260 protein-coding genes, 7 tRNA genes and 1 other RNA gene (2 of these 268 cut by a window edge) are annotated in these 226,692 nt (G+C 35.2%); 132 read left to right on the forward strand and 136 right to left on the reverse strand.

Annotation, left to right across the window (positions count from 1 at the left end; translation table 11 throughout):
• Positions 1-229 carry the 5' end (the start) of an extracellular solute-binding protein gene (locus tag PMN2A_RS07045; RefSeq protein WP_011294862.1) on the reverse strand. The gene continues 797 nt to the left of window position 1, outside the view, so the window shows 229 of its 1,026 coding nt (coding positions 1-229); the start codon lies at positions 227-229; the stop codon falls past the left edge of the window.
• A 148-nt stretch (positions 230-377) separates the two neighbouring features.
• Here PMN2A_RS07045 and PMN2A_RS07050 point away from each other — a divergent pair, with 148 nt between their 5' ends.
• Together PMN2A_RS07050 and PMN2A_RS07055 are read left to right on the forward strand one after the other, a co-directional pair.
• Positions 378-1,043, forward strand: a complete 666-nt coding sequence (locus PMN2A_RS07050; RefSeq protein WP_011294863.1) for a Fe2+-dependent dioxygenase — start codon at positions 378-380, stop codon at positions 1,041-1,043.
• 91 nt (positions 1,044-1,134) lie between these two features.
• A complete protein-coding gene (locus PMN2A_RS07055; protein WP_011294864.1) occupies positions 1,135-1,380 on the forward strand; it encodes a hypothetical protein in 246 nt (81 codons plus the stop codon).
• A gap of 113 nt (positions 1,381-1,493) precedes the next feature.
• On the opposite strand, the gene PMN2A_RS07060 is transcribed toward PMN2A_RS07055, so the two are convergent.
• Positions 1,494-2,738: an iron uptake porin gene (locus PMN2A_RS07060; protein WP_011294865.1), complete on the reverse strand. Its 1,245-nt coding sequence runs from the start codon at positions 2,736-2,738 to the stop codon at positions 1,494-1,496.
• 151 nt (positions 2,739-2,889) lie between these two features.
• Positions 2,890-3,762 carry a glycine--tRNA ligase subunit alpha gene (glyQ, locus tag PMN2A_RS07065; RefSeq protein ID WP_011294866.1) on the reverse strand — a complete coding sequence of 291 codons (873 nt, stop codon included), beginning with the start codon at positions 3,760-3,762 and terminating at the stop codon, positions 2,890-2,892.
• A 530-nt stretch (positions 3,763-4,292) separates the two neighbouring features.
• Here glyQ and PMN2A_RS07070 point away from each other — a divergent pair.
• From PMN2A_RS07070 to PMN2A_RS07090, 7 genes are all read left to right on the forward strand, one after another.
• Positions 4,293-4,913, forward strand: a complete 621-nt coding sequence (locus PMN2A_RS07070) for a hypothetical protein (protein ID WP_011294867.1) — start codon at positions 4,293-4,295, stop codon at positions 4,911-4,913.
• A 43-nt stretch (positions 4,914-4,956) separates the two neighbouring features.
• Positions 4,957-5,130 (forward strand): hypothetical protein, encoded by a 174-nt coding sequence (locus PMN2A_RS10815; protein ID WP_011295208.1) that lies wholly within the window; start codon positions 4,957-4,959, stop codon positions 5,128-5,130.
• A 4-nt stretch (positions 5,131-5,134) separates the two neighbouring features.
• A complete protein-coding gene (locus PMN2A_RS10820) occupies positions 5,135-5,296 on the forward strand; it encodes a hypothetical protein (RefSeq protein WP_011294978.1) in 162 nt (53 codons plus the stop codon).
• Complete coding sequence (locus tag PMN2A_RS07075) at positions 5,293-5,613, forward strand: hypothetical protein (RefSeq protein WP_011294868.1); 321 nt, start codon at positions 5,293-5,295, stop codon at positions 5,611-5,613. The genes PMN2A_RS10820 and PMN2A_RS07075 overlap by 4 nt, the downstream gene beginning before the upstream one ends.
• Positions 5,614-5,747: 134 nt before the next feature.
• The gene (locus tag PMN2A_RS10940; protein WP_225866301.1) at positions 5,748-5,957 is read left to right on the forward strand and encodes a hypothetical protein; all 210 of its coding nucleotides are present in this window, start codon (positions 5,748-5,750) and stop codon (positions 5,955-5,957) included.
• A gap of 108 nt (positions 5,958-6,065) precedes the next feature.
• Positions 6,066-6,260, forward strand: coding sequence for a hypothetical protein (locus PMN2A_RS07085; protein ID WP_011295054.1), 195 nt, complete (start codon positions 6,066-6,068; stop codon positions 6,258-6,260).
• Positions 6,261-6,684: 424 nt separating this feature from the next.
• Positions 6,685-6,879, forward strand: a complete 195-nt coding sequence (locus PMN2A_RS07090; RefSeq protein WP_011295071.1) for a hypothetical protein — start codon at positions 6,685-6,687, stop codon at positions 6,877-6,879.
• Between the two features lie 96 nt (positions 6,880-6,975).
• On the opposite strand, the gene PMN2A_RS11080 is transcribed toward PMN2A_RS07090, so the two are convergent.
• Positions 6,976-7,191, reverse strand: a complete 216-nt coding sequence (locus PMN2A_RS11080) for a DUF6737 family protein (protein ID WP_011294870.1) — start codon at positions 7,189-7,191, stop codon at positions 6,976-6,978.
• Positions 7,192-7,238: 47 nt separating this feature from the next.
• Positions 7,239-7,739, reverse strand: coding sequence for a hypothetical protein (locus PMN2A_RS07100; RefSeq protein WP_011294871.1), 501 nt, complete (start codon positions 7,737-7,739; stop codon positions 7,239-7,241).
• Positions 7,740-7,854: 115 nt separating this feature from the next.
• On the opposite strand from PMN2A_RS07100, the gene PMN2A_RS07105 reads away from it, so the two are divergent.
• The 4 genes from PMN2A_RS07105 to PMN2A_RS07125 all read left to right on the forward strand — a co-directional run bounded on the left by PMN2A_RS07105 (position 7,855) and on the right by PMN2A_RS07125 (position 9,912).
• Positions 7,855-8,280 (forward strand): nuclear transport factor 2 family protein, encoded by a 426-nt coding sequence (locus tag PMN2A_RS07105; RefSeq protein ID WP_011294872.1) that lies wholly within the window; start codon positions 7,855-7,857, stop codon positions 8,278-8,280.
• A 276-nt stretch (positions 8,281-8,556) separates the two neighbouring features.
• Complete coding sequence (locus PMN2A_RS07110; RefSeq protein ID WP_011294873.1) at positions 8,557-8,913, forward strand: hypothetical protein; 357 nt, start codon at positions 8,557-8,559, stop codon at positions 8,911-8,913.
• A 424-nt stretch (positions 8,914-9,337) separates the two neighbouring features.
• A complete protein-coding gene (locus tag PMN2A_RS07120; RefSeq protein WP_011295138.1) occupies positions 9,338-9,538 on the forward strand; it encodes a hypothetical protein in 201 nt (66 codons plus the stop codon).
• Between the two features lie 98 nt (positions 9,539-9,636).
• Positions 9,637-9,912 carry a hypothetical protein gene (locus tag PMN2A_RS07125; protein WP_011294874.1) on the forward strand — a complete coding sequence of 92 codons (276 nt, stop codon included), beginning with the start codon at positions 9,637-9,639 and terminating at the stop codon, positions 9,910-9,912.
• Positions 9,913-9,961: 49 nt separating this feature from the next.
• Here the strand turns inward: PMN2A_RS07125 and PMN2A_RS07130 are convergent, their stop codons facing one another.
• Positions 9,962-10,417 carry a peroxiredoxin gene (locus tag PMN2A_RS07130; protein ID WP_011294875.1) on the reverse strand — a complete coding sequence of 152 codons (456 nt, stop codon included), beginning with the start codon at positions 10,415-10,417 and terminating at the stop codon, positions 9,962-9,964.
• A gap of 197 nt (positions 10,418-10,614) precedes the next feature.
• Here PMN2A_RS07130 and PMN2A_RS07135 point away from each other — a divergent pair, with 197 nt between their 5' ends.
• Positions 10,615-12,954, forward strand: a complete 2,340-nt coding sequence (locus PMN2A_RS07135) for a tetratricopeptide repeat protein (RefSeq protein ID WP_011294876.1) — start codon at positions 10,615-10,617, stop codon at positions 12,952-12,954.
• Here the strand turns inward: PMN2A_RS07135 and PMN2A_RS10825 are convergent.
• Both PMN2A_RS10825 and PMN2A_RS07140 read right to left on the reverse strand, forming a co-directional pair.
• Complete coding sequence (locus PMN2A_RS10825) at positions 12,943-13,110, reverse strand: hypothetical protein (protein WP_011295170.1); 168 nt, start codon at positions 13,108-13,110, stop codon at positions 12,943-12,945. The two genes, PMN2A_RS07135 and PMN2A_RS10825, sit on opposite strands and share 12 nt — an antisense overlap.
• 98 nt (positions 13,111-13,208) lie before the next feature.
• A complete protein-coding gene (locus tag PMN2A_RS07140; RefSeq protein WP_011294877.1) occupies positions 13,209-13,475 on the reverse strand; it encodes a hypothetical protein in 267 nt (88 codons plus the stop codon).
• 91 nt (positions 13,476-13,566) lie between these two features.
• Between PMN2A_RS07140 and PMN2A_RS07145 the strand changes: the two genes are divergently transcribed.
• Both PMN2A_RS07145 and PMN2A_RS10830 read left to right on the forward strand, forming a co-directional pair.
• The gene (locus PMN2A_RS07145; protein WP_011294878.1) at positions 13,567-13,845 is read left to right on the forward strand and encodes a SemiSWEET family sugar transporter; all 279 of its coding nucleotides are present in this window, start codon (positions 13,567-13,569) and stop codon (positions 13,843-13,845) included.
• A gap of 76 nt (positions 13,846-13,921) precedes the next feature.
• Entirely contained in the window at positions 13,922-14,083 is a 162-nt protein-coding gene (locus PMN2A_RS10830; RefSeq protein ID WP_011294990.1) for a hypothetical protein, read from the forward strand.
• A 57-nt stretch (positions 14,084-14,140) separates the two neighbouring features.
• Here PMN2A_RS10830 and PMN2A_RS07150 read toward each other — a convergent pair whose 3' ends face one another.
• Both PMN2A_RS07150 and psbF read right to left on the reverse strand, forming a co-directional pair.
• Positions 14,141-14,569 carry a hypothetical protein gene (locus PMN2A_RS07150; protein ID WP_011294879.1) on the reverse strand — a complete coding sequence of 143 codons (429 nt, stop codon included), beginning with the start codon at positions 14,567-14,569 and terminating at the stop codon, positions 14,141-14,143.
• A gap of 166 nt (positions 14,570-14,735) precedes the next feature.
• Complete coding sequence (gene psbF, locus PMN2A_RS07155; protein WP_011294880.1) at positions 14,736-15,029, reverse strand: cytochrome b559 subunit beta, long form; 294 nt, start codon at positions 15,027-15,029, stop codon at positions 14,736-14,738.
• A gap of 190 nt (positions 15,030-15,219) precedes the next feature.
• Between psbF and PMN2A_RS07160 the strand changes: the two genes are divergently transcribed.
• From PMN2A_RS07160 to PMN2A_RS07170, 3 genes are all read left to right on the forward strand, one after another.
• A complete protein-coding gene (locus PMN2A_RS07160; protein ID WP_011294881.1) occupies positions 15,220-15,666 on the forward strand; it encodes a hypothetical protein in 447 nt (148 codons plus the stop codon).
• Positions 15,667-16,082: 416 nt separating this feature from the next.
• Positions 16,083-16,598: a flavodoxin FldA gene (gene fldA / locus PMN2A_RS07165; protein WP_011294882.1), complete on the forward strand. Its 516-nt coding sequence runs from the start codon at positions 16,083-16,085 to the stop codon at positions 16,596-16,598.
• Positions 16,599-16,778: 180 nt separating this feature from the next.
• The gene (locus PMN2A_RS07170) at positions 16,779-17,018 is read left to right on the forward strand and encodes a CopG family transcriptional regulator (protein ID WP_225866302.1); all 240 of its coding nucleotides are present in this window, start codon (positions 16,779-16,781) and stop codon (positions 17,016-17,018) included.
• 14 nt (positions 17,019-17,032) lie between these two features.
• On the opposite strand, the gene PMN2A_RS07175 is transcribed toward PMN2A_RS07170, so the two are convergent.
• From PMN2A_RS07175 to PMN2A_RS07185, 3 genes are read right to left on the reverse strand one after another with little or no spacing between them, the layout of a single operon-like run.
• Entirely contained in the window at positions 17,033-18,871 is a 1,839-nt protein-coding gene (locus PMN2A_RS07175; protein ID WP_011294884.1) for an ArnT family glycosyltransferase, read from the reverse strand.
• The gene (locus PMN2A_RS07180; protein WP_011294885.1) at positions 18,872-19,981 is read right to left on the reverse strand and encodes a glycosyltransferase family 4 protein; all 1,110 of its coding nucleotides are present in this window, start codon (positions 19,979-19,981) and stop codon (positions 18,872-18,874) included. It lies immediately after the preceding gene.
• A 5-nt stretch (positions 19,982-19,986) separates the two neighbouring features.
• Positions 19,987-20,937, reverse strand: a complete 951-nt coding sequence (locus PMN2A_RS07185) for a DMT family transporter (protein ID WP_011294886.1) — start codon at positions 20,935-20,937, stop codon at positions 19,987-19,989.
• Between the two features lie 54 nt (positions 20,938-20,991).
• Between PMN2A_RS07185 and sppA the strand changes: the two genes are divergently transcribed.
• The 12 genes from sppA to PMN2A_RS07240 all read left to right on the forward strand — a co-directional run bounded on the left by sppA (position 20,992) and on the right by PMN2A_RS07240 (position 31,924).
• Positions 20,992-21,801, forward strand: coding sequence for a signal peptide peptidase SppA (gene sppA / locus PMN2A_RS07190; protein ID WP_011294887.1), 810 nt, complete (start codon positions 20,992-20,994; stop codon positions 21,799-21,801).
• On the forward strand, positions 21,798-22,175 hold the full coding sequence (aroH, locus tag PMN2A_RS07195) for a chorismate mutase (RefSeq protein WP_011294888.1): 378 nt from the start codon (positions 21,798-21,800) through the stop codon (positions 22,173-22,175). Before sppA ends, aroH begins: the two co-directional genes overlap by 4 nt.
• A 97-nt stretch (positions 22,176-22,272) precedes the next feature.
• Complete coding sequence (locus PMN2A_RS07200) at positions 22,273-22,848, forward strand: DUF2808 domain-containing protein (protein ID WP_011294889.1); 576 nt, start codon at positions 22,273-22,275, stop codon at positions 22,846-22,848.
• Positions 22,849-22,895: 47 nt separating this feature from the next.
• On the forward strand, positions 22,896-23,033 hold the full coding sequence (gene rpmH / locus PMN2A_RS10155; RefSeq protein WP_011294890.1) for a 50S ribosomal protein L34: 138 nt from the start codon (positions 22,896-22,898) through the stop codon (positions 23,031-23,033).
• Between the two features lie 45 nt (positions 23,034-23,078).
• Positions 23,079-23,465 (forward strand): ribonuclease P protein component, encoded by a 387-nt coding sequence (rnpA, locus tag PMN2A_RS07205; protein WP_011294891.1) that lies wholly within the window; start codon positions 23,079-23,081, stop codon positions 23,463-23,465.
• Positions 23,462-23,872 (forward strand): PH domain-containing protein, encoded by a 411-nt coding sequence (locus PMN2A_RS07210; protein WP_011294892.1) that lies wholly within the window; start codon positions 23,462-23,464, stop codon positions 23,870-23,872. The genes rnpA and PMN2A_RS07210 overlap by 4 nt, the downstream gene beginning before the upstream one ends.
• Positions 23,873-23,956: 84 nt before the next feature.
• Complete coding sequence (gene yidC / locus PMN2A_RS07215; RefSeq protein WP_011294893.1) at positions 23,957-25,105, forward strand: membrane protein insertase YidC; 1,149 nt, start codon at positions 23,957-23,959, stop codon at positions 25,103-25,105.
• A gap of 57 nt (positions 25,106-25,162) precedes the next feature.
• Positions 25,163-26,641, forward strand: coding sequence for an AAA family ATPase (locus tag PMN2A_RS07220; protein ID WP_011294894.1), 1,479 nt, complete (start codon positions 25,163-25,165; stop codon positions 26,639-26,641).
• A 122-nt stretch (positions 26,642-26,763) separates the two neighbouring features.
• The gene (serS, locus tag PMN2A_RS07225) at positions 26,764-28,044 is read left to right on the forward strand and encodes a serine--tRNA ligase (RefSeq protein ID WP_011294895.1); all 1,281 of its coding nucleotides are present in this window, start codon (positions 26,764-26,766) and stop codon (positions 28,042-28,044) included.
• Between the two features lie 19 nt (positions 28,045-28,063).
• Positions 28,064-29,149 carry an RIP metalloprotease RseP gene (gene rseP, locus PMN2A_RS07230; RefSeq protein WP_011294896.1) on the forward strand — a complete coding sequence of 362 codons (1,086 nt, stop codon included), beginning with the start codon at positions 28,064-28,066 and terminating at the stop codon, positions 29,147-29,149.
• Between the two features lie 119 nt (positions 29,150-29,268).
• Positions 29,269-29,571 (forward strand): 30S ribosomal protein S14, encoded by a 303-nt coding sequence (gene rpsN, locus PMN2A_RS07235; protein WP_011294897.1) that lies wholly within the window; start codon positions 29,269-29,271, stop codon positions 29,569-29,571.
• Between the two features lie 184 nt (positions 29,572-29,755).
• Positions 29,756-31,924 carry a polyribonucleotide nucleotidyltransferase gene (locus tag PMN2A_RS07240; protein WP_011294898.1) on the forward strand — a complete coding sequence of 723 codons (2,169 nt, stop codon included), beginning with the start codon at positions 29,756-29,758 and terminating at the stop codon, positions 31,922-31,924.
• 3 nt (positions 31,925-31,927) lie between these two features.
• Here the strand turns inward: PMN2A_RS07240 and PMN2A_RS07245 are convergent, their stop codons facing one another.
• Entirely contained in the window at positions 31,928-32,842 is a 915-nt protein-coding gene (locus PMN2A_RS07245; protein ID WP_011294899.1) for a 3'(2'),5'-bisphosphate nucleotidase CysQ family protein, read from the reverse strand.
• A gap of 1 nt (position 32,843) precedes the next feature.
• On the opposite strand from PMN2A_RS07245, the gene rsmI reads away from it, so the two are divergent.
• Entirely contained in the window at positions 32,844-33,731 is an 888-nt protein-coding gene (gene rsmI / locus PMN2A_RS07250) for a 16S rRNA (cytidine(1402)-2'-O)-methyltransferase (protein ID WP_011294900.1), read from the forward strand.
• Positions 33,732-33,785: 54 nt separating this feature from the next.
• Positions 33,786-34,025: a hypothetical protein gene (locus PMN2A_RS07255; protein ID WP_011294901.1), complete on the forward strand. Its 240-nt coding sequence runs from the start codon at positions 33,786-33,788 to the stop codon at positions 34,023-34,025.
• 14 nt (positions 34,026-34,039) lie between these two features.
• On the opposite strand, the gene PMN2A_RS07260 is transcribed toward PMN2A_RS07255, so the two are convergent.
• Positions 34,040-34,903, reverse strand: a complete 864-nt coding sequence (locus tag PMN2A_RS07260; RefSeq protein WP_011294902.1) for a hypothetical protein — start codon at positions 34,901-34,903, stop codon at positions 34,040-34,042.
• Positions 34,904-35,181: 278 nt separating this feature from the next.
• Between PMN2A_RS07260 and PMN2A_RS07265 the strand changes: the two genes are divergently transcribed.
• The 4 genes from PMN2A_RS07265 (at position 35,182) to PMN2A_RS07280 (ending at position 38,984) form a co-directional block, all read left to right on the forward strand.
• A tRNA-Arg gene (locus PMN2A_RS07265) sits at positions 35,182-35,255 on the forward strand.
• A gap of 358 nt (positions 35,256-35,613) precedes the next feature.
• Positions 35,614-36,321: a tetratricopeptide repeat protein gene (locus tag PMN2A_RS07270; RefSeq protein WP_011294903.1), complete on the forward strand. Its 708-nt coding sequence runs from the start codon at positions 35,614-35,616 to the stop codon at positions 36,319-36,321.
• Complete coding sequence (locus PMN2A_RS07275) at positions 36,321-36,920, forward strand: 2OG-Fe(II) oxygenase (protein WP_011294904.1); 600 nt, start codon at positions 36,321-36,323, stop codon at positions 36,918-36,920. The genes PMN2A_RS07270 and PMN2A_RS07275 overlap by 1 nt, the downstream gene beginning before the upstream one ends.
• 78 nt (positions 36,921-36,998) lie before the next feature.
• Positions 36,999-38,984, forward strand: a complete 1,986-nt coding sequence (locus PMN2A_RS07280; protein WP_011294905.1) for a methyltransferase domain-containing protein — start codon at positions 36,999-37,001, stop codon at positions 38,982-38,984.
• A gap of 7 nt (positions 38,985-38,991) precedes the next feature.
• On the opposite strand, the gene PMN2A_RS07285 is transcribed toward PMN2A_RS07280, so the two are convergent.
• Entirely contained in the window at positions 38,992-39,357 is a 366-nt protein-coding gene (locus PMN2A_RS07285; protein WP_011294906.1) for a hypothetical protein, read from the reverse strand.
• Complete coding sequence (locus PMN2A_RS10320; RefSeq protein WP_144043287.1) at positions 39,344-39,532, reverse strand: hypothetical protein; 189 nt, start codon at positions 39,530-39,532, stop codon at positions 39,344-39,346. Before PMN2A_RS10320 ends, PMN2A_RS07285 begins: the two co-directional genes overlap by 14 nt.
• Positions 39,533-39,838: 306 nt before the next feature.
• Between PMN2A_RS10320 and PMN2A_RS10345 the strand changes: the two genes are divergently transcribed.
• Positions 39,839-39,904: transfer RNA gene (locus PMN2A_RS10345), tRNA-Ser, on the forward strand.
• Positions 39,905-40,141: 237 nt separating this feature from the next.
• On the opposite strand, the gene PMN2A_RS07290 is transcribed toward PMN2A_RS10345, so the two are convergent.
• Positions 40,142-40,624, reverse strand: a complete 483-nt coding sequence (locus PMN2A_RS07290; RefSeq protein WP_011294907.1) for a DUF2214 family protein — start codon at positions 40,622-40,624, stop codon at positions 40,142-40,144.
• A gap of 272 nt (positions 40,625-40,896) precedes the next feature.
• Here PMN2A_RS07290 and PMN2A_RS07295 point away from each other — a divergent pair, with 272 nt between their 5' ends.
• Positions 40,897-41,295 carry a hypothetical protein gene (locus PMN2A_RS07295; RefSeq protein WP_011294908.1) on the forward strand — a complete coding sequence of 133 codons (399 nt, stop codon included), beginning with the start codon at positions 40,897-40,899 and terminating at the stop codon, positions 41,293-41,295.
• A 204-nt stretch (positions 41,296-41,499) separates the two neighbouring features.
• On the opposite strand, the gene PMN2A_RS07300 is transcribed toward PMN2A_RS07295, so the two are convergent.
• The 6 genes from PMN2A_RS07300 to PMN2A_RS07320 all read right to left on the reverse strand — a co-directional run bounded on the left by PMN2A_RS07300 (position 41,500) and on the right by PMN2A_RS07320 (position 45,219).
• Complete coding sequence (locus PMN2A_RS07300; RefSeq protein WP_011294909.1) at positions 41,500-41,892, reverse strand: formyltransferase family protein; 393 nt, start codon at positions 41,890-41,892, stop codon at positions 41,500-41,502.
• 40 nt (positions 41,893-41,932) lie between these two features.
• Positions 41,933-42,076 carry a hypothetical protein gene (locus PMN2A_RS10835; RefSeq protein ID WP_187146442.1) on the reverse strand — a complete coding sequence of 48 codons (144 nt, stop codon included), beginning with the start codon at positions 42,074-42,076 and terminating at the stop codon, positions 41,933-41,935.
• A gap of 233 nt (positions 42,077-42,309) precedes the next feature.
• Positions 42,310-42,382: transfer RNA gene (locus tag PMN2A_RS07305), tRNA-Ala, on the reverse strand.
• Positions 42,383-42,727: 345 nt separating this feature from the next.
• A complete protein-coding gene (locus PMN2A_RS07310; protein ID WP_011294910.1) occupies positions 42,728-43,162 on the reverse strand; it encodes a GNAT family N-acetyltransferase in 435 nt (144 codons plus the stop codon).
• A 58-nt stretch (positions 43,163-43,220) separates the two neighbouring features.
• Entirely contained in the window at positions 43,221-43,913 is a 693-nt protein-coding gene (locus PMN2A_RS07315) for a WbqC family protein (protein WP_011294911.1), read from the reverse strand.
• Complete coding sequence (locus PMN2A_RS07320; protein WP_049752680.1) at positions 43,906-45,219, reverse strand: polysaccharide pyruvyl transferase family protein; 1,314 nt, start codon at positions 45,217-45,219, stop codon at positions 43,906-43,908. Before PMN2A_RS07320 ends, PMN2A_RS07315 begins: the two co-directional genes overlap by 8 nt.
• 471 nt (positions 45,220-45,690) lie before the next feature.
• Here PMN2A_RS07320 and PMN2A_RS07325 point away from each other — a divergent pair, with 471 nt between their 5' ends.
• On the forward strand, positions 45,691-47,910 hold the full coding sequence (locus tag PMN2A_RS07325; protein WP_011294913.1) for a tetratricopeptide repeat protein: 2,220 nt from the start codon (positions 45,691-45,693) through the stop codon (positions 47,908-47,910).
• Positions 47,911-48,085: 175 nt separating this feature from the next.
• Positions 48,086-48,238, forward strand: coding sequence for a hypothetical protein (locus tag PMN2A_RS10840; protein ID WP_187146443.1), 153 nt, complete (start codon positions 48,086-48,088; stop codon positions 48,236-48,238).
• Positions 48,239-48,520: 282 nt separating this feature from the next.
• On the opposite strand, the gene PMN2A_RS07330 is transcribed toward PMN2A_RS10840, so the two are convergent.
• The gene (locus PMN2A_RS07330; RefSeq protein WP_011294914.1) at positions 48,521-49,615 is read right to left on the reverse strand and encodes a DegT/DnrJ/EryC1/StrS family aminotransferase; all 1,095 of its coding nucleotides are present in this window, start codon (positions 49,613-49,615) and stop codon (positions 48,521-48,523) included.
• Between the two features lie 190 nt (positions 49,616-49,805).
• Positions 49,806-49,952, reverse strand: coding sequence for a hypothetical protein (locus PMN2A_RS10845; protein ID WP_011295060.1), 147 nt, complete (start codon positions 49,950-49,952; stop codon positions 49,806-49,808).
• 1,733 nt (positions 49,953-51,685) lie between these two features.
• Between PMN2A_RS10845 and PMN2A_RS07335 the strand changes: the two genes are divergently transcribed.
• Positions 51,686-51,922 (forward strand): hypothetical protein, encoded by a 237-nt coding sequence (locus tag PMN2A_RS07335; RefSeq protein WP_011294915.1) that lies wholly within the window; start codon positions 51,686-51,688, stop codon positions 51,920-51,922.
• A gap of 8 nt (positions 51,923-51,930) precedes the next feature.
• Here the strand turns inward: PMN2A_RS07335 and lexA are convergent, their stop codons facing one another.
• From lexA to PMN2A_RS07365, 6 genes are all read right to left on the reverse strand, one after another.
• The gene (gene lexA / locus PMN2A_RS07340; RefSeq protein WP_011294916.1) at positions 51,931-52,539 is read right to left on the reverse strand and encodes a transcriptional repressor LexA; all 609 of its coding nucleotides are present in this window, start codon (positions 52,537-52,539) and stop codon (positions 51,931-51,933) included.
• Between the two features lie 65 nt (positions 52,540-52,604).
• Positions 52,605-53,561 (reverse strand): ornithine carbamoyltransferase, encoded by a 957-nt coding sequence (gene argF / locus PMN2A_RS07345; protein ID WP_011294917.1) that lies wholly within the window; start codon positions 53,559-53,561, stop codon positions 52,605-52,607.
• A gap of 53 nt (positions 53,562-53,614) precedes the next feature.
• Entirely contained in the window at positions 53,615-55,489 is a 1,875-nt protein-coding gene (gene ftsH, locus PMN2A_RS07350) for an ATP-dependent zinc metalloprotease FtsH (RefSeq protein ID WP_011294918.1), read from the reverse strand.
• 105 nt (positions 55,490-55,594) lie between these two features.
• Positions 55,595-56,689, reverse strand: a complete 1,095-nt coding sequence (gene ribD / locus PMN2A_RS07355; protein WP_011294919.1) for a bifunctional diaminohydroxyphosphoribosylaminopyrimidine deaminase/5-amino-6-(5-phosphoribosylamino)uracil reductase RibD — start codon at positions 56,687-56,689, stop codon at positions 55,595-55,597.
• A gap of 2 nt (positions 56,690-56,691) precedes the next feature.
• Positions 56,692-57,186: a DUF3122 domain-containing protein gene (locus tag PMN2A_RS07360; RefSeq protein WP_071813631.1), complete on the reverse strand. Its 495-nt coding sequence runs from the start codon at positions 57,184-57,186 to the stop codon at positions 56,692-56,694.
• A complete protein-coding gene (locus PMN2A_RS07365; RefSeq protein ID WP_011294921.1) occupies positions 57,170-57,457 on the reverse strand; it encodes a hypothetical protein in 288 nt (95 codons plus the stop codon). Before PMN2A_RS07365 ends, PMN2A_RS07360 begins: the two co-directional genes overlap by 17 nt.
• A gap of 98 nt (positions 57,458-57,555) precedes the next feature.
• Here PMN2A_RS07365 and PMN2A_RS07370 point away from each other — a divergent pair, with 98 nt between their 5' ends.
• Entirely contained in the window at positions 57,556-58,842 is a 1,287-nt protein-coding gene (locus tag PMN2A_RS07370) for a bifunctional cobalt-precorrin-7 (C(5))-methyltransferase/cobalt-precorrin-6B (C(15))-methyltransferase (RefSeq protein WP_011294922.1), read from the forward strand.
• Between the two features lie 3 nt (positions 58,843-58,845).
• On the opposite strand, the gene PMN2A_RS07375 is transcribed toward PMN2A_RS07370, so the two are convergent.
• Complete coding sequence (locus PMN2A_RS07375) at positions 58,846-59,754, reverse strand: NAD(+) kinase (RefSeq protein WP_011294923.1); 909 nt, start codon at positions 59,752-59,754, stop codon at positions 58,846-58,848.
• Between the two features lie 92 nt (positions 59,755-59,846).
• Positions 59,847-60,854 carry a phenylalanine--tRNA ligase subunit alpha gene (gene pheS, locus PMN2A_RS07380; RefSeq protein ID WP_011294924.1) on the reverse strand — a complete coding sequence of 336 codons (1,008 nt, stop codon included), beginning with the start codon at positions 60,852-60,854 and terminating at the stop codon, positions 59,847-59,849.
• Positions 60,855-60,922: 68 nt separating this feature from the next.
• Here pheS and surE point away from each other — a divergent pair, with 68 nt between their 5' ends.
• Positions 60,923-61,711: a 5'/3'-nucleotidase SurE gene (gene surE / locus PMN2A_RS07385; protein ID WP_011294925.1), complete on the forward strand. Its 789-nt coding sequence runs from the start codon at positions 60,923-60,925 to the stop codon at positions 61,709-61,711.
• A 3-nt stretch (positions 61,712-61,714) separates the two neighbouring features.
• On the opposite strand, the gene PMN2A_RS07390 is transcribed toward surE, so the two are convergent.
• The gene (locus PMN2A_RS07390) at positions 61,715-62,278 is read right to left on the reverse strand and encodes a DUF3611 family protein (protein ID WP_011294926.1); all 564 of its coding nucleotides are present in this window, start codon (positions 62,276-62,278) and stop codon (positions 61,715-61,717) included.
• 27 nt (positions 62,279-62,305) lie between these two features.
• Between PMN2A_RS07390 and PMN2A_RS07395 the strand changes: the two genes are divergently transcribed.
• The 5 genes from PMN2A_RS07395 to PMN2A_RS10325 all read left to right on the forward strand — a co-directional run bounded on the left by PMN2A_RS07395 (position 62,306) and on the right by PMN2A_RS10325 (position 65,955).
• Positions 62,306-63,259, forward strand: coding sequence for a bifunctional riboflavin kinase/FAD synthetase (locus tag PMN2A_RS07395; protein ID WP_011294927.1), 954 nt, complete (start codon positions 62,306-62,308; stop codon positions 63,257-63,259).
• A gap of 156 nt (positions 63,260-63,415) precedes the next feature.
• Complete coding sequence (locus PMN2A_RS07400) at positions 63,416-64,468, forward strand: thiamine phosphate synthase (RefSeq protein ID WP_011294928.1); 1,053 nt, start codon at positions 63,416-63,418, stop codon at positions 64,466-64,468.
• Positions 64,459-64,677: a sulfur carrier protein ThiS gene (gene thiS, locus PMN2A_RS07405; protein ID WP_011294929.1), complete on the forward strand. Its 219-nt coding sequence runs from the start codon at positions 64,459-64,461 to the stop codon at positions 64,675-64,677. The genes PMN2A_RS07400 and thiS overlap by 10 nt, the downstream gene beginning before the upstream one ends.
• 18 nt (positions 64,678-64,695) lie before the next feature.
• Positions 64,696-65,661 carry a DUF1517 domain-containing protein gene (locus tag PMN2A_RS07410; RefSeq protein WP_011294930.1) on the forward strand — a complete coding sequence of 322 codons (966 nt, stop codon included), beginning with the start codon at positions 64,696-64,698 and terminating at the stop codon, positions 65,659-65,661.
• A 126-nt stretch (positions 65,662-65,787) separates the two neighbouring features.
• On the forward strand, positions 65,788-65,955 hold the full coding sequence (locus tag PMN2A_RS10325; protein WP_011294931.1) for a hypothetical protein: 168 nt from the start codon (positions 65,788-65,790) through the stop codon (positions 65,953-65,955).
• Positions 65,956-66,188: 233 nt separating this feature from the next.
• On the opposite strand, the gene larB is transcribed toward PMN2A_RS10325, so the two are convergent.
• From larB to era, 4 genes are read right to left on the reverse strand one after another with little or no spacing between them, the layout of a single operon-like run.
• The gene (larB, locus tag PMN2A_RS07415; protein ID WP_011294933.1) at positions 66,189-66,836 is read right to left on the reverse strand and encodes a nickel pincer cofactor biosynthesis protein LarB; all 648 of its coding nucleotides are present in this window, start codon (positions 66,834-66,836) and stop codon (positions 66,189-66,191) included.
• Between the two features lie 2 nt (positions 66,837-66,838).
• Positions 66,839-67,294 (reverse strand): TIGR03792 family protein, encoded by a 456-nt coding sequence (locus PMN2A_RS07420; RefSeq protein WP_011294934.1) that lies wholly within the window; start codon positions 67,292-67,294, stop codon positions 66,839-66,841.
• Positions 67,281-68,507, reverse strand: a complete 1,227-nt coding sequence (gene trmD / locus PMN2A_RS10160; protein WP_011294935.1) for a tRNA (guanosine(37)-N1)-methyltransferase TrmD — start codon at positions 68,505-68,507, stop codon at positions 67,281-67,283. The genes PMN2A_RS07420 and trmD overlap by 14 nt, the downstream gene beginning before the upstream one ends.
• A gap of 5 nt (positions 68,508-68,512) precedes the next feature.
• A complete protein-coding gene (gene era, locus PMN2A_RS07430; RefSeq protein WP_011294936.1) occupies positions 68,513-69,454 on the reverse strand; it encodes a GTPase Era in 942 nt (313 codons plus the stop codon).
• Positions 69,455-69,505: 51 nt separating this feature from the next.
• On the opposite strand from era, the gene PMN2A_RS07435 reads away from it, so the two are divergent.
• On the forward strand, positions 69,506-70,018 hold the full coding sequence (locus PMN2A_RS07435) for a hypothetical protein (RefSeq protein ID WP_011294937.1): 513 nt from the start codon (positions 69,506-69,508) through the stop codon (positions 70,016-70,018).
• Between the two features lie 43 nt (positions 70,019-70,061).
• Here the strand turns inward: PMN2A_RS07435 and PMN2A_RS07440 are convergent, their stop codons facing one another.
• From PMN2A_RS07440 to PMN2A_RS07460, 5 genes are all read right to left on the reverse strand, one after another.
• Positions 70,062-70,799, reverse strand: a complete 738-nt coding sequence (locus PMN2A_RS07440; protein ID WP_011294938.1) for a Bax inhibitor-1/YccA family protein — start codon at positions 70,797-70,799, stop codon at positions 70,062-70,064.
• Between the two features lie 75 nt (positions 70,800-70,874).
• The gene (locus PMN2A_RS07445) at positions 70,875-71,852 is read right to left on the reverse strand and encodes a PhoH family protein (RefSeq protein ID WP_011294939.1); all 978 of its coding nucleotides are present in this window, start codon (positions 71,850-71,852) and stop codon (positions 70,875-70,877) included.
• 37 nt (positions 71,853-71,889) lie between these two features.
• Positions 71,890-72,222, reverse strand: a complete 333-nt coding sequence (gene rpsP, locus PMN2A_RS07450) for a 30S ribosomal protein S16 (RefSeq protein WP_011294940.1) — start codon at positions 72,220-72,222, stop codon at positions 71,890-71,892.
• An 87-nt stretch (positions 72,223-72,309) separates the two neighbouring features.
• Entirely contained in the window at positions 72,310-73,773 is a 1,464-nt protein-coding gene (gene ffh / locus PMN2A_RS07455) for a signal recognition particle protein (protein WP_011294941.1), read from the reverse strand.
• Between the two features lie 38 nt (positions 73,774-73,811).
• Positions 73,812-75,866 (reverse strand): IMS domain-containing protein, encoded by a 2,055-nt coding sequence (locus tag PMN2A_RS07460; protein ID WP_011294942.1) that lies wholly within the window; start codon positions 75,864-75,866, stop codon positions 73,812-73,814.
• 114 nt (positions 75,867-75,980) lie between these two features.
• On the opposite strand from PMN2A_RS07460, the gene pdhA reads away from it, so the two are divergent.
• Positions 75,981-77,057: a pyruvate dehydrogenase (acetyl-transferring) E1 component subunit alpha gene (pdhA, locus tag PMN2A_RS07465; RefSeq protein ID WP_225866303.1), complete on the forward strand. Its 1,077-nt coding sequence runs from the start codon at positions 75,981-75,983 to the stop codon at positions 77,055-77,057.
• A gap of 14 nt (positions 77,058-77,071) precedes the next feature.
• On the opposite strand, the gene PMN2A_RS07470 is transcribed toward pdhA, so the two are convergent.
• Together PMN2A_RS07470 and PMN2A_RS07475 are read right to left on the reverse strand one after the other, a co-directional pair.
• Complete coding sequence (locus tag PMN2A_RS07470) at positions 77,072-78,013, reverse strand: RpoD/SigA family RNA polymerase sigma factor (protein WP_011294944.1); 942 nt, start codon at positions 78,011-78,013, stop codon at positions 77,072-77,074.
• 156 nt (positions 78,014-78,169) lie between these two features.
• Positions 78,170-79,717: a bifunctional ADP-dependent NAD(P)H-hydrate dehydratase/NAD(P)H-hydrate epimerase gene (locus tag PMN2A_RS07475; protein WP_041711254.1), complete on the reverse strand. Its 1,548-nt coding sequence runs from the start codon at positions 79,715-79,717 to the stop codon at positions 78,170-78,172.
• A 44-nt stretch (positions 79,718-79,761) separates the two neighbouring features.
• Between PMN2A_RS07475 and mnmA the strand changes: the two genes are divergently transcribed.
• Entirely contained in the window at positions 79,762-80,976 is a 1,215-nt protein-coding gene (mnmA, locus tag PMN2A_RS07480) for a tRNA 2-thiouridine(34) synthase MnmA (RefSeq protein WP_144043288.1), read from the forward strand.
• A gap of 11 nt (positions 80,977-80,987) precedes the next feature.
• Here mnmA and PMN2A_RS07485 read toward each other — a convergent pair whose 3' ends face one another.
• A complete protein-coding gene (locus tag PMN2A_RS07485; protein WP_011294947.1) occupies positions 80,988-82,451 on the reverse strand; it encodes an apolipoprotein N-acyltransferase in 1,464 nt (487 codons plus the stop codon).
• Between the two features lie 163 nt (positions 82,452-82,614).
• On the opposite strand from PMN2A_RS07485, the gene PMN2A_RS07490 reads away from it, so the two are divergent.
• The 3 genes from PMN2A_RS07490 to sodX all read left to right on the forward strand — a co-directional run bounded on the left by PMN2A_RS07490 (position 82,615) and on the right by sodX (position 84,089).
• The gene (locus PMN2A_RS07490; protein ID WP_011294948.1) at positions 82,615-83,169 is read left to right on the forward strand and encodes an FKBP-type peptidyl-prolyl cis-trans isomerase; all 555 of its coding nucleotides are present in this window, start codon (positions 82,615-82,617) and stop codon (positions 83,167-83,169) included.
• Positions 83,170-83,266: 97 nt separating this feature from the next.
• Positions 83,267-83,737 (forward strand): superoxide dismutase, Ni, encoded by a 471-nt coding sequence (gene sodN, locus PMN2A_RS07495; protein ID WP_041711032.1) that lies wholly within the window; start codon positions 83,267-83,269, stop codon positions 83,735-83,737.
• Positions 83,712-84,089, forward strand: coding sequence for a nickel-type superoxide dismutase maturation protease (gene sodX, locus PMN2A_RS07500; protein ID WP_144043289.1), 378 nt, complete (start codon positions 83,712-83,714; stop codon positions 84,087-84,089). The genes sodN and sodX overlap by 26 nt, the downstream gene beginning before the upstream one ends.
• 33 nt (positions 84,090-84,122) lie before the next feature.
• On the opposite strand, the gene trpC is transcribed toward sodX, so the two are convergent.
• Genes trpC through PMN2A_RS07515 form a run of 3 tightly spaced genes read right to left on the reverse strand, consistent with a single transcriptional unit; the run spans position 84,123 to position 87,328 of the window.
• Positions 84,123-85,010 (reverse strand): indole-3-glycerol phosphate synthase TrpC, encoded by an 888-nt coding sequence (trpC, locus tag PMN2A_RS07505; RefSeq protein ID WP_011294951.1) that lies wholly within the window; start codon positions 85,008-85,010, stop codon positions 84,123-84,125.
• A 42-nt stretch (positions 85,011-85,052) separates the two neighbouring features.
• On the reverse strand, positions 85,053-86,495 hold the full coding sequence (lpdA, locus tag PMN2A_RS07510) for a dihydrolipoyl dehydrogenase (protein WP_011294952.1): 1,443 nt from the start codon (positions 86,493-86,495) through the stop codon (positions 85,053-85,055).
• Positions 86,492-87,328 (reverse strand): TrmH family RNA methyltransferase, encoded by an 837-nt coding sequence (locus tag PMN2A_RS07515; RefSeq protein ID WP_011294953.1) that lies wholly within the window; start codon positions 87,326-87,328, stop codon positions 86,492-86,494. Before PMN2A_RS07515 ends, lpdA begins: the two co-directional genes overlap by 4 nt.
• Before the next feature lie 239 nt (positions 87,329-87,567).
• On the opposite strand from PMN2A_RS07515, the gene murA reads away from it, so the two are divergent.
• The 4 genes from murA to PMN2A_RS07535 all read left to right on the forward strand — a co-directional run bounded on the left by murA (position 87,568) and on the right by PMN2A_RS07535 (position 91,472).
• Positions 87,568-88,944 carry a UDP-N-acetylglucosamine 1-carboxyvinyltransferase gene (gene murA, locus PMN2A_RS07520; protein ID WP_011294954.1) on the forward strand — a complete coding sequence of 459 codons (1,377 nt, stop codon included), beginning with the start codon at positions 87,568-87,570 and terminating at the stop codon, positions 88,942-88,944.
• 39 nt (positions 88,945-88,983) lie between these two features.
• A tRNA-Leu gene (locus tag PMN2A_RS07525) sits at positions 88,984-89,065 on the forward strand.
• An 8-nt stretch (positions 89,066-89,073) separates the two neighbouring features.
• The gene (locus PMN2A_RS07530) at positions 89,074-90,255 is read left to right on the forward strand and encodes an aspartate aminotransferase family protein (RefSeq protein WP_011294955.1); all 1,182 of its coding nucleotides are present in this window, start codon (positions 89,074-89,076) and stop codon (positions 90,253-90,255) included.
• The gene (locus tag PMN2A_RS07535; RefSeq protein ID WP_041711035.1) at positions 90,234-91,472 is read left to right on the forward strand and encodes a bifunctional folylpolyglutamate synthase/dihydrofolate synthase; all 1,239 of its coding nucleotides are present in this window, start codon (positions 90,234-90,236) and stop codon (positions 91,470-91,472) included. Before PMN2A_RS07530 ends, PMN2A_RS07535 begins: the two co-directional genes overlap by 22 nt.
• Before the next feature lie 25 nt (positions 91,473-91,497).
• Here the strand turns inward: PMN2A_RS07535 and PMN2A_RS07540 are convergent, their stop codons facing one another.
• Together PMN2A_RS07540 and PMN2A_RS07545 are read right to left on the reverse strand one after the other, a co-directional pair.
• A complete protein-coding gene (locus PMN2A_RS07540) occupies positions 91,498-92,850 on the reverse strand; it encodes an FAD-binding oxidoreductase (protein WP_011294957.1) in 1,353 nt (450 codons plus the stop codon).
• Positions 92,847-94,160, reverse strand: coding sequence for an amidohydrolase family protein (locus PMN2A_RS07545; protein WP_011294958.1), 1,314 nt, complete (start codon positions 94,158-94,160; stop codon positions 92,847-92,849). Before PMN2A_RS07545 ends, PMN2A_RS07540 begins: the two co-directional genes overlap by 4 nt.
• A gap of 205 nt (positions 94,161-94,365) precedes the next feature.
• Here PMN2A_RS07545 and PMN2A_RS07550 point away from each other — a divergent pair.
• From PMN2A_RS07550 to ftsZ, 6 genes are all read left to right on the forward strand, one after another.
• Positions 94,366-94,438 (forward strand) — tRNA-His (locus PMN2A_RS07550).
• 85 nt (positions 94,439-94,523) lie between these two features.
• Positions 94,524-95,915, forward strand: coding sequence for a tRNA (N6-isopentenyl adenosine(37)-C2)-methylthiotransferase MiaB (gene miaB, locus PMN2A_RS07555; protein WP_011294959.1), 1,392 nt, complete (start codon positions 94,524-94,526; stop codon positions 95,913-95,915).
• Positions 95,916-95,969: 54 nt separating this feature from the next.
• Positions 95,970-97,016 (forward strand): D-alanine--D-alanine ligase family protein, encoded by a 1,047-nt coding sequence (locus PMN2A_RS07560; RefSeq protein WP_011294960.1) that lies wholly within the window; start codon positions 95,970-95,972, stop codon positions 97,014-97,016.
• Between the two features lie 36 nt (positions 97,017-97,052).
• Positions 97,053-97,463, forward strand: a complete 411-nt coding sequence (locus PMN2A_RS07565) for a hypothetical protein (protein ID WP_011294961.1) — start codon at positions 97,053-97,055, stop codon at positions 97,461-97,463.
• Entirely contained in the window at positions 97,451-98,281 is an 831-nt protein-coding gene (locus tag PMN2A_RS07570; RefSeq protein WP_225866304.1) for a cell division protein FtsQ/DivIB, read from the forward strand. The genes PMN2A_RS07565 and PMN2A_RS07570 overlap by 13 nt, the downstream gene beginning before the upstream one ends.
• Before the next feature lie 169 nt (positions 98,282-98,450).
• Entirely contained in the window at positions 98,451-99,548 is a 1,098-nt protein-coding gene (gene ftsZ, locus PMN2A_RS07575) for a cell division protein FtsZ (protein WP_011294963.1), read from the forward strand.
• A 24-nt stretch (positions 99,549-99,572) separates the two neighbouring features.
• On the opposite strand, the gene ffs is transcribed toward ftsZ, so the two are convergent.
• An RNA gene (gene ffs, locus PMN2A_RS10165) (signal recognition particle sRNA small type) lies at positions 99,573-99,669 on the reverse strand.
• A gap of 42 nt (positions 99,670-99,711) precedes the next feature.
• Between ffs and panB the strand changes: the two genes are divergently transcribed.
• On the forward strand, positions 99,712-100,530 hold the full coding sequence (panB, locus tag PMN2A_RS07580; protein ID WP_011295224.1) for a 3-methyl-2-oxobutanoate hydroxymethyltransferase: 819 nt from the start codon (positions 99,712-99,714) through the stop codon (positions 100,528-100,530).
• Here panB and hemW read toward each other — a convergent pair.
• Complete coding sequence (gene hemW, locus PMN2A_RS07585) at positions 100,469-101,701, reverse strand: radical SAM family heme chaperone HemW (protein WP_011295225.1); 1,233 nt, start codon at positions 101,699-101,701, stop codon at positions 100,469-100,471. The two genes, panB and hemW, sit on opposite strands and share 62 nt — an antisense overlap.
• Positions 101,702-101,809: 108 nt before the next feature.
• Here hemW and PMN2A_RS07590 point away from each other — a divergent pair, with 108 nt between their 5' ends.
• From PMN2A_RS07590 to cbiB, 5 genes are all read left to right on the forward strand, one after another.
• Positions 101,810-102,919, forward strand: a complete 1,110-nt coding sequence (locus tag PMN2A_RS07590; protein WP_011295226.1) for a PIN/TRAM domain-containing protein — start codon at positions 101,810-101,812, stop codon at positions 102,917-102,919.
• A 38-nt stretch (positions 102,920-102,957) separates the two neighbouring features.
• A complete protein-coding gene (locus PMN2A_RS07595; RefSeq protein ID WP_011295227.1) occupies positions 102,958-103,632 on the forward strand; it encodes an ATP-dependent Clp protease proteolytic subunit in 675 nt (224 codons plus the stop codon).
• 60 nt (positions 103,633-103,692) lie between these two features.
• The gene (locus PMN2A_RS07600; RefSeq protein WP_011295228.1) at positions 103,693-104,295 is read left to right on the forward strand and encodes an ATP-dependent Clp protease proteolytic subunit; all 603 of its coding nucleotides are present in this window, start codon (positions 103,693-103,695) and stop codon (positions 104,293-104,295) included.
• A 129-nt stretch (positions 104,296-104,424) separates the two neighbouring features.
• Entirely contained in the window at positions 104,425-105,420 is a 996-nt protein-coding gene (gene ilvC, locus PMN2A_RS07605; RefSeq protein WP_011295229.1) for a ketol-acid reductoisomerase, read from the forward strand.
• 14 nt (positions 105,421-105,434) lie between these two features.
• Positions 105,435-106,430, forward strand: coding sequence for an adenosylcobinamide-phosphate synthase CbiB (gene cbiB, locus PMN2A_RS07610; protein WP_071813635.1), 996 nt, complete (start codon positions 105,435-105,437; stop codon positions 106,428-106,430).
• Positions 106,431-106,432: 2 nt separating this feature from the next.
• Here cbiB and PMN2A_RS07615 read toward each other — a convergent pair whose 3' ends face one another.
• Positions 106,433-107,185, reverse strand: coding sequence for a sugar transferase (locus PMN2A_RS07615; RefSeq protein WP_011295231.1), 753 nt, complete (start codon positions 107,183-107,185; stop codon positions 106,433-106,435).
• Between the two features lie 61 nt (positions 107,186-107,246).
• Entirely contained in the window at positions 107,247-108,470 is a 1,224-nt protein-coding gene (locus tag PMN2A_RS07620; protein WP_011295232.1) for a glycosyltransferase, read from the reverse strand.
• 501 nt (positions 108,471-108,971) lie between these two features.
• On the opposite strand from PMN2A_RS07620, the gene PMN2A_RS10850 reads away from it, so the two are divergent.
• From PMN2A_RS10850 to PMN2A_RS07635, 3 genes are all read left to right on the forward strand, one after another.
• Complete coding sequence (locus PMN2A_RS10850; RefSeq protein WP_187146444.1) at positions 108,972-109,115, forward strand: hypothetical protein; 144 nt, start codon at positions 108,972-108,974, stop codon at positions 109,113-109,115.
• A gap of 417 nt (positions 109,116-109,532) precedes the next feature.
• Positions 109,533-109,826: a high light inducible protein gene (locus tag PMN2A_RS07630; protein ID WP_011295234.1), complete on the forward strand. Its 294-nt coding sequence runs from the start codon at positions 109,533-109,535 to the stop codon at positions 109,824-109,826.
• A 55-nt stretch (positions 109,827-109,881) separates the two neighbouring features.
• Complete coding sequence (locus tag PMN2A_RS07635) at positions 109,882-110,094, forward strand: hypothetical protein (protein ID WP_011295235.1); 213 nt, start codon at positions 109,882-109,884, stop codon at positions 110,092-110,094.
• Here the strand turns inward: PMN2A_RS07635 and PMN2A_RS07640 are convergent.
• From PMN2A_RS07640 to PMN2A_RS07660, 5 genes are all read right to left on the reverse strand, one after another.
• A complete protein-coding gene (locus PMN2A_RS07640; protein ID WP_011295236.1) occupies positions 110,091-110,330 on the reverse strand; it encodes a hypothetical protein in 240 nt (79 codons plus the stop codon). The genes PMN2A_RS07635 and PMN2A_RS07640 overlap by 4 nt on opposite strands.
• Before the next feature lie 57 nt (positions 110,331-110,387).
• Positions 110,388-110,576, reverse strand: a complete 189-nt coding sequence (locus tag PMN2A_RS07645; protein ID WP_041711263.1) for a hypothetical protein — start codon at positions 110,574-110,576, stop codon at positions 110,388-110,390.
• A gap of 175 nt (positions 110,577-110,751) precedes the next feature.
• Positions 110,752-111,024, reverse strand: a complete 273-nt coding sequence (locus PMN2A_RS07650) for a hypothetical protein (protein ID WP_011295238.1) — start codon at positions 111,022-111,024, stop codon at positions 110,752-110,754.
• 147 nt (positions 111,025-111,171) lie between these two features.
• Complete coding sequence (locus PMN2A_RS07655; RefSeq protein ID WP_011295239.1) at positions 111,172-111,549, reverse strand: hypothetical protein; 378 nt, start codon at positions 111,547-111,549, stop codon at positions 111,172-111,174.
• Positions 111,550-111,684: 135 nt separating this feature from the next.
• Positions 111,685-111,960, reverse strand: coding sequence for an HU family DNA-binding protein (locus PMN2A_RS07660; RefSeq protein ID WP_011295240.1), 276 nt, complete (start codon positions 111,958-111,960; stop codon positions 111,685-111,687).
• Positions 111,961-112,692: 732 nt separating this feature from the next.
• Between PMN2A_RS07660 and PMN2A_RS07665 the strand changes: the two genes are divergently transcribed.
• Positions 112,693-114,753, forward strand: a complete 2,061-nt coding sequence (locus tag PMN2A_RS07665; protein WP_011295241.1) for a glycogen debranching protein — start codon at positions 112,693-112,695, stop codon at positions 114,751-114,753.
• 12 nt (positions 114,754-114,765) lie between these two features.
• On the opposite strand, the gene PMN2A_RS07670 is transcribed toward PMN2A_RS07665, so the two are convergent.
• Positions 114,766-114,836, reverse strand: a tRNA-Gly gene (locus PMN2A_RS07670).
• 136 nt (positions 114,837-114,972) lie between these two features.
• Here PMN2A_RS07670 and PMN2A_RS07675 point away from each other — a divergent pair.
• From PMN2A_RS07675 to plsY, 5 genes are read left to right on the forward strand one after another with little or no spacing between them, the layout of a single operon-like run.
• Positions 114,973-116,328: an MFS transporter gene (locus tag PMN2A_RS07675; protein ID WP_011295242.1), complete on the forward strand. Its 1,356-nt coding sequence runs from the start codon at positions 114,973-114,975 to the stop codon at positions 116,326-116,328.
• Complete coding sequence (locus tag PMN2A_RS07680; protein ID WP_011295243.1) at positions 116,325-117,074, forward strand: MlaE family ABC transporter permease; 750 nt, start codon at positions 116,325-116,327, stop codon at positions 117,072-117,074. The genes PMN2A_RS07675 and PMN2A_RS07680 overlap by 4 nt, the downstream gene beginning before the upstream one ends.
• 5 nt (positions 117,075-117,079) lie before the next feature.
• Complete coding sequence (locus PMN2A_RS07685; RefSeq protein ID WP_011295244.1) at positions 117,080-117,493, forward strand: DUF3119 family protein; 414 nt, start codon at positions 117,080-117,082, stop codon at positions 117,491-117,493.
• A 31-nt stretch (positions 117,494-117,524) separates the two neighbouring features.
• The gene (locus PMN2A_RS07690) at positions 117,525-118,553 is read left to right on the forward strand and encodes a DUF3086 domain-containing protein (RefSeq protein WP_011295245.1); all 1,029 of its coding nucleotides are present in this window, start codon (positions 117,525-117,527) and stop codon (positions 118,551-118,553) included.
• 20 nt (positions 118,554-118,573) lie between these two features.
• Positions 118,574-119,170, forward strand: a complete 597-nt coding sequence (gene plsY, locus PMN2A_RS07695; RefSeq protein WP_011295246.1) for a glycerol-3-phosphate 1-O-acyltransferase PlsY — start codon at positions 118,574-118,576, stop codon at positions 119,168-119,170.
• A gap of 4 nt (positions 119,171-119,174) precedes the next feature.
• On the opposite strand, the gene pyrF is transcribed toward plsY, so the two are convergent.
• Genes pyrF through PMN2A_RS07710 form a run of 3 tightly spaced genes read right to left on the reverse strand, consistent with a single transcriptional unit; the run spans position 119,175 to position 121,500 of the window.
• Positions 119,175-119,900: an orotidine-5'-phosphate decarboxylase gene (gene pyrF, locus PMN2A_RS07700; protein ID WP_011295247.1), complete on the reverse strand. Its 726-nt coding sequence runs from the start codon at positions 119,898-119,900 to the stop codon at positions 119,175-119,177.
• Positions 119,901-119,909: 9 nt separating this feature from the next.
• Positions 119,910-121,157, reverse strand: a complete 1,248-nt coding sequence (tyrS, locus tag PMN2A_RS07705) for a tyrosine--tRNA ligase (RefSeq protein WP_011295248.1) — start codon at positions 121,155-121,157, stop codon at positions 119,910-119,912.
• A gap of 25 nt (positions 121,158-121,182) precedes the next feature.
• On the reverse strand, positions 121,183-121,500 hold the full coding sequence (locus PMN2A_RS07710; protein ID WP_011295249.1) for a DUF1825 family protein: 318 nt from the start codon (positions 121,498-121,500) through the stop codon (positions 121,183-121,185).
• Between the two features lie 318 nt (positions 121,501-121,818).
• Between PMN2A_RS07710 and PMN2A_RS07715 the strand changes: the two genes are divergently transcribed.
• Positions 121,819-122,418 carry a hypothetical protein gene (locus PMN2A_RS07715; protein ID WP_011295250.1) on the forward strand — a complete coding sequence of 200 codons (600 nt, stop codon included), beginning with the start codon at positions 121,819-121,821 and terminating at the stop codon, positions 122,416-122,418.
• A 38-nt stretch (positions 122,419-122,456) separates the two neighbouring features.
• Positions 122,457-123,944 (forward strand): leucyl aminopeptidase, encoded by a 1,488-nt coding sequence (locus PMN2A_RS07720; protein WP_011295251.1) that lies wholly within the window; start codon positions 122,457-122,459, stop codon positions 123,942-123,944.
• 65 nt (positions 123,945-124,009) lie between these two features.
• On the opposite strand, the gene msrA is transcribed toward PMN2A_RS07720, so the two are convergent.
• From msrA to purC, 7 genes are all read right to left on the reverse strand, one after another.
• Positions 124,010-124,621 (reverse strand): peptide-methionine (S)-S-oxide reductase MsrA, encoded by a 612-nt coding sequence (msrA, locus tag PMN2A_RS07725; RefSeq protein WP_011295252.1) that lies wholly within the window; start codon positions 124,619-124,621, stop codon positions 124,010-124,012.
• On the reverse strand, positions 124,621-125,793 hold the full coding sequence (gene lpxB, locus PMN2A_RS07730) for a lipid-A-disaccharide synthase (protein ID WP_011295253.1): 1,173 nt from the start codon (positions 125,791-125,793) through the stop codon (positions 124,621-124,623). The genes msrA and lpxB overlap by 1 nt, the downstream gene beginning before the upstream one ends.
• Positions 125,790-126,647, reverse strand: coding sequence for an acyl-ACP--UDP-N-acetylglucosamine O-acyltransferase (gene lpxA, locus PMN2A_RS07735; protein ID WP_011295254.1), 858 nt, complete (start codon positions 126,645-126,647; stop codon positions 125,790-125,792). The genes lpxB and lpxA overlap by 4 nt, the downstream gene beginning before the upstream one ends.
• A gap of 4 nt (positions 126,648-126,651) precedes the next feature.
• A complete protein-coding gene (gene fabZ / locus PMN2A_RS07740; protein ID WP_011295255.1) occupies positions 126,652-127,059 on the reverse strand; it encodes a 3-hydroxyacyl-ACP dehydratase FabZ in 408 nt (135 codons plus the stop codon).
• 63 nt (positions 127,060-127,122) lie between these two features.
• Positions 127,123-127,968, reverse strand: a complete 846-nt coding sequence (gene lpxC, locus PMN2A_RS07745) for a UDP-3-O-acyl-N-acetylglucosamine deacetylase (RefSeq protein WP_011295256.1) — start codon at positions 127,966-127,968, stop codon at positions 127,123-127,125.
• Positions 127,968-130,271 (reverse strand): BamA/TamA family outer membrane protein, encoded by a 2,304-nt coding sequence (locus PMN2A_RS07750; RefSeq protein ID WP_011295257.1) that lies wholly within the window; start codon positions 130,269-130,271, stop codon positions 127,968-127,970. The genes lpxC and PMN2A_RS07750 overlap by 1 nt, the downstream gene beginning before the upstream one ends.
• A 54-nt stretch (positions 130,272-130,325) precedes the next feature.
• Positions 130,326-131,069 carry a phosphoribosylaminoimidazolesuccinocarboxamide synthase gene (gene purC / locus PMN2A_RS07755; RefSeq protein ID WP_011295258.1) on the reverse strand — a complete coding sequence of 248 codons (744 nt, stop codon included), beginning with the start codon at positions 131,067-131,069 and terminating at the stop codon, positions 130,326-130,328.
• Between the two features lie 189 nt (positions 131,070-131,258).
• Between purC and purD the strand changes: the two genes are divergently transcribed.
• Positions 131,259-132,563 carry a phosphoribosylamine--glycine ligase gene (gene purD, locus PMN2A_RS07760; RefSeq protein WP_011295259.1) on the forward strand — a complete coding sequence of 435 codons (1,305 nt, stop codon included), beginning with the start codon at positions 131,259-131,261 and terminating at the stop codon, positions 132,561-132,563.
• Between the two features lie 15 nt (positions 132,564-132,578).
• Positions 132,579-134,648 carry a HAMP domain-containing sensor histidine kinase gene (locus PMN2A_RS07765; protein ID WP_011295260.1) on the forward strand — a complete coding sequence of 690 codons (2,070 nt, stop codon included), beginning with the start codon at positions 132,579-132,581 and terminating at the stop codon, positions 134,646-134,648.
• A gap of 10 nt (positions 134,649-134,658) precedes the next feature.
• Here the strand turns inward: PMN2A_RS07765 and kaiC are convergent, their stop codons facing one another.
• Both kaiC and kaiB read right to left on the reverse strand, forming a co-directional pair.
• On the reverse strand, positions 134,659-136,161 hold the full coding sequence (gene kaiC, locus PMN2A_RS07770; protein ID WP_011295261.1) for a circadian clock protein KaiC: 1,503 nt from the start codon (positions 136,159-136,161) through the stop codon (positions 134,659-134,661).
• 130 nt (positions 136,162-136,291) lie between these two features.
• Positions 136,292-136,615, reverse strand: a complete 324-nt coding sequence (kaiB, locus tag PMN2A_RS07775) for a circadian clock protein KaiB (RefSeq protein ID WP_011295262.1) — start codon at positions 136,613-136,615, stop codon at positions 136,292-136,294.
• A gap of 171 nt (positions 136,616-136,786) precedes the next feature.
• Between kaiB and rplU the strand changes: the two genes are divergently transcribed.
• Positions 136,787-137,206, forward strand: coding sequence for a 50S ribosomal protein L21 (rplU, locus tag PMN2A_RS07780; RefSeq protein ID WP_011295263.1), 420 nt, complete (start codon positions 136,787-136,789; stop codon positions 137,204-137,206).
• Between the two features lie 25 nt (positions 137,207-137,231).
• Positions 137,232-137,504: a 50S ribosomal protein L27 gene (gene rpmA / locus PMN2A_RS07785; RefSeq protein ID WP_011295264.1), complete on the forward strand. Its 273-nt coding sequence runs from the start codon at positions 137,232-137,234 to the stop codon at positions 137,502-137,504.
• A 1-nt stretch (position 137,505) separates the two neighbouring features.
• Here the strand turns inward: rpmA and PMN2A_RS07790 are convergent, their stop codons facing one another.
• The gene (locus tag PMN2A_RS07790; protein WP_011295265.1) at positions 137,506-138,252 is read right to left on the reverse strand and encodes a class I SAM-dependent methyltransferase; all 747 of its coding nucleotides are present in this window, start codon (positions 138,250-138,252) and stop codon (positions 137,506-137,508) included.
• Between the two features lie 95 nt (positions 138,253-138,347).
• On the opposite strand from PMN2A_RS07790, the gene truB reads away from it, so the two are divergent.
• Positions 138,348-139,292: a tRNA pseudouridine(55) synthase TruB gene (gene truB, locus PMN2A_RS07795; RefSeq protein ID WP_011295266.1), complete on the forward strand. Its 945-nt coding sequence runs from the start codon at positions 138,348-138,350 to the stop codon at positions 139,290-139,292.
• 49 nt (positions 139,293-139,341) lie between these two features.
• Here truB and PMN2A_RS07800 read toward each other — a convergent pair whose 3' ends face one another.
• Complete coding sequence (locus tag PMN2A_RS07800) at positions 139,342-140,559, reverse strand: SpoIID/LytB domain-containing protein (protein ID WP_011295267.1); 1,218 nt, start codon at positions 140,557-140,559, stop codon at positions 139,342-139,344.
• A 97-nt stretch (positions 140,560-140,656) separates the two neighbouring features.
• Between PMN2A_RS07800 and rnz the strand changes: the two genes are divergently transcribed.
• A complete protein-coding gene (gene rnz, locus PMN2A_RS07805; protein ID WP_011295268.1) occupies positions 140,657-141,601 on the forward strand; it encodes a ribonuclease Z in 945 nt (314 codons plus the stop codon).
• Positions 141,602-141,693: 92 nt separating this feature from the next.
• Positions 141,694-142,242 carry a pentapeptide repeat-containing protein gene (locus PMN2A_RS07810; protein WP_011295269.1) on the forward strand — a complete coding sequence of 183 codons (549 nt, stop codon included), beginning with the start codon at positions 141,694-141,696 and terminating at the stop codon, positions 142,240-142,242.
• 73 nt (positions 142,243-142,315) lie between these two features.
• Here PMN2A_RS07810 and PMN2A_RS07815 read toward each other — a convergent pair whose 3' ends face one another.
• From PMN2A_RS07815 to serA, 5 genes are all read right to left on the reverse strand, one after another.
• Positions 142,316-142,507: a hypothetical protein gene (locus tag PMN2A_RS07815; protein ID WP_011295270.1), complete on the reverse strand. Its 192-nt coding sequence runs from the start codon at positions 142,505-142,507 to the stop codon at positions 142,316-142,318.
• A gap of 123 nt (positions 142,508-142,630) precedes the next feature.
• Positions 142,631-143,020 carry a hypothetical protein gene (locus PMN2A_RS07820; protein WP_011295271.1) on the reverse strand — a complete coding sequence of 130 codons (390 nt, stop codon included), beginning with the start codon at positions 143,018-143,020 and terminating at the stop codon, positions 142,631-142,633.
• A gap of 113 nt (positions 143,021-143,133) precedes the next feature.
• A complete protein-coding gene (locus PMN2A_RS07825) occupies positions 143,134-143,433 on the reverse strand; it encodes a 2Fe-2S iron-sulfur cluster-binding protein (protein WP_011295272.1) in 300 nt (99 codons plus the stop codon).
• Between the two features lie 37 nt (positions 143,434-143,470).
• Positions 143,471-144,352 carry a 50S ribosomal protein L11 methyltransferase gene (gene prmA, locus PMN2A_RS07830; RefSeq protein WP_225866305.1) on the reverse strand — a complete coding sequence of 294 codons (882 nt, stop codon included), beginning with the start codon at positions 144,350-144,352 and terminating at the stop codon, positions 143,471-143,473.
• Positions 144,353-144,407: 55 nt separating this feature from the next.
• Positions 144,408-145,994: a phosphoglycerate dehydrogenase gene (serA, locus tag PMN2A_RS07835; protein ID WP_011295274.1), complete on the reverse strand. Its 1,587-nt coding sequence runs from the start codon at positions 145,992-145,994 to the stop codon at positions 144,408-144,410.
• A 104-nt stretch (positions 145,995-146,098) separates the two neighbouring features.
• Between serA and PMN2A_RS07840 the strand changes: the two genes are divergently transcribed.
• The 3 genes from PMN2A_RS07840 to PMN2A_RS07850 all read left to right on the forward strand — a co-directional run bounded on the left by PMN2A_RS07840 (position 146,099) and on the right by PMN2A_RS07850 (position 147,745).
• The gene (locus PMN2A_RS07840) at positions 146,099-146,662 is read left to right on the forward strand and encodes a hypothetical protein (protein WP_011295275.1); all 564 of its coding nucleotides are present in this window, start codon (positions 146,099-146,101) and stop codon (positions 146,660-146,662) included.
• A gap of 154 nt (positions 146,663-146,816) precedes the next feature.
• The gene (locus PMN2A_RS07845) at positions 146,817-147,605 is read left to right on the forward strand and encodes a photosystem II S4 domain protein (protein ID WP_011295276.1); all 789 of its coding nucleotides are present in this window, start codon (positions 146,817-146,819) and stop codon (positions 147,603-147,605) included.
• A 68-nt stretch (positions 147,606-147,673) separates the two neighbouring features.
• Positions 147,674-147,745: transfer RNA gene (locus tag PMN2A_RS07850), tRNA-Val, on the forward strand.
• A 66-nt stretch (positions 147,746-147,811) separates the two neighbouring features.
• Here the strand turns inward: PMN2A_RS07850 and PMN2A_RS10855 are convergent.
• Positions 147,812-147,958 carry a hypothetical protein gene (locus PMN2A_RS10855; protein WP_187146470.1) on the reverse strand — a complete coding sequence of 49 codons (147 nt, stop codon included), beginning with the start codon at positions 147,956-147,958 and terminating at the stop codon, positions 147,812-147,814.
• A gap of 292 nt (positions 147,959-148,250) precedes the next feature.
• Between PMN2A_RS10855 and murD the strand changes: the two genes are divergently transcribed.
• From murD to PMN2A_RS07870, 4 genes are all read left to right on the forward strand, one after another.
• Entirely contained in the window at positions 148,251-149,660 is a 1,410-nt protein-coding gene (gene murD, locus PMN2A_RS07855) for a UDP-N-acetylmuramoyl-L-alanine--D-glutamate ligase (RefSeq protein ID WP_011295277.1), read from the forward strand.
• Positions 149,661-149,755: 95 nt separating this feature from the next.
• Positions 149,756-150,064, forward strand: a complete 309-nt coding sequence (locus tag PMN2A_RS07860) for a hypothetical protein (protein ID WP_011295278.1) — start codon at positions 149,756-149,758, stop codon at positions 150,062-150,064.
• Positions 150,065-150,178: 114 nt separating this feature from the next.
• Positions 150,179-150,601 (forward strand): hypothetical protein, encoded by a 423-nt coding sequence (locus tag PMN2A_RS07865; RefSeq protein WP_011295279.1) that lies wholly within the window; start codon positions 150,179-150,181, stop codon positions 150,599-150,601.
• 47 nt (positions 150,602-150,648) lie between these two features.
• Positions 150,649-150,894, forward strand: a complete 246-nt coding sequence (locus PMN2A_RS07870) for a hypothetical protein (RefSeq protein WP_011295280.1) — start codon at positions 150,649-150,651, stop codon at positions 150,892-150,894.
• Here the strand turns inward: PMN2A_RS07870 and PMN2A_RS07875 are convergent.
• From PMN2A_RS07875 to PMN2A_RS07885, 3 genes are all read right to left on the reverse strand, one after another.
• Positions 150,891-151,757, reverse strand: a complete 867-nt coding sequence (locus PMN2A_RS07875; RefSeq protein WP_011295281.1) for an EamA family transporter — start codon at positions 151,755-151,757, stop codon at positions 150,891-150,893. The genes PMN2A_RS07870 and PMN2A_RS07875 overlap by 4 nt on opposite strands.
• A 98-nt stretch (positions 151,758-151,855) precedes the next feature.
• Complete coding sequence (locus tag PMN2A_RS07880; protein WP_011295282.1) at positions 151,856-152,617, reverse strand: GAF domain-containing protein; 762 nt, start codon at positions 152,615-152,617, stop codon at positions 151,856-151,858.
• Positions 152,618-152,858: 241 nt separating this feature from the next.
• On the reverse strand, positions 152,859-153,107 hold the full coding sequence (locus tag PMN2A_RS07885; protein ID WP_011295283.1) for a hypothetical protein: 249 nt from the start codon (positions 153,105-153,107) through the stop codon (positions 152,859-152,861).
• 450 nt (positions 153,108-153,557) lie between these two features.
• Here PMN2A_RS07885 and PMN2A_RS07890 point away from each other — a divergent pair, with 450 nt between their 5' ends.
• Positions 153,558-153,959 (forward strand): DoxX family protein, encoded by a 402-nt coding sequence (locus PMN2A_RS07890; protein WP_011295284.1) that lies wholly within the window; start codon positions 153,558-153,560, stop codon positions 153,957-153,959.
• 27 nt (positions 153,960-153,986) lie between these two features.
• Here PMN2A_RS07890 and PMN2A_RS07895 read toward each other — a convergent pair whose 3' ends face one another.
• Positions 153,987-154,355 (reverse strand): OsmC family protein, encoded by a 369-nt coding sequence (locus PMN2A_RS07895; RefSeq protein ID WP_011295285.1) that lies wholly within the window; start codon positions 154,353-154,355, stop codon positions 153,987-153,989.
• A gap of 201 nt (positions 154,356-154,556) precedes the next feature.
• Here PMN2A_RS07895 and PMN2A_RS07900 point away from each other — a divergent pair, with 201 nt between their 5' ends.
• Together PMN2A_RS07900 and PMN2A_RS07905 are read left to right on the forward strand one after the other, a co-directional pair.
• Positions 154,557-154,928, forward strand: coding sequence for a hypothetical protein (locus tag PMN2A_RS07900; RefSeq protein ID WP_011295286.1), 372 nt, complete (start codon positions 154,557-154,559; stop codon positions 154,926-154,928).
• A gap of 68 nt (positions 154,929-154,996) precedes the next feature.
• Positions 154,997-155,191, forward strand: coding sequence for a hypothetical protein (locus PMN2A_RS07905; RefSeq protein ID WP_041711039.1), 195 nt, complete (start codon positions 154,997-154,999; stop codon positions 155,189-155,191).
• Between the two features lie 202 nt (positions 155,192-155,393).
• Here the strand turns inward: PMN2A_RS07905 and PMN2A_RS07910 are convergent, their stop codons facing one another.
• Genes PMN2A_RS07910 through PMN2A_RS07920 form a run of 3 tightly spaced genes read right to left on the reverse strand, consistent with a single transcriptional unit; the run spans position 155,394 to position 155,777 of the window.
• Positions 155,394-155,540 (reverse strand): high light inducible protein, encoded by a 147-nt coding sequence (locus PMN2A_RS07910; RefSeq protein ID WP_011295288.1) that lies wholly within the window; start codon positions 155,538-155,540, stop codon positions 155,394-155,396.
• Positions 155,540-155,659 carry a high light inducible protein gene (locus PMN2A_RS07915; RefSeq protein ID WP_011294968.1) on the reverse strand — a complete coding sequence of 40 codons (120 nt, stop codon included), beginning with the start codon at positions 155,657-155,659 and terminating at the stop codon, positions 155,540-155,542. Before PMN2A_RS07915 ends, PMN2A_RS07910 begins: the two co-directional genes overlap by 1 nt.
• A 10-nt stretch (positions 155,660-155,669) precedes the next feature.
• Positions 155,670-155,777 (reverse strand): high light inducible protein, encoded by a 108-nt coding sequence (locus PMN2A_RS07920; protein ID WP_011125327.1) that lies wholly within the window; start codon positions 155,775-155,777, stop codon positions 155,670-155,672.
• 196 nt (positions 155,778-155,973) lie between these two features.
• Here PMN2A_RS07920 and PMN2A_RS07925 point away from each other — a divergent pair, with 196 nt between their 5' ends.
• The 3 genes from PMN2A_RS07925 (at position 155,974) to PMN2A_RS07935 (ending at position 157,903) form a co-directional block, all read left to right on the forward strand.
• The gene (locus PMN2A_RS07925) at positions 155,974-156,252 is read left to right on the forward strand and encodes a hypothetical protein (protein ID WP_011295289.1); all 279 of its coding nucleotides are present in this window, start codon (positions 155,974-155,976) and stop codon (positions 156,250-156,252) included.
• A 330-nt stretch (positions 156,253-156,582) separates the two neighbouring features.
• A complete protein-coding gene (locus PMN2A_RS07930; protein WP_041711266.1) occupies positions 156,583-157,242 on the forward strand; it encodes a DUF3386 domain-containing protein in 660 nt (219 codons plus the stop codon).
• Positions 157,243-157,360: 118 nt separating this feature from the next.
• Positions 157,361-157,903: a hypothetical protein gene (locus tag PMN2A_RS07935; protein ID WP_011295291.1), complete on the forward strand. Its 543-nt coding sequence runs from the start codon at positions 157,361-157,363 to the stop codon at positions 157,901-157,903.
• Between the two features lie 168 nt (positions 157,904-158,071).
• On the opposite strand, the gene PMN2A_RS07940 is transcribed toward PMN2A_RS07935, so the two are convergent.
• From PMN2A_RS07940 to PMN2A_RS10860, 3 genes are all read right to left on the reverse strand, one after another.
• Entirely contained in the window at positions 158,072-158,251 is a 180-nt protein-coding gene (locus PMN2A_RS07940) for a hypothetical protein (RefSeq protein WP_011295292.1), read from the reverse strand.
• Positions 158,248-158,448: a high light inducible protein gene (locus tag PMN2A_RS07945; protein WP_011295293.1), complete on the reverse strand. Its 201-nt coding sequence runs from the start codon at positions 158,446-158,448 to the stop codon at positions 158,248-158,250. The genes PMN2A_RS07940 and PMN2A_RS07945 overlap by 4 nt, the downstream gene beginning before the upstream one ends.
• A 249-nt stretch (positions 158,449-158,697) precedes the next feature.
• Entirely contained in the window at positions 158,698-158,856 is a 159-nt protein-coding gene (locus PMN2A_RS10860) for a hypothetical protein (protein WP_187146445.1), read from the reverse strand.
• Positions 158,857-159,422: 566 nt separating this feature from the next.
• Between PMN2A_RS10860 and PMN2A_RS07955 the strand changes: the two genes are divergently transcribed.
• The 3 genes from PMN2A_RS07955 (at position 159,423) to PMN2A_RS10865 (ending at position 160,346) form a co-directional block, all read left to right on the forward strand.
• Complete coding sequence (locus tag PMN2A_RS07955; protein WP_041711040.1) at positions 159,423-159,617, forward strand: hypothetical protein; 195 nt, start codon at positions 159,423-159,425, stop codon at positions 159,615-159,617.
• 46 nt (positions 159,618-159,663) lie between these two features.
• Positions 159,664-159,987 carry a hypothetical protein gene (locus PMN2A_RS07960; protein WP_011295294.1) on the forward strand — a complete coding sequence of 108 codons (324 nt, stop codon included), beginning with the start codon at positions 159,664-159,666 and terminating at the stop codon, positions 159,985-159,987.
• A gap of 206 nt (positions 159,988-160,193) precedes the next feature.
• Positions 160,194-160,346: a hypothetical protein gene (locus tag PMN2A_RS10865; protein WP_011295035.1), complete on the forward strand. Its 153-nt coding sequence runs from the start codon at positions 160,194-160,196 to the stop codon at positions 160,344-160,346.
• 48 nt (positions 160,347-160,394) lie between these two features.
• Here the strand turns inward: PMN2A_RS10865 and PMN2A_RS07965 are convergent, their stop codons facing one another.
• The 5 genes from PMN2A_RS07965 to PMN2A_RS10330 form a co-directional block, all read right to left on the reverse strand.
• Positions 160,395-160,601, reverse strand: a complete 207-nt coding sequence (locus PMN2A_RS07965) for a hypothetical protein (protein WP_041711042.1) — start codon at positions 160,599-160,601, stop codon at positions 160,395-160,397.
• A gap of 130 nt (positions 160,602-160,731) precedes the next feature.
• Positions 160,732-160,917, reverse strand: coding sequence for a hypothetical protein (locus PMN2A_RS07970; protein WP_011295206.1), 186 nt, complete (start codon positions 160,915-160,917; stop codon positions 160,732-160,734).
• 25 nt (positions 160,918-160,942) lie between these two features.
• Complete coding sequence (locus tag PMN2A_RS10870; protein ID WP_011295296.1) at positions 160,943-161,110, reverse strand: hypothetical protein; 168 nt, start codon at positions 161,108-161,110, stop codon at positions 160,943-160,945.
• A 595-nt stretch (positions 161,111-161,705) separates the two neighbouring features.
• The gene (locus tag PMN2A_RS07975; RefSeq protein ID WP_011295297.1) at positions 161,706-163,631 is read right to left on the reverse strand and encodes an ABC-F family ATP-binding cassette domain-containing protein; all 1,926 of its coding nucleotides are present in this window, start codon (positions 163,629-163,631) and stop codon (positions 161,706-161,708) included.
• A 136-nt stretch (positions 163,632-163,767) separates the two neighbouring features.
• On the reverse strand, positions 163,768-163,977 hold the full coding sequence (locus PMN2A_RS10330; RefSeq protein ID WP_144043291.1) for a hypothetical protein: 210 nt from the start codon (positions 163,975-163,977) through the stop codon (positions 163,768-163,770).
• An 80-nt stretch (positions 163,978-164,057) separates the two neighbouring features.
• Between PMN2A_RS10330 and PMN2A_RS07980 the strand changes: the two genes are divergently transcribed.
• Positions 164,058-164,420, forward strand: coding sequence for a DUF805 domain-containing protein (locus tag PMN2A_RS07980; RefSeq protein ID WP_011295298.1), 363 nt, complete (start codon positions 164,058-164,060; stop codon positions 164,418-164,420).
• 46 nt (positions 164,421-164,466) lie between these two features.
• Here PMN2A_RS07980 and PMN2A_RS07985 read toward each other — a convergent pair whose 3' ends face one another.
• Positions 164,467-164,757: a hypothetical protein gene (locus PMN2A_RS07985; RefSeq protein WP_041711045.1), complete on the reverse strand. Its 291-nt coding sequence runs from the start codon at positions 164,755-164,757 to the stop codon at positions 164,467-164,469.
• A 356-nt stretch (positions 164,758-165,113) separates the two neighbouring features.
• Here PMN2A_RS07985 and PMN2A_RS07990 point away from each other — a divergent pair, with 356 nt between their 5' ends.
• Positions 165,114-165,317 (forward strand): hypothetical protein, encoded by a 204-nt coding sequence (locus tag PMN2A_RS07990; RefSeq protein WP_011295037.1) that lies wholly within the window; start codon positions 165,114-165,116, stop codon positions 165,315-165,317.
• Between the two features lie 1,030 nt (positions 165,318-166,347).
• Here PMN2A_RS07990 and PMN2A_RS08000 read toward each other — a convergent pair.
• The 4 genes from PMN2A_RS08000 to PMN2A_RS08015 form a co-directional block, all read right to left on the reverse strand.
• Positions 166,348-166,761 carry a DUF6165 family protein gene (locus tag PMN2A_RS08000; RefSeq protein WP_011295300.1) on the reverse strand — a complete coding sequence of 138 codons (414 nt, stop codon included), beginning with the start codon at positions 166,759-166,761 and terminating at the stop codon, positions 166,348-166,350.
• Positions 166,758-167,348 (reverse strand): class I SAM-dependent methyltransferase, encoded by a 591-nt coding sequence (locus tag PMN2A_RS08005; RefSeq protein ID WP_011295301.1) that lies wholly within the window; start codon positions 167,346-167,348, stop codon positions 166,758-166,760. Before PMN2A_RS08005 ends, PMN2A_RS08000 begins: the two co-directional genes overlap by 4 nt.
• A gap of 57 nt (positions 167,349-167,405) precedes the next feature.
• Positions 167,406-169,319 (reverse strand): tetratricopeptide repeat protein, encoded by a 1,914-nt coding sequence (locus PMN2A_RS08010; protein WP_011295302.1) that lies wholly within the window; start codon positions 169,317-169,319, stop codon positions 167,406-167,408.
• Between the two features lie 300 nt (positions 169,320-169,619).
• Entirely contained in the window at positions 169,620-169,847 is a 228-nt protein-coding gene (locus PMN2A_RS08015; RefSeq protein ID WP_011295303.1) for a hypothetical protein, read from the reverse strand.
• Positions 169,848-170,075: 228 nt separating this feature from the next.
• Between PMN2A_RS08015 and PMN2A_RS08020 the strand changes: the two genes are divergently transcribed.
• Positions 170,076-170,360, forward strand: a complete 285-nt coding sequence (locus PMN2A_RS08020; RefSeq protein WP_011295304.1) for a hypothetical protein — start codon at positions 170,076-170,078, stop codon at positions 170,358-170,360.
• A 301-nt stretch (positions 170,361-170,661) separates the two neighbouring features.
• Here PMN2A_RS08020 and PMN2A_RS08025 read toward each other — a convergent pair whose 3' ends face one another.
• The 3 genes from PMN2A_RS08025 to PMN2A_RS08035 form a co-directional block, all read right to left on the reverse strand.
• Entirely contained in the window at positions 170,662-170,886 is a 225-nt protein-coding gene (locus PMN2A_RS08025; RefSeq protein WP_011295215.1) for a hypothetical protein, read from the reverse strand.
• Between the two features lie 357 nt (positions 170,887-171,243).
• Positions 171,244-171,603, reverse strand: a complete 360-nt coding sequence (locus tag PMN2A_RS08030) for a hypothetical protein (protein ID WP_011295305.1) — start codon at positions 171,601-171,603, stop codon at positions 171,244-171,246.
• Positions 171,604-171,996: 393 nt separating this feature from the next.
• On the reverse strand, positions 171,997-172,272 hold the full coding sequence (locus tag PMN2A_RS08035) for a cupin domain-containing protein (protein WP_011295306.1): 276 nt from the start codon (positions 172,270-172,272) through the stop codon (positions 171,997-171,999).
• A 204-nt stretch (positions 172,273-172,476) separates the two neighbouring features.
• On the opposite strand from PMN2A_RS08035, the gene PMN2A_RS08040 reads away from it, so the two are divergent.
• Complete coding sequence (locus PMN2A_RS08040; RefSeq protein ID WP_011295307.1) at positions 172,477-172,950, forward strand: EVE domain-containing protein; 474 nt, start codon at positions 172,477-172,479, stop codon at positions 172,948-172,950.
• 1 nt (position 172,951) lies between these two features.
• Here the strand turns inward: PMN2A_RS08040 and PMN2A_RS08045 are convergent, their stop codons facing one another.
• From PMN2A_RS08045 to PMN2A_RS08055, 3 genes are all read right to left on the reverse strand, one after another.
• The gene (locus PMN2A_RS08045; RefSeq protein WP_011295308.1) at positions 172,952-173,215 is read right to left on the reverse strand and encodes a DUF2811 domain-containing protein; all 264 of its coding nucleotides are present in this window, start codon (positions 173,213-173,215) and stop codon (positions 172,952-172,954) included.
• Positions 173,216-173,518: 303 nt separating this feature from the next.
• Positions 173,519-173,899 carry a DUF1818 family protein gene (locus PMN2A_RS08050; protein ID WP_011295309.1) on the reverse strand — a complete coding sequence of 127 codons (381 nt, stop codon included), beginning with the start codon at positions 173,897-173,899 and terminating at the stop codon, positions 173,519-173,521.
• Positions 173,900-174,112: a DNA-directed RNA polymerase subunit omega gene (locus PMN2A_RS08055; protein WP_011295310.1), complete on the reverse strand. Its 213-nt coding sequence runs from the start codon at positions 174,110-174,112 to the stop codon at positions 173,900-173,902. It lies immediately after the preceding gene.
• Positions 174,113-174,277: 165 nt separating this feature from the next.
• Between PMN2A_RS08055 and PMN2A_RS08060 the strand changes: the two genes are divergently transcribed.
• The 3 genes from PMN2A_RS08060 (at position 174,278) to secG (ending at position 178,503) form a co-directional block, all read left to right on the forward strand.
• The gene (locus tag PMN2A_RS08060) at positions 174,278-175,903 is read left to right on the forward strand and encodes an Hsp70 family protein (RefSeq protein ID WP_011295311.1); all 1,626 of its coding nucleotides are present in this window, start codon (positions 174,278-174,280) and stop codon (positions 175,901-175,903) included.
• Between the two features lie 731 nt (positions 175,904-176,634).
• Positions 176,635-178,263 (forward strand): 2,3-bisphosphoglycerate-independent phosphoglycerate mutase, encoded by a 1,629-nt coding sequence (gpmI, locus tag PMN2A_RS08065; RefSeq protein WP_011295312.1) that lies wholly within the window; start codon positions 176,635-176,637, stop codon positions 178,261-178,263.
• Between the two features lie 9 nt (positions 178,264-178,272).
• Positions 178,273-178,503 (forward strand): preprotein translocase subunit SecG, encoded by a 231-nt coding sequence (gene secG / locus PMN2A_RS08070; protein ID WP_011295313.1) that lies wholly within the window; start codon positions 178,273-178,275, stop codon positions 178,501-178,503.
• A gap of 167 nt (positions 178,504-178,670) precedes the next feature.
• On the opposite strand, the gene groL is transcribed toward secG, so the two are convergent.
• Together groL and groES are read right to left on the reverse strand one after the other, a co-directional pair.
• On the reverse strand, positions 178,671-180,302 hold the full coding sequence (gene groL / locus PMN2A_RS08075; RefSeq protein ID WP_011295314.1) for a chaperonin GroEL: 1,632 nt from the start codon (positions 180,300-180,302) through the stop codon (positions 178,671-178,673).
• Positions 180,303-180,364: 62 nt separating this feature from the next.
• Positions 180,365-180,676: a co-chaperone GroES gene (gene groES / locus PMN2A_RS08080; protein WP_011295315.1), complete on the reverse strand. Its 312-nt coding sequence runs from the start codon at positions 180,674-180,676 to the stop codon at positions 180,365-180,367.
• Positions 180,677-180,900: 224 nt separating this feature from the next.
• Between groES and atpD the strand changes: the two genes are divergently transcribed.
• Positions 180,901-182,367, forward strand: coding sequence for a F0F1 ATP synthase subunit beta (gene atpD, locus PMN2A_RS08085; protein WP_011295316.1), 1,467 nt, complete (start codon positions 180,901-180,903; stop codon positions 182,365-182,367).
• 58 nt (positions 182,368-182,425) lie between these two features.
• The gene (gene atpC, locus PMN2A_RS08090; RefSeq protein WP_011295317.1) at positions 182,426-182,833 is read left to right on the forward strand and encodes an ATP synthase F1 subunit epsilon; all 408 of its coding nucleotides are present in this window, start codon (positions 182,426-182,428) and stop codon (positions 182,831-182,833) included.
• Between the two features lie 51 nt (positions 182,834-182,884).
• On the opposite strand, the gene PMN2A_RS08095 is transcribed toward atpC, so the two are convergent.
• Positions 182,885-183,385: a 30S ribosomal protein PSRP-3 gene (locus PMN2A_RS08095; protein ID WP_011295318.1), complete on the reverse strand. Its 501-nt coding sequence runs from the start codon at positions 183,383-183,385 to the stop codon at positions 182,885-182,887.
• Positions 183,386-183,554: 169 nt separating this feature from the next.
• On the reverse strand, positions 183,555-184,874 hold the full coding sequence (locus PMN2A_RS08100) for an aminopeptidase P N-terminal domain-containing protein (protein WP_011295319.1): 1,320 nt from the start codon (positions 184,872-184,874) through the stop codon (positions 183,555-183,557).
• A 96-nt stretch (positions 184,875-184,970) separates the two neighbouring features.
• On the opposite strand from PMN2A_RS08100, the gene PMN2A_RS08105 reads away from it, so the two are divergent.
• Genes PMN2A_RS08105 through PMN2A_RS08120 form a run of 4 tightly spaced genes read left to right on the forward strand, consistent with a single transcriptional unit; the run spans position 184,971 to position 189,572 of the window.
• Entirely contained in the window at positions 184,971-185,963 is a 993-nt protein-coding gene (locus PMN2A_RS08105) for a CNNM domain-containing protein (protein ID WP_011295320.1), read from the forward strand.
• Positions 185,960-187,282, forward strand: a complete 1,323-nt coding sequence (locus tag PMN2A_RS08110; protein ID WP_011295321.1) for a GTP-binding protein — start codon at positions 185,960-185,962, stop codon at positions 187,280-187,282. Before PMN2A_RS08105 ends, PMN2A_RS08110 begins: the two co-directional genes overlap by 4 nt.
• Positions 187,279-187,866, forward strand: a complete 588-nt coding sequence (locus PMN2A_RS08115) for a nicotinate-nucleotide adenylyltransferase (protein WP_011295322.1) — start codon at positions 187,279-187,281, stop codon at positions 187,864-187,866. The genes PMN2A_RS08110 and PMN2A_RS08115 overlap by 4 nt, the downstream gene beginning before the upstream one ends.
• Positions 187,863-189,572 (forward strand): NAD+ synthase, encoded by a 1,710-nt coding sequence (locus PMN2A_RS08120; RefSeq protein ID WP_011295323.1) that lies wholly within the window; start codon positions 187,863-187,865, stop codon positions 189,570-189,572. Before PMN2A_RS08115 ends, PMN2A_RS08120 begins: the two co-directional genes overlap by 4 nt.
• A gap of 7 nt (positions 189,573-189,579) precedes the next feature.
• Here PMN2A_RS08120 and PMN2A_RS08125 read toward each other — a convergent pair whose 3' ends face one another.
• The 10 genes from PMN2A_RS08125 to PMN2A_RS08170 all read right to left on the reverse strand — a co-directional run bounded on the left by PMN2A_RS08125 (position 189,580) and on the right by PMN2A_RS08170 (position 196,826).
• Positions 189,580-190,692: a DUF3326 domain-containing protein gene (locus tag PMN2A_RS08125; RefSeq protein WP_011295324.1), complete on the reverse strand. Its 1,113-nt coding sequence runs from the start codon at positions 190,690-190,692 to the stop codon at positions 189,580-189,582.
• Between the two features lie 7 nt (positions 190,693-190,699).
• The gene (locus PMN2A_RS08130; RefSeq protein ID WP_011295325.1) at positions 190,700-190,927 is read right to left on the reverse strand and encodes a hypothetical protein; all 228 of its coding nucleotides are present in this window, start codon (positions 190,925-190,927) and stop codon (positions 190,700-190,702) included.
• Between the two features lie 53 nt (positions 190,928-190,980).
• Positions 190,981-191,931, reverse strand: coding sequence for a F0F1 ATP synthase subunit gamma (locus tag PMN2A_RS08135; RefSeq protein WP_011295326.1), 951 nt, complete (start codon positions 191,929-191,931; stop codon positions 190,981-190,983).
• A gap of 32 nt (positions 191,932-191,963) precedes the next feature.
• Positions 191,964-193,478: a F0F1 ATP synthase subunit alpha gene (gene atpA / locus PMN2A_RS08140; RefSeq protein WP_011295327.1), complete on the reverse strand. Its 1,515-nt coding sequence runs from the start codon at positions 193,476-193,478 to the stop codon at positions 191,964-191,966.
• Between the two features lie 62 nt (positions 193,479-193,540).
• The gene (atpH, locus tag PMN2A_RS08145; RefSeq protein WP_011295328.1) at positions 193,541-194,089 is read right to left on the reverse strand and encodes an ATP synthase F1 subunit delta; all 549 of its coding nucleotides are present in this window, start codon (positions 194,087-194,089) and stop codon (positions 193,541-193,543) included.
• Positions 194,089-194,601: a F0F1 ATP synthase subunit B gene (locus tag PMN2A_RS08150; RefSeq protein ID WP_011295329.1), complete on the reverse strand. Its 513-nt coding sequence runs from the start codon at positions 194,599-194,601 to the stop codon at positions 194,089-194,091. The genes atpH and PMN2A_RS08150 overlap by 1 nt, the downstream gene beginning before the upstream one ends.
• Positions 194,598-195,059, reverse strand: coding sequence for a F0F1 ATP synthase subunit B' (locus tag PMN2A_RS08155; protein ID WP_011295330.1), 462 nt, complete (start codon positions 195,057-195,059; stop codon positions 194,598-194,600). The genes PMN2A_RS08150 and PMN2A_RS08155 overlap by 4 nt, the downstream gene beginning before the upstream one ends.
• 129 nt (positions 195,060-195,188) lie before the next feature.
• Positions 195,189-195,437 carry an ATP synthase F0 subunit C gene (gene atpE, locus PMN2A_RS08160; RefSeq protein ID WP_011125758.1) on the reverse strand — a complete coding sequence of 83 codons (249 nt, stop codon included), beginning with the start codon at positions 195,435-195,437 and terminating at the stop codon, positions 195,189-195,191.
• Positions 195,438-195,605: 168 nt separating this feature from the next.
• Entirely contained in the window at positions 195,606-196,331 is a 726-nt protein-coding gene (gene atpB / locus PMN2A_RS08165; protein ID WP_011295331.1) for a F0F1 ATP synthase subunit A, read from the reverse strand.
• 75 nt (positions 196,332-196,406) lie between these two features.
• A complete protein-coding gene (locus PMN2A_RS08170; RefSeq protein ID WP_011295332.1) occupies positions 196,407-196,826 on the reverse strand; it encodes a membrane protein in 420 nt (139 codons plus the stop codon).
• A 423-nt stretch (positions 196,827-197,249) separates the two neighbouring features.
• On the opposite strand from PMN2A_RS08170, the gene PMN2A_RS08175 reads away from it, so the two are divergent.
• From PMN2A_RS08175 to PMN2A_RS08185, 3 genes are read left to right on the forward strand one after another with little or no spacing between them, the layout of a single operon-like run.
• Positions 197,250-198,482: an FtsW/RodA/SpoVE family cell cycle protein gene (locus tag PMN2A_RS08175; RefSeq protein ID WP_011295333.1), complete on the forward strand. Its 1,233-nt coding sequence runs from the start codon at positions 197,250-197,252 to the stop codon at positions 198,480-198,482.
• 19 nt (positions 198,483-198,501) lie between these two features.
• Positions 198,502-199,242 (forward strand): cytochrome c biogenesis CcdA family protein, encoded by a 741-nt coding sequence (locus PMN2A_RS08180; RefSeq protein ID WP_011295334.1) that lies wholly within the window; start codon positions 198,502-198,504, stop codon positions 199,240-199,242.
• Positions 199,243-199,247: 5 nt separating this feature from the next.
• Complete coding sequence (locus PMN2A_RS08185; protein WP_011295335.1) at positions 199,248-200,528, forward strand: cytochrome c biogenesis protein ResB; 1,281 nt, start codon at positions 199,248-199,250, stop codon at positions 200,526-200,528.
• On the opposite strand, the gene queF is transcribed toward PMN2A_RS08185, so the two are convergent.
• Positions 200,517-200,903, reverse strand: a complete 387-nt coding sequence (gene queF / locus PMN2A_RS08190) for a preQ(1) synthase (protein WP_041711271.1) — start codon at positions 200,901-200,903, stop codon at positions 200,517-200,519. The two genes, PMN2A_RS08185 and queF, sit on opposite strands and share 12 nt — an antisense overlap.
• Positions 200,904-201,112: 209 nt before the next feature.
• On the opposite strand from queF, the gene PMN2A_RS08195 reads away from it, so the two are divergent.
• Positions 201,113-201,340, forward strand: a complete 228-nt coding sequence (locus PMN2A_RS08195; RefSeq protein ID WP_011295337.1) for a hypothetical protein — start codon at positions 201,113-201,115, stop codon at positions 201,338-201,340.
• Between the two features lie 39 nt (positions 201,341-201,379).
• Complete coding sequence (locus tag PMN2A_RS08200; RefSeq protein WP_011295338.1) at positions 201,380-201,718, forward strand: P-II family nitrogen regulator; 339 nt, start codon at positions 201,380-201,382, stop codon at positions 201,716-201,718.
• Between the two features lie 2 nt (positions 201,719-201,720).
• Here the strand turns inward: PMN2A_RS08200 and PMN2A_RS08205 are convergent, their stop codons facing one another.
• Positions 201,721-202,515, reverse strand: a complete 795-nt coding sequence (locus PMN2A_RS08205; RefSeq protein WP_011295339.1) for a TlyA family RNA methyltransferase — start codon at positions 202,513-202,515, stop codon at positions 201,721-201,723.
• Positions 202,516-202,605: 90 nt separating this feature from the next.
• Between PMN2A_RS08205 and PMN2A_RS08210 the strand changes: the two genes are divergently transcribed.
• The 3 genes from PMN2A_RS08210 (at position 202,606) to PMN2A_RS08220 (ending at position 205,735) form a co-directional block, all read left to right on the forward strand.
• The gene (locus PMN2A_RS08210; protein ID WP_011295340.1) at positions 202,606-202,872 is read left to right on the forward strand and encodes a hypothetical protein; all 267 of its coding nucleotides are present in this window, start codon (positions 202,606-202,608) and stop codon (positions 202,870-202,872) included.
• 44 nt (positions 202,873-202,916) lie between these two features.
• A complete protein-coding gene (gene purB / locus PMN2A_RS08215) occupies positions 202,917-204,212 on the forward strand; it encodes an adenylosuccinate lyase (protein WP_011295341.1) in 1,296 nt (431 codons plus the stop codon).
• A 128-nt stretch (positions 204,213-204,340) separates the two neighbouring features.
• Positions 204,341-205,735 carry a class II fumarate hydratase gene (locus PMN2A_RS08220; RefSeq protein WP_011295342.1) on the forward strand — a complete coding sequence of 465 codons (1,395 nt, stop codon included), beginning with the start codon at positions 204,341-204,343 and terminating at the stop codon, positions 205,733-205,735.
• Positions 205,736-205,747: 12 nt separating this feature from the next.
• Here the strand turns inward: PMN2A_RS08220 and PMN2A_RS08225 are convergent, their stop codons facing one another.
• Positions 205,748-208,531 carry a DEAD/DEAH box helicase gene (locus PMN2A_RS08225; RefSeq protein ID WP_011295343.1) on the reverse strand — a complete coding sequence of 928 codons (2,784 nt, stop codon included), beginning with the start codon at positions 208,529-208,531 and terminating at the stop codon, positions 205,748-205,750.
• Positions 208,532-208,660: 129 nt separating this feature from the next.
• Between PMN2A_RS08225 and PMN2A_RS08230 the strand changes: the two genes are divergently transcribed.
• The 5 genes from PMN2A_RS08230 to bioA are packed head-to-tail and all read left to right on the forward strand — an operon-like array spanning position 208,661 to position 213,288.
• On the forward strand, positions 208,661-209,803 hold the full coding sequence (locus tag PMN2A_RS08230; protein ID WP_011295344.1) for an aminotransferase class I/II-fold pyridoxal phosphate-dependent enzyme: 1,143 nt from the start codon (positions 208,661-208,663) through the stop codon (positions 209,801-209,803).
• On the forward strand, positions 209,800-210,528 hold the full coding sequence (locus tag PMN2A_RS08235) for a hypothetical protein (protein ID WP_011295345.1): 729 nt from the start codon (positions 209,800-209,802) through the stop codon (positions 210,526-210,528). The genes PMN2A_RS08230 and PMN2A_RS08235 overlap by 4 nt, the downstream gene beginning before the upstream one ends.
• Entirely contained in the window at positions 210,509-211,264 is a 756-nt protein-coding gene (locus PMN2A_RS08240) for a methyltransferase domain-containing protein (RefSeq protein WP_011295346.1), read from the forward strand. The genes PMN2A_RS08235 and PMN2A_RS08240 overlap by 20 nt, the downstream gene beginning before the upstream one ends.
• Entirely contained in the window at positions 211,261-211,911 is a 651-nt protein-coding gene (gene bioD, locus PMN2A_RS08245; RefSeq protein ID WP_011295347.1) for a dethiobiotin synthase, read from the forward strand. The genes PMN2A_RS08240 and bioD overlap by 4 nt, the downstream gene beginning before the upstream one ends.
• A 51-nt stretch (positions 211,912-211,962) precedes the next feature.
• Positions 211,963-213,288, forward strand: coding sequence for an adenosylmethionine--8-amino-7-oxononanoate transaminase (gene bioA, locus PMN2A_RS08250; RefSeq protein WP_011295348.1), 1,326 nt, complete (start codon positions 211,963-211,965; stop codon positions 213,286-213,288).
• Positions 213,289-213,348: 60 nt separating this feature from the next.
• On the opposite strand, the gene PMN2A_RS08255 is transcribed toward bioA, so the two are convergent.
• Complete coding sequence (locus PMN2A_RS08255) at positions 213,349-213,789, reverse strand: J domain-containing protein (RefSeq protein ID WP_011295349.1); 441 nt, start codon at positions 213,787-213,789, stop codon at positions 213,349-213,351.
• Between the two features lie 77 nt (positions 213,790-213,866).
• Between PMN2A_RS08255 and rsmG the strand changes: the two genes are divergently transcribed.
• A complete protein-coding gene (rsmG, locus tag PMN2A_RS08260) occupies positions 213,867-214,613 on the forward strand; it encodes a 16S rRNA (guanine(527)-N(7))-methyltransferase RsmG (RefSeq protein WP_041711057.1) in 747 nt (248 codons plus the stop codon).
• Here rsmG and PMN2A_RS08265 read toward each other — a convergent pair.
• From PMN2A_RS08265 to PMN2A_RS08310, 10 genes are all read right to left on the reverse strand, one after another.
• Positions 214,610-215,836 (reverse strand): aldo/keto reductase, encoded by a 1,227-nt coding sequence (locus tag PMN2A_RS08265; protein ID WP_011295351.1) that lies wholly within the window; start codon positions 215,834-215,836, stop codon positions 214,610-214,612. The genes rsmG and PMN2A_RS08265 overlap by 4 nt on opposite strands.
• 15 nt (positions 215,837-215,851) lie before the next feature.
• Positions 215,852-216,271 (reverse strand): ferredoxin, encoded by a 420-nt coding sequence (locus PMN2A_RS08270; protein WP_011295352.1) that lies wholly within the window; start codon positions 216,269-216,271, stop codon positions 215,852-215,854.
• Between the two features lie 14 nt (positions 216,272-216,285).
• A complete protein-coding gene (locus tag PMN2A_RS08275) occupies positions 216,286-216,678 on the reverse strand; it encodes a DUF1257 domain-containing protein (protein ID WP_011295353.1) in 393 nt (130 codons plus the stop codon).
• Positions 216,678-216,881: a DUF2997 domain-containing protein gene (locus PMN2A_RS08280; RefSeq protein ID WP_011295354.1), complete on the reverse strand. Its 204-nt coding sequence runs from the start codon at positions 216,879-216,881 to the stop codon at positions 216,678-216,680. The genes PMN2A_RS08275 and PMN2A_RS08280 overlap by 1 nt, the downstream gene beginning before the upstream one ends.
• Before the next feature lie 91 nt (positions 216,882-216,972).
• Positions 216,973-217,782 (reverse strand): HEAT repeat domain-containing protein, encoded by an 810-nt coding sequence (locus tag PMN2A_RS08285; protein ID WP_011295355.1) that lies wholly within the window; start codon positions 217,780-217,782, stop codon positions 216,973-216,975.
• A gap of 215 nt (positions 217,783-217,997) precedes the next feature.
• On the reverse strand, positions 217,998-219,749 hold the full coding sequence (locus PMN2A_RS08290) for a sodium:solute symporter family protein (protein WP_011295356.1): 1,752 nt from the start codon (positions 219,747-219,749) through the stop codon (positions 217,998-218,000).
• A 30-nt stretch (positions 219,750-219,779) separates the two neighbouring features.
• Positions 219,780-220,859, reverse strand: a complete 1,080-nt coding sequence (rlmN, locus tag PMN2A_RS08295) for a 23S rRNA (adenine(2503)-C(2))-methyltransferase RlmN (protein ID WP_011295357.1) — start codon at positions 220,857-220,859, stop codon at positions 219,780-219,782.
• Positions 220,856-221,008 (reverse strand): high light inducible protein, encoded by a 153-nt coding sequence (locus PMN2A_RS08300; protein WP_011295358.1) that lies wholly within the window; start codon positions 221,006-221,008, stop codon positions 220,856-220,858. Before PMN2A_RS08300 ends, rlmN begins: the two co-directional genes overlap by 4 nt.
• Before the next feature lie 66 nt (positions 221,009-221,074).
• Positions 221,075-225,184 carry a DNA-directed RNA polymerase subunit beta' gene (locus PMN2A_RS08305; protein WP_011295359.1) on the reverse strand — a complete coding sequence of 1,370 codons (4,110 nt, stop codon included), beginning with the start codon at positions 225,182-225,184 and terminating at the stop codon, positions 221,075-221,077.
• 42 nt (positions 225,185-225,226) lie between these two features.
• Positions 225,227-226,692, reverse strand: partial view of a DNA-directed RNA polymerase subunit gamma gene (locus PMN2A_RS08310; protein WP_011295360.1) — the 3' portion only. 442 nt of this gene lie beyond the right edge of the window; 1,466 of the gene's 1,908 nt are visible here — the last part of the coding sequence; its start codon lies beyond the right edge, outside the window; the stop codon is at positions 225,227-225,229.

Here is a 226,692-nt window from a genome sequence, read left to right on the forward strand (position 1 = left end):
ATCCTTCCCTTTTTAATCTTTCAACTAGAGAAATTCCTGTCGCCTCGATTAATCGGATTTTTATCCCAGTCTCCTCTGCAAATTGCTTATATATCTGCTTATCAGTGTTGTAATGTCTGCCTGAATAAATTCTTACTTCTCTCTCAGAGGCTTTTACATAATTAAAACTTGAAGAGACTAAAAGAGTACCTGCTATTACTGAAGTAAAAAGACGCTTAATTGAATTCATTAATCTATCTAGGGAAGGGATTAATAACTTTGTATAGACTAGGCAAGAAGATACTGCTAAAAATAGATTCGCAACTTTGATACGTATCGAAGTATAAATTGATATCTTATTTATACTTTATGATAGAAAATAAATCTAAATATTAAAGATGGAATATTTAACTCATTCTCTAATAGCCAAATCAGAAGCTCGTCAAATAGTCAATAAGCTAAAAGCAGAGAAATTATCTTGGCAAGATGGTAAAAAGACTGCAGGAAGTCATGCTTCAGAAAAAAAATCTAATTTTCAATTAGATAAAAATTCAAAACTATCAATTAAGCTTAGAGATATCATTGTTAATAAAATAATCTCGAATCCTCTTCTAAAAAGTTTTACATTACCTAGTCTTATTCATGGAGTCATGTTTACTCAATCCCTAGCTGGGCATCACTATGGGTCACATATTGATAATCCATATATGCCCTCAGGAAGAAGTGATCTATCTTTCACCTTATTTTTAAACGCGCCAGAAGATTATGAAGGTGGTGAATTATGTATTCAGACGATAAATAAAACTGAAAAAATCAAACTTTCTGCTGGAGAAATGATAATTTATCCGAGCACTCAACTACATTCTGTTGCTGAAGTCAAAGATGGTGAACGTCATGTATGTGTAGGCTGGATTCAAAGCTATGTTCAAAATAATGAAGATAGAAATTTCCTATTCGGACTGGATGCAGGAGCAAAAGGCTTACTAGCAAAACATGGAAGATCCGATGAATTAGATTTAATTTTCCAGGCTTACAGCAATATTCTAAGAAGATTAGGAGATTGAATCGATCACTTTATACAAGCAGAGGTAAAAAAAGAACTTTCATTAGAAGTCGCGACCTATCAAAATAAAACAAATCAGACTAGGACTAGGCATGCCAAGTAAAACACCCATCGGAATATTTCTAGCCGCAGCAGCAGCTTTATCTACTAATGCAATTATTCCAGTCAATTCAATTGCTGGTGAAAAACATGGAGATATGGGTGGTTTAAAGGAATGGACCACAGATCAAGAAGCAGATGAAGAAGGAAAGCTTGACGAAGCTGCTCAAAAAGCTGCTGATAAAGCTAAAAAAGCAGATATTTGCATTCCAATTGGAGAAGGAGAAAACTGCTGGTAATAACTTTTAAGTTCACAAAAAACTCCCTGAATGGGAGTTTTTTTAATGCCAATAAATAAACAAAAAAAAACGCCCCCTTTGGGGCGTTTTTTAATGGTGTAATTCGTAAGAATTTAGAATCTAAATTCTGTAAGAAGTACTGCACCAGTGATGTCCTTTCCTTCTGCTTCAACATCTGTTGATCCAAATACAGCAGGAGTTACTGTTACGCCGTCGTTAATTTTGAACTCGTAATAAGCTTCCCAAACTGTATTGTCCTCAGATGGATCAGATCCACTACCTTTTATACCAGTAGCAGCTTGTCTTGAACCAAATGCAACACCAGCTCTATTGCCATCAACAAAAAGATCTTTCCAACCAAGACCAATCATCCAACCTGATGTATCTTCCGCCTGACCAGCTGAAGGGCTGTCCATAGAAGCAGATTCATAACCAACCTGAATTTCAGGGATAGCACCTGTTTCGTCTGGCTTCCAGTATCCTCTTAGACCGTAAGCAGTGATATCACCATCATGGTCTGCAAGTTTTGAATGGTAGTAACCATCGTAACCATTAGCACCATTTTCTTTAAATGAAGTTGCAAGAGAAACTTGCCACTGAGGAGAACCATACTCAATCTTAGTTAAGACGAAATTCCTGGTTTTCTCACCAAACAGGCCATTATCACTTGATGAATCAGCTCCATCTTTAGCAGTGTAGTTAGCACTTACAGCCCATCTAGCAGCAGAGGGATCTTCAACTTCCTGTGTCCATGCAACACCAAATCCTGGGCTTGTGCTTGAACCATAAGAAGAGCCATTAGGACCATTAGCAAATTGCTTAGTAATTGGCTTATAGATTGAAGCAGAACTAGCTAGCATGTAGTAGTTTTCAATTCTTGGTCCAACCCAAACTTGAAGAGAATCTCCTACTGGGAATTGATACCAAAGTTTGTCTACCTTCAATGTGCCGCCATTTTTATTAGCAGCTGACAAGTAAGTACCCTGTCCAGAATCACCAAAATGATCGCTTACGTTACCAGTCTTGATACGGGTATAAAGATTATCTTCACCAGTGAAACTTGTATTCAGATTTAACTGATACATATATTCCATAGTGATGCTGTCAGTATCTGACTCTGAATCATCATCAACGTAACCAGTAATGAAAGCAGCCTTACCACTCATCTTTGTTGATGAAGAGAACTGACCAGCCATTACTTCGCCGAGTTGCGCTTCTACGCCATCAACACGAGCCTGAATGATTTCAGAACTAAGATCTGATTCGCTAGATACCGGAGAAACATCGGCATTAGCGGCTAATGGTGCCATTAGGCCCAAAGCAGCAGGAGCTACCAGCAAACGCTGAAAAAGCTTCATTGTGTCCTCACACAAATATGTCAAGCAAATAATAGTGTATTCAATAAAACATTTCAGAGCGAAAGATCTTAGAAGTATCTTTTTATACAGCGAGATATATTATTCGAACTATTAGTTAGCGAATTAATCTAAAATTATTACTTAGAGTTAATTAATTTTCGGCACAAAGAGGGAAGCCAAGGGACTCTCTTTCCTCTAACCAAGCTTCAGCAACTTTACGAGCTAAAGATCGAATCCTTGCAATAATCTTAGTTCTCTCAGTAACAGAAATAACCCCTCTTGCTTCTAATAAATTAAATGTATGACTGCATTTTAAAACGTAATCAAGGCAAGGTGCAGGTAGTTTTTTAGCGATTAACTGATGAGCCTCTTCCTCATAAATTTCAAAAAGTTTCCTTAAATTTTCCGAGTTAGATTCTTCAAAATTATACTTACATTGACCTGTTTCAAAAGGAAGCCAGATATCACCATATTTAGTCTTTTTATTCCAAGAAAGGTCCCAAATACTTTCAACATTTTGTAGATACATTGCCAATCGCTCCAAGCCATAAGTGATCTCAATTGAAACAGGCTTGCAATCAAGACCTCCACATTGTTGAAAATAAGTAAATTGGGTGACTTCCATCCCATCAAGCCAAACTTCCCAACCCACTCCCCATGCGCCTAAAGTTGGAGATTCCCAATTATCTTCAACGAATCTAATATCGTGGTCCTTAGCTGAAATCCCCAAGGCTTCAAGAGAAGATAAATAAATCTCTTGTATACCGTCTAAAGAAGGCTTGATAAGAACTTGATATTGAAAATAATGCTGTGCTCTATTTGGATTGTCTCCATACCTACCATCAGTAGGACGACGACAGGGCTCTGGGTAAGCTACAGCCCAAGGCTCAGGTCCTATCGCTCTTAAAAAAGAATGAGGGCTCATAGTCCCTGCGCCCTTTTCTAAATCATATGGCTGAAGCAGCAAACAACCCTTCTCACTCCAGAAATTATTGAGGCTAGAGATTATGTCCTGAAAGTACATTAGTGTTGATATAACTGGAGCTAGAGGTAATCAGCTTAACTTGGCAGGGCTTATAACAAAGAAGTAACTCCAGTACCCCTTGTTTTCAAACAGCTCAGCCGAGAAATTCAGTTAAATTCTAAATCAACTATCGAGCATTTAAAGCTGAGTATTTAGATGAGGACAAACCAAAGAATAAGTATATATACTTATTAGGTAAAAAGAAAAAATTACAATTACATCACAGTGCACATAGAAATAAGATGATTAGCTCATTAGGTCATACTGCAACTAATAATTCAAATATTATTGAAGTTTTAAGATGTATAAGAAGCAGCTGACGCTGTCAACCTCTAGATAAAATAAGTTTTTAGATTATATTGATTTAAAAGAATATTTTTACTATATATTGAGAATAAATCATACTAGATCGAATACATTTGAGCGTAATTTGATGCTGTAAAATCCATGCCAGAAGAAAGATAGTACATCAGTATCTATTGTTCCGATTCGTCACAAGACGTATATTAAATGCGTATTTAGCTAAACCCATGGAATTATCGCCTACGGAGGTGGTTGACTTAGCGAATATTCCGCTCAACAGCGAAGTCACTAAGGGGCTAGTGCCCGCGCAAGTAGAGTACGTTAAGGAATCTGTCGTAGAGATCAACGAGGAGCTGAGTTGCGTTGGGCAATCACTAAGGGCTGTGGCGGCCAACCTCTCCGACATAAAGAGTAACATCAAGCCTGGGAACTGGAGGGCCTTCCTGAAGTCAGGAGCTATCAACTGCTCAGAAAGGTTTGCTATTGACCTTGTAAGCGCATATACAAATTGGCTAGGTGGCTCCGATATAGACGACAACATGCTCGCTTCACTAACGCCTAGATCGTTGGCGTTAATGGGCAGCAAAGGAGTGACAGACAAGGAGCGGCAAAAGGTATTTGAAGCCGTTGGGAACGGCGAAAGAATGACAGAAGCGACCGTAAGAATACTAGTTAAAGGGAACAAGAAAAAAGCTAACAAAGCCTCACAGAAAAGTGAAAGCGAAAAGATTAAATCACTGAAAGAAAAGATCGAGACTTACAAGAAAGTAATCAATAACCTTCAAGATGAAAACAAAAAACTTAGTAAATTACTATCAAACAGAGAAAAAATTGAGTCCCTTGTCTAGTAATTATCACAAAAAAAGAAATTAACTACTACTCTTATTTAAAATGAAAACCACCAACTTCAGCTCTAGAACCCCTAACCAAATTAAATCAAAAGATAAGGAGGCTCATAACTTAGAGAAGGGAATCACGAAGGAATTACTAGACAAATACAAGCCCAAAGTTCTGTACAACATAGAGACCTTAAACGAAAGGAAAGTTCAAAGGAGAGTAGCTTAAGATTATGAATAAGAATTCAAAGTCTAGGAATGGATTCATCCATTTATACAATCCCAAGAAAGAAGGATTAGGATCTTACGACGTACACTATATAAATGCCTACAAAAAAGATAAAAGTTTAAAAGATAATATTAAAAATAGTGATAGAGAGAGGTATGCAGCATGATTCCATTTATCAGAAGTCTTTCAGAGCTAATGGCAATTACAGACTCAAGAGACAGCCAAAAACATATCTCTCAATACAATGAGAGCTATAGCTCGACAGTAGATAGCGGACAAAGAAAACGATACATAAAGTCTCTTGACAAGAAAGAAGTCAACCTGCCTGATTTACCTAAAACAATACGGCGTAAATGGATGCAAAATAAAACATCTATATCAAAATTCATTGATGATTTAGATTATAATAATCAGATACAATCTTCCTATGATCTGACCTTAATAGAAAGACAAAATAAGAGAAATCAACAGGATGTTGCCTAATTATGAAAACAATTAAAATAAATCAGGTGATAGAGTATTTATCTCCGACATTAGTTTTCTCATATTTTTTTATTCATAATATTTTTCTAGTTCTTATTGGAATAACCTTTTCATTTTATTTAATAAATATTAATATGATTAATAATCTTAAAAAATCTATTTATAAAAATTTAGCTGTAAAAAATGAAACCGAAGATTTTAATAAAAATGAAAAAAAAATAAATTCCAATACTATTAATATAAAATCTACTAAAGAAGATATGAAGCTCACATTAGTTGAAGAAATAGAAGAGTTTGGATTTATACCATCAATAGATAAGAAAAATAATAGTAATGCAGCATAATATATTTTTAATACATAAACAAAGATAAAATTAACTCTATTTTCAAAGGCTTTTATCTCTTTACAAATAATTTAATAAAAGGTATTCTAGTATACATGCCATAAATAAATGCAAGAAGATCCCAAAAGCATAGAAGATTTATTAGTCAAAGGTTTATCTCATATTCTAAAAAGAACAGTAGAGGTCAGTCCAAGGGATCAATTAGCAATTGCCCAAGAGTATAAAGAATGGATAAATTGCATATCTGCTAGTGATTTCTCAGAGCAAGAGATTCTAGTAATAGATAAGTTTACATTTACCTAGAATATATATTTTATCTGGTTAAAAATTCTAAAAATATATATCTTTTATTTTATGATTTAAGACTAATAGGATAAGTTAAAGATAATTTTTGGAATTTAATAAATATATAGTCTATCTATGTAACTATAAATAGAAAAATTGAAATTTATTATCTATTTTTATATTTTCTTATTTAATTTATAATAAAACTATATAGATAATTGAAATAAATACCCAGATTCACGTTAAGCTATCAAGGAAAGAAAATTGACACTAATTGATACTAATGTACTATAGAGAGACGTTTCGATCGTATCGAAGAATCTCGATTTTCTTTCACCCACTCTTACAAAATCATTTAATTTACTGAGCATGATTAATGAAACAGTCAACAGAGGTAGGGAGATCTTCTCGTATTTAATCAACCAATCAACTGGAGTATCTAATGGAATCTTCAAGCACTTCAAGCTGGGAATCGACAAAGAGCCTAAAGCTTTCAAGCGGACTAGAAATTGGAAGAGAAGCACTTATAACAAGCTCCACAAGAGAGTTAGTTGAATTTTACTGGACAAATCGGAAGCGATTTTCTGGCGGTTACTTAGGCTTCCCTTCAAAAATAAATAGTACTCAGGAGAAATAAAAACTGAACTTAAAATTTCCTTTTTTTGTTTTTTGATCTAAGTAGATAATTTATTATTAAGGCTATTACAAAAAACAAATTAATAAATAATGATTATCATTTATCATTATTTACTTGATACGAATTCGGAGCAATGATTAAAAATAATATCCACCAAACAAGAATAAAAAATCCTAAAATAGAAGATATTATAATGTTATTTAAGAGTTTAAAACTAAAAATTAGAACTAAAACACCAAAGCTAATAATTGACCAAGGTTGACACCAATAAGGCTTTGAATCCCAAAAACTTTTTTTTGCATTTGTATCCATTAAAGAAACTTGTGAAATGATTAAAGCTATCCAATACTAACGGCTTACTAAGGCTTATCTTCCCAAACAGGCTTATCTTCCTCAACAGGCTTATCTTCTTCAACAGGCTTATCTTCTTCAACAGGCTTATCTTCCCAAACAGGCTTATCTTCCTCAACAGGCTTATCTTCTTCAACAGGCTTATCTTCCCAAACAGGCTTTTCTTCCTCAACAGGCTTATCTTCCTCAACAGGCTTATCTTCTTCAACAGGCTTATCTTCCTCAACAGGCTTATCTTCTTCTACAGGCTTATTTTCCTCAACAGACTTATTTTCTTCAATCGGTTTAATTTCAACTATGTTGTCGATTGAAGAAGAGGAGTCGCTGCTTGTAAAAATCTGAGAGACCTCAATAACCGAATCAGACTCGGAGTCCTTAAGTAAAAATTTCAAAACATACCCAAGAGAGACAAACAAAGCTATTGGGAGGAAAAGTCCTAAAAGCAATTTATAGAGGATTATTCCTATACCAAGGACACCAATAGAAATAAGAATGTTCTTCTTGTTCATATGAGCTAATTGAATAGATTCTAAATCTAAGCTATTTCTGAGTTATCTACATCACATGTCTTTAACGCGATGTCTATTTAAATAATCTAAATTACAAGTATTAACATTAAATTCAATGCTCATCAAAGAGAAAGAATTAAAAAAATTCTTCAATTTGTCTTATGGAGAGAAAGCTCCATCAAGGGAAGAATGGGAATCCTTATACAATAAACAAGTTAAATTTATAGATCCTACCCAAGAAAAAAATGGAATTGATGCTTATATCAAAGCCCAAGATGGATTAATCAAAAGATGTGATGATATTTATCTAGAATCACACTCAATTGCCATCAATAAGAATATTGCTTTTGTTGAATGGACAATGGGGTTAAAAATAAAAGGTCTCGAATTTTTATACGATGGGACAACCAGATTGATATTTGATGAAGAAGGTAAGGTTAAAGAACATAGAGATTATTTTGATTTTTGTTCTGGAACATTTGGAAATGTCCCAGTCTTAGGAGCATTTTTTAGATGGTTATATTCAAGATTTGTGGATTAAAATAATTATTATTTTTAAAAATCATAGAGAAATTTCCAATCATTTCTCTTTCTTTGATTATCTTTCATAAGAGTTTGCTTTGTTTCCTAACAAGAATCTAAGCATTTTCATTTTTTGCTTTCGTTTGAGAAACCATAAAAGAACTAGTAAATTTACCTAATCGAAATCCAAGCAAAAATAATATTTAGTCATTTTCTAAATTTTGTTTGATTATTTAGTTGATTACGTAATTAATTTTTTTATTAGCTATAACACAAGTGTTGCTGGAAGAATCAAATGGGAACATTAGTTGAGTTAATCAAGGAAACCTACGACCATAAAGCATGCTTAGAAATTGCCAGTAGTGGCTGCTCTGATGGGGCCTGCACAAGGCATAACTATCAAGCTGACACTCTCTTGCTCTATATGAGTTACTCAGATGAGATAATCAAATACACTTCAGAAAGACTCGGATACAATTTTCTATCTAATCTTGCAAGAGATTTTGGTTCACCACTAAAAGATAATAAAGATCAAGATAATTTCTCATGGCAAGAAGTAGTTTCGGCTTGTCCAAATAAGGACGACTATAAACATGCCCTTGTATGGAAATTTATAGAATTAGTTGCCAAAGAGAAAAGTTTAGATCACTAATAATTCAGCACGGAGATTAATTGGTAATAAATTCTCTATTAGTTGAGGATTTAACCTACAAGTAATTTAATTTTCAAAAAAAGATCAATTACAGGTTTCATCCAAAGAGGTTGAAAAATAAAATAAATTATAACGAAGAAGAATATTGCACATATTATTCCATAAAATTGAACCTCTATTTCTTCACAAATCTCTTCAATCCAAATAAAAAAAGATTTATTTCTACTGTCTCTTTCCATTGAAAAATAGATTAGAAACGTAGTATATCCGAACAATAAAAAGTTTCAAAATAATATTTATTAAATGCCTGTGATTTCTCCATATTTATATTCAATAGATAAATTGAATATAAAATTATTGAACAAAAGACTCGGCAGAATGGATTTTTAAGTAAATTAACTTATTAATATATAAAAAAGAAAAATTGAAGAATAGCCCTTCTATTGAAGAAATTGTTTCAGTAACTCTTAGCTGCACCTTAATCAGGATGACTGAAATAAATAAAATAGATAGATCAGTTCTTTATCAAGAGTTCAAAGAATGGATTTTAAATTCTGGAGAGAATGAAGAGAGCCAGGAAATCCTATGCCTGAGGTACTTAAAAAATGATAGAAAGACTAATTAGTTTAACTTATAATTATTATTTGATTATCTTGCAAAAAAAAGAGTATTAAAATCCTCATTAATGCTTTAATACCGCTAATATAAAAAAAATCTAAAGAAATGTTTAGTTCAATATTTTCATTGTTTTTCTCCACTCTACTTTGGGTTCAGGTGCCTCAATGGAGCGATAACTGGTCAAAATGTGCCGTAGACGTCCCCGACACGGCATGTCATTGGTACATTGTCTCACCAGACAATACTTTCGGAAAAGGCTTCGATTGGGCAACAGCTCCTTGGTTTGATGCAAACGGATTAAATGACGTTGCAAAAATTTCTTCTGAGACTGTAGTAGAAAAACTACAAGCAAAAGAAGCTAACAGTAAATTATTATCTTGATTATTTTTTAGATAATTACTAAAAAAAAAATAATCAACAATTTTAAAAGTTAATTTCTTATCTCGCCTAATACTCTAAGTGCCTCATTCACATGAGCAGGACCATTTAAAAGATCATTGAAAATATGCCTAATAACACCTTTTGAATCAATAATGTAAGTTACTCGACCATCAAGTAAGCCAAGAACTTTAGGAACTCCAAACGCTCTTCTCAAAGAATTTTCTGTGTCACACAATAATGGAAATGGAAGCTTATTTTTGTCTGCAAAAGATCTATGACTTGCTTCATCATCACCACTTACCCCCCAAACTTCAGCCCCAAATAGTTTAAAAAGATCGTATTTGTCTCTAAAGCCGCAATTTTCAGCCGTACAACCAGGTGTATCATCTTTGGGATAAAAAAATAAAACTAGTGGCCTACCTTTTGCTTGTTTATTCGTCCTAGAAACACCTAGTTGATCAGAGAGTGAGAAATCAGGTATTTGATCACCTAACTTTAAAGGCATTTGCATCCTAAAATATATAAAAACATTATATAAAAAATTAGGGCTTATTGGAGGGAATAAGAATTAATAAAAGTGTATTAACTCCATAATCTATAAATAAATTACTATTAACTACAGTTTGGAAACTATAGATTTATTAAGCTAAAATAATTAGATTATTAACTTTTTGTATAATCATATTAATTAAATAAAAATCATTGAGTGGTTTCGGGGAAAAGAAAAAAGAGGCTAAAGGCTCTTCTAAAAAACTCCAAAAGCTTTCAGAAAAGGATCTGAAAGCAAAATCAATCAATAATCATATTAAAGGGAATTTAGATGAAGCAGAGAAAGGGTATATAGCTTTTTTAAGAAATGGTTATTCTGATGCAGATATAATTTCAAATTATGCACTCATATGTGAAGAAAAAGGAGAAAATGAGAAAGCAATAAGATTATACGAACAATGTGCTAAAAGTTTTCCAAATCATATTTACTCAAAATTAAATTTATCTTTTTTATATTATAAATTAAATCAATTAGAAATAGCAGAAATAATAATTGAAGAAGCAATTCAATTAAAGCCAAGCCTGCCAAATGGGCATTGTATAAGAGGATTGATTTTAAAAGGTTTAGATAAATATCATGAGTCAAGATTATCACTTGAGAAAGCAATCGAACTAGATAAAAATTACTTTGATGCTTATATCAATCTAGGATTATTAAACAAAGATTCTAATAAATATAATGAAGCAGAAGAATATTATTTAAAAGCATTAGAAATAAATAATAAATCTGCTATCGCTCATTTGAATCTAGGCGCATGCTACAAAGAGAAACAAGATCTAGATAAAGCCATTTTGCATACAAAGATGGCAATAGAGATAGATAATAAATTAGAAAACTGTTATTTAAATCTAGCTACAATATATAACCAAATTGGAGATTATAAAAAATCACTATCACTTACAAAAAAAGAACTTTTATTGCATAAGCATAGTGAGTTAAGTTATCAACTTATAAGTGAATTAATCAAAAAAGGAGAAGTTTTAAACACATCGGAAAAAGATAATAGAGAATTACTTAAAAATTTATTAAATAGAAAAGATATATCTCATCGAGAACTATTTGGGAATATAAACAGCCTTATCTCGAAAGAAATATTAGAAGAATTATCTATTTTAGAATCGAAGTTGTATGAAAACAGTAAATTTAATATTTTAATTAAAAATAAGGAATTAGTAAAAGCACTTTCTTTGCTAATATTTTGCTCACCATTATGGGAAAAGGTTTTAGGAAATATACGCAAGAATATTCTATTAAACTATTCAGATAAAGATAAAATAAGTAATAGTATTTTCAACTTTATAATAGGGCTTGGATCACAATGTTTCTTGAATGAGTATGTCTATTACATATCTACGGAAGAAAAGGATAAACTAAAAGAACTTAAAAAGATAACCAATAATAATAAAAATCAAGACTATAAATTAGCAATAATCTCTTGCTACCAATCTCTATCTTCAATAAATGATGAAATAATTAATTTAAATACTTATATACCAAATAAAAAAGAATTAAATAGTCTTCTTGATTTACAATTTAAAGAGTTGAATGCTGAAAAAATGATTTCAAAAGGAATTAAAAAGATAGGAAATATAAAAGATTCAACATCTAAAGAAGTGAAAAATCAGTATGAATTAAACCCATATCCTAGATGGAGATACAATTCATATGCTAAAGAAAACAAACTAAACTTTTTATCAGTTATTAATTCAGAAATTTCACCAAATACAATTAAATCTAATTCAGTTCAATTAACAAATAAAAAAATAAATATTCTTATAGCAGGTTGTGGAACGGGTATTCAAATAATTGAAGCATCTCGGTATAGTAATTGTGAAATAACAGCAATCGATCTAAGCAATTCAAGTATCTCATATGCAAAGAGAAAGGTCGATGAATATGGATTGAAAAATATCAATTTTATAGAAATGGATTTACTTGAATTGACATCGCTAAATAAAAGATTTGATTTAATAGAATGTTCAGGTGTTCTTCACCATATGAATGAGCCTAGCAAGGGATTATCAAATCTATTTGACGTATTAGAACCAGAAGGCTTTTTAAAGTTAGGTTTGTACAGCAAGTATGCAAGAGAAGAAATCCTAAAAGCAAGAAAACTAATCAAAGAAAAAGATATTAAACCAAACATTGATGGAATAAGAAACTTCCGAAATGATCTTCTTAATGGAGAAATTAAAGAGATAAATGAGATAAGTAATTGGTCAGATTTCTACTCAACTTCAATGTGTAGAGATCTTTGCTTTCATACCCACGAAAACTGTTATACGCTAATCGAAATTAAAAACATGTTAAAAGTATCTAATCTGGAATTCCTAGGTTTTACTCTTTCAAAAGAAATTAGAGATAAATATCAGATAGATAATAAAGATAAAGACTCTTTAAAAAATTTAGAATTATGGGATAAATTTGAAAAATTAAATCCTAATTCTTTTAGAGAAATGTATCAATTCTGGTCTAGGAAATCAACTAAATAGTTGCTCTTCCAATCCTGGAATAAACATTTTACATAGGGTAAAAATAAATAATATTGCTAGAACATTACCAAGCATTGCTATTGCAAAGCGAATTCTTAGATCCTTAGCAAAGGGTAGTAGGTTTTCCCAAAGTTGTAATAATGGTCCGCCTGCCATTGGATATTAATGTTTAATTACTAATAGCTTACAGTGGGACTACCTTATTGGCTACATGAAAACACAGATTTAAAGCAAAAAGATTCTATTAATATCTTCTATTTTAATTTGCTTCTCATAACAAATAGGAGTATCAAACCTATCAATATTAGGGCTAAAGGGTAAAGAAATACGAATAATATATCTGTTAATGTTTCTGGTCTATTCACTATAAATAAACCTACTATAAAAATTATTATGGGCAAAAGGATAAGTGATTTTATTAATAGGCCTTCATTCCATTTTTTAATCTCATTATCTTCATCTAATAAAATTTCTAATTTATCCTTTAAAAGCTCATCATTAAATTCAGACTGATCACTCATAAAATTTTGATATTATTAATTCAAGATAGAACTACATTACATAATAATTTACTATATAGTTTTTATCAATAACTATTTTTATAAAAAAAAAATGAGTCACCTTAATTATATAGATTTATTTGGTTTTTCAGCTGCTCTGCTAACTACTATAGCCTTCTTACCCCAGCTATATAAGACATGGGAAACAAAATCAGCTGATGATGTTTCATTAGTTATGTTGATTTTATTTATAACAGGCCTTATTTGTTGGATTATTTACGGTTTAAAAATCCATTCAATTCCTATTCTAGTCGCTAATATTGTTACCTTTATTTTTAATTTTATGATCTTAATTTTAAAGCTTAGTTATAATAAAAAAAATAATAAGTAGTTTCTTTTATATATATTAAATTATTTTTTTTCACCTTCCATACAGTGTATAGTTAATTAAGAATTAATCTAATTAAATGTCAGGAGAGGAACTTCAACTTATTGGCAGATCTTTAGCTCTGCATCCACCCGTAATGATAATCACACTTGGTCTATTCATGTACATTAGAGGAAAAGCTATTGCAAGTAGCAACCCCACTAAAAAAGTTACTCCATTTTTTCCTTTTAGAAACGTCTAAAAAATATATTTAAATTTCAACAGCTATAAAACCTAAAGAATATTCTTGAATTAACTTTTAACCAAATGGATTGGTCCCTTTTAGTGGGCCAACGAAAAGGAACTCAATAACAGCTCCTGTTATTGCAACTGGAAAAACCCAAATAGACATAAATCTAATTCCCATAAATTTCATTCCACCTTTACCGGCAAAAGCATCTTTAGTCATTGTATAAACAGTCTCAGTATCACTAACCTCGTAAGAATCATTAATACCAGATTCATAAGGCTTCACGAAATCCATTCTACTAACTAAATTTCTAAATTTATTTACCGCAACAATTGGCCAAACCCATAAAAAAAAGATTCTAGACCCTAATCTATTAGCATCAGATTGTGGATTTCCCAGGTCTTTATCACTATTTTTCTTTGGGAATGAATCTTCGATAATTGAAGCTATTTGCTCTTGGTCAGTTGGAAAATCAACTACAGTATTTTCAGAATCCATCTAAAACTTATAATTTGGAATAATTATAAGATGAATTGATTATTTTTGTATTAAAGAAATAATTTAATATTTATTGGTAACAATGACCATTAAAAAAAAGACCCAATATTAATTAGGTCTTTTTTATAGTTAATTTTTAAAAAGAAATTTTGATAACTATTATTTTTTATGCGTTTATCACTCCGCGGCGGATAAATTGCATTGCAAAAATTGCACCTAGGAAGAATACAGACGGTATACCTAATGCATTCACTGCCAAAGTCCTAACGGTAAATACAGGATATCCATCTGAGGGTCTTCCTTTATCTGCAACAATTGCAGTATCTTCCCAAACTTGCTGGTTTTGAATAGTAGGACCGTTATCCCATACAAATACTCCCCATCTTCTCAACCAATAATCAGTAAAGGCAACTGAAAAAATGACTGGTGTTAATACCAAGAGTAATTTGAGGTTGATCATCCATCTATATATTTATCCAATAAATCTTGGCATATCAGAGCCAAAAAGGCTGATTGATTGATTGACCTTATGAATTCTGTAACAAATTGGTCCGATTTTAGAAGCTTTGATAACTCTCTAAGTTGACTCGCTTTACTTCTGATATTGTGGAATCATTGCCCTAACAGGCGTAAATTAATTGGTTTAATTTATGGAATTCGGATTTAAAGAAATTCTTTTTGGGTTGGCGGGTGTAAGCATGATTGCTTGGGCCGGAGTAATAGGCCTCTGGCATACTTATATGTTCCCAAGATTCTTCAGAGAAGATACAAGTCGACTCAATTCCGCTTCTTCAGCAACTTCAGTCATCTCAGAAGCTCAGTCAGCCCCTGAGAACAATAGTCCCAACAAGCCTTGGTTCCTTGATGACGAAGGTGGCACTCTTACACCTAAGACAGCAATGGGAGCAATAGGTCTTAGCGATAGAGGAAAATACAGCAAGAAATCTTTTGTAGTTGCTGATTTCAATCCTGTTGAAGCTGGTTATGGAGTTAATAGGCTTTACACTTCGGTTTTAATTGGCTTGGCTATCAGTACATTTGTAATAATTTCCTTTGGACTTCAAAGTGGATTCGGAATGATGGGACCAAACTTATAAACCATCTGAATTGAAAAAAGACAGCAATAGTAAGCAAAATTTAATTTTTCTAAGTACATAAGAGCCTTAAGTACAACCAATACAAATGTTTTCAGATAAAGATCTTTAATAACGTCCTTTTTGAATAATTTTCAAATCTTTTCTTTAAAGTTAATTAAAAATCGATAGGAATTTATCTTTTGTTCTAATACTTTTGAAGATTTTTCCTTTAAAAGCCTTTTGAGCACTAGATTTAAGAATCGTAATAGAGATGAAGAAGAATATGAGAAATTAATTTTCTAGAGAGAAAAGCAATAAATATTGACTTATTTATGTATCAAAAATCAATATTGAATAGACAAGAAAATTTAAAAAAAACCAAATTCACTCTAAATGTGCAAAGCTGCTTTAAAATATTCTTGATTTTAAATTGCTCCATGACTGTAGGAATCTACTTCGCTACAACAACAGGTAAAACCGAAGATATAGCTGAACGGCTGCACGGATTACTTGACTCTGCTGAAGGTCCAAAGGATATTTCAGACGTCGATGACCTTAGTGAATTAGCTGGACATGATGGGGTTATTTGTGGCATCCCCACATGGAACACCGGTGCTGACTCTGAGAGATCAGGAACTGCTTGGGACTCAATCCTTGAAGACATTGGGGAGCTAGATCTCAGTGGTAAGAAAGTTGCAATTTTTGGTTTAGGAGATTCTTCTACTTACACCGAAAACTATTGCGATGCAATGGAAGAGCTTCATAGATACTTCCAGCAAGCAGGTGCTTCAATGGTTGGATACACTGCAAAGACTGATTACACTTTTGACGAGTCAAAAAGTGTAGTTGGAGAAGAATTCTGTGGGTTACCTCTTGACGAAGACAGTGAATCAGACATGACTGACGAAAGGCTTTCTGGATGGGCTGAAAAACTAAAAGGCGAAATGTTCTAAGCCTTAAACATAAACTGATAGATCTTCCTAGGTAATTGCTTAGGAAGATTTTTTTTGTTCATTTTTTATTAGATTAAAAATTCAGAAAAGTTAAATTAAAAATATCCCTAAAAAAGTCATTTTCTGAAGCTATTCAAGAAAATGCCCCAAAGAGCCCGACGATATCTTAATGTTTTCTTTATGAACTCAAATAATTGCTCAGGACAAAACGTTTCTATAAACGTAAATCTCTCTTTAAAAAATGAGACTTTGCGAATTTTGGTAGAGATGTCAAATGATATGGGAGCAAGTCTTGAGGATGTAATAAGCTCGATAACTGAAGATTCGGTAATTGATTTAGAGAGGCTTCAGGATGATCTAGGCATTGTTATTATCCCTGAAAGATGTAGCAAACAAGATTTAATAAATTCGATTCAATAGATATTTGACGTTTTTTAAAATCTCTCTGGTCTAGGATTTTTCCAAGTAGAACTAACACCATCTGTTTTCAAATATTTAGCTCGTCTTTCAATAATTTCTCTATCAAGTCTCCAAACGCTATAAACACCAAAATTACCTAAGACTTCTGGATTAAGTCCTTGCCAATAAGATTTTTCCACTGATCTTTTATCAATAAGTAAAAGAGTAGTTTGTGATCCATTGGATCCATATATTGGCATTCCTTTCCAGCCTCTTCTCTTCTCATTTTTAAGTCGATCTGAAACATTTACAAAAGCATTTTTAGATCTACCTTCAAAAACAATGACTTGATTAGTATAAAAATGAATTGAGGGTTTCATAGCTCCTACCATTACTAAAGGCTCGTTTCTATTTTGGGAATTTAAAAGTAATTCTGATGCTTGTCTTAATGGGAGTTGTCTTAACCTATCTGCCAAATCAAAAGTTGGTAAGACAATCAGGAAATGAGATAAAACTAAAGGGATTTGCAAAATTAATAGTTTTCCATATATTTTTCTCGATGAAAATATGATTCCTAGAACAGCAATTAAAAGAAAAATAAATCCAGCTTTTTCAATTAAAAAGCTATTGTTTAATTCCTCTGAGAAGTTTGGAATCTCAGGATCATTAAGAAGCTGAATCCATAGCTTTGAAGAGAAAAGAAATATAGAAAAGAGTATTGATAAAAATATTGTAAATTTCCAAGCTAAAGATTTTAAAAATTCCTCTTTAACATTATTAGTTAAGGAAAGTGATATTAAAACTGATGCTGCAGGAGTAGCAGGAAGCCAATAGCTCGGTAGCTTCGTAGCTGAAATAGTAAAGAACACAAATACAGCTATTAACCAAAAAAATGAAAACTCAAATAATGACTTTTCTGGTCTTTTTATAACTCTTCTAGACCATTTAGTTACATTGTAAAAATTCTTCCAAATACTTATTAATAAAAATGGAGTAAATGGCAAAGAAGCTATACATAATACTGTTAAAAAAAACCACCAAGGCTCCCCATGAGAATTTACTACTGAGGTAAATCTTTGAAGATTATGATACCCAAAAAAACTATCTAAAAAGGGTTTTCCCTCGATTAATAATTCAATTAAATACCAAGGAAAACTAATAATAAAGACAAGAAAAAGTCCAGGAATTACCCTCAATATTTTTAAAATTCCTAAAGGCTTATTTTGAAAAAAGGCAAAAAATAATATTGTTAATCCTGATAAAACCAATGCTACAGGACCTTTAGTTAAAACTGCAAATGACAAAAAAATCCAAGACAACCACCAAACTTCTCCTTCTGGATTAGCGAATCTTCTCCATTTAAGAAGCAAACAAATTCCAAGAGTGCTGCAAAGGAGTGCATCACTTACGGCAATTCTTCCCCAAATTATTACCAAAGGCGACAACGCAAATACCACTGCAGTAATAACTGCAGTCCTTCTATTGAAATTATTTTCTTCTTGGGGATATTTCATCATTGTGTCCCCTAAAACAAGCATTAAAAAAATTGTTGATAATGCAGAAGGAAGCCTGGCAGCCCATGTACCTAAAGGGTCCCAAGAATTATTTCCTGGGATCGAAAATCCCAGTCCCATTAACCAATAGACCAAAGGTGGCTTGTCAAATCGAGGTAATCCATTTACTTGAGGAGTAAACCAATTACCCGTTTCTGCCATTGCTCTACTGGCTGCCGCAAACAAAGGTGGTGTTTCATCAACCAAACCTGTTTTCCCTAATTGCCAAACAAAAATTATTAATCCAATAAATAAAATACAAAGAAGACCACGTCTTCTTTGTATTAAAGTTGGGTAAAAAGATTTAGTTAAACTTTTCAATTAATCTTGCAAGTCTGCTGAGATTTTCTTATTTAAGCCTTTATGAAGCCAATTCTCCACTCTTTCTGCAAAGACTTTGCTGGTGGCTTTTTTTTCAAACCAAGCTCTACAATTTTTTCTTTTGATTTCTGAGATTGATTTTGTTGCTTTTATCAAACCTTCAATATCATTGGGCTTAACCAAAAAGCCATTGAATCCATCTTCGATCAATTCGCCTGGTCCTCCCAAATCATATGCAATTACAGGAACACCACAAGCCATCGCTTCAACAATAACATTGCCGTAGGCTTCATTCCATTTGGGCGTGTTTATTAACGCTCTGCATCGTCCAAGTTGTTCCTGAAATTTATTCGTTGGAAGAAATCCTTTCCACTCAACAATTTCGTTTGTGAAGGTATTTTCAATTTTTGATGCATATTCTTTATCTTCTATGAGTCCCCAAACTAATAATTTTTCACCCAAATCATTCGCAACTTTTACTGCATCTTCTAAACCTTTCTCTGGCGCTATTCTTCCAGCCCAACCTAATGGTCCATTCTCCATTTCATTGAATAAATAATCATCCGTATCAAAACCATTTCCAACGATAATTGGATCAGTTTTTAAAGAATAATCTTTAGATTGTCTTTTAGTATGAAAAGCCAGACGAAAAGGAAATAATTCACTTATTTCACTAATAGTTTCTTTCATTACTATTGATTCAGCGCCCATACTAATTAAGTGAAATATTTTAATTGATTGTGTTTTTGTTAACCATAATGGAAGCCAATCATATGCAAAATTAATAACTGCGTCGGATTTATTTGCGATATCAATTACCTCTTCCCATAAATTTGGTAAGACACTTTTAGAAGGAATTAAAACTGGATCTTTTCTATCCTGATGCTGCCAACTAGGTTGATCAACTCCATCTATTAATCTTATTTCAAGCAACTCACTTTCGAAAGGTAATTTTGATCCTTTTGGTGCAATTAAAATAATTTTATGACCTAATGAAATTAATCCTTTTATAAGAGAAACAATAGTAAGTTCAACTCCTCCGCCTTTGCCACTGCCCAGATAACCTATAGGTGTACTTACAAGAATAAGTTTTAATTGCTTTTTTATCACTTAAACTAAGCCTCTTTTATTAATTCATTATCACTTTTATTCCCCCAGAATCTTCGTCTCTGACTTACAAATAGTACTGATATTAAAACCAAAACTACTCCAATCCACTGAAGGAGAAAAAGTCTCTCCCCTAACCAAATCCCGCCAGTAATCAAGGCAAATACAGGCGTTAAAAATGCAAGGGTGCTAAAGCTTGTTAATTCTTTTCGACTTGCAAACCAAAAAAATAATCCATAGGCCAATGCGCTACCAAACAAACTTGAATAAGACATCAAAGTCCATTCAAAAGCAGACCAGTCTGGAAACAATGGCCAGTTTTTATCGAAAACATGCCAAACGATAAGAGGAACACTTCCTAGAACCATGTGCCATCCAGTTACAGCAACAGGATCACTTTTTCTACAAGCAAATCGAATAAGCACCGTCCCTAAAGCCATCGAGGTTGCTGCGCATATCATCCATACTTCTCCATGGCTTAAAAAATTACTTCCTGATTCAAAGTTGCCAAGTAAAAACCAATTTCCTAGTAATTCAGTAGGGACTCCAAGACAAATTATTCCAACCAAGCCAAGCACCAAGCCAATCCATCCAATTGGATTAATTGCATCTCCAAACAGAATTCTTGCTAACAAAGCAACCATCAAAGGTTGGGAATCTATAAGAACAGAACCCAATCCTGCGCCAGTTTCCATTAACCCTTTGGCTAGAAAAATCTGAAAAAGGGTTGCGTCAATCAAAGTAAATACTAAAAACCACACCAAATCATCTTTTGAAATATTCCAACTCCTCTTCAAGAAAGGAACTGAAGCTAAAACTACTAGACCAGCAGGCAAAAGCCTTAGTGAGGCTACAATCTCAGGTCCCGCGGCATTAACCAAAGGTGCCATCGCCGCCATTGAGGTCCCCCAAAGAGCGAAGGGCAAAATCATCAAAAACCAATTCCAAATGACAAACATAAGGTCAGAAAGCAATCTCCTTTTTAAGATCAATAAAGTTATGCATAAATTTGAATGATTTGGCCCTTGAGACGAAAATCCAAAAAGAGGATGGCACGAATCTGTATTGAAGGTCCTATCAATTCAGAAACTCGAAAAATTGTTCTAAAAGCATTAAAGCAAATTGAGGAAAGAGAGTTTCCAGCCCTATTACTTCGCATTGATAGCCCTGGGGGAACAGTTGGTGATAGCCAAGAAATCCATAGTGCTCTCTTGAGGCTAAGAGAGAAAGGTTGTCACGTTGTAGCTAGTTTTGGCAATATCTCAGCTTCAGGTGGAGTCTATATAGGTGTAGGTGCTGAAAAAATTGTTGCAAACCCAGGAACAATAACAGGATCTATTGGTGTGATTTTAAGAGGAAACAACCTATCTAAGTTATTAGAAAAGGTTGGTATTAAATTCGAGACTGTAAAAAGTGGAATCTATAAAGACATTCTTTCCCCTGATCGCCCTTTATCAACAGAAGAGAGAGCTCTTCTACAATCATTAATTGATAGCAGTTACGAACAATTTGTTTTAGCAGTTTCAAAAGGAAGAAATTTAACCCCAGAAGTGGTTAAGAGCTTTGCCGATGGAAGAGTTTTTACTGGAGAGCAAGCTAAAGAATTTGGGCTGGTAGATGAAATAGGTGATGAGAATGATGCAAAACTACTTGCTATAAAAATTGCAAACCTAGATGAAAAAACAAAACCCATAACATTTGGTAAAACCAAAAAGAAATTATTAGGGTTTTTACCTGGAGGGAAAATAATCCACAATCTTGTAAATGCATTAAACCTTGAGTTGGAGGGGAATGGTCAGATCCTTTGGCTCTTTAAGCCATGAATTGTCAAAATGAATTGACTTATCTGTGTGCATTGAGGGGGGCAACGACTTGTGAAAACAATTCTGTTGAGTCAATCACTTCTGCGGTAGAGGAATTGTTAGTTGAATTAGTTTCTAGAAATAATTTGATCCCAGATCAAATTATTTCTATTACTTTCTCCGTAACATCAGACTTAGATGCTTGTTTCCCCGCTTCTATTGCTAGAAAAAACACTGGCTGGGAAAAAATCGCACTTTTAGACTGCCAGCAAATGTTTGTTAAAGACGACTTACCAAAATGTATTCGTCTACTTGCTTATGTTTCTTTACCAAACGAGCAAATACCTAAAAATCCTTATCTTGGGAAAGCAAAAAATTTGCGTCCAGACAGATAAATCAAGATTTTTTTCCAACAACCATTTATATTCATTCAAGATCATGCAAATGCACTTGAAAACTTTCAAGTGATTTATATTTCTAAAACTTCAAGTTATGTTCAAGAAAAAATTATTATCAGCTATCAAGAAAAGTTTTTTTATTGGATTTTCAGCTTTTTTATTTGGAACAGGGTCTTCTATTTTAGCTCCACGAACTTCGGCATCCCCAGGTTTCTTTGAATACCAATGGGATCCAGAACCTGGATATAAAAGACTTAAATATTATCAATCATCCTCTGAAAGGAATGAAAGATCTACTTATTACTTTTTCCTTAGAGGGAAAGATAGAAAAGAAGATATTAAAAAATTAACGATTGCAATTCCTGATTATTTCAAAGCAACAATCAAGACAAAAAAATTAAATCTCTGCAAAGTAAAGGTCGGTGGATATACAGAAAGGACTCGTTGTTTAGAAAACATTCCTTCTCTGATTGAAGTTAATGATAAACAAACTATTATTGATATCTTTCCAGAAAAACCGATTCCTTTTAATAAGGATAATTACGCCGTAGTAATGAAAATTTTCAATCCCAGAAAAAGAGGTATGTTTCAATTCCGAGCGCTATCACAAAACGCAGATGAAATTCCAATCTCAACATATTTAGGGACTTGGAACATAGACGTACAGTGAACTGATAAATTAACCTTTGTATTTATCCAATAAGAGCATAAATAGAAATGACTAAAAGGACCTTTGGAGGAACCAGTAGAAAAAGGAAAAGAGTTTCTGGTTTCAGAGTGAGAATGAGATCTCATACTGGAAGGAGAGTTGTAAGAACACGTAGAAAACGTGGAAGATCGCGCTTAACTGTCTAAAAGAAAATTCTCAAATAAAGATACTTACAACAAAAGTTTCTTCTAATGGTTTTGCCAAAACATATGAGACTCAAAGGTCATAGATGTTTTGACTTCATCTATAAAGAGGGTTCAAGGTTCTACAGCTCCTCAATGGTTCTTAGAGTTACAGACGCAAATAAAAAGCCTCAAGTCAAAGGGAAACAATCAAAAACAAGGCATTCTATAAAATGTGCCATATCCATAAGCAATAAAGTAAGCAAAAAATCAGTTACAAGAAATAAGCTTCGACGGTTATTCCACCATCATTTGTCATTAAGACTTTCTAATATGGCCTGTGATAATGAGATTTGGGCTTTTATTTCTTTAAAGCCTTCTTGCATGAAAAATCCCGACAGCACTTTGCTTAAGGAGTGTGACAAACTACTCACTAAGGCTGGAATAACAAAATGACAATTAGTCCCAACGAAGACATTTTTTACGAAGGTGGTCCTGCCAGCAGCGACCTAATAATAAATTTAATTGCTGGGATAACACTTATTGGTCTTCCTTTTACTTTTGGAGCCTTAGTTAGAGCCCTTTGGGTTAGATACAAAATAACGACTCGTAGAATATCCGTTACTGGTGGATGGCTAGGTAGGGATAAAACTCAAGTTGTTTACAGTCAAATCTCTGAGATCAGAGCCATTCCAAGAGGTCTAGGATCTTATGGTGATATGGTTCTAGTCCTCAAAGATGGGGCTCGCCTTGAGATGAGATCGCTTCCAAATTTTAGGGAAACAGAATCCTACATCCTTGAAAAAATAGAAAAATCACCCGCTAATAAGCCTGATAATGAGGTTCAAGGCTTTTCAAACTAATGAGCCCTCACAAACATGTGAGACAAGAACACATCTTCTAAGGCAAACTGGCCTAACAACCTTAAACTTTCTACCTTTAAAACCGTGATCGGGTACATCTCTGACAATCTACTTATCCCGATCCTAGATTTTTTCTACGGATTAGTTCCAAGCTATGGACTAGCGATTGTCGCATTAACTATAGTTATCCGCCTAGCACTTTTTCCTCTTAGCGCTGGCTCCATTAGAAGTGCAAGAAGGATGAAGATAGCTCAACCTGTCATGCAAAAAAGACAAGCTGAGATAAAAAGCCGCTATGCAAGCAATCCTCAAAAGCAACAAGAAGAATTAGGCAAATTAATGGGTGAATTTGGAAGTCCCTTAGCTGGTTGCCTTCCTCTGATTGTTCAAATGCCAATATTATTCGCATTATTCGCAACTCTAAGAGGATCACCTTTTGCTGATGTACCTTATCTTGTCAATATCAAAGTTCTTCCATCAGACCAAATAGCCGCTGTAGAGCCCAAACCTTTCAAGAGCGCAAAACACTCCATATTCATAACTGAAAAGAATCATTTCCCTGTTATCGCAGCTCTTCCGGGAGGTACAAAAATCGGTTCAGGTGATTCAGTTAAAATCAATCTGCAAACCGTGAATGGAGATTCATATGTAAACGAATTGCAGAAATATGAAAATGGATCGAAATTTTCTCCTTCTTGGAAAGTCACGAAAGGGGAAGACATCGTAAAAGTCTCTTCTGATGGGACTGTGAATGCACTTAATCCTGGAGATGCCACCGTAGAAGCGAAGATCCCTGGTTTAGCAGCGAAAAGCGGATTCTTGTTTATAAAAGCATTAGGAAATGTTGGTTTTTATGTAGATGGCTCAATTCATTGGGATATTGCAATTTTAGTAGCAGGTTTTGGTTTAACACTCGTTATTTCTCAAGTGCTCTCTGGAAGAGGAATGCCTGTAAATAAACAACAATCCACAGCGAATAAAATCACACCGGTAATGATTACTGGAATGTTTTTATTCTTCCCTTTGCCTGCTGGTGTTTTGCTTTATATGGTCATTGCAAATATTTTTCAAGGGTTACAAACATTTCTCCTTAGCAGAGAATCCCTACCAGATAATTTGCAAAAAATACTTGATGATCAACTAAACCAGCAAGATAAATCAACTGTTTCTATTGCTTCAGAAGTAATTTCTGATTCCGATAGATTACCCTTTGAACCAAAAAGTAATAAATAATTTTAAAAGCAACTTATTATATAAATTCACCCTCATAGAGAATCAAATCAATAACTGATGTCTAATTGGGAGGAACAACTTGATCTACTAATTCGAGCTAGAACTCCAATTATTTGGATAAGGAGTAACGAAGAAGAAAGAGTTGAAACTCTTTTACAAAATTCTACTAAAAGGCTTTCTCCAAGAAGACTTGCAACTTGGGATTACATTGATGGAATCAGTAATGTTCTTAATTCCAATAATCTTGGGTCAAGGCAGCCAATGGCCGTCCTTGAATGGCTTAAAAAACTGGATGAAAGTTCTCCTACTATCCTTTTGCTTAAGGATTTTCACCATTTTTGCGAAGATCCAGGCATTCTAAGAATGCTAAAAAATCTAACTATTAATCTTCGTTCCAAGCCTCATTCAATAGTTATAAGTTCTGGATTATGGAGCCCCTCAAATGATTTAGAAGAAGATCTAACGATTCTTGATCTTCCACTACCCAAGGAAAATGAAATCAAGACCCTTTTATCAAATATTGCTCAAGCTAGTAATTCTCAATTAGACGAAAACGTTCTTAAGGAACTTACAAATGCATGTGGTGGTCTAAGTGAATCAAGGATCCGTAAAGTAGCCGCTAGGGCTCTTGCGCAAAGAGGTCAAATTGGTAAAAAAGATTTAATAGAAGTACTGGAGGAAAAACGCCAATCTATTGCGCGTAGTGAAGTACTGGAATATTGCAAAACAAATAAGTCGCCAAATGACGTTGGTGGTTTACAAATATTGAAAGATTGGTTGAAGCAAAGGAAACAAGCCTTCTCCGAAGAAGCAAAAGATTTTGGATTACCTTTACCTAAAGGTGTTTTATTAGTTGGCCCTCAAGGGACAGGAAAAACTCTAGTAGCGAAAGCAATAGCGAATAGCTGGTCTATGCCCTTGTTAAGACTTGATGTAGGCAGATTATTTGCTGGATTAGTTGGAGCCAGTGAAGCACGGACAAGGGAGACCATTCAGCGAGCCGAAGCTATGGCACCTTGCATTTTATGGATTGACGAAATTGACAAAGCTTTTGGCGGAGATGGGAGGAGTGACGGAGGAACCAGTCAAAGAGTGCTTGCAAATATTCTTACGTGGATGTCAGAAAAAACTTCTTCTGTCTTTCTTGTAGCCACTGCAAATGGAATAGATAAACTTCCTCCTGAACTACTTAGGAAAGGAAGATTTGATGAAATTTTCATGCTGGAATTACCCTCCAGGAATGAAAGACATAGCATTCTTGAACTTCATCTTCAAAAACGAAGACCTAATTTAAAAATTGATTTAAATGCTGCTTTGGATAGAACAGAGGGATTCTCTGGTGCTGAATTAGAACAATCCGTTATCGAGGCAATGTACTTTGCATTTGCAGAGAAAAGAGAGCTTGTTGAAGGTGATTTAATTCTCGCTACAAGTCAACTAGTTCCTCTTTCAAGAACTGCAAGAGAACAACTTGAATCTTTAAGAGAATGGGCTTCTAGCGGAAGAGCAAGAGCTTCATCTCCAAAACTTTTTTAGAATTTTCTTGTTGTTTTTATTCTAATTAATCTAAAAAAGTCCTTGATTTGAAAGAATCTAACAAGTGTGATTAATTTAGGAGCAATTAACGATTAGGCTGAAACTACTTCCTCATTTAGATAGTGATAGATCAGAGACTTCTAAGAGAAAATCCTAATTTAATTTCGGAAGGGCTTAAATCAAGAGGAATGGATGTTGACTTAGGACCTCTACAAAAATTCTGCAAAGATCTTAAAGAGCTAGAAGAAAAGAGAAATTCTCTACAAGCACAGGGGAATTCAATTGGGAAAGAGGTTGGACAAAAAATAAAACAAGGTCTTCCTCATGATTCTGAGGAGATTTCAAATCTTCGTGTTAAGGGCAATCAAATCAAAAAACAAGTTGGAATAATTGAAGAGGAAGAGAAATCAATTTCAAATAAATTAAATGAACAAATCCTTTGCTTACCGAATCTTCCAGAGAAGAATTCTCTGGAAGGGAAAAACGAAAAAGATAATAAGGAACTAAGAAGATGGGGAGAACCTATTTCGGGAAATACTTTAAAAGAGCATTGGGAAATTGCTAATCAATTAAACCTCTGGGATAGTGAGAGATCTTCTGTAATAGCAAAAAGTCGATTTGTAACCCTTTTTAAGCACGCTGCAAAACTTGAGAGATCACTTATAAATTTCATGCTTGATTTACATATTAAAAAAGGATATTTAGAAGTTCTTCCTCCAGCTCTTGTTAACACAGCCAGTCTTACTGGTTCTGGACAGTTACCAAAATTTGCAGAAGAAAGTTTTCGGTGTGCTGATGATGATTTATGGCTGACACCTACTGCTGAAGTTCCAATAACATCTCTCCATCGTGGAGAGATCATCCCTAGAGATTTGCTGCCATTAAGGTACGTTGCTTATAGCCCTTGTTTCAGAAGAGAAGCGGGAAGTTACGGAAGGGATACGAGAGGTCTGATCAGACTTCATCAATTCAATAAAGTTGAACTTTATTGGTTTTCTACTCCAGAAAGATCTGAAGATGCTCTAGAACAAATCACATCTGATGCAGAGTCTGTGTTGCAAGAACTTGAACTACCTTATCGAGTAATTCAACTTTGCACAGGCGACTTAGGTTTCTCAGCAAAAAAAACTTATGATTTGGAGGTTTGGCTTCCAGGTGCTAACACTTTTAGAGAAATATCTAGTTGCAGTAATTGTGGAGATTTTCAAGCTAGACGTTCATCAATACGAACAAAAGATAACAATAAAAAAAATATACTTTTGCATACATTAAATGGAAGTGGATTGGCTATTGGTCGCACTATGGCTGCGATTTTGGAAAATGGTCAACAAAGTGATGGAAGTATCAATTTGCCAAAAGCCTTAATACCTTACTTCGGTTCAAACAAATTAAAGCCAGAATAACCCAATCAAAATCTAATTAATGAACGTTCTCTTATCTATAGCTGTACTTGGCCTTCTGATTTTTTTTCATGAATCTGGTCATTTTTTAGCAGCAGTACTTCAAAAAATTAAAGTCAGTGGATTTTCAATTGGTTTCGGACCAGCTCTTTTGAAAAAGGAAATAAATGGTATTACTTATTCACTTAGATCGCTTCCTTTAGGTGGATTCGTTTCCTTTCCTGATGAAGAAACTGATTCACTAGTTCAACCTAATGACCCAGATCTTTTAAAGAATAGACCAATTCACCAAAGAGCAATAGTTATTTCAGCGGGTGTCATAGCAAATTTATTACTTGCATGGATTGTACTTATTGGTCAAGCAAGCTTTGTAGGAATTCCTAATCAACCTGAGCCAGGAGTAATAATCATGGGAATCCAACCAGATGAGCCTGCATTTAATTCTGGATTAGTGGCTGGAGATCGAATAATGAGCGTAAACGGGAAAGAATTAGGAAGCGGTAAGGAGGGGATTATGAATTTAGTCAATATCATTCAAAATTCATCGGGGGAAGAATTACTTTTTGAAAGAGTTAATGAAGGAGCAAACGATACAGTTTCTATAATTCCAGCTGAAAACGAAGGGAATGGGAGGATAGGAGCTCAATTGCAACCAAATCTTCCTAATGAAGTATCGAAAGCAAAAAATATTGGAGAAATATTTAATAGCTCGAATTCACAATTTTATGAATTACTAAGTCGAACAGTTATTGGCTATAAAAGCTTGATTACTAATTTCTCTTCAACGGCTCAGCAGTTAAGTGGTCCAGTCAAAATTGTTGAAATTGGAGCTCAGCTCTCAGAGCAAGGGGGCTCAGGTCTTGTACTCTTTTCTGCTTTGGTTTCAATTAACCTTGCAGTTCTTAACTCGTTACCGTTGCCACTGCTAGATGGAGGACAACTTGTACTTCTAATTCTAGAAAGTATCAGAGGGAAGCCTGTTCCTGAAAAAATTCAATTAGCTTTTATGCAATCAGGATTTGTTTTACTTGTAGGACTAAGTGTTGTTTTGATAATCCGAGATACTACTCAGCTAGCATTAGTTCAACAGTTTGTTCACAGACAATAACTTCAAACTGTTTGTTATTTTGAATTAAAAAATATTTTGAAAATAAATTTCTAGCAATTTCTTAAAACAATCAGGTAAGGAGTTAAAATGTTTATCAAATGAGCTAGATAAGCCCTTTAATGGCCAAAAAGTCAATGATAGCGCGTGATGTAAAGCGCAAGAAACTAGTAGAAAGATACGCAGCTAAGCGTAAATCTCTTATTGAGGCTTTCAAATCAGCCAAGGATCCTATGGAAAGACTAGAAATCCATAGAAAAATACAAGCTTTGCCTAGAAATTGTGCACCAAATAGAATTAGAAATCGTTGTTGGGCTACAGGAAAGCCAAGAGGAGTTTATAGAGATTTTGGACTTTGCAGAAATCAACTTAGATCAAGAGCTCATAACGGAGAATTGCCAGGAGTAGTAAAATCCAGCTGGTAAAAACTAACAATAAATTCATTTATACCTAACAAGTGGGAAAGATTATATCTCCCACTTTTTTTTTAGTTTATAGTTTCAGTAATTGTTGTAAATGTTTTCTCTAGAAAACAAATCTATCGAAATTTTTACTCAATTAGTCCCATTAAGTGTAAGAATGTCTGAAGACAAAAAGCTATAAAGGCACGTGCAAGGTCAGACAAAATCCGTTTCTTTCGATGGTAGAGAGATAAAGCTCACTACAGGGAGATTTGCTCCACAAGCTGGTGGTTCAGTAATGATTGAGTGTGGGGACACCTCTGTCCTAGTAACAGCAACAAAATCATCAGGAAGAGAGGGGGTTGATTTCTTACCCTTAATGTGTGATTACGAAGAAAGGCTATATGCGGCAGGAAGGATTCCAGGGAGTTTCATGCGTCGTGAAGGGCGTCCTCCTGAGAGAGCAACTTTAATTTCACGACTTATTGATCGTCCAATGAGACCTCTTTTCCCAGGTTGGATGAGAGACGATATCCAAATAGTTGCTACATGCCTCTCCTTAGACGAGAGAGTTCCAGCGGATGTTTTGGCTGTTACTGGAGCTTCAATGGCAACATTAATGGCAGGTATTCCTTTCCAAGGACCTATGGCTGCTGTTCGCGTTGGGCTCTTGGGTGATGACTTTGTCCTGAATCCTAGTTATCGAGAAATAGAAAGAGGTGATCTAGACCTTGTAGTTGCTGGAACTCCAGATGGTGTAGTAATGGTTGAAGCAGGAGCCAATCAACTTTCAGAACAAGACGTTATTGAAGCCATTGATTTTGGCTACGAAGCCATAACTGAATTAATCAATGCTCAAAAAGAAGTTTTAAAAGAATCTGGAATCAAGCAAGAGATGCCTAAAGCCCCTGAGATTGATGACACTATATCAACCTATTTAGATAAAAACTGCACAAAATCAATTAGTGAAGTTCTAAAGAACTTTGATCAAACAAAGGAAGAGAGAGACAATAAAATCGAAGAAATAAAGATAAGTATTTCTGCAAAAATAGATGGACTAAAAGATGATAATGCTGTAAAAAAATCTCTTTCTTTAAATAACAAGCTCCTAGAAAATAGTTATAAAGCTTTAACTAAAAAGTTAATGAGAGAGCAGATAATCAAAGAAGGTAAAAGAGTCGATGGAAGAGAATTAAATGAAGTAAGAGCTATTGATGCTGATGCTGCAGTTTTACCTAATAGAGTTCATGGATCAGCGTTATTCCAAAGAGGTTTAACTCAAGTCCTCTCCACTGCAACATTGGGCACTCCAAGCGATGCTCAGGAAATGGACGATTTAAACCCTAATACTGATAAAACCTACATACATCATTACAACTTCCCACCTTACTCAGTGGGAGAGACTCGACCAATGCGAACTCCTGGAAGAAGAGAAGTTGGTCATGGAGCTTTAGCAGAAAGGGCGTTAATACCTGTACTACCAGCAAAAGATACTTTCCCATATGTTTTAAGAGTTGTTAGCGAAGTCTTGAGTTCAAACGGCTCTACTTCTATGGCTTCAGTATGTGGAAGTACTCTTGCACTTATGGATGCAGGAGTCCCATTAAAAGCCCCTGTAGGTGGAGCAGCTATGGGTTTAATCAAAGAAGGAAAAGAAGTACGGATATTGACTGATATTCAAGGCATTGAAGACTTTCTTGGAGACATGGATTTCAAAGTTGCAGGGACAGAAAAAGGAATTACAGCCTTGCAAATGGATATGAAAATAACTGGACTTCCAATTGAGACAATTGGGGAAGCTATTAATCAAGCACTTCCTGCGAGGACACACATATTAGGAAAAATGCTAGATGCAATTGAGACACCAAAAGACAACTTATCTCCTCATGCCCCAAGATTGTTAAGCTTTAGAATCGATCCAGAGCTCATAGGAACTGTTATTGGCCCTGGAGGAAGAACAATAAAGGGGATCACAGAGAGAACTAACACAAAAATCGATATAGAAGATGGAGGGATTGTCACTATTGCATCTCATGACGGAGCAGCTGCAGAAGAAGCGCAGAGGATTATTGAAGGTTTAACGAGAAAAGTACATGAGGGAGAAATTTTCCCTGGCTCTATCACAAGAATCATTCCAATTGGCGCCTTTGTTGAAATCCTTCCTGGTAAAGAAGGAATGATACATATTTCTCAATTATCCGAAGCAAGAGTTGAAAAAGTTGAAGATGTTGTAAAAGTTGGAGACCAAGTGACTGTAAGGGTAAGAGAAATAGATAATCGTGGGCGCATTAATTTAACTTTGAGAGGAGTCTCTCAAAATGGTGGAATGAGCAATTACCCTGAGCCAACTCCTACTCCTGTTGCCCCTCTTACTTAAAAATTAGACGAAGTATTTAGGTTCTTCCAGAGAGAAAAAATCCATAGCTTTTTGGCAAATCTTTTGATGAGATTTTCCATGGCTTGCAATTAAACAACCAGATTGAGAATAGTTTTTTTCTTGGTAAACTAAATTTTTTCCATCTGCATGAGAGAACATACCACCAGCCGCCTCAATAAGAGCATGTGGAGCAGCCATATCCCAATCCTTGGGTGAAGTTTTTCCAGATAGAGAGATATAAACATCTGCTTCTCCCCTCAAGATTGAAGCAACTTTACAACCGACACTGCCTATTTTTTTTGTCTCACCAAAGCACAGAGTTGACAGAAGGTTATTAAGTTTTGATTGTTGATGATTTTTACTTGAAACTAGTATCAATTTCGAAATATCCAATCTATCACTAAAAGAAAAGTGGTTTTTAGAGCCATCACGATCTTCAAACCATGCACCAATCCCAACAATTCCAAACCATAATTCATTCTTTTCAGGTATCAAAACTATCCCGATTTTTGGCTTTTTTTTGTACGCCAAAGCAATATGAACTGCATAGTTTTCAGATCCTTGAAGAAAATCCTTTGTCCCATCTAATGGATCAAGAATCCAACACCAATCTTTTTTATAATTATCTTGCTGAAAAGTTTTCTCCTTAGAAGTTTCTTCGCTTAAAATATCCCATTCTTTGAAAGCGAGATTATCCTTCAATCCAGAGATCAATAATTCATTCACTGCCATGTCAGCTGCAGATACTGGGCCATCCCCGCCTTCCTCTACATTTAATGATTTAGGGAAGCCATATGGAGGTTCACCACCTCTTGCATATGCCATCAAAACATCAGCGGAAGCCCAGCTAAGCTTTCTAAGCTCATCCAATAAAGTCGGTAATTCGACCTCTTTTGGCACAACAAGATCAATAGACATAATGGATTTAATTGATGAAAAGCAACTTCAACAAGAAAGATCAGAACCTTGTCCAGGGACTCTTTACCTAGTAGGTACGCCAATAGGTAACTTAGGCGATTTATCACCAAGGGCAAAGTCAATACTTAAGAATGTTTCTCGAATAGCTTGTGAGGATACACGTAGAAGCGGACAATTATTGAAAATAATAAAATCTGAAGTACCACTACTGAGCTATCACAAACATAATTTCAAAAGTCGTCAATCTCAATTATTAGAAATCCTAGAACGTGGTGGGAGTCTTGCCTTAATTAGTGATGCTGGCTTGCCAGGGATCAATGACCCAGGAGAAGAACTTGTTCATGCTGCAAGATCTAATAGTTATGAAGTGATTTGCATACCTGGGCCTTGTGCAGCAACAACAGCGTTAGTAATAAGTGGATTGCCCTCAGAGAGATTTTGCTTTGAAGGGTTTCTACCAAAAAAACAAAGCCTTAGGAAGAAACGTTTGGAAGATATTTCTCAAGAACAAAGAACGACTGTAATCTATGAATCACCTCATCAATTAATCAAACTTTTAGAGGATTTATCTATTTCATGCGGAAAAGAACGCCCTATTCAAATCGCGAGAGAACTTACAAAAAGATATGAAGAGTCAATAGGTAAGACAATTGAGGAGGTAACAAAATATTTTATTACAAATAAGCCAAAAGGAGAATTCACAATAGTTTTAGGAGGAAATAATAATAAGCAACAGAATAAAGTAAGTGAATCAGAAGCCTTAAATAAGCTTAATACATTAATAAATCAAGGAGAAAAATCTAATATTGCAGCGCAAAAAGTCGCAGAAGAAACAGGATATAAAAAAAAATGGCTTTACTCCAAATTACATAAGAGGCTTGACAAATAAACTTTTTCACTTGATGCTAATTAAAAGATAAATTCTAATTATCAAATTTTCTAAATGTTTTTTAGATTAAAACTTTTAACTCTAAATATTTCCACCGCAATATTTCTAATTTTATTTCTTTGCCTTGGATCCCAAAATCTAGAAAAAAAATATAGTTTAGATCTGATTATTAATAAAACGGTAGATCTTCCAATTGGTTTCTTAATGGGTACATCATTTACTTTAGGATTAATTTCTGGAGGCCTAACTTCAGTATTAATTATTAAAAATAATCAAACAATTAAACCAAGATAAAATTTTAACAATGATTAATTATCCAATCCTATTATTGAATCTTCAAGAATTAATCTAGTGATTCCCTTTGAGATTAAATATGACTGTGAAAGTTTAAAAACGCTTGTGTTTGGGATCTTAATAACTCTCTGACTTCTAGAACATATTCTTTTTGCTGAACGTTGATTAGAAAATAATAAAATTGCTTTTCTTTGCAATTCATTTTCTGGCAAAAAGCTCCATTCTGGTAAATCAGAAATAAGTTGTAACTCTAGTTCTACTTTCTTATCAACAATCATATAAACGCTCTCTGGAAGACATTCATAATCAAGTATCTCAAAATCCGATTTTTGCTTCTGTAGGTCAAAATCAAAACCAGAAACAAGGGGGGCTATTTCCTCGAAATTATCATCAAAGTTTTGATTATTTATATCCTTATCATAATCTTTACTTTTTTGAATAACGGAATATTGATCTTCTACAAATCCATCAGCATCCTCAGGGTCTAAAGAAGTAATTTCATCAACACCAAGTCTATGATATTCCTCATTTACCTTTAAATATTGATCTTCTTCTTTAATTTTTTCTTTAAATGAAATTAATAAACTTTCATTTTCTAAATCTTCCTTTTCTTGTTTTACCTTTTCATTCTCAACCAATTTCTCTTTTTTATTGATGATCTTTGATCTTTTTTTCTTTAAAAGTGTATATTCACTCTCAGACAAAAGAGTTTTGACTGTTCTATTTATAGTATTTGGAGTGCAATTATATTTTTCTGCTAAGGCATTAGTATTATCTCCAGACCTATATGCCTCTAGGATTTCAGTCTTTTGTGTCTTGGTCAATCTTCTTGAAACCATCTCTATTATTTCTATATATCCAAGATAAGACTTAATCATAAGAAGTAGTAAAAAAAATTCTCAACCTATAAAAACTCCTACAAAAATTTAGAAAGCCAAAGAACTCATCACCCAAAATCTATATCCCTACTTAATTCTTTGGTTATAAATTTAATTTTCCTATCTTTTAAAAGACTCAATATCAAGCAAGCCTTAACCAAGCTATTGTTGGTCTGCTTAATTCTGCTTGTGGTGGGCTGCATGAGTATGTACTCTTAAAGAGCTGGTTTTTGAAATCAAGGTGCGTTTTGTCGTCTTTATTTTAAAGATCTGTTTTGGCTCCCTTAGCTCAGCTGGATAGAGCAACTGCCTTCTAAGCAGTGGGCCGCTGGTTCGAATCCAGCAGGGAGCGTACTCAAACCAATGTGATACCAAGAGATTACAGTAATTCGACTAAGTAAGTGTTGGAAAAAAGGTGAGACATCTGAGGTCTTTTTTTTGTCCCAACTACTCAATATGCTGTCAGACGTACGTCCCTAATCGGTTGTCAGCAGTGATTATTATTTGAAAAATCTAAAAGTTCACAGAAGCGTTCGTAAAATCAGAAAACTAGGCTAAAAAAACTCATAAGGCATAATGGATCTGAACTAATTACTTCCTTTTGCAAGAAGATAATCCCCAGCCTAATTAATGAAGGCAATGTATTTCTATCAAGTTCCTTAGGAGGATAGTATTATCGAAGAAAATAAAAGACCCTGCAAGTTTAAAACATGAGCGGTTTTGGAGAACAGAAAAAGTCAAAAAAGAAAAGCAATAAAAAGACCACACATTCTAAAGAAGAAATAATAAATCAAGCATTTAAGTTTCATTCACAAGGAAATATTCGAGAAGCTACAAAATATTATCAAAATTTTATAAGTCAAGGTTTCAAGGATCACAGAGTTTTTACTAATTACGGAGGCATATTAAGAAATCTTGGAAAATTAAAAGAAGCAGAATTATTAACCCGTAAAGCAACTGAGCTAAAACCTGATTTCGCAATGGCGCACTCCAACATGGGAACCATCTTGATAGATCTTGGTAAATTAAAAGAAGCAGAACTATCTACACGCAAAGCGATTGAACTCAATCCTTATATTGCAAATGATCATTTAAATCTTGGAAACATATTAATTGAACTTGGTAAATTAAAAGAAGCAGAATTATCTACTCGCAAAGCGATTGAACTTAATCCTGACTTAGCTGATGCTCATTACAATCTAGGTATCATCCTGAAATATCTAAACAAGTTAGATGAGTCTATATACTGTTACCAGAAAGCTATAGATTTAAAAAAAGATTTAAAAAAAGCGATAGCAGAAATGGGAGTTACGATGACCTTAATTGGAAATTACAAAGAAGGACTTCAAAAAATAAAAGAAGGCTATGGTTCAATTATCTTTAACCACACAACTAATTCTATGAAAATTGAAATTTAATGGAAAGATTAAACACACCAATTTCAAATCTACACCCTAATTTTATTAGCTCTTGGATCATAAAACCACTTTCATTATGCGATGATCTCATAGAGTATTTTGAATCAAATAAAGCAAATCAAAAAAAAGGATTAACGGGAAGTGGTTTAAATACTAATAAAAAAGATAGTTTTGACATAGTCATTAGGCCAAAAGAAATAATATTACCTAGAAATGAGGTTTTCAAAAAATACTTTGAAAAACTTTTTGAATGTCATAGTGATTACATTTCTCAATGGCCTTTTATAAACAATCTTTGTCAAAAATATGAAATTGGGTCTTTTAATCTACAAAGATATACACCAGGCCAGCATTTTAAGGAAATCCACACTGAGCGAACAGGAATAGGAACTCTTCATCGCGTTTTTGTTTTTATGACATATTTAAATGATGTAAAAGAAGGAGGTTCAACATATTTCAGCCACTATGATCTGGAAATTGAACCTCGAAAAGGCTTAACTTTAATTTGGCCTGCTGAATGGACACATGCCCACAGAGGTAACATATTAAAAGCTGGAAAAAAATACATCATTACGGGTTGGATCAATTTCCCTAGTTAATGTTTACACTAATTCAATACTTTAGGATAAGAAGAAAATGAACAAACTAAATTAATAAAACCAGTACAAGAAGAAAAAATGAAGCGATCAGATAACAAGAAAAACAAACAACTCTACAAGGTCTCAACATTCCCTGTTCCAGCTGATTTAGGGGCAGATCATAGAAATCTGACCCTTAATACATATACTCTTTCTCAACCCTCAAAAGAAAAAATAATTGATCAAGCATTTAAGTTCCATTCACAAGGAAACATTTCAAAGGCAGAAAAATATTATCAACTTTTCATCAACCAAGGTTTGAAAGACTTCAGAGTTTTCTCTAATTATGGAGCAATTTTACTAGATCTTGGTAAATTAAAAGAAGCAGAAATATTAACTCGCAAAGCAATTGAACAAAACCCTGATTTCGCAATAGCGCAATTCAATCTAGGAAAAATACTACAAAATCTTGGCAGATCAAAAGAAGCATTTGATTGTTATGTAAAAGTAACTAAAATTGATCCAAAATTTCCTAATATTTACGAGACCATAACAAGTTTTCTAGGAAACTCAAATTCATCTCTACTAAATCACACTAAACTTATAGATATTTTAAATCTTCTATTAGAAAGAAATGACATCACACATAACGAATTATTTGCAGCATTTAACTTTTTATATAATGATAAAATAATCTCTCATTTAGAAAAACTTGATTCAGATTTATTTAAAGAGGAATCATTTAAATTATTTATTAATGATAAACTTATAATGAAAGCACTTAAAAAAATAACTTTTAAGGATCTTAGATTGGAGAAAATACTAACTAGGATAAGAAAATATATATGCGAAGTGATTAGCAATAACACAGAAGAAATAGATTACTCTGAATTACAATTTATTATTGCTTTAGGAGAACAATGCTTCCTAAATGAATATATTTACTCACTATCAGAAGAGGAAGATTCATTTCTTAGTACAATAATGAATAGATGTATTAATGGCGAAATAAGTGAAACAAATATTTCAATTCTATCTTGTTATTTTCCCTTATATAAACTTCTTGATAAGTTGCCATCATTAAATTCTTTTAATTCCTCTAATCAAAGCTTAAAAGAACTTATCAAATTACAAATATTAGAGCCCTTAGAAGAAATAGAATTGTCTAAAAGTATAAAAAAAATAGGTTTTATTTATGATGATATTTCTCAAAAGGTGAAATCTCAATACGAAGAAAATCCATTTCCCAGATGGAGATATGGAAGCAACTTAGGAAGTCATAAAGTCTCTATTAGTCAAGCAATTAACAATGAAATTAAACCTAACTTTATAAGTCAAAATTTAAGTGATAGTAATTTAAAGGTTCTCATTGCTGGATGTGGAACTGGTAATCAAATCTTACAAGCACAGAGATATAAAAATGCTCAGATAACATGTATCGACTTAAGTATATCTAGTCTTTCTTACGCTCAAAGAAAAATAAATGAACTTAAAATTAATAATGTTGAATTAATTCAAATGGATATTTTAGAGGTTTCTTTATTAAAGACTAAATTCGATATTATTGAATGTGGTGGTGTTTTACATCACATGAAAGAACCTAATTTAGGGTTAGATTGTTTATTGGATTGTATTGATAAAAATGGTTTTCTCAAGCTAGCTTTGTATAGCAGAATTGCGATCAAAGATGTAATTGCTGCCGCCCAACATATTGCCTCAAGGAATTTGGAACCTACTTTAGAAAATATTCATTTATTCAGAGAGGAAGTTTTTTCAGGCAAGTATCCTGGAAATAAAGATTTTGTCAACTTCAGGGATTTCTACTCTTCATCCGAGTTTCGTGATTTTTTCTTTCATTATCAAGCACATTATATTTATCTAAGTCAACTCCAAGAAGTATTGAAGACAAGATCCTTGAAATTCTTAGGCTTTTTGCTATCTCAATCGACTAAATCTCTCTACAAAAACTATTTCCCTGAAGATAAAAAACAAACCAACTTAGATAACTGGGCAAAGTTTGAAGAGAAGCATCCAAATACTTTCAGAGGAATGTATCAATTCTGGGTTTGTAAAACTAAAAACTGAGTGCATCCTAGATTTTTCTAACTCGATTGTTATACGAGGAATCAGCAGCTAATCCAGCCAGGGAAATTATTTGTTTCGAGCAGGCAGCAACACCACTGGATTGGTTATTGATAAGTCTAAGTCCTTTCTGCATCCCCTGTTCAAGATTTACGAGTAGTTTTGCAACCATTTGCGGCCGCTCAATATTGATCTCTTCAAAGTCTTGAACAATCAAGTCCATTGCCTTGGCTGTGATCCTTCGATCTTGCCCTCTGCTTAATTCGTACTCTTGGGTCACTCGGCTCGTTACGACAATGCAGCTGTAGCCTTGAGCAAGCAAGTCAGCAGGAAAACCTGCCCTTAATTCCATCTCTTGTTTATTAGCTTTTTTCATATTCCAGCTCGATGCAATGTAGATTCAATTCCCTCTGGAGCATGTGAATACAAAGTGCCAACTCAGGAACCAAAGAAGGCATTAGATACCAAGATTGACTCTTTTCTATTATTGAGAAGGCGGAAGTCATTGCGTATGCGACAGTTAAAAAATCAGAGTGAATGACTTTAGTCATTTGAGATTTTCTACGTTGCTATTTGGCGTGAGCTTATAAATTTGATCAATCATATAAACAGTCAAAGTAATAATTAAAGTAGCTGAATAACCCAATAATTACAATTCAATTAGATTTCTTATCTGGTTTCAATTTGCGATATAGGCACTGCATTTGTGGCTCTTATTTATGTATAAACAAATAACAAATAAAACGCTAGAATGAAGTCAAATAACGAATAGTCTTAATAAATATTGCTAGGGATATCCTGCGAACTATCCTGAGAGTTGCTTTACAATACTTAGCTCTAAACCCAGTCATGCCAATGCTTTGCGAGAGAACATTAACTGCCTTCTAAGCAGTGGGCCGCTGGTTCGAATCCAGCAGGGAGCGTTAAAATAATCCGAAGACACCAAGTTTTCTAAAGTTAAGAGTGATGATCGACGAAGTTCATTAAAGCGTAGAAGAGATAATTTACGGCCAAGAAAGTATATTTGCCCTCTAATCAAGCGCCATAACTAGTTAAAGTGACTGTTTTCTAAGCAAGTGTAGAAAAACTAATATTTTGAATTGGGGCTAATCAATTCAAGAAAATAGATCTATAGAAAAAGCTTAATAAGTTCAATCCACTCAAGCCAATCCCACGCCTCTTGCCATAAGTGTTGCTAAAAAAGGAATTGAAGCAAAGCCAACTAGTTCAATATTAATTATTAATCTTAATCTTGAAACCAGATTCTCCGTAACTTTAGGAAGAGTCCCCTTGCTGAGAGGGATTGCCCATAAAACATATGTAATTGTCGGATAAAGAGATAGAGATCCAACTAAAGCAAAGACTATTATTTTAATCCAAAAAATAGGATTTTCTGTATAAAATTCAGAGCCCTGCCCAAACTTTATAACTCTATAAATGCCGCTTACCAACAGAGCAATCCCAGCAATTCCATAGATAATATCTGCAATGACCATAGATATTGCTTCTTGCCTATTTGGATCAACCTTCAATGAGATACGTTCAAACAACAAAGCTCCAAAACAGAGCATAAAGCTCAAATAATGAATGTAAGCAACGGAAGCAGATTGCAATAAATCAGGGGGGAAAACTATTCCTAGCACAATGACCTTTCCTAATCAACTTATACATTAGAGAGAATCATAAATCACAGTGCGTGATTAGAGAAGCTAATTGCCAAATAAACAAATTTTGAATTCACATGAACAAAAGATTCCGAAATATAACCTGGTCCCAATCTGTTTTAAAAAAGCTAGTCTTGCTAGTCTTCCTTAGATAATTGTGTTCAAATATTATAAGGGTCTACTACAAATATTATAAAATCTATTAGTCAATGTATTTTAGTAGATCATTTTACTATTTTTCCTAATAGATTATGAAAACTTTGTTCAAAAAAATAAATTTGAGGCTATTTGCCTTTATTATTTTAATAATTTCAACATTGTTTATTTTTCATACAGATGAATTATATGCATCAGAAAGTGTTGACTCTACTTTAATAAAAAAAGCATCTCGATCATATACCAAAAAATTCTGCAACTCCATTGGATTTGGACTATCCAAGGAAAGCTCTATGAACTTTTCCCTAAAAGAAAATAATCAAGTATTTAACAAAAGAAAAAATTTTAAAAATATAAACAAAGAAGCTCTTGCTGAAGAAATAGCAATAGGAGTTATTGAAAAATGTGGGTACCCAATCAAACTATCAGGAGAGAAGGGTATTATGGAATTCAAAAATTACTATCTATCAAAAGACAAGGAATCTACAGAATAAAATAAAATGTTAAATACGGATTATAAAAAAATAAAATTAGTCAATGGGCTATATTAAGCCTTTAAAATAAATATTTTTACTTACAATATATTTAAAAAATTTTTATACATCTCAAAAAAAGATGGTAGAAATAAAGATTTATTTAATTAAATAAATCAATTAAATAGCAGCCAATACCGCAGGTGGTGGATATCAGAATACATTTTAACTAGTAATACATTTAGATTTCAAAAACATGCTCACCTCTACAATTAAATCCCTTTCAAGTTTATTAATATGTCCTCCTAGTTGCCATGGAGTTTCCTCATAATTAATTTTGATTGATTTTTGCCTAATCAGATCTCCCATATCAACTTTTTCGGAGACATAGTGAACTGAGCATCCACCATAAATTTCTTTAGCTGCCATAACAGCTTCTTGAACCTTTACTCCATACATTCCTATCCCCCCATAACGTGGCAATAAGGAAGGATGTGTATTTATAAGCTTACCTTTCCATTTCGCACAAATTTTACTACTAATAATCGGCATATAACCTGCAAGTACAATCAGATTTGTATCTAAAGGCAATAACTTATCAAGTTGATCTGACTTCACACTATTGGAGACCTCAGATTCAACATAACCTATAGGTATTTTATATTTTTTTTGCTTTATCTATTGCACCGCATTCTCTATCAACGACTAATTTAGTAACTTGATAGCCTTTATAATTCTGATTCTTGACAATAGATTCGAAGATTGCCCCATCTGAAGAAGAGCAGGCTACAACTTTATACATAAAGCATAGAAATACTCAAAAGAAATTATTTTTTACTAGTAGATATATACATTATAGTAAATATAGATAAATATACTATCTATATTTACTATTGGCTAGAAATCCATCACTAATTGCTATCGCAAGTTTATATATCTAAATGCACTAACTTTTGCACTAAATTTACTTGAGACGGGCTTTAAGACCTTTGAGGATGAAGCTCTAATTCCTTTAATGTCAACACTTTTGAAGAATGGAGCCAAGCGGACTCGAACCGCTGACCCCCTGCATGCCATGCAGGTGCTCTACCAGCTGAGCTATGGCCCCATGTGTGGTTTTTACTAGTTATACCAAGCAATTGGAGAGATTCTGGTAAATCGGTGATCTTGCTTGATACCGCTTGATATTGTGCATAATATAGCAAGATCCCGCCACTAATCCCGCCAAAGCGGCCTAGTAATGACAATGGCTTTACGGCAGAACTGAAGCAAATTGATGCGTCAGACCTACTTCTCGATAAAAAGTGTTATTGGTTCTCTGTTACTTTCTATCCAAAAAATAGTAGAAGCTCTTGTAAATGGATCTTTTAGGGGTTGCTCTTGCTAAAGCTTTGTTGTATTCCTCAGAATCAATATATTTTGCATCTAGCGTGAATATTCCCACAGACAACCTCTAAAGCTTTTTTGTGTAAAAATTTTCAATGAGGTTAAATCCGTTTTTCCTATAAAATTGATCAACCTCGCTTGATCTCGATTCGGCTTCTAGCTTTATATTCGTGATATTGTGGTCACGGGAAAATTCCTCAATTCGCGATATTAATAGTGATCCCAATCTTTTTCGGCGATACGTCTTGACTACAGCAATGGAAGAAACAAATAAGCTCGAATCACGATAATTCAGATAAAAAGCAGAGTGGCCGACGTCAGATACATTCCTTACTGCAAATAGATTATATGCGAGAGTTGCAAGTTTGATTGAATAATTTTCTAGATTTAACCTTAGTCTTAAAGGAGTCTCAAAATCATCGCTTAAATTATATAAAAATTTTTTAATTCTCAAGGCCTTGGCTTGACCTGGTCTATTTATTTCAATCTTCATCAAATACATGAATGAATTGATTGCAAATGGATGAACTGAAGCATTTGAGGTAATTCTAATGTCTACTTTAAATAATATTATTTTTCACTTCATCAAAAGTGCATGACATACAGATATCTAAAATCGACATATACGGTTGAAATTGGCAGGATAGTTGTGGATATTCTTCTATCCTTGGTTTCAAAAAACGTAGATTTATGCCCAACTTCTGGAAATCATCCCTTTCATATAAATGCTCTCCTCCCACTGGATTTATATAGCTTTCTGCACCAAGTTCAGTGCATATAGCCTTTACACGTTCTGCCGAATTCAGCGAGTGATCACACGCAATTGAGGATGACACAACCAACTGAGCCCTTAAACCTAATACGTCCTTAAAAATAGCCACTGAGTTGTATATAAATTCAAAAAGGTTATTTTCATTTGCGTTAAAACATCTTTCAATTAAATTGAAGCACGGATGGAAGTTTTTTGATACGGCGTACGCATCCTTGATTTTTCTTAATGTTTTTGCCGATTCTAATTTATATGTCTCGGCCAAATAACGATCTTTAATTTGCAGCGAATTCGAGGCTTTCATTAAAGGAATAGAAAATAATTTAATTTTACCGTTGCTTAGGTATCTGTTCCTGTTTACCCATCCTTTCTTTGTGTATTTAATGTTGTCATAAACTACAAAAATGTCAGACGCTTTCATTAGCTGCCAATATCCAATATATGGCAAAAAATAAGGCTGCATTATTGCTATTGTTTTACCCATAAATTAGCTGTTTTAGGAGATCAAAGTTTTGATTTGCCATTGCTTTTATTTTTGGAATTTGGATTTCAAGGTGTTTTTTATATTCTAATTTATTAGCAAAACAGGTATTGGTTTTTTGCTTTAAATCTTCGTATGAGTCTGGGTTGGCAAGATATTGTTGTATTTCTAGATTTTCAACTAGACCTTGTAATTTATGTGCTTTAGGCTCGTGGCCATAATCTATTATTACAGTTGGGATGCATTCAGCTAAAGCTGCAATCGCTCCGTGCATTCTACCACTGATTAACATATCAAAATTGCTGATAATCGACTTAGTTTCTCGCGCATCATAGACATCATTGATTGTATGAACGTCTTGAATAGAGCCACGTTTCACAAGAAGTTGTTCAAGTTGTTTAATAATGAAGTAGTCTCGTCCATGCTCTAATTTGAATGGTATTTTTGGATCAATATTAAAACCATTCGAGTGTGACATTAATACAACATTAGCATTCAATTTAGAAGTAATATGTTCGATAGTTTTTGCGAAAACTATAAAATCTTCGTCAGGCCTCACTTTTTTATCAAAAGGTCCTGAAACGAAATTCCATCCACATAATATGAAACCAACAACAGGCTTATTTTGATTTAATTTTTTACTACTTTTGAAGCTTTCATTAAGGATGTTAATTCTATTATTATTGCTGAACAAAAAAGATGGGCATGAGAGGCTTTGGGTTTTAGATGTATCAAAGTTATTATTTTTTAAGATTCTTGTACTTATTGAGTCGCGATTAGTGACTAAATCGAAAGATTTGTATACCTCTTGTGCAAAGATCAGTGTCTCTTTATTTGAAAATGGACCTGGAGATCCTGCTATCATTGCGACATTTTTTCCTAAAAGTTGTGCAACGCGATCTTTAATTAAACCAATAAGAAATCTATTTTCCCCTAAAAAATTAGAATTATCACCCCAAATATCACCACTAAAATCAATAACTAATTCAGATTTGAAAACTTCTTTTATAAAAGGTGTCATCTCTTTTATGAAACTATTCTTCGAATATTCCCGCGCTATATTGAGTTCATGCTTGGCTGTAGTTAAATCGCATTCCGACCACCCGTAATAATACTCCATTGGTAATATAGTTATATTCTCTCTTTTGCAAAATTCCCTAGACAGCTGAAATGTTGTCGTTAGAGTAGCTGTAGGAAAAACTCTTCTAACTCCTTGTATTAACGACTCAATAATATAATAATTACCTATATTTCCATATTCCATTCTTCCCCAGTGAAGAGTACATTGTCCTATCAGTAGAATATTCAATTTAGTGCGGCTTTAGTGTATTTCTATTTTACACATTACTCCTGATAAATATCACTTATTTTTTAATATTTATATAGCTTGCTTGGGTTTATTTTCGTCTAGTTTTTCTCTTGAGTGTTTATAGTATCTAGAGATTTTGCCATAGCATTAATCTTTATAATCAGCTCACAATTCAAGGGCTGCTCGGAGGTCGTCAGAGCCAAAACCCACACGGAAACACATTCAGCCGCAAAGCAGTTTTCGCACCAAAATCACACCAAACAACGGAACACGCACTCTAAGTACTAAATCCAGATAGTCTAAAAACCAGGCTGTACAAGGGATCTCTAAATGGAGCCAAGCGGATTCGAAGATTTCTGTTTCTTGGAGATCGAGTACTACTTAGATTGAAAAGGATCAATTTATTTTGAAAGTTAACCCCTCAATGCAAGGTATAATTCTCACTAATAGATCCTTTGCAAAATAAATAATTTGACCGAAGAAAGAAAGAATCAAAAGCAAGAAGGCTCTAAAGTAAAAACATTCCCAGTCTCTTTTGCTTTAGGTGAAATTAAAGAAAACATCACTATTACGACTAATAGCGCTTCTAATACTTCAAAGGAACAAAAAAGATTTGGAGACCAGAGTAAAACTATAAAGAAAAAAGATACCAATACAATTACTAAACCTTCCAAAGATCAAATCATTAATCAAGCATTTAAATTTCATTCACAAGGCAATATAAAAGAAGCAGCAAAAAATTATCAATATTTCATTAATCAAGGTTTCTCTGACCACATGGTTTTTTCTAATTATGGAGCAATATTAAGAGATCTTGGTAATTTACAAGATGCAGAATTATATACTCGCAAAGCAATTAAAATTAATCCTAATTACGCATTGGCTTACTCTAATCTGGGAAATGTATTAAAAGATCTTGGTAAGTCACAAGATGCAGAATTGTCATACCGCAAAGCAATTCAAATTAATCCTAATTACGCAGATGCACATTACAATCTGGGAATAATATTGAAAGAACTTGGTAATTTACAAGACGCAGAATTGTCATATCGCAAAGCAATTCAAATTAATCCTAATTACGCAGATGCATATTCCAATCTGGGAAATGTATTAAAAGATCTTGATAATTTACAAGACGCAGAATTGTCATACCGCAAAGCAATTCAAATTAATCCTGATCATGCAGACGCATATTCAAATCTGGGAAATGTATTAAAAGATCTTGGTAATTTACAAGACGCAGAGTTGTCATACCGCAAAGCAATTCAAATTAATCCTGATCATGCAGAGGCGCATTTCAATCTAGGAAATCTATTAAAAGATCTTGGTAAATTACAAGAAGCAAAGAAAGTATTAAAAAAAAGTATAGAGATTGAACCTAATAATCTAGACTATCTTTCAACATTCCTGTTTGTATTATTAATACTTTGTGACTGGGATGAGATAGAAAAATATTCAGCTGATTTAAATCTTATTGAAACAGATCTTAAAACTATTATTAACCCATTTCACTTAATGCACTTAGAGGATAATCCAGAAAATGAATTAAAGCTAGCGATTAAATATAGTCAGATAAATAAAAGTGACACATTGCCCAATCTAACTTCTTATAGTCATAGTAAAATAAATATAGGTTACTTTTCATCTGACTTTAGAAATCACGCAGTATCATTTTTTTTAGCAAGGATATTTGAATTACATGATAGTTCTAGATTTAATATATATGCCTATAGTCTTAGAAAAGAAAGTGATGGTTATACAGAAAGAATAAAGAATGCTGTTTTTTGTTTTCGAGAAGTAAGTGATCTAAATGATATTGAAATAGTTAATATAGCCCGAGATGATCAAATAGATATAGCTATAGATTTAAATGGTATTACAAAGTCACGTAGAAAGTATATTTTCGAATATCGTGTCGCTCCAATACAAATAAATTATTTTGGCTACCCAGGAACAATGGGGTCAGAATCATATGATTTTAGAATTACTAAAAAAATAATAGTTCCTGAAGAAGATAAGAAATTTTATACTGAAAAGATCTTATATCTACCGGATAATATAATTCCTATTGATGATACTCAACACATATCAACTGAAAAATTTAGCAGAGAAGAGCTAGGACTTCCCTTAGATAGTTTTGTCTTTACTTGTTTTAATAGAACTGAAAAGATTACTAGAAAAGAATTTGATATTTGGATGCGTTTATTAAAGAAAATTGATAACAGTGTTTTATGGTTAATAAAACCACATAAAGCCGCAATAGAGAATTTATATTCAGAATTAAATAAACAATCTATGAACAAAGAAAGAATAGTATTTGCAGAATTTATGAATTTGAATGATCATTTATCCAGGCATGAATATGGTGATTTATTTCTAGACACTTTTAATTACAATGCTGGCACTACTGGTGCTCTCTCTTTATGGGCAGGATTACCCATTATAACTCTAGCTGGGAAAACAAATTCTTCCAGAGCATCAGCTGGTTTTCTAAATGCGTTGGATCTAAATGGTTTAATCACATATAATGAATACGATTATGAATCATTAGCATATGAACTTGCAACAAACAAAAAAAAGCTAGAGCACATACGCAATAAATTAAAAAACAAACAATCTTCCTGTTTTGATCCCTATAAATATACTATCGAATTGGAAAAACTTTATACTGATATTAATTCAAAACTATAAAAATTTTACCTTCAAATTAGATTTATAAGTTCTTACTTTTATATGACTTTTATTAAAGGTGAAAAAATACAAAATTAATCTTAAAGGGAACTATAATTAATCCTCGTGTTCTATTTGATAGCTATATGGCAATTGTAAAAAATATAGATGTCATAATTTATCTTTTTTTTTTAGCATGGGTAATACATTCTATCAAGCAATTCATTTAGGTATTCCAGTTGCAAGAATGCTCGAGAATCAACCTTGGGGAAGCGTAGTTTTTGCAGGCTATAAACAAAAGGATAATAAAAATCCTCCCAAAGCCAACTCGCCAGAGGAATACATATAAATATATAAGAAATTGGCATTCATTCATACAAAGAAGATATCTCTCATCAAATAAGAACCAAATCAAAAGAGAAATTAATTAATTTACAAAAATATAACTAATCACTTTGAATCTAAGGCATAAATACTAGAGCAAAAATCATGGTATTTATCTCCTAACTTTTAATATCCATCTAAATATTATTTAGTTACTATTTTTAGATTAATCACATTATCCCATTAGAAAATAGAAAGTGTCTTAAAACATATAAAATCAATCTTCTAAAGTTTGATAAGATTCTATTTAATTAGATTTACAAATAAGGTCTGATATATATACAGCATCTTCTGTACTTACATTATTGTGAGAAGGAAGACAGATTATCCTCTCAGAAATAGAATCTGAGACAGGACATTTTTCATTTGAGAATATATTTCCTATTTTATTTAATGAAGGATAAAAATATCTTTTTGGTAATATATTATGACTAGTTAATAATTTGATAATCTTAATACAAGTGGATTCACTATCAAGGATTATTGGGAAGTATGAACAATTAGAACCTTCATTTATTTCTTGAAGAGAAATATTTCTATTCTTAAGCAATTGATTTCTATATACATCATTAATCTTCCGCCTATGATTTATTGTTTTTACAAAATGCTTAAGGTTAGCCAAACCTAATGCCGCATGTATTTCACTCATTTTTGCATTAATCCCAGCCCGTACTAAATTTTTATTTTCATCAAAGCCAAAGAACCTAAGTGATTTAATCTTTTCATTAATGATTTTTGAAGTTGAAATAACACCTCCTCCTTCTGCTGTATTAAAAATTTTTGTTGCATGTGTACTCACACAACTTATATCACCATAAGATAAGATTGATCTACCATTTAATGTTGTACCAAAAGCATGAGCAGCATCATATATCAACTTTAGATTATATTTTTTTGCAATAATATTTAAAGCCGAGATATTACAAGGATTACCGAATACATGAACTGGCATAATTGCCTCTACTGTTGAATCAATATTTTTTTCAATTGAATTAGTACAAATATTCAATGTTTTTTCATCAATGTCACAATATTTTATTTTACATTTTTGCCAACCTGCAGCAGCCGCACTAGCTATCCATGAAAAGGCAGGAACTAGAATAGTTCCTTTTATTTCCAATGCTTCTATTGCTAATTGCAATGCGACCGTGCCATTGCTTACAGCTATATAATGTTCAATAGTCAATGATTTACAAATTTCTTTTTCTAACTTTTGTAGCAAAGGTCCATTATTAGTGAGAACTTCTGAGGCCCAAGCTTCTTTCAATAAATTAGAAAATTCTTCTAATTCACATAAAGAAGGTAATCCCACACAATTTTTCTTTTTATAAATCTTCTTCACTAATTTAGATTCGATAAAATTTTAGTTTTTGCTTTGTCATCTAAATTTCTTCTGATCAGTTAATAATAAAAGAACAACGCCTTATTTTTACCATCTTATATTAAAACAATTTTTATAACCAATATTCATTACCAGACTTTTCTTCCTCGATTGTTATGCAAATACTTATCAGCCAATCCAGCCAGTGAAATTATTTGCTTTGCACAGGCAGCAACGCCACTTGATTGGTTATTGAATAATCCTTTTGCATACCTTGTTCGACATTTACAAGTATTTTTTCCACCATTTGCGGCCGCTCAATATTGATTTCTTCAAAGTCTTGAACAATCAAATCCATTGCCTTCGCAGTGACTCGCCTCGCTTACCGTCTACTTAAGCCGTATTTCTCGGCTATTTCGGTAGTTGTAACGGTTCAACTATGACCTTTAGCAAGCATCGAAGCAGCTTCACCCGTCCTTAATTCCATCATTTGTTTATTAGCTTTTTTAATATTCCAGCTCTATGCAATATAGATTGAATTCTATCTGGAGCATTTACAAACACAGTGCCAACTTAGGCACCAAAGAAGGCATTAGATACCAAGATTGATTCTTTTCTATTTTTGAAAAGGCGGAAGTCATTTTTTCTGCGACAGTAAAAAATTAGAGTGAATGACTTTAGTCATTTGAGATTTTCCAGGCGTTTCTATTTTGCGTGAGCTTATAAATCTGACTAACTATATAAGCGACTAAAGTAATAACAAAAGTAGCTAAAAGCATTATAATATCAAATAAACTAGACTTATACCTGGTTTAGATTTTACGATATGGGCTGCCTTTGGCGGCTCATTTTCATATAAACAAATAAGAAATAAAAGGGCTATTAATTCAGTTATATTAATCGAAGACATTAAAAAAGCGGGTTTATCAAAATCCCGCCACGGCTCCCGCCATTAACATTCTGTTGAGCGTTTATATCTCAGTGACTTCAGTGCTTCCCAAGGATTCGAAGTGCTTCATGCCATGCATTTGATCTACCAGCTGAGCTATGGCCCCAAATACTTGATATGAAATTGATTGCAGTCAATTTCAAGCAACACAGCCATTATATTTCACCATTCAAGTATACCCAATTTACGTCAGACTCTACTGAATTACGCTCTATCAATTTTCTATGGAGGGGTATTTATTATCTATTTCATCACAAAAACTAGCCAAAGCAGCTTGTGAAAAAATTTCGCGAATCTTCCAATTAATTTCAAAGGATCGTTTTGTTTTTCTTGTTTTCAAGGGCTTCGTCATTAACTGAGAAAAAATGGCAATTAGATAAAGAATTTAATGGCTTTTTATAGGCTTGTGTACAAAAAATTATTCATAACAAAAATTAAACAAGAAAAACATCGCCATACGTTAATAAAAAAGTAAAAATCAATCGATTTCTAACGTAAAAAGTCCTCTTTCGAGAGATAGTTGTACACTATGATACTTTTCCACATTTTCTCTTTTCCTCATATTACAAAAAGTTTTGTCCGAGAATTTTGACAAGAACTTTTCAATGTATCAAGAGATACAAATCCCTTGAGAACTACTGCAGCATCTGTGATTGAGGTGGTTGATTGTTTTTTGTAATTTATCCACTTATTCAATTGACATGACCCCCCATTGAATTTTTTTTATTTTGTGTGTTTTGTGGAAAAGTGGAAAACCCGCATTAAATGCCTCCAGATTTCAATTTTTTCTAATTGACCATCAAAAATGATTTTTATTCTAGATATAGTTTTTTTTAAGGCCAAAAGATAAACAATTCGGCCCAAGAAAGTACTTTTTACTAGAAGATATATACATTATAGGCAAAAAAAATTGCCTTCTTCTATGTCTTTAGTTGACAATTCTACTGCCTTTCAAGATTATCTCTAATTTAAAAATGAACAATTTCAATAGTTCAATTACCTAGAGAATTTCAAAAAAAATTAGGACCTGATTTCAATTGTTTATGTTGAAAGATTGGAATAAGCCCCCCCTTAATTAATAAATTAATTTATTTTACTGACTTTGAAACCATCCGTAGACAATTTAGAGTCATAGTGAGCGTATGCATAATCCTTTCTCCATTTATTGGAATAAAAATTGGACCTTTCAAATAGTTCATATGGAAGGTGGGATTTACATAGAAGCAAAAGGACTGGGGGTTCTAATAAGAAAACCTTTATTAGCAACCGAAAGCCCATTCACTGCAGCAGATAATTTAGTTCATAGTGAAGACAAAAATAGAAAATTTTTATTCAACTCCTGGAAGTCAAAAAGAACTAAGAGTTCTAATTGGTTTTAGAAATAGCTTTAAGTTTTCCTCCATACAGCTGCTAACTTTCCCTGAATATGAACTTGTTCAGCATCAATTTCTATAGGGTCATAAGATGTATTGGCGGCTTCTAAACGAACTAAACTTCCATCACGAAAAAAATGTTTCAAAGTAGTTCCTAATCCTGGAACCATTGCGCTAACAATCGTGCCGTTTCTCAGTCGAGCGGGCTCATTAACAGGTTCCATTAGAACCATATCTCCGTCTGCAATAAAAGAATCAATCATTGAATCTCCATTTACCGTCAAAGCAAAAAGTCCCTTTAATTGAAGAACTGAATTTAAGTCTAGAGTTTCCTGTACATCATCAAAAGTTTCAACCAACCCACCTGCAGCTATTGCTCCCAAAACAGGAACCCCCGAAATACTCTCTTCTATTAATTGCAGCGTTCTTGCCTGACCTTCTTGCCATTTTATCCACCCTTTTTGTTGTAAATGTCTTAGACGACTTTGGATTGGTGCTGGAGATCTTAGACCCATAGCTTGCATCATTTGCCTGATCGAAGGGCTATGATGATGATCTCCAATAAAATCTACAAGCCAGTCATAGAGTTCTTGCTGTGCAGTAGTTAGAGTTTCTTCTGGCATTCGAATCGATTAAGTACATTCGTCCTTCAATACATATGTACCTAAAATATCTAAAAATCGCAACCCTAAATGCCTCCAAGTTGGACGGCGAGCAAGGCTTGCTGAACATGCAGTCTGTTCTCAGCCTGATCAAAGACATGACTACTTTTGCTCTCTAAAGCCTCTTCAGTTATTTCTTCTCCTCTATGAGCAGGCAAGCAATGCATAATGATTGCTCCCTCATCTGCAAGTTCTATTAATTTTTGATCAACTTTATAGTTTTCAAAAATTTTTTTCCTCTTCAAATGTTCTTCTTCTTGCCCCATAGAAGCCCAGACATCTGTGTAAAGCACTTGAGCGTGCTTCATAGCCTTCAAAGGATCATTACAAATAGATATTTTCGAACCAAATTCCGAGAGCGATTTTGCCTTTTCTACAATTTTAGAATCCGCTTCAAAACCTTTTGGAGAGCAAATTTTCACATTAACTCCCAGCATTGCGCCGCATATCATCAAAGAGTTGGCAACATTATTGCCATCTCCGATGTAAGAAAGATTTATCCCTTTAAGCTCCCCAAACTTTTCTTGAATTGTTAAATAATCAGCAAGCGACTGACAAGGATGTTCGAGGTCAGTTAAAGCATTAATGACAGGAATAGTGGACCATTCTGCATATTCTTCAAGTTCTTGTTGAGAAAAAGTCCTAATTGCTAGTGCGTCACAATAACGACTCAAAACCCTGGCTGTGTCTTTAATAGGTTCACCCCTACCAAGTTGTGTGATTTGAGGATTTAAATCAACAGTCTGACCTCCCAGTCTTGCCATAGCGACTTGAAAACTCACTCTTGTCCTAGTAGAGGCTTTTTTGAATATCAATCCAAGAACTCTATTACCTAGATCAATTCTTCTGTTACCTGTTTTTAGCTGTTTAGCTAATTCAAATAAAGATAAAATTTGATCGCTATTTAAATCAGAGGAAGAAAGGAAGTTGCTTTTACTTAAAGGAGTTAATTTAGAAGCTAAGCTTGAAGATGCTGAAGCCATAAATAAGCCTCAAATATCCTTTATCGTGGATAAAGGATATAAAGTCAAGTGATTTAATTAGAAACTTTTTCAGGCATTACGCTGCTTGATAGCATCTTAATTAGATCATCTCCTTCTATAACTTCTTTCTCAAGAATTTTTTGAGAAATATCTTCAAGTAATGAAAGATTATTTTTTAGGATATTTAGGGCTTTTTCATGTGCATCATCTACCAAGCTTCTGACTTCTTTATCAATTGCTTGAGCAGTAGCATCACTTAATTCTCTTCTAGGATTATTGTTCCCTCCAAGGAATTGACCTCCTCCTTGTTTGTCATATGCTAATGGACCTAGGATATCGCTCATTCCATATGTACCTACCATTTGCTCAGCAATATCTGTTGCTCTTTGTAAATCGTTTGAAGCACCTGTAGTAACTTTTCCAAAAATTATCTCCTCTGCAGATCTTCCCCCAAGGAGAGTAGCGATTTGACCTTGAAGTTCTTCTTTGGAATTTAGGAATCTTTCCTCTGTTGGGAGTTGGAGAGTATAGCCTAAAGCGCTCATACCTCTTGGTACTATTGAAATTTTTGCCACTTTGCTTCCACCAGGCATTAAGTGTCCCACTATTGCGTGGCCAACCTCGTGATAAGCCACAATCTTTTTCTCATCGTCTTGTAAAACTCTGCTTTTTTTCTCAAGCCCAGCAACAACTCTTTCAATGGCTTCATTTAAATCTTGCTGCTCAACTTCTGAGCGGTAAGATCTTGCCGCTAAAAGAGCCGCTTCATTTACCATGTTTGCTAAATCGGCGCCTGCGAATCCACTTGTAGCTTGAGCAATTCTATCAAGATCTATTTTTGCCGAGAGTTTTACTTTCTTTGTGTAAATTTCTAAAATAGTTTTCCTACCAGATAAATCAGGTCTATCCACAAGAACTTGTCTATCGAATCTACCTGGACGTAATAGAGCTGCATCCAACACCTCAGGTTGGTTTGTCGCTGCAAGGACAATTACAGGTTTATCAGTTGAAGCAAATCCATCCATTTCTGTAAGTAATTGATTAAGAGTTTGCTCTCTTTCATCATTACCTCCAACTACTCCCATTGATCCAGATCTACTTTTACCAATAGCATCTAATTCATCGATAAATATTATGCACGGAGCTTTTTTCTTAGCTTGTTCAAATAAATCTCTAACTCTCGCCGCACCAGCACCAACAAATAACTCAACAAATTCAGAACCAGAAATGATAAAGAAAGGAACTTCCGCTTCACCTGCTACAGCCTTAGATAAGAGAGTTTTACCAGTTCCTGGTGGTCCTACTAATAAAACACCTTTTGGAATTCTTGCACCAATATCTGTATATCTTTGTGGCTTCTTGAGGAAATCAACTATTTCTGTTAATTCGTCTTTTGCTTCATCAACTCCTGCAACATCCGCGAAAGTAACCTTCGATTCATCGTCAGGAACATAAACTTTAGCTTTACTTTTTGTGAAACTTAGGGCTCCTTGAGCTCCACCACCACCCATGCTTCTTCGAGCAAAAAACTGTAAAACAAGAATAAATATTAGTGGTGGTACTACCCAGCTAAGAATAGTAGTGAATATATTGGGTTTTTTGGGAGGTGCCGCTGCGAACTCGACGCCTTTTTTCTCGAGCCTTTGAGGTAACTCCATATCAAAAATTGGAGTCGTTGCCAAAACAGAAGGGGCACCTTCTTCAGCTGTAGAAAGTTCATATCTAATTTGATCTTGTGTTATGTATGCACGTTTAACTTCTCCATCATCAACTTGATTTATGAAAAGTGAATAAGGAACTCTTGGGACTTGTGTATTTTGGCTTGGGAAAAAACTACTAAAGAGAAGAAGCGCTCCAAAACCAATTAAAACTAAATTAATTATTCCAAAGCGTTTATTTGGTTGATTTTCGTCCTGTCGTATTGGCATTAGCAAAAACTTAATTCTTACCAAGTTAAACAATTTTCTTCCCAAATCGACTTGTTTAACTGGAGGGAGATCCGAACGAATATCTAATTCTAAAAAATTAACCCCCTAAAAAATCAGTCTCCAACAGATATCTTCTCCTTTTCGATCTAAAAAAGAATGTTGCAATTTATAGGAAGAACTTATTGATTCAAACCCAAAATTGTTCAAAGGACTCATCGAAGACATCCCTCCTAAGAGTTTTGGTGCTACAAAAACTACTAATTCCTGAACACAATTTGCTTCGATTGCACTTGTAGCAAGTTGAGGACCGCATTCCCAAAGAATTTTATTGCAGCCTTTTTTCGCAAGTGAGGAGAGTAATTCGGATGGATTATTCGAATTCAATCTCAATTTCTCTGGACCATTTGGCAAATCAGAAAAGAAAGATTCATCACCCTCTGGCCCATAAGCAATAATTGTTCTAGCGATTTTTGTATCCCAAAGTTTTGCAGATTGAGGCAAGTTCAAAGTTTTTGAAAAAACAACCCTTAATGGCTCAAAATCTAACTTTTCCCTTGAAGTTAAAAGTGGATTATCGGCCCGAACTGTTCCTCCTCCAACTATTACTGCATCGCACTTAGATCTAATTCTATGAACCGAATGCCTTGCAGGAATATCTGTAATCCACTTACTACAACCATTTGGCAAGCCAATTTTTCCATCTAAGCTCATTGCCCATTTTAGAATTCCCCAAGGACGTCCATGACGAACTCGAAAACTAAATTCGCGATTAATTGATTCACATTCTTGACTCAAAACCCCCTCGATTACTTCAAGTCCAGAGTCTTTCAATCTTGAGATTCCATTACCTGAGACTCTTGGATCAGGATCGACCATCCCAACAACAACTTTTTTTAGACCTGCTCTTATTATTGCTTCTGTACAGGGAGGTGTTAAGCCTTGATGGCAACAGGGTTCTAAAGTTACAACGATTGTTCCATCAAGCGCCTTCTTTCCCGCCTGAGCAAGTGCTTCTATTTCAGCATGAGGATTCCCTGCGCCTGAATGAAATCCCTCTCCAACAAGTCTTCCATTCGAATCCAACACAATAGATCCAACTAGGGGGTTTGGGCTTGTCCTGCCTTCTGCTAATAAAGCCAGTTGGATTGAGCGTCTCATCCATGGCACCCATATTTTTTGATCCTCAGCCAAATTAATCATTTTTATTCAGCCAATGATCTCCATTCACTTACTAAGTAAGGCGGGATTGGTAAATCATTTATCAATCCTGGCAAACTTAATCTCAAAGGTCTATTTTTATCCAACTCAGCAATCAAAGTGCTTAGGTCAAATTCGACAGCAGAGTCATTCAAAGCTTCAACATTGATTTTACTGTTTATTGTTATGTCTTTTAAATCCCAAGTCTTTCTACCTGAATTAACCATCAAACTAGTTGGATGATCAATCCTTAATGAGCCTGGATAACCCACAATTCTCAAAATTAAATTCTTAGACTCTTTCGAACTTGGATAGACGATAATTTGCCAAGTTTGGTAATCCAAGTCTTTGAGGCTCTCTAAGCTTCTTTTAATCTCCTTTTTCTGATCATTTAAAGTGACTTTTGAATCTGCATAACTTTTATTGGCGCTAGTAAAAAAACAACAACAAATCAAAAGAATAGAAATTATTACACGAAATGAATTACGAAATCCTTCCATCACTAATGTTGTAATCTTCAGATTCAAGTAGGGCATCTAATGCTATTGCTGAGCGAACGAGTGACTGATATTTCTTAATGATACGTTGATTACGTTCAACTATTTTGGAAGGGTCATGTTTTTCTGAATTATTAATAGGATTTTCAAAGATTTGGACATTATCGTCCATTAATTCTAAATCCTTTTGTTGCTTAATCAGAGCTATCAAAATTTCATGCAGGCGGGATCTTCTGGGTAAGGGTTTCTCAGCTTCATTTTTTTTAAGATTCACAAAACTTTCAAACTTACTATTGAAGTTTTAGTTGATTTTCATCAAAAAAATAGTAAAGCTATAAAAAAGAAATTTTTCTAAGCCCATTCATTTAAACCATGCCTGATGAGTCAAAACAGATACACGTAATCGGAATTGATACTTCAAGTGTTGAAAGTTTTTTTGAAGCTAAAAAAAAACCAATTTTTAAAGCTGAAAGAATCACTGGTCCTCAAAGAATTTTAGATTCATTCAAAACTTGGTTAAAGGATAAAAATATAAAAAACAATAAGTTCGAGTTCTTTTCAACTGACAAACTAAATGACTTTATAGATCTATTAAAAAAGGACAAGAAAAAAACAATTGTGTTTTCTGGTGGTGATCCTCTTTGGTTTGGGATTGGTAGATTATTAATTCAAAACTTTCCTTTATCAAATCTTTATTTTGAGCCAGCCGCGACCTCTTTCCAACTCGCTTTTTCCAAACTTGGCAAACCTTGGCAAGATACACAATGGATCAGTCTTCATGGAAGAGACCCGCTTCAATTAGAAAAAGCAATTAAAAAGCTTCCTTCTTCACTTGTGGTTTTAACTGACTCAAATAGAGGAGGAGCTAAGGAGGTTTATCAATTAATGGATTCCTTGGAACTTCAGAAAAAATATGAATTTTGGACTTTCGAAAGGCTTGGATATATCAATGAAAGAATTCTAAAAATATCTTCTGTTGATGATTTCCCAATTGATCTTGATCCATTGCATCTTGTGATTCTTTTAAAAAAAGAAGAGCCTCTAATACAATCAATAGATTTACCTTTATTTGGAATTGTTGATTCAGTTTTTCTTCAAAATGCAGACTGCCCTGGGTTAATGACAAAAAAAGAAGTTAGGGTTCAAATTCTTGCCGAACTTAATCTCCCAAAGCAAGGAATAATTTGGGACATAGGAAGTGGAGTTGGGAGTATTGGTTTAGAAGCATTAAGGATATCTCCAAATCTAAAATTAGTATCCATTGATAAAAGAGTTGGAAGTACAAATATAATCAAGGAAAACGCCAGAAGGCTTGGTGTTAAGCCATCATTGATAATTGAGGATGAAGCATTAAATATATTTAAACAAAATAAAATTACATCTAGTCTTTCAAAACCAGAAAGAGTTATTATCGGAGGCGGTGGCTCAAACTCACATTTAATTCTTGAAGAAGTTTTGAAGCTGATAAATAGTACTTGTATAATAGTTATACCACTAATATCATTAAAATCTATATCAAAATTAGAGTCGATTTTAAAGCCTAAAGCCCACAAGTTATCTATTAGTCAACATCAATCGTATAGAGGTGTAAGTATTGGAGAAGATATAAGATTATCTCCTTTAAATCCTGTTTTTATTTTGAAGGGTGAAATTAAATAATTTTTATGTTTTATCAGGTTTCGCAACGTGGGGGAGTCCCCAACCTAATTTATTTCTTAGAACTTGAAAGAACTCATGATCAGAAAGTCTAATGAACTTAACTGGATGATCACTTTTTCTAATTAAAACTCTATCCTCTGGCCATACATAACAGCCTGCACTACCATCAACTACCATCATTAATCTTTCAGGTGTGGCAGGAAAAACCGTTACTGGCTCTTCGTTGCTAAAGACAAGAGCTCTAGATGCTAATGAATGAGGAGATACAGGCGTAAGCTGTAAAACTGGACAATCAGGAGTAATCACAGGTCCCCCGGCACTGAGTGAATAAGCAGTTGAACCAGTAGGAGTAGAGAGAATTACACCATCTGCAGAAATATCGACGGGCGCATGCCGACCAACAGAAATTTCAAAATGACACATACTTGTCATAGGTTCTCTATGCAATGCCATTTCATTGAGGCAAAGAGCTTCCCATCTACATTGATCACCTCTCATAACACTCACTACTAGGCTTGTTCTTTTCTCAATACTCCATTGCCTTGCAACTAAATGTTTGAAAATTTTATCTATATCTGAAAGATACGCCTCAGCCAAAAAGCCTAAATGTCCAGTATTTACAGTGAGTATGGGGATACCCAATGGTGCAGTTTGTCTTGCTGCAGACAAGACAGTCCCATCACCTCCCAATACAACGGCAAATAAAATTGAAGAATCAAAACCTTCTGGAATACATGAGTTGTATCCTTGTGAACTCATATATTGATCAGGATTAGTAAAACCTAATAAACCGCCTGCGCTACTTACTCTTACGACCTCAAAACCAGAATCTTCTAGTTTCTTTTGAAAAGTTTTTGCTGTCTTAACAGCAAGCTCTTTCCCGTCATTAACGATCAGTCCTACTCGGGGCACCGATCATACTTCACAAACTATCGCACAATATTAGCAATTAAATGTCAATATTATTTATTTATAAATTAAAATTTAATTCAAAAAATCCAACTCTAAAATTGTTCTAAAAATCTGAGATCACTTGTATATAACTTTCTTATATCATCTAGGCCATGACGAACCATGCAAAATCTTTCAACCCCTAGTCCAGCAGCAAATCCACTATATTTTTCTGGATCAATCCCTAATTCCTCTAAAACAGCAGGATCGACCATCCCGCAACCCATAACTTCTAACCACTTTCCTCTCCATTGGACATCAACTTCTGCTGATGGCTCCGTAAATGGGAAATAGCTAGCCCTAAATCGAATAGGAAGATCTCCAAAAAATGCTTTTAAAAAGGCCATTACTGTTCCTCTTAAATGACTAAAGTCAAGCTTTTCATCAATTGCTAAGACCTCAACCTGGTGGAACACAGGCGAATGAGTTGCATCAACTGCATCTCTTCGATAAACCCGACCGGGTGAAACAATTCTTACAGGTGGCTTTTTGCTTTCAAGGCAACGAATCTGAACAGGCGATGTATGAGTTCTCAAAAGGTATTCACCTCCCAGATAAAAAGTATCTTGCATATCTCTTGCAGGATGATCAGGTGGAATATTCAGTGCCTCGAAATTGTAGTAATCATTCTCTATCTCAGGACCTTCAGAAACTTGGTATCCAAGACCCAAGAAAAGATCGATTATTTGCTCAGTAGTTGTTATTAAGGGGTGGCGATGTCCTTGAGTAATACCTGTTGGAGGCGCTGTAACATCTATAGTTTCCTTTATTAATATCTGACTTAAAGCTTGAGTTTTTAAAATTTCAAGCTTTTCCTTGATTAGTTCTTGCAATTGAGTTTTTAAAACGTTCGCTCTTTGACCAATTAAAGGTCTTTCTTCATTAGAAAGATTTTTCATCCCTCCCAATAGGAGTGAGAGTTTTCCTTTCTTTCCAAGGAAACTCAACCTTAATTTCTCTATTGATTCAGAATTTTCAGCAGAAGCAATTTCTTTTGCCGCCTCGCTTTCTAGAATCTCAAGCTCACCGATGAGCTGTTTTAGGGATAATGTTGAACTCAATGAATTGCCATCTCGAGTACTAGTTTAATCGGCAACCTGTCCCAGTTCTAAAAACTAATAGCAAAAAAATGAAACCATTGAAAATTTTAATCAGTAATGATGATGGTGTTTTTGCAGAAGGGATAAGAACACTTGCCACATCTGCAGCGAGCAGAGGACATAAAGTTACTGTTGTTTGTCCAGATCAAGAAAGATCCGCAACTGGTCATGGATTAACTTTACATTCGCCCATACGCGCTGAAAAGGCAGACGAATTATTTGGGGGAGGTATTAAAGCTTGGGGATGTAGTGGAACCCCTGCTGATTGCGTAAAACTCGCACTTAATGAACTTCTTGATCAAAAGCCAGACTTAATTCTTTCTGGAATTAATCATGGGCCTAATCTTGGTACGGATATTTTTTGCTCAGGGACTGTTGCTGCTGCACTTGAGGGGACCTTAGATGGGATTCCATCTATTGCGGTGAGCGTTGCAAGTTTTCAATGGAAAAATTTTAGTTTCGCTGGGAAACTTTCCTTAGATATTGCAGAGAAAGCAATTCAACAAAATTGGCCCAAGAACTTACTCCTAAATTTAAATATTCCCCCTTGTGAAGAAAAAGAAATGGGTGATTTGGTTTGGACAAGACTTTCAATCAGACAATACGAAGAACAATTCATTCGAAGAGTCGATCCAAGAGGTAATACCTATTTTTGGATGGCTGGGGAAGCAGTAAAAGATCTTCAATCTGCAGGAGAAGGGCCTAAGGGATGGCCAAGTGATGTCTCTCAAATAGCTTTATGCTCTCCCTCACTAACTCCAATTCAACCTGATCTTTTTTGGAGAGGAAATTTAGATGATTTGCCAAACTTAATATAAAAATTAGTTTTTCCTGAAAATCCTTTGCAATAACCATAAAGAAAAAATCAGCCCAATCAAATGGGCAAACAAAACCTGGGTATTACTCAAGACAGAAAGCATTTCTAGAGAAGTAATTGGATAGTTTTCCATTGCTCTCATACCTGTTCCAATGGAAATTCCAGGAGCTTGCATTGAAGCCTGCACGAACAAAGCTCCTGCTAAAGATTGATATCCGACTGACGAAAAAACCAATCCTACTAAATCGACAATCAAGCCTCTCTTTAGTAAGCGACTTGTTTCACCTCTACTTGGGCGCGCCTCGCTGCCTAAAGCTCTACCAGTCTTTACTATCAACCAGCCTTGCCAAAGGCTAAATAGCAATAAAATAAATGCCAATGTCGTGAGAGACAAACCTGGCCCTAAGCCCAATGCTCTCTCTGAGTTTCTAGCTAAACTACTTCCAACATTGTTGAACAACAAAACACCCACTACCACTACACCTAAAATTGTTTGAATCCAAAATCGAAGCCAACCAATTCTTCTCATCCCTAGAGAAAGCAATTGAAAGTCGCGTTGATCTGCCATCACGATGAATAAGGCGATAAACCAAACTTGCCATCTAAGCACAAAAATTGCACGTTTATCTTGATCCCTCTCTGTGCTCCTGAAAACGCAAAACTGCCTACAGCACTAGCCTTAGGTAGTTTTGACGGTCTTCACTTAGGTCATAAAAAAGTAATAAAAGCCATATTAAAAGAGCCAATTGGTGTTCCTACAGTTGTCAGTTTTTGGCCTCACCCACGTGAGGTTCTCTTTGGAGAATCAAGATTAAGATTGGATTTACCAAATGAAAAAACATTCTTACTTGAGCCTCTAGGAATAGAACAACTAGTTTTGGTTCCATTTAATAAAAATCTTGCTTCAAAAAGTGCTGAAACATTTGTAGAAGAAGTTCTAGTAAAAACCCTTCATGCTAAACACATAGCGGTTGGAGAGAATTTTAGATTTGGTCGCAATCGAGAAGGTGACACTTCTACTTTAAAAAAGATTGGTACCTCTCTAGGGATAAAAATTTCTATTGTTCCTATCGTTGAAGACAATCATGGTCGACTTAGTAGTAGCAGAGTACGAAAAGCGCTCAATGACGGTGACTTGAAGCATGCAAAATACCTATTGAAGCGTCCTTACACCTTTAGGGGGACGGTGGAGAAAGGAAGAGGTTTAGGGAAAAAAATTGGATGGCCAACTGCAAATTTAAAAATAGACGGGCGAAAATTCCTTCCATCATTGGGGGTTTATGCAGCTTGGGCTTCCATAGCAAGCAAAAAAGAACGTTTCTTAGCAGTGATGAATATGGGCCCTCAGCCAACTATTGATCCAAACTCCTTATCAGCAGTAGAAGTTCACCTTTTAGACAAAGAAATCAATCTATTAGGACATGAATTAATTATTGAACCTGTTCAAAGAATTAGACTACAAAAAAAGTTTGATAATATCGAGGCACTGAGCAAACAAATAAGTTCAGATGCAAAATTGGCAAAAGAAATACTGACACAAAAGCTTTAAACTAATTAATTGTGGGATAAGCGTTGGATAATCCCCAAACTACAAATAAACCTATGCCTCCTAACAAAAACACCCCCCAAAGAAGCACAGTCATATTGTTCTCAGAATCATTTTCCACAATAAAATTTAAATACAAATCATCAAATAAAGGATGACATGAAATCAATACCTGTCACCCCTCCTTCTGATAATCGTATTGCTCAATTAATTGACGCGAACCTTGATCGCGCTAGAGAGGGGCTTAGAGTTATGGAGGATTGGTGCAGATTTGGTTTAAAGAGGAGTGATTTTTCGATTCAAATCAAAGATTGGAGGCAACAATTAGGAGTACATCACCACAATATTTATCGAAAAGAAAGGCTTACATCCATCGATCCAGCTATGGGCATTTCACATCCGTTACAAACAGTCAGATCAACCCCAGAGGATGTATTTATTGCGAACTCATCCAGAGTTCAAGAAGCCCTAAGAGTAATAGAGGAATTCACTCGAACAACAGATCCGCATCTTTGTGAAATAGCTAGCAAAATTAGATACGAAACTTATGATATCGAGATAAAGGTACTTAATTCGACAGAAGGCGTAAATAAAAGAGAAATCTTAAAAGATTGTTCCTTATACTTAATAACCTCAAACAGTAGAGATCTAGAAGAGGTTGTTCTTTATGCTCTAAAAGCTGGTGTAAAAATAGTTCAATATAGAGAGAAATTTTTAAACGATAATGAAAAAATTTCACAAGCTAAATGTTTAGCCTCTCTTTGTAAAAAATTCAATTCACTTTTTATAGTCAATGACCGTATTGATATCGCACTCGCCGTTGACGCCGATGGAATTCATTTGGGACAAGAAGATATGCCAACAAAAATCGCGCGACAGCTACTAGGGGCTGAAAAAATCATTGGCAGAAGCACGCACTGTCTTGAAGACATCAAAAATGCCGAAGCAGAAGGCTGTGATTATATTGGTATAGGACCAATATTTCCCTCTGAAACAAAAAAGCAACTAAATCCAATTGGAATTGACTACCTAAAAAAAGGATTAAGTGAAACTCTCCTACCTGCTTTTGCTATTGGGGGAATGAATAAATCAAATATCACAAAATTAAACCAAATCAATAACCTTCGCATAGCTGTGTGCAATGCAATCATTAATTCAAATAATCCCTTTTCAACAACTGATGAACTTATCAAACTTCTAAAATGCAATTAAAAATTAACGGCGAAATTAAAACCATTAACAACTCGAATGAAGAATTACTAATGGAAGCTTTGCTTGAAAACTTAGGTTACAAACCTCAGTTAGTTGTAGTTGAATTAAATGGTGAAATTATTAGCCCAAAAGTTTGGACAAATACAAAAATCAAACATGGAGATTGCTTAGAGGTTGTGACAATTGTTGGTGGAGGTTCCTACAGTTAGTCAATCCTGAATAAATAAGTGTTCAAAACTATTCGCTTTAGTTGGATTAAAAGAAAACAGATTTTTTCTTTTCTGGTTGTTTCAACAATCATCTTTTTTTCTTTATTTACCAATCCCAACACTGCATCAGCAGCTAGTGGAGGAAGAATAGGTGGAGGAAGTTTTCAGGCGCCTTCATCGCCACAAAGACAAAATTACGGAGGCTATGGAGGCAATAACTTTCGAGGTTATGGAGGTGGGTACAGAGGAGGAGGTATTGGTTTTCCTTTCTTATTGCCAATATTTGGCTTTGGTGGAGGTGGGATTTTTGGTTTTTTAATACTTATGTCAATTGTTGGTGTAATTGTTAATTCATTTAAAAGCTCTTCAAATTTTTCCAACGCAAGCAATAACTCAATAGTTTCTCAATCAACGAACCCATCCAAGGTTTCTTTAATTCAGTTTCAAATTGGCTTACTGGCAAGTGCAAAAGAAATTCAAGTGAACCTAAGGGGGCTTGCTGCCTCTTCAAACACATCAACGTCATCTGGCCTTCAAAGAGTTCTTCAAGACACAACACTGTCCTTACTTAGGAAGCCTGAATTATGGGTCTATTCAAATATAGAAACAGGTTCTGTTCCATATACCTCAGCAGAATCAACATTTAATCGGATATCAATAACTGAAAGAAGCAAACTAAAAGCAGAGCTCACATCAAACTATTCCGGTCAAATATCTAGCTCAACAAATAAGCAATCCAATCCTGGGGATTCGGATTCAACAAATGAATACATCGCAATAACGATTCTCGTAGCAACAAAAAAAGATCTAAGTCTTCAAAACTCCGCAAACACCGAAGTCATCACAGAAGCTTTGAGAATCTTAGGGTCAATATCATCTAATGACTTAATTGCCTTAGAAGTTATCTGGCAACCTGACGGAGAAGGAGAGACCCTGAGAGAAGAAGAACTAATAATTCAATACCCAAATCTTAAACATTTATAAAGTCAGTGTCCAAAATAACCAAAAAACGGATTTCTTTATATTTTTTTCATCTTATTTACGTAAACAACAGTCAATTTTTACGTAAATAGCAGTTAGGATTCGCTCACATATTTATCAACTACGGAAGTGTCGGCTTCTTCGCAACCAGAACCTCGCTCAATGAAATGGGAAAGCTCGGGAGAGTTAGCTCAAAGAGATCTATCAGAATTAGTCACTCGTCTTCTAGATGTTGAATCGAGCAACAATAGTGATGAGCTAACAAGACTTAGTAGCAAATATGACGGAGAATCTTAAGACTACAAATAACCCCTTGCGCTCCTCAATTTATTAGTTCAACTTAGGGGGAAAGAAGTGAGTTTAATGAGAAGAAAGACTATTCAATGGATAAATACTCCTGTTATTTCTGAAGCAATATTCCGTTATGAGAAAGGTCTGCTCCCTAATTCAATGAAACTATGGTTAGAGCAGGTTCTAGAAATAAAATCCGAAAAATCTATCCAAAAATCCTTGACAAAATAAAATCAAAATTAGGTTGATAAAATTCTCATAGCAGCCATTGCGGCTCCATAACCATTATCAATATTCACTACTACTAACCCTGGCGCACAACTTGCAAGCATTCCCTCCAAAGCAGTTTTACCGCCACCACTAATCCCATATCCAACTGAGATAGGAAGTCCAATAATTGGCTGAGGGATTAACCCAGCGAGCACCGTAGGTAAAGCTCCCTCCATTCCGGCACATGCAATAACCACTTTTGATAATTTTATTTCTTCAATCCTGTCTAGCAATCTGTGAAGTCCTGCTACGCCAACATCAATCAACAATTTAGTTTTTATGCCATGAAAATTCAAAGCTATTTCTGCTTCTGATGCCACTCCAACATCACTGGTTCCTCCAGTCAAAATAATTACTTCTTCCTTAGAAGAAGTACATTCCTTAAATTCCCCCAAAGTTAGGCAACCAGATATTTCATGAAATTCTGCAGAAGGAAATTCAACTAGAAGTTTTTGACCCTTTTCTTTAGTTAGTCTTGTCACTAAAGCAGTTTCACACTCAAGCTGATATTTTTTCAATATTTCAGATATTTGTTCAATTGTTTTATGCTCCCCCCATATTGCCTCAACTACGCCGATTCGAGTTCGCCTCTGAAAATCAATAATTGATTCATTCATTTTTACTCTGGATTTAATTCCCCCTCAAAGATCAATGGAAAAGGATTTCCACTTTGTTCACCTGTTTCATTTCTGGCAATCTTTTCAAAGTCATGCTGGACAAGATTTATTTCTGTCTGCGAGATGCTTTTCCAAACGGCTCTTGACTCCCATCCAATTAATAAGGTTGCTTCCTCTTCTTTAGGATCCCAAAAAAGTTGGCGTCCTAAAAAACCATCTTGTTTTAATAACCATGGCTCCCAACTTCCTTCTTCAGCTTTTAACCAAGCATTTTTAAATTTTTTCGGAACATCAAGCTTAAGGTGCTCGACAATAGATTCCTTTGGAAAATTCATTTTCAATAAAGACTCAGCTTGAATATTTTTCACGTTTCCAAAAACAGTTGAAATAAAAATCACACATAATAAAAGGAAACTAAATATTTTTTCGATAAAATATTTAGTTCTAAGAGTTTTCATTCCTTTTGATTAAAACAACTGCATGACAACATATACCCTCTTCTCTTCCCTCCGCACCTAATTTCTCATTTGTAGTAGCTTTAACTCCTACATCATCAATGTTCAATCCTATTGTCTTAGATATCTTCTCCTTCATTAAGTCAATATAAGGTTTTAGTTTTGGCCTTTCAGCGACAATAACTGAATCAATATTTTGAATTTGCCAACCTTTATTCTCAATTAATTCCATGACATGTCCAAGCAGAATTAAACTGTCTGCATTTTTCCACTTAGGGTCATCTGGAGGGAAATACTTTCCAATATCTCCCAATGATAACGCACCTAATATTGCGTCCATAATTGCATGAGTAAGAACATCTGCATCACTATGCCCATCAAGGCCTAAACCCTCTGGATGGTTTAACTCAACCCCTCCAAGAATTAAAGGTCGTCCAGAAACCAATCGGTGCATGTCATAACCGTTGCCTATTCGTAAGTTCACTTCAGTTTTCAATAATGAACTTCTTTTAATAAATGATAATTGGTCGAGCTTCCAAAGTTCGAACAAATCGGGTCTACGTGACTTCGTCCTGATTTCTCTTTGCTTCTGCCTCCATTCTCTAATTAATTTATGATTACCACTTAAAAGGACATCAGGAACTTTCATACCTCTAAATTCTGCGGGTCGGGTGTATTGGGGATGTTCTAAAAGAAACTCATTATGACTTTCTTCTTTTAATGATTCGGCACTGCCTAAAGTTCCCGGTAATAGACGTACAACTCCATTAATAAGAGTTATTGCAGGAATTTCTCCACCTGTAAGAACAAAGTCTCCAATTGAAATTTCTTCATCAGCTAAAGACCTAATCCTTTCATCAAATCCCTCATAGCTACCACATATCAATATGAGTTGATCTTCTTTTGACCATCTAGAAAAATCAGGTTGAGATATTTTTCTACCTTGTGGAGTCATCAAAAGTATTCTTTTTTTATTGAGCTTTGGAATTTGATCAAAAACCGAAAAATAGGGTTCTGGCTTTAAGACCATTCCTGCGCCTCCGCCATATGGCTCATCATCAACTTTTCGATAATTATCCATAGCGTGGTCACGAGGATTATGTATATGAATTGATGCAATCTTCTCTTCAAATGCTTTTTTTATTAGTCCATGATTAAAAAAATTTTTAAAAGCTTCTGGAAAAAGGCTTACGACATCGAATCTTAATTTACTCATATAAATTAGCTACCTTCATAACCAAACTCATTAAGCCGAGAAGATTTACTTCTCCAGTCAGGCACAACTTTAACAAACAGTTCTAGATAGACATTTCCATTAATTAAAGTTTGAATTTGCATTCTTGACTCCTGGCCAATTTTTTTCAACATGCTTCCCCCTTTACCTATTAAAATTCCTTTCTGACTTTTTTTCTCAACACAAATAGTTGCAAGAATTCCAGTTCTTGATTTCTGTTCAGATTTTTTTTTCGATGTTATGTCTTCAATTTTATCAATAGAGACTGCCACACTATGAGGTACTTCTTCGCGTGTATTTATTAAAACTTGTTCTCTTATAAATTCAGCTATCAAAAACTTCTCAGGATGGTCACAATTCATATCACTTGGATATAGCTGAGGTCCAAAAGGTAGTGTTTCTTCTATTTCACTAATTAATTCATTACATCCCTGACCTGTAAGAGCGCTACAACAAAAGACTGGCCAATTAGTACCCTCTAAAAATTCGAAATATTCTTTCTTTCTTTCTTTAAATTGACTCAACGCTAAAAGATCCCATTTATTCAAGGCAACAATGACAGGGATTTTTAAATTTCTGATCAAATTCAAAATAAATGCGTCCCCCCTCCCTGGAGAATGGCTGGCTTCAAAAATAACTAAGACTGCATCAACATCTCCAATAGATCTCTTGGCACTCTGAACAAGTCTTTCACCCAATAAATGATGTGGTTTATGAATACCAGGAGTATCTACAAAAATAATCTGAGACTTTTCATTCGTGAGTATTACTTTCAATCGATTTCTAGTGGTTTGAGCAATTGGAGAAGTAATTGCTATTTTCTCACCGATAAATTTGTTGATGAAAGTTGATTTGCCTACATTGGGTCTACCGATTAATGCAATAAACCCTGATTTAAAATCCTCTTGACTCAAATCTCCCAAAGACATTTCCTTTCTCTACGATTATCTATAGCCTTACTATAAAAGTGCAATAAAACCATGAATGAGAAGAAACCAACTTTTAAAGAAGCAATGGAAGCAACAATGATTTGGTGCAAAAGTTGGGAAAATGATGAAATAAGTGACGAAGTTATTTCTGATCGAATTGGCGAGCTTATTAAAACGGTGGAAGGTGCAAGAGGATTTTTTGTTGTAAGTCTCTCAATAGATTGTCCATTAATGGATAGATTCCCAGATGCTTTGATTTTTCAATTAAGAAGTTCTGGAGATATTATTGTTGATTTAACCGTAAAAAATCTTGCAATGAGTTCAGCCATGGTAATAACACATCATGATAATAATGATTCACAAGAAATCCAGTCAGAGAGAATAAAAATTCGATGTATTGAGTTACTTAAACTGTTAGATTCAAATCAAGTTAAAAAACGTTTAGATGTTTTACTTGAAGCAACAAAAGGAAATGGAACGGACTTGAAGTTTATTAACAAATGGGGTTATAACGCTAAACAAATCAATGCAATATCAGAAAGTATCTATGAAGTTGCGACATAAAAAAAGAGCCTTGCGGCTCTTTTTTTATGTCTGGTTTATAGAATTAATCTCTTCTTCCACCACCTTGAAGAGCAATGATTAAACGAAGAACAAAAACAAATAAGTTTATGTAAGTTAGATACATTCCTAATGCTCCAGCTAAATACTGCTCGTCGTTATATCTTCTTGGCATTGTGTAGAAATCTACAAAAGACATTGCAACAAAAAGTACAGTTCCAAAACCTGCAATCATCAATTCAAAGCCACTGCCTCCAAACATTCCTGGAGCAAATAAACCTCCAACAAATTGGAAGACCATAGCGATAATCAAACCAAGCAATCCAAGACCAACTGCACCTTGCAAAGCTTGGCCAACGTTATCACTCATTTTCCTGCCAACTGAAGAAGCAATTACGAAAGTAATTCCAGTCGCAAATACTGCGGTTCCTATCGCGCCCATTCCTGCAACTTGAATTGCTAAGCCAACAATCCCACTGAGAGTAAAACCAGTAAGCAAGCTAAATCCAGTCAAGAGTGGAAGAGCTTTGGAGTTATTTGCATTATTGGCAGCGCTACTTGCCATGAAGAATAAAACTATTTCTGCAATAAATGCGACTATAAATAAAGGGCCGAATAAAGGATTGTTAGTTGCTTGTAAAGAAAGTCCACCTAAAACACCTAATCCAGTTAATGCCATTCCTCCGCCTACATAAGGCAAGGCTTTGTTTACTACATTTGGACCAATAAGTGCACTAGATTGTGCTTCACGAATAGCTTGTTGAAAATTGCTGTTTGCTGGCATAACGCACCAGATAATTATTAATACCTATTCTGGCACAAAAAAAATAAGTCTCCATGAATGTGAATGCGGATCACCCTATCGTCTTTTTTTATCTAGTTCTGCATAAGCATCAACAACGCTTTGAACGAGTGGATGTCTTACTACATCTGCTGAAGTAAGTCTGCAAACTGAAATTCCATCAACCTTTTCAAGTAAGTCTGCAGCTTCTATAAGTCCGCTCATTTGTCCATATGGCAAGTCAACCTGGGTTATATCGCCAGTTACTACCATCCTTGACCTCTCACCTAATCTGGTAAGGACCATCCTCATTTGTGCTGGTGTCGTATTTTGAGCCTCATCAAGTATGACAAATGATTCTTCTAAAGTCCTCCCTCGCATGTAAGCCAAAGGCGCAACTTCAATCACGTTTTTTTCTAAAAGCAAATTAGTTTTTTCTTGTCCAAGTAAAGAGTGGAGAGAATCATATAAAGGCCTTAGATAAGGATCAACCTTTTGCTGTAAGTCCCCAGGTAAAAATCCCAATCTTTCGCCAGCTTCAACTGCAGGTCTTGTCAAAATAATTTTCTCAATTTTCCTCTCAGTTAGCATTCGCACAGCTAATACAGTTGCCAAGAAAGTTTTTCCTGTTCCTGCTGGGCCTAAAGCAAAAGTAAGATCACTTTTTTCCATAGCTTCTACATAAAATTTTTGTCTAATTGTTCTTGGTCTTAAAAGATTTCCTCTTTGACTTCTCGCTAAAACTTTATTTGTGGATTTGGCATGATCATTTTTTTTGCCATTATCCAATGCTTTAGCCGCAGCATGTAAATCAACGGGCGAGACAATTTGCCCTTCTTCCCAAATTGGCCTAACTAATTCAACAATTGCTGCAGCTTTCTCTAATTGGTAAGAATTTCCTTTTATTTCGAGTTGCAAGCCCCTTAAGGCAAAAGCAGCACCTGTAAGGTTTTCTAATCTATGAAGTGTTGACTGACCAGTTCCGGCTAAAGCAGTAGCAGCATCGGAATCAGGCAGATCTATACAAAAGCGACCTTCAGTGGTTGCTTCAGACATAAAATTTTTTGAAGTTATTGATACTTATCAAAACTTCTTATTCAGAAGTTTCGGATGCAGCTGCATCTTTTTTCTTTGCTGATCTTTCTTTTTCTTGTTTTTGCTTACCTAGGACTTCAGCTGGTCTAACTTTCTTTTCAAGGAGTCCTCCTTTTTCTAATAAAGTTCTTACAGCATCAGTAGGTTGTGCACCTTGCCCTAGTCGAGTTCTTAAAGCCTCTGTATCTAATCTGGTTTCTTTGGTTCTTGGATTGTAAAAGCCTAGTTCTTGTAGGGGGCGACCATCTCGCCTTGAAGTGCTATTACATGCAACTAGACGAAAACTGGTTTCACGCTTTTTACCAAACCGCTTGAGGCGGAGCTTGATCATCTTCGATTTATTTGTAAGTGGATTGAACTCAAAGGTTCTTCATCTTGATAATACTCCACGGATGATTAATTTAGCCTTTTGATATCTCTAAAGATCACCAAAACCTTTCTTTTTCTTAATTGGTCGCTGCCTTCGGGGGGGCAAACCTGGACCTCCTTTTCCTTTTCTTGACTGATATGGATTAGCACCAGATGAAGGCATACTAGGGAGTCCACCCATACCAGGGAGACCTCCATCCATACCGGGAAGACCTCCTCCTGTAGACATCTGCTTCATCAAGCCTCGCATCCTTTGAAAATCCGCGAGAACCTTATCAACGTCTGCTGGCTTATGTCCACTGCCACTTGCAACCCTTCGACGTCTTGATGGTTGCGCTGCCAACAATTCAGGTTTATTCCTCTCCTCTACTGACATTGAACCAATCATTGCCTCGATTTTTTTAAGTTGATCTTCTCCACTTTTAATCATTCCATCATCAATTTTATTCATTCCAGGAATCATTTTCAGCAGCCCCCCTAACGAGCCCATTCGCTTTATCATCCTCATCTGTTTTACGAAATCTGAAAAATCAAAAGTTGCTTCTTGAAGCTTCTTTTGCATGATTTCTGCATCAGCAATTTCAACTTCTTTCTGTGCTTTTTCGACAAGAGTTAAAACATCGCCCATCCCTAAGATTCTGCTAGCCATCCTCTCGGGATAAAAAGGTTGCAATGCCTCAACCTTTTCTCCAGTACCTATAAATTTGATTGGTTTTCCACTGATTTTTCTTATAGAAAGAGCAGCTCCACCTCTCGAATCTCCATCTAGCTTCGTGAGTACAGCGCCTGTTATTCCTACTTTTTCATGAAAACTTCTGGTGATGTCTGCGGCCTCTTGGCCAATCATTGAATCAACTACCAATAAAACTTCATCTGGTTGAACGGCCTCTTTAATTCGAACCATCTCTCCCATCATGTCGGTATCAATTTGGAGCCGCCCAGCAGTATCTACAAGAACAGTGTCAAATCCTTCATTTTTAGCTTTTTCCAAGCCTTTTTTAGCAATCTCCTCCGGCTTTAAATTAGAACTTAAATTAAAAACCTCAACATCAATTTGTTTTCCCAAAGTTACTAATTGATCAATAGCGGCTGGTCTGTAAGTATCGGCAGCCACAAGTAATGGCTTTTTATTTTTTTCTTTAAGAAGCAATCCAAGCTTTGCTGTAGCGGTTGTCTTTCCAGCTCCCTGAAGTCCAGCCATCAAAATGACCGTTGGCTGTTCCTCTGAATTTGCCAAGGGGTCATTCTCTCCTCCCATAACATTCACAAGTTCTTCATGAACTACTTGAATGAATTTCTGTCCAGGGTCTATCCCTCTTACAACTTCTGTTCCAACTGCCTTTACTCTTACTTCATCAATAAATTCTTTTACTACAGACAAGCTGACATCTGCATCTAATAAAGCTCGTCTGACCTGCTTAAGTGCTTCATCAACATTCTCCTCTGAAATTTTAGCTTCACCTTTAAATGCCTTTACAGCATCTTCAAATTGATTAGTTAGTTCCTCAAACATTTTCTTAGAGTTACAGAAATAATTTAAAAAATTATTTTTTAATTTCCACTAATATAGTCAACTATTAGCCAGTTTTTTTTATTCTTACCTATTATATATTTAACTTTCAAAGAAGGAATAACCGTTTCAGATAAAATCTCACCCGAAGAACTAATCAATTTATCTTGATAGTCTAATTCAACATCTGCTGCAATTCTCCTGTCAGATTTTTGAACAATATTGATTGAAGTTATATCTGCATTAATAATCTGTCTTTGTCCTAATAGTTTATCTTTCTTTCTCTGTTCAATAACTCTATTGAATAGAGAGGTTCTAGCAACAGAAGAAAGAAACTGACTTTCCGAACCATTCAAAATGTCCGCCTTACCTTCCAACCATGATTCAACAAGAGATTTAATTTCTTGATTTGAGGGGTCTAATGAAGTAAGAGGAATTGATTTTTTTAAATCTAATTTTTCTTTATTATTTTCTATTTTAGTTGATACATTATCTCTATTTTTAATATCTTCTGGTTTAACCAATTCAGACTTAGAGATATTGCTGAGATCATTATTTTGCGAGGGTTTTCTTTGCGTAAGGACTCCTAAGCTTGTTCCAACAATAAATAAACCAATAAATGCTAAAGAACTTGTATATATCGGACGTTTTAATATGAAAGATTTGAAATCTGAGTTTTTTATCAATTCAAATGTTGAATAATATTTTGAAACTATCTTTTCAACCAAATTAGATCTTAAGAAAATTTCTTTAATATCTAATCGTGATTTGAAAGAGCTTTCATTAAAATTCTCACCTAAAGCCCCACCCGGCATTGGCAAATCTGCTTTTTCCTCCAAGTTTCTTGATGAATTATTCTCAATTTGTTGTTCAGGGGTCAATGACGATAAGAAAGAAAATCCAGCTTTTGCAATACCTAATGCCCCTTTTGCTTCCAACTGCTCTACATAAACTTGAACTTCTTGGCTAGCGAACCAATCATCAAGATTTACAGTTTGTATCTCAACATCGCTAAAACCTACTAATACATCTTTTTTCAACCAATTTCTACAGTAGTCGCATAGAGCTCCCAATGTTTCGCCTGGGTAATTGTCTAACCAGTCTTTTAATTTCTCATCTGAACTACTTCGAAAACGAGACTCTGCTTGCGTGACATCTCCTAATAAAAGATCTAGGCATCCAATTAATGGCATAGGGTCAAAGCCATTAATGTTGATATTTCGAAGATATTTCCGAGCTTCTTGCAAGAGTTCTGGTTTCCTATAAGAATAGCCAGAAGCAATCAAAGCAAAAGCAGCAAGAAAGCCAGCATCTTCGGAACCTCTTCTATACCAGTTTACATAAATTTTTGACTGTTCTTTAGCAGTTAAAAATTTTCTGATTTGGAGGAAAAATAGCTCAAAATCATTTTGATTTAATCCTGCTATTTTTTCTGAATTTCTTTTTCCTTCGAGTCCACCTCTTTTATTAACAAAGTCATCCAGCAACATCAGGCCTTCCCGATGAGATTTTTCGTCTTCTTTCTCTCTACTTAATAAATCAAGAATTCTGTATGGAAGTAAAGACTCTAAATCGGATTCAAGGGTTTTTCTTTCTTCAACAAGCTTTCCCATCCTCTGCAATAACTGTATGCCTTCCTGAAGCAAATCAGCGCCTGAAGCGTATCTTCTGCAAGCTTGCTCCTCAATAGAAGCGTCTCTACAAGCTAAAGCTGCTATTAATGTTAAATCTGACTCTCTACCACTTCCCAAGGCTGGAGCTTGTGGAGGTTGTAATGCTTTTTTTGCAAGCTTGAAAGCTTGGAAAGAAGCATTTGATTCCCACAAGAGAAGTAAACCAGCAACTTCTCTATTTGAAGATAATTCAAGCCCAGACGAACCCTCAATCAAAGCGAGTTCGTAAGATTGTCGTTCAGCAGGATTAGATAAAAGATCAGCAGAAAGCCTTAGAAGCTCAGACCTCTGAGCTAAAACTTCATAAGTAAAGCCTTGCTTGGGAGGACGATCTAGCCTTAGCTGAAAAGCCCTGAGGACCTCTTCAGCATTTGCAGAAGGGCTAACCCCCAATAAGCGAAAATGATCAATAGGTAATTCCAATCGCTACTAGGTAATCAGAAAAAAAGCTCTAGGCATCGTAAGGGGTTTTAACCATTTTGCATCCATTGACGCTTAAAGTCTAAAAAGGATTGATAAGTGAATATGAACGAAGTCATGTCTCACAACCAGGACAAAACAGGCCAAAACCCTATTCAGCACAGGGAACACGCCGACAGGCTAAGCAATCTTGGAAACACCAAACCAGCTCAAATCAATAGAGAAATTGGTTTAAATCTTTTCAAAGATATGACTTTGGGAAGACGATTTGAAGATAAATGCGCTGAAATGTATTACAGAGGGAAGATGTTTGGGTTTGTTCATCTTTACAACGGGCAAGAAGCAATAAGTACAGGTGTTATTGGTGCAATGAAACGCAAACACGACTGGTTTTGCAGTACCTATAGAGATCATGTTCATGCTCTGAGTGCTGGAGTCCCTGCGAAAGAGGTGATGAGCGAGCTATTTGGGAAAGAGACAGGCTGCAGTAAAGGCAGAGGTGGATCTATGCATCTGTTCTCTAAAGAACATCACCTACTTGGAGGTTATGCCTTTATTGGTGAAGGTATTCCAGTTGCCCTTGGAGCAGCTTTCAGCAGTAAATATAAAAGAGAGGCTCTTAAAGAAAATAGTGATTCTGTAACTGCAGCATTTTTTGGAGATGGTACTTGCAATATTGGTCAGTTTTATGAATGTTTAAATATGGCCCAGCTATGGAAATTACCGATCATATTTGTAGTCGAAAATAATAAATGGGCAATTGGGATGGCCCATGACAGAGCAACTAGTGAGACAGAAATATGGAGAAAAGCTTCAGCATTTGGTATGCCAGGCGAAGAGATTGACGGTATGGACGTTTTAGCAGTAAGAGGGGCTGCCGAAAGGGCCCTAGAACGGGCAAGAGCTGGAGAAGGCCCCACTTTGATAGAGTGTCTCACTTACAGATTTAGGGGGCATTCATTAGCTGACCCAGACGAGCTTAGATCTGAGAGGGAAAAGGAATTCTGGGCTAAAAGAGATCCAATTAAAAAGTTAAAAAATGATTTAACTAGTTCTGGCTTAGTCTTTGATGAAGAATTAAAAAATATTGAGAAAGAAATTGATCTAGAAGTTAACGATGCAGTTGAATTTGCTTTAAACGCCCCAGAGCCTGACCCTAGTGAGTTAACAAAATATATTTGGGCAGAAAACTAAAATTAGATAAAAAATCAAATTCCACTTGGAAGCTTTCTAGTGAGATTCCTCAATTTCCTTAAAGCTTTTAGCTCAACTTGCCTTACCCTCTCGCGTGAAACCTGTAACAATCTTCCTATCTCTGCGAGAGTATGTCTTTCATTACCCTCTAAGCCAAATCTAAGCCTAATAACGTGCTGTTCTTGTTCGCTTAAATGACTTAACCACCTTCCAAGTTGTTCTTGATGAATTTTTTGTTCTACCTTATCTAGAGGTTCTTCTCCAGAACCGTCAGCTATTAGATCACCTAAAAAGCTACGACCTTCATCTCCATTAACGGGTGCGTCAAGACTGCTTGTGGTCAGAGCTTGTCTCAAAATCGAATCAAGTTCTTCTAACTCAATTTCCATTGCCTCAGCTATTTCAATACGGCTGGGCATTGCACCGAGCTTATGAGCCAAATCTAAGCTGACTTTTCTAATGGTCGCTAATCTCTCACTTAAATGAACAGGTAATCGGATTGTTCTGGACTGACAAGCTATTGCTCTAGTCATGCTTTGCCTTATCCACCAAAATGCATAAGTAGAAAACTTATATCCACGAGTAGGGTCAAATTTTTCTACCGCTCTTTCTAACCCAAGAGAACCTTCCTGAACTAAATCTAAAAGTTCAAGACCTTTTCCCTGATATTTCTTTGCAACACTGACAACCAACCTAAGATTGGCCTTCATCATTCTTTCCTTTGCCCTTCTTCCAATTCGAATCAATCTTCTTTGATGAGAGGTAAATTCTTTGCTCTGCTCTTTAATCTGGCCATCCTCGGTAAGACTCATCAACGTTTGAACTTGATTACCAAGTTCAATTTCCTCAGCAGGAGTTAAAAGAGGAACTCGTCCTATGGAGGAAAGGTACCAACTAATTGGATCACTGCTGCGTCGTTTTTGTGATTCAGCAGGCTTGGGTGCAGTTGAAACCATTGTTTCTTGGCCCCGTACTAAAGTGGTAAGACTTTCCTACAGAAATCGCAAAAGATGCCAAGGTTTCATGAAGGCTTCAGATTCTGTTGACGATTAGTTAACAAATGACACCAAATGGACCATTTAATGCCTTGAAGATGGTTGTTTCAAAACATTTCAAGTGCTTTCCTTTTTTATTAATTCACCAAGAAAAGTGCAAATAGTGCTCGCTGTGCTCCCTTTTATAGAAAAAGCCCCTGCATATGCATGCATCAAAGCTGATGCAGCAAGCAAACTTGTATCCAATTTTTTATCACTTGCCAGTCCAGAAGCACCCATCCCTGAAACAAACCCAGCCAAAACATCGCCAAGGCCAGTTCTTGCAACACTTGAATTCACTTGCCCTATTTGCCAAGTTTTACCTTCTGGATCAGAGATAACACTATGAGCACATTTCAATAAGACAGAAGAACTGCAAGTTTTTGCAGCTTCAATTCCAGCCTTCAATGGATTCGAGCAATCAATTAAAGGAAATAACCTTTTAAATTCTTCAAGATGAGGGGTAAGCCAAGTGGGACCTTCCCTATCATTTAGCCACTCCCAACCTTTTGATGTTATTGAGAGCCTATTAATTGCATCAGCATCAAGAACAAGTAGGCCTTTGAAATCCTGCAAGTCAGAGCCAAAACAATCTTTTTCGTCTGCAATCCCCAATCCTGGTCCGAGCAAAATCGAGTCAAACCTATTCAAGTCAACTTCATTTAAAACTTTGGAGAAATCTGAAGAACCGTCCTGAAAAGCAGTTAGATCTCCAAGTAACAAGACTTCAGGGTGAGTAATCCAAAGAGCAGATGAAACGGAATTGGGCAAAAATGCACTAACACTACCTACCCCACTTGCTAAAGCTCCATTCAAAGCAAGGGATGCTGCTCCCCTGTATTTCTCACTCCCTGCAATCACCAGAACTCTTCCTCTCTGATATTTACTTTTACTTTTACTAAGCATGGGCCAAACAAAAGTAGACAAATCTGAAAAAGAAATCCTTAAAGGCTGTGTTTCAGGAAAACCAGCTAAGATCTTATCTGGAATTCCGATATCTACTCTCTCTAAATTACCTACATAATCAATAGCTGAATCTTGAATTAATCCCGACTTAAATAAACCCAAGGTTAATGAAGAACTGGCTTTGCATGATGTATTTGATACTATATTTCCATTATCTGAGTCTAATCCTGCAGGGACATCAATACTAATTAACTTTTCAGGACTAAAGGTCTTCTTCGAATTCAATAGGCGAATTATTTCATCAGAAATAATTCTTGATTGTCCTAATCCAAATAAAGCCTCAATCCATAATAAATCTGAATTTGAATCGGGTTTACGCTCCAAGTTTTCAATCCCAATCTGCATTGCATAATGAAAATGTTTTTGTGTTAATTGTTTTTTTAATGGGAATGGACACCAAATAGAGATATCAACGCCTGCCATATAAAGTTCTCTCGCAACAACAAGTCCATCGCCTCCATTGTGACCAGGCCCTACCAAAACGATTGCACCATTTTCAATCAACCCATGCCTGTCTAATATCCATGAAGAAATACCAATTCCCACTTTTTCCATCAGAGCTTCAACAGGCATACCCATAGAAAACATTTCTTTTTCTATGTTTTGCATCTGCTCTGAAGAAACCATCAAATGTTCCGAATCAGATTGAGGCCAATTCAAAATCAAAAAGCAACCAAACCCACTATGAATAGAAGCTACTATCAATGCCCATGAATGTGGAAACAAGAGAAACAAAAAAAGTTTTAAATCATTTGCCTTCAGAAGAAACAGTCGAGAAAACATTAAAAAGACTGCAAACATTTTCTGGAAGTCATTCAGTTGTAGTAGGGCTTTCCGGAGGAGTAGATAGCTCCTTAACGGCTGCTCTACTCTGTAAAGCTGGATGGGATGTAGAAGGATTAACTTTGTGGCTAATGAAAGGAAAAGGTTCTTGCTGCTCTGATGGATTAGTTGATGCTGCAGGGATATGTGATCAACTTGGAATCAAGCATCACATAGTTGATTCAAAAGAAATCTTTCAAAAAGAAATCATCAATAACGTCTTAAAAGGATATGAGGAAGGAATTACTCCTTTGCCGTGCTCGCGCTGCAACAAATCAGTCAAATTCTCAGAAATGCTCAAATGGGTTAAAGAAAATAAAAATATCGAAAAGATCGCAACTGGGCATTACGCAAGGATTAGATACTCAAACGAATCTTTCAATGAGAATGATCTTCCGAGTGATGGAATTAAAAGACATAAGCTTTTAAGAGGTAAAGATCTCAACAAAGATCAAAGCTATTTTTTGTATGATCTCCCTCAAGAAATTTTAGGAAAAACAATTTTCCCACTTGGAGAATTAACTAAAGAGATAACACGAATAGAAGCTCTTAAACATTCATTAAAAACTGCCAAAAAGCCAGAAAGCCAAGACCTTTGTCTTGCTGAACATTACGGATCAATGAATGCATTTATTGATAAGTATTTACCTCAAAAGAAAGGAGAGGTTGTACTTAAAAACGGTCAAATAATAGGCTCCCATAATGGAATTCAGCATTTCACAATAGGACAACGAAAGGGATTAGGTATTGCTTGGGAAGTGCCTTTACATGTTGTTGAAATTGATGCCTCTTTAAACAGAGTAATTGTTGCCCCAAGAGAAGACTCTGGCAAGTCAGAATGTATTGTAAAAGATATAAATTGGGTATCAATTGAAGCGCCTCAAGAACCAATTGAAGTTGAGGTACAAATTAGATATAGAAGTAAAGCAATGAAAGCAAAGTTAATACCAATTTTTGATAGTAATAAAGAAAATTATTGTTATAAATGTAATATTCATTTTGAAAAAGATCAATTTTCAATTACGCCTGGACAAGCAGCAGTATTTTACAAGGGTGATTATGTATTAGGAGGGGGACTTATTTCAAAAGAGTATTAATATCAACCATACTAACGTAATCGTAAAACACCTATTAAACTTATCAGAATGACTACTATCATTGGTAAATCAGAAATTAATGTGTACAGTGTTTTCTTTCCATTTAATTCCAGATCAGCTAGTTGAACTAATTCTTCATTTGGCTTGAGGAGGGTATCAATTCTTCCATTACTTTTAATCAAAGATGTTGGTCCGGTATTAGAGACAGATATTAAATTTTTTGATGTTTCAATACTTCTTAATTGAGCAATAGATAAAAATTGTTTCTGCAAAGAAATAGGATAGGGATCTAAATTTGCAATCACTAAAATCCATTTTGCCCCTTGATTTACTGCTTTAGCTATAGCTTTCCCATTACTCAATTCATAACAAATAGCACCTGCAAAAGAAGGCCCCTCCCAATCAAGAAGTCTTGATGGATTTCCACTTTCAATTCCACCTACTGCCGAGAGACCATCTTTCAAAAAATTAGGCAATTCAGGAATCCATTCGCCCAGCGGGACTAATCTAGATTTGTCCAACACATCCGAAAAAGACTCTTCACCTGGATTAAAGACTAATAGTGAACTTCGTATAGAACCATTTATTTTCCTGAAACCTCCAGAGAGAAATTTAATAGAAAAATCTCGAATCTTTGATCTATCCAGAGGCAACGTTCCTTCTGGAGCGATTAAAAAAGATGCATTCATTTCAAAAGCTTCAGTTAATGCTCTATTTACTTTTGAGGGCAAAGCATTTATCTCTTCCTGACTAAATTTTTGTCTTATTGGAATATTTGTTTGCCACATCGCAACCTTTTCTGATGAATCAGTTGGAGAATCAAACAACAAGATAAATCCAAGTAAATGAGCTAACAAAAAATAAGCAAAGCCAAGAATAATAAATTTCTTGGCTTTTTTTCTAGCTTGAAAAGCAATTGAAAGTTGCCATATCCACCATCCAGCTAAAAGATGGATGGTGGCCAAGCCGCCCGAACCTATCCATCTTGCTAATCCAGCCAAATATCTATCTTGTGGTAATAAACTTGGCCCTACACCCATCCAAAACAAAGGGCCTCTAGATAGTAGTTCTTCAGAAAGCCCCCATATTGTTGACAATAAAACGGCATAAATAAACTTATTTTCTAATTTAGAAAACTGAAGTCTTCCAGGAGCCAAAAAGCAACTCAAAGCTGACCAAATAAAAACCAGCCCCCCTCCAAAGGCTCCACAAAAAAGCCATATAAAAATGGTTATTGGTAAACTTAAATTTGAGCTTATCCCTACCCAACTAATTGGATGCAAAGATAGCAACCACTTATGACTCCATAAAATAGCCATCGCACCCCAACAAAAGCCTCCCCATGGATTTTTACTAGCAGGCCAAAGTAAAGATATTCCCAAAAGCATGAAAATATAATTGCCTTCACTAAGAGAGATTCCTGCTAGAGCTCCACCAGCAAAGGCTTTAATAAAAAGAGAATAGATATTATTCATAAATCCAATTTAATTAAATATACACCGACAAAATTCATACTCTCTGGTTAGTTATCTTTTAAATGGATGTAATTTGGGTATTAATCTGCAAGAATATTTTCGAGTACTTAATATTACTGTGAGAGAAATCTTAATTAGCTTCTCTGTTTGCCTTAGCTGCTTGATGATTGCAGTGATTAGCCAAATCATCTCACCGACTCCAACGAATGCCTTACAAATTGACCAACCAATCCAAGCGGATGTAAGGCAATCCACAAAAACCAGCGAGTCTGTAACTAATCCATTTGAATTAGACCCAGAAGACCCAAATCCATCACTTTTTACTATGGCTTCAGATAAAACCAGTGCAAGCAACTCTCCTCTTGGAGGAGCTGAGATAGGAGCATCTCAAGTAACTTCAAGTGGGCTAAAAATTACTGAATTAGTTTTAGGTGATGGTCAAGAAGCCACCCCAGGAACAAGTGTCTCAGTAAATTACAAGGGTACTCTTGATGATGGGAAAGAATTTGACAGCAGTTATGGGAGAGGTCCTTTTGAATTTTCTTTAGGTGCAGGGATGGTGATAAAGGGTTGGGATGAGGGAGTCGCAGGAATGAAAGTTGGAGGTAAAAGAAAATTAGTCATTCCACCAGAATTGGGGTATGGCAGCAGAGGAATAGGTCCAATCCCTCCTAATTCAGTTTTAACGTTTGAAGTGGAATTATTAGGTGTTAAGTGAGTTTCTTAAATTATTCAGAAAGCTCTAGATAAAGTTATGGCGTTTGTTGACAAACGCCATTAATGTAAAAAAAATAATGTTCACAAATTATTCTCAGATGTTGAGCGAAACACTTACATCAATCTTTAAAAAGCTTCCAGCAAAATCTGTTCACGCTCACTGTGACGGACCTTGCGGTGTATATGACCCTTCTTCAGCAAGAGTTACCGCAGAAGCAGTTTTGTCTATGACAAAAAAACTTATTGCTCTAGCTCCAGCTGGTAACGATCAAGCTTCCATTTCAGCTTATAACAACACTTTTTCTCGCTTCGTTGCGATTAAAGAAGAAGAATCACAAAAGGCCAAAAAAGAACTTCTAATCCTCTGGACTGATTACTTCAAGCCTGAGCACTTAGCTACATATCCAGATCTTCATGACACTTTTTGGAAAGCAGCAAAGCTTTGTAGTGCATGCAAGGTAAATATTGATCAAACCAAGGCAGAAGAATTATTAGCAGCTGTACAAAAGATTCACTCGATGTTTTGGTCATCAAAAGGTAGAAGTGATAGCTGGGTTACCGCAAGCTGATAAAAGTCTTTTCCACAAGCCAGACTTATTTACTTTATTTACTTTAATAATCGGTTACCGACAACATTTACGTGTTGTCGGTACTTCTATGGAAAGAACTCTTAAAGAGGGCGATTTAGTAACTTATACAAAGTTAAACCCAAAAAATATTGACTTAGAGATTGGCGATATCGTCGTTGCCTCTCATCCAAAAACAAAAAATAAGTTAATAATTAAAAGAATTCATAGGATTTATCAAAATAAATTTGATTTAAGGGGAGACAACTCATTGTCAAGCACTGATACTCGAGAATTGGGTTTATTTGAATTAGATTTAATCATTGGGAAAGTAGACAAAATCTTCTCTAACTAGACTTATGAGATTGGCAAAGATATTGTCCGTAATTTATAAGTTGCCAATTAACTTTTTAACTCCACCTAATATATCTTCCTGTGACATAAGAGATTCACCAACTAAAACAGCATCAGCCCCATAACTCTTCACTAAATCCAAATCCTCACGATTAAATAAACCTGACTCGCTTACCAAAGTAATAGAATTTTCCTTGATTTGGTTAGCATAATTCTCGGCCAATTTCTTTGTAACCTCAAGATCAGTTTTAAAACTCTTTAAATTTCTATTATTAATACCTATTAAATTAAATACATTAATATTTAGTACTCGTTCAAGTTCTTCTGAGTCATGAACCTCTACTAATATTGTAAGTCCCAAATGTTCAGCGACCTTAGATAAGTACTTTAAATCAGAATCAGTCAGAATTGCCGCTATCAAAAGTGCAGCATCAGCACCAGCAGCTCTTGCTTGGTAAAGCTGATAGGGGTAAAGGATAAAGTCCTTACATAGGATTGGGATTATGATTTCCTTTCTAACTTCCACTAAGACATCAAAACCACCTTGAAAAAATTTTTTATCTGTTAAGACCGATATGCAGTTAGCACCCCCCTCTTGATACATTTTACCTATCATTTTCGCGTCAAAGTCTTCTCTAATTATCCCTCTACTTGGACTAGCCTTTTTTATTTCTGAGATTAGTGCTGGTTTCGAATTACTATTTCTTAATGCATCTATGAAATTTTTTGTTTTTGGTAAATCCTTGATCTTTTTCTTTAAATCTTCAAGCGAAACTTTTTTTCTTGCAATCTCAACTTCTAGATGTTTTTCCCAAACAATTTCCTCCAAAATATTTTTAGGTTTTGAATCTGGGTGAGGAATTGCATACTCTAAATTAGCTACTTTTATACTTGGGTTAGGAGGTCTTCTTCTAATTTCCATAATTTAAATAATTAATGATCTATAAAGATAAAATTTGATTTACTACTTCTTTATTTGTAAAGATGCCTGCTTATAAGCAACCTCTACAACTTCGCTTAATGTTGGATGAGTATGAACTTCTTTTGCTAAGTCATTAACTCGTTGTCTTCTAGAAATTGCATTAGAAACCTCTTGTATGAGATCAGCCGCATGTAATCCATAAATATGAGCCCCAAGGACCTCTCCCGTCTCTTTATTAAAAATCAACTTCATAATTCCATCACTTTCTAATTCAGCCAAGGCCTTAGAGTTCGCTTTAAAATAACTTCTAACAATTCCAAGTTCAAAGCCTTCGTTTTTCGCTAGATCTTTTGCTTCTTCTTCCGAGAGTCCAACGGAACTTATCTCAGGGTGAGTAAACGTCGCTGCAGGAATACTTCTGTAGTCAATTTCTATTGCTTTTCCTAAAATATTTTCTACAGCAATACTCCCTTGCGCTGCAGCGGTATGGGCCAACATCAACTTACCCGTAACATCTCCGACTGCCCATAGATTAGAAACCGGTTTTTCATTTACCAATACTCTCATCTGATCATCAATTGGAATAAAACCTCTCGTTGTTTCAACTCCAACGGATTGTAGATTTAGATTTTCAGTCGACGGTACTCGACCTGTTGCGACCAGAACAGCGTCAACTTGCAACTCCTCAATTACTTCTCGACTCTTTGCATCTGTAAGCTCGACCTCGACAGGACAACCTGGCTTAACTTTAGTAGCAAACACACCAGCTCGAGTTTCAATATCTCTTTTATCAATTAGGTTTCTTGAAGCAATTTTCGTGATATCTGGATCAAAAGTAGGCATTACTTTATCAAGGGCTTCAATCATGGTTACCTCACAACCTAAAGCTGTATAAATATCAGCGAATTCCAAACCTATATAGCCACTACCAATTATTGCAATCCATCTTGGCAACCATTCTAAATTAATAGCCTCATCACTTGTAAAAACAGTTCGTCCATCAATTTCAATTCCAGGCGGTACAAAAGGGTCTGAGCCTGTAGCTAAGATAATATCTCTAGCAGAAAAAATTCTATCAACTCCATTAGTTTCTCTTAAACCGACCTTTTGATTGCCTTCTAAACGTCCTTCTCCTCTAAGTATCTCAACTCCAGATCTTTCCAATGTTTTAGTTAGATTTTTTCGAATTGTCTCGACTAAATTTTTTGCATGTTCGGCTATTTTTTTACGTTCAAATCTAACCGGAGCCGAATGTATCCCAAATTCAGAAAGATGAGGAACATCTGCAAGCTCACGAACTTTACCACTGGCAGCTAGTAATGCTTTAGAGGGGACACAGCCTCTGTTAACACAGGTCCCACCCATATCTCTTGATTCGACAATCGCCACTTTCAAGCCAGCCTCTGCCGCATGTTTAGCCGCATCAAAACCTCCATATCCAGCTCCGACAACAATCAAGTCAAAGTCAAAAGAAATTTCACTCACGATTTTTTTTGCATACCCTTAACCATTTTTACTCTTTGTCGCTCCAACAAGAGAGGAACTGCAGCAGATGCCACATTAAGTGAATCAACTAATGAGCTATGAGGCAACGTAACAAAGTCTGTACAACAGGCTTCAATTGAAGCATGAACACCTGAACCCTCATTACCAAGAACCAATACTGTAGGGAGATCCCAGTCTAATTCCCAATAAGGTTTCACTTTCTTATCAGTAATTTTATTTGGTGAAATTGTCCCTACTACTTGGTAATTATCATCAATTGCAATATTGAGTTTTGAAACAAGCATTTCAATACTTGAAGAAGATGAATGTCCAATCCGTTCAAAAGGCATATGGAGAACTGAGCCAGCGGAGGATCTTAAAACCTTTTGATTAAGTGGATCGGCTCCAGAAGCTAACCACATAGCCTCATATTCACCAGCAAGAGCTGATCGAAATAAATTTCCCAAATTACCTGGATCTTGAATCCTATCCAAAGCCAAAATATGTTTAGGGGCTTTTCCCGATTTTGGTAACCCTTGCATTGGGAATATCGCTGCGACACCATCAGGTGTGACTGTTGACAAAGATGTTTCTAAAACGTTTTTGGTTACTAGGGTTAACAAAGTTCTTGAAGCTATTTTTTTTAAAATCTCCTCATGCTGATCACACCATTCAGGAGTTGCAATAACTTCTGTTGGCAAAAAATTTGTTTTCAAAGCCTCTTCTAACAAATGAGACCCCTCAAGCAAAAGAGAAGAATGCTCTTCACGTCCAGTTTTTTTCAAAAGACCCCTTAATTTTCGAACCAAAGGGTTTCTTTTACTTGTAATCAATGGAGAATATGAATGATTAATTTTCTAACCTCAAATTATTTAATTTTTGAAAAGCAGAAAAGTTTCTTGCATTAAAAACCACTTATTTTCTTATTAAATTCAATAAAAACTATATAAAAATTTTATTCAAACTTTCAAAATTATCAATATTTAATTTGAACCCATCAATTTTCAATAAGGTTGACTGGACTATTTGAAATCCACTTGGCATTATGGCTGGGTAAGCAGTTCGCTCCAATATGAGTAGTGTGGCGACGATTAAAAGGAATATTGTTCCGCCACATCTGGAGGTAAAAGGAGGGCGTCCGCTTAGTGGGATCTTAAAAGTTAGCGGGGCAAAAAATTCTTCGCTAGCTTTAATGGCTGCGGCGCTTCTTACGAAAGAAAAACTCCTCATTCAAAATGTCCCACAACTTACGGACATTGAAGTCATGTCAGAGATTCTCCGTAATTTGGGCGCAAAGTTAACTAAAACAAATAATTCTATCGAAATTAATTCAGAGTCCATTCATAATGTTGAATTACCGTATGAATTAGTTCATAGCTTGAGAGCAAGCTTTTTCTGTGTCGGCCCCTTACTTACAAGACTTGGAGAAGCAAAAATTCCTTTACCTGGTGGTTGCAATATTGGAGCAAGACCTGTCGATGAACATATCAATGGTCTAAAAGCTTTAGGAGCGGAAGTTGAAGTTATAAATGATGTTGTAAAAGCTAAAGTTTCTACCAAAGACAAAAGATTACTTGGAGCGAATATTACTCTTAAATATCCCAGCGTCGGAGCCACGGAAACCATCTTGATGGCTTCTTGCTTAGCTTCAGGCAAAACAACAATATCGAATCCAGCTAGAGAACCAGAGATCCAGGATCTCGCAAAAATGCTTAATTCAATGGGAGCAAAAGTTTTTGGAGCAGGAACGAAAAGAATCACAATCCTTGGAGTTGAATCTTTAAACGGGACTTCTCATTGTGTTATTCCAGACAGGATAGAAGCAGGGACTTTTCTTATTGCTGCAGCAATAACACGATCGCCTCTCATTATTGGTCCAGTAATCCCAAATCATTTGAGCGCTGTTATTTCAAAATTAAAAGAATGTGGCTGTTCAATATCTCAACATGGGAATCATCATTTAAAAATCATTCCAAGAGAGATTTCAGGAGTTGACATAACAACAAGTCCATTTCCTGGCTTCCCAACTGATCTTCAGGCTCCATTTATGTCACTGATGGCCACCGCTAAGGGTTCAAGCAAAATCAAAGAAAGAGTTTTTGAGAAGAGAATGCAACACGTTTTGGAGCTAAATAAAATGGGCGCCTGTATTTATCTAGAAAACAATACTGCTTATATAAAAGGAGTAAAAGAACTTGTAGGTTCAAATGTAGAGGGAGGAGATTTACGTTCTTCTGCTGCCATTATCCTTGCATGTCTCTCTGCCAAAGGAAATAGTATTTTCACGGGCCTCGAACACTTAGATAGAGGCTATGAAAAATTAGAAGAAAAATTAACGAATGCAGGTTCTAATATTTCTAGAAAATTTGATCAAATAACATCTCATAGTTCTTTCTCTAACAAAATAATTAGTGAAGACAATATTGATACTCAAAAAAATGCAGCTTAGTTTCATATATTTGCTAGTTTTGACATAAAATAAACACATGGGAGCGTGGTGGAATTGGTAGACGCACCGCACTCAAAATGCGGCACCTTCGGGTTTGTCGGTTCAAGTCCGACCGCTCCCACTTCATTGATGAAGACTTACAATCGTTTTCCCTTAGATCTCATTAGGGGTAAAGGCTCATGGGTGTGGGATCAAAAAGGCCGAAAATATCTTGATGGTGTGGCTGGAATTGCAACATGTTCACTAGGCCACAGTGATAAAGCATTAATCAAATCCTTATCAAAACAATTAAAAAGACTTCAACACGTATCTAACCTTTACGGAATACCAGAGCAAGAAGAATTAGCTCAATGGTTAACTTCACAAAGTTTTGCGAAGAGTGTATTTTTTTGTAATAGCGGTGCTGAAGCAAACGAAGCTGCAATTAAATTGGCAAGAAAATATGGGCATATTGAACGTAATATCGACAACCCAGTCATTCTTTGCTCAAAGGAAAGCTTTCACGGAAGAACACTCGCCGCTGTAAGTGCGACAGGCCAAACGAAATACCACAAAGGTTTCGAGCCAATGGTTCAGGGATTTCAGTTTTTTTCTTATAATGACAGTGAATCTTTTGAAAATCTATTTGATACTTTAGAAAAAACAGGTCCACAAATTGCAGCTGTATTTATTGAACCAATACAAGGTGAGGGAGGAATAAATATTGGAAAAAAATCATTTTTTGAGCTCTTAAGAAAAAAATGTACTCGCAGCAATGTTTTATTAATATTTGACGAAGTCCAAACTGGAATGGGGAGAACAGGTACTCTTTGGGGATATGAACAACTAGGTATTGAACCTGATGTTTTCACACTAGCCAAAGGGCTTGGTGGAGGTCATGCCATTGGAGCGCTATTAGTTAATCAATTGGCTGATGTCTTTCAGCCCGGTGATCATGCCAGCACTTTTGGAGGGAATCCTTTCGCATGCAGAGCAGCTCTAACCGTTGGGCAAGAAATACAAAAAAGAGACCTATTAAATAAAGTCACTGAGAGAGGTAATCAATTAAAAGAAGGATTAATTAAACTTTCAAATAAATATTCAGACATATTTATTTCCACTAGAGGCGTTGGGCTTATTCAAGGTCTCGTTATAAAAGACAATATCAAAACAACATCTCTTGATATTGTCAAATCTGCCTTAGAAGAGAAACTACTTCTAGTATCAGCTGGTGTAAAAGTATTAAGGATAGTCCCTCCTCTGACTATTACAAAAAAAGAAATCAACGAGCTTTTATCGAGACTAGACAAATGTCTGATGAAACTTTCATAGCACAATCGAATTTCATTTCTGAAAGCAAGAGCAAGGAATATAAAGATATGAATCTGGGCATAGATCGTATGTCATTGGCTATTAATGCTATGGGAGATCCCTGCAAAAAAACACCTGCTATTCACATAGCAGGAACAAATGGGAAAGGCTCTATTGGCGCTTTTATCAATAGTGTTCTTAGCTTAGTAAATATCAAAACTGGAGTTACCACTTCTCCCCATTTAGTTGATTGGGTCGAGAGAATATGTATCAACAAGACTCCAATATCAAAAGAAGAATTTCAATCATTAAGCCTGTCTCTTTCTCCAATTGCAAAAAAATATAGGTTGACTCCTTTTGAATGTGTTATTGCAATAGCACTTAAATATTTTACTTTGAGGGAAGTTGAACTTCTTATCCTTGAAGTAGGGCTTGGGGGTAGACTTGATGCAACAACCGCGCATCAATACAGACCTATTATTGCATTTGGAGCTATTGGGCTTGATCATTGTGAATACTTAGGTAATAGTCTAGAGAAAGTAGCTATTGAGAAAGCAGCTGTAATCACTACAAAGAGCACTGTCATTACAGCCACACAAAACAATATTGTAAAAAGAGTTTTAGAAGAGACTGCCAAGAGGAAACAAGCAGTCATTCATTGGGTAGATCCAATTCCATCAGACTGGGAACTCGGCTTATCAGGAGTAATACAGAAAGAAAATGCAGCTGTAGCGAAAGGGGTTATTGAATCCTTAAAAAATATAGGCTGGAATATTTCTGAAGGACAACTTCGAGAAGGCTTATCTCTTGCTAAATGGCCTGGAAGACTTCAAACAACAAAATGGGAAGGGATGCCCATAGTTGTTGATGGTGCACATAATCCTCATGCGGCTAATCAATTATCAATTGAACGGGACGCATGGACTAATCAAGAAAGTGGAATTATTTGGATACTAGGGATTCAAAAAAGAAAAGACATGATAGGCATTTTGTATAAACTAGTTAGAGAGAAAGATTTAGCTTGGATAGTTCCTGTTCCTGGCCAACAAAGCTGGTCAAAAGATCAAATTTTAAGTTTTTGCCCTGAATATAAACACCAAATCAAAGAAGCATTTAGTGTAGAAGAAGTTTTGTCAACACTTAAAAAACAACATAGATGGCCATCTCCACCACCAATCATTTCAGGATCGCTATATTTAATAGGTGACCTTTTTCAAAGGAAAATATTACCAAGTTAAATTGATTAAAAATATAGCAATTAAATCAATTGACTTTTAGATTCCACCCTTTGAGTTTACCTGGATTGAGAATCCCTTTTGGATCAAAGTTACTCTTAGCTTGCACTTGATCAGAATCAATCACACCTAGACCTCCATCTTCAACAGTGATTGTATGCGGATTAAAAATCACTGCACCAAGGTCTCTGCATTGACTGATTAATTGATTCATCGCTTCTTCACCTTGCCACTTAACAAGAGGAAGTGACGCTAATCTTTGAACTCCATTTTGACGCACACATTCCAAATGCCATAAAAGATTTGATCCCCACTCGGATTTCAATTTTTTCATCATTTCTAACTCAGGCTGAGGAAGAAGCATTTGCAAATATGTCCAATTAGGATCAATGCCACGCATATGTAAAGTCGTGTGGTTCCAAGAAAGCTCTCGAAGACCTGTCCCTGCCTTAAGATTTTCAGGACCTAAGTCATCAAAGTCAGCGCCAGCCGATTTCGCAAGTCGCTCAATGGTACTAACACCATCAGGTGAAACCAAAAGTAAAATCCTATGCTTACTTGAAGGTTTGCCAAACCCAGAGGGAAGGCAAGTGACAATTTCTTTCTCTAACAAAGTCCCCAAATAAAGCTCCAGCGCTGCACAACTGAATTTGCTTAACAAGTCAACCGCCTGATCCAAATCAAAACAATCGACTACTATTTGTTGCCATTCAACATATGGAGCAGTTGTTAATGTCAATGCAGTAATAATTCCGTTAGTTCCATAAGCATGATTTAAAGCTTCGGAATTGTTTGCATTCAATTCAAGTTTTCTTGGCGAATCCTCAGTCGTTATTACTTCTAAGGCCTGCAAATGCCCAGGATCTCTAAGGAAGCCCCAACGAACAGATCCTATTCCGCCTGAACCGCCAGCAATAAAGCCCCCAATAGAAGCGCTTCTCCATGTACTCGGAAGCAACCGTAACTGACGACCATGCTTGATCAACTCATCATTAATATCTCTAAGTAAACAACCAGATTCAACTGTGATTTCACCTGATTTTGAATCGAAATTTCTAATTTTTCGAAGACCAGACATAACCATGACGAGTCCACCGTTAAGTGGAACACACTGACCATAATTGCCTGTTCCGGAGCCTCTAAGGGTCAAAGGAGTTGAATACTTATTACACATTTGAGCCACAACAATAATCGCATCAACCGAAAGCGGTCGAACGACTATGTCAGCCAAACAATCTTTTAGTTCATCAATTAATATTGGCGAATAATCAAAGAAGTCTTTAGAGAACCTTTTTAAATCACTAGTTTTTTGATAGATCTCTAGATCAGGTACTGATTTTAGTTCACTTAAAAGCAACTCTACTTTCTCTGTATTAGTCATGGGTGAGAATTGTTGAATGTTAATTTTTTGTTTTTAGGCAATTCATTTAAAAATTCGCCATTAACTACTACTCTTCTTTTAGGTCTTTCAGACAAAGCTTTTACCCAACTATTTGAATCTAACAAAACAAAATCGGCAGGACTTCCTTTTTGTAAAACGCCATCCCATTGAAGATTAAGAATACTTGCTGCGGAAGAAGTAAATGGAGAAAGGCCCAATCTCTCCCAAGGAGTTAAATGAGCAATTGGCATTGAAAAAGCCATTAAATTTATTGGATCAAAATTAGTGAATGGAAACCATGCATCATTTACATTGTCTCCTCCTACAGATACAACAACCCCAGCCTTTTGAAGTTGAAATATTGGAGCTAGAGGTCTTTTAATTGAAGTAGATCGTTCATTTCTACCGAGCAGCCAAGAATTCGTGAGTGGTAAAGCAACAACATTTAATTTCTTTTCAGCCATTGCCTTTGCCAAATTTGAAATCGATTTTTCTCTTAGTAAAGCCATACTGCTCAAATGACTACAAGTTATTGATATCTCATTTTTAATATGGCCTAATACTTCAAGAAGTAATTTCACCCCTGCAGCAGGACAAGACTGAGACTCATCAATATGAAGATCAATATCACAATTAAGTCTATTTGCAAGTTGAACTAAGTGTAATAAAGACTTAATTGTCTTCTTTTTATTAAAAGGAGGAGCTATGACTCCTCCTAGGAGATCTCCATTCAAAGCAACTCTTTGCGCTAAAAGCTCACCTTCATACGTTTGCCAAAATTCTAATGGGACTAAAGCCACAAATTGTAAGAAAATTTTGTCTCGCCATTTTTTTCTAATATCTTCTAATAGGTCCCAATCTCTCATTACATTTTCTCCAAAGCTATCTATATGGGATCTAATTGCACGGATACCATTAACAAGGGCTAGGTTCAAAGATTTTTCAACACTAAAAAGCAATTGGCCTTGAGACCTACTTTTATAGTCATTTAAATTAGCTACTAAAGCTTCTTGATAACTCCCTTTATAATTAGGAGCTCGAGACCATGAAAATGCTTTATCTAAATGAGCATGAGGTTCGGAAAATCTAGGTAGAAGGATTTCATTAGGAACTTTTGAAGCATCTTTTAAACCTTTAATTGAGCAGATTTTCCCATGCCTCCACTCAACTTGAAGCGAACATAACCCTTCAAAGTCAACTGTTAGTCCCAGAATATTTGCACCCTCTCCAATCAAGCATCTCGGTACCAACACATCAATACGACCTGATGCTTTAGTAGATAAATTGAATTCTTCTTTTTCTAAAGTCACTTAATAATACAATCACCAAGTCAAAAGCCTGTTTTCAAGGCCTCACAAATCCACAGTAACTTTAATATCTTTAAAATGCGTTGTGATCAACATACAAAAAGTGATAATTCTAGAAACTTCCAAGTTAGAATACTTTAGGAATATATTTAGCTAAATCATTTTGATCTTTCAAAATGGCAAAAGTTTGATAAATTCTCATTTCGAGGCGGGTGTCGCCAAGTGGTTAAGGCAGCGGCTTGTGGTGCCGCCATCCGGGGGTTCGAATCCCCTCATCCGCCCTCAAATTCTTTGTTTTTATTTAAATCCCTTTAAAAAAATTTCCTAGAATAATTTTATTTCAAAGAAAAAATATATATCTTCGCGATGACAACAGTTCAGCTCCAAAAAACAAATCAACCTTCAATTAAGGCATCAAGAGGTAGCTATTGGATTACAACTTTTGGATGTCAAATGAACAAAGCTGACTCAGAAAGGATGTCAGGAATACTTGAATATATGGGTTATTACCCTGCAGAAGAAGAACTTAAGGCAGATTTAGTTCTTTACAACACATGTACTATTCGCGATAGTGCAGAGCAAAAAGTTTATAGCTACCTCGGAAGACAGGCAATAAGAAAAAGATCATTACCAAATCTAAAAATTGTCGTTGCAGGTTGCTTGGCACAACAAGAAGGAGAATCTCTTTTAAGGCGAGTCCCAGAAATAGATCTTCTAATGGGACCTCAACATTGCAATCGTCTAGAAAGTTTGCTCAATCAAGTTGATAGTGGTCAACAAGTTCTTGCTACTGAAGAACAATTTATACTTGAGGACATAACAACTCCAAGAAGAGATAGCTCCATTTGCGGATGGGTAAATATTATTTACGGATGTAATGAGCGTTGTACTTATTGTGTGGTTCCTTCTGTGAGAGGAAAAGAGCAATCAAGAACACCAGAAGCTATTAAATCAGAAGTTGAGGATTTAGCAAAAAGTGGTTATAAAGAAATAACTCTTCTGGGACAGAATATAGATGCTTATGGCAGAGACTTTCAAAGTCAAAATAAAGAAGATTCTGCACAAGTAACACTATCTTATTTATTAAAGTATATTCATGATATTGAAGGGATTGAACGTATTAGATTTGCAACGAGTCATCCTCGCTACTTTACTAAGGAATTAATAGATACTTGCTCAGAACTGCCAAAAGTCTGCGAACACTTTCACATCCCATTTCAAAGTGGAAGTAATAAGATTCTGAAAAATATGGGGCGAGGCTATACAATTGAAAGCTATAAAAATATTATTAATTACATCAAGGCAAAAATACCTAAAGCAGCAATTAGTGGGGATGCAATCGTAGCTTTTCCAGGCGAAAGTGAAACGGATTATGAACAAACTTTATCATTAATCGATGAAATAAAATTTGATCACGTCAATACAGCCGCATACTCTCCTAGACCAAATACTCCAGCAGCAACATGGCCTAGACAATTAAACGAAGATATAAAAGTAAAGAGACTTAGAGAAATAAATAGTTTGGTTGAAAATATAGCTAAAGAAAGAAATCAAAGATATAAAAATACATCTCAAGAAATACTTATTGAGAATATTAATCCAAAAGATAGTTTTCAATTAATGGGTCGAACACGTACAAACCGTCTCACTTTTTTCCCAAGATCATTAAAAAATGGAGTAGAAAACAAACTCGGTGAACTTATCAAGGTAAAGATTACTGATGTTCGTCCTTTTTCATTAACAGCCAAATTACTTTGAAAAGATCTTACATATCAAAATTGATACATAATTAAAAAAATAAATTCATTAAGTATGTTTTCAAATAAACAAGTTATAGGAGTTGTTTTTGGAGGTAAATCTAGTGAGCATGAAGTCTCTATAAAATCCGCGAAAACTATTTACAATGCTTTAAGATATTTAAGTAATAAGGAACGTTATATAGCAAGACCAATTTATATTGATAAGTACGGTTATTGGCATGACTATATATTTTCAGAATCCATTTTATTTGATAAAAAAGATCATTTAATCTTTGAAGAAAGAAGAATTAATCTTACTAATTTATCAAACATGGAAGATATTGATGTCTGGTTCCCTTGCCTTCATGGACCAAATGGAGAGGATGGTGTAATCCAAGGACTGTTTAAATCAACTGGAAAACCATTTGTAGGCTCGGGTGTTCTCGGGTCCGCATTAGGTATGGATAAAATAGCAATGAAATCAGTATTTAAATCATATAATTTACCTCAAGTTCCTTATATAAGCTTAAACAAACCTGATATCCAAAATAATTTATATATGAAATCTATTTATGAACAAATAAATAAAATAATTAGTTATCCTTGTTTTATTAAACCTGCAAATCTAGGTTCTTCTGTCGGCATAACAAAAGCATACTCAAAAGAAGAATTTATTGCTGGAATAGAATTTGCTGCAAAATATGATGAGAGAATTATAGTGGAAAAAAGTATAGAAGGAAGAGAACTTGAATGCGGTATTTTAGGAAAATCAATCATGAAGTCATCTGTTGTTGGGGAAGTTAAATTTCAAACTGATTGGTATACATATGAGTCTAAATATAATGCGAATCTAAGCAGTACAATTATCCCAGCTGATTTGAATATAGAGATATCCAATAAGATACAAAAACTAGCTATCGAGGCCTGTAAAGCTATTAATGCTTATGGTTTAGCAAGAGTCGATTTTTTTTATCAAGAGAGCACGCAACAGATTTATATAAATGAAGTAAACACCTTGCCAGGATTCACTAAAACAAGCATGTACCCGACATTGTGGGAAGCTTCTGGATTAAAACTAGAAAAACTTGTTGCTAATCTCATAGAAATAGCTAAAGAATGAATTAACCATGACATTTTTAGATATCTTTCTCAAAAAATGATTCACGGTCTCCTTTGGTTGCCATTACTAATGGCTTTTATCCTCATAGCATCCCTTGGATGGATAGAGAGAAGGCGACAGAATCTCTACTTGGTTTGGGCTAAAGGTTCTGAGCTAGCCAAGCTTGATGGGACAGGAGCTGCTCGATTAAAAGCTGGCATTTTATGCTGGAGCAGCTTTGAGGCTGGCAGCTTTAAGGAGGAAGCAACTTTCGAAGTTAAGAAATTAGAAATGGTTGAGCTGATGGCTCTCAGCTCAGGCGAAGCACCTTTAACAAAAGAATCTGAAGGACGTTGCCGATTAAGACTTGTTGGTTCAGGGAGAGAAATAGATGTGCCTTTTTCAGATGCTGAGCGTGCTCGTCAATGGATGGAAAAACTTATGTCCAGAGCAAGATGCGACCTTTGAAATCACATAAAAGAAAAAAAATAACATCACATGAAAACAATCGAATATCAACTGAAAAAGTCTCGTTTATCACTCAAAATAAAAAATTTTTAACTGAACTTTGGCAATTACTTTTTTTTACTAGCACTTCAACTTTTCTAATTCTTACATTTTTAAACCAAGCTTGGAAACCAATAAGTTTTGATCAAACTAAAATCACAGGTTTATCTGGAATAACAAAAAACGATATCAAAAAAACCACCACGATTTTTTATCCTAAAAATCTGTTGGAATTAAACCCAAAAGAAGTTGAATCTTATTTAATAAAAAAGTTTCCTATCAAAGGAGTTTCAGTAAGCCGAAAGTTTTTCCCTCCCGAAATTCACATAAATGTTTTAGAAAGAGAGCCCATCGCATTTGCAAGTCGAGGTTTTTCAAAAGATAGTGAAAAAGGAATGATTGATATTGAAGGATCTTGGATACCACTTCAATTTGTAAATAAATCAAAGCAAAATAAAATAAAGTTATCTATTGAAAATTGGAATCCAAATAAAAAAAAAGAAGTTTTTCTAATCATAAAAAATAGATTTATTTTTCAAAGCCCTCTTGAAAAAATCAAAATAAATCCTCTTCAGGAAATCAGCCTAAAAACCGAGCACTTCGATTTAGTCCTTTTAGGATCAGGAACTGATCGCTTAATCGAGCAAATCAACAAACTCAACCAGCTACAAAAATCGTTGCCAAATCTTTTAATCAACACAAAAGTAAAAATCGTGGATCTGAAAGATCCAACCAAACCAGAATTAAAAGTAGAAAGAATATTGAACGATGAAGGGTGAAACCCTTGCTATAACATGACTATTTAAAGATCTTCAATATATCTAGGTCAATTCAAGGTCAATCATGGAAATTAATTTGTAAATCAATTTGAACCTATAAGCCAACAGAATTCATGGATGATGTTCATAATGCCCAAAACGAGTTCTAATCCTGAATATGGTGATGGGAATGGGAAACAAATCTAGTTTCAACATGGACGAAGGAATCCTACCCAGTCAATCTGCACGTATTGAGGTCATTGGCGTTGGGGGTGGTGGAAGTAATGCCGTCAACCGAATGATTAATAGTGACCTTGATGGAGTCACATATCGGGTGCTTAACACAGACGCTCAAGCTCTCATACAATCATCCGCTACTCATAGAGTCCAGCTTGGCCAAAGTTTAACTAGAGGTCTTGGGGCTGGGGGCAATCCAAGTATTGGGCAAAAGGCAGCAGAAGAATCGAGAGCCGATCTTCAACAAGCCTTAGAAGGAGTAGACCTAGTATTTATTGCCGCTGGTATGGGAGGAGGTACCGGGACTGGAGCAGCCCCTGTAGTAGCTCAAGTTGCGAAAGAAAGTGGAGCTTTAACAGTAGGAATAGTTACAAAACCATTTAGTTTTGAAGGTAAGCGTCGTTTAAGACAAGCTGACGAAGGTATAGCAAGGCTTGCAGAGAATGTTGATACTTTAATTGTTATCCCAAACGACAGATTAAAAGACGTAATTTCAGGAGCCCCTTTGCAAGAAGCCTTCAGAAGTGCTGATGATGTTCTTATGAAAGGAGTTCAAGGAATAAGCGACATAATTACTTGTCCTGGTTTGGTGAATGTGGATTTTGCTGATGTGCGTTCTGTTATGACTGAAGCTGGTACTGCGCTTTTAGGCATTGGTTTAGGCTCTGGAAGGTCAAGAGCTTTGGAAGCAGCTCAAGCAGCAATCAATAGTCCTCTTTTAGAAGCAGCTCGAATAGATGGCGCAAAAGGATGTGTGATAAATATAACTGGAGGAAAAGATATGACTCTTGAAGATATGACATCTGCTTCTGAGGTCATATCCGATGTTGTAGATCCAGAAGCAAATATCATCGTTGGTACAGTTGTTGACGAAAAACTTGAGGGAGAGATTCAGGTAACCGTTATTGCTACTGGATTCGACAGTAATCAAATCTATTCAAATGAAAGGAATAGAGCAAGACTTTCACCTAAATCACTTTACGAACAACCAGAAGAGAGGGAAGCAGGGGCCTCTATTCCTGAGTTTTTACGTCTAAGACAAAATCGTTGAGACTTATCAACTTACTCGGATTAAGGTGACCCGGAGTCCACGCCTGCTTTGAGCATCCCGTATGGCTGCTACCTTCCGGTCCTGACCAGATTTAAGCGTCACAGCCGCATGGGGCCGAGTCACCAATACTCTAGCAATTCGTAAACACGTTATTAAGAATTAAATGCAAACCACAGAATTGGTTCGTTTTAAAAAGTTGGGCAAACAGATAAGTGTATTAACTGCTTGGGATGCTATCTCATCTTCAATAGTCGAGGCTGCAGGAGCTGATGTTGTTCTAGTGGGAGATTCACTTGGGATGGTTGTCTTGGGACATTCAACGACTCTTCCGGTAACACTTGATCAAATGCTTCACCACACAAAGGCTGTTTGTAGAGGTTTTTGTAAACCTCTTTCAAAACAACCCTTAGTAGTTTGTGATCTCCCTTTTTTAAGTTATCAATGTGGAGAGGACAAGGCTGTTGAAGCGGCTGGAACTCTCCTAAAAAACTCCACTGCTTCAGCAGTGAAACTGGAAGGAGCAGAACCTGAGACTTTATTAGTAATTAAGAGACTTATTAGAATGGGGATTCCAGTCATGGGGCATCTTGGCCTAACTCCACAGTCAGTTCATCAACTTGGATATAAATCACAAGCTAGGGATAAAGATAGTCAAGAAAAAATTTTTAAAGATTCAAAAATGCTTCAAGAATCAGGATGTTTTGCAATCGTTTTAGAACATATTCCAGGAGAAATTGCCAGCAGATTAAAGAAACATATAGATATTCCTGTAATTGGCATTGGAGCTGGAAATGATTGTGATGGGCAGGTAAGAGTTACCGCTGATATTCTTGGCCTTTCAATTGCGCAGCCTCCTTTTGCAAAACCTTTACTTGCAGGAAGAGAACTTTGCATAAATGCCCTAAAAGAATGGATTAATTCTACTGATCTCGATCAAGTGAATCCCACCACAAAAACATCTGAATCAAAATCTGATTGCTAATTTGCATCCCCTTAGGATCACTTAAAAAATATCTACCATTGTGTCTTAATAGAAATCCTTCATTTATAGAATTTAGCCAAAATTTCTCAAGTGATTTTAAATTCTTATCACATTTTTTTTGTGTCCATCCAGCATTTTTAGCAAGTTCCTCCAGATGAATACCCTCACGTCTCCTGAGACCAATCATCAGAAGTTCATCCAATGGCATTGATTTTGACTTTTCAATAGACAAAGTTTTCTCTAATGTCTGACTCTCTTGCTGTTCAAGCCATTTTTTATAACCAGCAATTGTTCTTGGTCTAGAGAATCTTTCCCCCCAAGGAGCACTTGTTGCCCCCATCCCAAAGCCCCACCAACCAGAACCACTCCAATACATGCGATTATGTCTAGATGCATGACCAGGCAATGAATAACTTGAAATCTCGTATCTAGCGAAACCTCTACTTTTCAGTAATCTAGTGGTTTCAAAATCTATTTTTTGAGATTCAGAATCAATTGGGATATTCAACTTCCCTTTTTTATGTAGTCTTCCAAAAACCGTATCTGGTTCGATAGTTAAATCATAAATTGACAAATGAGGGGCCTCCGTACTAACCGCTTGTTCCAACTCTTTAATCCACTTAGACAAATTTAATCCTGGAAGATTTTGAATCAAATCAAGACTCCAGCTTCTTAGCATTCCTTTTTTAAATAAATTATTTACCCAATCACAAGCCTCAATTAATTGTGAACGATTATGTTTTCTACCAATTGAAGCCAAAGTACTGTCATCAAATGCCTGAGCACCCAAGCTAAATCTATTAATTCCAATCCCTATGTATCCATCCAGGTCGTTTTCAAAAAATGTTGCTGGATCAACCTCCATAGTTATCTCTGCACCATCTTGAAATCCAAATTTTCTTTGAAGATTTTTCAACAAATCACCCACCTCATTTTTTTTTAATAAAGAAGGGGTTCCACCGCCCAAATAGATTGTTGATAATGCAGGACCTTTAGGGGAGATTGAAATCTCTCTATGAAGTAAATCCAAATATGAGTTAATAGAAGTTATCCCTGGACTATCTGGAGATTGAGCGCTATCACCTAAAGGGATAATCGAAAAATCGCAGTAAAAACATCTTTTATGGCAAAAGGGTATATGCAAATATGCACTTCTTGGTGGGGCTACCATTTGAGCTCCAGATATACAAACCCAAATAAATGGTCACTTTTACAATCCAAATCTTTGAAAATAAATAAAGCTTTAGTAAAAAACGAAAAGCAAGCATAACCTGAATATATGGCAGACCTAGTTATTCTGGTTTTATTTCTTATATCAGGTGCAATCACCGGATGGATTGGAGTGAATTGGTTACCTGAGGAGACTTTAGATCATATAACTAATCTAAGAAATTTAAAAATTGCTTTATCAGGATTAAGCGCTCTTATAGGCCTGTTAATAGCCTTCCTTTTTCAGCAATTTAGAAATAAATTAACTAAAAGAATAAGAACTATGCCAACAGATCTACTAGTTAGTAGATCTGTTGGCATAGTTCTCGGGCTTGTCATAGCAACACTTTTATTAGTTCCTTTACTACTTTTACCTTTACCCTCTGAATTGTTTTTTGTAAAGCCTATTTTTGCTGTACTTAGCAACATTTTTTTTGGAGTACTTGGATATAACCTTGCGGAAGTTCATGGACGAACCGTTTTACGTCTATTCAACCCAAATAGCACTGAATCTTTGTTAGTGGCAGATGGGATTTTAACTCCAGCCAGTGCAAAAGTTTTAGATACAAGTGTAATAATTGATGGTCGCATTCAGGCCCTCCTTAGATTTGGGCTTATAGAAGGGCAAATAATCGTAGCTCAATCAGTTATGGATGAGCTTCAAAAACTATCTGACTCAAGTAACAACGAAAAAAGAGGAAAAGGAAGAAGAGGACTAAAATTACTTAACCAATTAAGAGAAAGTTATGGAAGAAGATTAGTTATAAACAGTACTAGATATGAAGGGGAAGGAACTGATGAAATTCTTTTAAAATTAACCTCAGACATTTCAGGAATATTAATTACTGTCGATTACAACTTATCTCAAGTAGCTCTAGTCCAAGAAATAAAAGTACTTAACCTAAGTGATTTAGTACTTGCAGTTAGGCCTGAAGTTCAACCTGGTGAGAAGTTAAATTTAAAAGTAGTTAGAGAAGGTAAGGAAAACTCACAAGGTATTGCTTATCTTGAAGATGGCACAATGGTAGTTATTGAGGAGGGTCTCCAATGGATCGGTAAAAGAATAGAAGTAGTTGTGACTGGAGCATTACAAACACCGACGGGCCGAATGGTTTTTAGTAAAGCTTCAAATGATCAGCCCCCGAACAAATTTGAAAAAACAAAAGCATCTCAAGGCTAGATCTAGCTAGGCTCGAATTCAATAAGACTTAACTTCATATGACTGCATCTTCCCCATATTATGGCGACTCTGCCGTAATGAGAACTCCGCCCCCTGATTTGCCATCACTTCTTCTAAAAGAAAGGATCGTTTATTTAGGCTTGCCATTATTTTCCGATGATGATGCCAAAAGGCAACTTGGAATGGATGTAACTGAACTAATTATTGCCCAACTTCTTTTTCTGGAATTTGATAATTCTGAGAAACCTATTTATTTTTATATAAACTCAACTGGAACAAGCTGGTACACAGGAGATGCAATTGGATTTGAAACTGAAGCCTTTGCAATCTGCGACACCCTCAGATACGTCAAGCCTCCCGTGCATACTATTTGCATAGGCCAAGCGATGGGGACCGCAGCAGTAATACTTTCAGCAGGAACAAAAGGTCAACGTGCAGCATTACCTCATGCATCTATAGTCCTTCATCAGCCTAGAAGTGGGGCTCAAGGCCAAGCAACTGATATTCAAATCAGGGCGAATGAGGTTATTCACAATAAGAAAGCCATGCTAGAAATACTTAGTCATAACACTGGAAGATCAGTAGATCAATTATCCAAAGACTCTGATCGAATGAGTTATTTGAACCCTCATGAAGCAGTTGATTATGGGATTATAGATCGCGTTCTTACTAGTAGAAAAGACTTGCCAAGCGAGAAAGTTTTGTCCACATAACCAAATTATTTTTACGAATTTTTAAATCATTACCCTCAACTACTAAACAACAAATTAGCCATGCCAATAGGTACTCCAAGCGTTCCATACCGTCTTCCAGGAAGTCAATTCGAAAGATGGGTTGATATTTACACAAGACTAGGTGCGGAAAGAATTCTATTCCTTGGTCAAGAAGTAAACGACGGAATTGCAAATAGCCTCGTAGCACAAATGCTTTATCTTGATTCTGAGGATAGTAGCAAGCCGATCTATTTGTATATCAATAGTCCTGGAGGGTCTGTAACCGCGGGTTTAGCTATCTATGACACGATGAAATATGTAAAAAGCGACCTAGTAACTATTTGTGTTGGGTTGGCGGCCTCGATGGGTGCTTTTTTACTCTCTGCAGGAACAAAAGGCAAAAGGCTTGCATTACCCCACAGCAGAATCATGATTCACCAGCCACTTGGCGGTACTGCGCAAAGACAAGCAAGTGACATAGAGATTGAAGCACGTGAAATTCTTAGAATCAAAGAAATGCTCAATAAATCAATGGCAGAGATGACGGGACAAACATATGAAAAGATAGAAAAAGATACTGATCGTGATTACTTTTTGAGCGCGGAAGAAGCAAAAAATTACGGCCTAATCGACCGAGTAATTACACATCCAAGTGAAAGTTAAGATGAAAAGTTCGACGTTCTTATTAATTAAATTATCTTGATAGTCAAAAAAATATATCAATGAAAGTGGTTTCAATAGCACTCTATTTCGTAAGCTCAGCCTTAATTCAGTTCTGAAATACCCACTCACATGGCAAAACTTTTTTACGACTCCGATGCAGACCTAGGTCTTCTTCAGGATAAAACCGTTGCAATTATTGGCTATGGATCTCAAGGCCATGCGCATGCATTGAATTTAAAAGATAGTGGCATCAAAGTTGTTGTTGGGCTTTATGAAGGAAGTCGATCAGCCAGCAAAGCCACATCTGATGGATTGGAAGTTTTAAGCGTCGCGGAGGCTTCAGAAAGGGCAGATTGGATCATGATACTTTTGCCTGACGAATTTCAAAAAGATGTTTACTCCAAAGAGATAGCACCTCATTTAAAAGCTGGAAAGATACTAAGTTTTGCTCATGGTTTCAATATTCGCTTTGAATTAATAAAACCACCTGAATTTGTCGATGTAGTAATGATTGCCCCAAAAGGGCCAGGTCACACTGTCAGATGGGAGTATCAGAATGGCCAAGGGGTTCCTGCTTTGTTTGCTATTGAGCAAGATTCCTCAGGCAATGCAAGAGCACTTGCGATGGCATATGCTAAAGGTATTGGCGGAACACGCGCTGGAATTTTAGAAACCAATTTTAAAGAAGAAACCGAAACAGATCTTTTTGGAGAACAAGCAGTTTTGTGTGGAGGCCTTTCAGAATTGGTCAAAGCTGGGTTTGAGACTCTTGTTGAAGCAGGTTATCAACCAGAATTGGCTTACTTTGAATGCTTACACGAAGTCAAGCTAATAGTTGACCTTATGGTTAAAGGAGGTCTAACTGCGATGAGGGATTCGATTTCAAATACAGCTGAATATGGAGATTACGTAAGCGGTCCAAGATTAATAACCAAAGAGACCAAAGAAGAAATGAAAAATATTCTTGCCGATATTCAAGATGGTACTTTTGCTAAAAACTTTGTAAAAGAATGCGATGAAGGAAAACCTGAAATGAAGAGAATTCGCAAAAAAGACTCCGAACTTCCAATAGAAAAAGTAGGCAAAACACTTCGCTCGATGTTTAGTTGGCTTAAATCAGACTAAATATCATTCACTTAATCTTAGTTGCTGTTATTCTTGACCTTTTAATAGGTGATCCAAAAAGCTTGCCACACCCTGTTCAATTTATGGGTTTGGTTATTAGTTTTTTAAAAGGGTTAACAGAGAGAATTGCGAAAGAAAATAAATCGAAGTTATATATAGGAGGATTAATAATTACACTTTTAGTTGTATCATTAAGTGGTATATGTGGATGGATGATAGAAAGATTATTTTTATTTTTTGACATAAAAAATCCTATATTAAGTACATTATTTTTTTGTTTGATTATAAGCAGTTCTCTTGCTTCAAGAAGTCTTAATAAAAGTATTCTTGAAATTTTAAATATAATAAAAAAAGAAAACACTATAGATAATTTGAGTAATTTAAGACAAAAATTAAGTCTTATAGTTGGTAGAGATGTCGAGAATCTTGATATAAATGAAATTCTTAGAGCCTTAGCTGAAACAGCAAGTGAAAATTCTGTGGATGGTATCTTTGCTCCATTATTTTGGATGTTTTTAGGAACTATTTTCTGGGAATTCAATCAATCCATGCCAGGGCCATTGGCGATGGCATGGATCTTCAAAGCATCTAGCACCATTGATTCAATGCTTGGATATAAAGAAGGGAAATTAAAGTGGCTTGGCTTTACTGGTGCGAAGCTGGATGATCTAATGGTATGGCTACCCTCAAGAATTGTATTAATTACTCTTCCTTTTTGCTGCAAAACAAAGCAGTCAATTTTCAAAACAATAAAAAATTCTTGGAAGGATGGAATTGTTGACTCTTCGCCAAACTCAGGAATTTCTGAAGCAATTTTTGCTTATTGTGCCGAAGTAAAAATGGGGGGGGTAAACTATTACAAAGGGCAAAAAAGTATAAAGCCAATAATTGCAGAACCATACCCTATGGCAAGTATTAATTCAGTCAGAAAAATACTTGGTCTTAGTCTTAGGCTTGAGCTAGTTTGGCTTGTAGGTTTTTACTTGATTATAAAATTTATAAATTTATAAATTCAAAAAGCACCTCTATCCATTGGAAAGAGTAAAACGCCTAACGTAAGAATAATGATTTCCAAATCAAGTAGAAAATTTCTATTTCTTGCATAAAACAAATCTAATTCAACCCTTTTTTTGTAACTCAGATTATTTCTACCACTAACCTGCCATAATCCAGTTAGTCCTGGTCTAACTGATATAACCTCTTCCATAAAAAGACTGTATTTAATAATCTCATTACTAACTATTGGTCTTGGTCCAACAACACTCATTTCCCCTTTCAAAACATTAAAGAATTGGGGTAATTCATCTAAACTAGATCGTCGAAGAAATCTTCCTAATTTTGTTATTCTTGGATCTTGACGTAATTTAAAATCTTTTTCAAATTCCTTTCTCATAAGCGGATATTTTTCTAATAAGTTTGGTAGTAAATCATCAGCATCTTTATACATAGTACGAAACTTTATACATCCAAATTCTCTATAGTTTCTACCTACTCTTTTTTGTATATAAAAAACTGATCCGGGAGAACTTAACTTTACTAATATTGCAATTGAGATAAATATTGGTGAACCTAAGGTTAAAACAATCAAAGAAAAAATAATATCTCCTATTCTTTTTAATGTGCGTCCAGATCGACTTTGATTTCTTATTATTTCTACAGCAGGCAAAGAGGATGGCTCTTTTGAGATGACTTCATACGGAATTGTTGGAGAGCCTTTACGGAACTCAGACCATCGCAATAAAGATTTTCTAGGATTAGTTTGCACAAATTATTAAGGTAGTAAGCTCACTACTCGAATAAGATCACACCTTACTTAATTAGGATTTTCATGATGAAGAAGTAAGGTCACTAGTAGCAATGTCACAAGAATTGACATGTTCCCTCCAAGCTCTATTTATGGTTTTGGCAAATTTATCTTTAAAAGAATCTTGAGAAAAAGAATTACTCCAATCTCTAATTAACTCAGGTTTTAAATCTCTCCAAAGTTGCTTTTGCTTGAAAAATTCGATTGCTTCAACCAGGGACTTTACTGTCTGAGAAGGGAACAAAAGGCCAGTTGCTCCTTTGTCAGAATCAGAATGAAAACATTTAACCGTATCTAAAACCCCTCCCTTACCAAAAGCAATCACAGGAGCACCTGAGGCCATCGCCTCCACAGGAGCTATTCCAAAATCTTCAATACCAGCGTAGACAAAGGCTCTACATCTGCTCATTAGACTTTCAATCTTCTCTTTGCTTTGAAAACCAATAATTTGAACAGTTGGACCTGCAAGTTTTTTTAAATATTCCTTTTCCACTCCGTCGCCAACAATTATTAAAGGTAATTTGAGCCTATTAAAAGCCCTAACAAGTAAATCAACCCTTTTATTAGGAACCAATCTACAGACACTTAAATAGAAATCTTCCCTAGGCCTATTCCATTCAAAACGATTTACATCTACAGGTGGATGTAACACCTCTGAACGCCTTCTCCAATACTTCCAAATCCTTTTTGCCGTAAAATTAGAATTGGCCAGCAAGTAATCTACTCTTGAGCTACTTAATTGATCCCATTGCCTCAAAGTATGCAATTGCCATCTAATTAACGGCCCTAAACCAATTCTTCTTAAAAAAGATCTTTTCAAATATATATTCATTTGATCCCAAGCGTATCTAACAGGTGTATGGACATAACTAATATGAAGTTGATCAGGCGATGTCAAAATACCCTTAGCGACAAGATGATTACTGCTTAAGATCAATGGATACCCCTCAAAATCGAGTTGCTCAATCGCAAAAGGCAAAAGTGGTAAATATTGTTGAACATGTGAAATCCCGAATGGTAAATTTTGAATAAAGCTAGTTTTTACTTTTCGATTAAATAACCAGCTATTTTTTTCTAACCTCTCTTCATTAACCAAAGAAAATAGTTCTGGCTTTGATGCAATTTCAGTTAACAAATCATCAATTACCTGAACAACATTCTCAGCACCTCCTGTCGATCTTGGAGTAAACCACTCATGCACTAATGCAATATTGCTTGGAAGATCTAAAGATGAATTTACGCTCAAAGTAATATCCTTAAATCCTAAAATTATTTTTATTTTATTACAACATAGATATTATGACAAGATATGATAAAATTATCAATTGTTCAAAATTAAATTATTTTTCACTAAGCGTAATAGCTTATCAAATTATTTTCCTAAAAAGAAATACCTATCTTATCTATTGATGATATTAATGGATCATAAAAGTTGTGAAAGAAACTGCCACTAAAAGAGAATAAATAAACTAATCCACTTAAGAGACCTAGAGAAATAAAGTACCTAACATAGCCAGTTCTTCTTTCCAATCTAGAAACTGAAAAAAGCATAATTAATAAAAAGATTAAACCTATTGACTCGGAAAATAGTAAAGCTGATCTATCAACAACTAATTCAAAATTACTTCTCAAAATAAGATCGTTTCCCACAATATTCTTTTTTAATAAAATAAAATTAAATATCTCAGAGAAGGTTAAACTGATAATAATAAAATACGAAACTGGCTTTGTAAGCCTGTTCATTGTTTTGCTAAAACTTAATAAGAGCAGAGCTGTAAAAAAAGATGCAATTAATGGCATCCCAGGAATTAGCCAAGTAAGATTTAACAACATGGTTATCAAAGAAGCTTCATTTTATGTACAGCCACAAGTTCTTTTATTAGTTCTTTAAAACAAAGAATAAAAAAACAAGCTGAATCTAAAATAATACTAATAGGCCTGGGGCTTTTCATTTTAGAAAACGATATAATAATTTTTTAGCAAAAAAATGAGTCAAAAACAAGCTATCAATTGATAGTCAAACAAAACTTAATAGGAACAAAATAAAATCTTTTTACATTTACATAACTCTTTTCTTTTTTTGTGTAAGGAATATAAACTACTAATACATACAACTTAAAAATAATAATATTCTAATAAATAGAATATTATTATTTTTACTGATTCTTATTAAAAATTTAGATTATTTTCTAAATGATGCATAAAGATAATGATTTAAAAAAATCTAAAAGATATCGCCACATATCAAAAAGACAAAACTCATATCAAACTAGATTATAATTAGACTATAGAAAAGCTTTAAACTCAAATGTCCGAGAATGATTCTGAAACCAATAATCAAAGTATCAATTCAGATCTAGATGATACAAAAACAATCCAAACCAGTAATGATCCAAAAATAATTGATCAAAGTCAAGACCTCCATTCGTACCCTAAATGGATAAATAATAAAGGGGAAGAGGTAAAACAAGTTTTTGGTTTTAATGAGAATGCTGAACTCGTTAATGCCAGAGTCGCTATGATCGGTTTTTTAATGCTCATACTCACTGAATTAGCTTTTGGTGGCGAACCAGCAACGCTCAAAATTTTTGGAATTAGCTAGAAATCAAATCTTTATATTATATTTATTCCATTAACTCACTTACTTTTTACAAGCTATGAATAAAAAAACATTAATTGGTGTCTCATATGTATCTGCTTGGGTGATTCTTTGGGGCACAATTGGTTCACTTATTGATTTTTATTTCCTTCAAAATACATATCTTCCTGGATCAATAGGGCAGTTTGCAACATTTATAATTACAGCTTTTCTCTCTTCAATTATTGCCATATATATTTTCCCAACTATAAATAATAAATTTATAAGTTAATAACGATAACGTTCAACTACTTGAGAAGGCTTGTCATTGATTCCTTTCTGATAAAGAATCCATTGATTAGTTTCTAGATCGTGATCACAACCCAAGCCTTCTAGTTCAACAGATTGCAATCGTAATTCATAATGACATTGCTGATCAGCTTCAAAAGCGGATTTATAGCCAGTAAAAAAATATAAATATCCAAGAATAATTGCTATTAAAGAAATAAACACAATACTTATTTTCATAAAAGCTAATCAATCATTAATGATATATTAGCTTTTCTCGTAGACAAAAAAAAGAATTTATAATTTTTTCTCTTTTCCTGTTTCTAAAGGTATCTCACATTCAGTTAAATCATGATCGTTTAAACGATCCAATATACGAACCATATCAAGAGCTGACAGCTCCCCATCAGTTCCCCATTTAAGAGTTGTCTTTCGCTGTTGAGGGATTTTTTTCGCCTTGTCCTCCTGGCTTCTTTTTTGGGCCATTACTACTAAGATTTCTCTAATAAAAATATTAAAATATAGAGATTGCATCTCAAAACTCAAAAAAGAATTCTTAGCCAAACTTTACTTTTATTTTTTATTAGTAGTATTTCCCTGTTTTTATAAATCCGACTAAATTGTTCCTAATGATTGAATTATTAGGTTTATAAAACAGCTATCATCGTCCAAAATTGTAAACAAACTCTTGAAATCCAGGATTGTAAAAGTAAACAAGTACACTAATAACTAATAAGACATTTAAACCAATTACTATTGAACCAATAATAACTCTCTGACGCTTACCTGGGACTTTATATTTCATGCCAGCTGGCAGGTTAACTAATACATCTGGATCATTAGAAGTTGATTTCTTAAACTTATTGTCCTTAACCTTATTGGCCTTGGTTGCCTTATCATTAGTTTTTTTGGAATTAAAAGCTTTAGAGCCCATTTTCTTAGTTAGAAGAATTTCTTTATCTTTATACTTCTAAGCTTACTTAAGCGAATCAGATAAAAACCTCTTTTGTTCTAGTTTTTCACATTAGTTTGTTAACTAACTCAGAAATCAATAATCAAGTGATAAATTTATTGATTATATTTAGCAATATTTCTTGATCGAATCAATAATACTTTTAGCTTCTTTTCTTTTGAAATTAGAATTCATAGCCATTATTAAATTTGCCTCTAAACCTAGTAATCTAGTCTGACAAGAAAACTTTTTATTTATTGCAGCCCTTTTTTGATAGTCATTTATTTTAAATAATGCTTCCTTGCAGGATTTGATGTTTTTATAACATCTAATCACCAAAGTATCAATTTCCAGAAATTCTTTGGATTCTATTGATATCAGTGGATTTAAAGGAATGAATATATATATATAAAGAACAAGTAAGAATTTAATTTTTTCAAATGTATAACTAATCAAAACATAATCTCCAATAAAATGTGTTGATAATTTCTTTAGTATGACTAACAATAGCTACGTAAATAATAAGAAAGCTTATTTTCTTAATCATACAAAGTTGAGATTTTCACAAAAAAAAGGGACTCATTTTTAAAGAGTCCCTTATAAAAATAAAAAGGTAAGTAAGCAAAACAGCTTTTTAAAAACTCATCCCTGAACACGGTCTTTAAACAATTTCCCAGCTGTAAATGCAGGGACTCGCTTAGCAGGTATTGCTATCTTTTCTCCAGTTTTAGGGTTAAGTCCCTGACGTGCAGAACGATCGCGGGGCTCAAATGAGCCAAACCCCAGAATGGAGACTTTCTTACCCTCCACTACAGAATCAATAATTGTATCTATGGCGGCATCAACTACCAGAGAGACGTCTGTTTTAGTTAGCTCTGTACGAGCAGCAACCAGGTTGACTAAATCTGCTTTGTTCATTGGAAGGATTGTATGTAGCAGGGAGTAAGAGGAGGGAAACCAATATGAAATTAGTTTCCAAAAAACTCAATCTTGCTAATCGTATGGACCAAATCACTTACCTGCAACCCAAAGTGCTTGTGCCAGTAAGCTTTTTAAAAAATATATCTGCATTTTTTCTTCATTGAATAATCTTTCCAAGATTCAAACTAGATAGCTTAAGAAAGATGCAAGTTTTCTATTTTTCCCAAGAAGCCTGTCAGGGAAAGACTTCTGAAAAGATATATTTCTAAATTCATTCTAAAGAAGAGCTCTGAGGTGTGAAATTAATTATTTTTTCTAACAAAAATAAGACATTTAATTAAATTCTCATGAATTAACAAAGGTCTGCAGAACAGCACATTTATTGGTATTACAAAATAATATCCACTCTAAAAAAGAGAAAAATAAATGAAAAATCAGATTATTTCTAGCTCTAGGACATCCATTTTGAAGCTGTAATACCTTAAAGCTCTAAAATTTTGATTTTCAATTGGAATAAGAATCTCTTTAAAATTCGTCCAAAACCCAAAACTCATCAAATCAACGAAGTTATCTCGCCAAAACGATTTAGTATTCATTTTTAAATGAATCAAATGCCTAATACAAGTTTCTTTTATGATTGAATTTCGTTTTTTATAACTTGTTAAAACAAACTAAGCACCTAACTTGTAGGGAAAGTTACTTGATTATTTTTGTAAAGGACAAACACAATTGGGAAAAGTAAAAGTTGGTTCAGCATGGCCTTTGGGTAGCTCCGTTACTCTTGATGGGGTTAATTTCTCTATCGCAGCACCACATGCAACAAATTTAGAATTATTAATCTTCCAGAATGAAGATGACGAGTATGCAAAAGAAACAATATCCTTAGATCAGAAAAATAGGTCTGGAGATTATTGGCACGTTGAAATAGAGGGTCTAGCTGAAGGAACTTTATATGGATATAAAGTATCAATTGATGGGCAAAAAGCTGCCGAGGACCATCTTGTTTTAGATCCATGTGCCAGAGCAATTACAGGGTGGAAGAATTACATAAGGAATCATAAAGAAAAAGTGAATAGAGGTTATGCTCATTGCCTCAAGGGAGTAGTAACTAAAAGAGATTATTTTGATTTCAAATCTCACCCTAGGCCTAAACATTCATGGAATAAAACTATTATTTATGAATTACATGTTGGTGGATTTACGAAAAGTAATGATTCAAGTGTTAGTGAAAGAAAGAAAGGTACATTTTTAGGATTAATTGAAAAGATACCTTATCTTAAAAGTCTTGGCATTACAACTATTGAATTACTTCCGGTATTCGCTTTTGATTCTAACGATGCCCCTGAAGGACTTGTTAACTATTGGGGATATAGTCCTATTAATTGGTTCACGCCACATCAAGATTTTGTAGATAGTTGTAATCCATTAGAAGCTAGGAGACAATTCAAAAAATTAGTAGAAGTTTGCCATGATAATGAGCTAGAAGTATTAATAGATGTTGTTTATAATCACACAACAGAAGGGAATCAAAATGGTCCAAATATAAGTTGGAAAAATTTTGGTCCTAAAACTTACTATCATCAAGACGATAAAGAAAATTACCAAGATGTGAGTGGATGTGGAAATAGTATTGCCGCTAATCGTCCTTTAGTTAGAAAATTAATATTGGAATCATTGCGTTGTTGGGCAATTGAGTTAGGTGTTGATGGATTTCGTTTTGACTTAGGTATTGCTTTGAGTAGAGGCGAAAATTTAATTCCTTTAGATAAACCTCCCTTATTTGAAGAAATAGAAGCAGATCCTAAACTTAGCGATGTGAAATTAATCAGTGAGCCTTGGGATTGTGGTGGACTTTACAAACTAGGTGATTTTCCAGCGAAACAATTCAGAACTTGGAATGGTCATTTTAGAGATGATATTAGACGATTTTGGAAAGGAGATAAAGGCACAATCTGGCCACTTAAAGATAGATTAATAGGTAGTAAGTCCCTATATAAAGATAATAATTTAGCAAATATATTTAGTATTAATTTCATAACTTCTCATGATGGATTCACATTAAAAGATCTAGTAAGTTTTAACAAAAAGCATAACCTTGCAAATGGGGAAAATAATAGAGATGGGGAGAACAATAATAATAGTTATAATTATGGAGTTGAAGGACCAACTACTGATAAAGAAATAAATAATTTAAGGCAAAAACAACAAAGAAATCTTCTTGCAACACTTCTTTTATCTCCTGGAGTACCAATGATTTTAATGGGAGACGAATTAGGTAGAAGCCAAGGGGGGAATAACAACACATGGTGTCAAGACAACCCACTTGGTTGGATGGATTGGAATCACAACAATTGGGATCATGACTTAAAAGAATTTGTATTAAAGCTGATATCTCTAAGGAAACAACTATCTGAATTTTTCAGTCCTGATAGTATTTATGATTGTCAAAAAGATAATACCAAGGTCAAAACATCTTATTTTTGGATTCAGTGGCATGGCATTAAAGTTAATAAACCTGACTGGGGTGACTGGTCACATACTCTTGGATTTAGCATTAACAAAAACAATGATGGCTCAGCAATTTGGCTTGGCTTCAATGCTTACAAAGAATCAATGCTTTTTGACTTACCAACCCCAATTTCTCCTTGGAAAAAATATATTGATACGTCTATCTTGAAAACTAAAAATGTCTCCAAAAAAACCCTAGCGAATCAATCAAATGTTCGGATTGAAAGTAACAGTCTTGTTCTTATGGTCTCCAGCGAGTATTCAAAAAAAATTAAGCTATGAGAATCAAAATTAAGCGGGCGGCGGGAATCGAACCCGCATCATCAGCTTGGAAGGCTGAGGTTTTACCACTAAACTACGCCCGCGCTAGAAATAAAAACTACTCACTGTTGGAGTAAAAGTTAATTTAGCTTTCTCCATTATTACCTTGCGAGTCCCATTATCCAAAAAAGAGTGAATAATTCCACATCGCTTTACGAAGGAAATAATCGCACAAGACTAATGATCTCTTATGCAATGGGAGATGCTGGAACGGGATTAGCCGCAATACAGCTAGGTACTTATCTATTTCTTTTTTTTACTTGTGCTGCAGGAATTCCTGCATTTATTGCAGGCTCGCTTCTGATGGTTTCAAAACTTTGGGATGCGATAAATGATCCTCTAATTGGATGGATGAGTGATCGCACCAGATCAAGATGGGGGCCAAGGCTTCCATGGATGATTGGAGGTGCTGTTCCACTTGGTTTATTCCTTGCCGCAATGTGGTGGGTCCCTCCTGGAGATATAGATGCGAAAACAATTTATTACGTATTTGCAGCAATTTTTTTGATGACAGCTTATACAGCAGTAAATCTACCTTTTGCAGCATTATCTACTGAGCTAACTGAAAATATAGCTATTAGAACAAGACTTAATGCTGCAAGATTTACTGGATCTATTATAGCTGGAACCACTGGATTAATAGTGGCTGCAGGCTTCTTATCTCAAGGAGTAGAAGGTTATACTTCGATGGGGAGAGTAACAGGAGTTATTGCTACTTTTACCACGTTAATTGCTTGCTGGGGACTAGCCCCATTTGCAAAAAAAGCCAGAAAGCCCACTTCTCAATCTGAACCTTTTAATCAGCAGCTAAAAAGAGTTTTAAATAATAAACTTTTCACACGAATTATTGCTCTTTACTTGCTGCTTTGGTGCGGACTCCAATTAATGCAAACCGTTTCATTAATCTATCTTGAGCAAGTAATGCTTGTTCCAATAGAAATTTCAAAATGGATCCCTATACCATTTCAAATTAGTACTCTATTAGGTCTACAGTTTTGGAGCTTTTACTCCAATAAATATGGAAGAATATCAGCACTATTCAAAGGTGGGAAAATATGGGTATTAGCCTGTTTTTTAGTTATATTTATGCCACCAATAACTAAAGGAGTCAGTATCAATTCTTTATTAGCCTTTGGTAATATTGATGGTATAAAGATGCTAATTCTTTTATTTATAATTATTTTAGTAGGGTTTGGAGCTTCTACAGCATATCTTATTCCTTGGTCTTTACTTCCTGATGCTATTGATCAAGATCCCGAAAAGCCTTCAGGAATATATACAGCATGGATGGTTTTTATTCAGAAAATAGGTATTGGTTTAAGCGTTCAATTTCTAGGAGTTCTTTTATCTTTATCAGGATATAAATCATCCACTAATTGCTTATCAAGTCTTGAAGACTTAGATCAACCTCTAACAGCAATTATTACTATTAGATTATGCATGGGATTAATACCTTCTTTACTAGTAATTGCTGGATTAATAACTATGAAACCGTGGCGAAGTTTAGATTTCAAATCTAGGAGATTAAGTAAATGAACTACTCACCTCGTTGGCTAAGAAGGTTTTTTAGCAGTATTTTAATTGGAGGGCAAGCAATTGCATCAATAGCTAAAGGGAATATAAATAAATCAGATTTAATAGATCAATTAATGGAGGCAGGGCCAGGAAGCTTCCTTATCGTCTTAATAACAGGCATTGCAGCAGGAACCGTTTTCAATATTCAAGTCGCAGCAGAATTAAGTAAACAAGGATTAGGTTCTGCTGTTGGAGGACTTTTAGCAATTGGTATGGCAAGAGAGATAGCTCCTTTACTTACCGCAACTCTTCTTACTGGAAAAGTTGCAACTGCTTATGCTGCTCAAATAGGAACAATGAAAGTTACTGAACAAATAGATGCTATTACGATGTTACAAACAGATCCCGTTGAATATCTAGTTGTTCCAAGGATATGCGCAATGGTTGTAATGGCGCCAATTCAATGCTTACTATTTTTTTCTATCGCTTTATTTAGCGGTCAATTTAGCAGCACCATTCTCTATCAGATTCCACCAAGCATCTTTTGGAATTCAGTTAGAGAATGGCTGATAACATCTGATCTTCCTTTTATGCTTGTTAAAGCATTGGTGTTTGGTCTCTTAATCGCAATTATTGCTTGCGGATGGGGATTAACCACAAGAGGCGGGCCAAAAGAAGTAGGTTCAAGCACTACTGGAGCTGTAGTTATGACTCTAATAACCGTTTCTTTAGTAGATGTTTTACTCACCCAAGTTCTTTTTGCCTAAAAACCATGACTTCTGAAAATCTTGTTGCTAACGATGGTGTTATTTTATCGCCTTCTTATCGTTTACCCATCTTCATAATATTGGCGGGCTTATTATTCTTAATAACACCATTTAATCCTTGGCCAACTATTGTAATCAGCAGTTTTGGATTTTTCCTATTACTGCAATCATTTACCTTAAAACTAAAATTTACCAAGGACGATTTAATTGTCATGCAACTTGGGAATGAATTAAGAAGATTTCCTTTTAAAAATTGGATAGCATGGAGAATTATATTACCTAAATTGCCAGGTTTTCTCTATTTTAGAGAAGAAGCAAGTCCTCATCTATTGCCTATACTTTTTGAGGTCAACTCATTAGAAGAACAGCTAAGGTTAAGGGTCAAGGATTTAGAAATACAAAAAGAAGTAGACTCATGAAAATCTAAAACTTAATTGAAGTTTTTGAAATATGGAATCCGAAGAAAATCTATCTGAAGAGAAACAAAATTCAAAACAGAATATTTCTGTGGACAATTCTTCTTCAATAAAAAATACAACTCAAAAACCCCTCGAGAAGCAAACTAAATCACAAAGTGTAATTAGTCCTGAAAACAATCAAAAAGCCTCTATCGCGCAGACGCAGCCTATCATTGACATTGCGCTTAAAGATCTTCAGCTTTCACGTCAGCAGTTAGAGAAAGAATTAGAGGAACTTTCTCAAAAAAAAGTACAAATTGAAACTGAACTTAAAAGCTCATTTACAGGCCAATCTGATGCGATAGCAAGAAAAGTTAAAGGTTTTCAAGAATATTTAACTGGTGCATTACAAGATCTAGCTCATTCAGCTGAGCAACTAGAGCTGGTTGTTCCGCCAGTTATTGTTAAGCCATCGCCACTTGATGAAAATAAAAAAATTGAGCCTCCTAAAGAGAAAGAAGTTATCTCTGCTGTTTCTGATACTTTCAAACCTGATGAGACTTTAATCAGAAGCTGCTTTAGTCAATTTCTAGAACAACCTGATTTCTATGCTGAACCATGGAAACTTAGAAGAAGTCTTGAATCAATTGATATTGAAATGCTTGAAGATTGGTTCTTCAGCATGGGGGGAAGAGGCGCTCAACCAAGCAGAGGGAGTAGATCAAAGAATGCTTTAGTTACCGCAGGGATCATTGCAATTTTAGGTGAGTTATACGGCGAACAATTTCAGACTTTAGTTTTAGCCAGTCAACCAGAGCGACTGGGAGAATGGAGAAGATGTCTCCAAGATTCATTAGGACTTAGCCGTGAGGATTTCGGGCCAAATAGCGGAATAGTGCTTTTCGAGAGATCCGATGGACTAATTGAAAGAGCAGATCGACTTGAAGAAAGAGGTGAGTTGCCTTTGATAATTATTGATGCGGCTGAAATTAATGTAGAAGTTCCCATTCTTCAGTTTCCTATTTGGCTTGCTTTTGCAGGAAGTCCCAATGAGATTTATGAAGATGATGGATTAATATAAAAATTCCAATTGAAATTATTTTGAATCTTTTAATTCTATTTTTTGGATATTTATTCGGATCTTTTCCTAGTGGTTATTTAGCTGGAAGAATTGCAAAAGGAATTGATATTCGTTCATTAGGTTCTGGGTCTACAGGAGCAACAAATGTATTAAGACATATAGGAAAGCGTGCAGCAATTACAGTTTTTCTACTAGATGTATTCAAAGGAGTTCTATCTATTTTATTAGCAAAATATTTACTACTAAATGATTCTTGGCAAGTGGCTGTAGGTCTGTCAACTTTAATTGGTCACATTTGGCCTGTCTGGCTTAATTGGAAAGGTGGTAAAGCTGTAGCAACAGGGTTAGGAATATTTCTTGGTCTTTCATGGCAAGTTGGACTTGCCACTTTAGGCGTTTTCATCATAATGATTACATTATTTAGAATAGTATCACTTGCAAGTGTTAGCGCATCATTAGCTCTGCCTTTAATAATGTTTCTAAGCTTTAGTGGTTCAAATCTTTCTTTACCATTTTTAATTGTTTCACTATTAGCTATGATATTAGTGATTTGGAGACATAGAGAGAATATAGTTAGGCTAATTAGGGGTAAAGAGCCAAGAATCGGACAGCCCTAAGAAATTAAATACTAATTTTATCGCAAAAACTCTTAAACATATAAGCAGAATCATTTGATTGGGTAATTGCTCTTCCGATAACTAACTTTGATGCTCCCATCTTAATAGCTTCGGATGCATCAGAAACCCTAGATTGATCATTAATATTTGAACCTAATGACCTTATCCCTGGAGTTATCAACTCAAAAGTCTCAGGGTAAGATTCACGAAGGAATTGAACCTCTTTAGGACTACAGACACATCCTCCTAAACCAGAATTCGATGCAATCTCTGCCAGGTGCTTAACACGTTGATTGATTGATTGATTAATTAGAAGATCATTACAAAAACTTTCGCGAGTCCAACTCGTCAATATTGTAATTCCCAAAAGTTTTGGCGGAATTAGATTAACTTTAGCGGCTCCTTCTTTTGCGGCTTCATTGGCCATCTTTAGAGCCTTCATACCAGCGCAAGTATGCAAAGAAATAAATTCAGCGCCAGTTTGTGATGCTGCGAAACATGCTCTAGCAACTGTTGTAGGAATATCATGAAACTTAAGATCTAAAAATATTTTTTTACCCTTTTCTCTTAACATTGATAATACGTCTGGTCCTTCACTAACAAACAACTCGAGTCCAACTTTAACCCAGACAATTTCAGGTATTTTTTTCAATAAATTGACAACATCATCTTTATCCATTCCATCTAAAGCAATAATTATTTTTTCACTTGGATTATCAATATTTTTCATAACGATCTATCAAGTTGAAACACGAAGAAATTTCTTCTTTCCTACTTGTAATATTTTTCCTATGAGATCATCTGGAGTGTGAAACTCTAAATTAGGATCCATAATTTTTTTCCCATCAATTCTCACTCCTCCTCCAAGAATTTGTCTTCTTGCTTCACTGCTACTTGAACACATTTCCATCTTACTAAATAAATAAAATGCTTTAGCTGGAAAATTCACATTAGAAACTGATGCTTCTGGTATTTCCTCAAGAGAATCTTTAGTACCTAAAACTAATTTTTCAGAATTAAATTGAGCATTTTTTGCTGCCTCAATTCCTTTAAAATTAGATGTTACTTTTAAAGCCATAAATTTCTGAACCTCTCTTGGATTTGAACTTAATTCTTTTAAGTTTTCATTAGTGAGTAAATTTAAATATGTAAGAACCAAATCATCTGGAACCTTTTCTAATTTTGAATACATAGATAATGAATCTTCATTTATTCCTACAATATTGTCTAAGCTTTTACTCATTTTTCGTGCCCCATCTAATCCAACTAAAATAGGTAATAGCATTCCAAATTGGGGTTTCTGTCCAAAAGCTTTTTGCAGATCTCGCCCCATAGCAATATTAAATTTTTGATCTGTACCACCAAGTTCCACATCAGAATTGATCGCAACAGAATCATATCCTTGAAGAAGCGGATAGAGAAATTCATGAAGAGATATAGGAGTGCCAGATTTATATCGATTACTAAAGTCTTCCTTAGCCAGCATTTGACCAACTGTTGAATTTGATAAAAGTTCTATAACTTTAGACAAATTAAGATTTTCAAGCCACTCACTATTTCTTCTGATTTCTATGCGACTGGGAATTGAAAAATCAAGTAATGAATCTTTGGGATCTTTACCAAGTCCTAATTGCTCAAGGTAATTCAATGCATTTGATTGAACCTCATCTTTTGAAAGCTGAATTCTAGTTTTACTCTTTCCAGTTGGGTCTCCAATCCTTGCTGTGAAATCTCCGATTATAAGTATTGCCGTATGTCCAGCATCTTGGAAAGCTCTTAATTTTCTAAAAAGAATGCTATGACCTATATGAATATCAGTTCCTGTTGGATCAATTCCAAGTTTTACACGTAAAGGCTTTTTATCTACAGATGAAAGTTCTAATCTTTTTAGAAAGCTTTGATCTGAATCTCCTGAATTATCATTAGGGAAAAGATCATCTAACCCTCTAGAGATCCAATCAGGTAATTCATTGATGTGATCTAACATAGTCTAAATATTAAAAGGGTAATAATCATTTATCCAATTCTGATTTCATTCTCACCAAAGTTTTATTCATCTGATCAAACATTTGATCAGGAGTAATTCCAAATTGACTCAACTGAGTCTTTAACTGCTCTACTGTCATTTTTGCCTGAAAATCTTCTGAAAGTTCAAATCTTTTCATAAAAACTTTATACCTTTCCATTAAATTTTCCATAGTATCAATAAACATTACTTTTCCCTCTCTATCAAATTTTCCATAATCAGAACCTAATTGCATCAGATTCTGATAATCAGTGAAAAGTTTTTTGGCCTCTTCTTGAACAATTTCGGACTCGAAAAAACTCATATCCTTGACCCAAGCTGATAGAAAAATTGCTCGATTTTGAATTTAACGACTACCATTGATAGTAACATTCAATTCTGAAGATAATCTTAGGCCATTTCCACCTAAAAGCATTTGTTTAAGAAGTGTAAATAGCCACACCACAAAAAAATATAATTCTTATTCAAAAAACATAAAAACTTACTAATGAAGAAAAACTCTTTTTATCTGTTCTTTACAAGCTAAACTCAAACTGTAATCAATCCAAATAATATAAAAACCCAGTTATCTCATGATAAAAAATATTAATTGATCATTATTTTTTATTTTAACCTATTTAAAATGAAAAAATTAAATCTTCAATGTGATTTATTTAACAATAATAATTTAAATTTTTCAGACAAAGGTCCTCTTCAAGATGTATTTATTGACAAAAAAATAATTAAGGAATGGCAAGCAAAAATCATTACTCATCAATCTCCCATTTTTAAATCCGGCCATATAGATGTAAATCAATATTCACTATTTGAATCTAGTTCAGATGAGTTAAATGCATCTTTCAATCCAATTGAACTTACTCCTTTACCTTTAAGTTTTTGGAGGTGGCCGAAAGCAATGCATGAGGGGCCTGCAGTTTATTTTGTAATGGATGAAATTATTGATTCGGGTGAAAATATAATTTTATATATCGGAGAAACAATTTCTGCAGAAAAAAGGTGGAAAGGAGAACATGACTGTAAAGATTATATTTCAAGTTATTCAGATTCTCTACATAAAGCAAATGTGAAAGCCAAGTTAAGCATTCGTTTTTGGCTAGATGTTCCAACTAAAACCAAGGAGAGAAGAAAATTAGAACAAAAGCTTATCCAAGCATGGCTTCCACCATTTAATAAAGAGACAAGGGAAATATGGGCAACGCCATTTACTTCTCAAATCAATTAGTAAAAAATTGTTATCATGCATACAAGCTTAAAAATTAAATGCAAGTTTCAGCAGTTTCCAAAGAAATTAACGAATGGTCAGGATCAGTTCTCATAGCTGGGATTTTGGAAGGAACAATCGAAAGCCAAATTAATTTATTTAAGGCAATAATAAAAGATACTTTTTTGAGCCAAAGGTTTATTGATTCAAAATTCGAAGGCAAAAAAAATCAGAAATTATCAATTGAACTAATAGAAGGCAAAGTTAAAAAACTAATTTTTGTAGGCTTAGGAAAGCCCGAAACTCTACGAATTGATGATCTGCGAAAAGCAGCTTCAATTGGTACTCGTCAAGTTTCAGGCTATGAAAGAAAGTTAGGTATATTTTTCCCTTGGGATGCATTTGACCCTTCCTCGGCTGCATGCGCAGTTGGCGAAGCAGTTCGATTGTCATCTATTAAAGATTTTAGATTCAAATCAGAACCAAAAGAACCTACTCCAATAGATGAAGTTGAATTAATAGGTTTGGACACCAAAACCACTAAATCAGCGATTGATGAAATAAATCCAATTTGCGAAGGAGTTAAATTTGCAAGAGAACTTGTTTCAGCCCCTCCCAATTTTCTTACACCATATCAAATGTCGAAAGAGGCTGAAAAGTTAGCCACTGATTATGATCTTGATCTGAAAGTTCTAGATAGAAAAGAGTGCGAAAATCAAGGGATGGGAGCTTACTTAGCAGTTGCTAAAGGATCAGATCTAGATCCTAATTTTATACATTTAAAATATTCCCCAAAAAACGCAAAAAACAAAGTCGTATTAATTGGCAAAGGCTTAACTTTTGACTCTGGTGGATACAACTTAAAAGTAGGCGCATCTCAAATTGAAAAAATGAAGTACGACATGGGAGGGAGTGCTTCTGTTCTTGGAGCAGCCAGAGCCATCGCAGAATTAAAACCGAATAACATCGAGGTTCATTTTATTGTTGCTGCTTGCGAAAATATGATTAACGGTTCTGCATTGCATCCTGGAGATATCATCAAAGCTTCGAATGGGAAAACCATTGAAGTAAACAATACCGATGCAGAAGGAAGGTTAACTTTAGCTGATGCTTTGGTTTATGCATGCAAACTGAAGCCTGACGCAATAGTAGATCTAGCAACTCTTACTGGGGCTTGTGTCATTGCATTAGGAGATGAAATAGCAGGTTTATGGACTGACAATGATCAGCTCTCTGAGCAATTAACGAAAGCTGCGGGTAAAGCTGGAGAGGGTATTTGGAGAATGCCAATGCAAGATTCATATAAATCTGGAATTAAATCAACTATTGCTGATTTGCAAAACACAGGGCCTAGGCCAGGGGGGTCAATTACTGCAGCCTTGTTTCTCAAAGAATTTGTGAACTCAAGCATTCCATGGGCGCACATTGACATAGCAGGTACATGCTGGACAGAAAAAGATAGAGATATAACTCCAAAGGGTGCTACTGGTTATGGAGTTAGAACGTTAATTAATTGGATCAAGGAGTTGAGTCTAAACACCAATTAATTTATTCACGCATAATCAATAGATCTCAAATATATATATTTGAGATCTATTGATTAATTATTTTATTAATACTTATATTCACCCCAGACTTTTTTTAATCTATTATCTCTTCCACAACTGCTCCTATAAAAATTGTATTTGAGTGGATTTTTAACTGCAAAATCTTGGTGATAGTTCTCTGCCAACCAAAACACTTTTGACTCAACGATATCAACCTTTAATTGCTCCAAGGGTATATTCAATCCAACAGAGATAGTTTCTTGACTCTCTTTTGCATCTCGCTTTTGTTCTTGATTAGATGTAAAAATAACTGGCTTATATGAATAACCTCTATCACAAAATTGTCCATTATTATCAAAAGGATCAATATTAACCCAATATTGCTTAAGTAAATCTTTATAGCTAATAATGTCAGAATCAAAAACAACTTTCACAACTTCTTGATGCCCACTATGATCTTGATACGTGGGATTAATCAAATCTCCTCCAGAGTATCCACTTTCCGCAGAGACGACTCCATCAAGTTTTTCCAGATCATGTTCTAGGCACCAAAAGCAACCACCTGCAAAAATAGCTTCTTCTGATTCGGCAAATGCTTGCAAAGGACAAGCTATTAATAATTGCAAAAGTATAGAAAATACTATTAGTCTTCTGAAGATTTTATGCATAGAAATCATTAAATTAATAAGTCTAGAATATCCTTTGATGCTCTATCTGTAACTCCAGGTTTTCCTAATTTATCTTTCAATCTTTCATAACCAAGCTTTATGTCCTCTTTTGTTGAATTATCTTCAAGGATTTTTAATGCTGCATTAAAAATTTTATCCGCTTTAAAGTCCTCTTGTATAAACTCTGGTATTAACATTTTATTTAAAAGAAGATTAACTGGAGAAATATATTTAACATTAAATCTTAATAAATATCTTGCGAAAAAAGCAGTAACTCTACTTACTTTATATCCAACGATTTGCGGAACTGAGTTTAGAGCCAATTCCATATTTATTGTCCCAGACTTAGCTAAAGCAAGATGAGCCGCTGAAAATAGAAATGGTTTTAAATCGTCAACTTCATTAGACAAAATAATCCTTCCAGAAAGAGCATATTCTTTTAATGAATCATTTAAAAGTTCATTAAATTCATTTAATCCCGATGGTATTAGAACAGTAATAGAAGGATCTTTTTCCTGAAGAAGCTTAGCTGCTTTTAGTAATGTGGGTAAAATATATTTAAGTTCTTGTTTGCGAGAAGCCGGGATAATAAGAAGAAGTTTCTGATCAGAAGTTAATCCTATTCTTCTCAAAGCTTCTTCTCTAGTAGGAATATTTCGATAGAAATCCAACATTGGATGACCTACAAATTTTACATTTCCTCCCTTGTTTGAATAAAATTTAGCTTCCTCTTCAAAGATAGCTAATATTTTATCTGTAAAACTAATCAAATCTGTTGTACCCGAATCCCCTAATCTCCATGCCCATTCCTGAGGCGCAATATAATAGATTATTGGAATATTAGGGAACTTTTTTTTTACTTTTAATCCTAGTCGAATATTTGGCCCCATATAATCTATTAAAACAACTGCATCAGGAGGGGAAGAACTTAAGTAATTGTCAATTTTTGATTGTGCATTTAATGTTGGTAGAACGTAAGGGAGAGCTTCTAAAAAACCAATCGCACCTATCGAAGAAGTATTAGATATTAATTTAGCGCCTGCTTCCTGCATCCTTTCACCACCTAAAGCAATTATCTCTAATTCAATTTTCCTTTTCTCGGCATTTGTCTTTAACGCATTTATTAATAAACTTCCCTGCAAGTCTCCAGAGACTTCACCAGTGCTGATTAATAACTTCATTTTTTATTAGTTGAAATAAAGTAAGGCATTGGGCCTCTTCTACCTTTCCCAATAGAGAGTTCTATAAATCCACATAATCTTGCAGAAGATTGTAATAAATTCTCTTGTCTTGCCCTTTTTAAACCATCAGAAATTACATATTCAGATTTAAATAATAAGTTCCAAATTCTTTTCAATTGTAGATATTCTTCTTTATTCTCTTTATCTAAAGTTTGCCTTTTAATTCCAACTTTATTTAGTCCCCGCATTCTTCCAGGATGTCCCTCCACCAAGCAAAATGGAGGAACATCTCTATCAACTCTTGTCATGCCCCCAACCATAGCTAAATAACCAATATGAACAAATTGATGTATCCCCAAGCATCCTCCAATAACAGCTCTATCTTCAACAACAACGTGACCTGCAATTTGCACGCTATTAGCTATAACGACACTGTTTCCGATATCACAATTATGTCCTAAATGTGAATAGGCCATTAACAAATTCTGATTCCCAACTATAGTTTTCTCCCCTTCAAAGGTGGCCCTATTAATAGTTACACATTCTCTAAAAGTATTATCATCTCCAATTAAGACATCAGTAGAGTCTCCTCCATACTTCAAATCTTGGGGTTCTAATCCAATACATGCTCCTGGGAAAATCTTATTATTAGATCCTATTTTTACTTTACCCTCGATAATTACATTTGCTCCTATCCAAGTATTAGGACCAACGATCACATCTGGACCAATAACAGAGCCTGAACCAACAGATACACCTCTGCCAAGTTCAGCTTTTGGAGAGACGTCCGCAAATTCATGAATATTTACTTTGTTATCTGCAATTAAGCTTTGAGAAGATTGACGTTCACTCATTACTTCAATCCACAAGAGAGAACATCAAATCTCCGGAACAAACCAACTGATCATCCACTTTTGCTTCTCCCTTAACTTTTCCAAATCTCTTTCTTTTGATGCTTATCAACTCACAAGATATCAATAATTGATCCCCTGGAACCACTGGACGCCTAAACCGAACCGAATCAATCCCAGCGAACACAAAAAGCCCTTTTGGAAGATCAGGCATTTGAGAAACAATCAAACCACCGACTTGAGCCATTGCTTCTACTATTAAAACTCCAGGCATTAGTGGTCTATCAGGAAAATGGCCTTGAAATTGCGGCTCATTAAGAGTGACATTTTTTATTGCCACAGCTTTCTTGCCTTGATCATGTTCTATCACTCTGTCAACAAGCGCAAAGGGATATCTATGTGGCAAAAGCCCCATTATTTGCTCGCTATTTAAAACAAGAGGTTGAGAAGGAGAAATGTCAGTCAAAATAAGATTTAATTAGGTTAATACCTTTTTAAGAGAAGCTGCAAATTCAGCATGAAGAGCATGAGACCCTTTATAAACAAAAATTTGCGCTTTCGGTAATCCAACAAAAGCTAAATCTCCAATCAAGTCAAGCAATTTATGACGCACTGGTTCGTTTGCAAATCTCAAGGGTGGATTCACCCAAGAATCACCATTACAAACCAACGCATTTTCAAGAGCTCCACCTTTAATTAGACCAGCTTTCTTTAATTCTTCTAACTGATCAAGAAAGCCAAAAGTTCGCGCAGGTGCAATTTCTTTAACAAAATTATTTGGGGACAGCTCAATAGAAAACATTTGCTGTCCAATTGCCTTATACGGGAAATCAATCAAACCTACTAATTTCAATTTTTCTGATGGTATTGCAAAAATCACACTTTCTCCTTTGCTGACAAAAATTGGAGATTTGAGTTCCGGCCTTGGTCTGGGAGATGTAATGGAATTAATCATTCCTACATTTTGAATTTCCTCGATCCAACCAATAGCAGAACCATCAAGTAAGGGAATCTCACTGCCAGTAATTTCTATATGTGCATGAGTTAAGCCTGCTCCAAGTAATGAAGCCAACAAGTGTTCAACGGTAGCTACTTTTTTTCCATTCAAATCAAGAGTTGTACATAAAGGCGTATTCCTTACTTGTGAAATATCTATGGGAGTAACTTTATTGGGTTCACTTGAAAAAGAGATATGAAATCCTGTTAATTCTGTTGGCTTAATTATTACTGTGCATTTAAGACCTGTATGCAATCCAATACCATCTTTTTTAATTTCATTTTGAAGCGTCCAACCTTCTTCATAGTCATCGGGGAAAGAGAACACTAGAATTTCCAGCCAATTCCGATGTTATAGCGCCAATTACCACTGAAATCTTGAGTCGCCGCCTCTATTCGAATTGGGCCAACAGGTGTATTAATGACTGCACCTGGTCCAACAGAAAAACCAGAGCCTGGTTTTTCTAGAATTTTTCCAGGCTTCCCTGGAACATTTGATTGAGAGCCAAAATCAGATCCTGCGTCAACAAATAGGACCCCAGAGACTAATCGCCAAATAGGAAATCTATATTCTCCTGTTGCCTCTCCAAAATTTCTTGCGACGCCTAAGTCACAAGAGTTCCAACCCCGAACAGAGCTGGCTCCTCCTAAGCAAAATGCTTCATAAGGAGGTAAATCTCCGATGATTGTTCCAATCTTTGCTTGAAAACCTATCGATTGAGAGCAATCTGATTTTTCTCCAGGCTTTGGTCGACAACCCTTATGAAACTTCAGCCAATTAACAGGATAAAAACGAGAATAACTAACCCGAGTTCTATTAAAAGTCGGTGAATTCTCACCTAAGCTAATAAATTGTTCAGAACCAATATTTAAATAATCTCCAGAGGTTGGATTTCTTGAATTATCTAAATTATTATAAGTAACTGCACTTTTAAAACTAACTAGTGTATTCTCTGTAGAGCAATTATACGCAACGCAAATAACTTCATTCTTAGGAACTTTCCCATCTATAAAATTTGTAGATGCTACGCCATAAGGTCTTTTATCTCCGGCATAGTCTATTGGCTTAACTTTCTGGAAGTTTGCACCAATAAGCACACTCCAAGGAACCTTTTTTAGAGGCTGACCACCATTTAAAGGTCTTGCGAAAGAGAAGCCACCTCCTGTTCGCTCTAAGACAATAGAATCACCCTCATAATCAAACCAGCTAAACTGAGGTGCAGATAACTGAGCAGAATAAAGATTAGTAAATGGCCCAGTTTCTATTAAAGTATTATTATTATTTAGGTTTAAGTTTTGAGATTGATTAGTGTCGTAACTTGTTAACGAATTCGGGGCTTCATATCTATCTGTAACTCCTCTAATACTTCCACCCTCTTGACTTCTAAATTCTTGAGGAACCTCCCTACTTAAATATAATGAAGTTCTAAAAGATGTTCTATGTTTATCATTTTTAATCCATGGATCATATAAGGAAAGATTTAGCAGTGCTCCATATTCACCATAAGTCAAATTCATATTTGATGACCATGATCTTCCCACCAGATTGGACTCTTGTAATCCGATCTGTCCAAACACACCTTGACCTCCACTATAACCAAGCCCACCCGTCAAAGAGCCTGTTCTTTGTTCTGTTATACCTAGTGAAACTATAATCTTTCCAGGTTCCGAGATTACTGGTTTAAGAGTTACTTTTACATCACTAAAAAGTGACGTTGAGTATAATCTTTTAATATCTGATTCTAATTTGTTTCTATTAAAAATATCTCCAACTTTAGTTATTAATTCTCTTTTAATTACCCATCTCTTAGTTTTTCCTTTTATTAAATTTCCTTTTTCATCTTCTGCATTTCCATCCTCATCTATAAAATTTATCTGGATACCAGCAATATATCCTTCTTGAATATTAAGTTCAACTCTACCTTCTTTGGTCACACGACTTGGACCAGATATCCTTGACAAGGAGTATCCTTGACTAGCATACCAATCCTTAATTTCCTTAATCCTTATTTGTAGAGTATTGAGATTTAAGGTCTTACCATAATCATTATTAAAAATCTCATTTAATTTTGTATTTGATAGTTTTCTTTCAAGCGGAAGTATACTTATCTTATTTAATATTGGATTAGGTTCAATCTTAATCAGAAGTTTAACTCCTAGAGGACTCTGCAAAGACTCGATTTTTGCACCAGAGAACCAGCCTGTTGAATAAATTCGATCTAAATCCTTCTTAACTTCTGCGCTTGTAACTTTACTACCAGGCCTAATTAACATTGCATCATAAGCAATAACTTCCAAGCGCTCTTTGTCAGGATGATCTTCAAGTCCCTCAATAACAATCTCTGAAATTAATACTCTTTTTTCTTCAACAACAATATTTTCATCTTTTTGATTTTCCCCCTCAGAAATCAAAAAATTATCGAAATTTAAATTAAGTTTATTAGGATTTAATTGATCACTAAATTGTAATCTTTTACTCTGCTTATTTTGAACAAACAATTGATTTTCACTTGAGACTATCTTAGAGGCTTTAGTCTCTCCAAAAAGGCTGATAAAAGGGAATGCGAAAGCAATGGCATATGCAGCTCTGCCTATTAATTTTCTATTAGAACTTGCGTGTCTTTTGAACATAAATTTCAAAGCAATTCAATTAAGTGAAGGAATCTTTGGCCAAGAACAATTTGCTTAAGAAGAATTAGAAGAATCTCTCTCTATTCGTTTCAAAATCTCCTCATAAGCATCTATCACCCCTCCAAGATCTTGCCGAAAGCGGTCTTTGTCAAGGATACGTTCTTTAGGGTCAGAATTTGTTTTATCCCAAAATCTACAATTATCTGGACTTATTTCATCAGCAATCACAATTTCGCCTAATGAGTTAAAACCGAACTCTAATTTAAAGTCAACCAATAATAAATCGAGATCATCAAAATATTCTTTTAAAATTTTATTTACATTTTTAGTAATTGTCTCTACCTTTTCTATCTGCGAAGTACTTATCAAATCTAGCAGTTTTAATCTTCTTTCTGTAAGTATAGGATCTCCTAATTCATCATCTTTATAATAATAATCGAGGAGTGGAGGGTTTAATATTGTTCCTTGATTGATCGGTGTTTCTCTACATAGTGACCCTGTAGCAATATTGCGAATAACAACTTCTAAAGGGATCACATTGATTTTATTCGCAATCATGAATGTTTCCGATTGAAGTTCTAAAAAGTGTGTTGGAATTCCATTCAATTCAAGCAATTTAAAAAGTGCCGCAGAAATTTTGCAATTTAAGCGCCCTTTCCCGTCAATCTCTGATCGTTTTTTTGCATTAAAAGCTGTAGCATCATTTTTGAATTCTATTAAAACCCTATTTGGATTTTCACACGCAAAAACTCTTTTTGCTTTGCCTTCATAAATTAGTGATCCTTGGATATGATTCATTAGTACCTCAGATATCTGATTAGTATAAATAGCCAATGCTACAAAAATCACCTCAATCAAGATAAATTGATTTGAAACCTAAACTCCAAACAAATAAATACCTTTTTTCAAGCAATGTATTAACTAATTAATCAAACGGTAGTTAAAAATCCCTAAAAACTATTTTTTCATTTAAGCAAGAGTAAAACTATGAAAAAGAATCAAAAAGCTGAAGAATTGAAAAGGGTATTAATAGTTGGAAGCGGAGGTAGAGAAAACTCTATTGCTTGGGCTCTATCAAAAAATCAATCTATTGAGCAAATATATGTTTGTCCTGGCAATGGTGGAACAGCCAAATTTGAAAAATGTATTTGCCTAAAACCCAACTCTGAAGATAAAAAAATAATCATTAATGAGTGTCAGCGACTTGCAATTGATTTAGTCATTATTGGTCCTGAAGACCCTTTGGCTGAGGGCTTAGCAAATAAAATGCGTGAGGCAGGGTTAACAGTTTTTGGTCCAGGCAAAGATGGTGCTCAATTAGAGGCAAGTAAAGACTGGTCTAAGGCTCTGATGATAGAGAACAATATCCCTACAGCAAAGTACTGGTCTGCAAAATCTAAAGAAGAAGCACTAGAAATTCTTAGAAGATTTAACCAACCTCTTGTTATCAAAGCAGATGGTCTTGCGGCAGGTAAAGGCGTCACTGTTTGCGAAACCATTGAGGAATCTAAGGAAGCTATTAAGGACATATTTTCTGGAAAGTTTGGCTCTGCAGGAAATAAAGTTATTCTCGAAGAAAAAATTGAAGGGCCAGAAGTTTCTATTTTTGCCCTTTGTGATGGAGAGAAATTAATTGTTCTTCCTCCAGCCCAAGATCATAAAAGATTACTTGATGGAGACAATGGTCCAAATACTGGCGGAATGGGAGCTTATGCACCTGCACTTTTAATAAATGAACAAGATCTTAAGGACTTAACTGAACTGGTTCTTATCCCAACTTTAAAAGGATTGAAAAAAAAGAATATCAATTACATCGGTGTCATTTATGCCGGTTTAATGCTTACATCGTCAGGGCCAAAAGTTATTGAATTCAATTGCCGCTTTGGAGATCCAGAATGTCAAGCTTTAATGCCCTTAATGGGAGAGGAATTTGCTTCTGTCCTTTTTGCTTGCGCTCGAGGAGAGATTGAGAATGCACCAAAACTTACATTTAATTCTGAATGCAGTGCTTGTATAGTTGCAGCCTCTAAGGGATACCCTGAAAGCCCACAAAAAGGTGAAAAGATTGTCATCAATGTTGAATCAAATTCTTCACTCCAAATTTTTCACGCAGGCACCACAATTGACAAATTTGACAATACAATTACCTCAGGTGGAAGAGTTCTTTCAGTAGTTGCTCAGGGAGAAAGTTTCGACAAAGCTTTCGATTTAGCCTACTCTAACCTTAAAAAAATCAAGTTTAATGGTATGCATTTTCGCGAAGATATAGGTTACCAAGTTAGAAATATTTGAATTAATTTACCTTATATGAAAAATACAAATTCAAATCAGAATAAAAACTTTATAGCATCAAAACATGATGTAATATTAGATGATTTAACCTTATTAGAAAAAATAAATTTATGGTGGTCTAGATTTAATTTAAGATCTAAACTACTAGCATTTGGAACGCTAGTAGTTAGTTTCATAATGACACTTATTACGTTTTTTGCTTTAAGTAGTATTCAAAAGGATGCTGGCATGAATGATACAAGATACGCCAGAGATTTAGGGTTGTTATTGTCAGGGAACGTTACGGAATTAGTAGCGAAGAATCAAACAAGAGAACTTTTCAACGTTGCTGAGAAGTTTTGGCGTTCTAGTAGGAACTTGAGATACATTTTCTTCACTGACCCAGATGGGTTTGTAAAATTGGGTATACCAGTTAGTGCAACGGCTTCAGACTCTGATGCTGAAGGTGCTTTGCAACTAACCAGAAAACTTAAATTACCAAGTGAATTAAAAAAACAACCTCAATTTCCATTAGTCAGACAACATTCAACTCCACAAGGCCAGGTAACTGATGTTTTTGTTCCCATGCTTTGGAAAGGTGAATATCTAGGCACCTTGGCTCTGGGGGTAACACCGAACAAAAAAGCTCTTGCTACAGCCGCTTTAACCAGAGAAATTACTGTTGCAGTATTTATTTCTATTTGGGTTTTAGTAATAATAGGAGCTGTATTTAATGCGCTAACAATCACTCGTCCAATAAGAGAATTAGTTATTGGAGTCAGAGAAATTGCTAAAGGTAATTTCAAATCAAGAGTAGATCTACCTATGAGTGGAGAACTTGGGGAACTCTTAACTGGGTTTAATGCAATGGCATCAAGATTAGAAGATTATGATGCTGCAAATATAGAGGAACTTAAAGCTGCCCAAGTCAAACAGCAATCCTTAATAGCCACAATGGCAGATGGAGCCCTTCTTCTTGACGAGCAAGGAAATATTGTCTTAGTCAATCCAACTGCTAGAAGACTATTCCGCTGGGAAGGGAGAAATCTTGAAGGTCAAAATTTATTGAATCAACTTCCTGACTCTCTTGTAAAAGAACTTGAAACACCAATAACCTCTCTATTGAACAATTTCGGAGACAGCGATGATTTGCGTTGCAATCTTGAAGAACCACCAAGAACACTTCGTATAGTTTTAAAGTCTGTCAGAGACACGACTGGAGAGAATATAAAAGGTATTGCTGTTACGATTCAAGATCTCACTAGGGAAGTCCAATTAAACGCAGCACAAAAAAGATTCATCAGCAATGTTTCTCACGAACTGAGAACGCCATTATTCAACATTAAAAGCTATGTTGAAACTCTATATGACCTAGGAGAGCAGCTTACAAAAGACGAGCAAAAAGAATTTCTAGGTGTTGCGAATTCAGAAACAGATAGACTCACTCGCTTGGTCAATGATGTTCTTGACTTATCCAAGTTGGAGTCTGGAAGAACAATCCAATTAGAAGCACTAAGTATAAAAGAAGCTATGGAACAAACGCTAAGAAACTATAAACTTAATGCCGAGGAAAAAAATGTGAAATTAATATTAAATGTTGAAAATAATTTGACATTTGTTTTAGGTAACTGGGATATGCTTCTTCAGGTTTTTGACAATCTTGTTGGTAATGCACTTAAATTCAGTCAAGAGGGAGGAACAATAAATTTAAAGGCTTATACATGGCCCGATATATGCGTTGCTTCGCCAGTGGATTTAGATAATAAAGCTCCACATTGTGAAATTTTGTCCCCGATGCCAAAAATCAGAGTTGAGGTCTCCGATACAGGATATGGAATTTCTGAAATTGATCAACAAAGAATATTTGAACGTTTTTACAGAGTTGAAGATTCAGTACATACTGAAGTGGGCACTGGACTTGGCCTTTCAATCGTTAAAGGGATCGTTGATAAGCACGGAAGTGAGATCAGAATGGCAAGTGAACCAAATACTGGAACAACTTTTTGGTTTGAACTTCCTCTTGAAGACTCTGACGCTGATGAGTTGTTACTAAAATCTGCTAGAAAAAATTGGGAACTTGAAAATGATAAGACATTAATTAAATAGAGTTACCTAGTTACTGTTCTTTTGGATTAATGCTTTTAAAAACGCCAGGCATCTGTTCTTCAGGATTAATACGATGAGGGGCACCACTAAATATCTGTTCAAAGTTAGAGAATGAATCCTTAATCTCAGGTCCTTCATTAGTAATGATATATTCACGGATCCTTTTGTCATGCCATGATCCGCGCATCTTGAAAACATTTATTGCTCTTGCCATTTCACCTCTTATTTCTACATATTGCAAAAGCAAAATTGTATCAGTAATTGTTGAAATATGGGAATCAGTGATTGAGTGGCTTCCCATGAATTCTTCTGCAGTATTAGTAAAAAATCCTGCTATTTCTTCTTGTTTTGCATAACCAGTTACTCCAATAACAAACTGTCTAAATGCATTTAAGCTTACACCTCTAGCCAATGCGGATAGGGAATCTATCGCCATTCTGGATGGTTTATATTCGCTAATCTCGGTTTTGATAATTTGCAGATGATCTTCCAAGCCAGTTGATTCAGGATAAGCACAAATAATCTTCAATAATCCATCAGCTTCCATTTTTTCAAAATCAATCCCCCAGCTAGTTGCATTTCGAAGAAGTTGTGCTCTTGATTCTTCATAAGCAAAAAGGATTGTTCTTTCTTTATTTAAGTATGCATCTTCAACAAACTTAGAAACTAGCATTGTTTTTCCGGTACCAGTTGCACCCGTTGCAAGAATAATTGAATCTTGAAAATATCCTCCGCCACACATTTCATCCAAATCCTGAACACCAGAACTTATTCGAATATTGGATGATCTTTGAGTCAACCTCATTGCACCTAAAGGGAATGCAACTATTCCTTGGTGGCCCATAGTAAAAGGGAATTCACCCTTCATATGTGTAGTTCCTCTTAATTTCAAAATTTCTACAGTTCTTCTCCTCTTCTCTGCCTCTAAAACATTTCTTAGAATAACAACATTGTCAGAAACGAATTCTTCAACTCCATATCTAGCAATTGGACCATATTCATCTATTCTTTCAGTAGTCATAACAGTAGTCACACCTATTTCTTTAAGTCTTGCTATTAGTCGAAAAATCTCTCGCCTAACAACATAAATAGCGTCATATTGTTGGAAAACCGCTGTCATTGAATCTATAGCTACTCTCTTAGCTTTGAACTTTCTAATCGCATAACTTATCCTTTCAATTAACCCAGACAAATCGAAACTTCCAGCAACATCTTGTCCCTCTGGATCTGGAGAAGCATCTAAAATAAAAAGTTTATTTTGATCAATTAAAGCTTGTAAATCCCAACCAAAACTTGCAGCATTTCGAATAATATCTAGAGGCGATTCTTCAAAAGTAACAAAAATACCAGGCTCATCAAAATTACATATTCCATGATGAAGATATTGCAAAGAAAAAACAGTTTTACCAGTACCTGATGTTCCGCTGACTAGAGTGCTTCGCGCATTAGGCAATCCACCGTGACAAATATCATCAAAGCCCTCGATTCCAGTGGGGAGTTTTTGAACATGCATTTTGGGTCGATTTCTTTTATTGAAGAACGCTAAAAGCTCTTATGTACAAAACATAATAAGCAAACTGTAAAAATAGCTTAGTTATCGGTTGGGCTTAAGAATTCATTTAATTCTTGTTTATGTAGCTCCATTATTTATCTGAAGAGTAAAACATTTCATTATCAGATAATTCATCATACAAAAGGTCCAGTCCAATTAAGACCTTTTCTCTATCTGATAGGTCACCAATGATTCTTCGAACAGGTGGGGGTAAAATCTTAGACAAGGTTGGTGTGGCAAGTATTTTATCTTCTTCGGCTAATTGAGGGCTTTTTAAAACATCAATAACCTTCAGAGCATAGACACCTTTGAATTCACTTTCTAAGATTTCTCTCAACGTGTTCAAAGCCCTCATAGAGTTTGGTGTATTCCCAGCCACATAAAGCTTGAGAATATATGTCTTTCTTGCATTCATTTAAAAACTCCGAAAAATCAACAGAACATTTATCCTTCTTAGATCTTGACTAAGTAACCAACAAAAAGCGAAAATGTTAGTTTGTTTTTCGATTACGATTAGGGCTTAATCGATTAAAAGAAAGGAAACTCCTTTTGTTTTATTTCGAGCCTTAACGTGTCACCAATAATCATGGCTGATAAAAAATCATCTCCTAAGAAGGAAAATCCGCAAGATAAAACATATGCGATAGTAGAGGCCTCAGGAAAACAATTTTGGCTTCAACCCAACCGTTATTACGATTTCGATAGATGCCAAGCAGAAGTTGATGATGTTTTGACTCTTGAAAATGTTCTTCTCCTTAATGATGGTAAAGATTTAAAACTTGGAAAACCTTATGTAAAAGATGCAAAAGTAGAAATCAAGGTTTTGGAGCATAGAAGAGGTCCAAAAATAATAGTTTATAAAATGAGACCGAAGAAAAAGACTAGGAGAAAGAATGGACATCGCCAAGAACTTACAAGAGTTCTAGTTCAATCCATTTCAATAGGATCAAACACAAAAAAATCAAAAGCTGTCAAAACCACTGCTAGTAAAGTAGAATCTGAATAGTTAAATTTAATAGATTAAATAAATCATGGCTCACAAGAAAGGTACTGGCTCAACTAGAAATGGAAGAGATTCAAACTCAAAAAGACTAGGTGTAAAGGCATATGGTGGAGAGAAAGTAACGGCTGGATCTATTCTTATTCGTCAAAGAGGAACATCAGTTCTTCCGGGAATCAATGTTGGCAGGGGGAAAGACGATACTCTTTTCGCTCTAACTGATGGATCAGTTCATTTTGAAAGTATTCGTAGAGGCCTAAGAAATAGAAAAAGGATTAATATTTCTACTGCTAAGGCTGTCTAGTTTATTTTTTTAATGGTTTATAAGCTCGCGTAGTAATCAAAAAAGGATGGAAAACTTCTAAATAATTTAACTGTAATGTAGAAAAGAAATTCTCAATAAGACTAGGATCATCGAAATGAAAAGGATACTCTCCGTTTTTTCCTTTGTAAAAATACCAATTCATTAGAGCTATTCCTTCAGGAGAAAGTTTTTCCAAAAATATTTTTAATTGTTTTGCAGGATTTGGAAGATGTTCAAGGACATCCAAGCAAACTAAAGAATCAAAAACAACATCAGATGTGCTTTCTAAGTCTCTAAAAATTGAAATCTTATCTTCGATACCCAATTCCTTAGACCTATGCTCTACAAAGTTTCGGTTTTGAGGGTTAAGATCAACAAACCAAACATGTTCAACCTCTGGTAAAAACGAGGCTGCCAAGGCATGCGTACCAATACCACCACCAAAATCTAAAACTTTTCCAGAAGCAAATTTTTGTTGTAAGCGAAGAGTGTCAGCTATGTAACTAGAACTATTTAGATGCCAAGACGCTAGATCTATTAAATGAGCATCGCCTACTTTTTCCTCGTAAAATTCGCCTGCATTGTTCTCAGTAAATGCTCCTGGGTGAAGAGCTGCCAAATCATCAACGCCGTTAAGTAATCTTTGATCTAATTGTTCATTACTAATATTTAGGAAATCAATAAGATGCTTTTTCAAATTAAAGCCATCTTTAAGGAAACAGGAAATACTTAGATCTAAATCGTTCATATTATTTGGCTGACTGAACACACTGAGTTATAACTTTAAATGTTCAGGGTTACTTGAACAATATTTTCATGTGAGCTCAACCTGCAATATCAATTTTGGAAAAGCCTTTTGGATTTGTTGTCATTGATAAGCCTTCTGGGCTTACTTCTCATGATTGTGTAAATAGACTTAGAAAAGTATTTGGTATCAAAAAAATTGGACATTCTGGAACTCTAGACCCAGCAGTTACTGGAGTACTTCCAATAGCAATAGGTGATGCGACAAGATTAATCTCTTATTTACAAGGTTCTAAAGCTTATAGAGGAATCATCCAGTTAGGTGCTACTACAAATACTGATGATATGCAAGGGGAAATTATAGAATCAAAAGCTTGGCCCTTAATTACCCAAAATTATATAAATTATCTACTAGAAAACTTTAGAGGTGAGATATTACAAAAGCCTCCTATTTTTTCTAGTGTTCACATTAAAGGTGAGAGAGCTTATAAGAAAGCAAGAAAAGGAGAAAAATTTGATTTAATTCCTAAAAAAGTTACCATCAACAAATTAAATTTAATAAGCTGGTCTCAAGATAAAGGTGAGTTATTAGTTGACGTCGACTGCTCAACAGGAACATACATTAGATCCTTGGCTAGAGACATTGGAGATAAAATTGGATGCGGTGGTTATTTAAAAAGTTTACGCCGTACAAAAGCATATAATTTCATCGAAAATCATTCAGTAAAACTTCCTGAGAAATCAGACTTTTACCCAGAGGGAGATAAACCTAAAGTTCTTAATCCTAATATCTTTTTTAAACATCTTTCTTCTTTTGAATTAATTTCTGAAGAAGAAATTATTAGCTGGCGTTCAGGAAGAAAGATCTCTTTTCAGAATAATGTTAAACGTTTAAAGGTAACTAAGAACAATGAAGTTGAAGATAGCTTTATTCATAATAACCATATATTAGTATTGAATAAAGAAAATAAAATCCTTGGGATCGCTTGCTTAGATGACAGTTTTGCAATTAAGCCTAAGGTTGTTTTCAATGCAATAGGTTAGACTCGTAAAATGTAAATCTTACAACAATCTATAGCTACTAAATATATTCCTAATAGGCTTTTATTTGTACACCTGTATAATAATGTTTTAGAATTTTACGAAAGCCAGACCCCTTTTCAGCCATTGCTTTAGCACCCCATTGGCTCATTCCTACGCCATGACCAGCGCCATAACCTTGAACCAATAAAAAATAATCTGATGGGATTGGCGGGAGAGATTGAAGTGAAAAATCTTCAGCTATTTTTATATCTGAATTCAATTTATTATCTAGATTTATTTGGTTAAATTCCAAATAAAGATCAAATTTAGTACTAAGCAATTGCAATTTTTCTCTTAAGCTTTTACCGGAGATATTTTTATTTCCATTTGTTCCATAGAGTCTAATTTTTAAGACTCTATCGGTATCACTTTTTTGAATAATTTGTATACTATTTAACCCGCCCAAGCCAGGGAAGATCTGATCTAATTCTCCTGAGGTAAATTTATTAGTCCATCTATACTTTGTGCCATTGTGATCAAAGTCAACAACACTTTTTAAATAAGGTAATTGATACTTCCAAACCTTTCCACTATTCTCAGTCCTACCACCAGAACTACTATGAAAAACTGCATTTATCAGCTTATCTTTATGAAATAGAGCCAGTGAATTTGTACTTTTAACTGCTCTATTGATTTTTGCTGTTTCAGACTCAAGTCCTAAGTAGACTTGACTAGCTTGTGTTGAACGAAGATCAAATGATTTATTTTTATTTAAAAGTTTTAAAGCATAAGTCCTGGCTGCTATTGCTTGTGCTTGAAGTGCTGCAAGGGGAAATTCTTTAGGCATTTCACTACCAACTACACTTTTTAAATACTTCTCTAATTTTAAATAATTTATTATATTTAATTTCTTTTCATTCAATGAAACTTTTAATTCTCCGGCATATCTTCTATTCTTAAACCAAATCCCTCTTTTATCATTATTTCTTATAATCAAACTGAAATTATTTGGTAAATCGAACCATGTATTTAGGTTGTTATCAATTGAATATTTAACCTTATTATTCTTATAAACTAAATTTAAAGATTTAATTCTTCTATGATTAGAAGAAATACCTTCAACAAAAATATTTTTCACACCATCTGCTCTAAATCTTGCCTTATTATCTTTAGATATCAGTACACGCATTGTTGGTTCTTTTGCTGCAATTGCCTTTACTGGAGAGATAAAAAATATAGCTATAAAGATTATTGCCCATCCAGATTTTCTTTTAGGTGATGCGCTCACAATAAAAATTGGATTTAGGTACTAATTTTGCCTATAAGAAAGAAGATCCACCAGTGGTCAAAGCTATGAATGTCACCATGTCTTAAAAGGGGGAAACTTGCAAGTCACTTTTCTAGGAACAAGTTCAGGAGTCCCAACTCTTAATAGGAACGTATCAGCGATGGTACTAAAGCCTCCACAAAGGTCAGAATTGTGGTTGTTCGATTGTGGTGAAGGTACACAGCATCAGTTCATTAGAAGTAATCTTAAGTTATCTCAAATCAAAAAAATATTTATTACCCATATGCATGGGGATCATATTTATGGTCTACCAGGACTTCTAGCAAGTATTGGATTAGCAGGCAGCAGCTCTGGAATTGAGTTGTACGGGCCAGCTCCGCTTAAGAACTTTATTGATTCTTGTCTATACAACAGTTCAAGCCGATTGGCTTATTCACTCAAATTCCATAGGGTCGAAAATGCTGCTAATAATAAAGAAATTTTGTTTGAAGATTCAGAGTTAGAAGTCAAAACTGCTCCACTCAAGCATCGAATCCCATCTTTTGCTTACAGAGTGAATCAAAAAACTAGGCCAGGCAGATTCGATATAGAGAAAGCAAAATCAAAAGGAATACCTCCTGGTCCCGTTTATGCAGACCTTCAGAGAGGGGAGGAAGTGAGATTAGAAGATGGTCGCATTTTTTCTGGGAAAGAATTCTGCGGTCCACCTAGGCCTGGGGTAAGCATGGTTTATTGCACAGATACTGTTTATACAGAATCAGCAATTGAGATTTCTAGAAAAGCCGATCTACTAATCCATGAATCAACTTATTCTTATAAAGAAACTGAAATGGCATATGAACGCGGACATTCAACTGCAACAATGGCCGCTCAGATTGCTGCAAAAGCGAATGTTGATCAACTAATTCTTACTCATTTGAGTCCGAGATATACCCCTGGCAATCAAACATGTCCTAATGATTTGCTTAATGAAGCAAAAGCAATTTTTCCAAATACCCAGTTAGCAAAAGACTTTCTGCAAATTGACATAAATAAAAGCTGAAACTGCAACAGTTCGTGATCCCTTTACCTATGAAATGCCTCTACATGAAACAATAGTCGAGTTTGGTGCTTCTTTAATCGCTGGCGTTATTAATGAATTCTTTTATTTCTTCCCTTAAAAGGTCCTTTTCAAGACTATTTGTCTTGATACCTGTGCTTGTAAGTCTCATTATTAGTCCTCTTTCTGCAAGTGCCTTGTATCCCAGCGATCCTTCTTCAGTGGAGAGCTTAGATCCAAGCTTGGCTGGTAAGGACTTACAAAATACAGAGTATGTAAAATACGACTTGTCAGGAAAAGATCTTGGTGGAACCAATTTCACTGGCGCTTATTTCAGTGTCTCAACTTTGAAGGACTCTGATCTAACAGGCGCAAACATGACCAATGTCATTGCTTATGCAACGAGGTTTGATAATGCGAACCTCACGAACGTAAATCTTACTGGAGCAGAGTTGCTCAAGAGTGTTTTTGATGGTGTAACCATTGATGGTGCTGACTTTACTGATGCTGTATTAGATAGAAGTCAACAAAAGAATCTATGTAAAGTAGCTACTGGAAGCACAGCCGAAAGTCTAGGTTGCAGTACTACAGCTGCTGGATATGTACCTGCAACCAAAGGTCAAGGTTTCAACCCAGGTACTTAAATTTATCCAAAATTTAACAACCAATAAAAAAGGGGCCAATGGCCCCTTTTTTATTGGTTAAAACTAACTTTTTTTACTTTGTAATAAGAAAGAAAGCCGCTGCAGCTCCACCAACCGCAAACATAGGCAACCCAACTAACAAATGTGAAGTGCCAAAACCAACGCCTTTTTGGCGCAATATAAAATAACCCACTCCAGCAGCTCCAGCAGCTAAAGGAATAGCAGCAGTAGCAGCAGAAGCAACAGCGTGATAGTCGAAGTTCATCCCTGTGTTGAAATTTAATTACTTATAATTATCCTTCAAATTTGAAAAATGGTATGAACTTATGCCTGAAATGCTTCATATCTTCATCACTTTAAATCCAAAAGAATTTTCATTTTTCTAAACTCATGCCGCTTTGGGCGCAATATTTGAACTATCTCTAGAACGTGGATGCTTGCTATACCACCATTCCTGAATATCGGTATCTAAACGACTAGAAAACAAAGTCAAAATTGTTTTTGTTGGTTTCACTCCTGGTTGGATAATCTCAACAGAATAAGAAGGACATTTTTGTGCCGCAATATCAGCAACCAATCTTTTACCAATTCTTTTCCAGCTAGGCTCCTTACTTCGCCATGAAAGCCTACAACAAGGCCAAGGCAACTCCTCGCGGTCATAGAGACGACAACATGGGCCTAAGACCCTAAAACTAAATTGACCTCCAATACTTGAGTGAATAGAACCATGATCTAAAAGACCTTGAACTTTGTCGGTTTGCAAAACTTCTGAAATCAATCAATTAATCCCTAAATAGTTTTATTTGCGCCCATGAGCACATAAGTAAGAGGTTGGCGAGAAAGGAGATCTTTGGCAAGCAAAACGCTGAGAATCTGGCGAAAAAATTAATATCAATACAATTGATCCTCAGCATGTGTCCGTATTATGCAATCAGAGAGTGGATAAGCCTTGCAAATCAAAATATACCCTTTTTCTATTTGATCATCATCCAAAAAACTTTGATCTTGTTGATCAACATTGCCTTTTTCTAGTTTAGCAACACAAGTCGAACAAGTTCCTTCTCTACATGAGGCAGGAAGCTCAATATTTTGCTCACACGCGGCATCAAGGATATATTTGTCATCTGGAATATCAATAATTTCTTTTAAACCACTTAATTCATTAATAAAAGTGATCTGAAAAGATGTCATGAGGTTTTTTAAAATCTGAAATTTAGAATTTATTTAATCAAGACAAATTAAGAGTCAAAACCATTAAGGCCCATTGATCCTTTTTCTTTATTTCAAGAACTTGCCAACCAAGCTCTAAAAAGAATTCTTGAAGTTCTTTGATTTGCTGAACTAATAAACCCGATAAAATCACTTTACCTTTATGTCCAATGATTTTTTCGAAACTTGGCCCTAATAATTTTATGACAGGTGCAAGAATATTGCATAGGATCAAATCAATTTTTTCTTTCGGCATATTCGCCTCAATTTCCTCAATAGAACCAAGAAAAACATTTAAGAGGTTTCCAGGAACATCATTTAAAGCAGAATTAATTTTAGTAGCTGATATTGATAGAGAATCAGTATCAACAGAGAACGTACTCTTTGCTCCTAATTTCAATGCAGTTAAAGACAGTATTCCGCTTCCACAACCTATATCAGCAATTGTTTGACCTACAGGAGGTTCATTATCCAAGGCTTCAAGGCATAGCCTAGTGGAAGGATGACTACCAGTGCCAAAAGCACTACCAGGATCTAGACGGATAATTTTTCGTTCTAAAAATTTTTCAGGAACGTCTAACCATGCTGGCAAAATTAAAATTGATTTTCCTACGGGATCAGGTTTCCAGTTTTTTTTCCAACTTAAGCTCCAATCTTCATCTTTTACTTGAATCCATTTGCATTCAGGCAAAGTCAAGTCAAAAGGTTCTGTCAACGAAATTAATGATTGGACTAATATCTCTTGATCTCTAACTGACCATTCATTCAAAGGAAGCCAAATAAATAGAGTTTTACTTAAATTGTTATTTGGATCATGTTCAAAAGAGAATCTATGAATATCAAGTTTACTTAACAGCCAATAAAAAGAATCTTCTAGCTCAAATGAAAATTCCTGCTCCAATCTCAACCACGACAGTTGGGAGTTTTGCAAATTTATAGTTTTTTCAACCAACAAATTACAGAGTCACTGAATGAGCTTCGTTAATTCCTTGCATTGAAAGAATTGAGCCCAACAACTCAGAAGGGATAGGGTCATCGATACTTAAAACCATTACTGCCTCACCTCTTACAATCCTTCTTCCTACTTGCATTGATGCAATATTCACATTGTATTTCCCAAGAAGTGAACCTATTTGACCAATGATTCCCGGCATATCCCTATGCCTTGTAAAAAGCATATGTCTACTTGGCACGAAATTTATCGGGTACTCATCAATACTTGTAATACCAAGATCGCCATCACCAAAAACAGTTCCAGAGACGCTGTGACCGCCTTTGTCACTAAAACTATCCAACTGCAAAGAGCCTCGAGCAAACTCTGGGCACAACTCATCCTTAATTTCTACGACATCAATACCACGTCCTTTAGCTTCCAATGAAGCATTTACATAGTTAATTTTATCGCCCAATGCACTGGTGAGTAATCCCTTCAAAGTTGCAATAACTAGAGGTTGAGATGGATGTTGAGCGAATTCCCCTTGCAAACGCACTTCTAGTTTTTGAATCTGTCCCCCTGAAATTTGACTAACTAATAATCCTAATGTCTCCGCAAGTTTTAAATGTGGTTTAAGACTATCCATTATCTCTGCGCTAAGACCAGGAATATTTACAGCGCTACGTGCTGGCAAGCCTAAAAGGACATCTCTAATTTGTTCTGCAACATCAATTGCTACATTCTGTTGTGCCTCAACAGTTGAAGCGCCTAGATGAGGCGTAAGTACCAAGCCTTTTTTTACAGCGCGTAAAGGCGAGTTTTCAGCTAGAGGTTCTTTTGCATATACATCGATTGCAGCACCTTGAATAACATTTTCTGCTAAGGCATTAGCTAAATCATTTTCATTAATAATTCCACCCCTTGCACAGTTAACCAATCTGGCAGTTGGTTTCATTTTTCTTAGAAGATCAATATCAACTAAATTCTCTGTTTCAGGTGTCCTTGGAAGATGAAGGGTTACATAATCAGATTCTTTAAATAACTCCTCAATATCGCTTAATCGAACCTGCATTTGCTGAGCTCTTTCATTAGAAACAAAAGGATCAAATCCAATGACTTCCATACCCATTGCATTTGCAACCTTTGCGACATGAGATCCAATCTTGCCAAGTCCAACAACTCCTAAGGTTTTCTTATAAAGCTCATTTCCTACATATTTCTTTCGGTCCCAACCTCCAGCAAACATACTTCCGTTTGCTTGGGGAATATTTCTAGATAATGCAAGCATCATTGCTAAAGCATGCTCAGCTGCAGCAATCGTGTTCCCACCTGGAGAATTAACGACTAAGACACCCTTTCTAGTAGCAGTTGGTACATCAACATTATCCACTCCAACTCCAGCTCTACCAATGATTCTCAATTTCTTAGCCTCAGATATAACATCTGATGTGACTTGGGTTCCTGAACGGATCATTAATCCGTCATACTCACCAATAATATTCTTCAACTGATCTGGTGAAAGACCTACTTTTTGGTCAACCTGGGCAACCTGAGTAAGAATATCAATACCTGCTTGATCAATGGGATCAGAAACAAGAACTTTCGTCATTAAGGGCGATAAACGTGCCGATCTGAACTTTAGTGATCTATTTGCCGCTGACCAGAATTATGTTGAGCAGGATTGAATATCCAAACATTTCAAGGAGCTAATTTGTGTCCACATTCGTACTCACCTTAAAAGAAAAGAAACTAGCAAAAGAGTTATTACTCAAATTAAGAGAAGCTCAAACACCAATCCTTAATTGCGATCTTGTAGAACCATTGGATAATAGAACTGACAATGAAGACTCAAATATAGATATATCTCAAGAAGTATTTGCCAATCAATCAAATTTTAATGACATCAAGCTTTTGAATCCAGCCCTTGCTCGAAAGGATCGCCAAAGGACTCTAGCGACATGGTTAATACCCTTTGGTTTTATTGCAGGCCTAAGCTTTTCTCAAATGACCGATCTGAATACGTTTGCAAATATGGGGTTCCCAAATCAATTAGAAAAGCTATTAGGTGGCCTAGTTGGAATGATTTCAGGAGCACTGGGAAGTTTTTTTTCGGCTGGAGGGACCAACCAAGAAACTGTTGATGATTTGAGAGTTATTCGAAAAAAAAGTGAAGAGGGTTATTGGCTTTTAATTCTAGAATTACCAATGGAAATAGAACCACCTTGGGAAATCCTAAAAGAAACAGACAACCTAGAAATAATAAACATAGGAAAATAATAGTGATTAATTCAATAATATTCTTATAAAAGTTACTATGAATTTTTATAGTTTTGATCAAAGATTGAATATTATATTTCTCTAAATATGTGAAGAAAACAACAAAATAGTCTAAACTATTTATCAACAAAACGAGAAATTTTTATCTCTTTTAATGCGTCTTCCAAAAGAAAAGATCCTATTTAAAAGTCCTTTTCATAAAGAGTTAGAGACTTTGCTTCACTTTGCGGAAAAGGCTCTAAGCGAGAGAACAGCAATATGGTCCCCTTTTTTATCAGCACAATTAATAGAGGAAGTTAAAGATAGATTTAATAATTTGAATGACATAAGTCTTCTTTTCGAGGGAGGATTTCCAAGCGCAGAACGTAAAAGAATATGTTTCCTAAGATCTGTAGAAGAGATGCACTCTCCCTCTATCGAAATTCCTATCAAAGGTATTTATATAAAAGGCAATTTCCTATTTGATAGAGCTAAACAAAGTGATTTTAGAGATCTCATACATGAACTTCATGATCAAGCTGATGATATTGGAGACATTTGGTTAATCAGAGACAGAGGAGCTCAAGCTATTTGCACAAAAAAATGTGCTGATTCAATAAATCAAAAGATTGGAAAGCTAAGAGAAGTTGAAATAATTATCCACGCATTAGATTTAAACGAGATGGAGATCCCTTTCAATAGGCCAGAGAAAGTAATCAATACAGTTGAGGCATCTACTAGGATTGACGCGATAGCCTCCGCAGGTTTTGGACTATCAAGATCAAAGATAATCAAACAAATCAAGGAAGGGTGTTTGCGACTTAACTGGGCTTTGAATGACCAGCCCAGCAAATCGGTAAATATTGGAGACCTTATTCATTTAGAGAAAAAAGGTTCACTTAAAATTTTAAATATTGATAAAACAAAAAAAGAGCGCTGGAGAATCAAATTACTAAGGCAGTGAGGATAGGGTCCTACTGCCTGCTAACTTCATTAAGGAACTTGACACTTCAATCCTAAGATGGTTTGCAAGGGCGATTAGCTCAGAGGTAGAGCACTACCTTGACACGGTAGGGGTCACTGGTTCGATTCCAGTATCGCCCATTCACCAATAACGGATGGTTCCAGACATTTAACTGATTAAAAATAATACCTAAATTTTTAAACTTTTTACTTATCAAACATTTGATGAAGTTTAATCCATTTGATTTCACTCTCGCTCTGATCTACAAAACCATTTAGTGCATACTCAACATTTCTTGGCTCTTGAATTTCTTTTTCTTTTAAAATTTTGATACCTTCAATTTTTACAGCCATTAACAAGAAGCAAATACATTTGCATCAAAACAACTTTTAGAGAATAAAGCTAGAGGTATTAACGTTTTTTTAATCTTATTAAAATTAATTTTTAAAATTTCAACTTGATTTCTTAAAATGGAAGATATTCAAGCATCAATGAGCAAAATATCTTTATTTATAAATCAAAACAATACTAATATAAAAATATTTTATATTAGAGAATAGTCAAAATAGCACGCAATCAAATTCTCTCTAAGGTAACAGCTACCTAACAACGATAAAAGCTATTAACCTTACAACCTAAATTAAATTGTCAAAACAAGAACAATCAAATCAAATACATATTGTACTGGGACTAGGCTGCTCAGGAATAAGTGCAGCAAAACTACTTAAAACAGAAGGAAAGAACGTTTTAGTTTTAGAGAATAATTCAAATAAAAATCTATTAAATATATCTAATAAATTAAAATCAGAAGGAATCAACGTTATTTTGCTTGACGAAGCACTTCATATTAATAATTTCACGCCTTGGATAGAAAGTGTTTGCTCTATCACTGTAAGTCCAGGAATAGATTGGGAGCATATAGCTCTAAAAGAATTAAGAGGTAAGAATATCAATGTTCAGGGAGAAGTAGCATTAGCTTGGGAAAGATTAACTCATATCCCGTCTGTTGGCATAACTGGAACAAATGGAAAAACTACCGTCACTAACATGCTTAATCATATTCTTAAATTAAATAATTTAAATACTGATATGGGAGGAAATGTTGGAAAGGCATTATCCAAAATTGCTTTAGAAAATATGAAAAATAATGACCAAGAGTTAGACTGGCTAGTACTAGAATTAAGTAGTTTTCAAATTGAAGGTTCACCAAAAGTAGCACCCACCATAGGTATATGGACAACATTTACACCTGATCATTTAGAAAGACATAATGATATGGAAAGTTATTTCAAGATAAAGCGTAGCTTGCTAGAGAAATCATCCATTAGAATTTATAATTCTGATGATCAATATTTATCAAGTAAAAGGAAAGAATTACCTAAAGGTATATGGGTTGGAACAAATCAACAATCCTTGTACTCTCAATATCAGAAATTTTGGATCGATCAAAAAGGTTATATATTTGAAGACAAAAAACAACTATTTCATAGTTCGATACTTAACATACCAGGTAAACATAATTTACAAAATCTCCTGCTTGCAATAGCTGCGGCAAGAGAAATAGGGCTTGATGATTCATCAATAGCTAAATCTATAAAATCATTTAAATCAATCCCCCATAGATTGGAGTATTTAGGAAATGTAAATAATTTAAGCTTTTATAACGACAGCAAAGCCACTAATTTCGACTCTTCAATAACTGCTTTAAAATCTGTTCCTCATCCAATAATTTTACTAGCTGGTGGTATACAAAAAAAAGGAGATTTTATGCCGTGGGTGAAACAAATAAAGCAATCTACCAATGGGATAGTCTTATTTGGACTGAGTGCAAATAACTTGAAGGAAGAATTATTAATATCTTCTTATATAGGAGAAATAATTGTCAAAAAAAATCTAGAAGAAGCAACAATAGCATCTATTAATATAGCAAGGGAAACAAATTCAAGAAGCATACTATTATCTCCAGCTTGTGCAAGTTTTGATCAATATAAAAACTACGAAGAGAGAGGGGACCATTTCAAAAATCTTGTTAAAAAGTATAAATTGATAAAATGATCTGATTTTTTAAAACGGATTAGACTTGGTCGGAGATCCACCCTTAGCTTATATTTTACACGTGATAGTTTGTATATAGATTTGCCATAAATAAGTTGAGCCAAAATCAATTTTCCAAAAGTTCTATTAGTCACAAGGAGCTAAATGCTTTTTTATTAAAAGCCAAGAAAGATATATCCTTGAATAATTCTCCTGAAAATAACAAAAGCAAAGAAGAACAGGATTTTAATGATTTAATAAAAAATTGGAGCATAACAAGTCAAAAATTACTCCTAATCATGAATAGTAAAGAGAAAGTTTTCACTAATAATAAAGATCCTAAATCTCTTATGGCCTTTGGAGCGATGGGTGCACATATAAATATGGCTTTACAAGCGCTTAAAGCGACTGGATCTAATCAATAGAAATAAAACATTAGTAATTTATTACATAAGAAATTTAAAACCCAAAATGGACTTTTAAAAAAATTATAATGAGATACTAAATCCTGTCTCATAAGGATTACACAATTTTTTATTTTGCCAGAGCAAAACCAAAATCCACTTGATCTCGTTCCAGAGTCAACTGCTAAGTTGATGAAAACGATGTCAAACGAACCCAAAGGGTCGATTGATGATTTGATTTATTGTCACCTATACGGAGTTGTTGGTGATTGGTATCTTTCGGAGATATCAGTAGATAGAAAAATAGCTTTTGGATTTCAAATCATAAATTCTGAACCTGTATGGGAAATGGATGATTGGGTAACTAATTCCAGTAAATGGGGAGAAATCCCTATCAAAAAACTACAAGGTCTTGTCAATGAGAAATTTCTAAAAGAGAAAGATATTCGGTTTTTAATTACAAGAGATTTATTTTGGGAACCTACCAAGTTTTCAGCGATTAATATTAATCAAAATACTCTTTTCTATCCAGGTACAACAGATAGAAGTTTCTCTTAATTATATGAAAGACTGAATCTCACTTACCTAAATAATTTTTAATTAAAATGAATGAAATAGACCCCAAAAATGATCCTCTTTATTTATTAACAAAAGCTGTTGAGCAAGGTGATCCTCAAGTTTCCAAAAAAGTAAAGGAGCGTCTTGATAAATCAGATGACCCTTCAGAGATGAGATATTTAGAGGGATTACTTATACTACTAGGTGAGAAACCCGGAGAACTAGAAGATCCACCCGACGTAGAAGATGATCCAGATGAATATTGGCAAGAAAATGATTACTTTGAGGTCTAAATTAAAGTAATAGCAACTCCAATAAAAGATAAAATAGAATAAAAAATTGTTAATTTATTTATTTCTTCTCCCTCTCTCTTTGAAATAAAAAGTGCAAAGACAGGTGAAAGACTTAGCAAAGTCCAACCAATTCCAATAGGTAAAAATTTAAAAACTATCTGTTGAAATAATATTCCAAAATTAGTGCCAAGTAAGGTTGATAAAATTAAATTTGAATGATTTTTTTTAGTTAGTGCTCTATTCTTAATAATATCAAAAAAATCTTTTTTAAAAATTAAAAATAAAAATATTGATGCTGATAAAAGTCTGATTTCAGTTGTTTGCAAAGGGGTTAATGTAGAACCAATTAAAATCACCCTCGACAATAAAGCTGCCAAAACAGCACAAAGGACCGATCCAAATGCGCAGAGGATACCGAGAATATTTCGTTCTCTTGGCTCTTCTTTTTGAAATGTATTTTGTCGTACAATCATTAACAAAGAGAAAGACACAATCAAAGATCCTACCCACACTTTTTGAGGATATATCTCATCGATACTCCATGTTCCTAAAGTAGTTGCAATTATTGGAGTCAAAGCTTCGAATGAAAGGGTTTTTCTAGTTCCTATTATTTTCAAAGCGTTTATATATAAAGTATCACCGATAGAAATACCGACTATTCCACTTATTATCAAAACAAAGATAGAGCTCATATTAGACAACCAGCTTATAGTTAATACCACTGGTAAAAATAAGATTGAGGCAAGAACATTTTTATAAATATTTATTTGCCTTGGTAATAAATTCTCAGATTCTTTACGCCATATAGAACATGAGAATGTCCAAAATAATACCGCTGAAATTGCTGCAAAAAAACCAATCATATTTAAAACTTTCTAACAAACAAATTTTAAAAGTATTTATATATTCATCAAAAGTCTAGAAAGGAGATATAACTCACACAAATCTATCTTCTAGGAAACTAATTACTTTTTTTGCATTCAGGCTTGTTTTTCTTACTATTTAAATCAAGTTTATCATCACTCCAAACTTCTAATACATCTGGAAAGTGCTTCTCCATACATAAATCGCAAATCCCATGACTAAAACGAATATCTGCGATTTTCGATAGGTATTTTTCTAGATGCTGCCACTCACCATCCGAATCCCTTACCTCTTTGCAATATGAACATGTCGTTAAAATACCTTCCGTATTGTGCATATGAGTAAGAGCATCAAGAAGACGAATAGATCTTTTACGAAGTTCCAACAAGGTTACAACCTGTCTAGATAATGCCTCCATAATTTGATGCTGATGGTCAGACAAATGTCCCGGCTTTCTATCAATCACACAGAGAGTTCCTATTCGCTGATCATTTGGGGTTTGCAATGGAAAACCAGCATATAAACGAATTTTTGGTTCCTCAACGACCAAAGGATTTGACTTGAATCGCTCATCTAATAGCGCATCCTCAACAATCAATGGTTCTGAACTAGCAATTGCATGAGCACAAAAAGAAACATCCCTTGATGTTTCTTTCGTCTCAAATCCACACATTGATTTAAACCATTGTGTATCTGTATCAACCAAGCTCATTAAAGAGATGGGAGTTCCACAAGTTAAAGAAGCAATCTTCGTTATGTCGTCGTAGCATTGCTCAGGCTGAGTGCCTAAAATCCTGTACTCAGCGAGAGCTCTTAAGCGCTCTTCTTCATTACTTATTTTTGGGGCGCCGAAACCCAAAACAATTCCTTTTAAATATGATTAAAGAATAGATAAGAGTGGGTGATTAAATCGAATCTCTTCTTAATAATAAATAATTAAGTTTCTATAAGAAAAACTTCAACAATATGAAGCAACGTTAATCAAAAAAATAAACTTAAAATGCAAATAATTCTAGTTTAAATATACAGAATAGCTCTTTGTCCAAAAATTCTGTTTTCTTCTTAAATAAGTTGAGTAAATACTTTTAATTTTTTTCACTTCAAAAGGTCTTAGTAGTCCTGATTTTAAAACTACTATTAGTTATCAAAGTATCATCAGCAAGATCTAAACCCTTAACACTAGAAATCTGACCTTTTAGGCCTTCTAATTGAAGTTGATCAATCATCTGCTGAATAACCTGACTTTCTACTAATTTCTGATCAATCATTTCTGGGGTCATTTTCTCAAATAATTTTCCTGCTTTAGAGGCAACAACATCTGATGCATTAGTAATTTTAAGAAGAATCATAATAAAATCGAAACTTAGATAAATTGAAATCAAGTAAACTATTACTGATAAATATCATATAAATCGATTACTCATCTAGTATTAAAGGATTATGTAAATATAATTCAACTAAGCATCAATATAAAAATTTGAATTATAGCCAAGCATATAAAGGTCCAGAGTAATATCATACCTATTTTATTATGGAAAGAACCCTTCTTATAAAATGTCGGACCCGAACCCCAATCCCTAGTCATTATTAAAAATCAAATAATCTATAAGATAAGATAGCAATAGAGTTGTTTTTTTATTGCTTCAATAAAAAAAAATACAATTTAAAATCATATTTTTCAAAAAGCCAAAAGATTTCCACAAAAACAACATATTTATTCCATAATACTAAAACTCCAACAAGTCTAAATATTAAAAAATTTCCAAGAGAAATTAATGTTTTATCCTAGTATTTATTAAATGAACTTTGAACAAACAAAAAATTTAATAGGAAGAATCCTAATTTCAGCTATATTTATTTATGCAATTCCAGGTAAAATAATAAATTTCGAACAAACTGTTGAAGTTATATCAAATAAAAATATATCTCCTACATTAGCTCCTCTTTTATTATTTTCAGCTATCGTTTGCTTGATTTTTGGTTCAATACTTTTCATCTCAGGATTCAAGCAAAGATTCGGTGCATATCTTCTGCTTATATTTATAGTTCCAACAACTTTTATTTTTCATTTTTATCCTTTTCAAATAAAAGCTGTATTAATGAATGCTGGGCTAATTGGAGGATTAATACTTGGACTAAACAATGTAAAAGGTAATTCACTCAAAGAACTTTTTAATAACCAGGCAAATAAAACTAATTAAAATTTTAATTCTTTTTAAAATGTTTGTTTAATGCCACTTCAACTTAATATCAATAGAGCATTCAAGATTAAGCTTCACAGGACAATCCTCAGCTGTATTTTGAAGTATTTTATATGTTTGAGAATCCAAATCAGCTGGCATAAAAATTTCTAATACTAGAGTCTTTATTTTCCTAGGCCCCTCTGAAGTCATTGTCTTATAAACATCAATTTTAATATTACCAAGTTTCCATCCTCTACGTTTTGCCTCTATAGCCATAATTGTTATTACACAAGTCCCCAAAGAAGAGGCTAGTAAATCAGTTGGAGCAAAATCTTTTCCTTCCCCATCATGGTCTGTAGGTGCATCAGTATGAATGACACTCCCTGAAAGAGAATGTTTTGCCTCAGTGTGCAAATCGCCAAGATAGTTGCAACTAATCTTGGTAGAATTTAAAAGAGTATTTTTCGAGTTTTTGATTAGAGGGTCCTAGTCTATGATTTTATTTTAACGACTCTATACTCTTACCTAGTATTAAAATAAGTTCCTTTAGCAAAGATAAACCAATAATGATAAATATCATTTTTAAAATATAAAATTTTCTTATACTCAAAGCAAATGATTTTTATTTCGTTTTTTCTAAGTTTACTTATTACTCTTAATCCTTCTTCAGATTTCAATTGCGATGGAGATAGGTTAACTGCAGTCATCAGAAATAACTTAAATGGAGATTTTGCGATAACCGATAATCTTGAAAATATTGATAAAGGAGCTTTTGTCGTTCTTCATTGGCGAGATATAAACCTCATGCTTCCAGTATCTTTTAAAGTCGGTGATATATCTTTCACGGACAAGAAATGGTTATGGAGTTATCAAGATGAGAAAAATGGATTAAGAATGGATGAACCTAGATTCGCTCAACTTTTACCTAATGGAGAAATTCAAGAATTTTCTTGTCTAGCTATTTTCAAAGAAGACATGATTTCATAAAGAAACCCTTAAGCAGTAAATAATCAAGACGTGCTATGGCTAGGTATTAAGTAGTTGAAAAAACTTAAATGACTATCTCAAGATCAAAGAGATTTGTATTTGTAGATACGAAACCAAATTTAAGCAAAAAACAAGTTTTTATTTTTGGATCAATACTTGCAAGTGGTTGCTTAAGTGGGGCATTTTTAATCGCACTTTATATTGAATATCTTCATAATCCAGCTTTTCACAGTTTTGTTCAATCGAGAGGAATTTTCCTTTGATTTTTGAGTTCTTTGATATTAGATATTCCTTATAAAAATAAAAAAGCTCTCTATAAGAGAGCTTTTTTATTGATTTTAAAAACTTTAAACGTCTTGATTGAAGATATAAAGTCAAAGAATCCAATATCACATTGAACCTAATAAACTCATAATTGCCGAACTTAGTTTAAAAGTTCAGCAATTATGAGTATCTTTTTATTGGTTACACAAAACCAGGGATGATTTGACCTGTGGTCGCATATGCCCCAACCAAAGCAATACAACCAAATAATGCTGCATAGCCGTTAAGCCTTTCTGCGGTAACCTTTTCAGGATCAATTTTTCTTGTATTGTTCTTTTGAGTAGACATTACACAACTCCGGGTATTAGTTGGCCAGTTGTTAGATAGATACCTGTTAGAAGAACGAAAGCCATCATTGCTGGCCTTCCGATACTTCTTTCAAGAATTGTTTTGTTAGAAGGTTGCATAATTAAAAATTTAGAAGATGCCAGGGATTATTTGTCCTGTTGTTGCATATGCGCCAAAGGCTGCAACGAAACCAAGCATTGCTGCCCAACCGTTAAACTTTTCTGCTTCAGGTGTCATTTGAAAGTGGGAGGTATTTATGTAAAGGAATGTAACGGAGCTGCGCCTGTGGTTGGTGGTGGGCAACCGAACATACTAGTAAAAATGATCAAAACCATTAGAAAAATCTATATAAAAAACGAAACTTTAATCAATACCTTTTCTTTGAAACACTTGTTAAATTCTTATAATTAGAAAAATCAAATGAGAAAAGAAATTGTATGACCCCTCGATTGGACAGGAATCACTCACTACAGTTGATGTTGTAGGAGTCCTTGTCGGACATGTCCTTTTTGGCGTTGCCGCCACACTTTTAATTGATTGGAGTTGGATTCCCTTAAGTCCTCAACAAAAAGAAAGTGGCCGATCACTTAAAGAAATCAAAAGAAGCTGGGGTTGGGATGAAGAAAGTGATATCAAGGATGAGTCACTAAGCTCAGAAAATAGAACATCCTCAGTTGAAGAAAATAACGAATCATCATTTAATCGCCAATAAAGTCAAATAATTTGCTGTGATACGTGTCATATAATCTGATAATTTTCGGAGGATATGTTAATAATGTCTAGCAATAGTTTTTCAACTTAGTGGAAACTTTTGCGTGATAGCCATTTCTTGCATGGTCTTCGCTATCAAAACTAATACCCTTAAATAAAATGCAATTAAATATTATTTCTTGGAAAGTAATTTAACTGTGTTTATTTCTCAATACAATCGCTATAGATAACTATAAATAATTGTGTTTCGTAAATATATTTTTAATAAGTTAATTAAAATCTTTAATTGACTAAAATAAGTCATAAACTAAGTTTTATGCTAACCAAGGAAATGACAGGAAAAGATTGTACGCATTTATTTAAGTCTGCCTATGAAAATCGCTACACATGGGAATCAAATTTTTCAGGTTACGAAGGTAGATGTTCTTGGACAGATGGCGAAAGAGAAGTAGAAGGAAGCTTTTGCTTAGGACAAGATTTAAAAGCCACTGTTAAAGGAATAGATGACGAAAAAATACACAAAGCCATTTCTTCACAACTTTGGGAAGTTGCTATTCATAGAGTCAGAAGATCATTTGAACAAACACATGGTAAAAATACCTTTACTTTTGGAGATACAAATGAAATTGGCTCAGAAGTTATAGTTGGAGGGAAAAACGAAGGTGACAAATACAGGGTCAAAAACGATGTTGTTACGATGGTTTATAGGCATATTCATGGAAATCTAATAATCATCCTCACTAAGGATGTGACTCATACTGGTAATGGCTACTTAAGCAAGAGTTATTCCAGTCAATATCTTGATCCAATTTCAAAAAAAGATCTAAAGGGAAAAAGCTTTTACGAAGATGCTTTTATACCTTTATTCAAAGGTGGTCCTTGGGTTTTATCCTCTAGATCCATATATCAAGAAGCCTCAGAAGGTTCAATAATGAATAAACAAGTATTTTCTTTTTCGGAGTTAACAAGTATTAATTCTAAGCAAGATTAGTCTCCAAAACATTAGCTAAGCTCATGATTTATGTAAGGATATCTGCTTAGGTGAAAACTGGGATTTATAAATTAACTATTTTCGATTATGAATGATTTGTAGGAAAGGGGGTTTACAAATGCTTCTTCATTTTGTTCCTATTAATGTTTTTCGTGAAACACCACAAGTATCTTTTTTTGATGCAGGCGTAAATGGATCAAATGGTGCTGATGTTGTCATCCATCACAAAAACGCCATATCTCCTCCTGATGACGGCAATTTTGAGCAGTATTACATCCATAATCATCAAGTTGATCACAATTTAGTGATTGAAGGGAGCCGAAAATTTACTCTTATTAATCCCAAATGGGATGAGCCGCATCATGTAATTTTTTTAAATAGAGCAATGGGCGCACTGCAAATACCAATTGGAACTTATCACCGATCAGAATCAGGGAAAGAAGGAAGTATTGTTTTGAATCAAGCAACTAGAGATGATATGTTTGATCAAAGAAAAGAATTCTCACCTGTTAGCCTCAGATCAAACAAACAATTAAGAAAGGCTAGACAGGCTCATCCCGTCTACTGGATTTGGGAAGAAGAAAGAATAAAAAGAGTAAAACTAGATTGCAAAGGGTACTCCAAGAACATTAAGTTAGAGCCTTTAAAAACTGCGCATTAATACATGCAATATTTCATATTATATTATAGTTAAAAAAATTAAAGTATTATACCAACTAAAATCAGACATAATGATAGAAAATCACAACATATTATAGACGTATAAATAAGACATGATTAATAGTTTACTATAGAGGCACTATAAACATATGAAAAAATTAACAGTGAATTAAATTAAAGGTGATTTAAAAAAGCCAGGAATAATTTGTCCTGTTGTTGCATATGCGCCAACAAGAGAAGTTATACCAATCATTACCCAACGACCGTTAAATAACTCAGCGGACGCTGGACTGAACTCATTAACTACGTTGATATAGTTACCAGATTTGGAGGATGATTCTGAATTCAAAAGATACCTGGGATGATTTGTCCTGTTGTGACGTATGCACCTAGAAGGCTGATCATTCCAATCATTGCCCAACGTCCATTAGTTTTCTCAGCTTCCTTTGGATAGCTTGTATAGTTTTCCACCAACTGTGGAGGAGTTTCACGAGCAAATATATTTTGCTTGCCGTATTCAGTAATTACCTGAGAAGAAGATGACATGTACTGATTGACTTTTAAACTAAGTTAAGTGCTTTGTTGTGCGATACAAAGATACGGTCGAGTTCGGCTTACACGTCTTTCAAAATTTGGAAAGGGATAAAGTTATGCCCAAGCAGTAATGCCTGAATTGCAATCAAAGACTTTAGAGAAAAACAAACTGGCAATGATCACAATTGCCTACAGGACACATAGCTTCTTGTGACACCAGTGTGCCTCACTTGAGAAGATCTCGCAGCTAGAAGTTAGATGTCATGAACCTTCTAAAATTGAGAATTGATAGCTATCCCTAGTGGAATAAGCCATCCCATCCCCATCATTATCATCATCATCAAAGCTAGAAATTAAAATTCGAATTCCTAGCAACGCAAGAAATCCTGAGACAAAAACTACTATTAATTGAGTGTGCATTATTTCTTCAAATTTTAATGATAAAAATATTTCTAACCACAAAAAGGTAGTAATTCACGCAAAGACACCATCAGAGAACTAGATCAATGCTTCTCAAGCTCAACAAGGATTTATTGTTTAGTTGCTTTTTTGAGTGTTTTTGAAGTCCTATTGTTCTTTTTAGCCAGATCAGCCTTGCTTGGATTAGGGATACTGAATTGAGTAAGTAATTTCATGAACATTTTGAGAAATTAAAGAATATTCAAAACTTATAAATAACTAATCATTTTCAACTTGAAACTCTTTCAATGAGTCTCCGTAATAACTCATAGCGAATTGAAGTAAAACCCAGTTCACAGCTCTAGACATTGTGACCTCGAAATGAATTCAACTTAAAGATGGCTTATGTTTCAAAGCCTTGCCATGAGTAATTATTATTTTTAAAGGATTTAAAAAATTCGTTGCTATTTAAAAATCAAATCTGTCATCACTCATAGTTCTAAGTAGAAGTAACGATAAGTAATTATTCATAGCATTTGTGCATTTTAAATATAAAATTTGCTCATCAAGCAACTGAAAGGTATTGCATGTTTTTTTTATCGAATCCTCAGGTGTGGCACTTACCTGGCACTTGGTCTGAACAACCTATTGATGGTCCTTACTTAGGCATGACCTCAAGTCAATTAAGTTGGGTGGCTGTATCGATTTTGGTAACTCTATTGATAGCTTTTAGTGTTTACATCCTTGAGACGAGCAACTCAAAGCGTAAAAGAAGTTCTTAGAATTATTTGAATAATTAAAATCGACTTACTGGGTAAGTGATATTTCATGACTTATTTTATTTTATATTTCTTTGGCATAGCCTCAATTTGGTGGGTTTATCGTGTTGGATGGACTGAAGCTCTAAAGACCATTCTCAGTGTTTTAATTCCTTCCTTATTAATTATTCTTTTTAATGTAAAAGCAGGACGACTCATATTCAAAAATCCTATGGTTGGGATAATAAGTGTTCTTCCCACCGCCATTTTTATTTATCGAGGATCAAAGCCTATAGTAGTTGGGATTAATAGTTGGATAGATAGGAAAAGAAACGAATTTGTTGATTCAAAAGAAGTGGTTGATGCCGAAGTGGTTTCGAAAGAGGAAGCATAGTCTTTGATTTCAACAACGTAGTCATAGCAAGAGATTTGCCGAAAAAAAAACTCTCAAACCTTTATATATGGATCTCTTTCCCATTGAAGAAAAATGAATTATATTTTGAATTTCGAAAAAACCAGGAGTTTCTTTATCCTTTTATTAGTTATATTTGTTGATCGCGTTGGATAAATGGCAATAATAAAGTGATTAACAAATAAACCATGACAGATAACGAGCCAAAGTGGGATTACACCACTAAAGAAGGAAATTTTGCTGCAGGAGCTGCGGTTGTTGGAGGGAATTTACTAGTTCTTATTATTTACATTCTCTATAGAACTGTTCCCTCTGTGCACCATTTCATTATCGGGAGATAACTCAAAAGGCATCAGGAGAGCGACTTTACTTATTGGAGAACAGAATTTTCAGTATCTTCTGTTAGTTGTTGATTGAGACCAGATGAAAGCCAATAAACAAGCCATTCCAATCAAAGGGAGAAGGGTTTTAATTAACCCAACTAGAACCAACACGCCTATTCCGCTAGAGGTATAAATTGCCCATTTCGGGACATATCTACCCGCTCTGCTCCCTTTATTATTTGAAGGGGGAATTACTTCTGGATCAATAGCCATTTTCAACTGAAAGATAATTTATCTATTGACAGAATAAATTCATTAAAGAGGAAGACAAGCGCACAATGGATACTGTAATCAGGAGAATTTGTTGCTGGCCATCTCCTCATGTCTAATATTATTGAAGCATCTATTTATTTTTAGTTTCTTCAAATAATCCAAAAAAAGTCCATGCAATTAATGAAACAAGTCCAAACACCAAAGATAAGATAGCAAAAATAAATTCCCCTAAAAAAAGAACTGCAATAGCTATTGTTATGAAAATCAAAGAAAAAATTAAATAAATATTCGGAGGGATTTTTTTTAGATACTCCATAATTAACCTGTAAAAAACATCTTTATTAAAAGGGAAACTCAGATTTTATCCATAAAGCAGAACTAACTTTCATAAGTAACCACATTACTAAAGCACCCTCAAGAAAACCAAACCAATACAGGGCATAGTTAGATATCCCCATTTCTTTTTGAGCACGTTCAACAAATGATTTATGCCATTTGATCAACTTCACAATTCATCCATGTAGATAAAATTATTATAGTTAAAAACTGCAAATAATTTTTTTTTAGAATAATGGGATTTCTTATTCTTGTAAGAGATTTTTCTAAGCCAAGGAGGCAAGGCTAACGACCTAAAGACGAGCATAATTTTATTTATCATGTATTAATAACTACGAAAATGAGTCATATAAAATTTCTAAAAATATTAATCCAGTAATTCAAACTAATTCAGCAATCTTTGATAGGTATAAAAATACTATTACCTTATTATCAAAAAATGGATGAATTGAGATGCATTAAATTATTAGAAGTTAAATATTACCTTGAATAATTCAATCCTCTGTAAGTGAATTTTATTTGAGGCTTTGAGGCTGAATTACAATATACAAATGATCTTCCATTAAAATACATGTTGACCATGGTCCTAGCTCCTTAGAAGCGCTCAAGTCCCCGTCCTTTGGCTTGAGTCGAACTGCGGTCTACGTAAGCAGATCGGACGATTGAGTAGCAAAAGCTATACACCTTTATAGTATTTATACTTATTAATGTCAACACTGGAGATTTTGTCTCTATATGTTTGTCTACCTCAAGAGAAAAATTACGTGGTTACTTTGCTGACTCAGACAACTCACTTAGCTCAATCCATCTATCCTCATACTCTTGAATAGATTCAATTAGTTCTGCTAATTGATGACTAATTTCACTAATGTCTACATCATTATCAGTGATCTTTTTTTCTAAATATATTTTCTTTTTTTCTAACATAGGTAGTCTCAGATCTAATTCTTTTAATTCTCTAGCTTCTTTAAAACTCAATCGTCTAGGATCATTTTTAGAAACTAATTTTATTTCTTGTCCACGCTTATTTTTTGAATTATTGACTATTTTGGCTCGTTCTTTTGTTTCATTGTTTCGCTCCTCTAATATTTTATGATCAAGAAATCGAGAGTAATTTCCTTCATATCTTCGCAAGTAACCGTTTTCAAAATTAAAAATTCGATCAATAGTACGATCAAGAAAATATCTATCATGCGATACAACTACGACACAACCTTTAAAATCATCAAGAAAATCTTCTAGCACACTTAGTGTTTGTATATCTAAATCATTTGTAGGCTCATCAAGCAATAATACGTTGGGAGCTTGTATGAGCATTTTGCATAGAGCAAGTCTTCTTTTTTCTCCCCCTGAAAGTTTTTGCAGAGGACTATGTTGTTGACTGGGTGGAAAGAGGAATTTTTCTAAGAGTTGTGATGCTGTAATTTGTTTCCCTCCATGATCAATTCGTAATGCAGCCTCCTCCACAAAATCGATAACTTTGCGGTTTAAGCCACTCCCTTGATTTAAGTCATTTGTATGTTGATCTAAGTAGCCAATATGAACCGTTTCTCCAAGTTTTATTTTCCCACTTGTAGGCAATCTTTTACCCGAAATTAGATCTAAAAGAGTGGATTTACCACTGCCATTTGGACCAATAATTCCTACTCGGTCCTCTGGACTAAAGCTATAAGTAAAATCACATAAAAGATCCAAGTTATTCTCTTTATTGTTGAGCGATAGCCCTACACCTTCAGCCTCAATTGCGATTTTTCCAATTCTTCTACTTAATGAATTCATTTCTAAATTAGCTTTGACATGACTTTTAGGTTTCGCTTGCATTTCAGCAATCCGTTGAATACGTGCTTTTTGTTTTGTACTTCTTGCTTTGGGACCCTGTCTTAACCAAGCTAATTCCTTTCTTAAAACACCCTGAAACTTTTTCTTTGTAGATGCCTCTGATTGCTCTTGTTCAACTTTTTGTTGAAGAAATTCACGATAATTGCCCGAATACTTGCGAGTTTCTCCATTGTTAATTTCGACCATCCGGTTGGTAATGCGATCAAGAACATATCTATCGTGAGTTATTAAGACCAGCGCACCCTTATAATGGTCTAACCAATTTTGAAGCCATTCCACTGCAGATGCATCTAGGTGGTTAGTAGGTTCATCAAGAAGTAAGACATCTGGATTAGAGACAAGCGCAGCGGCAAGTCCCACTCTTTTGCGATAACCACCAGAAAGCTCTTTTACTGGTTTATCTAAGTCTTTTATACCTAATCTTCTTAGAACATCTTGGCATTGTTGTTCTAAATTCCATGCCTCAGCGGCATCCATAAGTTCACTCGCCTGACCTAGTTTTTTCAAAAGGTCTTCATCTTCTGGATTTTGAGCGATTTTTCTACTTAGCTGACTGAAATTAAGTAATAATTTTCTTTTTTCTCCACACCCTTCAAGAACTTCTTCCAAAACACTTTTTTCACTGTTGTAACTTGTTTCTTGCCCAACTAAAGATATCCGCAAAGATGGTAAACATCTTCTTTCTCCTTCCATCAAAGGTTCTATTCCTGCAATGACTCTCAAAAGTGTTGACTTGCCAGATCCATTTGGACCAATCAAACCAAGTCTCTCTTTTTTATTTACATGAAGATCTAAATTTTTAAAAAGATTTTTTATTCCAAAGTCTGTAGAAGCATTAACAAGACTAATCAACACAGCTTAAATCCTCACGTCCTTAACTAAAGCTAACTTATAAATAGATTCTGTTATTGATAAATAGCTTTTTTAACAGTTACATCAACTATCAAATAGGAAATAAGGATGCAAGTTCAGAAAAATGTAGTCAAGAAACTTAGCGAAAGAAATTACAGTACTGCTCTACTCTTGAACTAACCCTACCAGAATCTTTTAATCCTAATGACCTTGCGGCATCACCACCGTTAATTTCAACGGCATAGTATCGTCCACAAATGTTCTTGGTTTCATAAATTCGATCATCAGAATTCACTGCCATCGGAGATATAAGAGAAAGAGAAAGAGCTACGAGAACGATACGTTTCATTATTTTATTTATGAGATAAAAACTATAGAGCCTTATGTGAGTAAGATCTTACATAATTATTTATACATATAAGATTAAGGATGAATTTTTTAGAGAGAGTTCTTTCAAATTACTTTCTGGCTTGGAGTCAGATTTTTAATTACAAAGATAAAACAAGTAGAATACCTTTTTGGCACTTTTTTATCCTAGATGGATTTATAGGTGCTGTGGTTTCAATACTATCTAATAATAACCTTGCTAATGACCCAAATGATTTTTATAACATCGCTGAGGGATATGACTGGAGTTATTTTTATAGCATTCCATCTTTTTTAGTTTTTATAGCTTTATTAATCAGAAGACTGAGAGATATAGGTAAGGAAAACTTAGTTTTATGGGCATTTTGTTCATTTATTCCTTTCTATAATCTTTATATATTTGCCCAACCTTCCTCTGAAAAGTAAATGAATTATTTTAAAGCTATAAGCATTATTTAGTTTTCTAAAATACTCATTTCTTACCCTTAAAAGTTCGAGGATAAGGAATATTAAGAGCGTTAAACCTTTTCAATTTTTTACGACGCCTATAACGCTTATAAAGGAAGTCGAAAAGGGTCGACACTCCAAACCAAGAGAGAATACAACTTATAAATATCCTGGCACCTTCAGTCGAAGCAAGCCAATAGATAATAGGGTCAACTATAAGATTAATACTAATTAAAAAGCCAATAAACAAAGAGACAGTAAGACAAGCTATTACTAACAAAGCTTTGCTTATTTTTCTTTGGTTGGAATTTTTCATACCCAAATGCTTGAAATCTTATTAGGAATCCATATTTTCTATTCTCAAGCAAAATAGATAGTAAAGGAATTTGAATGTAATAAAAGTTGATTCACCTTTAATATTGAATATATACAATTCACAGGTAAAATTTTAAAAAATTCAAAGGCATATATTAAGAATTAGTTCTAATTAAGGTTAGATACTATTCAACTACTTTTAATAGATATATCTATTCGACAACGGCGAGATGCTTATATAGCAATCAGGGAAGAGGCTTACGTTATTCTTCTGAATATTAAAATTACTTTTAGCCGAGTTGTTGGAAGTTTACAAATTGACCTGAGAAGGTAATTTAGATTAGCTGCTTTTAGCAAATGTCATTTCATCAATCTGTCGAGGAAACGATGTCAGACCTTATATGTCATATGCTTAAAAGAACCGACCATCTCAATACTGAAGATCAGTTAGCTATTGGTCAAGAATACAGAGAATGGATTAAATGCATAAAGAATAAAGACCTTGTTCCACAAAATATACTCTTTATCAATACATCTACTTTTGGGAAAAATACTCAATAAAAAGAATCTTTGTCTTTATATTTAGAAAAGTTCCTAAACTTTTTCAGGCCTCATATTCATTAACAGGAATTGATCTAGTTGATCTCAGTTTATTCATTTCAACAGAAAGACAAATGTTCCATCTTTAGAAATTGATTTAAACTCACACAAATACGCTAAGAAGTTTCAGCGGGCTTTATTTGTGTGATCACAACTTTCAATTAAGAAAAAGCAAAAGATTTTCTTTAATTGCCTAGAAAATACAATAAAGAAATAGGGGTGAGAATGTAATCCATCCACACATTGCAATATCGCTAAGAACCCATGGCATTAAAGGAAATCAACTACTGGCTAATGAAAAGTTAAACTTGTTTGACTGACTGATATTTGACCGAATTGCTATTATTTATCCAAACTTTATCCAAACTTTCTAGATCCTCCCATGCCAGTAATGAGGGATAAAGCGAAGGTTCTTAACGGGAGAGGGACAGAGAACTGATTACAAAGCGATAGAAAAAGCTCTTGCTCCATCATTCGTACATAGCTATGACGCAGGCGTCCTTAAGTCATCTTTCCAGGATTGGCATCAACCAATCGCTCTAATTCACGATTGATTGAAGGTTCTTCCTAACCATATGGACAAAGCAAAACAAAGGGTCAAACATGGATTTGTTCAGGTTTACAGAGGCAATCCATTGGCTCGCTTAGCTGATGAGATGGAAGTATCATCGGAGCAATTACCACGTCTCACGCAGGGTTCTGGAGACCTCTCAGCCGTGCTTGAATCGTCTTCGTATATGTTTAATTAGAAGCTACTCTCATTGACTTGTCCTTTCTTAATCATCAATAAAGAGATTAGTTCTAAATATTTTTCTGTGATTTAATTTGATCATTTTTATATAACTATTTATTCGCCTTTTGAAGCCTAGAACTTATACATATATGCGAAGGCATTGGGATACTTCTCTTCAAATTTTACCCGTTTTTGTATGTTAATGTTAGGAAGCGATGTCTTTATATCTATTGGTTTTAGTTGGAATTTGAGAAGAGATTACGACTTAGATAAATAGTTATTATATGATTTTTCTTCAACCAGATCTGAATTATACTTCTGATTGATTTCTTTTTTTATAGAAGCTCTCTTATCATTTTCTTTGTAAACTGATCTAGCGAGTTGAATAAATTCTTTATCAAATTCTTGATTGCTCTCTTTTATCCTAATATTATCTTCTATTTCCCAAAGGTTATTGTTTATTTCTTTGAGATTATTAATTAAATCGATCTCAATTTCTAGATTTACATCTTGAACTATTTTTCTTAGTAGTTTTAGCTCTTTATCTATATTTTTTAGCTTTTTTCCAGTCATATGTATTTGTTTAATTTCTAGAATCGTGATTTTATCAATTAGTTCTCCTAGAGAGACTGGAGCAAGGATAGAAGATAAGTGTTTAATCTTTGAACTCATACTTTTCCTCCTGCTTCTTCATTACTATTTTTAATTACTTCAAGTGACATGTCATATTGTTCAATTAAATTATTATAAATATTAGACTCTTGCTGGAGTAATCTAACATCAACATTTTTATCTGGATGTATTCTAAACCAGTCTTCACTTGGCTTTATAACTGTTTGCTTAAGTTCAAAATTGATATCTAGATATAATCCAAGTGGACTATTAGCGGCTCCTTGCTCTACCCATAGCTTGTTTAGTCTTTGAGAAAATAATTGTAAACCTAGAGGGGTAACAACTCTCACATGAGTTGGATCATCATAGAAGAATTCATGTCTAAAATGAGGTACAATTATTTTAATTTTTGCTCCATGATTACATATTCGGTACATCTCTTTAAATATTCCAAAGTATATTTCCACGTCTTTACCTAGGTGTTCAAGAACATGTATTAATACAATTTCTGAAACTGAATTTGTCTCCCAAGGCCAAGGGAAAGATTCTAAGTCATGTTTTATATCTGGGCTCCCATATTTATCTACATTAATATAACCTGGAAATCTTTTTTCACCGCATCCAAGATTTAATTTAAGCCCATTCATTTGGTAAATTCTTCATGACATATTTTTTCATGATAAGCCTCTATTGATTTTTTGCTTTTATATTTGTTCTTCTAATTTCTTTTTTAGTTTACTTGATACTCTTTCCATAACCTCTTGCCAATTATGTCGCTCTTTTTGACGAAATAATCTCATCGATGGGTACCAAAATGTATTCTCCCTTTCAAGTCCCCACCTCCATTCAGGAATATGTTGAAGGAGTAACCAGGTTGATTTGCCTAATCCTCCAGCTAGGTGAGCAATTGAAGTGTCAGAAGTAATAATTAAATCACAGTTTTCAATTATGGCAGCATTTTCAAGAAAATCCCAAGTCTCATCAATTTGAGCTTGGCCGTTAACAAACTTATTTCTGAAAGAGCATTTTTCAAGTTGCTCTGAACCAAAACCTTTTTGTAGTGAAAGAAATTTAAAGTTATTGTTCCTAGCAAGAGTGGCAAAGGTTTCTAAAGCTAGTGAGCGACCTTTTAGTTCTTCCTTTTCGACATTTGGATTCCCTTGCCAGTTAATACCAATGATTGGTCTTTTTTCTTCAGAGAGTATATCCCTCCACTTCTTCGTTAGTTCATCTGTTGAAAAGATATATGGTTTGGAAATGATTGGATTTTTTTGACGTACTTGTAGATATCTAGGTAAAGATAATAGTGGTATCCATTTACCGTCTGAAATTGTCTCAGCTTGTTCTGGAGTTAATGGATTTTGATCAATCCCTGAGGCTTGGATCAATGAATGTAGTTTTGTTTGAGCACAAAAAGAAATATTGAGTCCTTGATTTCTAAGGTAAGGAATATATCTCATATATTGAAGGGTATCTCCTAAACCTTGCTCAGTGACGACTAATAGCTTTTCTCCTTTTTGTAATTTTTTGTGCTCGATTCGTTTGAGTTTTGTAATACATTGAGTAATAGTAGGCTTCTTTTTTTTGAATCTAAATTCATAGTTTTCTAAACCATTTATATAGTCACCTTGAAGTAGTTCAACTAATGAAAGATTCCAAAATGCTTCTGCGTAATCAGGTTTAATTTCAATCGCTTTGCGATATGACATTTCTGCTTCTTGTAAGTTTCCAAGTTCTCTCAATAAGTTTCCCAGATTGGAATGAGCCTCTGCGTAATCAGGTTTAATTTCAATCGCTTTGCGATATGACATTTCTGCTTCTTGTAAATTTCCAAGTTCTTTCAATAAGTTTCCCAGATTGTAATGAGCCTCTGCGAAAGTAGGATTGAGTTCAATCGCTTTGCGATATGACATTTCTGCTTCTTGTAAGTTTCCAAGTTCTCTCAATAAGTTTCCCAGATTGGAATGAGCCTTTGCGTAATCAGGTTTGATTCCAATTGCTTTGAGGTATGACAATTCTGCTTCTTTTAACTTGCCATTATCTTTCAACAAGTTTCCCAGATTGTAATGAGCCTTTGCGTAATCAGGTTTGATTTCAATTGCTTTGCGGTATGAGATTTCTGCTTCTTTTAACTTGCCAAGATCTTTTAATATATTTCCCAAATTATAATATGCTTCTGCGTAATTAGGTTTGATTTCAATTGCTTTACGTAATGAGATTTCTGCTTCTTTTAACTTGTCAAGATCTCTTAATATATTTCCTAGATTGGAATGCATCTCTGCGAAATCAGGTTTGATTTCAATTGCTTTTTGAGTAGATAATTCTGCTTCTTTTAATTTCCCAAGACTTTTTAAAATTATTCCATAATTAGAAAAAATTCTGTGATCATTAAAACCTTGATTGATTAAATATTGATAATATTTTGCTGCTTCTGAAATGTTTCCTTGTGAATGAAACTTAAATGCTTGATTAATGATTTCTTCTTTAGAAGGTTTAGAAGGAGTGTTAGTGAAAATAGAAATATTCTCTTTTATTTCTTCTAAAGCAAATGAAACGGGGAATGTTTTTATATCAGTGAATTGATTCTTTCTTTGTTCTTGTTTATCTGATTTTTCCATAAATTTTATTCCTATAAAAGAAACAGTAAAAAACGTACGTAGTTATTTCCTTTCTAAGTGATCAAGATCTATTAAAGATTTTTTCTTAAAGGTTTGCGACTACAACGCCTCAAATACTGCTTTAGCTATTGATTCATAACTCGCCATTATTATAGAGAAGGAAGCATTTACACTTTCTCACTCGATTGGCATCGTGAATAAAGAAAATAGAAACTAGATATCGCAGCTGAAGCTTCAGTTGATAAGTTGGAGTTCAAATTATTTAAAATCAATGACCAAATAACTTCCTCACTTGAATCTTCATGAGTTGTGAACTGCATTTTCAGTTGAATCTTTTGTGATTTGGACCTTGCCTGTCTCTAAGATATCAGTTCCAGGAATGCCTTTAGCTACTGATCCAATCAAAGTCGTATGAGCTTCTGGATCTTTCTTTAAAGTTGTGACGCCAAGATCATTTTTTGAAATTAATATGAAAATAATTATCCCAATAAATGTCAAGATAATTGCTAGAGCTAATGAGGATTCCATAAGCAGTTTTTTTTAGTCTTATTAAATTAAGATAAAAGTTAAAATCTATATACAAAAAGGAACTAACTAGGATCACTATTTATTCAAAGAACTTTGTAAATTTTTACTATTTTGAAGTAAAAAAATTACATGGAGGTTTGAAGTATAAAAGGAACTTCCATCTCGTAAAATAAATCGACATGCAAAACAATAATTAATAGATAATTTACAAACATTCAACTCCAATAAATGCCTGAAGATACTTTAAATGCAAGCAACCCTGAGACAGAAAATCATCATTGGTTTCCCTTCCTAAGATTTAAGAAAGAATGCGAAGCGGCAGGTAAGGAAGTCAGTGTGAATGAATGGATGAGAGAAACAGGAAAACTAAAGGAAAAGATAGCTCATGAAGAATCAGTTGCATTAGCAGCAAAAATAGCTTCTGAAAAAGAAGCAGATGCAACACAAGAAATCGAAAAAGAAGCTCTAAAGAAAAAGAAAGAAATAGAAAGTGAGCTCAATACAAAACCATAAATCAGAATAATGACAACTAAATCAAAAAGTAGAGAATAATTACTACAACCTTGTTTGTCCAATGAGAAGTGCATGGGATCTTAATAAATTATTGCCTCTTCAAAACTTTATGTAATTGATAATGCAGGACACTCAATGAAAGAGATTGGGATGCCTAAAAAATTAATTGATTTGACGAATTAGCTAGCTAATTCCTCTTCTAATCTCTAATTTTCTGTAGCTGTTATTTGATCTAAATAATATTTATTAAATTCTACAATCATTAGCATTTCAAGGATATTTTTTAATTCCCATCATTAATTTAATCTTGCTTGTTCTTTTGATTCATATCGCTAAAAGCTTTTACTGGGAACTTTTTACCCTGTCTCCATATGGCTGTTATTATTAAAGCTATGAAGGCAATGATGGGTATAAATCTCAGGATTTCCATCGTGGAAGGTTCGACAACTAAAGCTTTAAAAGGATCACTAAGAGATACTGGAACGACTTCGTATGAATTTACTAGTTCATTTAGATCTACTTGCATTTTCCTAGAAAGTTATTTTTAACTCTATAGATAAATCTGCATATTTTCTTATGACTCATTCGTTTGTGATCCGTATGTATAAAATTTACCTATAAAAGTAAATAACGTTAATCCTTTTGGTGATCTAAGTTGATTCTCTTTACAAGAAAAAAATTAAACAGAATATAGTTAAAAATAAAACTACTTCGACTTCTAATCCAATGTTTTTTGCATTATCGTCTTCTCAACTAGGAGTGAGTTCGTTGACTATCAATCTAATACTCATTACTTCAGTAATAGTTCTATTAGCATTGCCTACTTTATTTCTTCTTTGATCAGGCAAAGGCAAATCAGCATTTTAAAATGCCCGAAAACTATTCAAGAAGGATGAAACTTTTTATATAATTGATTTTCTGATAATTCAATCCCAAAACATACAATATTATCAAAGTCGCCATTCTTATGCATAATTGTCATGTTATCTTTAATTTCTTGGCTATCAAATATTAATCCAAATTCACTACAATATTTAAACAATATATTCATCGCAGCCTCATGATTAGTAAGGAATTCCTCGCAAAGGTCTGACAATTTTTCCTTATTTAAACTATTTATCATTTTTTGAAAATCATTAAAATTGCTCATTTGATCTTCTAGAAGTCGAAGTAAACTATTCATAACTTTTTTATATATTCTCGTCATGACAAATATTGCTATTGCAAGTAATAAAATACTCATCAGAGTGTAACTTTATCAAGAACCTAGTCACCAATACAACTCTCATCTATGGCTTGAATCCAAAGTCAAGCTAAAAAACTTTTTATTTATACAGAGTATTAAAAGAAATGAATTCATGTTTTTCTAGCAAGTATCAATTAAGACTAAGTTGTGTATATATTAATAGTATGTATTTCTAGGAAAAGAAAGTAAAATTTATTAATAATAAAATTAAACATTAACTATCAATATGAATAAAGATCTAAGTCAAATGACAATTGAAAATGATGTTACCCAAGCTAATTATTCAACACTATTCAAAGGGATTTGGACAGGTATTTTAATCTCCTTAATAGTGCATCAGTTTATCAATCATTAAATCCTTTAATTCTATTATGCGATATATATCAGAATTTAATCACCAAATCGATAATGCTTACGAACAGCCTTATGAACATCCCATCTACAGTCCATTCCTGCTGGGAAGACAACTAAGTCACCTGCGCCAAACTTCACAGGTTCTCCTCCATCAGGAGTCACAGTCACTTCGCCCGCAAGTAATAAGCAAGTCTCTTGATCTTCATAAGTCCAGTTAAAAGAACTTACATCACAAGTCCATATCGGCCAATTTTTGGTTACTAATTCCTGAATCGTAGTTTCAGTACAAGGAGAAGTAACTAATATCGACACGGAATAGTAGACATAGAGACTTCTTTATAGCTGATTATGAAAGCAGTTGTATTTGCTTCTTCAATTTTCGACAGAATTCTTTGAAGTCGAATTGCAAACAGGGCTAGAACATAATCTCCCCATAGGGGATAATGTTTAGAGCTAATCAAAAAGATCAAAAGTTATTCAAACTTTATTCAAACATTGCATCTTCGCTGACATCCCATGGCACCAAAAGAGATTAACTATTGGCTAATGAAGAGTGAGCCAGATGCTTACAGTATTAAAGATTTAGAAAAAGAAGAAGAAACTCTCTGGGATGGAATTCGAAATTATCAGGCTAGAAACTTTATGAGGTCAATGGAAATTGGTGATCAAGCTTTTTTTTATCATTCGAATACTAAACCACCTGGAATAGTTGGTCTGATGGAAATTATTGAAAAAAACTTAATCGACCCTTTTCAGTTTGATGAAAGCTCAAAGTATTTTGACAAAAAATCAAAAAGAGATAACCCTCGTTGGGATTGCGTGAAAACTAAATATATCTGTGAATTTAAAAGTATGATTACTTTAAAGGACCTATCTGAAACTTATACGTCTGAAGAACTCACTCTAGTTCGTAAAGGGAACAGGCTATCAATTATGCCAATTAATAAAGATATCGCTTTAGAGCTTCTCAAAAAGCTCAAGAAAAATTAATTCAAAAAGAATGAGATCCAAACATATTGCCAATATAAAGACGTGTTATCAATCTGGATCTGATGCCATTTTGAATTAGAAACCCTGCAAGCGCAGCTTGTAAAAGCCTGTATTGATCCCATTGGGGGTGTTTCTCAATGTAAACGTTCATCGCTTGTTGAATTTGCTTTGGTATTTCTGTTTGAAAACTAATTGTATCCTCAGATTCCAAAACATCCGAACTTTGAATCAAGCTTTTATCTTCCTTAAAATCAATATTTTTCATTTAAAAAGCTCTTAGAAAATTTAATCCATCATCAAACTACTATCAAAATCAGATCTGTAAAAAACACTTTCTCGGGCAGTCTCATTCTCAGATCAAGTACTCAACTGCTTTCCAAAAGAAGTTATAAGAATTACTTATTATTGGTATTAGACTTATTTGATAGGCAAATTTAAGTTATCAACCTCAGCTCTTTTCCACATTTAGCAGTTGTAACTTCATTAATCGAATTGATCCTGTGGAAAAGCTGTGAGATGAATCCAGTTAGATTTGGGGAAAAGTTGAAAAACTTTTAGTTAAGTTCTCTCACAAATAGTCTGAATCCCACATTGATCTCATTGCATTCACAACATTGTTAGTCACATGTCTAGGCCAATAGACCTCTGCTCCTCGATTAAACAGACCACTAGCACTCAAGATCAACCTGAGATTCCATCCATATTGATCACCATTCAAAATTGCCAACCAAGGCCTACGTTCTAATTCCAAAGTTATATCCTCATCGCCCATTAATTGTTCCTTCACTAATTTGTATTGATCACACAATTCCATTACTACCTCAACTAAAATTTTCCATTCAGATTTATCCAACTCTATTGCCCATGTTTCCCCTCCTATAAGCGTAGAAAAGTTATCTCTTGAGGAATCAAAAATTATTCTCCAACCCGGACCTTCTTTTTTGATCACCTAACCAGGTAATAAATCAGGTTGATCTTGTTCATCACTTAGTTCAATTATGGCTCTTTGTACTGGCTTAACTGTGGATTCTTCTAAAAGTCCATCAAAATCGTCAAATCTCCTTTGCTTTGCTCTAAAAGCAATCCTCACAGTAGTGAGGTAGCGATTAGTGGAGTGTCTGATGAGACTCTCGCCTCTTTTTGCTAAATCGTTGGAATTCAATCCTGAACCTGACTTGATCACACTTAAAACTTTATTGATACTTTATTCTAGGAGAGAATCGTTCATTTCTATATTTTTCATCAAATAATAAGTGTGATGTTAGTTTTTCTAGACTAACTTGTTACTGTTTGATTTTTGTTGCACCTATAAAAATGCACTAAAAAGATGGAAAAAAATAACATTGATCAATTCGAAAACATCCTTCGACCTGAAATCAATAAAAATGTTTTTGGAACATTAGCCATCGATTTAGGAAGTTCAACAACAGTTGTTGTTTTTCAAAAAGAAAATGGGCAGCCTCCTGAACTTTTAGATCTACCTCCAATTAGTCGAGCGATTGGAGAGATACCAAGTTTAATTTGGAAGTCATCAGAAAAAGAAGAATCTTATTTAATTGGTCAACAAATTATAGATTTAAATCTCATTAATGAAAAAGAAAATAACTTAAGTCAAGATTTTAAAAGATGGATAGGATCTAAGGAAATTGAACCTATATATGATTCAAAAATAACCCCAGAAAAAGCAGGTGAGATTTTAATTCACAGTATTTGGAATAAAGTCTCGCAGAAGGTCAACATCAAAAGACTAGTATTAACTGCTCCAGTAGATACATATCGAGAATATAGAACTTGGTTAGTCAATGTATGTAATTCCTTAGAAGTAAAAGAAATTGCTTTAGTTGATGAACCCACTGCTGCTGCAATGGGAGCTGGACTGGAGCCTGGATCAACATTACTTGTTTTAGATTTTGGAGGAAGCACAATTGATATGTCAATTGTTGCTTTAGAGGGAGGAGAAGGACAAGCTTCACCAATTGCACAGCTTGTTAGATTTGATGGCAATAATTTAGAGGGAAAAAGTACACAAGTTCTTCGCACCGCAAAAGTTCTAGGGAAATCAGGGCTTCGGTTAGGGGGGAAAGATATAGATAGATGGATAATTCATCATTTATTACCAGAAGAAAATCCAACCTATTCAATCTTGCAAAAGGCCGAGGAGCTTAAATGTGAATTAAGCAATACTAATATAAAAGAGACATTGATTATCACTAAAAAAGTAAAAAATATTCAGAATGAAGAAAAGTTTTTAAAATTATCTAAAAAAGGTCTTGAAGAATTACTTATAGAAAAAGGACTCCTAAAAAGTATTGAAAAGCTTTTCATTCAAACAATTAATATCGCGAAACGAAATTCATTTGAATTAAAAGATCTTGATAGCGTTGTATTAGTCGGAGGAGGATCTCGCATACCTTTGATTAAAAATTATTTAAGTGATATCTGTAATTCCATCCCTTTTTTGACCCCTCCACCTATAGAAGCAATTGCATTGGGAGCATTACACCTCACGCCGGGTGTTCAAATAAAAGATGTTCTTAACAAAGGGGTAAGTTTAAGATGCTGGAATAAAAAAAATGAAAAGCATATATGGCATCCTCTTTTTCTAGCAGGTCAGACATGGCCAACAAATAAGCCTTTAGAAATAATTTTAGCTGCAAGTATAAATAATCAATTAAGCATAGATTTAATCATTGGAGAACCTCAAGAAGAAGGGTCAAATGAGATTATTTATACTAATGGATTACCCACTTTAACAACAATAGAATCCAAGGATAAAATCAAAAAAATAAATAATACTATTATTTCAATCCCTGTGGATCCTCCTGGTGAAATTGGTCAAGATTGTATTAAATTAATTTTTAATATTAATGATAATTGTCAACTTGAGGTTGAGGGTGTCGATTTACGTAATGATAAAGAGATAACAAAACAAAATCTTGGAGAGATAAGATAATTTTTTATATTTTTTATCTTAATCATTCATAGTTTTCAAACAAAAGATATCCTCTTTACCATCAACTTCTCTCAATCTAAGATCAATTATTTCATCTTTCATAGTTGGTGCTTTATTCCTACAAAACTCAGGTTGAATTCGAATGTCTCGGTGCTCCTATCTACCATAGAAAGAAGCGTAAAACTTCTTTCCCATATCACATGAATATAGAGCTTCTAATGTAGCTTTGATCGTTTTTCTGTGAATATAACATCATCAATTAAGACGATCTCTCTATCATCAACTCAACAGGGTAACTCAGTCACTTGAGCAAAGCGAGTGCCTATCCTCGCAAGATTAAATATGAGAAGTAGGATCTAAACAACCATTCTCAATTGGCCCACCAGAAAGTTCCTCTAAATATTTTGCTAATAATTTATACAAATAAACTCCCCCTGCTTGGTATTCCAATAAGCAAAAAAGAACTAATATTTGCAATGTTTTCCAAGATTTGAGAAGCCAATCTTTTTATGGTTCTCTCAAGTTCTTTTTTTGAGAGGATTTCTATTTCTTTTTTATGGCTTCGTCTGACATTTTTAAAGTCATAAAATTTTATTTTTTCTTTGGAATAGCTGCAATAATTTTTTAATCTAATAGGGAAAAGCTAACCAAACATCAAAGTATTAGCCTCTTTGCCAATTAGGAAGTAATTTAATACGAAAGAAACCCATCAAAAGAAACAAATTTCTTTAATGTCAGGCAGTAATCCAGCTGTTTCAATAAATAAAAAGAAAGTAGCGCCAGTTGTGCTAGCGATACTTGATGGTTGGGGCTACAGAGAAGAAATTGAACATAATGCGGTAAGACAAGCATCAACTCCAGTAATAGATGCCTTATGGCATGCCTATCCTCATACTCTTATTGAGGCTAGTGGTGCAGATGTTGGACTTCCAGATGAACAAATGGGTAACTCTGAAGTTGGTCATCTCACCATTGGAGCAGGGAGGATTATTCAGCAAGAACTAGTTCGAATATCTAATACCGTTAAAGAAAATAAATTAATTGCAAACCCTGCTCTTAATCAATTTTCTCAATCCTTGAAAAAAGGTGGAGGTACTCTCCATATTATGGGACTTTGCTCTGATGGAGGAGTTCACAGCCACATCAAACATTTATGTGGATTAATCGAATGGGCTGCAAGCAAGGGGCTAAAAAATGTTTCATTGCATTTATTTACTGATGGGAGAGACACTTCCGCAAAAAGTGCGACTAAATACATAAACACGATAGAAGCGAAAATCAAGGCAACAGGAGTAGGGGAAATTTCATCACTGTGCGGAAGATATTGGGCTATGGACCGAGATAATCGATGGGAAAGGACATCAAAAGCCTACGAATTACTTACCGACCCAAGATTTGCTATCAGCAAGCTATCTGCTGCAGAAAGCATAAATAAAAGCTATCAAGAAGGGATAACAGATGAATTTATTGAACCCGTAAGGCTTTCCTCCTCATTTTTAAAAGACGGAGATGGCGTAGTTTTTTTTAATTTCCGTCCTGATAGAGCTAGACAGTTAGTAAAGGCACTTAAATTAAAAGATTTTGATGGCTTTGAGAGGAAAAACAAAACTGATATTGACGTCCTTACTTTTACTCAATACGAATCAGGTCTTCCTGTATCAGTTGCATTTCCACCTGAGCCTCTAAATGATTTGTTAGGTCAAGTAATTGCTGATCATGGTTTAAATCAATATCGAACAGCTGAAACTGAAAAATATCCACACGTAACTTATTTTTTAAATGGAGGTATTGAAAAACCATTAAAAGGAGAAGTTAGACATCTTGTGCCTTCCCCAAGAGTTGCAACATACGATTTACAACCTGAGATGTCAGCAGACGAACTGACTGAAAGTTGTATCCAAGCAATTGACACTGGAATTTACTCATTAGTGGTAATCAATTTTGCTAATCCAGATATGGTTGGACATTCGGGAATAATGAAAGCAGCAATAAAAGCTAATGAAAAAGTTGATAGCTGCATTGGGAAATTATTAAATTCAATTGGAAAGTTAGGAGGATCTCTTCTAATAACAGCTGATCATGGTAATTCTGAAATGATGATTGGTCCTGATGGACAACCATGGACAGCACATACAACAAATCCTGTACCAGTGATACTTATCGAAGGTGAAAAGCGTAAATTGAGTGGATATGGTAATGATATAAAATTAAGAGAGTCCGGTGGTGGATTAGCTGATCTGGCTCCTACCCTTTTACACCTATTGAATCTGCCAAAGCCAAAAGCGATGACTGGGAAAACTCTTATTGAGCCAATTAACTTACCTAAGAAACCAAATCTTATCCCTCAACCAGCATATTAAATAAAATCAATGATCATTCCTTTTTTATCATGGATATGGGCAATTTCAGGAGTTTTTCTAATACTATTAGTTCTTCTTCACAGCCCAAAAGGTGATGGAATGGGTGGTCTAGCCTCCAGTGGCAGCTCAATGTTCACTAGTGCCAGCAGTGCAGAATCTACCTTAAATAGAGCCACTTGGGCATGTCTTATTTTATTTTTATCCCTTGCTGTTATTATTAGCGCAGGATGGTTAAAATAAATTTATAAAAATTATTTTTTTTTGCAACCTTAATCAATAGTTTTATTTAGCTAACTTTAAAGAATTACATTAATAATTAAATATTATATGTATAAGTTTTCAATCAAAAAAGAGAGACTGTAAAGACAATCTCTCTTTTTTTTGTTTAATTGAAGGAGAATGATTATTTAGTAATCAAAATCACCACCCATTCCACCACCTGCTGATGAAGAGTCTTTCTTCTCTGGTAGATCAGCAACTATGCATTCAGTTGTAAGAACCATTCCTGCTATTGAAGCAGCATTTTGCAAGCCTGATCTTGTTACCTTCGCAGGATCAACGATTCCAGCAGAAAGCATATCTACATATTCACCAGTTGCAGCGTTATAGCCATCATTGACCGGCTTAGATTTAACATTCTCAGCAACAACTGCTCCATTAGCACCAGCATTTTCGGCTATGCGCATTAATGGTGAAGTAAGAGCAGCTTCAACAATGTTTGCACCTATTAATTCCTCACCAGAAAGATTGGAGGAAGACCAATCTCCCAACGCAGGAGCTAAATGAGCGAGAGTAGTTCCACCACCAGGAACAATGCCTTCTTCAACTGCAGCTTTAGTTGCGTTAATTGCATCCTCTAATCGAAGCTTCTTGTCTTTCATCTCAGTCTCAGTCGCAGCTCCCACCTTCACTACAGCTACCCCACCAGATAGCTTAGCTAATCTTTCCTGAAGTTTTTCTTTGTCATAGGTTGAGTCGGTCTCATCCATCTGCTTCTTGATTTGTTCACATCTTGCATTTACAGCGACTTCATTGCCTTCAGCCACAATTGTTGATGTGTCCTTATTAATGGTCACTCTCCTTGAAGTTCCAAGCATATCAAGAGTTGCATTCTCAAGTTTTAAGCCTGCATCCTCAGTAATGAGTTGGCCATTAGTTAAAACAGCCATATCTTCAAGCATCGCCTTTCTACGATCACCAAAACCAGGAGCCTTAACTGCGGCAACGTTAAGAACACCTCTTAAGCGATTGACAACTAATGTCGCCAAAGCTTCTTTTTCTATATCTTCAGCAATTATTAGAAGAGGTTTACCAGTTTTAGCAACTTGTTCTAAGACAGGAACAAGATCTTGAACTAGACCAATTTTCTTGTCAGTAAGAAGTATATAAGGCTCGTCCAAAACTGCTTCCATTCTCTCAGTATCAGTTGCGAAATAAGGAGAGATGTATCCTTTATCAAAACGCATTCCTTCAGTGACCTCTAACTCAGTGGTCATTGACTTGCCTTCTTCTAAAGAGATAACACCTTCTTTTCCAACTTTATCCATAGCATCAGCAATCATTTTGCCAACTTCTTCATCATTACCAGCAGCAATCGTGCCACATTGAGCAATTGCATTACTGTCACTAATTGGCTTGGAATGATCTTTTATTTTTTCAACCAAAAACTCAGTTGCCTTATCAATTCCTTTTTTCAAAGTGATTGCATTTGCTCCTGCTGCAACATTTTTCAAACCAGCTTTGACCATTGCATGAGCAAGAACAGTTGCAGTGGTCGTGCCATCTCCAGCTGCATCATTTGTTTTTGATGCGGCTTGACGTATTAGAGCAACTCCAGTGTTTTCAATGTGATCTTCGAGTTCGATCTCCTTAGCAATGGTTACACCATCATTGATTATTTGAGGTGCACCGAACTTTTTCTCGAGAACAACATTACGACCTTTCGGCCCTAAAGTGACTGCGACTGATTCAGCCAAAATGTCAATACCACGCTCGAGTGCTCGGCGGGCTTGCTCGTTGTAAATGATGCGCTTAGCCATAAGAGGCGATTTCCTTTAATTTCGAAAAGTTTTTTGGTTTGGACTTCAGCAAAAGCTGAGTATTAGTTGACGACAGCAAGAATGTCTTTCTCAGAGAGAAGTACATATTCATCGCTGCCAAGTTTGATATCAGTACCTGCGTACTTACTGTAGAGAACCTTGTCTCCAACACTTACTTCAGGAGATTGACGAGAACCATCCTCGTTTCGTTTTCCTGGACCAACCTGAGCAACTTCACCGACTTGAGGTTTCTCTTTAGCAGTGTCAGGAAGCAAAATACCCCCCGCAGTCTTCTCTTCTGATTCAGAAACTTTTACAAATACACGATCTCCAAGTGGCTTGACAGTGGAGACGCTGAGAGATACAGCTGCCATAAATTAATGCAGTAGCAAAAAAAAACAAAAGCGCTTAGCGCAGACTCGATAAAGAGTATTACTCATTACCAACGGTATTAATTTATGCATCTAAGTACGCTCTAGACCACATATATTCTGTGCGGTTGACCGAACACTAAAAAAAAATGCCTGTGGAGTGGTAGTCTAAGCCGCTGATAAGGGTATGCAAATCAGAGCATGCTCACAAAGTTTCTAGTTATCTTATGGCCGCTTCTGCTACCGCTACTGTTGGAACTAAGGGTGTTGTTCGCCAAGTAATTGGTCCTGTTTTAGATGTTGAATTCCCAGCTGGCAAGCTGCCTTCAATTCTTAATGCATTAAGGATTGAAGGCAAAAATCCTGCTGGTCAAGATGTTGCACTGACTGCTGAAGTTCAACAATTATTAGGTGATCATCGGGTTAGAGCCGTTGCTATGAGCGGAACTGATGGATTAGTTAGAGGTATGGAAGCTTTAGACACAGGAGCTCCAATTTCTGTACCTGTTGGTGAAGCCACCCTTGGAAGAATTTTCAACGTCCTTGGAGAACCTGTAGATGAGCAAGGCGACCTTAAGAACGTAACTACCTCTCCAATACATCGATCAGCCCCAAGCCTTACAGATTTAGAAACAAAACCAAAAGTATTTGAGACTGGTATCAAAGTTATCGATTTGCTGGCTCCATACCGTCAGGGTGGAAAAGTTGGATTATTTGGTGGGGCTGGAGTAGGTAAAACAGTTCTAATTCAAGAGCTCATAAACAATATTGCCAAAGAGCATGGTGGCGTATCAGTTTTTGGTGGAGTGGGAGAAAGAACTAGAGAAGGTAACGATTTATATGAAGAATTTAAAGAGTCTGGTGTGATTAATTCTGAAGATCTAACCAAGTCAAAATTAGCTTTGTGCTTTGGTCAAATGAATGAGCCCCCAGGCGCAAGAATGAGGGTGGGCCTATCTGCCTTGACTATGGCTGAGCATTTCCGTGACGTAAATAAGCAAGATGTTCTTCTGTTCATCGATAATATCTTCAGATTTGTTCAGGCTGGATCAGAAGTATCTGCTTTGCTAGGGCGTATGCCATCTGCTGTTGGATATCAGCCAACCTTAGGAACTGACGTGGGAGAGCTTCAAGAAAGGATTACCTCTACCCTTGAAGGATCTATCACCTCAATTCAGGCTGTTTATGTACCTGCTGACGACTTAACGGACCCTGCACCTGCTACTACTTTTGCTCACTTAGACGCAACTACAGTTTTAGCAAGAGCTCTTGCAGCCAAGGGAATTTATCCTGCTGTTGATCCACTTGACTCAACCAGCACAATGTTACAGCCGTCTGTTGTAGGAGATGAGCATTACCGCACGGCCAGAGCTGTTCAATCAACACTTCAGAGATATAAGGAATTGCAAGATATTATTGCGATTTTGGGATTGGACGAACTATCAGAAGAGGATAGGAAGACAGTTGATCGTGCCCGCAAAATTGAGAAATTCTTATCTCAACCATTCTTTGTTGCTGAAATATTTACAGGTATGTCAGGTAAATACGTCAAATTAGAAGATACGATTAAAGGTTTCAATATGATTCTTTCAGGTGAACTTGACCAACTCCCTGAGCAAGCTTTCTATCTTGTTGGAAGCATTGATGAAGTGAAAGCTAAAGCAGAAAAAATAGCATCTGAAGCAAAAGCTTAAATTAATTTGTTTTGTTTAATTACCTCAACTCAACGTTTTTTTTTAAATTCCTCAAGAAATGACTCTTACTCTACGAGTTCTTGCTCCTGATCAGAGCGTATTTGACGATACTGCTGATGAAATAATACTTCCGAGCACTACAGGGCTTTTGGGGGTATTACCTGGTCACATTTCAATGGTTACTGCTATTGATTTTGGTGTATTGAGGGTTTTAAAAAATGGGAATTGGGACTCAATAGCCTTAACTGGAGGTTTTGCAGAAGTTGAATCTAACGAAGTTACCGTTTTAGTAAATAAAGCTGAAATGGGGAAAAATATTGACTCTGGCAAAGCTGAAGCTGAATTAGAAAAAGCTAAAAATCAACTAAGCCAAAACAAGGATCAGGGTAATTCTCCTGAAAAAATCAAAGCACAAGAAACATTGAACAAAGCAAAAGCTTGGTTTCAAGCATCAAAATCAGACTAAGGTTTTTAAAAGAATTTTTCCCTTGAATAAAAATTTTTGTTCAAGGTTTTTTTATGCCGTACCGCAGAAAGTTACATCAGGGAATTTAAGTTTAGCTTGTTCTAAGGTCTTTCCTTTGCCTTCTTCTTGCCAATAATTAATTACCTCTGTCGCTTTGTTTAGTACTTCTACTCTTTCATTATCAGTAATCCAACTTTTTTCTTCTAATTGCGACTTTAATGTTTCCCATGCATCTTCCCTTGGCCAAAAGAAATAGGCTGTAAGTGGGCTAGGACCCCCTCCAACAATTTGATCAACGGCCAAAGCCACGTTATCTGGCAACCAAAGAATTTTCAGTAAAAATCTACCCTCGTCTGCCTTTGGTGTATGCCCAGAAGGTACACCATCTGCATCTATTGTTGCTGTTGCTAAAGCTGCAGCACCACCAAGTGCACTTGGTCGACCTGATTTAGTCTCACCCGAATTTACTTTCTCTTGATTTTCAGGTTTTGCACTTGCCTCAGTACTTGTTACATCTTCTTGAACAGTACTTGCCTCTTCAGAAACCATCATTTCTAATTTTCAACTAACTAACAAAGTACTAACTTAACAGGAACTAGGACCTATTTGAATTACAAAGGTCGGAATCCAAAAGCTTTTCTAATATTCGACAGTGATGGAATTATTAAAGAAGAAAAATATATGGTTAGATTCATTCAAGAAATCATTCAAAGAGTTTCAACTAACATTCCATATCTATCAAATCCTTAGCTGCTTTACAACTCAATACTTCAACAGAATCTTCTGTAACCAAAACATCATCCTCGATACGAATTCCAATACCTTTCCATCTTTTGTCTATCTCAGGCTGCCCTTTGGGAACCGCTAACCGATCACTTATATAAATTCCAGGTTCAACCGTTAAAACCATCCCAGGTTCAAGATTCAAATGATAGTCACCAAGTCTATATGCACCTACATCATGGACATCAAGTCCTAACCAATGCCCTGTTCGATGCATGTACAAATGCGAGTAAGCTTGTTGTTCAATAATAGAATCAACATCGCCAACAAGTAAGCCAATATCGACTAACCCGCCAACTAGATGTTTTAAGGCAGTCATATGTACGTTCTCAGCATTATCACCTGGTCGAACACAATCAATTGCAGCTTTTTGAGAACTTAGAACAATTTCATATATAGCTTTTTGCTCTCCAGAAAACCTTCCATTAACTGGAAAGGTTCTTGTTATGTCACCATTGTAATAGTCATCTAAAGAGCAACCTGCATCTATCAAAACAAGGTCCCCATTCTTTATGGGTGAATTGTTTTCCGTGTAATGAAGCACGCATGCATTATCACCTGATGCAACTATTGAGCCATAAGCAGGTCCTCGAGTCCCCTTCTCAAGAAAGTATTTTTCTATCTGCGCTTGTAAATCTCTCTCATTCATTCCTGGACGAGCAAATTCTCTAACTAATTCATGAGCCTCTGCAGAAATTTGTGATGCAATACGCATCCTTTCTATTTCAAAATCGTCCTTACGAAGTCTCATATCGTGAAGTATTGGACAAGGCGCAATCATGGATAATGGGGCTAAACCACTTCTTGGAAGTTTTTGTAAATGCTCCGACCAAGTTTTTAGAACCAAAGGTTCTATGTTCGGATGCTTCCCAATTCGAAAAGCAATTCCCTCTGCCCCCTCTAAATAATGAGCTAAAAGGCTTGGTAATTCATTCAAAGAGTGGGCTAAATCAACATCAAAATTATCTAAAACTCCTTTTGTTCCCCATCTAAAGCCTGTCCAAACCTCTGCCGCAGACTCTTTAGGTAAGACGAATAATACGTATTGTTCTCCTTTGGGTTTATGAGGCAAAAATAAAGCCACTGCATTTGGCTCATCAAAACCAGTTAAATACCAAAAGTCGCTATTTTGTCTGAAAGGATATTCGCAATCTGCGTGATGAGTAACTAACTCTCCAGCTGGAACAATAGCCGCATACGAACCTAAACCTGACAAAAACGAGTCTCTACGGCGATGAAAAACACTTGAATCAGCCACAAAAATAATCCTATTTACACTTAAGGATGGCAAGAGATCTAACTTAGTGGAAAAATAAAAGCAAAAGATCCTTACTCTTTAAAAAATCTTTAGAGGATGAGCCAAGACATTCTGCTTTTAACTGCTCTTGTTGCAGTTATTTTAATGGGTTCTGCAATGTGCTCAGGGATTGAAGCAGCATTATTAGCAGTTAACCCATTACGCGTACATGAGCTCGCAAGGAGAAAGCCCAAAGTACTTGGAGCTAGAAGATTAGAAAAATTACGCCACAGAATTGGAAGGACTTTAACTGTAGTAACAATTGCAAATAACAGTTTCAATATTTTTGGAAGTTTGATGGTTGGAAGCTACGCAACTTACATATTTCAAGATCGAATAGGAAATGTAAAACCAATATTTTTTGTTGGCCTAACTATTCTTGTTTTACTTCTTGGAGAAATTGTTCCCAAAGCTCTCGGCACAAGACTTGCATTGCAAATCAGTTTAACAAGCGCTCCTGTCCTTGATTTCTTAAGCATAGTTATGCGTCCACTGCTAATAGTTCTTGAACGTCTACTACCAATTATCACTGCCAAGAGCGAGCTAACAACAGACGAAGAAGAAATAAGACAGATGGCCAGACTTGGATCTCAAATAGGTCAAATAGAAGCTGATGAGGCTGCAATGATATCCAAAGTTTTCCAGCTAAATGATCTTACTGCTAAAGATTTGATGACTCCACGAGTTGCCGCTCCAACACTTCCAGGAAGAGTTTCTTTGCAATCTGTCAAATCAAACTTATTAGAAAATAATGCAACATGGTGGGTAGTATTAGGTGAAGAAGTAGACAAGGTTGTTGGAGTTGCTAACCGTGAAAAGTTATTAGCCTCTTTACTTCAAGGAGACTCTCATTTAACTCCTTATGATCTAAGCGAGAATGTAGAGTTTGTACCCGAAATGATTCGAGTAGATAGACTACTTCTTGGTTTTAATGAAGACAAAAATGGAGTTAGAGTTGTGGTAGATGAGTTTGGTGGATTTGTTGGTTTAATAGGAGCAGAAGCTGTATTGGCAGTTTTAGCTGGTTGGTGGAGGAAGTCAAATAAATGATTTACCAAAGAGATATAGCTACAAAATGCAAGTTTTTACTTGGTCAATGGAAAGAGAACTTAAATCTCACTAATTACGAAAGAACAAAATTTGAAGACACTTTAAATCAACTTGATTTTCAAATAAATAAATTAGAGAAAAAAGAACTACAGATATCAGTGCATGGCAGAGTAGGAGTTGGCAAATCAAGCTTATTAAATGCATTAATTGAAAAGCAAGTATTTCCAACTGATATAATTAATGGTAATACAAAAACCAGTAAATCTTATAAATGGGACGAAAGATTTCAAGGCTTAAATAAGGTTGAGCTAATCGACTCTCCCGGCATAGATGAAATAAATAATTCTAATAAAGAAGAAATAAATTTTAATACTGTCCTAGACACAGATTTAATACTTTATGTAATTGATAGTGATATAACGAGAGTCGATATGAACTCCATTGAAGATCTATTAAGGCATAACAAACCAATACTAATAGTCTTAAATCGTTGTGATCAATGGAATAGAAGAGAAACAAAACTAATACTCTCAAGTGTTCACAGAAAATTATCATTTTGCAAACAAAAGGTTAAAATCGCTCTAGTATCCTCATCTCCAAGGAAAGCAAAAATAAAACCAGACGGAACTATTAGGAGTGAGAAAACAATCCCTAAAGTTGATATTCTCAAAAATGAACTTAAAGATATTATCGACCAAAGTGGTGATTTTTTTCTTTGTATAAATACTTTAAGAATTGCAGACCGATTCTATAACTTACTCAAAGAGAATCGACTACTGAAAAAGAAAAAAGAAGCACAAAATTTAATCGGCAGATATGCAACTTTAAAAGCCTCAGGGGTAGCACTTAATCCCTTCTTAATGATTGATCTTATTACCGGTCTAGCTTTTGATAGTTCTCTTATTATTCAACTAAGTAAATTATATGGGTTAGAAGTAGGTGGCCCCACCGCCAGGCAATTAGTAAAAAAGCTTAGTTTCCAAAATTCATTATTAGGGGGTGCGCAGATAGGAATACAAATTACTTTAAATATTCTCAAGCAAATAATGATATTTGCAGCACCTCTGACTGGAGGATTAAGCCTTGCTCCCACTGCTCCTATAGCCATTGCTCAAGCAGCTCTTGCTATTCATGCGACAAAACTTATAGGTCGTCTCGCAGCTTATAAATTTCTAATGGGGACAAGTAGAAATGATGGCAGGCCTCGATTAATGTTGAAATATCTTCTCAAAAACAACTCAGACTTTAGAATAATGATTGGTGACTTTAAATTTCTTACATCAAGTACGGAAAAAAATAAAAATTATTTGTTGCCATGAAACTCAAAAATAATTCAATAGCTTTATTTGGTACAAGTGCTGATCCACCTACTCTTGGTCACGAGGCCTTATTAAGTGAATTAACAAAAATCTTCCCAAAGGTTATAACTTGGGCAAGTGATAACCCTGATAAAAACCATCAAATTCCACTTTTGAAAAGGACTCAGCTTTTAAGGATTCTGGTAAAAAAAATCTCGCATCCTAAATTAGAACTAGTTCAAGAATTGAGTAGCCCTAGGACAATTCATACTCTAAAAAAAGCTTTCCAACTATGGCCTGAAGCGAGTTTTAGTTTTGTAATTGGTAGTGATTTGGCTATGCATGTTCCAAAGTGGCTTAATGCTAAGTCTATTCTCAGCAAGGTAAGAATAGCTATCGCGATGAGAGATGGATGGCCAATTAGCGATGTACAGCTAGCCGAAATTAAAAAGCTTGGCGGCAAAATTGAGATATTACCTTTTACAATACCTGAATCATCAAGTTCAAAATTTAGAGAGAGACCTCAAAAAGTACTTATTCCTAAGGAGCTTGTCCCATTACTGCTTGAAGAGAATCTATACGGTCTAGCAGATAACAGAAAATGAAATTAGCTCTGGCCCAACTAAATCCAGTTATTGGAGATCTCGATGGTAATTCCAAGAAAATATTTGAAATATGCGAAGAGATCAAAGACAAGGATGTGGATCTAGTAATAACACCAGAGCTTTCTTTAATCGGCTACCCTCCAAAAGACTTATTATTTAATCCAAGACTTTTTGAAGAAGAAAAAGATGTCCTAAATAAATTAAGCAAAAGATTAAGTAATCTTAGTCAAAACTTATCTGTATTAATTGGTATTGCAGAACCAACTCCAGATATAGAAATTCCTAAACTCTACAATTCAGTTGTGCTTTTAGAAAAAGGTACCTGGAGAATCGTAGCCAGGAAGCAACTCCTACCTACTTACGATGTATTTGATGAAAAACGTTATTTTCGTTCCGCAGAGAATAGTAGTATTTTAAGTTTTAATTTTCAAAAAAAACTTTGGAAGATAGGAATCACTATCTGTGAAGACATATGGGTTGAGCAAAATCTACAAAATGAAAAGATCCTAGGGAAAGATCCTTTAAAACTCTTAGAAAACGAAAAATTAGATTTGCTTATCAATCTTTCAGCTTCTCCATTTATTGAATCGAAAAGTTTAATACGTCAACGCATAGCAGCCAAGGCAGCCATACGTCTTTCATGCCCGGTGATCTATGTCAATCAAGTAGGAGGGAATGATGAATTGATCTTTGACGGATCTAGTTTTGCGCTTAATAAAGAAGGCGAGTTAAAACAAGAACTTCCTAGTTTTAAAGAGTCAGTTGGTCTTTGTGATATATCTTCCCTCAAGCAACAAGCTTCGATATTAAGTAAATATCCAACATCACAAGAAGTCATTTTCAGGGCTCTAGTGCTTGGAGTTAAAGATTATGCAAGAAAATGTAATTTCCACAGTGCCGTTATCGGATTAAGTGGGGGTATTGACTCAGCCCTAGTAGCAACTATTGCAGTAGCAGCTTTAGGTATCTCTAAAGTTCATGCGATTTTAATGCCTTCTCCATGGAGTTCAGCGGGGTCCGTAAAAGATGCAACCACATTAGCTAATCGACTGGGAATAAATCATCAAAAGATTCCGATCTCAGATGTAATGAATAGTTTTAACGATATTTTATCCAATTCAATATGGGGAATGCCAACCGGTATCACAGCTGAGAATCTACAATCTCGCATTAGGGGAACAATATTGATGGCCATAGCAAATCAAAAAAAACATTTACTTCTATCAACAGGAAACAAGTCAGAACTTGCCGTAGGATATTGCACACTTTACGGAGACATGAATGGGGGCTTGTCTGTAATTGGAGATCTTTATAAGACAAGTGTATTTGATCTATGTGATTGGATAGATAGTGAATCGTCATCAAGTTGTAGAAATGATTTTTCTCTCCCTGAAAAAGGAGAAATTATAAGCTCTGAGATAAGAGACAAGCCTCCAAGCGCTGAATTACGGCCAGAACAATTAGATAGCGACTCTTTGCCTGAGTATTCCATTCTTGATCAAATACTAAAAGGATTAATTGAACAGCACTTACCAACTGAGGTGTTAATAGAAAAAGGATTTGATAAAAAAATTGTTCATAAAGTAGCCAACCTTTTAAAGAACGCTGAATTCAAACGTTATCAAGCACCTCCTTTATTGAAAATTAGTAATCAAGCATTTGGAAGTGGGTGGAAAAAACCTATAGCCTCAGGACAAATCCTTTAATTAACTTCTATTCGTCATTCAATTGCTTTAAACAATCAATTGGTCTTCGCAGAGACTTAACATTAATCGCATGACGTAAAGCTGTTATTAATCCTGCAGCCTCTATATAATTCTCAGCATACAAAATATTCTTATCTCTATTACCACTTAAGCTATCCAGCCTCATCTTTGTAGAGCTAACATTTAATACTCCTTGATTGGAAACTATTATCAAAGGAATAAATCTTTCGATACAAGACAAGACGGCCTCGCCACCTAATGCCCCCTGTGGCACAACAACAGCTCCTAAATCTCTATTACTTAAAAAAGTGTTGACCTGGAACAAAGTATTTTCTTTAACTTTCATTTCTGACTTATAAATTAGATCAGGTGCACGACTAAGACCAACTAAAACACTTTGCAGAAATGTATATCCTATTTCCTCTCCAGAGGTTCGAGGATCTAGATCATAATCAATTGGCAAGGGTGCTAAGCCAGGTGCGTGTGCACATGGAATCAATAAATGTTTTACAAGGAAATGACTTATTACAGCTTCGACCCCCGCAATAATATCTACGCCATGACCTTGTCGATAAAGCTTAGTTTCTAATTCATCACTTTCATCAGGAAAGCGAGTTACCACAGCAATTGCTGTTGCGCCAGCTTGCTTAAGTTTTTCAGCAGCTCTTAAAAGAACATCTGGTTCTTCAATATTTCCCCAACTTGAGCCACTCATACCTTTTTTTAGATTAATTTGTATGGCTTTTTCAGTAGTCATTACAGGGCCAATATCTAGACCCAAACTTGCGACACAGCCATCGGCAACTTGTAAATGTCTTTTCTTTAAATCAGACTCTAATCCAGCATCTAATAGTAAACCAACTTTTTGTTGTCTTACTGGTTTTAAAAACACTTCTCCAGAGGCGAAAAGATTTAAACTATATCCTTCTACATATTGGATACAATTATCTGGCCAATATAAAGACCCACCATTCATAACATTAGGATGAGTTATTAAACATCCACTCGCAGAAGCTAAGAGTCTTGCTGCAGGGATTGCATCCCCTGCGTATCCACCAACATTGCACCCTATGCCAGTAGGAATAATCAATAATGTTGGCAAAGGTTCAGCATTAGTCATAAAGAAATCAATTCAATTCAGGATTAATACCTTTACACTTATCTTGATTGATCATCAACACAACTTCGACCGATATTATCTGGACGTTTTTTTCAGGATGATTAGTCACGGAAGTAATGGCCCACCTAAGTGGTTCACCATATTCCAATAGCTTAGATAAAATATAATTTTTCAAGTCAAATACACTTAATTCAAAAGGCCAATCAAGGTCTATTTCTATAAATTCAAGATTCACTTTATTAATGACTTATACTTCTAGAATTCGTGAAGGCAGAGATAAGTAAGAAACTATGCTGAAGCTCCACCGACAACTTCTAATATTTCTTGCGTAATTGCTGCTTGTCGAGCCTTATTATAATCAATAGTAAGATTTTTAGCCAATTCCTTAGCATTATCACTAGCATTATTCATCGCAGTCATTCTACTCGCCAATTCTGAAGCAGCGGACTCCTGTAATGCACGTAATAATTGATTCTGTAAATAAAGAGGTAAAAGAGCATTCAAAAGCTGATCGGGACTTTGTTCAAACACAATATCCGATGGTAGTTTCGGCTCTTCATTAGAAGGAGCAGCATCTTTCTCAATAATTAATTGGCTATCTTTTGTAGTTAATCTAAAAATTTCGTCTTCTGAATCTGCTATTCCTTGAGGATCTAAAGGTAATAGAGTTTGTATTGTTGGATTACAACTAACCAAACTTACAAACTTAGTAAAAATGACCTCTACTCGATCAGTACTTTCAGAGAGAAATTCTGCTAATACTTCACTAGTTATAGAGGCAGCATCCTCAGAAGTTGGGACTTGTTCTAATTCTTTAAAAGTAGCCCTAATCTTGTAAAGACTAGATCTATTTTCGAAATATCCTATTGCTTTTTTACCAATTAGAACTAAATCGGGGCTATATCCTTGACCTTTCAATTCGGCATATCGCTTCTCTGTTCGTTTGATTATGTTCGCATTATATCCCCCACATAATCCTCTATCTCCAGTGACAGCTAAGAGAGTAATTGTCTTAACTTCACGCTTGTTTAAAAGAGGAGAGTCAGCGGCTTCAAACTGCATTCTTGATTGAATATTTTCTAAAACCCTTGCCAATCGATCAGCAAAAGGTCTGCTCCTTAAGACCTGATCCTGTGCTCTGCGAACTTTCGCAGCAGCAACAAGTCTCATTGCTTCTGTGATTTTCCTAGTATTTTTGACAGAGACAATTCTGTCTCTTATGTCCTTTAGGTTAGCCATAGGTAATTTTCTCTCTTAGATAGCCTTTGTGTTTAAGCCGCAAGCATGGAGGACTTAACCTCGCTAATAGCGTCTTTAAGCATTGATTCAGATGCTTCACTTAATACTTTTTCGGAGAGAACATTTTTAAGGAACTCAGCCTTGTTTGTTTTTAAATAATCACGCAATTCACGAGCAAACTTAACCACTTCCTCCTCGGGAACCTCATCAATCAATCCTTTAACTCCTGCATAAACAATAGCTACTTGTTCAGCTAAATTTAGAGGGTCAAATTGAGGCTGCTTGAGAAGTTCTCTTAGCCTTTTACCTCTACCTAGTTGCTTTTGAGTAGCCTCATCAAGATCTGAAGCAAATTGAGAGAATGCCGCAAGTTCATCAAATTGAGCCAGTTCAAGTTTTAACGTACCGGCAATTTTCTTAATAGCTTTTGTTTGCGCAGCTCCTCCTACACGACTAACCGATATACCAACGTTAATTGCAGGTCTTAATCCAGAGTTGAATAAATCTGAGCTCAAGAAAATCTGACCATCAGTAATTGAAATGACGTTAGTTGGGATATAAGCAGAAACATCACCAGCCTGCGTTTCAATAATAGGCAAGGATGTCATTGATCCTGCACCCATAGCATCAGAAAGTTTTGCAGCCCTCTCAAGCAAACGACTATGGCAATAGAAAACATCTCCTGGATATGCTTCACGACCTGGTGGACGACGTAAGAGTAATGACATTTGCCTATAAGCCTGAGCTTGCTTAGTTAGATCATCGTATATAACTAGTGTCGCCTTGCCTTGATACATAAAGTGCTCAGCAATTGCGGCACCTGTATAAGGGGCTAAATATTGCAAAGCTGCAGCTTCAGATGCTCCGGCATTAACAATAATTGTATAATCCAAAGCTCCTTTTTCTTTAAGAACTTCAACCACATTTGCCACTGATGCTTGTTTTTGACCAACCGCTACATAAACACAAATAACATCTTGACCTTTTTGGTTGATGATTGTATCGATTGCTATTGCAGTCTTCCCTGTTTGTCGATCTCCAATAATTAACTCCCTCTGACCTCTTCCAATAGGGATCATCGCATCAATAGATGTAATCCCAGTTTGCATAGGCTCATGTACTGACTTTCTCTTAATAATTCCAGGTGCTATTGACTCAATTAATCTTGAGTCAGTTGTAGCCATCTCTCCTTTCCCATCGATTTGCTGTCCAAGAGGATTAACAACTCTTCCGAGCATTGCCTCACCAACTGGGACTGAGGCAATCTTTCCAGTTGCTTTAACTGTGCTTCCCTCTTGTACTCCTAAAGCTTCACCCATCAAAACGACACCAACATTGTCATCTTCAAGGTTTAAAGCAATCCCCTCTGTTCCATCTTCGAATTCAACTAGTTCACCTGCCATAACCTTTTCGAGGCCATAAACTCTTGCGATACCATCACCGATTTGTAAAACGGTACCTACATTGCTTACAGATACTGACTTATCGTAATCAGCAATCTGCTGTTTAAGGATTGAACTGATCTCGTCGGGACGTATAGAAACCATGGTGATAACTTAAAGTTGGGGAAGAAGTAAAAGAGGAAGAAGGGGAGAAAGTCAGGAGAGAATTAGCTGACTTTGGCCAAAGCAAGACCAAGTCTTCTGACTTGCCCTGCGATGCTGGCATCAATGACCTTTGATCCAACATTGACCACAAAGCCACCAAGTAATTCGGAGTCGACTTTGAGATCGATTTCCAAATTATCTGTACCAGCTATAGATTGTACTTTCTTGAGTAGCTCAGATTGTTGATCTTCATTTAGCGCTGAAGCAGAAGTAATAGTTGCTAGAGCAATATTTCTTTGTTCTCGATAGATTTCTAATAATCTTTCAAGAACAGAATTCAACAATCCGATTCTTTGTCGATCTGCCAAAAGTTTTAAAAGATTTAAGAAAGATGGAGTGACTTGACTAGAGAAAAGCTTTTCTAAAGCGGCTTTCTTTTGATTAACCTCTAAAACTGGTGATGACATCGCATCACTAAATTCAGGACAAGAATTCCAAAGTTCTAAAATAGACTTAGCTTGAGTAACTACTTCATCCACCTCGTTGCGGCTCTCTGCTACTTGAAGGAACGCTTCAGCATATGGAGTAGTGACTGTATTAAGTAGTGGCATTAGTTGTCTCCAATATTTTTAATTGACTGTTTAAGAAAATTATCTTGAGTATTTGAATCTAACTTTTTCGGAAGCATTGCTAATGCTTTTTCAATAGCAAGTTCTGCAGCCTCTTTTCTTAATTGGGAAGTTACCCTTGCAGCTTCAGCACTTAAGTCAGAAGCAGCTCCTTGTTTAATTCTTGCCATTTCTTCAACAGTTCTTTTTTCACTCTCAAGACGAATTGCTTCTGCTCTAACTTTGCAATCATTTCTGATTTTGTCAGCTTTTTGCTTAGCTGATGAAAGATCATCTTTTGCTTGTGAAAGAGAATCTTGTGCTTGTGCTAAACGCTCTTCTGCTTCTTTCAAGTCAGAAAGAATTGTAGTTCTTCTCTTTTCAAGGATTTTCCCTAAAAAGCCTGGTAAGAACTTGTAGAGGCCAAAGACAACAACGGCTAAGTTGATAATGTTGGTCTCAAAAATATTTAAATTAAGGCCAAAGCCTTCGGAAGCGAAAATTAAAGGAGTCATTTTTTTGCCAAGAGTCTTTCAATAATCAAATCACCAAGATTGTCAGCCTCGTTTTTGAGTTGATTAAGAGCTTCATCTCTTTGTGAATCAATCTCACGCCTAGCTTTCTCTCTCGATGCATTTGCCTCTGAAGTCGCAAGAGCAAGTGCCTCTTTGTAAAGATTCTCAGAATCCTGCTCTGCCTCAAGAATCACCTTCTGTGCTTCAAGACGAGCCTCCTTGAGCTGATCTTTGAGTTCAGTCTCAAGGAGTTCAACCTCAGCGATTTTTTTCTTTGCTTCTGCCCTACTTGTATTTACATAATCCTCTCTTTCTTCAACTACCCGTCCAACAGGTTTGAAGAAAAGAGCATTGAGTATGAAAGTAAGCAATACAACCTGAACCGCCATAAGCGGAAGAGTTGCATCGAAATCAAACAGACCTCCCTCAGAGGCACCAAACAAAAACAAAGTTGGCATTAGCTAGGGGTGCAAGAATTTAAACGAGCCAGATAAAGGCAATTGAAATTTGCTAAAGAATTTTCAAATATTGGGGCTGAAAGTTAATCAAATTGATTGAGTTATACAATCAGCCCTTTTTTGAAATATTTAGCCAGCAAAAGGGTTAGCGAAAAGAAGCACCAATGCAACCACAAGGCCATAGATGGTAAGTGATTCCATGAAAGCGAAAGAAAGAAGCAAAGTACCTCTGATTTTTCCCTCAGCTTCTGGTTGGCGGGCTATACCCTCTACTGCTCCTTGTGCAGCACTACCCTGACCGATACCAGGGCCTATTGCGCCAAGGCCTACAGCTAAGCCAGCTGCAACAACTGATGCGGCGGTGGTAATGGAATCCATAATTCTGCTAAAGATGTGTAGCGCTTTAAACGCTTATAAAGATGTGACCGGGAGTTTATACCTGCGAGGGGTGCATCTCATAGTTCTTGAGATGATACTGAAAGAATTTCAGGCCTAAAAGCAGGAAATTTGCCATTAAAAAGTTAATTCAATAGCAAAAAGTTATGATTAATGATGCTCTTCAACTGCTTCCCCGATGTAGTAAGCAGCAAGAGTTGCAAAAATCAGAGCTTGAATAGCACTAGTAAACAAGCCTAAAAACATAACTGGAACTGGAAGAACAAGAGGTACTAGAAAAACGAGCACCGCTACAACAAGTTCATCAGCCAAAATGTTTCCAAATAAACGGAAAGAGAGAGAGAGAGGCTTTGTAAAATCTTCTACAATTTTGAATGGGAGCATAATTGGCGTTGGGTGAACGTAATACTCGAAGTAACGCAAACCTTTATTGCTCAAACCCGCATAGAAATATGAAAGAGATACCAGTAGTGCTAATGCAACAGTTGTATTTATGTCAGCTGTAGGTGCCCCAAGCTCACCACTTGGGAGTTTGATCAGCTTCCATGGAACTAATGCACCGCCCCAATTGCTCACAAAAATGAACAGAAAGAGGGTTCCGATGAAAGGCATCCAATCTCTATAAACCTTTTCACCAATTTGTGTTCTTGCAAGATCACGTATGTAATCCCAAAGAAATTCCAAAAGGTTCTGGACACCCCTTGGATCACGTTCCATTTTTTTAGTCCCAATGACTACTAAGGCAAGCAAAGCGCCTATAAGAAGCCATGAAGTCATAAAGACTTGGCCGTGAATTCTAAAATTTCCAATTTGCCAATAAAGTTGTTGACCAACTTCTAATTCAGCGAAAGGAAAAACAAATGGCAAAAAACCCATTATCTGGAAGTTTAGGTTGCGTAGAAAATAAAAGCCAAACAAACAAAACTTAAAAATTTGATTTCTAAATAAGCCCTATGGCATAGATAGAAACTGAATAATTAACGCTGGTTTATAAAGCAAAAATCCTAATAGAGCCGGAATCAAATCAAGCTGAGGAAATCTAGAAGACACCAAAACCAAAAGGACCGGAACTAACAACTGGACTTTACCGACGATTTTTGATGAAGTACCCAACCTTCCAATTCCGCGAGCAAGCAAGCGAAAATAAAAAATTCCTGATAAAGCACCAATAAATAGGCTTGCGCCAGCTTGGATTCCCCAAAAGAACCCTGCTATGCCAACAGAAAAAATAGTCAATAAAAATGCCAGACGGAACACTCGAAATTGAAGTTCAAGATATTCGTCTGATTTGACTCCGGACGATGAGTCCGATGAATCAATGTCCAGAAGAGGATCATGACTTGAGCAATTTTCAACAATCTCAGATGCCACAAAAATTCCTCTTATATGAGTTCATCAGTGATAGTGAGAAGTTGATTGCAATCAAGACACCTATGCTCTCTGCAAAGGCCCGCGAAATCTATCACGAGACTTGCATCTAAACAAAAAAAATTTATCAATAAATTGAAAAGTTGGTTAATTTTATGACTTGAGCAAGAATTTGAAGCACAATTTTAGTTTTTCAATCTAAATCAATAAATAATCTGTTTACATTTCTAATCCTGATGATATGTAATTTAATAATTAAAAATTCATCTATTATTTTATTTTGTCTCTAAAAACTAACAATTAAATTTGAAATAATAAAAATCTTCTTGAATTTTCTGAAATTCGATAAAAAATTACACCAACTACATTTAAAGACTTGGCAAGATGGCAATTAAGCGGCTCAATGGTTTATAAGCAAAAGATCCTTTGAGTAATATTTCTAATAAGAAAATTCATTCAAAAACCAGAAGGAAAAATACTTTTGAATCAAAAGATTATCTGGATAATTTATTAAGCAACAAAATACTTCCATTGCCCTGGTCTTTTTGGCCAAAGGAGGGGCGCTTGATCATGGGATTAATCGCCTTTTGGAGCATATCAGGAATCTTTATCCTCGGATCAGCTAGTTGGTGGGTAGCAACTAGAGAAATGGGTGAAGGTGCTTATTACATAAAAAGACAACTAATTTGGCTGGTCGCAAGTTGGAGCATTTTCTACCTAGCTATAAATATCAATCTAAAAAATTGGCTTAAACTATCAGGACCGTGCCTTTTTATAGGTATGGTTCTAATTGCATCAACAAGCTTTTTCGGTAGCACCGTTAATGGTTCTACTCGATGGTTGATTATCGGCCCAGTCCAAATTCAACCATCTGAGTTAATAAAACCTTTCATCATTCTCCAAAGTGCAAAGCTTTTTGGTCAATGGGAAAGAATAAATTCAGAAAAAAAAATTTTTTGGTTAACTATCTTTGCCTCTATTCTTGTATTAATCATAAAGCAGCCAAATTTAAGCACAGCTGCATTAATAGGGATATTACTTTGGATGATTGCATTAGCATCCGGTATTAAATTCCGAAATCTTTTTAACACCGCTATATCTGGTTTTTTTATTGGTGCAACAAGCATTTTTTTTAATACCTATCAACAAAACCGCGTCATGTCATTTATCGACCCTTGGAAAGATCCACAAGGAAGTGGATATCAATTAATTCAGAGTCTTTATGCTATTGGTTCAGGTGGTCTATTAGGAGAAGGTTATGGTCTTTCTATGCAAAAATTACAATACTTACCCTACAGGAGTACTGATTTTATTTTTGCTGTTTTTGCTGAAGAATTTGGATTCTTTGGATCAGTTTTACTTTTATCATTTCTGCTTGTAGTTGCATACTTAACCCTGAAAATATCTCTTAATTGTAGAAACAATTATTCTAAACTAATCTCTATTGGTTCAGGTACTATTCTTGTTGGCCAATCAATTATGCATATAGCAGTTTCATCAGGAGCAATGCCTACCACGGGCCTTCCATTCCCTATGGTTAGCTATGGGGGAAACTCATTAATTTCAAGCTTACTAATAGCTGCCCTATTGGTCAGATCCTCTATTGAATCTTCAGAATTATTAATTAAAAATCCCTCAAATAGACTTTTAGCTAGATAATCTGGAAAAAGAATTTAGAGTGGAAAGTCTCTTTTTGAACATTTCTCATATAAATTTAATTTTCTCTGATTTGACTCGTCATGGCGAGCAGTTAATTAATAATGGGCTCAATAATCCAACTCCCCTAACAATTCTGATAGTTTTCACTGGAGGACTCTTGACTAGCTTGGGGCCCTGTTCATTATCACTTTTACCAATCACAGTTGCTTATTTAGCTGGATTTAAAAATAACCAAAACCCTTTACAAAAAACGATTAGTTTCTGCAGCGGTATAGTTTTTTCACTAGTTGTATTAGGAAGTCTAAGCGGGTTCTTAGGAAAAATTTATGGTCAATTACCAGGTTTCTTTTCAATATTCATTAGTTTTTTAGCAATAATTATGGGTCTTAATCTGCTTGGGATTTTGAAATTCTCACTTCCATCTGGTCCTGACCCTGAAATTTGGAAAAATAAAGTTCCTTCTGCATTCGCTCCAGTTTCAGCAGGTTTTGCTTTTGGATTAGCATCATCGCCCTGCACTACTCCTGTTCTTGCAGTTCTTCTCGCTTGGGTTGCCAAACAAGGAAATCCTCTAAGCGGCACGATTTTTCTTGGAAGTTTTGCGATTGGACAAATTGTTCCTTTATTTGTAGCAGGTACATTTGCAGCAAGTATTCCAAAATTATTATCGTTGCGACCTATTGGGAAATGGGTTCCACCAATTAGCGGAGTCATTTTGTTAACCATTGGTCTAATAAGCCTACTTTCTATTTGGATATAAAATAGATGAAAAAAATCAGCCAAGTTTTAAACTGGCTTTCTAGCTTAAAAATTGCAATATTACTTTTATTAGTAATAGCTGTTTCATGCGCAGCCGGGACTTTAATACCACAACAAGAATCAAATCAATTCTATTACGATAATTTCAATAAGAATCCTTTTCTTGGAATAATTAATGCAAAAATATTACTACTTTTTGAATTCGATCATGTTTATACAAGTTTTTGGTTTTTATTCTTACTTATATGGCTAGGTTTAGCTCTTTCAGTTTGTAGCTTCAGGAGACAATTACCGATACTTAAATCAGCATTAAACTGGATAGATTACAAATCACCTAGTCAAATAGCAAAGCTTTCTGTTGCTCAAACAATAGTGACTAATAATTGCGCAAAGAGCTTAGAGAAAATTAAACTTAATTTAAAAAAACAAGGTTGGAATGTAAAAGAAACAGATGGAAGAATAGCTGCTCGCCAAGGAGTAATAGGTAGATTAGGACCTATATTAATTCATCTAGGCATGATCCTATTAATGATAGGGGCAACATACGGATCATTAAATGGAAAAACCATAGAAAAATTTTTAGCTCCTGGTAGATCAATAGATTTATTGAACAATAATGAAGAGAAAGGGTTAACCATTGAATTGCAAAAGTTTCAAATCGAAAGAGACCCTCAAGGAAGAGCTGAGCAATATAAATCTATAGTCAATGTTATTGAGCCAAATGGTAATAATCAATCAAAAGAAATTAGTGTTAATTATCCACTAAGGTACAAAGGTCTAACATTATATCAAGCTGACTGGTCTTTAGCAGCAATAACTATTAAAATTGATAATAGTCCGAAATTACAAATTCCAATAAAACCCATTTCTGAGCTGGGTGAACAAGTTTGGGGGACAATTATACCGACTAATAAAGATGGTAAAAACCAGATTTTATTAACCGTAGATAGTGAATTAGGACCAGTAAATATTTATGATAATGATGGAACACTACTGACAAAGTTAATTATAAATAAGGAAGAAAAAGTCAAAGGAGCTTTAATAAAGATAATAAATATAATCCCAAGTAGTGGATTACTTTTAAAGCACGACCCTGGAGTACCTTTTGTATATTTAAGTTTTGCGATAATACTTATTGGTGGTTCACTTAGTATTATTTCAACTAAAAAAATCTGGGTCTTACATGAAAATGAAAAATCTATGATTTATATAGGTGGATTAAGTAATAGAAATCTCTCTGGTCTTTCAAAAGAATTGCCGAATCTTATTAGTTTTTTAGAGACTTAGCTCTAAATTATTTCTTTTCCCATGACAGACTCTAATGATTGTATGAACATTACCTCTAGGATTGAAATCAGCTTCTAATTGCATCCACTTAGGATCAGAAACTTCAACAAAGTCATCGATAATTTTATTCGTAACTTCTTCATGAGATATCTTCTTTTCTCGAAAGCTATTTAAGTAAAGTTTAATTGCCTTTAATTCTATGACCTTAGTATTTGGTTGATATTTAATTTTCAAAGTTGCAAAATCAGGATATCCCGAAAAAGGACACTTACAGGTAAATTCAGGGAAATCTATTGAAATCTCATAATCTCTATTAATATTTGGATTTGGGAAACAAATTAAACTCCCAGCCTCTATTTCCCTCTCCCCATACATAATTTCATCTTTGATGTCTTTTTCTTGTCTAATCACATTTTAACTGCATTTAAAACTCACACTACATAAAAGCTTGATTAAAAATTCAAACTTTAAATAAATTCTTTTAATCTAAAAATAGCGAAATGATTCCAAAAAGCTGATTTGTATCATTGGGTACAAAACTTATCTTCGCTATCCCCCCTAATGGATATAACTAAAGGTTTTACATGGACATAAGTCTTTCTAATAAACGAAATGGAACTCAAATAAAACCAACTAGTATTCATGGAATCCTTTGGCTACAAACTCATTTTGAATCTGAACACTGGGAATCAATCAGTAATGGGCAAGTAATACTTCCTAGACAAGATGCAGAAATGCTTGGTGGAGATGCCCAAAATGCTGGTCTAAATGTAAATTTCATCAATTCTCTAATTCAAATAGACAAAATCTGATAAAAACTATCTAAGATTCTTGAAGCTACTTACATCGACATGAAAAAGATAGAGGCAATAATCCGACCTTTTAAGCTGGAGGATGTAAAGATTGCATTAGTAAATGCAGGTATAGTTGGCATGACTGTAAGCGAGGTAAGAGGGTTTGGCAGACAAAAAGGACAAGTTGAGAGATATAGAGGATCAGAATTCACCGTTGAGTTTCTTCAAAAGCTCAAAGTTGAGGTAGTAGTTCCTGATGAAAAATCTGAAATTGTTTTAAAAGCTATTGCTGATGCAGCCAAGACAGGAGAGATCGGAGATGGCAAAATTTTTGTTAGCCCAATTGATTCCGTTGTTCGAATAAGAACGGGCGACAGGAACGAAATAGCTCTTTAATCTCAAAAAACATTAAATAATTTTTCGAGTTCAATATTGCCTTTTACCTCATCACCCATCCAAAGAAGATATTCTTGATTACCAGCAGGACCTTTTAAAGGCGATGCAATTAACCCTTTCGGATTCCATCCATATTTTTTAGATTCGTTAACCACACCCTCTACAGCCTCAGCATGTAGCGAATGATCACGAACCACTCCACCTTTGCCAACTTTATCTTTGCCAACCTCAAATTGAGGTTTCACTAATACCAACAACTCAGACCGGTCAGATTGAAGAAGAGATTTGATACTCGGTAAAACAATTTTAAGAGAGATAAAAGATAAATCAGCTACTGCGAAATCTGGTATTGGGTCTCCATCATTGAATAATTTTTCAGGAGTTAAATGCCTAATATTGGTTCGTTCCAAAAGAACCACTCTTGGATCATTTCTAATACTCCATGCAGTCTGACCATAGCCAACATCAACTCCATAAACCTTTGCCGCTCCTTGCTGTAAAAGACAATCTGTAAAACCACCAGTTGAAATCCCAGCATCTAAACAAATCCTATTCTTAATATCTAGAGGAAATTGATTAAACGCTTCAGCCAACTTTTCACCCCCTCTAGATACATATCTCAAGGGCTGCGTAACTTCTATCTCAAGATCTCTTAAAACTTCTTGGCCTGGCTTATCAAGAATTTGACCGTTAATTGTTTTAACTTTGCCAGCTCTGATAAGGTTCTGAGCCTCTTGACGTGTTTTCACCAACCCTTTAGTCAGCAAGTGAAGATCTAATCGCGATTTTTTAGTCATTTGTTTACAAAAACAAACAGGAAACGGAACAAAAACCGCAGAACTCGTGCTTATCCTCTTTTTCAATAGAGAATCTATTCAACTGACCATATGGTTTTGTCTAAAAAGCTCAGGCATCCAACCAATGAAAATGAGCTATCTAGCCATGGTCATTTTCATCTAACCTCAAAAAAACAAACTGGAGAAGTGCTTGAACTTCTACCTCCAGGGAGTTTTGCAATATTTGCAAATCAACCAAATGATTTGCCTCCCTTTCAAGTAATTGATTGTAAAGGAGGAAGATGCAGGGTAAGACAGCAAGCTTGGGGAAGATATGTCCATTGGGAAGTTGAACACAATAGACTCAAGTCAGCTTGACCTTGAGGATCTAAATTAATAGCAACCTTTAACTTTGTAGCACTTTGATTGAGCGTTACACAAACCCAGAGATGGGAAATATTTGGTCTGATCAAGCCAAATACCAAACATGGCTTGATGTTGAAATTGCCGCATGTGAGGCTAATTGCAAATTAGGGAAAATCCCTCAAAGTGCAATGGAAACAATTCGAACAAAGGCAAGATTCAAGTCAGAACGCATACTCGAAATAGAGGAGGAAGTTCGCCATGACGTAATTGCCTTTCTAACAAATGTAAATGAATATGTTGGGGATGCTGGCCGTTACATTCACGTTGGAATGACCAGTAGCGATGTCCTTGATACTGGTCTTGCACTTCAATTAAAGTCATCCGTCAAACTTTTAAGAAAAGAGCTTTTATTACTTGAAGAAGCTATTAGAGATTTAGCAAGTCAGCATAAAAAAACCGTAATGATTGGACGTTCTCATGCCATTCATGGAGAACCTATTACCTTTGGATTCAAGTTGGCGGGATGGCTAGCTGAAACTCTCAGGAACAAAGATAGGCTAAACAGTCTTGAGAAAGATATTTCTGTTGGTCAAATCAGCGGAGCTATGGGCACTTATGCCAATACTGATCCAGAAATAGAAAGAATAACTTGCGAACTTTTGGACCTTGAGTGTGACACTGCTAGCACTCAAGTTATCTCAAGAGATAGGCATGCTAATTATGTGCAGATTCTTGCTTTGATTGGATCTTCACTAGATCGTTTTTCTACAGAAATTAGAAACCTTCAAAGAACGGATGTTCTTGAAGTAGAGGAAAACTTTGCTAAAGGCCAAAAAGGAAGCTCTGCAATGCCTCATAAAAGAAATCCCATACGTAGTGAACGGGTAAGTGGGCTTTCCAGGGTTTTAAGAAGTTATGTAGTTGCAGCTCTTGAAAATGTAGCCCTATGGCACGAAAGAGATATAAGCCACAGCTCCAATGAAAGATTAATGCTGCCAGACACATCTATTACTCTTCATTTCATGATCACAGAAATGACCGCAATAATTAAAGGTCTTGGAGTATATCCAAATAATATGCTGAAAAATTTGAACATTTATGGAGGAGTAGTGTTTAGTCAAAGAGTACTTTTGGCTTTAGTTGAGAATGGAATGAGTAGAGAAGATTCTTATCGATTAGTTCAAAAAAATGCTCATTCAGCCTGGAATCAACCCGAAGGAAATTTCAAAAAGAACCTTGAGAATGACCCAGAGGTAATGAATAGTCTCTCTACTGAAAAACTCTCTGATTGCTTCTCAACCGAATTACATCAATCAAATTTGAGAGTTATTTGGGAAAGACTTGGCATATAACTTTAAAATCTGAATCAATTAATATCAGTGAATACACTCTAAAAAGGTAAAAGAACTAGATTTAATCAAAATCTATATTTATAATTTTCTATTCCTTAGGAAACTTAAAAATTCTCAACCCAATATCAATGTCCAACATGAAACGACTTGAGAAAGATAGCCTAGGTTCAATTGATGTTCCAAATGATGCGCTATGGGGAGCTCAAACTCAACGCTCAATATTGAATTTTGCTATCGGGAATGAGGTCATACCACTCGAGATTATTTTTGCAATTGCCCAAATAAAAGCCTCTGCTGCTCATGTAAACAATCATCTAGGTTTAATAACTACAGAAACTGCTCAATTTATTACCGAAGCAAGTTTAGAAATTATTGAAGGAAAACATAATGATCAATTCCCAGTGAGAGTTTGGCAAACAGGCAGTGGTACTCAAACAAATATGAACGTCAATGAGGTGATCAGCAATATAGCTTCAAAACGTTCAAATAATACGTTAGGTAGTCATAAGCCAATACATCCCAATGATCATGTCAATTGCTCTCAATCAACAAACGATGTTTTTCCAGCTGCAATCCAAATAGCCACAATAGTCACCTTAAAAGACACATTAATACCTGAATTAACCAAACTCATTGATGTATTCCATCAAAAAAGTAAAGAATGGAAAGATATTATAAAAATAGGACGTACCCATCTTCAAGATGCAGTACCTCTAACTCTTGGACAAGAAGTCTCTGCTTGGGCTTCTCAATTAGAGACTGCTTTAAAACGCATTGAAATCAACATCGAGGAACTTTATCCGCTTCCACTTGGAGGAACCGCTATTGGTACAGGGATTAATACTCCTAAGGATTTCGATAATTTAATCGCTCTTGAAATAGCCAAACAAACAAATTTACCTTTTAAAACTGCAGCTAATAAATTTGCCATCATGGCTAGTCATGATGGTCTTGTAAATATAATGTCTCAAATAAAATTACTAGCCGTCACTTTTCTCAAAATTGTTAATGATCTTCGACTTTTATCTTGTGGACCAAGAGCTGGATTATCAGAACTACAGCTTCCAGCCAATGAACCTGGTAGCTCAATAATGCCAGGGAAAATTAATCCTACTCAATGCGAAGCCATGGCAATGGTGTGTACGCAAATAATTGGCATGGACACCTCAGTATCGATCGCAGGAAGTGGAGGACATCTACAAATGAATGTCTATAAACCACTGATTGGCTACAACATTATAACAAGTATCAACCTTATTCAAAATGCCTGTAAGAGTTGCAGAGAGAATATGATTGAAGGTATTCAACCTAATAAAGAAAAAATCAAACAATTTCTAGACAATTCTTTGATGTTGGTAACCGCCTTATCTCCATCAATAGGATACGAAAAAGCAAGTAAAATTGCTCAACTAGCCCATGAAAAGAATCTAAGTCTAAGACAAGCTTCCAGTCAATTAAATTATCTTGATCAAGAAGAATTTGATAAACTCATGAGTCCAAAATCAATGATTGGAAGTGATTGAAAAAAAGTTTTTTTAATCTCCATTATGTCTTTCAGTCGCTGGATTAGTAAGTTCATGATTTTTTTCTTTTGCTTGATTAATATCTTCAGCTTCACGAACTGGAAATCTATCCATTAATTTCATCGCTGCCTTAGCATTATTTCTGAGTTGTCTACTCACAGACTCGCAATAGGGAATCTGTGAAAGTAAATCATTTGTCCTTCTAAGAATTCTTACTACATCTCCCTCATCTAAAGAAGTATTTGAAATTAGATCCGTCCAAGAACTTCCTCTAGCCCATGCCTCTACTAAACCCATTAACTCTGAACTCCATAAGATTGGAATTTCTATACCAAATCGTTCTTGAACTCTAAACAATTCTCTTCGAATATTTGATAAATCATTAAATGCTTCGTCCGCAACTGCACTTGGAATAAATCCAGACCATAGGTCAGGGCGATTGACTTCTGTAGCAATTGACTGAACAACTCCAGCTAATTCTGTTGGTGTTAGTTCATCAAGATGTCCACTCATCAAAACCAAGCCTAACCATAACTCATTTTCACCTCTCAGAGATCCAATACTCCTGCCGATCTCAGTAGGGTTTAAATCATCCAAGCATCCGAAGTGGTTTAGTACTTTAATTAGCGATAAGAAAGTTTCCCAGTGACGATTCGACCTGTCGTAAAGCATCTCCTCACGTTCATGTATTTCAATACCCAATTCGTCCATTTTTCGTCTATGTCTCTTTAATTTTTTCTTATCCCCCCATCGATGAGCTGGCTGAATCAATAATTCATCATCCAGAGATTTAACTAATTTAGCTTGAGATAAAACCTCACTAGCAAGATCATATTGAGCTGTTCTCATATCATTTTTCTGAGCCAAATTTGAAATCATTGAAGCTATTTCATTACTTAGTGAATCTCCGTGATGTATCTCACCTGGTCTACTAATTTCAGGAGTCGTAAGATGTGATACGTCTAAACAAGTCAAGTCAGCATAAAGACTAACAACTTCCTTACAAGCAATAAGTATCCAAATGTTTTCATCTGTTAAGCATAACAATTGAGTGTGTCTATCTCTTTTTTGTATTTTTTGAATAATGACTGCAGGTGTAACTTTTCCTCGCAATTGTGATGTCTTCAGACTTATGAGGGTTCCATTATTTGCAAATTCTAAGGCTGAGATCAATTCATTAGATAAGGTGTCTGCTGATTGCTTTTGGAGAATTTTTAATAGTCTTCTTTCTTCCTTAAGATGACTTTTTATTTTTTCATATCTTTCAAAATCTGACCATGGTATGTCTTCTGCAAAATTTTTATACTCTTTAAACTCTTCTTTTAATCTTGATAACTCTTCTTCTTCTTCAACTAAATCCAAGCTCGCCAAGTATCTACTAAAGCTTCTTTCTATCAATTCTTTTGATTTATCTAACTCATAACGCTGTAATAGATTCAATACCATGCCATAGCTAGGTGTGAATTGACTAATAAGTGGATCGGCTGGGCTTGTAGCTAATTGACCAGCTTCTCGAACCCCTTCGAATCGAGTTTGTAAAGTGACCACATAGCCTCTAGAGTCAAGGCCTCTTCTTCCGGCCCTACCAGCCATTTGTAAGAATTCACTCCCCATTAATTGACGATGTCCATTATCTGATCTCTTCGACAAAGTAGATATAATTGTGGTTCTCGCCGGCATATTGATTCCTGCAGCTAAGGTTTCAGTTGCAAAAACAACCTTTATCAATCCTTCTTGAAATAATTCCTCAATCAATTCTTTCCAGGCGGGAAGAACTCCTGCGTGATGAGATGCGACCCCATTAAATAAAGCTTGTATATGTAAATCATCTCTTAAACCTTCTGAATTTAAAATTACATATTTTTCAAATCGATCTTGAATTGATTTTCTTTCTTCTTGGTTCACTAAACAAGTACTAGCTATCGTTTTCACAGCCTTATCACAACCACGACGACTAAATATGAAATAAATAGCGGGTAACATGTTTCTTTCTGCCAACTTTGATATCACAAAGCCCAGTGAAGGAGCTTCAGGTTGAGTAGGCTTGGATAAGCGTCCTCTCTTCTTATGTGATTTTGTTGGGCGCCAAATTTTACAATTTGGATGTAATCCAGTTCCTTTATCATTGAGTAATGGATGAAGTCCTTTTGCACTACAAAAATTGAATTCCAGTGGAACTGGTCTTAAATCACTAGATATCAAATCTGTAGGTCCATGAACTTGCTCAATCCAATCAGTTAATTGACCTGCATTGGCAACGGTTGCCGAAAGAGCAACGAACTGAACTGATTTAGGACAATGAATAATTGATTCCTCCCACACTGTCCCTCTGTGAGCATCATTCATGTAATGACATTCATCAAGAACAACAGTTTCTATATCAAGCAAAGGGTCATCATTTCTATCTGCTGCTGCATACAGCATATTTCTAAAAATTTCAGTAGTCATCACAAGAATCGAAGCCTCTCTATTCAGGCTTAAATCACCTGTTAAAAGACCCACATTGCTTGAACCAAATTGATTTCTAAAGTCTCTTAGCTTTTGATTAGATAAAGCTTTTAAAGGCGTTGTATAAAACACCTTACTTCCATGAGAAATCGCCCTATAAATCGCATACTCACCTATTAGTGTTTTTCCTGATCCTGTAGGGGCACTTACAACTACAGAGTGCCCTTGATTGAGTGAATCAATTGCTTTAAGTTGAAATTCATCCAATGCAAAAGGAAAGATCTGCTCTGGATTTAAATTGTTTTGGAGGATTTCGTTTTCAGACGTATCTCTTTCTGATGAAGCCATTACTAAATCTTAGTCAAAGATTCTATGACCACATGATTTTTGACATGGATAAATAATGAAATCAAGAAACTCAAGAAAAAATGTTAAGCCAACACCCAAATCTTCAATCCCAGAGGACAAAATAAAAATATGCCTGAAATCCCTAATTCTAGAATTCGTAAACTCAGGACTTGGGCTCCAGGAAAAAGATCATCAGAATTGATTGGGGAAGATGAAAATAAAAATCAAATCACACTAATTGACCTAGCAAGTAATGACTATCTAGACCTAGCAAGACATCCATTACTAATTGAGGCGGCCAGACATACCTTAGAAACTGATGGGGTTGGTTCTGGAGGATCAAGATTTATTACCGGCAGTAGAAATATTCATCAAAAACTTGAAACGAAGCTTGCTGAATGGCTTGATCGTGAGATTGTCCTAATTTACCCGAGTGGTTTCCAGGCGAATCTGGCTGCAGTTTTAGCACTTTCTGATCGTCATACTACTGTTATTTGTGATCGTCTGATACACCATTCTCTACTCGTTGGAGTCAAAGCGAGTGGAGCAAAGCTCTTTAGATTCAAACACAATAATTTATCTGAACTAGAAAAGCTTTTAAAAAAATCTAGACAAAACAATCCTCGAAAACAACCTCTAGTAATTACTGAAAGCCTTTTCAGCATGGAGGGTACAACAGCTCCTATAAAAGAAATTTCAAAGCTATGCGTTCAATACGATTCAAAGTTATTGATAGATGAAGCTCACGCGTTTGGAGTCATGGGTTCCGCAGGAAGAGGTGAGTCATTTGAACTCAAAGAACCAATTTCAATTATCAGTGGAACTTTCGGTAAAGCGTTTGGAAGTGGAGGAGCATTTCTAGCAACAGATAAGATAACAGGAAAAAATCTCATACAAAACTGTGGAGCATTTCGCTATACCACTGCATTAGCTCCTTCACTCTGTGCAAGTGCTTTAGCTGCATTAAATCTAATTGAAAGCAACCCTAACTGGGGTAGCGAACTGAAAGAGAAATCAAACGCTTTAAGAGACAGATTGTCTCAAGTTGGTTGGCAACGACCTGCTGGTGAAGGCCCAATAATCTCCATAATTCTTGGTTCAGACAGATTAGCCATGGATTATCAAGAAAGACTTGAGGCACAAGGCCTGCTAACTGTTGCGATCCGTCCACCAACTGTCCCCGAAGGTAAATCGAGACTCAGATTAGTGATCAGGCGAAATACACCAGATCAGGCTTTCGAAAGACTTATCGAAATTCTTAAAAACAAATGAAAGAAATAATCGCTATGCATGGGTGGGCTGGTGATAGCAATCAATGGTCAAATTGGGAACAAATATTTAAGTGTTATGAATGGGAATGGCGAAATTATGAACGCGGATACACAGCTTTAAGTCCACACATACCAAAATGGAATCACAACTCAAATCAAGTCAAACTAAAAAGAGTTGCTATATGTCACTCTCTTGGCTCACATTTAATAGATAAACAAGTTTTATACTCAGCTACACACGTTGTATTAATCAATAGTTTTAGTCGTTTTATTCCTAGTGGTAAAGAGAATCGCCCTATAAAACTGGCCCTAAATAGGATGATGGATGCAATTAATACACCCAATGAAGCATCTATGTTAAGAAAATTTCATGTAAAAGCTTATAAACCGAATCACATAGATGCTGATTCAATCGAATCCAATCTCATAAACATCTCAGATCTAGGAAGGGTGAAATTAAAAAAAGATTTAAAACTTCTGATTGATTCTGATTCTCTACCAATTGGATTAAATACTCTTGCCAACGTACTTATTGTTAACAGTGAAGAAGACAATATATTGGCTAATCAAACGAAAGCAAAGCTAGCTGAAGATTTAAGAAAGCACTTAAAATTCTTACCGAAAATAATCAACCTTCAAGACGAGGGGCATTCCATTACAAAAATTAAAAATATCAAAAAAATAAAACACTGGCTAGAATTTGATCATGCAAAAAATATGGTCTAGCCAAGTTAATAAGAACTTTAATGAAGCTGCATTAAGTTATGACGAATCAGCATCAATTCAAAAAAGTACTGCTTTAAAACTTGCAAAAATATGTTCTCATCATTCAATTAAACATGGACTATGGGTTGACCTTGGTTCTGGCACTGGACTACTCGCCAAATCATTAGAAGATATACATCCAAACCAATATGTAGTGAGATTGGATAATTCTAAAAAGATGATTGATCAACATTCAGAAAAGAGTGTTAAACAACTTTGGGATTTAAATAATGGGCTACCTAAGTGGTCTAAAAAACCAAATTTATTAGCTTCAAGTTTTGTTTTACATTGGCTAGATAATCCACAAAAGAAACTTGAGGAATGGTTCAATTCTCTAAGCTTAGATGGATGGATTGCTTTAGCAATCCCAATCCAAGGAAGTTTCCCAGAATGGTATGAAGCTGCCGAAAAGGCAAATTTAATATGTACGGCTCTTGATTTACCATCATACGACTCACTGATTAGAGTCGTTCCAAAACAAAGTATTTTATATGATAAAATTGAAGTTATCAAACAAACTGCTAAGAAGGCGACCTCTTTATTAAAACCGATGGTCAAGGTCGGGGCACAAAGTAGTCAGAAGGAACAATTAAGTGTTTCAGATTGGAGACATCTATTATCTTTTTGGCCAATTTCCAACAAAGATCAACAAGTAAGCCTTAGTTGGTCAATTCAGTTTTTATTAATAAAGCGATGAGTACTTTCTCTAAAAGAATTATCATTTGTGGTACAGATACAGATGTAGGTAAAACGATAGTTAGTAGTTTTCTCGTCCAAGGTCTTAAAGGTATCTACTGGAAACCCATTCAAAGTGGAACAGAGGAAGGCACAGATACCAAAACTGTTTGCAATCTCTTAAGTCTCGAACCTAACAGCTATCTTCCTGAAAGATATAAATTCAAGGCTCCTGTCTCTCCACATTGGGCTGCAGAACAAGAGTCTGCTTTTATTGAACCAAGTAATTTAAAATTACCTGACTTGGATGAATTAATAATTATAGAGACGGCAGGTGGTTTAATGGTTCCTTTAAATCGAGATTGGCTACAAATAGACCAATTAAAGGCTTGGGGAGCTCCAATAATTCTTGTGGCCAGAACCGGTCTTGGCACCCTCAATCACACCTTGTTAAGTCTAGAAGCCTTGAAACATAGAAATTTAGAGGTATTAGGAATAGTATTAAACGGCCCTCCACATAAAGATAATCCGAAGACTCTAGAACAATTTGGAGATACTAAAATTCTTGCAAGTCTTCCTATCTTTGACGAAGTCAATGCAAAAGTACTTTCACAAGAATGGCATAAACAGCAATTAGATCAAAAGCTTAAAAGATACATTCAAAACTAAAATTTTATTTTTTTCTTAATCAAAAGATTATTTTGACTTCAATCAAGTTAAATGAAACAAGAGGAAAAACTAAATTTGATGAATGAGAAAGAAAATTCAAATCAAACTATTCAGAATCCTCATATATGGCCACCATTCACTCAACTTACATCCTCTAAGCCTCAATTATTGGTTGAAAAAGCCAAAGGTGCCCTTTTACTTCCTAAAAACAGAGCTCCAATAATCGATGGCATAAGTAGCTGGTGGGTCACCCTTCATGGTCATGCAAATGAATATATTGCTAAGGCTATCGCAACTCAAGCAGAGCAATTAGAGCAAATTATCTTTGCAGATTTCACTCATCCTCAAGCTGAGCTATTAGCTAATCGACTAAGTAAATTAACAGGCCTAGAAAAGTTATTCTTTTCAGATAATGGCTCTACAGCAGTAGAAGTAGCTTTAAAAATGGCTCGTCAATGGTGGAAAAATAAAGGGGATAATAGATCTCAAATCATTGCATTCGAAGGTGCCTACCATGGCGATACATTCGGAGCCATGGCAGTAGGCGAACGCAATATATTTAGCGAGCCTTTTGATCAAATGCTATTTCCTGTTAGCAGAGTCCCTTGGCCTGAAACATGGTGGGGGGATGAAGATTTTGAAAGACGAGAAAAGGAGGTTTTAGAAACTCTTGATCACCTCCTAAAGACACCAACTATTGCTGTAATTATTGAGCCATTAGTACAAGGGGCTGGAGGGATGCGAATGGTTCGTTCAGAATTTTTAGTAGAAGTCGAAAAAAGAATTCGCCATGCAAATTCTTTACTTATCACAGATGAAGTATTAACTGGCTTTGGAAGGTGTGGAGAACTATTTGCTTTTCAAAGAGCAGGATTAAAGCCAGACCTTATATCACTCTCAAAAGGATTAACCGGTGGATTCCTTCCAATGGGAGTGACTATGTCCAGCAAAAAGATTTCCGAAGGTTTCCTTGGGGAAGATCCCAAGCAAACCTTTTGGCACGGCCACAGTTTTACAGCGAATCCATTAGGCTGTGCAGCTGCAAATGCTAGCTTAGATCTTTTAGAAAGATCTCCTCAAAAATATTTAGATTTTGAATCACGTCACCTACCACATCTACAAAAAATAGTTAAAGATCCAAGAATTGAATGTCCTAGAATCACAGGAACCATTGCTGCTTTTAATATTAAAGTGAAAGCCAATAAAGGGTATTTAAATTCAGTTGGGAAAATCATGAAAGCGAGTGCATTGAGTGTTGGTGTTTTCATTAGGCCATTAGGAGATGTAGTTTATCTAATGCCACCACTATGTATCACAGACCAAGAATTAGAGAAATGCTATTTTGGAATCCAAGAGGGCTTAAATGCTCTATCCTAAGATTTTTTCTTATAAAGACTCTAAGTACTTAGCTATATAATTATTTCTGAGAATTCAACCCTACATCAACCAACTTGGAGTAAAATCCAAGTTTCCACCTCTTAATAAAGAAATAAATACTCCTAAAGCCAGGCTCAAGAAAATAGAAGTAATTAAAAGAAGAAGTGAAAACAATTCTCCACCTGATAACGGTCGCCTTACTCCTATCGATTTAGAAAACTGTACAGGTTTTATATTTGTTAAATAAGGTTCTTTGCTCTGACTTATAAGATTATTATTTCTCTCTATAGACAAGTCATAGTTAGCCCTTAGAACAGGATCGCTTAATAAATCATAAGCCTCACAGACATTTTGAAATTGCCTTGTTGCTTCATCACTTGGTAAAGATGTCGTATCAGGATGAAGCCGCTTACTTAATTCACGGAAAGCTTTTCTAAGCTCTGCATTATTAGCAGAAGGAGAAACACCAAGCAGTTCGTAACAATTGGAAGAAGGGGCCAACTAAAGAAAATATGATCTAATAATGTATAGATTTTATCTAAATATCTCAGGACTGACTATTTCAAAAACAATTAACAATGTCTACTGATAAAAAAAACAGAACAGCAAGTCATCTCATGATATGGAATGAGCTTAAATGGGCGCCAAGTGAAAAACAATTAGCTCAATTCATCCACTTGCAAGAATTACTGAAAGAATGGAATAAGAAGATCAACCTTACTCGTTTAGTCGATGGAGATGATTTCTGGACTGCACAAGTATGCGATAGCTTGTTGCCACTATATGAAGAACTTCAACATCCGGAAGTTTCTCATAAATATATTGATATTGGTTCTGGCTGTGGATTTCCTGGTATAGCCATAGCTATAGCAATGCCAAATTCAAATATTACTCTTTTAGATTCTTCAAGTAAAAAAACAACTTTTCTGAAAGAAGTTTCTAAAGAGATTGGATTGGATTCTCGGATAAAAGTCGTAACCGAACGTGCTGAGGAAGCAGGAAGGAATCCAATCTTTCGAAGTAATTTTGACTATGCCATTGCAAGAGCAGTTGCTTCTGCAAATGTAGTAGCAGAATATCTCGTACCTTTTTTAAATTCAACAGGTCAGGCTCTCATATTCAAAGGAAGCTGGAGTGAAACAGAGCAACAAATACTAAAAAAAGCTTTAGCTGAACTGAATGCAGAGATCCAAAGAACACATGAATTCATACTCCCTAACAATCGCGGTATTAGAAATATTATTAGGATTAATTCTACTAATAAATGTCCCCATCAATACCCAAGATCAATTGGTAAACCCAAAAAACAGCCTTTAGGCTACTAAATCCCCCATAATCTATCTCTTCTTTCCCCTCCCAATCTATCTTTCAATTTTCTAAGTACAGAAGGTATTTCAGAGCTCCAAGGGCTATTAATCAAAACTTTTTTCAAGTCATCCTCACTCACTTCACAATCCAAGCAATCTGCGTTTGCCCCTGGAAACCAATGTCCCCCTCTCCCTAAAAGACCATAACGATCTTTAACAAAGCTTTCCATATCCCAAGCCTCTAATAAATTGTTTAGCCATAATAAAGTAGGTATATTTATCTCTCCTGGAGTTTGGTCCCAGCGAGGAAGACCTATATTCCAAGTAGTCAACCATGACTCTCCAAGCGATTTATACGAGGCATTTATTAGTCGCTTTTCAATGGTATTAATTACCCCATGCATGGTGTCCATTTTAGAAATCGCACTTAAATGAATATCCAGATCTTCAGGACTGGAAGCTCCAACACTTAATGTATGAATTCTTTTATCCCTCAAACAAAACAGATCGTTAAATTCTATTGGATGCAAAGGACTACATAAATCTAAAAGTTTTAATGACGGTGTATGTAAATGACCTCCCTTATCAGTAGGACTTATAATAAAAACCCCCAAATCATTAGCATCCGCTGCTTGCAAAGCTTTTTCGTTTTCCTGACGAATAAAATACCAATGCAAATTAACATAATCAAAAAAACCTGTTTCAATTGTTTTAATTATCAGGTCAACGTTTGCATGAGTTGAGAAGCCAACATGACCAATGAGACCATCTTTTTGCCAACGACGAACAATTTGTAGACATCCATTAGGACGAATAGTCATATCTAAGTGTTCAGGAAGGTTGATACCATGAATAGCTAATAAATCAATTTTTTTGGAACCTAATCTACTCATGCTCAACTCAAGTTCTTGCTCGAATATCGAAGGATCATTATTTGGTGGTACTTTCGTTTGTAATATTCTTTTTGGGTCATCGATTTGATCGAAGGCCCAGCCTATCTGGCGTTCTGATGTTCCATAATGACGAGCAGTTTCTATATGATGCATACCTTTTTGAGCGGCATAGCTAATAGTTTTTTGCAAGATTTCTTGTTGTTGATTATTGATCTCTTTAGGATCTAAATCCTTCCAGCTTTGTTGAAAGCGCATCCCTCCCAGAGATAAGACTGGTATCTGAATCTCAGTTCGCCCAAATCTTCTTCTAGGAATTGAATTGTTTTTACTATCTTTATTTTTTGGCACTTATATTTATAAAAATCAAGTAACAGGTGGTAACCCTAAATTCCTAAAATTATGATTTTTTATAACTTCCTTCAATTTAATTAAATCTTCAAAAGAAACCCAATCTATGCAATCAACTGGGCAGGTATCTATGGCTTCTTGTATTAATTCATCACTATCTCCATCTTGCCTAAAAGCTCTTGCTCTACCTTCTTCTGGCTCCATTGCAAAAGTATTCGTAGCAACCGAGCTGCAGTATGTACAGCCAATACATTTCCTCTCATCAACCCAAACAGCTTTTTCCCTTAACCTCCCTCCTAGAACTGGATCTCTACCACTAAGCTCGAAATCTTCATTATTAGCTGCTTCGAATGCAAGATTTGGATCATAAATACCATTTGATGGCTGATATTCAATAGACCTAGTTTCAAAAGCAGCTCTAGGATCAAAAGTCAATTTTCAAAAAAGTCCTAAGAATCCCAGCGAGTGACAACTAATTCTATTGATCCATCTATATTTTGTTTTTGCTCAGATACTTGAAATCCCTCTCTAGCTGTTGAATTAAGAACAGTATTAAGAGCATAACGCTGAGTGACTTGAGCTAAGAATCTTTCTATTGGTATTGATTGTTTCCAGAGGTCAAGATCAGTTACTAGTTCATATGATTTTGACCCTTCATTCCAACGAAATCCAATATCTGCTCCCTTACTCATCTCAACAGTCATTTGAGCCTTAACTGTTTGACCTCTGTAACCTCTAACCAAATTTTCACCTTCGTTAGGTATATAACCTAAGTCAATAAGAGCTTGTTTTAGAAACTCTTTTTTACGAAGTTGGGTTTTTACTGTGCTGAAATGTGACATCAGTGAATTTCTGCAGAAATAGTCTGTTTTTGAACCTTTTCACGAAGAAAGGTATCGGAGGTTGGTTCTCTTCTCTCAACGGTGCCTAAGGCATCCTCAAGCTTCTCAGTTAAATCGATACATGCTTCACCAACAAGACCCTCAACGGTTTCTTCAACCCGTCCATCTTGTCGAATTTTGAAACGCAATGTTCGTTGTGGCATGAAAGAGTGAGGTCCTAAGTCACGCATGATATAGAAAAAAACACTAGAAACGCGAATTATTAATTACAACGAATTGTTTTCGTACCAAAAATTAAACCAATTGACCATCATCAATTAATGATTTTAATTTTTTTTGTACCTCTTGATTGTCCAATTGCTCCAAAGCTGTCCTTGCTTCATACCTGACAGAAGGCTCACGGTCATTCAATAAAACAGAAATAAAAGCCTCTACTATGTGAATTTTGATTTCCTCACTCAAATGAATGTAAAGGCGACCAAGAGACCAAATACAATTACTCCTAACTATTGGTTCCCCATCAATTTGTAAACTTTCAAGTAATTGATTTGCTGCTGGCAAAGAGCTTTCTAATGAATTGAGACCAACCTCTGCTAAAGAACTGGATGCCCAAAGTCGAACAGCAGCAACATCTTGTTTTAAAGCATTAATCAGAGGTTCTAGAACGGGGGCATTTGAGTAATTTCCAAGACTCCAAGCAGTAGCTTTTCGCACATAAGCATTACTATCGAATCTCAATAAATGCAATAGAAGGTCAATAGCTTGGGGACAAGGATTTCTACCTAAAGCATAAACAGCGCTCATCCTCACAACTGGAGAGGGTTCGTCAAGTAAAGGGAGTAAAAATGGAAGAGCTCTAGAATCTCTGTGTTCACAAAAAACTCTTAGGCCTTGAAGTCTTTCTTCATTTCCAGATTGAAGCCATTTCAATGCAATATCACACTCTTTTGATGAATTCACTAGATCTTCATCAGTTTTATCTAGTTCAATTTCATCTAAAGGATCCCCAGCCAACTGAGCAGCTAGTTCTCGAGCCAAGAGATCAGGGTCTATGGCCAAATTTGCCAACCCTTCTTTACTTAAATTTTGATTTACATCACTCATAGCTCTGACTGAAGAAGAGCAAGCTTAATTAATTGGAGCTGGTGCAAGCATATCCCCAGGCAGCCATATACGAGCACTGACTGCAAACAAAGCGATACCAAAAAGAGCAACAATCAAGATAGGAAAAAGAGTTGTCCGTAAGAAACCCAAGGTTGCAAGTGAATTAGAATTTCATTCTGCTCTAAATTTTGACCATTTGGCTATTTAGCGTCAACTTATTGAGTTATTAGTCTTGTTTTCTTCATTAAAAACACAGAACTGACCGCAATGGAGAGTGCAATCCAAGCGCTCCTTTCTTGATGTAATAAGAAAGCTCCAATACTGAGTAAGCCTCCATAGAGAATACATGAGCCTAAAATGAAGCGACATCCAAGCACTGAAAAAGAATCAACTGGATCAATATTCAATTTCTTCCGTATTTTGCTCCAGCCAGGGCCTGGAGGTTTTACCTGCATTACAAAGTTATTGAGTGTCTCGTCAGACTCTGGCTCAGTGAAAAATAAGGTAAGCAGCCAAATCACGGCTGAAAATGAAGTTGTGAATAAAAGTCTTTTTCCAAAATCTTCAATTATGAAATAAGGCGAAACTGAAGTAATTAAGCCTATAAAAAAACCACTCAGCATTGCCGAAAGTTCCGCTAGAGCATTAACTCGCCACCAAAACCACCGAAGGACAAGCACAGCACCTGGGCCTGTACCTATCGCAATAACAAGTCTAAACATTGAACCAATACTGTTACTTAATAAAGCCGTGAGGACTCCAATTAGAAGCAACAAAATACTTGCTAGCTGGCCCATAAAAATCATTTCTCTAGGCCCAGCGAATGGCCTCACAAATCTCTTATAAAGATCATGTGCAAGATAACTTGCCCCCCAATTGATTGAGGTACTTACGGTGCTCATAAATGCAGCGACCAATGAAACTACGACTAATCCAAGTCCAACGGGTGGTAAGTATGTAACAGCAAGGTTTGGATAACTTAATTCCCAGTCAGCTTGTTGAGGCAAGAGGACTAAACCAGCTAAGCCAACTAAAATCCAAAGCCAACTGCGAACAAGATAATTAACAATTAAAAAAACTATTCCTGCCAAAGTTGCTTGTTTTTCATCTTTTGTAGCCAATAAACGTTGAATAAATTCCCCACCACCATCACTACGTCTGAAACTCCACCACTGCAAAGAAATAAAAGCGAAGAAAGTAGTAATACTTATTCCTGAGCTATCCAACCAATTGAAACCATTTTTGTTGAATGTCCATGGAAATAAAGAAAGCAGCTCAGGTCGATCTAATGCCTCTAACTTTGTTAACAAATTCGTCATACCACCTGAAGCATCAAGTGCCACAAAGCAAACAGCAAATGCGCCTAAAAGAGCTAATACAAGTTGTACAAAATCATTAACGACTACTGCCCAAAGTCCGCCTAGTACAGTGTAAACAAGCAAAAACAAAGCAACTAAAATCATTAAAAGTATCGTGTCAGTAAAGGGTCCGAATACAATATGTCCATCTACCACACCTAATGATTCAGCCACTTTACGCATTGCTAAGAAAGCATAACCAATCCCAATACAATTGATTGGAACTGAGAGTAAAAAAGCTTTTATACCTCTTAAGTAAGCTGCTGCTTGCCCCCCATAACGTAATTCAGTAAAGGCTGCGTCAGTCAATACTCCACTACGCCTCCACAGTGGAGCGAATATAACCGTCATAGCAACATGAGCAAGGCCAAAACTCCACCACTCCCAGTTTCCTGCCAAGCCTCGAGTCCCAATAACTCCGGCCACATAAAGAGGTGTGTCAATCGAAAACGTTGTTGCAGCCATAGACATACCTGCAAGCAATCCATTAAGACGACGACCAGCAACAAAATAGTCTGCTTCATTATGATTTTTTAGAGATATATAAATTCCTAATACCAAGGAAAAGATCAAATAAACAAATAAAATAAACCAATCAATTAATGTCATAAGAGTCCACAAGACATATATGTTTCCTGCTTAGTTGATTTTTATTTTATCGATTGTTTGCCTTCTTAATTGTCCACATGCCGCATCTTTATCTCTACCTCTACTTGCACGAACACTTACAGCAACTCCCCTATTTTCTAATAGCTCTCTAAAGGCATTAACTCTAGATTGGCTTGGTCGCTTAAAGTTCTCTTCAGCGATTGGATTATAAGCTATCAAATTAACATGGCTCTGAAAGCCTCTCATCAGGTTAGCTAACTGCTCTGCATGAATATCTTTGTCATTCAAACCGCCAAGAAGTATATACTCAAAGCTTACTCGTCTACCAGTGAGTTCTATATACTTTTTACAGTCTTTTAGTAATGAATTAATTGGATATGAACTCGCCGAGGGGATTATCAATTCACGCAATGTCTGATTAGGTGCATGAAGACTGACTGCAAGCGTGAATTTAACTCTTCCTAAACGGTCTTGAGCTAATTTTGCTAAATCTGAAAGAGTATTCGGTATCCCAACAGTACTAACAGTTATCTTCCTTTGACCAATACCAATATCACTTGTGAGACATTCAATAGAGTCCAGAACATTTCGAATATTCAGGAGTGGCTCGCCCATACCCATAAACACGACATGAGTAGGCCTCCTATTCATTGTTTCTCTAACACTAATAACTTGATCAACTATCTCATTCACATCAAGAGATCTATTAAGCCCCCCCTTCCCAGTCGCACAAAATTTGCAACCCATAGGGCAGCCAATTTGACTTGAAACACAAACTGTAAGTCTTTTATCTGTTGGTATTCCTACTGTTTCTACAATCTCACCATCAAAAGTCCCCATTAATAATTTCAATGTCTCATCTTCGGCTACAACTCTATTAATTTCGTCCAGCCTTCCAATCTGAATTCCTTTACGTACTAATGAATCTCGCCATTTTTTTGGAAGAACACTTATTGAATCTAAGCTTTTTGCCCCTCTTTGATAAATCCATTCGTGAATTTGCCTACCACGAAAAGACTTTTCACCTTCCTGACGAGCAAATTCTTCAAGATCTTCCGAACTTAAGCCAAGCAAGGATGAATTACTTGATAGTTTAGGAAGTTTTGTCACCAATTCATTAAGCCATGTCCCAATTTAAATTCCAAAAGAACTAACGCAATAAAACCAATCATTGCCCATCTGCCATTAACTCTTTCAGTATGTGTATGAAAGCCATAGCGAGGTAATTTACGCTTGGGAACTAGAGGTGGATCAATCATCGATGGACTTTTAATTGGAAGAACTAAATATTAGAAAGTTTAGAAGAGTAATGTAGAAAAATTCATTTATTCATCTGAAAGCAAGCCTTCTTCTTGCAAGCCCTCCAACGCAGCTGGATCTGGCATTTGGTCTTCGGCAGATAATTCATCATCGCCTACTGGGCGGGCAAATGCTGCAAAATTACTAGTTGTTGGGTCGATTCCGTGTCTACTTCTAGTTGCCTCTAAGTCCTCTTCGCTGGGATCATCCAAAACAGCGGTGTTCTTAGCTACTGGGGAAGAAGGCATATCAACAGTATAGTCAGGTCTAAGGTTTTGTATCCTTCGATAACCAGCTGGGTCCTCTGCAAGAATATCTGGATGAGGACCTGCTTCAGCATTTAACTCTTCAACAAAACCACTAAAACCTGTACCGGCAGGTATCAGACGACCAATAATGACATTTTCTTTAAGTCCACGAAGCCAATCAGACTTACCCTCTATAGCCGCTTCGGTAAGAACTCGGGTTGTTTCTTGGAATGAAGCCGCTGAGATAAAACTATCGGTATTAAGTGATGCTTTTGTGATACCAAGTAATACAGGAGTGAATTCCGAAGGAGCACCTCCAGTTATCGATATTGCCTGATTTGTATCTTCAACTTGTCTCAGTTCTATCAATTCTCCTGGTAAAAATGTGGTATCTCCTGCATCTTCTATTCGCACTTTACTAGTCATCTGCCGAACTATAACTTCTATGTGTTTATCATCTATGGCCACCCCCTGAGATTTATAAACATTTTGGACTTCACTTACCATCCTATGCTGAAGCTTAGCTATAGCCTCCTGAGCTGCATCCATCAGAGGTTTTTTATCGCGCAAGTCTGTAAAGAAACATTCCAAAAGCTCATGTGGGTTTACTGGGCCATCAGTCAAGAATTCACCAGCTATGACTTGTTGGCTATTTCTAACCATTACGTTACGACCTAACAAAATCGGATACTCAGAGATCACGTCATTGTCCTCAATAATAGATACAACTACGGAGTCATCGTCATCTCCTTTTTTAATATCTACTGTTCCGGATTTTTTGCATAAAATAGCTGAATCCCTAGGCCTTCGAGCTTCGAGTAATTCTTCAATTCTTGGTAAACCTTGAACAATATCACCTGTTTTTTGTCTTTCAAAAACCAACAAAGCTAAACCATCTCCTCTTTGGACCAGATCACCATCACGAACATGAAGGACTGAATCTGGTGAGACCATATAAGGTCTACCAAGACGCAACTTAACTTTCTTTCCATCTATATTTTCTATTTCACCACAAGCATCAATTGATTGGTCTTTTGAAACGAAGTCCCCATCTACTACTCTCTGTCCTACTTTCAAAAGAGTAGTTCCTTTGGAATCAATTGTTATTGTATCTTCTTCCCTTTCAACGATAAGTCGACGGACTGGATCACCGTCGACTGCATCAGGGAGTTGAACAACACCTTCCTGCTTACATAAGATCTGCGTTGTAGCAACAACGTCTCCGGCTGAAACAACTTGAGCATTTTCTATCTGTAATTCAGTATGTGTTGAGCCATGGCTAGAATCAGATGTAGTATCTCTTCTAACTAAAATACTTTCAAGAATTACTAATTTCAATCTATCACCCTTTGAATTCAAGTCTTGTATCACTTCTACGTCTACTGTCATCTGTGGCGTAGTGTCAAATGTCTCAAGCATCAGTTGGGTTTTAAGCAACTCAACACCTTCAACAGATTTAATAAGCTCTCCATCCTTGTAAGCAAGTCTTTGAGAGGCTTTTACTCCTAATGATGGGCCTTTGGGTTGTTTAACATGTTTTAATTCAGGCAATTGTGCCTGATCAGGAATATTGAATTCTTCTACAGATCTTAATAAAAGACCCTTACCTTCTGGTGTCTCAACTGATTGAACCATTACCATTGAATCAGTCTTAATCCCTTTTGCGATGGTTTCTCCGGGATTCACTATTTGCCCGTCTCCTTCAAATCTATCAAGTGCTTTGCTTTCTTTACAAAGTTTAAAAGTACCGCTTCTCACTATTATTTCTCTGAGAATATCATTTTTTTGAGTAACGGTAACTATTCCGGCAGTTTGACTAAAAATATCTTTAACAACTTCTGTCCCTGCCTCTATCCATTGGCGATCTTTAATCATTAACAATGAAATATCCTTATTGATTTCATGAGTCTCTTGAGGTATCCATAACAAAGTCCCACCTTTACTTACTTCATAACCATTCTTTGCGGAACGAGCTTTCTTGATTGTCAACCCAGGGGCATATTTAATCAGTCCTCCTGTTTCAGTTTTAAAGCGATCATCTGATAACTCAGCTATTACCTCATTATTCCCAATTTTACTTCCAGGAATAGTATTCAATCTGTAACGTGTATTATCTTGAGCTTCAAGATGCCATATTTCGCCTGAGTGCGTAGACTCTTCAAGTAATTTGAAATCATCTAAAGTCATCGAAGTTGTGACTATTTGAACTTCTCTAGAGTCACCAATAGAGTCTCTGAGTCTTACTTCACCTCCAAATTCACTTGCTTGGCTCGCTTCGGCTAAAACTTGTCCTTCCTTTACAGAAACATTGCCAGATACAACTGGCAAAGCATTAGGAGGTAAATTGTATACGTCTCCAGCTAGTACCCAAAGTCGACCAAGTCGTTGAGCTTTAAGAGTTATATTACCTTGCCTATCTGTGACCTCTCTGGGCTGGATAATTGTTTCATACCTAACTTGTCCAGCTAAATCGCAGATAACATCTTTAGTAGCCTTTTCAACACTTTTTTGCACAGTCCCACTAGCAATCTGAGCGACAGTCACATCTATATCGATGTTTTGACCATTGTCTACAAAAAGTAGAGAACCAATCGGTATATCAATTTTTTGAGGTTTGCCACCACTTGTCGGAACAATACTTAGATTAAAATCAACCTCAGCTTGCTGCGCTTCAACGCCATGTGGTGTTCTGTAGCCTCTTACCCGTGCCTTTGAACCAAATTCAACTTTTCCTGAAAGAGTAGAGCGAACAACACCAGTTTCTGCTGTTGACACCCCACCAGTATGGAAAGTTCTCATAGTTAATTGGGTACCTGGCTCACCAATAGATTGAGCAGCAACGATACCTACAGCTTCACCTAAATCAACGAGTTGATTATGAGCCAGCGCCCAACCATAACATTTACGACAAACTGATCTGGTCGCCTCACATGTAAGAGGAGATCTAACCCTCACACCTTGCATATTTGATTGTTCAAATTTCTTAGATAGCTGAGGATCAATTGGAGTATCTCTTTCAGCTAAAACTTCCTCGTCTGCATTAACGACTTGTTCGGAGGTCAAGCGTCCGACAAGCCTATTACCAAACTTTCCATCTTCTGCACTTATTAAAATTGATCTCGTAGTACCACAATCCTCTTCTCGAACAATCACGTCTTGAGCGACATCAACCAGGCGTCTAGTTAAATATCCAGAGTCAGCAGTTCTTAAAGCAGTGTCAACAAGACCTTTACGAGCTCCATAAGAGGAAATCACATATTCAGTTACCGTTAGACCCTCTCTAAAATTAGTTCGTATTGGCAAGTCAATGATTTCTCCTTGAGGATTAGCCATTAATCCTCTCATCCCAACAAGTTGACGGACTTGAGACATGTTTCCTCTGGCCCCTGAATTAGCCATCATCCATACTGAATTTAATGGATCGTTTTGATTGAAATTCTTCTTAACTGCATCAACTAATCTTTCATTAGTCTCAGTCCAAGTATCTATAACTTTTGTATGCCTCTCAACCTCAGTAATTTCTCCTAATCTATAGCATTCCTCAGTAGCGGTGATTAGTTCTTCGGCCTGACCAAGTAAATCCTGTTTTGCCTCTGGAACCTTTAAATCATCAACAGAAATTGAAACAGCTGCTTGGGTTGCATATCTAAAACCAAGATCTTTCAAGTTATCTGCCATAGCCGCAGTTGCAGCTGTTCCATGATGCTTGAATGCCCATGCAACTAAATTTTTCAAAACTTTCTTATCAACTACTTTATTTCTAAAGGGAGGAGGAGTTTTAGAAAGTCTTTGAACAGCTATGATCTCTGCTGCTTTTTTTGATTTAGAGCCTCTTTTTGCTTTTGATTTAGTAGAGGATTTACGAGTTTTAGGAGAGGAGGAAGTCATGATAGAGTGCTATTCAATAAAAAAGTGGATTTGTTCTGAGGTTTACGAGGTGGCTGCTACGGCATCAATAATTGTATGGTTCATTACGACTCGACCAACAGTAGTCAATATATAACGGCTAATTAAACTTCCATCTTCATCTAATCGGTCACGTCGATATGTCCATTCCTCAATACGGGTACCGTCTTTCAAAGTCTCTGACTTAAGCGGATTCTGAAGCTCATCGTCATCCTCAATTTCACCAGAAAATCGAACCCAAACCCAATCATGTAAATCTATTCTTTTATCTTCAAGAGCTTGTAAAACGTCCTCAAGTGATGCATAGGTATTTGAATAATCTCCGAACTTCGGCTGCTTTGATTGAGGCTGAATTGCAGTAAGGTAGTAAGACCCTAAAACCATATCTTGAGATGGGGTAACTATTGGATCCCCAGTTGCAGGGGAAAGAATATTGTTACTCGCTAGCATTAACATCCTTGCTTCTGTTTGCGCTTCAATTGCCAAAGGCACATGAACAGCCATTTGATCTCCATCAAAATCAGCATTAAAAGCTGGACATACCAATGGATGTAGCTGTATAGCTCGTCCAGCAACTAATTTAGGTTCAAAAGCTTGAATGCCTAATCGGTGCAAAGTAGGAGCACGGTTAAGCAGGATAGGATGACCCTCTATGACTTCCTGTAATACCTGCATTACTTCATCGTCTGCTTTCTGTATCAATTTCTTTGCAGCTTTGATGTTATTGACAATGTTCTGGCGAATCAATCGATGAATTACAAAAGGCTGAAAAAGTTCTATCGCCATTTCCTTTGGCAATCCACATTGATGCATTTTTAACTTGGGGCCAACTACTATTACCGAGCGACCTGAATAATCAACTCTTTTCCCAAGCAAATTCTGTCTAAATCTACCTTGCTTACCCTCGATAATATCGCTTAATGATTTCAAGGGGCGATTATTTGCGCCAACAACAGTTCTTCCCCTTCTACCATTATCAATAAGTGCATCTACAGCCTCTTGTAGCATCCTTTTTTCATTTCTAACTATTATTTCCGGAGCTAGTATTTCCTGAAGACGAGCAAGACGGTTGTTCCTATTGATTACTCTTCTATATAAATCATTTAAATCTGAGGTAGCGAATCTACCTCCATCTAGTTGCACCATAGGCCTCAAATCAGGAGGTATTACAGGTATCGCATCTAAAACCATCCATTCTGGACTTGCGCTTGTAGCAATAAAGTTATCTATTACCCTTAGCCTTTTTATAAGCTTAGCCCTTTTTTGACCTTTACTTGTAGCAATATCTTCTCGTAATTGCTCAGCAACTTCTTTTAAATTTAAATCTTCAAGTAATTGTTTTAAGGCCTCTGCACCTATGCCAACGATGGGTTCATTCTCAATAGTTGAATCCTCAGCATAAATCTCGTCTTCAATCTCAAGCCATTCATCTTCTGTTAATAGCTGCTTATATTTTAAATCTTTACTATCTCCAATATCTAAAACCACAT

Origin of the sequence: Prochlorococcus marinus str. NATL2A (genome assembly GCF_000012465.1) — a bacterium.
Lineage (GTDB): Bacteria > Cyanobacteriota > Cyanobacteriia > PCC-6307 > Cyanobiaceae > Prochlorococcus_B > Prochlorococcus_B marinus_B.

Excerpts from the sequence above, each read along its gene's own strand:
- sppA (WP_011294887.1), top strand. The coding sequence starts at position 20,992 with ATGATTTGGCCCTTGAGACGAAAATCCAAAAAGAGGATGGCACGAATC.
- PMN2A_RS07985 (WP_041711045.1), bottom strand. The coding sequence starts at position 164,757 with ATGAAAAATTCCAACCAAAGAAAAATAAGCAAAGCTTTGTTAGTAATA.
- PMN2A_RS07765 (WP_011295260.1), top strand. The coding sequence starts at position 132,579 with ATGAAAAATACAAATTCAAATCAGAATAAAAACTTTATAGCATCAAAA.
- PMN2A_RS08030 (WP_011295305.1), bottom strand. The coding sequence starts at position 171,603 with ATGAGTATTTTATTACTTGCAATAGCAATATTTGTCATGACGAGAATA.
- PMN2A_RS07060 (WP_011294865.1), bottom strand. The coding sequence starts at position 2,738 with ATGAAGCTTTTTCAGCGTTTGCTGGTAGCTCCTGCTGCTTTGGGCCTA.
- PMN2A_RS08290 (WP_011295356.1), bottom strand. The coding sequence starts at position 219,749 with ATGACATTAATTGATTGGTTTATTTTATTTGTTTATTTGATCTTTTCC.
- PMN2A_RS07915 (WP_011294968.1), bottom strand. The coding sequence starts at position 155,659 with ATGCAACCTTCTAACAAAACAATTCTTGAAAGAAGTATCGGAAGGCCA.
- PMN2A_RS07275 (WP_011294904.1), top strand. The coding sequence starts at position 36,321 with ATGGAAAGATTAAACACACCAATTTCAAATCTACACCCTAATTTTATT.
- PMN2A_RS08115 (WP_011295322.1), top strand. The coding sequence starts at position 187,279 with ATGAAACTCAAAAATAATTCAATAGCTTTATTTGGTACAAGTGCTGAT.
- groES (WP_011295315.1), bottom strand. The coding sequence starts at position 180,676 with ATGGCAGCTGTATCTCTCAGCGTCTCCACTGTCAAGCCACTTGGAGAT.
- PMN2A_RS08280 (WP_011295354.1), bottom strand. The coding sequence starts at position 216,881 with ATGCCACAACGAACATTGCGTTTCAAAATTCGACAAGATGGACGGGTT.
- PMN2A_RS07630 (WP_011295234.1), top strand. The coding sequence starts at position 109,533 with ATGTCCGAGAATGATTCTGAAACCAATAATCAAAGTATCAATTCAGAT.
- ftsZ (WP_011294963.1), top strand. The coding sequence starts at position 98,451 with ATGGGAAACAAATCTAGTTTCAACATGGACGAAGGAATCCTACCCAGT.
- larB (WP_011294933.1), bottom strand. The coding sequence starts at position 66,836 with ATGAATGAATCAATTATTGATTTTCAGAGGCGAACTCGAATCGGCGTA.
- PMN2A_RS08095 (WP_011295318.1), bottom strand. The coding sequence starts at position 183,385 with ATGATGGTTTCTGAAGAGGCAAGTACTGTTCAAGAAGATGTAACAAGT.
- PMN2A_RS07490 (WP_011294948.1), top strand. The coding sequence starts at position 82,615 with ATGATTGCAGTGATTAGCCAAATCATCTCACCGACTCCAACGAATGCC.
- PMN2A_RS07560 (WP_011294960.1), top strand. The coding sequence starts at position 95,970 with ATGTTTTCAAATAAACAAGTTATAGGAGTTGTTTTTGGAGGTAAATCT.
- pyrF (WP_011295247.1), bottom strand. The coding sequence starts at position 119,900 with ATGAAAAATATTGATAATCCAAGTGAAAAAATAATTATTGCTTTAGAT.
- rpsN (WP_011294897.1), top strand. The coding sequence starts at position 29,269 with ATGGCCAAAAAGTCAATGATAGCGCGTGATGTAAAGCGCAAGAAACTA.
- PMN2A_RS07070 (WP_011294867.1), top strand. The coding sequence starts at position 4,293 with ATGGAATTATCGCCTACGGAGGTGGTTGACTTAGCGAATATTCCGCTC.
- PMN2A_RS07845 (WP_011295276.1), top strand. The coding sequence starts at position 146,817 with ATGCGTCTTCCAAAAGAAAAGATCCTATTTAAAAGTCCTTTTCATAAA.
- PMN2A_RS07535 (WP_041711035.1), top strand. The coding sequence starts at position 90,234 with ATGTCTGATGAAACTTTCATAGCACAATCGAATTTCATTTCTGAAAGC.
- PMN2A_RS07260 (WP_011294902.1), bottom strand. The coding sequence starts at position 34,903 with ATGATTAAGTCTTATCTTGGATATATAGAAATAATAGAGATGGTTTCA.
- fldA (WP_011294882.1), top strand. The coding sequence starts at position 16,083 with ATGACTGTAGGAATCTACTTCGCTACAACAACAGGTAAAACCGAAGAT.
- PMN2A_RS07960 (WP_011295294.1), top strand. The coding sequence starts at position 159,664 with ATGACTTATTTTATTTTATATTTCTTTGGCATAGCCTCAATTTGGTGG.
- PMN2A_RS07130 (WP_011294875.1), bottom strand. The coding sequence starts at position 10,417 with ATGCCTTTAAAGTTAGGTGATCAAATACCTGATTTCTCACTCTCTGAT.
- PMN2A_RS08240 (WP_011295346.1), top strand. The coding sequence starts at position 210,509 with ATGCAAAAAATATGGTCTAGCCAAGTTAATAAGAACTTTAATGAAGCT.
- ftsH (WP_011294918.1), bottom strand. The coding sequence starts at position 55,489 with ATGCCAATACGACAGGACGAAAATCAACCAAATAAACGCTTTGGAATA.
- PMN2A_RS07945 (WP_011295293.1), bottom strand. The coding sequence starts at position 158,448 with ATGTCATCTTCTTCTCAGGTAATTACTGAATACGGCAAGCAAAATATA.
- PMN2A_RS07110 (WP_011294873.1), top strand. The coding sequence starts at position 8,557 with ATGGGAACATTAGTTGAGTTAATCAAGGAAACCTACGACCATAAAGCA.
- PMN2A_RS07530 (WP_011294955.1), top strand. The coding sequence starts at position 89,074 with ATGAAGACTTACAATCGTTTTCCCTTAGATCTCATTAGGGGTAAAGGC.
- PMN2A_RS07150 (WP_011294879.1), bottom strand. The coding sequence starts at position 14,569 with ATGGATTCTGAAAATACTGTAGTTGATTTTCCAACTGACCAAGAGCAA.
- PMN2A_RS08020 (WP_011295304.1), top strand. The coding sequence starts at position 170,076 with ATGCCTGAAGATACTTTAAATGCAAGCAACCCTGAGACAGAAAATCAT.
- PMN2A_RS07140 (WP_011294877.1), bottom strand. The coding sequence starts at position 13,475 with ATGAGTGATCAGTCTGAATTTAATGATGAGCTTTTAAAGGATAAATTA.
- PMN2A_RS07810 (WP_011295269.1), top strand. The coding sequence starts at position 141,694 with ATGAATTCTTTTATTTCTTCCCTTAAAAGGTCCTTTTCAAGACTATTT.
- bioD (WP_011295347.1), top strand. The coding sequence starts at position 211,261 with ATGAGTACTTTCTCTAAAAGAATTATCATTTGTGGTACAGATACAGAT.
- PMN2A_RS07245 (WP_011294899.1), bottom strand. The coding sequence starts at position 32,842 with ATGTCTATTGATCTTGTTGTGCCAAAAGAGGTCGAATTACCGACTTTA.
- PMN2A_RS08210 (WP_011295340.1), top strand. The coding sequence starts at position 202,606 with ATGGTTTTGTCTAAAAAGCTCAGGCATCCAACCAATGAAAATGAGCTA.
- PMN2A_RS07970 (WP_011295206.1), bottom strand. The coding sequence starts at position 160,917 with ATGGAGTATCTAAAAAAAATCCCTCCGAATATTTATTTAATTTTTTCT.
- PMN2A_RS10860 (WP_187146445.1), bottom strand. The coding sequence starts at position 158,856 with ATGCACACTCAATTAATAGTAGTTTTTGTCTCAGGATTTCTTGCGTTG.
- PMN2A_RS08285 (WP_011295355.1), bottom strand. The coding sequence starts at position 217,782 with ATGAGTGATGTAAATCAAAATTTAAGTAAAGAAGGGTTGGCAAATTTG.
- PMN2A_RS07285 (WP_011294906.1), bottom strand. The coding sequence starts at position 39,357 with ATGAAAAAAGCTAATAAACAAGAGATGGAATTAAGGGCAGGTTTTCCT.
- PMN2A_RS08040 (WP_011295307.1), top strand. The coding sequence starts at position 172,477 with ATGGCACCAAAAGAGATTAACTATTGGCTAATGAAGAGTGAGCCAGAT.
- rseP (WP_011294896.1), top strand. The coding sequence starts at position 28,064 with ATGAACGTTCTCTTATCTATAGCTGTACTTGGCCTTCTGATTTTTTTT.
- tyrS (WP_011295248.1), bottom strand. The coding sequence starts at position 121,157 with ATGTTAGATCACATCAATGAATTACCTGATTGGATCTCTAGAGGGTTA.
- PMN2A_RS07100 (WP_011294871.1), bottom strand. The coding sequence starts at position 7,739 with ATGAACAAGAAGAACATTCTTATTTCTATTGGTGTCCTTGGTATAGGA.
- PMN2A_RS07570 (WP_225866304.1), top strand. The coding sequence starts at position 97,451 with ATGCGACCTTTGAAATCACATAAAAGAAAAAAAATAACATCACATGAA.
- PMN2A_RS07315 (WP_011294911.1), bottom strand. The coding sequence starts at position 43,913 with ATGGGTAAAACAATAGCAATAATGCAGCCTTATTTTTTGCCATATATT.
- PMN2A_RS07310 (WP_011294910.1), bottom strand. The coding sequence starts at position 43,162 with ATGTATTTGATGAAGATTGAAATAAATAGACCAGGTCAAGCCAAGGCC.
- PMN2A_RS07675 (WP_011295242.1), top strand. The coding sequence starts at position 114,973 with ATGATCTCTTATGCAATGGGAGATGCTGGAACGGGATTAGCCGCAATA.
- PMN2A_RS07690 (WP_011295245.1), top strand. The coding sequence starts at position 117,525 with ATGGAATCCGAAGAAAATCTATCTGAAGAGAAACAAAATTCAAAACAG.
- ilvC (WP_011295229.1), top strand. The coding sequence starts at position 104,425 with ATGGCAAAACTTTTTTACGACTCCGATGCAGACCTAGGTCTTCTTCAG.
- glyQ (WP_011294866.1), bottom strand. The coding sequence starts at position 3,762 with ATGTACTTTCAGGACATAATCTCTAGCCTCAATAATTTCTGGAGTGAG.
- PMN2A_RS08135 (WP_011295326.1), bottom strand. The coding sequence starts at position 191,931 with ATGGCTAACCTAAAGGACATAAGAGACAGAATTGTCTCTGTCAAAAAT.
- thiS (WP_011294929.1), top strand. The coding sequence starts at position 64,459 with ATGCAATTAAAAATTAACGGCGAAATTAAAACCATTAACAACTCGAAT.
- PMN2A_RS07645 (WP_041711263.1), bottom strand. The coding sequence starts at position 110,576 with ATGGCCCAAAAAAGAAGCCAGGAGGACAAGGCGAAAAAAATCCCTCAA.
- PMN2A_RS08010 (WP_011295302.1), bottom strand. The coding sequence starts at position 169,319 with ATGGAAAAATCAGATAAACAAGAACAAAGAAAGAATCAATTCACTGAT.
- PMN2A_RS10835 (WP_187146442.1), bottom strand. The coding sequence starts at position 42,076 with ATGTATAAAGTTGTAGCCTGCTCTTCTTCAGATGGGGCAATCTTCGAA.
- PMN2A_RS08150 (WP_011295329.1), bottom strand. The coding sequence starts at position 194,601 with ATGACTCCTTTAATTTTCGCTTCCGAAGGCTTTGGCCTTAATTTAAAT.
- argF (WP_011294917.1), bottom strand. The coding sequence starts at position 53,561 with ATGGCTTCAGCATCTTCAAGCTTAGCTTCTAAATTAACTCCTTTAAGT.
- PMN2A_RS10330 (WP_144043291.1), bottom strand. The coding sequence starts at position 163,977 with ATGAAACGTATCGTTCTCGTAGCTCTTTCTCTTTCTCTTATATCTCCG.
- PMN2A_RS07280 (WP_011294905.1), top strand. The coding sequence starts at position 36,999 with ATGAAGCGATCAGATAACAAGAAAAACAAACAACTCTACAAGGTCTCA.
- PMN2A_RS08235 (WP_011295345.1), top strand. The coding sequence starts at position 209,800 with ATGAAAGAAATAATCGCTATGCATGGGTGGGCTGGTGATAGCAATCAA.
- gpmI (WP_011295312.1), top strand. The coding sequence starts at position 176,635 with ATGTCAGGCAGTAATCCAGCTGTTTCAATAAATAAAAAGAAAGTAGCG.
- PMN2A_RS08120 (WP_011295323.1), top strand. The coding sequence starts at position 187,863 with ATGAAATTAGCTCTGGCCCAACTAAATCCAGTTATTGGAGATCTCGAT.
- PMN2A_RS10815 (WP_011295208.1), top strand. The coding sequence starts at position 4,957 with ATGAAAACCACCAACTTCAGCTCTAGAACCCCTAACCAAATTAAATCA.
- secG (WP_011295313.1), top strand. The coding sequence starts at position 178,273 with ATGATCATTCCTTTTTTATCATGGATATGGGCAATTTCAGGAGTTTTT.
- PMN2A_RS07635 (WP_011295235.1), top strand. The coding sequence starts at position 109,882 with ATGAATAAAAAAACATTAATTGGTGTCTCATATGTATCTGCTTGGGTG.
- PMN2A_RS07930 (WP_041711266.1), top strand. The coding sequence starts at position 156,583 with ATGACAGGAAAAGATTGTACGCATTTATTTAAGTCTGCCTATGAAAAT.
- PMN2A_RS08185 (WP_011295335.1), top strand. The coding sequence starts at position 199,248 with ATGAAAAAAATCAGCCAAGTTTTAAACTGGCTTTCTAGCTTAAAAATT.
- PMN2A_RS07910 (WP_011295288.1), bottom strand. The coding sequence starts at position 155,540 with ATGTCTACTCAAAAGAACAATACAAGAAAAATTGATCCTGAAAAGGTT.
- PMN2A_RS07295 (WP_011294908.1), top strand. The coding sequence starts at position 40,897 with ATGAAAACTTTGTTCAAAAAAATAAATTTGAGGCTATTTGCCTTTATT.
- trpC (WP_011294951.1), bottom strand. The coding sequence starts at position 85,010 with ATGGAAATTAGAAGAAGACCTCCTAACCCAAGTATAAAAGTAGCTAAT.
- PMN2A_RS07640 (WP_011295236.1), bottom strand. The coding sequence starts at position 110,330 with ATGAAAATAAGTATTGTGTTTATTTCTTTAATAGCAATTATTCTTGGA.
- PMN2A_RS10320 (WP_144043287.1), bottom strand. The coding sequence starts at position 39,532 with ATGACTAAAGTCATTCACTCTGATTTTTTAACTGTCGCATACGCAATG.
- kaiB (WP_011295262.1), bottom strand. The coding sequence starts at position 136,615 with ATGAATGCAAGAAAGACATATATTCTCAAGCTTTATGTGGCTGGGAAT.
- murA (WP_011294954.1), top strand. The coding sequence starts at position 87,568 with ATGAGTAGTGTGGCGACGATTAAAAGGAATATTGTTCCGCCACATCTG.
- PMN2A_RS07600 (WP_011295228.1), top strand. The coding sequence starts at position 103,693 with ATGCCAATAGGTACTCCAAGCGTTCCATACCGTCTTCCAGGAAGTCAA.
- ffh (WP_011294941.1), bottom strand. The coding sequence starts at position 73,773 with ATGTTTGAGGAACTAACTAATCAATTTGAAGATGCTGTAAAGGCATTT.
- PMN2A_RS08155 (WP_011295330.1), bottom strand. The coding sequence starts at position 195,059 with ATGCCAACTTTGTTTTTGTTTGGTGCCTCTGAGGGAGGTCTGTTTGAT.
- PMN2A_RS07085 (WP_011295054.1), top strand. The coding sequence starts at position 6,066 with ATGCAAGAAGATCCCAAAAGCATAGAAGATTTATTAGTCAAAGGTTTA.
- PMN2A_RS08105 (WP_011295320.1), top strand. The coding sequence starts at position 184,971 with ATGAGCCAAGACATTCTGCTTTTAACTGCTCTTGTTGCAGTTATTTTA.
- PMN2A_RS07435 (WP_011294937.1), top strand. The coding sequence starts at position 69,506 with ATGAATGAGAAGAAACCAACTTTTAAAGAAGCAATGGAAGCAACAATG.
- PMN2A_RS07825 (WP_011295272.1), bottom strand. The coding sequence starts at position 143,433 with ATGACATCTTTTCAGATCACTTTTATTAATGAATTAAGTGGTTTAAAA.
- atpD (WP_011295316.1), top strand. The coding sequence starts at position 180,901 with ATGGCCGCTTCTGCTACCGCTACTGTTGGAACTAAGGGTGTTGTTCGC.
- PMN2A_RS07790 (WP_011295265.1), bottom strand. The coding sequence starts at position 138,252 with ATGAACGATTTAGATCTAAGTATTTCCTGTTTCCTTAAAGATGGCTTT.
- PMN2A_RS07885 (WP_011295283.1), bottom strand. The coding sequence starts at position 153,107 with ATGATTCTTCTTAAAATTACTAATGCATCAGATGTTGTTGCCTCTAAA.
- surE (WP_011294925.1), top strand. The coding sequence starts at position 60,923 with ATGAAACCATTGAAAATTTTAATCAGTAATGATGATGGTGTTTTTGCA.
- PMN2A_RS07090 (WP_011295071.1), top strand. The coding sequence starts at position 6,685 with ATGGAATCTTCAAGCACTTCAAGCTGGGAATCGACAAAGAGCCTAAAG.
- PMN2A_RS08060 (WP_011295311.1), top strand. The coding sequence starts at position 174,278 with ATGGAAAAAAATAACATTGATCAATTCGAAAACATCCTTCGACCTGAA.
- atpB (WP_011295331.1), bottom strand. The coding sequence starts at position 196,331 with ATGGGTTTTTTGCCATTTGTTTTTCCTTTCGCTGAATTAGAAGTTGGT.
- rpsP (WP_011294940.1), bottom strand. The coding sequence starts at position 72,222 with ATGATCAAGCTCCGCCTCAAGCGGTTTGGTAAAAAGCGTGAAACCAGT.
- PMN2A_RS08025 (WP_011295215.1), bottom strand. The coding sequence starts at position 170,886 with ATGCAAGTAGATCTAAATGAACTAGTAAATTCATACGAAGTCGTTCCA.
- PMN2A_RS07905 (WP_041711039.1), top strand. The coding sequence starts at position 154,997 with ATGACTATCTCAAGATCAAAGAGATTTGTATTTGTAGATACGAAACCA.
- PMN2A_RS08195 (WP_011295337.1), top strand. The coding sequence starts at position 201,113 with ATGGACATAAGTCTTTCTAATAAACGAAATGGAACTCAAATAAAACCA.
- PMN2A_RS07750 (WP_011295257.1), bottom strand. The coding sequence starts at position 130,271 with ATGTTCAAAAGACACGCAAGTTCTAATAGAAAATTAATAGGCAGAGCT.
- mnmA (WP_144043288.1), top strand. The coding sequence starts at position 79,762 with ATGCCCATGAATGTGGAAACAAGAGAAACAAAAAAAGTTTTAAATCAT.
- purC (WP_011295258.1), bottom strand. The coding sequence starts at position 131,069 with ATGAATCATATCCAAGGATCACTAATTTATGAAGGCAAAGCAAAAAGA.
- rpmH (WP_011294890.1), top strand. The coding sequence starts at position 22,896 with ATGACTAAAAGGACCTTTGGAGGAACCAGTAGAAAAAGGAAAAGAGTT.
- atpH (WP_011295328.1), bottom strand. The coding sequence starts at position 194,089 with ATGCCACTACTTAATACAGTCACTACTCCATATGCTGAAGCGTTCCTT.
- PMN2A_RS07160 (WP_011294881.1), top strand. The coding sequence starts at position 15,220 with ATGGAATTCGGATTTAAAGAAATTCTTTTTGGGTTGGCGGGTGTAAGC.
- PMN2A_RS07440 (WP_011294938.1), bottom strand. The coding sequence starts at position 70,799 with ATGCCAGCAAACAGCAATTTTCAACAAGCTATTCGTGAAGCACAATCT.
- lpxB (WP_011295253.1), bottom strand. The coding sequence starts at position 125,793 with ATGAAGTTATTAATCAGCACTGGTGAAGTCTCTGGAGACTTGCAGGGA.
- atpC (WP_011295317.1), top strand. The coding sequence starts at position 182,426 with ATGACTCTTACTCTACGAGTTCTTGCTCCTGATCAGAGCGTATTTGAC.
- PMN2A_RS07965 (WP_041711042.1), bottom strand. The coding sequence starts at position 160,601 with ATGGCTATTGATCCAGAAGTAATTCCCCCTTCAAATAATAAAGGGAGC.
- PMN2A_RS07710 (WP_011295249.1), bottom strand. The coding sequence starts at position 121,500 with ATGAGTTTTTTCGAGTCCGAAATTGTTCAAGAAGAGGCCAAAAAACTT.
- PMN2A_RS07220 (WP_011294894.1), top strand. The coding sequence starts at position 25,163 with ATGTCTAATTGGGAGGAACAACTTGATCTACTAATTCGAGCTAGAACT.
- atpE (WP_011125758.1), bottom strand. The coding sequence starts at position 195,437 with ATGGATTCCATTACCACCGCCGCATCAGTTGTTGCAGCTGGCTTAGCT.
- era (WP_011294936.1), bottom strand. The coding sequence starts at position 69,454 with ATGTCTTTGGGAGATTTGAGTCAAGAGGATTTTAAATCAGGGTTTATT.
- PMN2A_RS07900 (WP_011295286.1), top strand. The coding sequence starts at position 154,557 with ATGATTTTTATTTCGTTTTTTCTAAGTTTACTTATTACTCTTAATCCT.
- purD (WP_011295259.1), top strand. The coding sequence starts at position 131,259 with ATGAAAAAGAATCAAAAAGCTGAAGAATTGAAAAGGGTATTAATAGTT.
- PMN2A_RS07680 (WP_011295243.1), top strand. The coding sequence starts at position 116,325 with ATGAACTACTCACCTCGTTGGCTAAGAAGGTTTTTTAGCAGTATTTTA.
- PMN2A_RS07335 (WP_011294915.1), top strand. The coding sequence starts at position 51,686 with ATGCATAATCCTTTCTCCATTTATTGGAATAAAAATTGGACCTTTCAA.
- PMN2A_RS07980 (WP_011295298.1), top strand. The coding sequence starts at position 164,058 with ATGAATTTTTTAGAGAGAGTTCTTTCAAATTACTTTCTGGCTTGGAGT.
- pdhA (WP_225866303.1), top strand. The coding sequence starts at position 75,981 with ATGTCTCACAACCAGGACAAAACAGGCCAAAACCCTATTCAGCACAGG.
- PMN2A_RS07390 (WP_011294926.1), bottom strand. The coding sequence starts at position 62,278 with ATGGCAGATCAACGCGACTTTCAATTGCTTTCTCTAGGGATGAGAAGA.
- PMN2A_RS07170 (WP_225866302.1), top strand. The coding sequence starts at position 16,779 with ATGAACTCAAATAATTGCTCAGGACAAAACGTTTCTATAAACGTAAAT.
- PMN2A_RS07875 (WP_011295281.1), bottom strand. The coding sequence starts at position 151,757 with ATGATTGGTTTTTTTGCAGCAATTTCAGCGGTATTATTTTGGACATTC.
- PMN2A_RS07445 (WP_011294939.1), bottom strand. The coding sequence starts at position 71,852 with ATGTCTGAAGCAACCACTGAAGGTCGCTTTTGTATAGATCTGCCTGAT.
- groL (WP_011295314.1), bottom strand. The coding sequence starts at position 180,302 with ATGGCTAAGCGCATCATTTACAACGAGCAAGCCCGCCGAGCACTCGAG.
- PMN2A_RS07715 (WP_011295250.1), top strand. The coding sequence starts at position 121,819 with ATGAAAAAATTAAATCTTCAATGTGATTTATTTAACAATAATAATTTA.
- panB (WP_011295224.1), top strand. The coding sequence starts at position 99,712 with ATGCAAACCACAGAATTGGTTCGTTTTAAAAAGTTGGGCAAACAGATA.
- PMN2A_RS08225 (WP_011295343.1), bottom strand. The coding sequence starts at position 208,531 with ATGGCTTCATCAGAAAGAGATACGTCTGAAAACGAAATCCTCCAAAAC.
- PMN2A_RS08110 (WP_011295321.1), top strand. The coding sequence starts at position 185,960 with ATGATTTACCAAAGAGATATAGCTACAAAATGCAAGTTTTTACTTGGT.
- PMN2A_RS07660 (WP_011295240.1), bottom strand. The coding sequence starts at position 111,960 with ATGAACAAAGCAGATTTAGTCAACCTGGTTGCTGCTCGTACAGAGCTA.
- hemW (WP_011295225.1), bottom strand. The coding sequence starts at position 101,701 with ATGGTAGCCCCACCAAGAAGTGCATATTTGCATATACCCTTTTGCCAT.
- aroH (WP_011294888.1), top strand. The coding sequence starts at position 21,798 with ATGAATTGTCAAAATGAATTGACTTATCTGTGTGCATTGAGGGGGGCA.
- PMN2A_RS07540 (WP_011294957.1), bottom strand. The coding sequence starts at position 92,850 with ATGACTAATACAGAGAAAGTAGAGTTGCTTTTAAGTGAACTAAAATCA.
- PMN2A_RS07210 (WP_011294892.1), top strand. The coding sequence starts at position 23,462 with ATGACAATTAGTCCCAACGAAGACATTTTTTACGAAGGTGGTCCTGCC.
- kaiC (WP_011295261.1), bottom strand. The coding sequence starts at position 136,161 with ATGCATGTTCAAAAACTCCCCACTGGAATCGAGGGCTTTGATGATATT.
- PMN2A_RS07590 (WP_011295226.1), top strand. The coding sequence starts at position 101,810 with ATGGCAGACCTAGTTATTCTGGTTTTATTTCTTATATCAGGTGCAATC.
- ribD (WP_011294919.1), bottom strand. The coding sequence starts at position 56,689 with ATGATTAATTTGGCTGAGGATCAAAAAATATGGGTGCCATGGATGAGA.
- PMN2A_RS07720 (WP_011295251.1), top strand. The coding sequence starts at position 122,457 with ATGCAAGTTTCAGCAGTTTCCAAAGAAATTAACGAATGGTCAGGATCA.
- PMN2A_RS08220 (WP_011295342.1), top strand. The coding sequence starts at position 204,341 with ATGTCCAACATGAAACGACTTGAGAAAGATAGCCTAGGTTCAATTGAT.
- PMN2A_RS07990 (WP_011295037.1), top strand. The coding sequence starts at position 165,114 with ATGTCATTTCATCAATCTGTCGAGGAAACGATGTCAGACCTTATATGT.
- PMN2A_RS07595 (WP_011295227.1), top strand. The coding sequence starts at position 102,958 with ATGACTGCATCTTCCCCATATTATGGCGACTCTGCCGTAATGAGAACT.
- PMN2A_RS08205 (WP_011295339.1), bottom strand. The coding sequence starts at position 202,515 with ATGACTAAAAAATCGCGATTAGATCTTCACTTGCTGACTAAAGGGTTG.
- rpmA (WP_011295264.1), top strand. The coding sequence starts at position 137,232 with ATGGCTCACAAGAAAGGTACTGGCTCAACTAGAAATGGAAGAGATTCA.
- PMN2A_RS08015 (WP_011295303.1), bottom strand. The coding sequence starts at position 169,847 with ATGGAATCCTCATTAGCTCTAGCAATTATCTTGACATTTATTGGGATA.
- PMN2A_RS10940 (WP_225866301.1), top strand. The coding sequence starts at position 5,748 with ATGATTAATAATCTTAAAAAATCTATTTATAAAAATTTAGCTGTAAAA.
- PMN2A_RS08045 (WP_011295308.1), bottom strand. The coding sequence starts at position 173,215 with ATGAAAAATATTGATTTTAAGGAAGATAAAAGCTTGATTCAAAGTTCG.
- atpA (WP_011295327.1), bottom strand. The coding sequence starts at position 193,478 with ATGGTTTCTATACGTCCCGACGAGATCAGTTCAATCCTTAAACAGCAG.
- PMN2A_RS07420 (WP_011294934.1), bottom strand. The coding sequence starts at position 67,294 with ATGAAAACTCTTAGAACTAAATATTTTATCGAAAAAATATTTAGTTTC.
- PMN2A_RS07955 (WP_041711040.1), top strand. The coding sequence starts at position 159,423 with ATGTTTTTTTTATCGAATCCTCAGGTGTGGCACTTACCTGGCACTTGG.
- rplU (WP_011295263.1), top strand. The coding sequence starts at position 136,787 with ATGGCTGATAAAAAATCATCTCCTAAGAAGGAAAATCCGCAAGATAAA.
- PMN2A_RS10820 (WP_011294978.1), top strand. The coding sequence starts at position 5,135 with ATGAATAAGAATTCAAAGTCTAGGAATGGATTCATCCATTTATACAAT.
- serA (WP_011295274.1), bottom strand. The coding sequence starts at position 145,994 with ATGACGAAAGTTCTTGTTTCTGATCCCATTGATCAAGCAGGTATTGAT.
- PMN2A_RS10865 (WP_011295035.1), top strand. The coding sequence starts at position 160,194 with ATGACAGATAACGAGCCAAAGTGGGATTACACCACTAAAGAAGGAAAT.
- PMN2A_RS10855 (WP_187146470.1), bottom strand. The coding sequence starts at position 147,958 with ATGGCTGTAAAAATTGAAGGTATCAAAATTTTAAAAGAAAAAGAAATT.
- PMN2A_RS07685 (WP_011295244.1), top strand. The coding sequence starts at position 117,080 with ATGACTTCTGAAAATCTTGTTGCTAACGATGGTGTTATTTTATCGCCT.
- PMN2A_RS08230 (WP_011295344.1), top strand. The coding sequence starts at position 208,661 with ATGCCTGAAATCCCTAATTCTAGAATTCGTAAACTCAGGACTTGGGCT.
- rsmI (WP_011294900.1), top strand. The coding sequence starts at position 32,844 with ATGGATTTAATTGATGAAAAGCAACTTCAACAAGAAAGATCAGAACCT.
- PMN2A_RS07565 (WP_011294961.1), top strand. The coding sequence starts at position 97,053 with ATGATTCACGGTCTCCTTTGGTTGCCATTACTAATGGCTTTTATCCTC.
- lexA (WP_011294916.1), bottom strand. The coding sequence starts at position 52,539 with ATGCCAGAAGAAACTCTAACTACTGCACAGCAAGAACTCTATGACTGG.
- PMN2A_RS07485 (WP_011294947.1), bottom strand. The coding sequence starts at position 82,451 with ATGAATAATATCTATTCTCTTTTTATTAAAGCCTTTGCTGGTGGAGCT.
- miaB (WP_011294959.1), top strand. The coding sequence starts at position 94,524 with ATGACAACAGTTCAGCTCCAAAAAACAAATCAACCTTCAATTAAGGCA.
- PMN2A_RS11080 (WP_011294870.1), bottom strand. The coding sequence starts at position 7,191 with ATGGATACAAATGCAAAAAAAAGTTTTTGGGATTCAAAGCCTTATTGG.
- PMN2A_RS07870 (WP_011295280.1), top strand. The coding sequence starts at position 150,649 with ATGAATGAAATAGACCCCAAAAATGATCCTCTTTATTTATTAACAAAA.
- PMN2A_RS07055 (WP_011294864.1), top strand. The coding sequence starts at position 1,135 with ATGCCAAGTAAAACACCCATCGGAATATTTCTAGCCGCAGCAGCAGCT.
- PMN2A_RS07145 (WP_011294878.1), top strand. The coding sequence starts at position 13,567 with ATGAGTCACCTTAATTATATAGATTTATTTGGTTTTTCAGCTGCTCTG.
- PMN2A_RS08300 (WP_011295358.1), bottom strand. The coding sequence starts at position 221,008 with ATGATTGATCCACCTCTAGTTCCCAAGCGTAAATTACCTCGCTATGGC.
- PMN2A_RS07105 (WP_011294872.1), top strand. The coding sequence starts at position 7,855 with ATGCTCATCAAAGAGAAAGAATTAAAAAAATTCTTCAATTTGTCTTAT.
- fabZ (WP_011295255.1), bottom strand. The coding sequence starts at position 127,059 with ATGGGGCTTTTGCCACATAGATATCCCTTTGCGCTTGTTGACAGAGTG.
- trmD (WP_011294935.1), bottom strand. The coding sequence starts at position 68,507 with ATGAGTAAATTAAGATTCGATGTCGTAAGCCTTTTTCCAGAAGCTTTT.
- PMN2A_RS08200 (WP_011295338.1), top strand. The coding sequence starts at position 201,380 with ATGAAAAAGATAGAGGCAATAATCCGACCTTTTAAGCTGGAGGATGTA.
- PMN2A_RS07470 (WP_011294944.1), bottom strand. The coding sequence starts at position 78,013 with ATGGTTTCAACTGCACCCAAGCCTGCTGAATCACAAAAACGACGCAGC.
- lpxA (WP_011295254.1), bottom strand. The coding sequence starts at position 126,647 with ATGAGTGAACGTCAATCTTCTCAAAGCTTAATTGCAGATAACAAAGTA.
- PMN2A_RS07370 (WP_011294922.1), top strand. The coding sequence starts at position 57,556 with ATGCCTGATGAGTCAAAACAGATACACGTAATCGGAATTGATACTTCA.
- psbF (WP_011294880.1), bottom strand. The coding sequence starts at position 15,029 with ATGATCAACCTCAAATTACTCTTGGTATTAACACCAGTCATTTTTTCA.
- PMN2A_RS07255 (WP_011294901.1), top strand. The coding sequence starts at position 33,786 with ATGTTTTTTAGATTAAAACTTTTAACTCTAAATATTTCCACCGCAATA.
- PMN2A_RS08000 (WP_011295300.1), bottom strand. The coding sequence starts at position 166,761 with ATGAGTTCAAAGATTAAACACTTATCTTCTATCCTTGCTCCAGTCTCT.
- PMN2A_RS07920 (WP_011125327.1), bottom strand. The coding sequence starts at position 155,777 with ATGACACCTGAAGCAGAAAAGTTTAACGGTTGGGCAGCAATGCTTGGT.
- PMN2A_RS08275 (WP_011295353.1), bottom strand. The coding sequence starts at position 216,678 with ATGTCACATTTCAGCACAGTAAAAACCCAACTTCGTAAAAAAGAGTTT.
- PMN2A_RS07270 (WP_011294903.1), top strand. The coding sequence starts at position 35,614 with ATGAGCGGTTTTGGAGAACAGAAAAAGTCAAAAAAGAAAAGCAATAAA.
- PMN2A_RS07890 (WP_011295284.1), top strand. The coding sequence starts at position 153,558 with ATGAACTTTGAACAAACAAAAAATTTAATAGGAAGAATCCTAATTTCA.
- msrA (WP_011295252.1), bottom strand. The coding sequence starts at position 124,621 with ATGATTTCTATGCATAAAATCTTCAGAAGACTAATAGTATTTTCTATA.
- PMN2A_RS10830 (WP_011294990.1), top strand. The coding sequence starts at position 13,922 with ATGTCAGGAGAGGAACTTCAACTTATTGGCAGATCTTTAGCTCTGCAT.
- PMN2A_RS07400 (WP_011294928.1), top strand. The coding sequence starts at position 63,416 with ATGAAATCAATACCTGTCACCCCTCCTTCTGATAATCGTATTGCTCAA.
- PMN2A_RS07935 (WP_011295291.1), top strand. The coding sequence starts at position 157,361 with ATGCTTCTTCATTTTGTTCCTATTAATGTTTTTCGTGAAACACCACAA.
- PMN2A_RS07075 (WP_011294868.1), top strand. The coding sequence starts at position 5,293 with ATGATTCCATTTATCAGAAGTCTTTCAGAGCTAATGGCAATTACAGAC.
- PMN2A_RS07125 (WP_011294874.1), top strand. The coding sequence starts at position 9,637 with ATGTTTAGTTCAATATTTTCATTGTTTTTCTCCACTCTACTTTGGGTT.
- bioA (WP_011295348.1), top strand. The coding sequence starts at position 211,963 with ATGAAACAAGAGGAAAAACTAAATTTGATGAATGAGAAAGAAAATTCA.
- PMN2A_RS07360 (WP_071813631.1), bottom strand. The coding sequence starts at position 57,186 with ATGGAAGGATTTCGTAATTCATTTCGTGTAATAATTTCTATTCTTTTG.
- PMN2A_RS08305 (WP_011295359.1), bottom strand. The coding sequence starts at position 225,184 with ATGACTTCCTCCTCTCCTAAAACTCGTAAATCCTCTACTAAATCAAAA.
- PMN2A_RS10825 (WP_011295170.1), bottom strand. The coding sequence starts at position 13,110 with ATGGCAGGCGGACCATTATTACAACTTTGGGAAAACCTACTACCCTTT.
- PMN2A_RS07185 (WP_011294886.1), bottom strand. The coding sequence starts at position 20,937 with ATGTTTGTCATTTGGAATTGGTTTTTGATGATTTTGCCCTTCGCTCTT.
- queF (WP_041711271.1), bottom strand. The coding sequence starts at position 200,903 with ATGTATGGGGAGAGGGAAATAGAGGCTGGGAGTTTAATTTGTTTCCCA.
- PMN2A_RS07815 (WP_011295270.1), bottom strand. The coding sequence starts at position 142,507 with ATGAACTTCGACTATCACGCTGTTGCTTCTGCTGCTACTGCTGCTATT.
- rnpA (WP_011294891.1), top strand. The coding sequence starts at position 23,079 with ATGGTTTTGCCAAAACATATGAGACTCAAAGGTCATAGATGTTTTGAC.
- PMN2A_RS10845 (WP_011295060.1), bottom strand. The coding sequence starts at position 49,952 with ATGGATTTGATTGTTCAAGACTTTGAAGAAATCAATATTGAGCGGCCG.
- PMN2A_RS10840 (WP_187146443.1), top strand. The coding sequence starts at position 48,086 with ATGGGTAATACATTCTATCAAGCAATTCATTTAGGTATTCCAGTTGCA.
- PMN2A_RS07650 (WP_011295238.1), bottom strand. The coding sequence starts at position 111,024 with ATGGGCTCTAAAGCTTTTAATTCCAAAAAAACTAATGATAAGGCAACC.
- PMN2A_RS08125 (WP_011295324.1), bottom strand. The coding sequence starts at position 190,692 with ATGACTAATGCTGAACCTTTGCCAACATTATTGATTATTCCTACTGGC.
- PMN2A_RS07050 (WP_011294863.1), top strand. The coding sequence starts at position 378 with ATGGAATATTTAACTCATTCTCTAATAGCCAAATCAGAAGCTCGTCAA.
- PMN2A_RS08005 (WP_011295301.1), bottom strand. The coding sequence starts at position 167,348 with ATGAATGGGCTTAAATTAAATCTTGGATGCGGTGAAAAAAGATTTCCA.
- rsmG (WP_041711057.1), top strand. The coding sequence starts at position 213,867 with ATGTCTACTGATAAAAAAAACAGAACAGCAAGTCATCTCATGATATGG.
- PMN2A_RS07200 (WP_011294889.1), top strand. The coding sequence starts at position 22,273 with ATGTTCAAGAAAAAATTATTATCAGCTATCAAGAAAAGTTTTTTTATT.
- sodN (WP_041711032.1), top strand. The coding sequence starts at position 83,267 with ATGTTGAGCGAAACACTTACATCAATCTTTAAAAAGCTTCCAGCAAAA.